The following is a 230,686-nucleotide window of genomic DNA, read 5'->3' on the forward strand; positions in this document are numbered from 1 at the left end:
TTTAAAAGATTTGTTCACATATTTGTCGCATCCAATAAGCATCTTATAACCCTTTAGATGCTTGCTCTTAAATATTAAAGCTAACCATTAAACAAGGAAAAACTTCTATGAGTGTTACTGCTAATTCCGTATGGAACAACTGTTTGGTTTTTATCCAAGATAACATCCAACCGCAGGCATTCAAAACATGGTTTGAACCCATCAAACCTATAAAATTAGCCGACAAGGCTCTTAGCATTCAAGTGCCCAGCAAGTTTTTCTACGAATGGCTCGAAGAACATTATGTAAAGCTTTTAAAAGTTGCCTTGACACGTGAGTTGGGGAGCAACGCAAAGCTTATCTATGTTATAAAAATGGAGAACAAGTACGGTAATAAGGAACCTTTTACGGAACAAATCCCAAGTTCTAACCGTACTGCAGTGGGACCACAGGAATTGGATGTGCCGATTACCTCTAAAAGTCCCGAATTAAAAAATCCGTTTGTGATACCTGGTATTCGAAACATAAAAATTGAATCCCAGTTAAATCCCAATTACAATTTTGATAATTTCCTGGAAGGAGACTCCAATCGTTTGGCAAGATCGGCTGGCATGGCCGTGGCCAACAAACCCGGGGGAACATCCTTTAACCCATTATTGGTTTTTGGTGGTGTTGGTTTGGGAAAAACCCACTTGGCCCATGCCATTGGGGTGGAAATAAAAGACAAGTATCCCGAAAAAACCGTTCTCTATATCTCCGCGGAGAAATTTACCCAACAATATATAGAGTCAGTCAAAAAGAATACCCGAAACGATTTTATCCACTTTTACCAGTTGATAGATGTACTTATTATTGATGATGTACAATTTCTATCCGGTAAATCAGGGACTCAGGATGTTTTCTTTCACATATTCAATCACTTACACCAAAATGGCAAGCAAGTAATTTTAACGTCGGACAAAGCACCTGTGGACATGCAGGACATTGAACAGCGTTTATTGTCACGTTTCAAGTGGGGGCTATCGGCCGAATTGCAAAACCCAGATTACGAAACCCGTGTATCCATCCTGAAGAACAAGTTATACCGCGACGGGGTTGAGATGCCAGAAGATATTATCGATCACGTTGCCAAGAATATCAAAACCAATATTCGTGAGCTGGAAGGTGCCATTATTTCATTGATTGCACAATCTTCCTTCAACAAACGTGAGGTTACCTTGGAATTGGCGCAACAAGTGGTAGAGAAGTTTGTAAAGAACACCAAACGCGAAGTGTCCATCGACTACATTCAAAAAGTAGTGTCGGATTACTTTGAAATGGATGTGGCCACGCTTCAATCCAAAACTAGAAAACGCCACATTGTCCAAGCGAGACAATTGGCCATGTTCTTTGCGAAGAAATTTACCAAGGCTTCTTTAGCAAGTATTGGTTCGCAAATTGGCAAGCGCGATCACGCGACTGTGCTCCACGCATGTAAAACGGTGGATAATCTTGCCGAGACCGATAAGCAATTCAGAAAGTATATTGAGGATCTGAGCAAGAAATTCTCCTAAGAGCGTGTTTAAAAACAATTCAATTGGCTAAAAAAACGCCCATTTTGCCCCCATATTTGTCTTTTTCTCACCCTATAGCTAAGGCTATGCGGCTCAAAAAAGTCTTCATAGGGAACAAAAATCATCATTTTTCGCTTCAATCAATCCTTTTTAAACAAGCTCTAAAAACTCCACAACAACATTTATGAAAACCAAAGTTTTGATGGTCTGCTTGGGAAACATATGCAGATCGCCATTGGCCGAAGGCATTTTGCAATCCAAAGTTGATTCGGATTCCGTTTTTGTGGATTCCGCCGGTACGGCAGGCTACCATGTGGGCAACCCACCAGATGAGCGTTCCATTGCTGTAGCCCGAAAATATGGTCTGCGCATTGAAGGTCAAAAGTGCAGAAAGTTTTCACAACAAGATTTTTTGGAGTTTGATCATATCTACGTTATGGATCGAAGCAATTTTTCCGATGTGGCCAGCTTGGCAAAAAACAAAGAGGAGGCCAGCAAGGTAAAATTATTATTGAGCGAGATAGAATTGGGCATCAAAGAAGTGCCCGACCCTTATTATGGTGGTGATGATGGCTTTGAAAATGTATATCAAATAATCGATAGCGCTTGTGAGGTAATTGCGAAAAAACTAAATTAATCCCATGGAAGAGGAAAAACCTGGTTTAGTCGTGGGCAAAGTTTACTTGATTCCCACAACCTTGGGGGACAATGCACCTTTGGAAGTGTTGCCTATTTCGGTAAAGGGCACCATTGAACGAATTGACCACTACATTGTGGAAAATGAGAAGACGGCCAGGCGATTCATAAAACGGGTAAGCCCCAGCAAATCGCAACCTGACCTCCATCTGCAATTGTTGAACAAATACACCGATCCAGAAGAAATCCCCTCATTTTTGGATCCATGCATTCATGGTTTTGATATAGGTGTATTATCCGAAGCTGGATGCCCAGGTATTGCCGATCCTGGAGCAGATGTGGTTCGTGTAGCGCACGAAAAAAGAATCCAAGTGGTTCCGTTGGTGGGCCCCTCCTCTATTTTAATGGCCATGATGAGCAGTGGTATGAATGGACAGAACTTTGCTTTTAACGGTTACTTGCCCATTGACAAAGCCGAGCGCAAAAAAATGGTGAAAGGCTTGGAGCGATTATCCCGAGAAAAAGGGCAATCCCAAATTTTTATGGAAACCCCTTATCGGAACAACAAACTGGTAAAGGAACTTTTAAAAACGCTGCAAAAGTCGACCCGTTTGTGCATTGCTTGCGATATTACCTTGCCCACAGAATTTATCTCCTCCAAAAGTGTACACGAATGGAGCGAAATTGAGTTAGACCTCGACAAAAGACCTACGATATATATTATTCAAGCATAAAAAAAGCCCCGGATTTCGGAGCTTTTTTGTGTTACATCTTCACAAATTATACTTTGGCATTTTTCTGCTGCTTGATATTGGAAATATCGTAACCCGCAAATTTATTCATGTAGTGCGAAATACTACTTCCGTAAGCATCGGTTACATCGTTTTGTCCATAAGATCGTAGGTACTTCTTCACGTTTCCTGCCCCGGCCAAATGTGCCGCAGCCAAAATACCTGATTCCGTTACTTTGATACCACCTATAGTTTTTCCATTGAAGCGCTTAATATCCCTTCGTAAAATCCATTTGTTTCGGGCAATATTGGCCTCAAAGGCCTTTTCTTGAAGTTTTGGATTACCCAAAAAATCTTCCATATCGTAAACACCCATAAGATTCAAGGTACTACTACCAAATTGGTATTTACCCAAATAACCCAATGTGTTTACGCTATGATATTTACCCTGGGATTCTTTAAAAGCGAGTGCTTCCTTAAAGCCATTAAAGGCTTTGCCCAGAAAAGGAGGTGTTACCTCGTCCTCGTCAAGAAGTTCAACGGAATCTTGCGGTGCAAAGAATTCCAAATTGGCCGTAACCTTCAATGATTCAGGGATTTCTACATCCCCTTTCTTCATTACGGTATAAGAACCAAAACTTGTCAAAACTACAATCATGGCAAGATGTAGTATAAAACCTATCCATCTTTTCATAATGTTCATATTTGTGATCTCAATACTATATACGTATCAAAAATCAATTTGGCCGGCAAATATAGGGGGAGTTAAGTTAACGGGTACCCTAAAGCTCATAAAGATTTCTTAAATCAGCCTTAAAATCCGTTAAAGTGATGAAAATCAACGGTAAAGAGTATTATCTCATCACTCTTTGTTGGTTCAACCAACGGGTATATTGCACTTTATTTCGGTTATGTTGCGCCAATGTCTTGGCAAACATGTGGTATCCAAAGTTGGAAACATCGGCCACAAAATAGAGATAATCGTGCTTTTCAGGGTTCAAAACAGCATCTATTGAAGTGATGTCCGGCATAGTAATCGGACCTGGCGGAACCCCTGCATATTTATAGGTATTGTACGGTGAATCCATTTCCAAATCACGGAAAAGCACTCTTTTTATAATGGTATCGTAATCGCCCGTCTCTTTTTTGATGGCATAAATAACCGTTGGGTCGGCCTGCAACAACATGCCACGCTTTATTCGGTTTAAATACACTCCTGCTACCCGTGGGCGTTCATCAACTTTCGCGGTCTCTTTTTGAACTATGGCTGCCAAGGAAATAACTTCGTTTGGGGTAAACCCTAGGTTTTTGGCTTTCTGCAAACGTTCATCGTTCCAAAAACGCTCGTATTCTTTTCGCATCCTATCCCTAAAACTTTCCGCATCGGTGTTCCAGAAGAACTCATAGGTGTTTGGAATGTACATGGCCAGTTTGGTGTGTTCGTCAAACTTGGTCTCTTCCAAAAAAACAGGATCATTAAACGTTTGAAGCAAGGATAGACTATCCGCTTCGATTTGTTCTGAAATCCTTCCTGCCAACAGGGTCAGGGATTCTTGATTGTTAAAAGATACTTTAACAGGAATATTGGCGCTGCGCAGGGTATTGATGATCTCGTTGTTGTTCATCCCCTTTTTTAAAGCGTATTTTCCCGCTTTAATATTGGTAATATATCCTTTGCGTTTGGAGACGGCTTCAAAAGTGGATAAATCTTCCAACAAAGGTTCCAGAGATTTCTTTACATCAGCAAACGAGGCATCCGATTCAATGTAAACAAATGCTTCATCATTATTAAACTGTGTATTGGGGCTAAAAATGGCACTATAAATTTGGTAAGCTACAAAACCGCAAATCAACAACCCCAAAATGGCTGTTGCCCAAAGTACTTTTTTAAGATTCATCGGAATTTATCTTTTGGTACATTATTTCGTTCTTGAACCCTTCGCTTGTTCTGATCCATTGCTTTTTGATGCCAATCTTCTCAAATCCTATCTTCTTAAATAAATGGATGCTGGCTTCATTATCCTCTAAAATGTTGGCATACAATTGATGTAGGTCCAAAGTGGAAAAAGCATATTCACACAAAAGGGACAAAGCTTCCGCCCCCACTCCTTTATTTCTATCCTCGGGTTCTATAATCACAATTCCGATGCCCGCCCTACGGTGTTTGGGATCAAAATCGAACAAATCAATCAAACCTATGCAATCATCTTGATGATTACTGATACAGAGACGCAGTTGTTTTACCTCATAAATATCCCTGTGGGCATTATCCAAATATAACTGAAGTACTTTTTTGGAATATGGTTTTAGCGTTCCGCTCACCTCCCAAACCGATGTATCGTTTTCCAATTTGTACAGAAAATCCAAATCGGATGGCTCCAACGCACGCAGATAGACTTGTTCTCCTTTTAGATTGAGCATGCTATAGTTCCTTTAAATACTTGTGTGGCGGGACCTTTTAAAAAGATGTTGCTGTATTTTCCACCCTTTTTCTCGAAAGATATGGTCAAATCCCCTCCAATGGTGTGGATATGTACTTCGTTGGCAGCGGTTTTACCGGATTGGTGCATGGCCAAGGCCACAGCTGTAACTCCTGTACCACAAGAAAAAGTTTCACCCTCCACTCCTCTTTCGTAGGTTCTTACATCAAAAGCGTTGTCCTGCTTTTGTTCCACGAAATTGATATTGCTTCCGGACTCACCATATATTCCATAGCGGAGTTTTTTGCCTTCTTTTTGCACATCAAATTTCTTCAGCTCCTTCACTAGCTGTACATGGTGGGGAGAACCTGTATCCAAAAAACTATGGTTTTGTTTTTCGTGGATTTTATCTACATCGATCATCTTTAAGTTGACAATATCTCCTTCAACCGTGGCATGGTGCAAACCATCAACCGCATTAAAAGTGGTCTCTTTTTCTATAACACCCAAATAATGGGCAAAAGCCACCAAGCAACGTCCTCCGTTTCCGCACATACTACTTTCCGCTCCATCGGCATTGAAGTAGACCATCTTAAAATCCGACAAATTGTCATTTTCAAGAAGTATCAACCCATCCGCTCCTATGCCAAATCTTCGGTCGCAAAGCTCCGCAACGAGCTTGGTATTGTTTTTGGGAAATACATCCTGACGATTGTCAATAATTACAAAATCGTTTCCCGTTCCTTGATATTTAAAAAACTGAAGTTCCATACGTATCTACAAAGGAACAAATATATGGGATTCTTTAAGGTTTTTTTTGTAGTTAAAACAGCGTTAAACCGACCTAATCAAAAATTGAATTATTTTAATTTTGTTTGGAGCTTAATGTTAAATAATTATTGAATTATGAAGAAAATAGCGAGTTTATTCCTAGTATCCGTATTTGCAGGTGCAATTACACTGGGGGCTTACAAATTATTTTTTGAGAAAGAAAGCTATAAATGGGTCACTTCGGAACAAGAAACACCATTTGTGACCACCAGCAATTTGAACACTTCGGCCAAAGGTGCTGGAATTAATGAAGCTGATTTTACGTTGGCGGCCGAGAAAACGGTCAATTCGGTGGTACACGTAAAAAATCTCACCATTAGTAAAGGACCATCCAGTATAGCAGATTTCTTTTACGGTTTTGAACGCCAACAAACCCCGCAAGTGGGAACTGGTTCAGGAGTTATTATTTCTCCTGATGGATATATCGTTACCAACAATCACGTTATTGCCAATTCCAGCCAATTGGAGGTAACCTTGAACAATAATAAATCGTACGAAGCTGAGGTTATTGGTACCGACGCCGATTCCGATATTGCTCTTTTAAAGATTGATGCCGAAGATGCACTACCTTATTTGGCCTTTGGTGATTCCGACAATACAAAAATTGGTGAATGGGTACTTGCCGTTGGCAATCCTTTTAACCTTACTTCCACAGTAACCGCTGGTATTGTGAGTGCCAAAGCAAGGTCTCTTTCGCCTACCAGAACACAATCTTTTATACAAACCGATGCTGCCGTAAACCCAGGGAACAGTGGTGGTGCCTTGGTGAATACGAATGGCGACCTTATCGGCATCAATACGGCCATCACGTCACAGACCGGTTCTTATGTGGGCTATGCCTTTGCCGTACCTAGCAATATTGCCAAAAAAGTGGTGGAGGACATTATGGAATTTGGCAACGTGCAAAAAGGGCTTTTGGGCATTTCTGCTGCCAATACCAAATCAAAAGCAGCTATTGAGATGGGTCTGGACCAACTGGAGGGTGTTTACATTGCTGGTATTGAAGAAGAATCCGGAGCCGATGATGCCGGTTTAATGGAAGGTGATGTCATCAAAAAAATAGACAACATCGATATTCAGCGATTCTCCGAGCTTACTGGTTATCTTTCTGCGAAAAGACCTGGTGATATTGTGGAATTGACCTTGGACCGGGATGGAAAAAGCCTTGTTAAAAATGTTACCCTTAAAAAGCAGAACAGTGTTATTCTTCCCACAACTTCTTTTAGAGTGAAAAACCTGTCCAAAGAAGACATTAAAAAGTTTGGAGTGTCCAAAGGCGTAAAAATTACCGATGTTCCCCAAGGCTACGGAAGATACGACCTAAAAAACAAAGTAATTATTGAAGTTGATGGAAATAAAATAAACGATATCAACGATGCCAAAAAGTATTTCGGGGAAATTTCCAGATACGGCAGAACCAGCTTCACCATGATCAATGAAAATGGTGAAAAGGAACACATGATACTTCAGTAAAAGTGCTGAAAAAACACTTGAAAGCGTCTTTAAACAAGGCGCTTTTTTTATACCCAATATGTTTTACGAAAACGTTTGAAATATATAATTTAGCCGAAAATAATAAACTTCACAACCGCAACCATTTTCCATGAGTAACATTTCATCTTACGAAAAAGAACTTGCTTTTCAGGCAGATAGACGAAAAGCAACCACCGAATTCATAAAAATAATCAGCGACCTTTGGTACGACAAGGCCATTGAGGTGGTTTTGTTCAAAAATCAGATTATAGACAAAAATGTAAGCGACATTATAAACTTGCATGAGTATGCGGGCGAATTTGTTCAAAAACCCATGTCCATTTTTGACTCTGTCGAAATACTGAGGGCAATAAACGACATCAACCTCCCTCCTGCCAAACTGGACATAGGAAAATTGACCTATGAGTACCATTCCAACCAAAGTGCCCACCTTAACGTAAAGGCTTTTGTTATTGACAAGCTAAAGGATGCACAATCTTCCAAGGCCATTAAACCCAAAGATGTCGTGCTTTATGGTTTTGGACGCATTGGCCGTTTGGTGGCGCGAGAGCTTATGGCAAAAACCGGTCGTGGTAGCCAGCTAAGGTTACGCGCCGTTGTTATTCGGGGTGAGTTGAACAAAGAAGTCCTTGAAAAAAGAGCAGCGCTTCTTAAAACAGATTCGGTACACGGCCCTTTTACTGGTACTGTGGATGTTGACGAAGAAAAACAGGCACTTGTTATTAATGGAACCACGGTGAATTTCATAAGCGCAAATCAACCTGAGGATATTGATTACACCAAATATGGAATCTACAATGCCCTGATTATCGACAATACCGGAGCTTTTAGGGACAACAAGGAACTATCCAGACACCTAAAATCCAAAGGGGCCAGCAAAGTATTGCTTACCGCGCCCGGTAAAGAAGTGCCCAACATTGTACACGGGGTTAACCACACCGACTTTGACCCCGATAAAACCAAGATTTATTCAGCCGCATCGTGCACCACAAATGCCATCACCCCAATTTTAAAAGTGATTGAAGATTCCTTGGGGATTAAAAAAGGGCATTTGGAAACTATCCATGCCTATACAAACGACCAAAATTTGGTGGACAACATGCACAAAAAGTATCGCCGCGGTCGTGCTGCTGCCCTCAACATGGTGATTACCGAAACAGGGGCCGGTTCTGCCGTTGCCAAGGCACTCCCGTCATTAAAGGGAAAACTGACCTCAAACGCAATCAGGGTTCCAGTTCCCAATGGTTCATTGGCCATTCTTAATCTGGAAGTAAAGAACAAGACATCCAAAGAAAGTATTGATACCATCATAAAAAAATACGCGCTGGAAGGTGACTTGGTGGAACAAATCAAATATGCATTGAGCAATGAATTGGTTTCTACGGATATTGTAGGCACCACAGCACCATCTATTTACGATAGCAAGGCCACTATTGTGTCTCCTGGAGGCAAAAATGTGGTACTATATATTTGGTACGATAATGAGTACGGGTATTCGCACCAAGTGATACGATTGGCAAAATATATCGCAAAAGTTCGGCGTTATACGTATTATTAGTGGTGCAATTTGTTCAAAGAACCTGTTTTCTTTTTTTGAAATTGGGTATATTGATGTAATTTCGCCCCACCCTTAATCTAAATTTAATACGAGAACCTTATTGAACATGAAGCATTTACGCATTTTATTTGCCTTAGCCTTACTTATCCCTACCTTCTTAATCCATGCCCAAGAAGATGAGTCCGCCAATGAAGAGGATAATACCCTTAGGGGACAATTTGAAGAATTGGAAAGAAAATCCGGGAACTATCGAGCCAATGGCATTCGATATGAGGTCATTAAGCTGTCAGACCTCTATGAGACAAAAAACAACATCTTTGATTCCATTGAAACCGCGAATAAAACCATCAAGGATCTATCCGCTACCATTACGGCCAATGACGCAGAAATAGAAGACTTGAACAATAAACTGCAAGAGACCACCAATAAGCTAAATGCCGTTACCGAAGAAAAAGACAGTATTTCGTTCTTTGGTGCCATGGTCAGTAAAGGAACCTACAACTTTATATTATGGTCCATCATATTTGGGTTATTACTACTCTTGTTGTTTTTTATTTACAGGTTTAGAAACAGTAATTTCTTGACGCAACAAGCCAAATCAGCGCTTGCCGATTTGGAAGAGGAATACCAGAACCACAGGCGACGTGCTCTGGAGCGCGAGCAGAAAATCAGTCGCCAACTACAGGACGAACTGAACAAGCAGAAAAAATAAGAATCAGAGATTGTTTAAATTGTTAATAGGCGTCAACCTGTCCCGATAGTTAAATTCCAAGTCCTCCCTTAATTCCTCGAAAGGAGGGAAACCTCTCCCCTTTTGGGGAGACCGGAGAGGGGACCATCCATAAAATTTATAGAAACTAAAGTAACTGCAATGAATCCAGAAGAATATCGGGACAGAATGACGTTCTTTACTTTTAAAACAACCTCTTTCTTTTTATATCAGAGTTGTTAGCAGCTTTCATTACTTTTGCTGCGAATTAATTGCAAGCAACAATGTCCATGCGGATTGACATTATAACAGTACTTCCCGAACTTTTAAAAAGTCCTTTTGAAGCCTCTATTTTAAAAAGAGCAATAGAGAAAGGATTGGTCGAGGTACATCTACATAATTTAAGGGACTATTCCATTGGAAACTACAAACAAGTGGACGACTACCAGTTTGGAGGAGGCGCAGGTATGGTAATGATGGTGGAACCCATTGACAAATGCATTTCTAAACTCAAAGCGGAACGGGAGTACGATGAAGTTATTTATATGACCCCAGATGGCAGGACCCTCAACCAAGGAATGGCCAATGAGATTTCCATGAAAAAGAACATTATTGTGCTTTGTGGCCATTATAAAGGTGTGGACCAACGGGTAAGGGATATGTTTGTGACCAGAGAGATTTCCATTGGTGATTATGTATTGTCCGGAGGTGAATTGGCAGCTGCCATATTATGTGATTCGGTGATTCGGTTGTTACCGGGCGTGCTGAATGATGAAACCTCTGCCCTAACGGATACATTTCAGGATAATTTATTGGCTCCGCCCGTGTATACCCGTCCTTCAGAATATAAAGGAATGGAAGTGCCGAAAATTTTGCTAAGCGGTAACTTTCCGGAAATTGAAAAATGGCGGGAACAACAAGCTTTGGAACGTACCCAGCAGAGAAGACCAGATCTTCTAGAAGAATAAAGCGAAACAAAATTCAAAAACGCAAAAAACCACTTGCTATTTCTAAATATTGCATTACTTTTGCAATCTCAAAATCAACCTCTGACGAAATCCGTGAAAGTTGGTCTTGAAAAAACATTTAAAAAAATACAAATGGAATCCTTAATAAAATTTGTTGAAGACGAATTTGTTCCAAAAAAAGAATTTCCAAAATTTTCAGCTGGTGATACCATCACTGTTTATTACGAAATCAAAGAAGGTGAAAAAACACGTACCCAGTTCTTTAAAGGTGTAGTGATACAGCGTAGAGGAAGCGGTGCAACAGAAACTTTTACCATTCGCAAAATGTCAGGTACTGTAGGCGTGGAAAGAATTTTCCCAGTAAACATGCCAGCTTTGCAAAGAGTTGAAGTAAACAAAAAAGGTAAAGTACGTAGATCTAGAATCTTCTACTTTAGAGGTCTTACCGGTAAAAAGGCCCGTATTAAAGAAGTTAAGGGATAACCAACATCCCAAACAACAAGAAAAAGCACCCGTTTATGGGTGCTTTTTTTATGAACAATTGTTAATAACCTCGGTTCATATCATGTTGATTATTAATGCTTTGAAAAGTTGCTAAATTTAATTTTACGCTCTAATTTAGTTGAAGATATGATGGTGATATCATCACGGTTATATCAAATTTTAAAGTTGACGTTCTTTAAAACTGTGGATTCCCTTTTAATTGGTAACACTACTGATCACAAAAGGAATTTCGATTTGGGAAGTGCTTTGGCAAAACCCGATGAGAAATAATAAATTTTATGTGCGAATGGAAGAGCAATTTTTCATTTTGATAAAATTTAGGAATACAACAGCACGCTTTGCAAAATGTAATTTAGTTGAAAAATTAAAAACATAGCAGCGTATAAACGTCGAAAGGGCGAAAGATGTAATCTAATAGATTGCAGTTTTGGTACCACCAAACAAATCTTGAGTCCTATCTGAAAGCCATATCTTTTGTAAAAAAAATGATATGGCTTTTGTTTTTTTCACAAATTCTTATCAAAAGCACACACTTTTAGCCACTTCCATTCGTGCTTCACCGTCCATAAATCGTATATTTGCAACCGCTCAAACAAATACATATAAATGGCTAAACTTTATTATACCAAAACAGACGAGGCTCCTGCCTTAGCAACATTATCCTTCTTACCCATTGTAAAATCTTTTACCGAAACCGCCAATATTACCGTAGAGACCAAGGACATTTCTTTGGCTGGTAGAATTGCTTCCGTGTTTCCAGAATTGTTGAACGAGGAACAACAAGTTCCAGATGATTTGTCCATTTTGGGCGAATTGGCCAAAACTCCAGAGGCCAACATCATAAAACTTCCCAACATCAGTGCTTCCATCCCGCAGCTAAAAGAAGCCATTGAGGAACTACAGAAAAAAGGGTACAACCTTCCCAATTACCCAGATGAGCCAAAAACAGACGAAGAAAAAGTCATTAAGGCCAAATACGACAAAATCAAGGGAAGTGCAGTAAACCCGGTACTTCGCGAGGGCAACTCGGACAGGCGTGCCCCAAAGGCCGTTAAAAACTATGCCAAAGCACATCCGCACACCATGGGAGAATGGTCTTCGGACTCCAAAACCCACGTGGCCACCATGTCACATGGAGATTTTAAGGCCAACGAAAAGTCATTGACCATGGCCAATGCGGACGAAGTTCGTATTGAATTAGTGGACACACACGGAAACTCAACCGTACTTAAAGATAAACTTTCCCTGTTGCAAGGTGAGGTTATCGATGCCACGGTAATGAGCAAAAAAGCCTTGGTCGATTTCTTGACCAAGGAAATAGCCGATGCCAGAGAAAAAAATATTTTGCTTTCATTGCACTTTAAGGCTACCATGATGAAAGTTTCCGACCCCATTATTTTTGGCCATGCTTTGGAAGTATATTTCTCTGAATTGTTCAAAACCTACGGGGATACTTTTGAGAAATTGGGAATAAACCCAAACAATGGGCTAGAAACATTGTTGGATAAAATCGGGGAACTGCCCGAAAATCAGCACAAAGAAATTGAAGATGCCATCAAATCCAGTATAGAAAACGGACCTGATTTGGCCATGGTAAATTCCGACAAAGGCATTACCAACCTTCACGTACCAAGCGATGTAATTATTGATGCCTCCATGCCTGCCATGATCAGAAACTCTGGTAAAATGTGGGACAAAAACGGAAAGCTTCAAGATACCAAGGCCATTATTCCAGACAGTAGTTACTCTGGAGTTTATCAGGCCACTATCGATTTTTGTAAAGAACATGGTGCTTTCGACCCTAAAACTATGGGAACCGTTCCCAATGTAGGTTTAATGGCCCAAAAAGCAGAGGAATACGGTTCCCACGACAAAACTTTCGAAATTGAAAAAGCCGGAACCGTAAAAGTAGTTAACAGTTCTGGTGAAACATTGATCGAGCATGCCGTGGAAGAAGGCGATATTTGGAGAATGTGCCAAGTAAAGGATGCTCCTGTTCAGGATTGGGTAAAATTGGCCGTTTCCCGTGCCAGGGCTACCAATCTGCCTGCAATTTTCTGGTTGGATGAAAACAGGGCACACGATGCCGAATTGATCAAAAAAGTAAACCTTTACCTAAAGGATCACGATACAAATGGATTGGATATTAGAATCCTTTCCCCTATCGAAGCTACCAAGTTCACCTTGAAGCGCATGAAGGAAGGAAAAGATACCATCTCCGTTTCGGGTAATGTGTTGAGGGATTATTTAACGGACCTCTTCCCTATTTTGGAAGTCGGGACAAGTGCAAAAATGTTATCCATTGTTCCATTGATGAACGGCGGTGGATTGTTCGAGACCGGTGCTGGGGGTTCCGCTCCAAAACACGTAGAGCAATTCTTGGAAGAAGGCCACCTTAGATGGGATTCCCTTGGTGAATTCTTGGCACTAGCTGTTTCTTTGGAATTCTTTGGAGAAAAAAACAACAACACAAAAGCCCAAGTTTTAGCTGATGCTTTGGACAAGGCAACTGAAGAATTCTTGAACCAGGATAGATCACCATCCAGAAAAGTAAACGAACTGGATACTCGAGGAAGCCACTTCTACTTAGCACTATACTGGGCCGGGGAATTGGCCAAGCAAGATAAAGATGAGGAACTAAAGGCTGTATTTAGCAAGGTTTATGACGCAATGTCATCCAACGAGGAGAAAATCACCCAAGAATTGATAGATGCGCAAGGTTCCCCGGTGGATATTGGGGGTTACTACCTTCCTAACCCAGAGATGGCTTCAAAAGCTATGCGACCCAGTGAAACCTTGAACGAGATTCTTACTGCCATAGGATAAATAATAGCAAAATCGCTTCAAAATGCAAATCTGGATTCTTCTGGGTTTGCATTTTTTTGTTTTTGATATGAAGGGTAAATCCCATCAAACAACATAGTACAGCAACAAAATTACCAAAATACCCACCGTACCCTGAAGCAATGTGCCCATAGTATGACCCCGCAAAGCAGTTTTTACATTCATGTTGGAAAACTGGGAGACCACCCAAAAATAACTGTCATTGATATGGGAAACCGTCATAGCTCCTGCTCCTATCGCCAAAACAGCCAACGCTTTATCAGTGATGGAAATCAGTCCAAAAGTTTCCAGCAAAGGTGCTATAATAGCCGAAGTGGTAATAATGGCAACGGTTGATGAACCTTGGGCAGTTTTAAGCACTGCGGCAATCACAAAAGCGATCAGAAGGCCACCGATACCCGTACTGGATTCCAAGTTAATGATCGAAGCAATATCCATGGTACGAAGAATTGCCCCAAAAGCTCCTCCTGCACCAGTGATCAATACAATGGCGCCAGCTTGTTTAAATGCCTCGGGAACCCAACCTTCTTTTTCCTTTGACGGAACGTTTCTGCCCAACGAAAAAGCAAAGAAAACACCAATTAAAAGTGCAATTACGGGACTCCCCAAAAAGTCCAAAACACGGAACAACCATCCTTCACCCAAAGGGTGCGTTGGATAATCTACAATGGATTTCATGGCAATCAGAATTATGGGAACGAGCAACGGGAGAAAAGCTTGAAATGGTTTTACAGTAGATTGAATCGCTTCTTTTTCTTCATGTAAATGGGCAGTTTCATCTTCCTTTAAAGATTTACCTATGAACCGTGCCCAAAAATAGCCTGAAACGGAAACGGGTATCGCAACCAACAGCCCAAAGATGAGCACCATGCCCAAATCGGCATCCAGAATCGTTGCGGCGGCTAAAGGGCCGGGTGTTGGTGGTACAAAAACATGGGCAGAATACAAACCTGTGGCCAATGCAATGGCAAAAACCAAGGCAGGGATGCCCGTTTTTTTGCTGATGGCTTTATTTAATGAAGAAAGAATAATGTAGCCCGAATCGCAATACACCGGAATGGAAATTACAAATCCAGCCAAATTCATCGCCAATGGGGAACGTTTTAAGCCGATCACTTTTAAGATGCTGTTGGCAAGAACTTGTGTGCTTCCCGTTTTTTCAAGATAAATCCCGATTACCGTCCCAAAAGCAATTACCAATCCAATACCCGAAAGTGTGTTTCCAAAACCTTCGGCCATAGTGGACATAATATTTTTCGGTGTTATCCCCAACAAAAAACCAGAGGCCACGGCAGCAATGGTCAGTGAGAAAATGGGGTGCATCTTAAATTTTACGGTAGCAATAATAATGAAGAGGACGACAACTCCAAGAACTAGTATTTCCATGGTCAATTTTTGGCGCTATTTGCTCTAAATATAAGCTAATATTCCTACTTTGGTCCTATGAGGCGAACTAACAAGGAACTTCTGGTAAAAGGAATAAAATCGTTTGGCTACACCGTGCTTGCCATGTTTATGGGACCATTTTTAATCTACGAAGCCTTTAAAAATGAAGGGCACCCCTTTTATTGGCCTGTGTTGATTTTAGGATTTATTTGTGCCGCTTTGGCAATTTATTTAGGTTTCCGTTCGGTAAGCATTGTAATGGAGGCCATTTTTGGAAAAAAAAACAAAAACTAGTTGCCCGTGCTGGGCGGTCTGCTTTTCCATTTATTGGTGAGTTGGGCATAATCATAATCCAAGACAGATTCTTGCCGTTCCAACCTGCTCGCAGCAAAAGCACGTTGTAGAATGTCCTCTATTAAATAATCCTCATGGGTTTTTTCGGGTTGAAACTCTTCCTTTAAACTGATTTTGAACAAACTCGCCGTGGTGTTGTACCAAAATGCACGCCACCCACTACGGAGTTCCTTGACAAGGTCGAATGCTGTTGTACCGGTTTGACGGTGAATCAGTTTTACCAAAATCTGTCCTTCAGTACGGGTCAATTTTTTCAGTTCTTCGGAGAATTCCCCTTCAATATACTTTTGTACTTTTCGGGTATATCTACGCTGGTGCCTTCGTTTCTTGATGAGTTGCAGGCTATCATTCAGTTCCACCAATCGTTCTGCGGCCAACTTGGCATAAGGATACACCTTCAAGGTTTTTCGTCGGAGTATATAATAGCGTAATTTGTCCCTACGGTTGGTAAACTCCAGCTCACCAAAAAGGTAGACTTCATCCAGCTCAATGGAACTCATCAAAATGGAATCTCCTTCAAACCGCACATAATAATCCTCAATGGAATCATTGGCAATGGAATCCTTAGGATTCATCAACGAATCCTTTTGCGGTTCCTGTGCAACCCCAAGGGCATTAATTGCCAGAAAAACAACAAGAAAACAGTTACGCAGCATAACATTTCTTTCTCAATAGTCTTGCCAAAAGTAAGTATAAAGGTATGATTTGGCTATTAAATAAAAGTGAATATTCTTATGTTTGTGTACTAAATCAGATACATGGCAAAAGAGAAAATCATCAACGAAAAATCCCTTGAATTTTTAGAAAAATATTTGAACAACCCATCCCCGACAGGTTACGAATGGGAAGGGCAGAAAATTTGGATGGACTACGTAAAACCTTATGTGGACGAATTTATTACGGACACCTATGGCACTGCCGTTGCGGTCATAAATCCAGATGCAAAATACAGGGTTGTTATCGAGGGTCATTCCGATGAAATTTCTTGGTACGTTAACTATATCAACGATGAAGGTCTCCTTTACGTTATCCGAAATGGAGGTAGCGACCATCAAATTGCTCCATCTAAATGGGTAAACATCCATACCAAAAATGGTATTGTAAAAGGTGTTTTCGGATGGCCGGCCATCCACACAAGGGACAAGGCCAAGGAAGAACCACCAAAATTGGACAACATATTTATTGATATAGGCGCCAAGGACAAGAAAGAAGTGGAAAAAATGGGCGTACACGTAGGTTGTGTGATTACCTACCCTGACCAATTCCAAATCTTGAACAAGGACAAGTTTGTTTGTAGAGCTTTGGACAACCGCATGGGTGGTTTTATGATTGCCGAAGTAGCCCGTTTGCTCAAAGCGAACAAAAAAGAGCTTCCTTTTGGACTTTACATCACCAATTCGGTGCAGGAAGAGATTGGACTTCGCGGTGCTGAAATGATTACACAGACCATTAAGCCAAATGTGGCCATTGTAACGGATGTTTGCCATGATACCACTACTCCTATGATCAATAAAAAGACGGAGGGAGAGACCAAGATTGGCGACGGCCCCGTTATCTCGTACGCACCTGCGGTACAGAACAAATTACGGGAGCGTATTATTGAAACTGCGGAATCCAATAAAATTCCATTCCAGCGCAACGCATCGTCCCGATACACAGGTACCGATACCGATGCTTTTGCTTATAGCAATGGTGGTGTTGCCTCTGCTCTGATATCGTTACCGCTACGTTATATGCACACTACGGTAGAAACGGTTCACAAAGACGACGTGGAGAACGTAATCCGTTTGATTTACGAAACCTTGCTGAACATTAAAGAGGGAGAAACTTTTAGTTATTTTGATTAACTGATTATTTTCCATCATCCCGATATTAAAATTTGTCGCCTCGAAAGTTCTTCGGGGCGACTTTTTTTTATCTTTATGTAATATGGATGAGCAAGTTGACATATTGGACGAGCACGGTAAACCAACAGGGGAATCCTGTTTAAAATCTGAAGCGCACCGCAAAGGTTTGCTACATCCCACTGTTCATATTTGGCTGTATACACCCGAAGGTCGTGTGCTGATTCAACAACGAGGCAAAAACAAAGCTACCCATCCCCTAAATTGGGATGTTTCGGTTGCTGGGCACGTTGCTTCGGGAGAAAAAATCATTTCAGCAGCTATCAGGGAAGTTGAAGAGGAAATAGGTATTCAGGTTTCAGAAACCGAATTGGAATCCCTTGGCACTTTTAAGGCCGTGCACAAAATTTCCGAAGATTTTATTGATGCCGAGCTGCATCACATTTTTTTGTGCAAGCTAAACGTCCCGTTGAGTCAACTTACCAAACAGGAAAGCGAGGTTGAAGATTTGGCCCTGGTCCCACTTTTTAAGTTTGCCGAAGAAACTTGGGGCTTGGCCACTACTGGAAAATATGTTCCCCACGGCCCCACCTATTACAAAACCATCATTAAGGCGATTAAAAGTCGGACTTGACTTTTTCCACAAATTCTTCGAGCGAATCTAAAGCGTAGTCGTTTTGGTCGCCAGTCTTCATGTTCTTGACCACAAATTTACCATTGGTCAATTCCTGGTCCCCCAAAAGTATCACGTACGGAACTCCCCTTTTATCAGCATATTTAAACTGCTTCTGTACTTTGGTATCCGTTGGGTACAAATCGGCTCTAAGTCCTTGTTTACGGAGTCCTGACACCAATTTTAAGGCAGCCATTCCCTCTTTTTTTCCAAAATTGAGACATAGTACGTCCAAAGAAATATCCAAGCTATCGGGGAAAAGGTCCAATTCTTCCAAAACCAAATAAATACGGTCCAATCCGAAGGAAATACCCACACCGCTCACATCTTTTAGTCCAAAAATGCCTGTAAGGTCATCATAACGACCTCCACCACCAATGGAACCCATTTTCACGCCTTCGGGTGCCGCCACCTCAAAAATAGCGCCTGTATAATAGTTAAGGCCACGGGCAAGGGTTACATCCAACTGCAGGCTAGCGGATTGCAACCCAACCATATCTACGGTTGAAATAATCTCTTCCAATTCTGAGACACCCAGCATTCCAACTTCGGAATCTGCTAAGATGGTTTTTAGTTTTTCCAATTGTTCGGAAGCGGTTCCCTTCATATCAAACAAAGGCTGTGCTTTGGCAATAGCAGCTTCGGAAATGCCTTTTTCCATCATCTCCGCTTTTACCTTCTCCTCTCCTATCTTGTCCAATTTGTCCAGAGCGACGGTAAAATCGACCAATAATTGTTTGGCTCCGATGACTTCGGCAATTCCAGAAAGTATTTTTCGGTTGTTGATTTTGATGGTGGCCCCCTTTAGTCCCAAATCGGTGAAAACGGCATCGTACAGCTGTACAAATTCCACTTCTTGAAGCAAGGAATTGGCACCGACCACATCGGCATCACATTGGTAAAACTCACGGAAACGACCCTTTTGCGGACGGTCGGCACGCCACACAGGCTGAATTTGATAGCGTTTGAACGGAAAATCAATTTCATTCTGGTGCATTACCACATAACGCGCAAAAGGCACGGTTAGGTCGTAGCGTAAGGCTTTTTCGGAAATCTTGGGCGTCAACGAGGCTGAATTCTTGGAACTATAGGTTACATCATCCACTTTGGAAATAAAGTCTCCCGAATTCAATATTTTAAATATCAAACGGTCCCCTTCATCGCCATATTTACCCATCAAAGTCTCCGAATTTTCGAAAGAAGGAGTCTCAATCGGCTGGAAACCATAGGTTTCGAAATGTTTTTTTATGGCTTGGATGATATAGTTACGCTTGGACACCTCTGCAGGTGAAAAATCTCGGGTTCCTTTGGGTATGGATGGTTTCTTTGCCATGTGGTGTTAAATTCTCGTGCAAATATACGTTTTTGGTCGATGGGTCAAGTACGCAGTGAACAGTTAACAGTAGGCAATTGGCAATTGGCAGCAGATTATCAGTAAACATCCAACTTCTATATTCTATGCGCTATTTTTATGTATCTCGTATTTGACACGAATGGCACGAATGAACACAAAACCTTTGGGCTTGATTCTTGAACTTGGTCTTGAAAAAAGAGATTCTCCAGTCGCTACGCTCACACAGTATTACAAAGTCTTAATTCTTGGTTTCTGATTCTTGGCCCCCAAATCAGTGCTCCACAATCTGCTCAAACCATTGGTAGAGTTCGCCTTTGGTGATTACAGCTCCTTGTTTGATAATTTCAAACTTATCCACATTCTTATCCTCTCCGTAAGCCTTGGAAGCTGTAAGGTATTCCACAAAATCGGATTGATAGTTGCGCTTGAACCAACCAAAGCCGACCTCCGTTCTTAAATCAATCTCTGGATTCATGATCTTAACGGAAAGGAGTTTCATCTCTTTTTCTGTTAAATGGAACAAATGCATGTGCCGTTCGGAAATATTCTCTAAATATTCCACTTTGCTCAATACCCCTTCCCAAATCAAATCACTAAAAACGTCTATTTCCTCCTCGGCAACTTCAGGCTTCTCCTTTTTTAAGTTATCCCACTCATCTGCGGTGATGGATTGGGTCGCCAGAAAGTTAATAAATTCGGGATGTAGCTCTTCAAGTTGCTCCTTGGTCAATCGTCTATACTTCATGCTGCAAAAATATAAAAGGCTAGGGAAAACCACCGTGTTTTTGACTGAAGAAAACCATCAAAACCTAGAATTTACAACGGTTTATTTTAAGTTTAGATTAACACCCATAATCCCAGTGATTTTTGGCAGGCCCTTTTATTTATCGTAGTTTCGGAAACTAACATTATTAATAAAACACGTACAGAATGAGATTTTTGAAATCATTTAAAACTTTAGTGGTCTGTATAATGGCCATAGGTGCATGTGCTTTTTCGCATGTGAACGCGCAAGAACAAGTGGAGGTTAGCGATACAGAACTGAATAAAATAGCTTCGGCATTCCAAGATATTCAGAAAGTGAATATGGAAGCTCAGCAACAAGTTATGAAAACCGTTGAGGAAAGTGGTTTTGAGGCTAATAGGTTCAACGAAATGTACCAAGCCTCTGCATCCCCAGAAAAAACGGTTGATGCCAGTGATGAGGAAAAAGAACGCTTTGGCAAGTTGATGAACGAGATACAGCAAATGCAGGTCGGTTTTACCGAACAAATCGAAGAGATTATCAGTAATGAAGGCTTGAGCATAGAACGTTACCAAAAAATTGCCATGGCATTACAGAGTGATGCTGAACTACAAGGTAGGCTTAGAACTATGTTAGAAAAACAACAGCCGCAATAAAATTTTATTTTTAAACGAACAAGAAAATCCCGAGCAAATTGCTTGGGATTTTTTGTTCCATTAAGCCATTTATCAGTTAAGTATCAGCTTTTGAATAAAGCTTCCAAACTGAGTTTCCAAAACAATTACATATAAACCAGCAGGTAAACCAGATATATTGATTGGGATGGTTAATTCATCATGTGTTTGTTAATAAGCTTTCCCATTTCAGAAGCACTATCGTCATGGATCCTTGAATATTTCATTTCTTCACCTTCATAGCCAAAGACACACTTCGGCTTTCCAAGATTCAGTATAGAAAACATATCAGGTTCCGAAATAGTAAAACCCGCGTTATTAAAACGATCAACGAGGCCCAACATTATCACCTTTTGCTCATAATCGTTCATTTGGTTCCATTCAAATGTCTTTTCAATAGTCTTCTTCATTTAAAAAAACTTCACTTTGTTTTTTGCAATATGTTTAACAAGTCGAAAATGCCCTACTGGTTAACATCTCGCTCGCATCCATATTTCTAAATAACTTTTATTAAACAATTTGTATCCCACATAATCTTGTTAAGTAGCAGCTAAAAAGCTGCACCTGTGTGTGGAAACGATAAGGTAATTTAGACAATACTTCTAAAAATTGAAGATGTGAATTTACGGATACCCTATTTGAGTTGACGAATGCGCCAATTCAATTAACGGTTGCCCTCTTTGGGTTGATGGATAAATTTAAAAAGGTCGAAAGTGGACAACGAATTTACTGAAACCTACTATCCCCAGAGCAAGACAGGGTTATTACACTGGTCTCATTTTGACACTAGAGTCTCTATCATTAGACTCCTGTTTTCACGGGAATGATAGTTGCAATGGAAACCCCGATGTATAGCAAACTGGAATTCTTTTCGATTAATCCATCATGTGTTTGCTAATAAGCTTTTCCATTTCAGAAGCACTATCGTCATGGATCCTTGTATATTTCATTTCTTCACCTTCATAGCCAAAGACACACTTCGGCTTTCCAAGATTCAGTATAAAAAACATATGAGGTTCCGAAAAAATAACACCCTTATTTTTAAAACGATCAACGAGGGACAACGTTATCACCTTTTGCTTATAACCGTTCATTTGGTTCCATTCAAATGTCTTTTCAATAGTCTTCTTCATTTTAAAAAACTTTACTTTGTTTTTTGCAATATGTTTAACAAGTCGAAAATGCCCTACTGGTTAACATCTCGCTCGCATCCATATTTCTAAATAACTTTTATTAAACAATTTGTATCCCACATACTCTTGTTAAGTAGCAGCTAAAAAGCTGAACCTGTGTATGGAAACGATAAGGCAATTTAGACTATACTTCTAAAAATTGAAGATGTGAATTTACGGATGCCCTATTTGAGTTGACGAATGCGCCAATTCAATTAACGGTTGCCCTTTTTGGGTTGGTGGATAAATTTAAAAAAGACGAAAGTGGGCAACGAATTGTATGATGGGGGACAATAATTTATTCAAAACAAAAAAGCCCTCCGAATCTCGGAGGGCTTTTTTAATATAGTATGATCTGAAGTATTATTTAGCTTCCGCAACCACTTCAAATGGGAATTCTACAATAACTTCCCTGTGCAATCTGATAATCGCTTCGTAAGGACCAACTCTTTTGATAGCTCCACCTTTAATATTGATGAATTTTCTATCGATTTGGTGTCCTTCTTTATCCAAAGCAGCAGCAAGGTCGATGTTTGTTACAGATCCAAACAACTTGTCGCCTGCACCAACTTTAGCAGCAATTTTGATTTCCAATTGCTTCAACGCATCGGCGATCTTGGTGGCCTCATCAACAACCTTTTTCTCCTTGTGAGCTCTTTGCTTAAGGTTCTCCGCCAAAACTTTTTTGGCAGAAGGCGTAGCCAAATCGGCCAAACCTTGTGGGATAAGGAAGTTTCTGCCGTAACCGTTCTTTACGGTAACGATATCATCCTTAAATCCCAAATCCTGTACATCTTCTTTTAGAATAAGTTCCATTCTCTGGTGTTTTTTATTTCAACATATCGCCAACATACGGCATTAACGCTAGGTGACGGGCACGTTTTACGGCCTGTGCCACTTTTCTTTGGTATTTTAAGGAAGTACCTGTTAGTCTTCTTGGAAGCAATTTACCTTGCTCGTTCACCAACTTCATCAAGAAATCCGGGTCTTTATAATCAATGTACTTGATACCGGATTTTTTGAACCTACAATACTTCTTTTGCTTGCTGGTCTCAATGTTAAGCGGGGTCAAATATCTGATTTCCCCGTCTTTTTTTGATTTTGCTTGTTGCTCAATAGATGCCATACCCTTATGCCTTTGCTTTTAGTTTGTTTCTTCTCTTTTCCGCCCAAGCAATTGCATGCTTGTCCAATTTAACGGTCAAAAAACGCATAATGCGCTCATCTCTTCTAAATTCCAGCTCGTAAGGGCCTATGGCCTCACCTGGAGCTTGGAATTCGAACAAGTGGTAAAATCCACTTTTCTTGTGCTGAATGGGATAGGCCAATTTTTTAAGTCCCCAATCTTCTTTGGAGACCATTTTGGCACCATTCTTAATCAAGAAATCTTCAAATTTCTTGACTGTTTCCTCTATCTGTGTTTCAGACAGAACGGGATTCAAAATGAAAACAGTTTCGTAATGGTTCATTATAATATATTTTTAAAGGAGCGCAAAATTAACAATATTTCTTTCCCCCTGCAAGAAAAGTAGAAAAACTTCGTTTAAGTACAAGAGTTATCAACATTAAAAAACCTAATAAACCTAAATAACATATATGGCAATTTACACAACAAAATAGACCATGTTTACATCTTTTGTTGTAGGTAAGCAGCTTTTTTATGTAATTTGCCGATGATTTAAAACCCTACAAATCACCCCATTCTATGAAATTAAAAAGTATAATTGTAGACGATTCCTCGATGCAGCGCATGGCCGTTGCAAAGTTGGTCAACAATCATCCACATCTTGCTTTGGTTGCTGAGTACAGCAACGCCATTGAAGCCAAAAATGGCCTTAAAAACCACGAGATCGACCTTATCTTTTTAGATGTTGAAATGCCGATCATCAATGGTTTTGACCTTTTAGAGGCCCTAGAGAACCCACCACAGGTTATTCTGATTACGGGAAAACCTGATTATGCACTTAAAGCTTTTGACTACGACGTAACCGATTACCTTCACAAACCCATTACCTTGGCACGTTTTGAAGCCTCAGTAAAAAGAGCTGTTGCCAAATACGAGCAAATGAACAGGGTTGATGAGGATGAAGAGCACATCTTTGTAAAGAGCAACCTTAAAAAACGTAAGGTAATCCTAAATGATATTAAATGGATAGAAGCACTGGGAGATTACATTAAATTGGTAACAGATGAAGCCAATATCGTAATCCTTTCCACCATGAAATCTTTTGAAAAGCAATTGCCCGCTGAAAAATTTCTACGTATCCATAAATCTTATATTGTAAATCTGGAGAAGATTGAGAAATTCAACAGTAAAAATGTTGAAGTGGGGGGCAGACAGATTCCATTGAGCAGAAACAAAAAGACAGAACTAGCCGAAGCGCTGGCCAATGTATAATTATATGTGGTCCACGTTGTAGACCAACCGTACACTTTTATACTTGGAAATAGCATTAAAGGATTTTTCAATTCTTTTAATGCTATTTTTTGTTTGTGCCAAGGACTGTTCTCTTGGAATCTTAATCATTACGTTTTTTAAATAATCCCTGCGGATTCTCGCCACAGGTGGATATTCGGGGCCAAGAATTTGCACCCCAAGTACATTTCGCAGCGAACCCGAGATCCATTCCGATGCTTCGTTCAGTTTATTGAAATCCTTATCCTTTAAAGTGATTTTAATGAGGCGCACCAAAGGTGGATACTTAAATTGTTCCCTTTCGTAAAACTGCTCCTTGAACATTCCATCATAATTGTTCGTGGTTACTTGCTGTAAAATTTGATGGTATGGATTGTAAGTCTGAATAAGCACCTTCCCTCTTTTTTGGGTACGCCCTGCCCTACCCGCTACCTGCGTCAGCATTTGAAAACTCCGTTCATGGGCACGGAAATCGGGAAAATTGAGCATGGAATCCGCATTCATAATGCCAACTAGGCTCACATTCCTAAAATCAAGCCCCTTGGTCACCATTTGGGTTCCCACCAAAATATCCATCTCTTGGTTTTCAAAAGATGAAATAATTTTTTCATAAGCATATTTTCCGCGCGTGGTATCCAAATCCATTCGACCTACAGAAACATTTGGAAACAACTGCCCCAACTCTTGCTGAATCTGTTCCGTGCCAAAACCCTTATTATCCAAAGTTGGACTACCGCAAGCCAAACAAGCTTGCTGTAAAGCCATGTGATAACCACAATAATGGCAGCGAAGCTGATTTCTGTGCTGATGGTATGTTAAACTCACATCGCAATTGGGGCATTGGGCCACGTGCCCACAAGTGGTGCATTCCACCACAGGGGCAAATCCTCTCCTATTTTGAAAAAGAATGATTTGTTCCCCTTCCTCAAGTGCCTCCGTAATGGCTTTGATGAGAATTTCGGAAAAATGCCCTTTCATTCTACGTTTTCGGGTAGCTTCCTTTATGTCCACCAGATTAATATCGGGCATCAACACATCACCAAATCTGTGTACAATGGAAGCATAACCGTATTTTTTGGTTCTGGCATTATACATACTTTCAATGCTTGGGGTGGCTGACCCTAAAACAATCTTTGCTTTGTGCAAAGCAGCCAAAACCACGGCTGCATCGCGTGCATGGTAACGTGGAGCAGGGTCGAACTGCTTAAAGGAACTTTCGTGCTCCTCGTCCACTACCACCAAACCCAAATTGGTAAAAGGCAAAAATAGCGATGACCTTGCACCAAGTACAATCTGAGCTTTTTCTGTATTTTTTAAAACGTTGTTCCACACCTCCACCCTTTCGTGAATGCTATATTTGGAGTGGTATACGGATACTTGATGTCCAAAATAATGCCTCAACCTATTGATCAATTGGGACGTTAAGGCAATCTCTGGCAATAGATAAAGGGCCTGTTGACCGTTTTCCAGACATTTTTGAATCAGTTTTACGTAGACCTCCGTTTTTCCCGAAGAAGTTACCCCGTGCAACAGCATCGGTTTTTCTTCATCAAAACCATTGTTGATGTCCTCCAGAGCTTTTTCTTGGTATTCATTTAAGGCAATATGCTTGGATTCTTCGGACCTTTCCTCAAACTGCACCCTATCTTTTCTAATATGGTATTCTTCCAGAATATTTTTGTCGATGAGTGCCTTAATTACGGCTCGGGAGCCACCACTTTCCTTTTCCAGTTCGGAAATGGGGATGGGTTTGGTGCTTTTGGCTTTCAACTGAAATAAAGACAGCACTACTTGACTCTGTTTGGGTGCTCGTGTAAGCTCGTTCAAAAGTTCGGCCAGTTGTTTTTCATCCTCGTACTGTTCCGAAAGTTTAACGTAGCGTACCAATTTTGGCTTGTACTGCTCGTACAATTCTTCTTTCTGGAGTATAACGCCTTTGTGAACCAAGGTGTTTATCAGCTTCATCACATTTTTTTTGTCCACAATATCGCTGACCTCGGAAATTTTTAAAGCGGTTTGATGCTGAAGTGCTTCGAATACCAAAAATTCATCATCCGTTAATTCCCTTTCATCTACATCAGACTTTTTGTTGGGCAAAATGAGTGTTTCACTTTCTAACATAAATGCACTGGGCAGTGCACTTCTGATGACTTCTCCCAAGGTACACATGTAATATTTGGCCACCCATTCCCAATGCTTTAATTGTATTTGGGTGACTACAGGGTATTCGTCAAGAATTTGATAAATTTCTTTGGGTTCGTAGGCTTCAGGTGCATTTTGATGCACGCGATAGGCCAATGCAGTATAAATCTTTGATTTGCCAAAAGGAACGGCTACTCGCATCCCCTCCTGTATAAAATCCGCTTCGGCCTGCGAAATTTTATAGGTAAAGAGTTTTTCCAAAGGAATGGGAAGAACAACTTCCAGAAAATATTCCATATTCTAATTCTCTACTACCCGATGCCACGTTTGGGTTCTGTACAAAAATGCTAAATAACCTCTTACTTTGAGTCGATCTTCATTATCCTCATCCAACCAGACTCTTCCTCTAAAGGTCATTGCTTGTTCGGGGTCGAACAACTTGTCTCCTTTATAAATACCTTTATTGTTTTTCTCGAAATTTTCCATGATTTTCATTCCAAGAATCGGCTTGTTTTTTCGTTCCCCATCACATTTGGTACATAAGGCCCCTTTTTTACCTTTTTCCAAAATCTTAACAACCTTGGCGTGCATTAGTCCATCTTCTTTGTAAATCTCAATGATAGCCTTGGTGATTCCATTGCGGTCATCAATAGTTTTCCACTTTCCAAAAACGGTTTGGGACCAAGTTATCTGACAAAACAGAAAACATATCAGATAAATCCATTTATTGCTCGTTTTGCTGCTTTTCATGTCTTTTTTTTAAAGAATTAATTGTGGCGTTCAATTCAAAACCTAATAATAATATATTGGAATTTAACCATATAAACACCATTAAAATCAATAATCCTCCCAGTGCTCCATAAAGTTCGTTGTAACGAGCGAACTTCTCAACATAAATTCCGAAAAGATATGAGGTCAATAAAAACAAAAGGGTCGTAAGCAATGCCCCCCCTGAAAAAAAACGGGCCTGTCGTCCTTCTGCAGTACCAAAATAGTAAAGTATTGCCGTAGCCAGATACGAGATGCATAAAAAGAACAGCAGTTTTGCTATTTGGATGCCCAATGCATCTCCTTTTTCAATATCGGTTCCCAGTGTCCTACCAAAAAATTCACTTGCATTCTCCACAATGTAAAACTCAAAATACACAAAAGCTACCGCTCCCAATATCAATAAGATGGAGAGGATGACGCCCACCATCAGCGCATAGGCATATTGACGAAAGAAATTACGGGTGAGCTCTACGTGGTACGAGTATTCAAACCCACCAAAAATGGCGTTGACACCATTGGCCACCAAAAATATGGACAACAAAAAGGCCGAAGAGAGCAATCCTCCTTGTTTTTGGTCTTTTATCTGCTGATAAATCTCGCTAAAATATTCACTGGTGGCAGAAGGCAAAAAGGATTCCAAAAAGCTTAAAAACTGGGTATCAAAATTCTCATTGCCCACACTTACGTAGGGGATGATAAATGGAATCAAGGTCACCAAAAAGATAAGCAGAGGGAACAGTGCCAAAAAAATACTGAAAGCAATGGAACTTGCCCTTGTGGAAAGTGCGCCTTTCACGATTCCCACCAAATACATTTCTATCAAATCATAAAGAGAGAGCCCTTCAAAAGCTTTTAGCTTTATTTTTTTCAATAAGCGAACCAGCCAATTGATCACGGGTATTTTCTCCAATTTCTCCTCTATGGCTTTGGACATTTAAACGGCTTTTAAACTTAAATCCATATTGTAAACAGAATGGGTAAGCGCTCCTGACGATATGTAATCCACGCCACATTCGGCATATTTACGTATGGTGTCCTCGGTGATGCCGCCCGAAGATTCGGTGAGGCACTTCCCTCCTATTCTTTTTACTGCTTCTCGGGTTTGTTCGTAATCAAAATTATCCAAAAGGATACGGTACGCGCCATCGGACTTCAATATCTCGTCCACCTCATCCAAATTTCTGGCTTCAACAATAATCTTCAATTTTTTTTCCTTTTCCTTTAAATAATCCTGCGTTTTTTGAATGGCTTTGGTAATTCCGCCTGCAAAATCGATATGGTTGTCCTTGAGCATGATCATATCGTAGAGAGCAAACCTATGGTTTTCTCCCCCACCTATTTTTACGGCCCATTTTTCAAGAGCACGAATTCCAGGAGTGGTCTTTCGGGTATCCAATATTTTGGTCTCTGTTCCATCTAAAATCGATACAAAATCCTGGGTTTTGGTGGCAATGGCACTCATCCGCTGCATGGCATTGAGCACCAATCGTTCTGCTTTTAGAATATTTTGGGAACTTCCCGCCACATAGAAGGCGATATCACCATACTTGACAGCGGCTCCGTCTTCCAGCAATATTTCCATTGTTAAATCGGGGTCAACATAGTTGAACACCTTTTTTGCAAATTCAACTCCTGCAAGGGTACCTTCGTCCTTTACCAGTAGCTTTGCTTTTCCTTGTGCTGATGCAGGAATACACGCCAGAGAGCTGTGGTCTCCATCACCAACATCCTCCCTAACGGCATTGGCAATGATCAAATCCAGTTCATTTTGAAATTGTTCTTCGGAAATCATCCAATTGGGCTTTTAACGAAAATAGTAAAAACATTGTTCGGTGTCCACGACTTGAGTATGCATAATTTACGCTGAAACGTTTATTTTTGGGCATGCAGATTACTTTGATTGCCATTGGGAAAACCGACAAGTCTGAACTTGAAGAACTTATAGCCGTTTATGAGAAGCGGCTGAAGCATTATATCAAGTTTCAAATAGATATAATTCCCGATATAAAAAACAGAAAAAATCTTTCCGAAGCCCAACAAAAGGAAAAAGAGGGCGAACTCATTTTGGCACAACTGCAACCAACGGACACTTTAATCTTGCTTGACGAGAAGGGAAAGCAATACTCCTCCTTGGATTTTGCCCAGTTCTTGCAAAAAAAGATGAACAGCGGCATTAAAAACCTTGTTCTGGCCATTGGTGGCCCCTATGGTTTTAGCAATACTGTTTACGCCAAAAGTTCGGGAAAAATAAGTTTGTCCAAAATGACATTTTCCCACCAAATGGTACGGTTGTTTATTGTGGAGCAAATTTATAGGGGATTCACCATTCTTCGGAATGAACCTTACCACCATCAATGAGATAATTGGAGGCAAGAGCCAGGAGCCAAGACCAAAACTGTCCTTGTTCCTGTTTCTTGAAGCGCAGTGGTCTTCCTTTTGTTAATAAAGCACCCTAAACTTAATGGTGTTCTCAATTTTCTTGAGCGCTTTGATCACATCTTTATCATATTCCTTGTCCAAATCGGTGATGACATACCCTACGTCGCTATCCGTGGAGAGGTATTGACCAGAAATATTAAGCCCATATTGAGCTAATATTTCGTTGATCTTAGCCATAATGCCTGGAACATTTCGGTGGATGTGCAAAAATCGGTGCGCCTTGTTTTGTTTGGGCAATCTAATATTGGGGAAATTAACGGCGTCCACTGTATTTCCGGAGTTGATGTAGTCCATGATCTTATTCGGCACAAAATCAGCAATGTCTCTTTGCGCTTCCTCAGTGCTACCGCCAATATGCGGAGTCAAAATCACATTGGACAAACCTTGCAAGGGTGTTTCAAACGCTCCGTTGCTCCGTGGTTCGGATGGGTACACATCTATAGCTGCACCACCTAGTTTTCCGCTATTCAAAGCGCTTGCCAGTGCATCAATATCCACCACAAAACCTCTGGAAAGATTGATGAGCTTGGCACCATCTTTCATTTGGTTGATTTCACGTTCCCCGATAAAGTTCCTATTGGCCTTGTTATCATCTACATGAAGTGTAACTACATCAGAAACGGACAACAAATCCTCCAAAGTGTCACATTTTACGGCGTTACCAAGCGCTAATTGGTCGTTAACATCGTAATAATACACTTTCATGCCCATGGCTTCGGCCAAAACGGACATTTGTTTACCTATGTTACCGTAACCTACAATACCAAGATTCTTACCTCGCACTTCTTGTGACCCAATGGCTGTTTTGTTCCATTCCCCGTTGTGAATTTCCGTACTACGTGGAAAAATGCTACGCATTAGCATAATGGTCTGCCCAATGGCAAGTTCCACTACAGAACGGGTATTACTGTAGGGAGCATTGAACACAACCACACCCTTCCTTTTACTATAATCCAAATCTATCTGCGTGGTACCGATGCAAAATGCACCGACCACCAATAATTTATCGGCGGCATCCAGTACTTTTTGGGTGACTTGGGTCTTAGACCTAATACCCAAAACATGCACACCTTTAATACGTTCGATAAGGTCTTCCTCGGAAAGGCTGGTTTTGATCAGCTCTACAGAAAAACCTTCTTCGGAAAGATTTTCGAAAGCTGCAGGGTGTACATTTTCCAGTAATAGGATCTTAATTCTGTTCTTGGGGTATGATAAGTTTCTTGGCAAATCGTTCACAAATAAAAATTCATCTAGGTTAGGTGCTACGTGATCGGCATTGTTCGTTGCTTTTTCACGATGTACATTTTCGGTATAGGCGAAAAATTTATGGGCAATACCGGCCTCGCGCATTACATAATCGCTATAACCGTCGCCAATTACCTGGACCTCGCCTTCCAAGTCCAAGTTTTTTAAACACTCTATTTTACCGTTATGGGCGGCCAAAACATTGGTTTCATCAAAGCCGATGATATTTCCGGCATCATCAAAAGTAAAGGTGTTGGCATACACCCGGTCGGATGGAATGTTGTACTCTTCAACAATAGGATCTATAAATTCCTTGAAGCCACAGGAAATTACGTAGATGTGGTCGGAAAACTCGTGAAAGAATTCCTTGTTCGATGCGATTGATTTCGAAATTTTTTGACGCAGCTCCACCACCAAGTCATCCAAATCACTTTTGTTGGCATTCAGCAAACGGATTCTTTGTTCCAAGGATTCTGTAAAGGAAATGTCCCCATCGATTCCTAAATTGGTTATTCTCTGTATCTCCGCCACAATCTCATCCCTTTTGGGATTGTTTTGCAACGTCATTTCCGCCAAAACATCCAAAGCCTCAACCCGTGTGAGCGTGCTATCAAAATCGAACACATATTTACGTGCAGTTTCCACCATGAGTCCTTCCAAAAAATTAAGCCACAAAATTAAACATAAATTTCATCCTTAGAATCGGAACTCATCAAAAACCTTACAGATTTGCGGATAAATCAAAAATCCATTACGATTTGTTTCAAATGGCACCTAAATTTTTGCAATCACGTATGGATTGAGTTCAATTGTCAAGTTCAAACTCAAGTATTAAGTTCAAGTTTCAAATCTAAATTCCAAAAAGCAGTTCGCGGTTGCAGTTTGCAGTCAATGAACGTATAGATTGCCCAGTCTTTAGTCTTGTCTCTTATTTCTTGTCTCCTGTGTCTTGTCTCTTATATCTATCCCCAACCAAGTTACATCCCAACTATCAAAACCAACGTCTGGTCAACTTACAATAGATACTGTACTCCTTACCAAACTTTTCCTGTAGGGCTTCCTCTTCGGGTTTGATTTGAAAACGGTTCATATAGGACACAAAACCCGCTGCAATAAGTGTGTTGAAGGCATTGCCCAGCTTTAGACCAAAGGCTAACAGAAAAAGGAGCATTCCCAAATACATGGGGTTACGGGTGAAATTGTAGATGCCATTGGTTACCAATTTGGATGCTTTATTTGGGTTCAATGGGTCCGTCGTAGTCTTTTTTGCCAAAAATTGGATTACGGAAATCAAGATTACCAAAATCCCTACTCCAAACAGAAACATCCCCAGCTCCTGCTTACCAAAAAATTCAAACTCACCTACTGGCAAAAATTTGTCCAAAACATACATTAATCCTCCAAAAACCAACATCACCAATGCTGGTGGCACTTTCACTTTCATACAAATCGGTTAAACTTCGAAATTACTACTTTTGAACCTCAAATAGAACCCTTTTTGACTTGAAACTAGTTTTTGCCACCCATAACGACCATAAGCTGAAAGAAGTTCAGCAATTACTTCCTAAAAACATAGAGCTTCTATCCTTAAAAGATATTGAGTGCTTTGATGAAATTCCCGAAACAGGCGATACCTTGGAAGAAAACGCAAAAATTAAAGCGGATTTTGTGACCAAAACCTATGGTTTAAACTGTTTTTCGGACGATACCGGTTTGCTGGTCGATGCTTTGGATGGAACACCAGGAGTTTATTCCGCCAGATATGCGGGGGAACAAAAAAGCGCCAAGGACAATATGGCGAAATTGTTATCTGAACTAAAAGGAGCAAACGACCGTGCAGCACATTTTAAAACTGTGATCCATTTGAACCTGCAAGGCAACAGTTACACGTTTGAAGGTATCGTCGATGGTCTCATCACAGAAGCGGAATGGGGTTTCGGCGGGTTTGGTTACGACCCTATTTTTAGGCCCAATGGATTCGACAAAACCTTTGGCGAACTGCCACCAGAGACAAAAAACGCTATAAGCCACCGAGGTAGGGCCATTCAAAAATTGGTTGATTTTTTAAAAAAAAGTGCCTCATAGCTTCCACGGAATAAAATTAACGTACCTTTGCCGCTTTATTAACGCCGCCGGTATGGGCAAGGTGTTGTGATGGGCTTAAATGGGTTATACAAAATCGCTCTATACAACACAAACATATTTGCGATTTAAGGTATATACACCGCTATGACAAAATTTGAAGCCTTGGGGTTGGACAAACCCCTATTGGATGCTATTTCCGACCTCGGATTTGAATCCCCATCAGAAGTACAAGAAAAATCAATCCCAGTTTTATTGGAAAAGGAAACCGATTTGGTGGCCTTGGCACAAACAGGAACAGGTAAAACTGCTGCGTTTGGATTTCCGATGATTCAAAAAATCCAAGAAGAAAGCCGAACCACCCAAGGATTGATTCTCTCCCCAACAAGAGAGCTATGTTTACAGATTACAAACGAGTTAAAACTCTATTCCAAATACATAAAAGGACTTAATGTTGTTGCCATTTATGGTGGCGCCAGCATTACGGAACAAGCACGACAAATAAAAAAAGGAGCGCAGATTGTTGTTGCTACTCCAGGTCGTATGAAGGATATGATCGGCCGAAGAATGGTAGATATTTCCAAAATTGATTATTGTGTCTTGGATGAAGCCGATGAAATGTTGAACATGGGCTTCTTTGAAGACATTAAAGACATTCTATCCAACACTCCCAAAGAAAAGTTGACGTGGCTTTTTTCTGCAACCATGCCCAAAGAAGTGGCTACGATTGCCAAAAAGTTCATGAACAATCCTGTTGAGATCACTGTTGGATCTAAAAATGCAGGTGCATCCACCGTACAGCATGAATATTATGTGGTAGGCGGACGTGACCGTTATGCAGCGCTTAAGCGTTTGGCAGATGCCAATCCGGGAATTTTCTCCGTGGTGTTCTGCAGAACCAAAAGGGATACGCAACGTGTGGCTGAAAAATTGATTGAGGATGGGTACAATGCCGGAGCTTTGCATGGCGACTTGAGTCAAAACCAAAGAGATTTGGTAATGAACTCGTTCCGAAAGAAACAGGTACAAATGTTGGTAGCTACCGATGTTGCTGCCCGTGGTATTGATGTGGACGATATTACACACGTAATCAACTACCAATTGCCCGATGAAATTGAAACCTACACCCACCGTAGTGGACGTACAGGACGTGCTGGCAAATCCGGTATCTCCATGGTTATCATCACCCGCTCCGAACTTCGCAAGATCAAAGCCATCGAGAAAAAGATTCAGCAGGAATTCATAGCCAAACAGATTCCGGATGGCATTGAAATCTGTGAGATTCAGTTGTATCATTTGGCCAATAAAATCAAGGAAACCAAGATCAATAAAGAGATTGAGAGTTACCTACCCGCCATTAACGATGTTTTGGAAGGTATTGACCGTGACGAACTCATCAAAAAAATTGTTTCCGTAGAATTTACCCAGTTTTATAACTACTACAGTAAATCCAAAGACCTTAACAGTCAGGATTCCAGTAAGGACAGAGGAACTTCCAAAGGAGATATTCCATCAGAAGGTTCAGTTCGCTATTTTATCAATGTTGGGGAACGCGATGGTTACGACTGGATGTCTTTGAAAGATTTCCTTCGTGACACGTTAAAATTGGAAAAAGAGGATATCTACAATGTAGACACAAAAGACACCTTCTCGTTCTTTAATTCTGATGCACAACTGACCGAATTTATTCTTCAAACCTTTACCGAATTCAAGGTAGATGGCCGTTTTATTAATGTTGAAGTATCCAAAAACCCTGGCGGTAGCGGCGGTGGCGGAAAAGGAGGCAAAAAACGTCGTGGTAAAAAAGGTGGAGGATACCGCGGTGGGAATAAATCCTACAAAGGCGGAGGCGGAAAAAAAGGAAGTTACGGAAAAAAAGGAGGCAAGAAAAAGCAGGGCTTTTATTAGTTAATTCTATATTAAATGGTAAGCCTCTCCTATTTATTTTTCTTTGTTTAGTACTTTTATAGCTACAAAGGTTGCATGAGAAGATTACTACTTATACTATTGTCCCTAATCCCACTGCTCGGTTTTTCTCAAGTTGAAGACGATCAAAACCAAGAGGTAAAAGAGTTTACCGCCACAGTGATCAATGCCCAAACGGAATTTCCTTTGGAAAGTGTGCACGTGGTGAACCTGAACCAAGTAAAAGGTACCATTACAAACCAGAATGGTAAGTTTACCATACCTGCGGCGGTTAACGATACGCTTTACTTTTCGTATTTAGGATTTAAAACCCAAAAAGTAAGGGTTACCAACGATATGTTCCGGTATGGGAACACTGAAATAGCTTTGACAGAGCTCGCCTATGCACTTGAAGAAGTGGTTGTAAGGCCATATCAACTTACAGGCTATCTGGAAATTGATGTTAAGAACCTTCCAGTAAACAATGCGTATCAGTACAGTATTTCTGGTCTCAATACCAGTTATGAGGCCGGGAATAAAAGTCCGAGTGCGGTAACCAAGGTTTTGGGAGCCATTCTTAATCCAGCAGACCTCTTGCGAAATCTTTTTGGAAAAAAACCAAGGCAAATGCGCAAATTGCGGCAAATCAAAGAGGATGATAATATTAGAGACCTCTTGGCATCAAAATTTGATAGGGAAACCTTAACAGAACTGCTGCAACTTGAGAAAGTGGATATTGAGGACATTCTCAATAACTGCAACTACTCCAAGTCCTTTATTAAAACAGCTAACGATCTTCAGATTTTAGATGCAATTTCCAGCTGCTACGAAGAGTATAAAGTGCTGAACAGAAATAAATAATCATCGACTGAATCCAACTCTTGGGATAGTCCTGCCCCGCTATAAATAAATTTCATATTTACATATTCATTTTATAGCTTTAGACAAAATCCCAATTCATGAAAAAACTACTTGTTGTATTGTCAGTGTTACTCTTATTTGTTGGCTGCAAAGAAGTTGAAAATAAGCAGGAAATCACGCAGGTAGTTCAAGAAGAGACTCCGAAAAAAGAGGCACCTTTTGTTTGGGAAGGGGCCAATATCTACTTTTTGCTCACCGACCGTTTTAACAACGGAAATCCCGAAAACGATTTGAATTTTGATAGAACCCAGGAGACCGCTATTTTAAGAGGTTTTGAAGGTGGTGATGTTGAGGGAATTACCAAGAAAATTGAAGAAGGATATTTTACAGACTTAGGAATCAATGCTATCTGGTTTACCCCCGTGGTGGAACAAATCCACGGTGCAACAGACGAAGGCACAGGAAAAACTTATGGTTACCACGGTTACTGGACCAAGGATTGGACTTCCATAGACCCTAACTTCGGAACAAGAAAAGACCTTGAAAAATTAGTAGAAGCTGCGCACAGTAAAGGAATTCGTATTCTTTTGGATGTAGTTTTGAACCATACCGGGCCTGTTACGGAACAAGACCCGGTTTGGCCGGATGATTGGGTAAGAACCGGACCAAAATGTGAGTTCTCCACCTACGAAAATACTACCGCTTGTACCTTGGTGGAGAATTTGCCGGATATCCTTACCGAAACCGATGAAGCAGTGGAACTGCCCGATGCCCTTTTGGCCAAATGGAAAGATGAGGGGCGTTTGAGCAAGGAACTGGACGAACTCCAACTCTTTTTTGAACGCACAGGATACCCAAGGGCCCCACGCTACTACATCATCAAGTGGCTTACGGATTATATTAATGATTTAGGGGTTGATGGTTTCCGTGTGGACACTGTGAAACACGTGAATGAAAACGCTTGGGCCGACCTTCATAAAGAAGCTAATTACGCCTTTGAAACATGGAAAAAGAAGCATCAGGATAAAATTTTGGACGACAACCCTTTTTACATGGTTGGCGAGGTCTACAACTATGGCATTTCCGGCGGTCGTGAATTTGATTTTGGCGACAAAAAAGTCGATTTCTTTGATTACGGGTTTAAAAGCCTTATCAATTTTGAACTCAAAAACGATGCGGACAAGAGTTACGAGATCATTTTTAAAAAATATAGTAAACTGCTCCACACCAAACTTAAGGACAAGAGTGTACTCAACTATTTAACCTCACATGATGATGGCGCACCTTACGATAAGGACCGAAAAAAAACCTATCGCGCAGCCAATGTACTTTTGCTTACGCCAGGCGCATCGCAGGTGTATTATGGAGATGAAACATCTAGAGATTTAACCATTGAAGGAACACAAGGCGATGCCACACTGCGCTCGTTTATGAACTGGGAAGATTTGGACAGTATTCCCGAAACACAAAAAATACATAAGCATTGGCAAAAATTGGGGCAGTTCCGTAAAAACCACCCTGCCATTGGAGCCGGTAAACACAAACGCTTGGCCAAATCACCATACGTATTCTCAAGAACCTATGTCAATGGAGACTTTAGGGACAAAGTTGCTGTAGGATTGGATTTACCTAAAGGTAAAAAATCACTCTGGGTAAAAGGATTCTTTGGTGACGGCACCACATTGTACGATACCTATTCCGAGACCGAAGTTACCGTGGTCAACGGAAAAGTGCTGCTGGATAATGATTTTGATATTGCTTTATTGGAGCTTGTGGAATAGGCCTATTGCCTTGAATGGAGTGCAATACGGTTGCCCTCTGGATCCAAAAACACTGCCATGTAACCTACATCTGGGCTAATCTGGGTCTTTGATTGAACAATTTTTCCTCCATTCGGTTCAATACGGTCGAGTTCGTTTTGAACGTCCGTACTATTAAAATAAATCAATACTCCATCACTTTTACTGGGTTTGTACCAATCCTTATTTTGAATAAGACAACCCGTGGCTCCAGGTTTTTCAAGATCCCAAGGAAACCACCCCATTTTTGTACCTCCAAAATCCTGTAACTTTATTTCAACTTGAAAAACAGCTTCATAAAACGTTTTGGCTCGGTCCATGTCCATAACAGGAATCTCAAACCAGCCCACCATATTAAATTCCATAATTTATTGATTTTCCAATATTTCCTTTAAACTTGCCAGACCTTCCTCAAAATCTTTTCCCACCGCTTTATCCATGTTCATAAACAGCATCATAATGCTCATCGGGAATTTGTTCTTTCCTGAAAAGCCCCAAACCACTTTGGTGGAATTCTTATCAAGCTCTTTGGTAACTATATAAGCATCCGAGGTGGATTTAAATGGTTTTAAGAACCGAAGTTCGGACTCAATTCGCTCACCCTCCACAATTTTGGTGATTTCCTGCTCCCCTTCCCCTACTTCTTTGTTGCCTTTCCAATAGTTAATGGCTCCAACCTCACCATCTGTTCCAGTAAATTCCTTTTTCATATTCGGGTCACGTTTATCCCAAGGAGACCATTCCCCTTGCCTTTTTAAGGATTTGAGATAATCGAAAACAACGCTTTTAGGTTTGGAAATTTCTATAGAGCGGGAGACATTGTAGTTTTTTGGGGCAATGGCTGCCAAAATAATGATCAGCAACACTATACCTAGGATAATATATAGCACTATCATAGCTGTAATTTATTGGTTATCAACTAAAAATACGAAATTTATCTACTTGGACAGATATCTTTTTATGATACCCTCGACATCTTTTATGGATTTCTTGGTCCAATCCAATCGTTTCTCGAACACTTCTATATCCGTTAATTGCCAATTTAGGTCGCAATCGCGCACTTTTTGTGCCAATTGTTGGATAATAATGGCCGCAGAAACCGAAACATTCAAACTTTCGGAAAAACCCACCATGGGAATTTTAAGAAATCCATCGGCCTGCTGCATTACTTCATCTGACAATCCTTCTTTTTCTGTACCAAAAAATAGGGCTGATTTTTGCAAAGGAAAGAAATTGGGCAACAAGGTCGAATCGGTGTGCGGTGTAGTCGCTATAATTTGATAACCATCCTTCTTTAATTTGGAGATACAATCGGCCGTGGTTTGGTAGCGGTACACATCTACCCACTGTTCGGCTCCCATGGCAATATTTTTGTCCAACCGTTTACCAAAACGATTCTCTATCACATGTACGTCTTGCACTCCAAACACATCACAACTGCGGATAATGGCACTGGTATTGTGCAATTGATACACATCTTCCACCGCTACGGTAATATGTTTGGTCCGTTGTTGGAGGACATCCAAAAAACGCTGTTTTCTTTCATCAGTGAGATATGTCTCCAGATATTTCAACAAATCATGGTCAAACATAAAACCAAGATAGGAAAAATTGGAATTTTGGTTTCTTGAAAAATGGATTTGTTATCTTAGTGGCAAATTGATTTCCCATACTAAAAATACCAACACACATAGATGAACATTAAAACCCTAGCCCTGTTAATTTGCTCTTTATATGGAGTTGTGCTAGTTGCCCAAAAACCAATAAAAAAACAAAACAACCCAATTTTTGAAGGCTGGTACGCCGACCCAGAAGGTATTGTTTTTGGGGACTCGTATTGGGTTTACCCCACATTTTCCGATGATTACGACAAGCAATTGCATTTTGATGCCTTTTCATCCAAAGATCTAGTGCATTGGAAAAAGCATGAACGCATTTTGGATACAACCAAGATAAAATGGTTGAGGCAGGCCTTGTGGGCGCCATCCATTATTGAAAAGGACAGTAAATATTATCTTTTTTTTGGCGCCAACGATATTCAGCGGCCCGGCAGAAGCTCCTATGACCCCAATAACGACATCAACCATTATGGCGGCATTGGCGTAGCTGTTGCGGATAATCCAGGAGGTCCTTTTGAAGATTATTTGGGAGAACCCCTCATTTCTGATTTCTACAACGACGCCCAACCCATTGATCAATTTGTTTTTGAGGATACGGACGGTACCTATTATTTTTTCTATGGAGGTTGGAGTCATTGCAACTTGGGGAAGCTCAACGAGGATTTTACGGGCTTTGAGCCATGGGAAGATGGCAGTGTGTTCAAAGAAGTTACCCCCGAAGGTTATGTGGAAGGCCCGTTTATGTTTTTGCGAAACGGTATTTACTATTTTATGTGGTCCGAAGGAAATTGGACCGATGGCAGTTATAAAGTGGCCTACGCCATGGCAGACAAACCAACAGGCCCCTATAAGCGCATCGGAACCATTTTGGAATCCAAAGAAGGAGATATTGCAACCGGGGCGGGGCATCACTCCGTAATCAACAAACCGGGAACGGATGAATGGATCATTGTGTACCACCGAAGACCTATTCCCAACAAAGACCGTGATCATCGGGTTACTTGTATGGACAAGATGGAATTCAACCCCGATGGTACCATAAAACCAGTGATTATGACTTTTGAGGGTGTTGGTGGCAACTAAGTTTCTTAAACCAGTTTAACTTTTGTCAGAATTATGCTGGATACATTTGTTCTGATTAATAATTTTAATTGATTATCAAAAGGTTATGAGAAATTTACTTCCCATTTTACTAAGCGTTCTGCTTTTTAACTGTAACACAAATACACCTAAAAGTTCTGATAAAAATGAAGACAACGGGCTTCAAACAGGAATTTCACATTCTGATACATTGACAAAACATTTAAAACCGTTCAAAGAAGGCCTGCCAACAATTGGACTTTTAATGTATAATGGTGTCCTTCAAAGTGAGGTTGTAGCAACATCGGACGTATTCGCAAAGCCATCAGTTGATGGAGAACAACTCTTCAACGTTATCACCATAGCCGAAACGGACAATCCAATAACCACCGAGGAGGGCATGCATTTTGTGCCGGATTACACTTTTGATAACTGTCCAAAATTAACTGCATTGTTTGTTCCCAGCGCTTATGACATGTATGCTCAGGTACATAACAATAAAATCATAGATTTTATACGAGAGAAAAATGAAGAAACCAAATACACAGTAAGCAATTGTGCGGGAGCGCAGTTAATTGGCGCATCTGGAATTGCAGATGGAAAGAAAATTGTAACTTGGATTGGTGGCGGCACACAATTACAAAAAGATTATCCTAACTTAAAAGTTCAAAACGACAGTTTGGTGACTTTTGTCCGAGACGGAAAATTTTTATCTTCAAACGGAAATCTGGCAAGTTACATATCCGCATTGAACCTTTTGCAAACCATGACAAATGAGGAACACCGAAAATTTGTGGAGAGCTACCTTTATTTGGACCGTCTTCAAAATTGGAAAAAATGATTGCCTAACATAAAATCAAAAACATGCCCAAACCAAAAATCGTAGTGCTAACCGGGGCAGGGATGAGTGCTGAAAGCGGACTGAAAACCTTTCGGGACGAAAACGGTCTTTGGGAAGGCCATGATGTGATGGAAGTGGCATCACCACAAGGGTTTGCCCGTAATCCTGAGTTGGTGCTCGAATTCTACAACCAGCGAAGGCGGCAATTGTTGGAGGTTATTCCCAATGCAGGCCATAAGGCCCTGGCCGAATTAGAACAAGATTTTGATGTGAGCATTGTAACCCAAAACGTGGACAATCTGCACGAAAAAGCAGGGAGTTCCTATGTAGTGCATTTACACGGTGAACTGTTCAAAGTGCGAAGTACCGTAAACGAAAACCATGTGTTGGATTGGAAAAAAGACTTGGTTTTAGGGGATACGGACGACAAAGGGCACCAGCTACGCCCCCATATTGTTTGGTTTGGCGAAATGGTTCCGATGTTGGAAACTGCCGCACAAATCACACAACAGGCCGAAATACTGATTATTGTGGGAACCTCTATGCAAGTGTATCCAGCGGCAAGCTTAATCCATTACGCGCCAAATAAAACCCCGATTTACTTTATAGACCCAAAGCCCAATATTCGTTCATCGGATTTTGAAAACCTTACGGTAATCCCCAAAACAGCAGCAGAGGGAATTCCTGAATTGGTGGAAAAGTTTTTTAATAGTTGGCCCTAGTTTCTTTTGCCCAGGCCACCAATACATTTATTTGCTCCTCGGTCAATTTCGCATCTTCATGGGTCCATGTGTATTCCTTTAAGGGCATTTTTCCCTCTTCCACCTCTTCGATGAGCTCTTCCAGTTTATGGTCCTTTTTTTCAGCATCGTAGTTGGCCCAATCGGAAAAATTAAGATGTTCCTTGCCCTCTTCAATATGGTCTGCCAACCAATAGGAAACCGGAGCAATGTTATTGTACCAAGGATATTTGGTATTGGCGCTATGGCAATCGTAACAGGCCGTTTTCAAAATTTGTTTTACCTCTGTTGGAGGTTGGGTCTCCGTTTCAAACGCAACCACATAATCGCCTTCAGCTACATTTTTTTCAGGTCGGTAAAATTGCATTCCTATCAATACAACCAAAAGAACAATTGCTATTTTTTTTACTATTTTCATCACCTACAGGATTTTAGTAAATATATTGATTTTTTGTGACCGAAGAGGAACTCCATATCAGACTTAGTTCAGGTAGAATATCAAAACTTGAAATAGATGTTTTGGTTCAGCAATTGAGGAAAGAGCCCCAATTGGCCCCGATACTTTATCAAGAAGTTTTATGGGAAGATAAAGAAGGTACTTTTAATGCCAGTTGGAGCTTTGACCATTTGATGCGAAAAGACCCCTCCTTGATCCTCCCCTTTTTTGAAGATTTTGTGAACGATTTGTCAGAATTAAAAACCGAATCTTGTATTAGACCCATTGCACACGTTTGTGAAATGGTCTGCAAAGCCTACTTTAAGAAAAAAGACCCCGTTTTTGTCCAAAATATTACCGACGACCAATTGGAAAAAATAATGACATCCTGTTTTGATTGGCTCATTGGCCCCATGAACATGGCTCCCAAGGTATTTTCCATGACCAGTCTGTATTACTTAGGTTTAAAATTTGATTGGGTACACCCAGAACTCAAACAAGTGTTGGAGGACACTTACGCCACAGGAACCGCGGGCTACAAAAACCGAGCAAAAAAAACTCTGGATAAGTTGGCCAAATTGGGCATCTAAACCACAGCGTTTAAGTATCTTTGATGCTTTCAAAATTTTCTTGACCATGTCGCTGACACAACTAAATGCCATTTCGCCGATTGACGGTAGATATAGAAACAAAACCAAGGCCCTAAAAGACTATTTTTCGGAAGAGGCCCTGATCAAATACCGTGTTCAAGTCGAAATTGAATACTTTATCGCCCTCTGCGAGGTTCCATTGCCGCAATTGGCCGATTTCAACAAAACGCTGTTCCCCGAATTACAAAAAATTTATCAAGAGTTTTCTGCAGAAGATGCACAGGCAATCAAAGATATTGAAAAGACCACCAACCACGATGTTAAAGCCGTGGAGTACTTTATCAAGCAAAAGTTTGATGCATTAAACCTTCAAAAATACAAGGAGTTTATCCACTTTGGGTTGACTTCACAAGATATCAACAATACTGCGATACCTCTATCCATCAAAGAAGCCATGAACAATGTGTACGTGCCTTCTTATTTAGAGGTTTTGGAAAAATTGAAGGAGCTTGCCAAAGCATGGGAAAACATCCCCATGTTGGCAAGAACACACGGACAACCAGCCTCCCCTACCCGTTTGGGCAAGGAAATCGATGTTTTCGTCGTACGTTTTAAGGAGCAGTTCAATTTATTGAACGATATCCCCAGCGCCGCTAAATTCGGTGGAGCTACCGGGAACTACAATGCCCACAAAGTAGCTTATCCAAAAATTGATTGGAGAGCCTTCGGAAAACAATTTGTGCAAGAAAAATTAGGTTTGCACCACTCTTTCCCAACCACTCAAATTGAGCATTACGACCACATGGCCGCTTTGTTTGATTGTTTGAAGCGCATCAACACTATTTTGATTGATTTGGACCGAGATATGTGGACCTATATTTCCATGGATTACTTTAAACAAAAAATCAAAAAAGGGGAAGTGGGTTCATCGGCCATGCCGCACAAGGTAAACCCTATCGATTTTGAGAATTCTGAAGGGAACCTGGGATTGGCCAACGCCATTTTTGAACATTTATCCGCCAAATTGCCAATTTCCAGATTACAGCGCGACCTTACGGACAGTACGGTTCTACGTAATGTTGGAGTGCCATTTGCACACACCTTGGTCGGTTTTCAGTCCACTTTAAAAGGATTGAACAAATTGGTACTGAACCAAGCCAAGTTCGAAAAAGATCTGGAAGACAACTGGGCCGTTGTGGCAGAGGCCATTCAGACCATTTTACGAAGAGAAGGCTATCCAAATCCATACGAAGCATTGAAAGGTTTAACGCGCACCAACGAGAAAATCAATCAAAAATCCATTGCCGATTTTATTGAGACGTTGAATGTCTCCGATACCATAAAAGCCGAGTTAAAGCAAATAACCCCAGCGAATTATACAGGAGTTTAAGTACTTGTCATTCCTGCGAAAGAAGGAATCCAATCATCAATCCATACAACTGTTCCTTCGACTATTGCTCAAGGTAAACTAAACGCGAGAACTTAAGACATCTCGACTGCGCTCGATGTGACACGCGTCTCCTTTCTTTACGCTCACCACCCAGCTTAGAAAAACGAGGAAAAAGTGTCTTCTGAAGGAGAGGAACGACTGAAGAATCTCCTTTCGCAAGAACAAGTACAATTCACAAGTTCAAGAGCAAAAAACATCTGTGTCCATTCGTGAAATCCGTGTCAAACCTTTAACCCTATACAATTGACCTGAAAACCCAACAATTCATCAAGCTAAAAATCGAACCATGCAAGAATCTAACTATCCGTTTATCCTTCTCTATGAATTTCGACTTGATGTGGGTATGGGATTTCGATTCCAGCCTTGTCTAGGGCTAGCTTGCAATTCTCATGGGTTGCAAAATACACATCCCAATAATCATCTGGCTCACAAAAAGGCCTTACCGCAAAATTCACGGAGCTATCTCCCAGTTCCAATACATTTACCGAAGGAGCAGGGTCTTTTAGCACCTTTGGATTGGATGTCAACACCTCCAACAATACTTCTTTGGTCTTTTTGATATCCTCACCGTAGCCCACTCCTATTACGGTATCGACACGCATTTTACCCTCTGCGGTATAGTTGATAATGTTCCCGTTCGCCATGGCACCATTGGGAACAATGGCCAGCCTGTTTTGCGGGGTTACCAACTTTGTGGTAAAGATTTCAATCCCCTTTACTTTTCCCAAAACACCTTGGGCCTCAATCAAATCGCCAATTTTATAAGGCTTAAATATCATAATCAACACACCTCCTGCAAAATTGGAAAGTGAACCCTGCAAAGCCAGCCCAACAGCAAGACCTGCAGCGGCAATCAAGGCTGCAAATGTGGTGACATCGACCCCCAAACGGGAAATAACTATAATGATCAGGAATATTTTTAATGCCCATGAAAAGAGATTCAAGAGAAATGTCTGAAGAGATTGATCATACTTGCTTTTGGACATCACCTTACGCGTACCCTTTATTACCTTTTTCACTACCCACATACCGATAATGTAGATAACAAGTGCCGTAATCAGTTTTGGGCCGAATTCTTTGGCCAGTTCAATACCATAGTCAAACCATTCTTGTGCTTTTTCCATTATGCTAGAGTTTTGTTAGTGTTCTTATTATGAGACACTAAGATACTAAACCAGGTCACGCTTTTGATTTTCCTAAAAAGAAAAAGGGCGACAAATGCCACCCTCCTTCGAAATTTATGATGATTGGTCTTAGCCTTTTAGAAAATCTCCAATCTCACCAAGCCCTTCTCCTTTGTAATCGGATTTTTGTATGGCTTGCATTAATTGAATGATATGTGCGGGATTCATATCCTTACCAAGTACTCGTACTAAGGCAAAGCCTTTATCTTCACTGTCCCCATAAATAATTACTTCATCAATGGCATCCTCATCTCCCAAATATTTGATGACTCCCTTGCCATATTTTGAATTGATCTTCATGAGCTCCACAAATTGATCGCCCTTTAAAATCTCGCGTACTTTTTTCTTCTCAACCTCATACTCCGCTTCATTATCGGCATTCTTTTTAAAGGCCAACAAATTGAATTTACGAAGTGATTCAATTGCTTCTTTCTGGGTTGGGTTCAAATCTTCCTCGTTTAGCTTTAAGATACTTGCAGGAACATCTATGGACAAAAAGTTTGGGTTCTCCGAATTGTCCACATAATACTCTTGCAGGCTTTGCTGCGAAGCACACGAAGCCAGAAGCACTGCTCCGGCCACCAATATGGTTTTAATAATATGTTTCATCTGTTCTTTTTTTTGATTGATTTTATATGCTGATAATCAGTTGACAATAATTGGTTGGAGCTTGTTGCGTTTTGTTACAGTATCCAACCGATTATTGCCAACCGATGTCTTAATTAATTCTTTTTACTTGCCTCGTTGAGTTCTTCCGGTAAGTTCATTTTTTTGGTCAATGAACCGATTTTGTTCAAGTCAATATCACCGGTAAGTGATAAAATTACAGTCTCGAACTTTCTGCCATCGGCCTCAACGTTCTTCATACCTGTCACGAACATGAGCAGTTCGCTCACATGATCCGCATCCTTGCCCTCTTTAATATAGAACTTGACATTGGCGTCTTTGTCCTTTACCCTCATCAACTCTTCCATTTTGGAAGATTTTAGGTAACTATCCACGGAAGATTTCATATCATCTCCAATTTTCTTGTTTTCAGTTGTGAAAACCTTTAGGCTTTTTAAGCTACTGGCAATATCCATAAAGTCTTGTGCTTCTGGATCATCTACCTCTACATCAATCTTTGCCAATAGATTGAACATGCTTTTGTTCACCACTACGGATGTTACATCGTCCAGATCCTCAAATTTGTCAAAAAGGGATTGTGAAAATCCGGCCAAAGGCACTAATGCCATTACTACGATTAAAATATACTTTTTCATCTTTTCGTTTTTTAATTGTTGTTGTAAATTTTCTCTTTTGCTTCTTCGAACTCTTTTAGATAGGCCACCTTTTCTGTTCCTCGGCCAAAATTTTCCGCTAAGAGTTCAAACGCTTTTTTGGTTTCTTCGTAGGCATACTCTGCCTTTTCTTGTTCCAAACGCTTAGTTTCTTGGTACTGATTACCAAAATAAATGCCAAAGGTGAGAACTACTGCCGCTGCAACGGATAGCCACTTGTAATAGTTTACTCTAGGTTTTAATGGTACCTGCTTGGTATACTTTTCTTCCTTGGCCATGGAAAAGTAGTTGAACATAGGTTTGTACTGTTCCAAATGAGGCGCTACCTCTTCTTGTGAAAAATACTCCCTGAGTGCTCTTTCTTCATCCACTGTGGCAGTGGCCTCGAAATACTTCTCCAATATTTTTTCTATGTTACCCAATTCCATAGTTATGTTTTTTTATTAATTCTTCCCTTACTGTTTTTCTCGCCCTCGACAGTGTTACGCGCACTGCTGTTGGTTTCATGTCCATGAGTTCGCATATCTCATCGAACTCGTATTGCTCTACATCCCGTAGCTGCAATATCATTTTTTGTTGTTCTGGCAGGTCTTCCATAATCCGTTCCATCCAACTTACGCTGTCCTCGGCCTCCATTTGCTTTTGTAAGGAGGTATTTTCGTCACTGTAGTTGCTATGAACCAATTTTAGGTTTCCTGCTTGCTTGGACTTTAACCGGTCCAAACAAAAGTTTTTGGTCATGGTCATGGCAAAGGCCTCAACATTTTTGTACTTTGACATGGACTCGTTCTTTGACCATAGCTTCAACAAAATTTCTTGAGTGGCGTCTTCCGCTTCTTCGCGAGAGACCAACAGGCGTTTTGCGAGCCTGTATAGTTTGTCTTGAAAGGGCAAAACCACATTTAAGAATTCTGTTTGTTTCATTTGGTTGTCTTAGTTGCTTTTGTGTCTTTCTTATCGACCTACACTATCACGACGATACATATCGAAAATTGTTACAAAAAATTTGCAATCTCCTTATATAAAGGTATTTTGCAAGGCAAATTTGCATGATTGTTCATGTAATTTTACTCAATTCAACCTACACCTCAGATAAATTTGGAATAAAATTTGAGTAAATTCATTAAAAATAAAGCTATGAAAAAGTATTTCTTCCTGTTTTTAGGATTGTCTTTCGTGTTTTTATCCTGTAGTGATGACGATGGAATCAAAAACGGACCTACCCCCGACCCCGACCCGAGTGCAGATGTTGCAGCCCAAGATTTTATGTGGAAAGCCATGAACCTCTGGTATTTTTGGCAAGCTGATGTTCCAGACCTTGCTAATGACAGGTTTGCGACCAACGCAGAATACACTGCTTTTTTGAAGAATAATTCTGATCCTGAAAATTTTTATTATAGCATTTGTAACAGACACGAAGAAATTTATGGCGAGGAAACTGCCATAGACCGATTTAGTTTTGCCAATGAAGATTATACCGAGTTAGTAAACAGTCTCTCGGGCATATCCCAAAGCAACGGCTTGGAATTTAGATTATCTTATATTGGAAATACCAATGATGTTTTTGGGTACGTTTTATATGTTTGGCCCGATTCCGATGCATCTACGAAGGATATTCAACGAGGTGATTTTTTTACCAGAGTTGATGGTATCCAACTGACAGGCAGCAACTATATCGACTTACTTTTTGGTGACAACAGTACTTATACACTCGGAATGGCAACCGTAACCGATAACACAATTTCTGACAGTGACAAAGAAGTTTCGCTTTCCAAAATAGAAAATCAAGTTGAAAATCCTATTCTGGTTGCAAAAACATTAGATGTAAACGGTACAAAGGTCGCCTACTTAATGTACAATAGATTTTTGAGCAGTTTTAATGAAGATTTGAACAATACCTTTGCTAAATTTAAGACCGATGGCGCCACCGAACTGGTTTTGGACATGCGTTATAATCCAGGTGGCTCAGTAAACACCTCGCGCCTTTTGGCCAGTATGATATATGGCACAAATACAAGTGATGTTTATATTAGACAACGATGGAACGCTAAGATACAAGCCGAGTTTTCCGATGAATCCCTGACTGACTACTTCGCAAATTCTACGGGAGCGAGTGCCATTAACTCTTTAAACTTGAGCAGAATATTTGTGATTGCCACAGGTGATTCCGCTTCGGCAAGTGAATTGGTGATGAACGGACTGGATCCATATATCGATGTAATCCATATTGGTGAGACTACGCGAGGAAAAAACGAATTTTCCATTACGCTGGTTGACGATATTGATAACTCTTTCATTTATAATAGCGACCGTGAAGGCAACATCAACTCACAAAACTCTTGGGGGTTACAACCTTTGGTTGGTAGAAATGAGAATGCAGATGGATTTTATGACTACACCAGCGGCTTAAGCCCCGACATTGAACTAGCTGAAGACTTGACCAACTTTGGTGTGCTAGGAGATGTAAACGAGCCGCTTTTGGCCCGAGCCATAGAAGAAATCTCTGGAGTATCTGCCAAAATCAACTTTACTGTAGAAATGCCTGCGGAATCTTTTACATCTTCAAGATTACATACTCCATTAAAGGATAATATGTTTTTGGACAAACCTCTTCCTACAAATTTTGAGTTGGAATAAAAAAACCTGTTTAAAAAAACACCTAAACCTTTATTGGATGCATAACACAGAACCCATAGCCCTGCGACCCTGAAACAAGTTCAGGGCAAGCAGTTTTTGGCATGACGAGTAATTAATTGCAAACAGTTTATCGTTGATTGCATATTGATTTATGGGATCCACTTATCCTTGCCAAAATCGGGCTTGCGCTTTTCCAAAAACGCATTGCGGCCCTCCTTGGCCTCATCGGTCATGTAAGCCAAACGAGTGGCCTCTCCTGCAAACACTTGCTGTCCCACCATACCGTCATCGGTGAGGTTCATGGCAAATTTTAGCATTTTTATGGAGGTTGGTGACTTGGCCAAGACTTCCTGTGCCCATTGGTAGGCAGTGTCCTCCAATTCCTTGTGCGGAATTACGGCATTCACCATACCCATTTCGTAGGCTTCTTGAGCAGAATAGTTTCTTCCCAAAAAGAAGATTTCCCGCGCTTTTTTTTGCCCCACCATTTTAGCAAGATAGGCCGAGCCGTAGCCACCATCAAAACTGGTAACATCGGCATCGGTTTGTTTAAAAATGGCATGCTCTTTACTGGCCAGCGTCATATCGCACACCACATGTAGGCTATGCCCCCCTCCAACAGCCCATCCGGGCACTACGGCAATCACCACTTTGGGCATAAAACGAATCAAACGTTGTACCTCTAAAATATTTAAACGGTGATATCCATCGTCGCCAACGTAGCCTTTATGTCCACGTGCTTTTTGGTCTCCGCCACTACAGAAGGCCCATTTACCATCCTTGGACGAAGGCCCTTCACCAGAAAGTAGCACAACCCCAATAGAGGTATCCTCTTGGGCATCGTAAAATGCTTTGTAAAGTTCGCTTGTGGTTTTTGGACGGAACGCATTGCGTATATCCGGACGGTTAAAGGCGATGCGTGCCACGCCATTACATTTTTTATAGGTAATATCCTCGAATTCCATGGCGGTCTGCCAGTTGGGTGATTCCATAATAAACTTTTTATACCACAAATAACGGAAATTCTACGTTATTGTCATTGAGAAGTGCCTCCAGAGCTTGTTGTGGGGCAAAACCTGGCATGATCAAAAATTTGTTGCCTTTTGGACATCCTTTTTACTTAAGGGCAAACCACAACATAACAGTAATTTTACTTATGTAACTTTACTTTTTCACAAAGGCTTTGTTCATGAAAAAAATACCTTACAATTCATTTTTTGACCACCTGAACCAATATGTACCCGTTTCGAAAAAAGAGTTTGGCGATATTTTATCGTATTTTGACGAACGTTTTTTGGACAAAAAAGAAATAGTGATGCATGCTGGGGGGCCGTGTACCCATATCCACCTTGTGCTTAACGGCTGTATGCACATGTACTTTATCAATGAAAAAGGTGTGGAACGTACCGTTCAGTTTGCTTTGGAAAATTGGTGGCTCTCAGACTTCTTGGCCTTTCAGAACAAATCCAACACCGATTTTAACATACAAGCGGTAGAGAATACCCGGATTCTATCCATCAGTTATGAGAAACAAGAACAATTGCTCCATGAATTCCCCATACTTGAACGTTATTTTAGAACAATCTATCAAATTGCATACGGGGCCTCTCTAAATAAGGTGAAGCACATGTTTGGTTTATCAAAGGAAGAAATATACCTCCATTTTACAGAACATTTCCCAGAATTTGCCCAACGCGTGCCCCAATATTTAATTGCTTCTTTTTTGGGATTGACTCCAGAATATGTAAGCGAAATACGGGCAAAAAAGCGTTCTTAAACCCGTTTAAGTTTTCTGTTTATTTCTCGGGATACCTTAGCATCAACATTATAAAAAAGACAATCATGGAAACAAGAATTCAAATTGATGCAGCGGAACCATTGGCCTTCAAAGCTATGCTTGGGCTTGAAAATTACATGCAACAAAGCCAGTTGGACAAAATTCACTATGAGTTGATAAAAATTAGGGCCTCACAGCTCAACGGGTGTGCGTTCTGCATAAATATGCATGCCAAAGATGCCCTAGCACTGGGCGAAAATCCAAAAAGACTGCTTTTATTGGATGCCTGGTGGGACACGGACCTTTTCTCCGAGGAAGAAAGAGTGATTTTAAAAACTACGGAAGAAGTTACCATAGTACATAAAAATGGGCTAAGCCGAGAAACTTATGAAAAAGCCGTAAAGCTATTCGATGAGCATTATTTTTCGCAGATTATTATGGCCATTGTTACCATAAATGCTTGGAACCGTATTGCAATAAGTACCCACAAACCTTTACAAGATTAAAAAAAGTTATTAATAAGTTGATTTCAAGAGGCCCGGTATGGGCCTCTTGAAATCAACTGCCTTCGAGGCAAGCCCGCGAGGTATTCAAACGAACAAACCTTAACCCATTTCGATACAGAGCATCGGAAAATTAAATCCATTTAATGGGATTAAATCCTATATTAGTGTTCCACAATACATCAAAAACTTTGATATGAGGACCAGGCTTACTTTTTTATTTGTTTTGCTGATACTTTCATGCACATCATGTAAAAACTTTAAAGCAGAAAAAAATGATTCCGAACCCAAAATCCAAGATTTTAATACCGTTGCCATAAATAATGAGTATCAAATAAAGATTCCCCGTTTCATGAAGGGCACCACTGGATTGAATGAAGAAGCTTCCCTACAGTATCAAAGTCTGCTCAAAGAGGCATATCTTCTGGTAATTGATGAACCAAAATCAAGATTTGAAGAAGTATATAGGGATTTAGAGCAGTACGATGAGCAACTTTCCGTAATACAGAATTACAGGGATGCCAGGTTAAAAATATTATCGAGAACAACTGAAATCAATAGTAAATCCAAACCCCAATCTTTCAAAATAAACGGTTTGAGTGCAGAATTTATGGAAATTGATGCCAACATTAGTGGTGTCTCCAGTGAAATCTCTTATTTTTTGACCTTTGTTGAGGGGAGCAATAGGGTTTATATGATTATGGCCTGGACCCTGAAAGACAAAAAAACGGAACATAAAAAAACCTTTAAAACGATTGCCGAATCTTTTGAATTGATTGATTAGGAAACCATCTTAAAGGTTTATTGAATATTGGTTCTACTTTTACTTGCTCAAATACATTTTTCGTCTGGAGTACAAGTTATAGAACTCATCATCTTTTAAGCTATCAATAAATAAAATGCTCTCCCCTGTACTCTTCATTTCAGGTCCCAAGTTTTTGTTCACATTGGGGAACTTATTAAAAGAGAACACCGGTTGTTTTATAGCATATCCATCCAAATGTGGCCTAAAGTCGAAATCCTTTATTTTCTTTTCGCCCAACATTACTTTGGTGGCATAGTTTACATAAGGTTCGCCATAAGCCTTGGCAATAAAGGGAACCGTACGCGATGCCCGTGGGTTTGCCTCAATAATGTAAACAATGTCATCTTTTATGGCAAATTGGATATTGATCAGCCCTACCGTATTCAACGCCAATGCAATCTTTTTTGTATGATCCTTGATCTGTTGCATTACAAATTCGCCAAGGTTGAACGGTGGCAGTGTGGCATTGGAATCACCTGAGTGAATTCCGCAGGGCTCTATATGCTCCATAATACCGATAATATACACATCCTCACCATCGCAAATCGCGTCCGCTTCAGCTTCAATGGCGCCATCCAAGTAATGATCCAGCAACAATTTGTTGTTTGGTATCTTTCTTAACAAATCAACCACGTGGGCCTCCAATTCCTCTTTGTTGATAACAATTTTCATTCCTTGTCCACCTAACACGTAGGATGGCCTCACAAGCAATGGGAATTTTAGTTCCTCGGCCAAATCCAAGGCTTCATCTGCGGTTTCTGCCACACCGAATCTTGGGTAAGGAATGTTATTGTCTTTCAATAATGTGGAGAAACTTCCCCTGTCCTCTGCCAAATCCAAGGACTGGAAGCTGGTCCCAATAATATTTATTCCGTATTTATCCAGTTTTTCGGCCAATTTCAGTGCGGTTTGCCCTCCTAACTGTACAATAACCCCTTCGGGTTTTTCGTGAAGGATGATATCGTAAATATGTTCCCAGAATACAGGTTCAAAGTATAATTTGTCCGCCGTATCAAAATCGGTGGATACGGTTTCCGGGTTACAGTTGATCATGATGGTTTCGTAACCGCATTCGGCCGCGGCCAAAACTCCATGAACGCAGCAGTAATCGAATTCGATTCCTTGACCAATTCGGTTTGGGCCGGAACCGAGAACCACTACTTTCTTCTTATCGGTAACCACACTGTCGTTGGCTACGTAACGTTCACCATTGGCGGTTTCTATCTCTTCTTCAAAGGTGGAATAGTAGTAAGGAGTCACCGCCTTAAACTCAGCAGCACAAGTATCCACCAACTTATACACGCGGTTAATGCTCAAATCCATACGCTTGGTATGCACCTCGCTTTCCCAACAATCCAACATGTGGGCAATTTGTCGGTCGGCAAAACCTTTTTGCTTCGCTTCCAACAAAAGTGCTTTTGGCAAGCTTTCCACCGTATATTTTGATATTTCCATTTCCAAGAAGTGCAATTCCTCATATTGTTTTAGGAACCACATATCTATCTTGGTAATCTCGTGGATACGTTTTAATGGTATACCCAATTGGATGGCATCGTAGATAACAAACACCCTATCCCAGCTTGGCACTCTTAATTTTTCAATGATGGTTTCGTAATCCTTGTATCCCTTACCATCGGCACCCAAACCGTTTCGTTTAATCTCGAGGGATTGCGTGGCTTTGTGCAAGGCCTCTTGAAACGATCGTCCAATACCCATCACCTCTCCCACGGACTTCATCTGAAGGCCAAGGGTTCTGTCGGAGCCTTCGAACTTATCAAAGTTCCAACGAGGTATTTTAACGATTACGTAGTCCAATGTTGGCTCGAACAATGCTGATGTAGATTGAGTAATCTGGTTATCCAACTCATCCAAACTATAGCCAATAGCCAATTTAGCAGCGATTTTTGCAATGGGATAACCCGTTGCCTTAGAGGCCAAAGCAGATGATCTAGATACCCTTGGGTTGATCTCAATCGCTATAATATCTTCTTTCTCATCTGGGCTCACAGCAAACTGTACGTTACACCCTCCAGCGAAGTCGCCTATACTGCGCATCATGTGGATGGCCATATCCCGCATCCGTTGGAACGTTCTGTCGGACAATGTCATTGCGGGAGCAACGGTAATGGAATCCCCTGTATGGATACCCATTGGGTCCATATTCTCAATGGTACAGATAATGACTACATTGTCGTTTTTGTCGCGTAGCAGCTCCAACTCATATTCTTTCCAGCCCATCAAGGCTTTATCGATCATTACTTCGTGAATCGGAGAAACTTCCAAGCCATAGCTCAACATATCGTCGAACTCTGCTGGATCGTGTACGATGGCCGCTCCTGCCCCACCAAGCGTAAAGGAGGCTCGAATCACCAACGGAAACCCGAATTCTTGGGCAATTTCCTTTCCTTTTAGGAAGGATGTTGCGGAAGCCTGTGGAGGCATGCCTATGCCAATTTTGAGCATCAGCTCCCTAAACTTTTCACGGTCCTCGGTAATGTTGATGGCGTCGATGTCTACCCCTATGATTTTCACTCCAAAATCTTCCCAGATACCTTTGTCATCGGCCTCTATACAAAGGTTCAATGCTGTTTGTCCGCCCATAGTTGGCAATACAGCATCGATATTCGGGTGTTTTTTAAGAATTTCTATAATTGACTTGGTCGTCAAGGGTTTTAGATAAACGTGGTCCGCCATGGTCGGGTCCGTCATAATGGTGGCGGGGTTGCTGTTAATCAAAATGGTTTCAATCCCGTCTTCCCGTAAAGAGCGAAGTGCTTGGGAACCTGAATAATCGAACTCGCATGCCTGACCGATAATGATTGGGCCAGAACCAATAATCAAAATGGAATTTAAATCTTTTCTCTTGGGCATCGTATAGGAGGTTACTCGTTATTTGTTTATACGTCAAAAAAAAGGTGTTACCCAAAAAAGTAACACCTTTAATTTAAATAATATATACTATCATTATTTTTTATGTCTTGGCTCAGAGGATACAGATAATCTTTTTCTTCCTTTGGCTCTTCTTCTCGCAAGAACTTTTCTACCATTGGCAGTCGCCATGCGCTCCCTAAAACCATGCTTGTTTCTTCTCTTCCTTTTGGATGGTTGATACGTTCTTTTCATTTCCGAACTGTTTTATGGATTTTGATGTTGGGAAATTTGTTTTCCCTAAAAAATTCTGGGCGCAAATATACGAAGACTTTTTACTTTGGCAAGTCCAAACTTAAAATATTTAATTAACTTTTTAGTACTTTTGCCAGCGCTTAACATTAGGTAAAAATCACTAGACAATATGTTCAATAAAAATATCAAGCTCGTTATTGCCGTTCTTATCATTGCTTATGCCGTTTTCCAGTTCGTGGAAGGCAACATTGGCAACGGAATTGCATTGATCTTGCTATCCTTCGTTTTCATTTTTCTATACTTTAGAAATGAGTTTATCCTATTGGCCTTTCTTAAAATGAGAAAGCAGGATTTGGACGGTGTACAAAGATGGCTTGATAAAATAAAGAACCCTGAGTCCGCTTTAATCAAAAAACAAGTGGGGTATTACAACTATCTGCACGGTATTATCTACTCACAAAAAAACCTGACACAGGCCGAAAAGTACTTTAAAAAGGCCTTGAAGTTTGGTCTCACCATGGATTACGATGTGGCCATGGCCAAATTGAGCCTTGCGGGCATTGCCATGCAAAAACGCAGAAAGCGCGAAGCTACCCAATTGTTGAAAGAGGCCAAGAAATTGGACAAAAACAACATGCTTACCGACCAGATCAAGATGATGCAGCAGCAGATGAAGAAGATTTAGGGTTCTTCCTAAGCTTCCTCATTATCTCTTTTCTTAATTTGGGTTGAAAATTTGTCAAACCAGATTTTGCCTTCGTCAATTTTATCGGCTTTTAATGACTTGAATACTTGTGCTGAATTACCGTCAACTATCACGGTGTTTCTTTTATTAATTGATAAATTCATTAAAAAATGAATTACATACTATTACATTGGGTGTAAAAATTCAGGTCAAATTTAAATTATACGGATATTTTAATTAAATTTGTACGTATAATAAGTTTGGGTTATGGACACAAAACTAACTTTAAAGCTTAATCAAGAAATAATTGAACGAGCAAAAGAATATGCTGCAGATAAAAAAATGAGCTTGTCCAGAATTGTGGAAGCTTATTTGCAATCTTTGACATCTGACAAGAAAGGTTCAGATGTAGAAATTTCTCCATTCGTTAAAAGTTTATCTACTGGAGTCAAAATCCCTGCTGACTTAGATTCCAAAACAGCATATTCCGATTATTTATTGGAGAAATACAAATAGATGAGAAAAAGATTGTTTCTCGATACGAATGTAATTCTTGATTTACTTGGAGAAAGAGACCCTTACTATGATTCCATAGCTAAAATTGCCACACTGGCCGATAAAGACGTGCTAACTTTAGTTGTCTCACCCATATCGTTTGCAACTTTAAACTACTTTCTATCAAAATTTGAATCTGCACAAATTGCTAGGGGAAAATTAAGGAAATTTAAAATCTTATGTACAATCTGCGAACTAGATGAACACATCATTGAAAAAGGGCTGAATTCCGATTTTAAAGATTTCGAAGATGCGCTACAATATTTTAGTGCTGTGGATTCTGATTGCGATATTATTATTACTAGGAACGGAAAAGACTTTAAAAAGTCTTTGTTGCCAGTTATGACTGCGGATGAATATTTGCAGAGCATAAAATCAACATAACATCACCTATTCTAAATGGCAACTGTGCTGCTAAAAACAACCGAAGACCTATACCAACAAATCCGTAATCTATAAGCGTTCGTTCCAAACCCTACTTCCCCTCACTCCACACTCGGCAATACCCATTATGCGAAAACCGGACCGTATCCTTATTACTTAAATTCATACAACAAATCCACATCCGTCAATTGATATGGGGCATTCGTCAATTCATTGTGCTGTTTTATATTGAAATGCATTAGCTTCACTATTAACCGAATTTGTTTAAACCATGCTGGACAAAAATTTAATAAACGTTCTATCCAAAATCTACAAGTATGAGAATTCTAAATACGATTTTGACAAAAAAGTTAAAGTATATCAAACCCCCAACAACTTAACAGAAAAACAAAAAGAACTACTTGAAGCTAGTAATTTTGAGCTCAACAGAATAAGGGAACATAATCATGACCAAGTTATAAAAGAACTAAAGGGTATTACAGAAAACCCCGATCTTGAACATATTGTCTCCAACCTGTTCATCAAAGCCGTAGGAGCAGGTCTCAAAAGAGGCATACAACCTATTTTTAGCTATTATTTTGCCAAAAACATGCCACTTCATGATTTTAATCCATTCATCAAAAAAGGATACCAAATGGAAAATACTTGCAAAATTTGTGGGATGAAGAATAGGATGTGGGGCAATGACAGCAAAAATCTATATGATTTATATATTGGATATTGTAGGCTCGGCGGTTATGCCGAGATGCTTTTAGATCTAAAAGAGGTAGTGGCTTTTGAAAATGTTACAGCTACAAATGATGAAAAAAATATTTTTTTAAAAGTAATCGACCTTATTGGAAAAGCACCGAAAGATGAAGTACCTTCTCAACTGATAAAACGGTTGAGCAAAGAAAAATGTCTGCCAGGCAGCAATAATACTTCCCGTATTTGGGTTGTAAAATGTTTGGCCGAATTGGGCATACTCAGGAACTCATACAGCAACAACTATAGCATTATGAATCCATTTATTCCTTATGAACAAAAGTGGGAATGGGAGAATGATATTCATAAAAAATCCCCGCCAAGAGCGGATGTGGAGTTTCCTATTTCCGCATGGAGGGGGAAATTGGGTGTTAATAGGGAGTTTGCAAAAAGAATAATGACCAGTGCCAAAATTGCGTAAAATAAATTTAAACATATTTTTCACAAATCACACAAAAGCTGATAATGGAAATATTGAGCAAATAATTGAATTTGCGCCCAACGCCAAATGCTAACTCAAAACCATTTTTAGAATGGCAAATAACTATTTCCCTGTACTGCCCACACGATAATATCCCTTGTTCGGAATCTCGATGGTATATTTTTTACGGGAAGCATTGTTCAAGTGTGGTTCGCGCAACCAAGGGTTGTATCTCTTCAATACTTTGTAGTTGATTTCGTAAAGCGCTGCAAAATCGGCCCAGTTGGTTACGGCAGTATCCACTTCCACCGTAAAGGTCGGAGCCTTTTCATACATATCCTCTTCATCCAACTGAAAACCATACTTATCACGGTTAGAGATAATTTCTTTAATGGCCAAAATACGGAACACATAACGCCCTGTCTCCTGTCCCAAGAGCAAATCGTAATAATCGTCCACTTGTTGAATGCCCATATACTTTTGGATACCTGCAGGTCCGGCATTGTATGCAGCGGCGGTCAAGGTCCAGGTTCCAAATCGGTCTTTCCACTTATTTAGATAATCACAGGCCACTTGCGTCGCTTTTTCCACATGGTAGCGTTCATCTACATTATCGTTTACTTCAAGACCGTATTCTCTTCCAGTGCCTTTCATAATTTGCCAAAAACCTGTGGCACCCGCTGGAGAAACCACGTTTTCCAATCCACTTTCGGCCACGGCCAAGTATTTAAAATCATCTGGAATACCATTCTTTTTAAGAATAGGCTCAATGATCGGGAAATATTTATTGGCCCGCTTCATCAACAAAAGGGCATTGGATTGCCAATAGGTATTCACCAAAAATTCACGATCCACACGTTCCATAATTTCCGGGTCTTCTTGCGGAACCGGTTCACCCGCAAAATTAAGGTCTTCAGGAATTTCTATGGCACTGATCTGATAGGTATCAGCCACATTCTTGTCCGTGCTGGTCGTTTCTGGCGCCTTTATCACGGGTTTTTCCGTTTCACTTGACTGCACAGCAAAAATCAAAGTGCTTCCAACTGCAATCAATCCTATAATAGCGAGTATGTTTTTGATGTATTTCATAGCAATTAATTTTAAGAGTACCGTAAAGATACTATTATATAGACGAAATTATTTCAAAATAATTGTGGGAAGGTGCTCATTGAACCACTTGGCACGGTGAATGATCATGGTGTGAGTGCCATTTTTAACCGGAATACAGTCCTTGATGTTCGTTATGGGAAAAACGGAATCCCGTACTCCTTGGATGTGGACCACATTTTTTTGGGGTTCTTCTTGGTCCCAATTCACAATCTGGTCTATGGACCAATCAATATAACACTTGTCACGAATGGATAAATACTTTTCATATAAATGCAAACGCTTGGTCACCGTTTCACCAAAAGCGTATTTGGCCAATAGTTCCACATTGTTTACCAAGCCCGTAGGCAGTAATTTGTGTACTTTGGTGTACTTGGCGAAAATCATTCTTTTGGGGAGTTCGTGCATACTTTTTACGGAAGATACCACAATTACTTTTCGGGTTGGGATAATTTTGGCCATCTCCTGCACTAACATACCACCAAAGGAAACACCCAGCAAAACAGGGTTGGGCTCCTCAATCTTTTCGCACATCTTCTTGGCATAATCGGTAAGGCTCATCCCCTTTTCGGGTATAAACCATTCCAAAATATGGGTCGTAAACTGGTCTTCCGGAAGTTTTATTCCTTCAAAAATGGATGCATTGGCAGCCATTCCAGGGATTAGGTAAACAGGGATTTTATTATCGGACATATGGTACCAAATATCGGCAAGGACTAGGAAATTAGCAATATTTTGACTAATTTTGTATCCCTTTTGCAGCTAACCCCATCAAATGAATACATTTTTTTAATCAGGGGAACACAGAACTACCCATTTGGGTGCTTCTACAGAGTCATTAAAAAAACAAATACTATATGACAACATTGGAAATCACTGACAATAGTTTCTTACGTCAATTTGAAACTAAGGTCAATGGGCATTTAGCCAAAATTGAGTACTCTTCACAAGAGCGCAAAGTATTTTTGACCAAACTGGTTATTCCAGAAGAAATTACAGAAGAGGGGTTTAAAGAGGATTTTATCAAAGCCGTTTTAAACGAAATTCAGGAAAACAACCTTAGAGTTGTACCTACCAGCCCTCAAATTGCAGGTTTTTTAAGAAAAAATAGGCAATACAAGGATATGTTACCAGTTGGTATTCGCATCTGATCAAGCCTACCATCAGTAAAAGCATTAAAGCCTCCTCAACCGGGAGGTTTTTTTATGCCATGATTTCGCTGGTCACAAATTCGAATCGTACCAGACCATCAGCATCAATATCGGTAAGCTCTATTTGGTGCAGGGTATTCACCAAAGCAGGGTCCCAAGGTGCTTTTACCTTTACATAATTTTCGGTAAACCCATGGATATAGCCTTTTTTATTCTCTCCCTCGAACAAAACGGTGCGCACACTCCCCAATTGACTCTCATAAAAAGCCCTACGCTTTTTGGCGGAAAGTCCCCGGAGCATCTTGCTTCGTTTGCTACGTACCTTTTTGGGGACCACTTCGTCCATTTCGGCTGCCACGGTATTGTCTCTTTCTGAATAGGTGAATACATGTAAATAGGAAACATCCAGTTCATTCAAAAAATGATAGGTCTCCAAGAAGTGTTCGTCGGTCTCTCCGGGAAAACCCACGATCACATCCACCCCGATACAGGCGTGAGGCATCGCTTTTTTGATGCGCTCTACCCTATCCACATACAAATTGGACAAATAACGACGACGCATCTTCTTTAAAATAGCATCACTACCGCTCTGCAACGGCACATGAAAATGAGGCACAAAAGAGTTGCTCTGTGCCACAAAATCTATTGTCTCGTTCTTGAGTAAATTAGGCTCAATTGAAGATATACGAAGACGATGAATGCCATCAATGGTATCCAAGGCCTTAACCAAGTCCAAAAAGGTATGCTCGTGCCTTTTATTGCCAAACTCCCCTTTTCCGTAGTCGCCAATGTTAACTCCCGTTAAAACAATCTCCTTAATATCTTGAGAGGCAATTTCCCTGGCATTGTGCAACACATTGCCCAAGGTATCGCTACGCGAAATTCCGCGTGCCAAGGGAATGGTACAGTAGGTACATTTGTAGTCGCAGCCATCTTGCACCTTTAAAAAGGCACGGGTACGGTCGCCAATGGCATAACTGCCCACATAAAAATCGGCATCTTCTATCTCGCAGGAATGCACTTCCCCCCTATCGTTTTTGGTAAGGTCGTTCAGGTAGTCGGTAATCTTGAACTTTTCCGTAGCGCCCAGCACCAAATCAACGCCATCTACCTCGGCCAATTCTTCGGGTTTGAGCTGTGCATAGCAGCCCACCGCTGCCACAAAAGCTTCAGGATTGGCTTTTTGGGCCTGCTTTACGATGGTTTTAAAACGCTTATCCGCATTCTCGGTCACCGAACAGGTATTGATCACATACACATCTGCTTTTTCGGAAAAGTCCACACGCTCAAACTCCTCCTTTTCAAAACCTCTGGCAATCGTTGAGGTTTCGGAGAAATTGAGCTTGCAGCCCAGCGTGTAAAATGCAACCTTTTTGTTCATATACCTGCTATGCGTTTTAGGGGCGCAAAGATAGTGATTTGTTGGGAGTTATCGCAAATGGTCGGATGCTTCAAAGTTCAGGGTTTAATGTATAGGATTCACGGTTTAGGGTTGATGGTTAATCGTCCACTGCCTACTGCCTACTGCCTACTGCCTACTGCCTACTGCCTACTAAAACAATCTATCACTTTCCCATCCATCAAATTTCCGACATCTTTTAAGTAACTTGTGTGCCCATACCAACCATAAAAATCAACTAAATGAAAAAGTTTATCATCCTAGCCTTAATTACCTTTGTCTTTTCCAACCTATCCCTTGCGCAGGAATATCAACCTACTGCTGAAAACCTCGAGAACAGGGAATGGTTTCAAGATGCAAAATTCGGGATGTTCATCCATTGGGGCGTGTATTCTGTATTGGGCGTGCACGAATGGGTCATGGAAACACAGTCCATTGATAAAAAGACCTACGAAAAAATACCTGCGTTTTTCAACCCTACCGAGTTTAATGCGGAAGAATGGGTGCTCTTGGCCAAATCAGCAGGCATGAAATACATCACCATAACCACCAAACACCACGATGGCTTTGCCATGTTCGATAGTGAAATATCCGGCTGGGATATTATGGACAGAACGGTTTACAAGAAAGATGTCATCAAACAAATGGCCGAAGCCTGTAAAAAACATGGTTTAAAACTGTTCCTCTATTATTCGCAACTGGATTGGCACCATAACGACTATTACCCAAGAGGGGGTACGGGAAATAAAGCAGGAAGACCCGATAATGGCAATTGGGAAAACTATCTTGATTACATGAACGGTCAACTCACCGAATTGCTCACCAATTATGGAGATATTGGAGGTATTTGGTTTGATGGCTGGTGGGACAAAAAAGAGGCCGACTGGCAACTTCAGAAAACTTACAATTTAATCCACAAACTGCAGCCACAGGCCATGATTGGGAGCAATCACCACCAAGTTCCCAACAATGGTGAAGACTTTCAGATGTTTGAAAAAGACCTGCCCGGGGAAAATAAAGGAGGTTTCAGTGGAGATTCCGAAGTGGGCAACCTACCCCTTGAAACTGCCGAGACCATGGCGCAACGATGGGGTTTTTCCTTGCAAGACAAAGCCTATAAATCCTCCAAGGAACTGATTCAATATTTGGTGAAAGCAGCGGGCTACAATTCTAACTTCCTTTTAAACGTCGGCCCCATGCCCAATGGAAAAATTCAACCCGAATTTATCGACACCCTAAAAGTTGTGGGAAATTGGACCTCAACCTATGGCGAAACCATCTACGGAACTCGAGGCGGACCTATTCCACCGCAAAGTTGGGGCGTATCAACCCATAAAGAAGATAAAATCTATATCCACATCATGGATTGGAAAACCGATAATTTCTTTTTCCCGACCATAGCTGGCAATGTTAAAAGCGTGATTGATTTTGAATCCAAGAAAAAGCTGAAGCATAGCACCAACTCTTACGGTACCTTGGTAGCGCTTCCAGAAAACCGAGATTATGACCAGGTGGACTTTGTGCTTGAAGTGAATCTTAAATAAAATTACCCCTAAACAATGAAAAAAATATATTTCATTTCTGCACTTATTATTCTTTCTTTTTCCTGTAAACAAAAAACTTCAAAGGTTGATCTCAACAAAATGATGATTAGGATGGCTGAACTCGAAATCGAGGTTAAACATCTTCCAGAATATTTATCGGAACTAAAAAAAGAAGCTACAGCTTCAATGGAATTGGAAAGTGGTGTAATCTCCATTTTTCCAATGTACAAGGAGCAAAATCCTACAGAAATTACGATTGTGGAAATATATGCCGACAAAAAAGCCTACGAAGCGCATTTAGAAACACCTCATTTTAAAGAATACAAGGCCAATACATTGAAAATGGTGCAATCGCTAAAATTAATTGATATGACTCCAATCGATTCAACAACAATGCACTTAATCTTTAAAAAATTGAACTAACGAATTCATATTCTCATTAAGAATCTTGATTTATCAATGGAAAACAATCCATAACAACTCTTCTTCCCTAAACTCTATATTAGTGATGATGCTGTATTTTATTGAGTACAGCCCTTAAATTCACTACCTTGAACCTTTAACTTAAACCAATTGTATGAAACTCCGATTACTTTTATTGAGCCTAGTCCTCGTGGCCGGCTATTCCTGTAAAACAGAACCCAAATCGTCCTTGGCGGACTACCAAGGTGAGGAGAACTACTCCGTAATCATCAGCGAGACCAAAGTGGGCTATTTAAAAGCCAACACCTCTGGTGACACCATTAATATTGACTACGATTACAAAAACAACGGTCGGGGTCCGACCATGAAAGAGACTATCGTTTTGAACGCCAAAGGCTATCCTGTAAATTGGCAAGTAAGCGGAAATACCACCTTTGGTAATGCCGTTAACGAGCAGTTCTCCCTCGAAGGCGGAGAAGCATCTTGGACAGATGCAACGGGCTCTGGAAGTGCCTCTGTGGATGCCCCACAGATTTACGTAAACCAATTTGGAAGTCCGTACACCGCAGTTTTGGCGGCACGCTTGCTCATGGATGCACCCGAAAACACCTTGTCCGTGCTTCCGGCTGGGAACTTGACCTTGACCAAAATGGAAGATTTGACCGTCCCAAATGCATCAGGCGAAGGAGAATTGGCCTTGACCACCTACGCCCTTTCTGGTGCCGAGATGAACCCTTCCTATTTTATCATGGATGAAAACAAAGCGTTCTTCGCAGCAATCTCTCCAAGATATATTGTAATTCGGGATGGTTACGAAGCCGAAGAAAAAGGCTTGCGCGAATTGGCCGAAAACTATTCCGCCGAGCGTTATGAAAAACTTCAAAAGGAATACGCCAACAACTACAACAAAAAAGTGCGTATCAAAAACGTAAAGGTTTTTGACCCCAAGACCTTATCCTTGACCGACCCGGTTTCTGTGGTGGTGGAAGGTGAAAAAATTGCTGCCATTGAAGCAGCCGATGCCACTGGCGAGGACGAAGTAGTCATCGAGGGCAACGGGGGGACTTTAGTTCCCGGATTGTACGAAATGCATGCCCACACGGGCGACAACGGTGCCCTGTTGAACATTTTGGCGGGAGTTACCTCTTTCCGCGATATGGGAAACAATACCGAAGTGCTCAGCAACCTCATTGAAAAAATAAACTCCGGCGTATTGGCCGGACCCCGCGTTACCCGACTTGGTTTTATTGAAGGGAAAAGCCCCTACAGCAGTAACAACGGTATTTTGGTGGAAAGCGAAGAAGAGGCTTTGGCCGCTGTGGACACCTACGACAGCCTTGGCTTTTACGGTGTAAAACTATATAATAGTATGAATGGCGATTGGGCCCCTGCCATTGTAAAAAAAGCCCATGACCAAGGCCTTTTCGTAACGGGTCACGTACCCGCATTCTCCAACGCCAACGATATGCTACGCGCTGGTTATGATGAAATGACGCACATTAACCAGACCATGTTGGGCTGGGTATTGGAACCGGACGAAGATACCCGTACGCTATTGCGTTTGACCGCCATGAAACGTTTCCCAGAACTGGATTTGAATAGCGACAAAGTGCAAGAGACCATGGATTTGTTTGTGGCCAACAAAACGGCGATGGACCCAACCTTGGCCATCCACGAGCGTTTGATGCTCTCCCGCAATGGAGAGGTAACCCCCGGTGCCTTGGATTATGTGGACCACATGCCCCCCAACGAGCAACGCAGCCTAAAAGTGGCCTTGGCGCAGATTGCGGACGAAGAAGAGGACAAAGCCTACCGCGATGCCTACGATAAAATTGTAGAGACTCTTCAACTGATGAAGGACAAAGGCATTTTAATTGTGGCCGGAACCGATTTGGGCGGCGCCTTTAACCTGCACCGCGAGTTGGAGCTTTACAACCAACAATTGGGCTATACCCCTGCCGAAGTCTTAAAATTGGCCAGCTACGACATGGCGCAATACTTGGGGCATGAAAGTTTAGGCAGCATTGAACCCGGTAAATTGGCGGATTTCTTTTTGGTGCCCGGCAACCCGGTAGAGGACATTAAAGCCATTAAAACCATTGCCATGGTATCGCGCGGCGGAACGTTTTACTACCCCTCCGATGTGTACCCTGCTTTTGGGATAACTCCTTTTACCGAAAAACCCGAAGTAACCGAATAACATCTTTTTCTTAGATAACTTTTAAAAGCCAGTGGTCGTTTGCTGCTGGCTTTTTTTATGAATGGAACCGTTCTCAATTTCTATTTGATGAATATTCGGTATTTTTCGGTACAGTATCTTCTAACACTAAAAGAATGAAACACTTACTTTTTCAACTTACCGCCATTTGTTTGGTAGTCTGCCTTTTCTCCTGCAATACAAAACAAACCACCGAAACAACGGTCGAAAGTCCGGTCCAAACCTATTCCGAATCGTACAAAGCTCCGATTTTTGACCCCGATGATCGGATAGAAAAAATCAAACAGATTGCACCCGAGCTAAAGCAATCCATCGAGGAGCACGCCAAGGCCGAACATTTACCGGGGGTTGCCTTCGGTATTGTAGTGGACAATGAATTGGTGTTTACGGCTGCCACTGGATACCTGAACCTTGAGAAGGAGATTCCCGCTTCGCCCTCATCCGCTTTCCGAATAGCCTCCATGACCAAAAGTTTTACTGCAATGGCCATTATAAAACTCAGGGATGAAGGAAAACTATCGCTGAACGACCCTGTAAGCAAGTACGTTCCCGAAATGTCAAAACTCACCTACCTGACCAAGGACGCACCGACCATTGACATTGAAAACCTGTTGACCATGACGGCCGGGTTTCCCGAGGACAATCCTTGGGGCGACCGCCAGTTGGACGAACCGGATGAAATGTTGATTGATCTTGTGGATGAAGGCATCTCCTTTTCCAATGTTCCTTCCTACGGGTACGAATACAGCAATACCGGGTATGCCCTTTTAGGGCATATTGTTTCCAAGGTTTCTGGGATGCCTTATCAGGACTATATCACCCAAAATATTTTTAAGCCCTTGGGTATGGATCACACCTATTGGGAATACGAAGGCATTCCCGAAGAACAACTGGCCATCGGGTATCGCTGGGAAGATGAGCAGTGGAAACTGGAACCCATGCTCCACGACGGCTCTTTTGGTGCCATGGGAGGACTCATTACCTCCATAGAAGATTTTAGTAAATATGTAAGTTTTCATCTTTCGGCATGGCCTCCACGGAACGAGGATGACAACGGCCCCATAAAACGAAGTTCGTTGCGCGAAATGCAGACGCCACAGTTCCCAAGGCTGTACGCCAATGCAAAAGATTATAAGGGTGATGATTGTGCTGTTTTGGCCGGATACGGCTTTGGATTGGGCATTACGGAATACTGCAATGGCCTTAAAAGGGTCTCGCATGGTGGCGCGTTGCCCGGCTTTGGCAGCAACTATACTTTTTACCCCGAGTATGGCGTGGGCATTATGGCCTTTTGCAACCTCACCTATACCTCGCCTTGGTCGTTAAATGAGCTTAGTACATTATTGTTCGAGACGGCCGATCTACAACCACGAAAACTGCCCGCCTCCGATGTGCTGCTGGAACGGCAAGAACAGATTACCCAACTGATCCAGCAATGGGAACCCACTTTGGAAGAGCAGATCTTGGCCGAGAATTTTTATTTGGACCAATCGCGAGAAAAAAGAAGGGCAGCGATACAGGAAGTTTTGGAAAAAGCCGGGACCATTGAAGCGGTGGGTGACCTACACCCCATAAACCAGCTACGGGGACGCTATACCCTACAGGCCGAAAACGGGGAAGTGAACATCTTTTTTACGCTAACACCGGAAAAATATCCAAAAGTACAGCGGTTGGATGTAGCCTTTGAGGCAAACGAGCCAGATGTATAAAAAAGTCTGATTTATACCTACTGCCCCTTATACCAATGTATTACTGTTGATAAAAGTGTTGAGTACTTACGGAAAAACGTAAATACTTATAAGTTTTTTCTGTTAACTTGATTGCCCATATTGAACTCGATTCAGTAATGGTGGATATAGATCACTTTGTGCTGAGCGAAGTCGAAGTATTGAAACGAATGATATCTTTTAACGTTGGGCACAATTTAAACGAACATCCAAAAAATAAATGAACACAGTTAAAGTTGGAGATAAATTCGAAGATAAATCCTATCGATTAATTGAAAGAGCAATCGAAAATGATGAATTGGGAATTTCAAAATCTTCAGCAAAAGTGTTCAAGAAAAAAGGTTATTATTCTTCAAAAAGAGAGAAAAAAATAATTTTTGATTTATCAATCGAAATATGGCCAAAAGACGCTAAGCGATATTCATTTTTGTTTTTGATTGAATGTAAAAGTTCAAATTCAAAAAAAGTTCCTGTTGACGATGTAGAAGAGTTTTGGGCTAAAGTTGACCAAGTAGCTGGTAAAAATGTAAAAGGTGTTATGATTTCTGATAACTCTTTTCAAAAAGGCGGATTGACTTTTGCTAAAAACACAGGAATGATGCTCATCGAAGTGGATAGTGAGAACAATCATAAAATTATCCTACACCGAACTGATAAAGAGAAAGACAAGAAAGACAAGAAAAATTCCATTGAAGAAATTTTCTCAAAATTTATCCAAAAAACGCTCGGTCTAAAAAAAGTCAAAGGATTAAAAAAGTTATCAGCAAATCAAATTGAGAATCTTGCGACACCAATTTTAGATAAATATAACAAACTGCATTCTGCTATTGAAATTGACAGTTTTATTGAACATCTGAAAAATGAATATAAACTGACCTTTGATTTCAGCAAAAATTTAGAAACAGTAAATGGTAAGCAGATTGCAGGATTTTATGATGTTGAAAAAAAGCAAATTCTGATTGACAGGTCAATTGTAGGAACTGAAAAATTTCCATTCGTGTTAGGACACGAATTGGGACATTTCTTCTTGCATAGCAAACTCAAAATAAATCAAGAAAGATATAATGATTTCGAAGATTCTCATTATGATTTTTTTGCCGACAGGCATTTGTTAAATAATGATAAGAATTGGATTGAATGGCAAGCGAACAAGTTTGCTATAGCTTTATTCCTTCCTAAATTACTTTTTCTTCCACATTTAATTGCCTACAGAACAAGTATTGGAATAAATAGACCCTATCATATTTACTTGGACGAACAAAAAATAAACCAGCAAGACTACTACAAAACGGTAGATTATTTGTCAGACTATTTCGGAATTAGCAAGACATCGGTAAAATTTAGAATTGAAGAGCTTCAATTAATTACTTACGCTAAACCAAAAGACGATTTGCGAAACGTAATAAGAAGAGCATTTTATGAATAAAACTCTCAAATCATTACTTGCCAAAGGGATTAATAGTAAAGTTGCCGAAAAGATTATTAATTCTGGTTATAATCTATCTACTTTATCTGCCTGTTCCAAGGAGGAACTTGAAGAATTAGGCATAGATGAATTTACAAGGAAACAAATACTTGACAAGAGACCGCCAATCCCAGAAGATATTATAGATAATTTGCTGTACAAGTCAATGAGAACATGTTGTATTTGTAGAAAAAGTAAAAGACAAATAATAATTCATCATATAATAGAATGGAAAGTTTCACGAAGCAATCAAGAAGAAAACCTAGTAGTACTATGCCTTAAACACCATGGAGAAGCTCATACTTATAAAGAACTCGCTCAAAACTTAACCGCTGATAGAATAATTGCAGCCAAATCCAAATGGGAAAATGAAGTTGCGGAAATGAGTAAAAAATCTGCTTTCAAGGAATTAGAAGTAATTACCAGGCAAGATTATATCCTGCGAGAAAAGTGGTTCAATTTCTTGAGTAAAATCAATATGCGAATTGAAAATATTGAGAGTTCAATTGAGAAATTCAAATTTGATTTTAAAATTTATGGCAAATCGTTCTTGTTTTTAAAAGTATATGACATTGAACATATTGACGATTTAATTAATAAAGAAAATTTAATTCAAAATTTTAAAGGTGCATTTTTTTTAGATAGCCTAATTGTACTTGGGTCAAAACCATTTTTGAGTAATGAGGGTTTTTACAGCAACGAAACTAACATTCAAATTGGATGGATTTATAATCATGGAGGGAAAAATTGGGATTCAGTGATGCTCAAAGAGAATTATGATATATCCAATGGAAAACTATTCGTTGAAAATCTGCTTTATGAAAATACGAATTATAAGAACTTTCTAACTGATGACCATTTTGAAGAAATAATGAAGATTTGGAACGAATAAAAACTGTGCCCAACAACGTATATAAAAAATAGCGGTTTAATCGCTTAATCGAAAGAAAATGAATAAATTAAAGGTCTGTTATAAACCGAAAAGTTAGTGTGTAAAATCCGCTACTTTTCATATACAAGACCGATAACGAAACTCTCTCAATCCCAATGTAACTTTAGTTACATCTTTTTTGCCTAATTAATGTTTTCTTTGGAATATGCCGGGAATCCACAAATCCACATTCGACATCCGCATCCTGTTAACCGCTTTGTTGGTAGGTTTGCTTTTGGTGGCGCCCTGCAAAGTCCGTAACTCCTTGGAACATGCCCTTGGGCTGGAAAAATCCGAGGTCTCCAATAAAATAAAAACTACCGTATCCACTTCCTGCGCTTCCTACGAGGCCGTGCAGCATAGCGAGAATACATCATCACACCAGCTGGATAGGACCACTGCCCTATTACCAGCCGTGGCAACACCCAGCTATTTTACCGTTTCCAATAGCGGAAAGAACCTTTACACTGCCGAAAAGCAACGCTTAGCTTCGGTAGTTCCCCTCTACATTTTATATCGGCAGTTCAAAATCTATTCGTAAGTAGTCCTTTCTACATCAGGCATTGCCTACCCCCTTATCTTTTGACTAATTATAAAATATAAACATGCAGACTATAAAATATTTGGGCCTTGTCGCCCTGCTCTTCGGAACCCTATCCGCTTGCAAGGACAGCAAAACCCCTGCGCAAGACACCGAACAGACCATCACCATATTACAGACCGCCGATATTCACGGGCAGTTGTTCCCCCACGACGAACTTTTTTGGGAAAACGAACACATCACCTTTAGAAAATTGGGAGGGCTCGCCCATGTAAAAACTCTTTTTGAGGACGAACGCAGCAAAAACCCCAAAGGCACCTTGATCTTGGATGGTGGCGACATGATCCAAGGAAGTGCTTTTGCCGCACTTTCGGAAGGGAAGGCCTTTGCCCCCATCATCCAAGAAATGGGCTACGATTTTCTAATTCCGGGTAACTGGGAAGTGGTATATGGAAAGAAAACCATGATGGACGTGCTCACCCAGTATGACACTCCGGTAATTTCGGCCAATATGTACCACGAAGCCACGGGAGAATCTTTGTTTCCGCAGTATTTTGTAAAAGAATTGAAAGGCGTAAAACTGGGGTTTATCTCCTATAACGATCCTGAAATTCCAGTGCGACAGAATCCATCCTTCAGCAAAGGTATCCGTTTTGACCCCATCGAGGAAAACTTGGAAGCCCTGATCACCGAACTTAAGGACAACCAAAAGGTGGATGTGCTGTTTTTGGTAACGCACATCGGCATCAGCAAACAATACGATTTGGCCAACAACCCCGCCTTGGAGCGGGTGGACTACGTGCTGGGCAACGATACCCACGAACGAATCCGTAAACCCTTGCAGGCCAAATACACCAAAGTAACCGAGCCAGGGGCATTTGCGTCCTTTGTCGGCAAGCTTACCTTAACGGTTAAAGACGGCAAAGTGGTGAACGAAGATTACGATCTTTTGGAAGTGGACCCATCAACATACGCAGCAGATGAAAAAGTGGCCCAAATTATTGAAACAGCAACCGCTCCATATCAAGAAGAAGCGAATCAAGTGTTGGGATATACCGGTGTTCCGCTCTACCGTTATTTTGTAGTGGAAAATCCCATGGACAATTTTATTACCGATGCGGCCCGATGGAAAACAGGGGTGGATATTTCCATTTCCAATGGATTCCGATTCAGCACCCCAATCTCGGTGGAAGAAGGTAGTAAATCGCCTATCACCAAAGCGGATTTGTGGAGCATGCTCCCTGTAAATGAAAAGGTGAAAATTGGAAAGGCCAGCGGTAAACAAATCAAGGATTGGTTGGAAAAAGAATTGCACAATGTATTCGCACAAAACCCTACGGAACGTTTTGGCGGCTGGTTGGTGCGCTTTTCGGGCATGGAACTGACTTTCTATGCGAACAAACCAATGGGAGAGCGCGTAGCGTCCATAATAATTGGCGGCAAACCCATTCAAGATGACAAACTGTACACCATGTCCGCTTGTCGTAGGGAGGGTGAGCCCCTTCCTACCCTCTGCCGTATGCCCAACACCGTAGAAACCGAAGTGATGGACTACACCATCCACGATGTGATTGAGGAATACCTCAAAGAAAAGGGCACCATTGCCCCAACTTTGGACGGTCGTGCCAAGGCCTTGGATTTGGGGCCCAATGTATTATCGCAATTACCGGGCACGGATTATCAATTCCATTAAAGCAGGGCTATGCAAAACAATAAAGTTGAAGTTGGCCGGAGCTCGATAGCCGTGTTACGGGTCATGGTGAGTTTGATATTCATCGTGGCCAGTTTAAACCATTTGATCAATACCGATAAGGCCGTTGCTCGCATCGAAAATGCCAAGTTTGGAGCTTTGGGTCATTTATTGGGGCCACCGGAGTTTTCGGTGATTGCCTCTGGAGTGGTGATGCTGCTTGCCGGTATTGCTTTAGCTGTGGGCTTCAAGACCAAATGGTCGGCCTTACTGTTGATCTTGATGCTTATTCCCATCACTTTGACCATTCAATTGGGTCAAATGGCGACCGTAGGGCCGTTGTTCAAGAATATTGCTATTCTGGGAGGGCTCCTCTTTTTTGTACTGAATCCAAAACTTAAAAAACAATAAAATGAAACAATTATTCACTATAGCTATTATGACTATCACCCTGTTGGGAGGGCTGACCGAAGTCAGTGCGCAAAGCACCTACAACAAAGATCAGAACAACTACATTGTGCTTACCCGCAAAATTCCACAATTAAAGGCCATCTTGTTGGCCGCTGATGAACTGGCTACCGATGATGGTGCCCAGTTCGGGGAGTTCCATGTGGTTATCTGCGGAGAGACGGTGAAAGGACTAACAGACATGGAACAAATGCAACCGTTTCTGGATTTGGCCAAAAGTGAAAAAATAAAACTGCTGGCCTGTGGTTTTTCCCTTAAAAAATTCGGGGTGGATGCCACAAAATTGCCCAAGGAGATGGGGGTGGTAGCCAATGGGATTCTGTATGATTTTAAGCTACAAAAAGATGGGTTTTTAAGCATTACTTTGTAAAAAAACCTGGTTTTGTTGTTAAAGGGGCGTTGGAAACATCGCCCCTTTTTCTTTTTTGGTACATTAAGGGAAATCCGAGGTCCCATTATTTTTTCATCACTGGAATTTCTAAATAACTGTCCCCATACCATTTAATGGTCAAAGGTTCTTTGGCATCCTTGATGGTTTCTTCACTGACATTTTTACCTGTACCATAATTGATTTCAGAAAAGGGGTCTTTAATTCCATTGACCACCACGACCAACCGACTGCCCTTACTTATTTTCCTACTTGTCATCCGTACGATTCCAAATGGGAGTTTTACCTTTTCATGGGGTGTCAATAATTGTCGGTGCTCCCAATCTCGCACATAACTGGCCCTGCCCACATAGGGCAAGGTCAGTGCAAAGAATTTTCCATCAGGGGTCTGCTCGAACAACACAACTTTATAATCAAAATCCTTTTTATTGATGGATACCGAAATCTCCCCTCCAAAAGAACCGTTCAGTTCAAAATCGGCATCAAAAGGTTGGGTTGCAAAGGAAAAACCATGTCCCACTAGTAAACTGTCCTCAACAATGTTCCTCCAGCCACTTGAGTTCCAGGTTAGATTGCTTCGGTCGGTAAAGTCAATGGTCTGTTCTAAATATTCATTAGCATCTACAGGCTGCTCAGAAAGCTTGTAATGGATATCTTGTCCATTATTTCCGGTATCAAACAGCGATGCAAAGCCAACTCCCGAACGCTCGTTGCTCAAATAATATTTGAGTGTGTCATTCGCCATTTCTTGCAGCGAGGGGGCGTGCCCCCATGCATTGGCCCCCATAACCTGATAGTTGATCTTGTCTTCTAATAAATCTGGCTTGGCTTCACCTTTTAATACATAATCGAACCAATCAAAAATCAATTCCGTGATATCGATTTGGGCCACGGGGTCTATATCGTACCCAAAAATATGGGCATTGGGTTTTTCTTGGGCTCCAAAATGGGTGTATGGTCCTATAACCAAATAATGCTCCGCATTTTTGTTGTATTTGGTATGCTCATTTAAATAATACTGCGTTCCTATTTGCCCACCATCATAGTAGCCTGTTGTTGCCAAAACGGGAATGTTTATATGCGCAAACTCCTCTTGGTAGGGCATCATGTTTTGCCAATAGGCATCGTAGGTAGGGTGTAATAACCGCTCCCGAAACTGTGGGTTAGGCAATCCGTCCAAGCTATCCATGACATTGTAGGCCACCCCTTTTTCAAACCATTTTATGTTAAGGTCTCGCCACCTTTGACCATTATAATACAAAGTGGTGTCCAAATACTTGTTGTTGGAAACGTAATGGTGCCAAGGAAAGTGGAAATTAAAATAAACTCCATTTTCCATGGGTTCAGCAATACCCGGCGCTGCCGAAACAGACGGGACAATGGTTTTTAATGCCGAGTGCACCTTATGTTTTACAGAAGCCCATTGAGTAAACCCGACATAGCTACCACCATACATCCCCACTTTTTGGTTGCTCCAATCTTGTTTACTGATCCAATCGATTAGCTCGTAGGTGTCCGTTGCCTCATATTTATAGGGGACAATCGAATCAGGGCTCAAGCCCTTGCCACGAGTGTACGAAACCACCCCCACATACCCATGGTCCGCAGCCATTTTGGCTCTTTTTAGGTCGCTTTTACGTGCGTAGATGGTATGAAACAACACGGCTGGACTTGGTTCCGAAGCCTCGGCATTTCGAACTACGATTGCATGGATTCTTGCTCCATCACCGGTTGAAATCAATATACTGTCCTGAACCAAATACGTTTTGCCGTCTTCCGTGATCGTTCTTGGGGTTTGAACGGGGGCTTGTTCCTTGCATGAGGTTACAAAACAGAGGGCTACCACTGCAAGAATAAATATTTTGTTGATTGAATTTTTCATTTTGATTGATTTTAAGTTCAGGACATAACCGTCCTAAAGCAATATGTTTTTGCTGTTCGTTATCTTGATTTGATTGAATGTGAAATCGCTACAAACTGTTCCGTTTTTTGAACTTTACCGATTGCCTGCTCGAGAGCGCTATCTTTTCCCCTGTGGTCAATACCAACTGCAGTTTGTTGTTGAAATACGGGTGGATTTCCTTGATGTATTCCGTATTGATGATTTGACTTCGGTTGGCCCGAAAAAACGTATTTGGGTCCAATTTTTCTTCCAGTTGGTTGAGGGAGCGTTTGATCATGGCTTTTTTATCTCCAAAATACAGGCGTGCATAATTTTCCAAGGATTCGATTAAACTTATCTCGGCCAACGCAATAAAGTATACCTTTTCGCCATCCTTGATAAATATTTTTTGATGGCTTGCCAAGGGTGCTTTTTGCGCTTCTTCCTTCTTTTGCAGTTCCAGCTTTACCTTTTCGATGGTTTGGGCAAAGCGCTCCTCCCTTAGCGGTTTTACCAAATAATCCAAGGCATTTACTTCAAAAGCTTGGACAGCGTATTGATCATAGGCCGTTGTAAACACCACTTCGGGAACGGTTCCCAACTCCTCCAACAGATCAAAGCCCGATTTCTCCGGCATATGAATATCCAAAAAGATGATATCCGGTTGTTCTTTTTCTATCAGACCAATAGCAACCTCTACATTGTTCGCTTCACCTACAATTTCAAATTCGGGATAGCTTTCAAGGGCTCTTCGGACCTCTTCTCGGGCCAAGCGCTCATCATCTATGATCAAAGTTGTATACGTACTCATCATTTTTCAATTGGAATCATTAATGTGGCAACCACCCTGTTTTCCGAAGGGGTATCAACCTTAAATTCAGCCCTGCCCTCATATTGCAACAAAAGCCGTTCATTAAGATTTTTAAGCCCTACCCCCTTATGCTTTCCTTTGGAAAGATTTCCGGGGTTTTTAACACTTATCACCACATGGTCGTTCTTCTTTTGAACCGAAATTTCCACGGTGCCTCCTTCCAACTGTTTATCTATCCCGTGTTTGATAGCGTTTTCTACCAAAAGTTGAATACTTAATGGCGGGATTTTAAAGTTTTCAAGCGTGTGGTCAATATCAAAAGTAATATTCAGGCGTTCCTCAAATCGAAGTTTTTCCAACTCCACATAATCCTTTACCAATGCCATTTCTTCTGCAATGGATATGGTAGTATGCTCTTTTTCATACAATGATGAACGCAATAAGTCAGATAACAAGTCGATGGCCCTTCGTGCACTTTTCGGGTTTTCAAACACCAAGGCTTTGATGGAATTCAAGGAATTGAACAAAAAATGCGGATTCAACTGTGCAGCTAGATTGTCCAACTGACTTTGCTTTGCAATTACCGAAAGCTGGGCGTTTGTTTTGGCCGTATGTACCTCTTTAATATAGAAGTGATAGGCATGATAGGCCAATACCCAAATGGACATATGCCGTAGTCCCGTGATTAAAACAGGGTTCCAAACCAAAAGGTTTATTGAAAAGGTATTAGAATCATTAATTAAATAGATGTATACTGACGTTTTTAGGTTCATGATAAGCATAAACAAAACCGCCAATATTAAAATTGACGGCACAACTTTTCGTATCAACTTTTTGATTCCCAACTGGTTCCAATTTGACCTTAGGGCTACCAAACGGTAGGTATGCGTAAGGCCAATACAAATGGCAACATCCAATATATAATTGATTAAAGCTTGAGTAATGGTAAACTGATCCCGTACCAAAGCAATGTAAAGCCACAAAAGGGAAACAAGGCCCCAGCCAATAAATTGGCATTTCCAATAGAGGGATAGTCTTGTATTTGTCGTTTTGTTCGGCATGGAACCATTCATTTTTAGGGCTCTTGTTTTGCTTGGTTATTGCAACTCGGGTTTTGAATAACTGGTAAGTTCATTTACATACACCCCATACCCATCCTCATTAATATGCTTGATATATGTTTTTAACGCTGGGGAATACCACCAAATATCCGTCATTTCCCCTTTAAAACCTCTAGAATTTGTTACAATTCCTTTGTATACTATTTTATACGCCTTGAATGTTCCGGCGACCACATTTAACTCTTCAAATGAAACAATTTCAGCATCTTGACTGGTTTTCCCCCGTAGTACCTTCATTATTTTCCCATTCTGACTCGTATTTCCATTTTTTTCCAACCTGCAAAGGCCAATTACGAAACGGGGTACTACTCTGCTTTTGATTTGTGGTTTTCGAAATTTGAACGGTATCAGCCCCATTCCAGAGCCCCATAGTTCCATTATAGTTCACGACTTCCTGGATGTCTTCCCCTTGTGCACGAATCTCTCCTTCCACTGCGCGTTCCCATTTCCAAGTCCATTTTTCTCCAATGGTATAATCCTTTAAAGTTGGTTGGTTGGTTTTTGTGGATGCACAATTACTGAAGACCAGTAGCAGTGCGAAGTGGAATATTACTTTTCTTGTCATTGCTGTTGTTTTTTGATTGATGAATAATTCTTGTTTTGATCATATCTATTATGAACAACTGGTACAAAGCAATGAAAAACATCCAACCCCAAGAAGAGAAAGTACATGAGCGCATGAAACTTGAGTTGAGCGTAAAAAATAGAGGCGACTTACCATGGAAATAATATGTTCCCATCCAAAAAAAACAATTTCAAGGTCATTTAGGCCTAACCACCAACAAAATACTGCTAAAACTTAAAAATTGGTATAACACCTTGCATTGTGTGATTATTGTTAAGGCCTATGGTTGGGGACTTATCGGGAAAATTGAATAGACTTAGTAGTTCCGCCACTTTTTGGTAAACTCAAAAACGTGTTCCAGTATCTTGGCTTCGGTTTCGTTGAATTCCATATTACGGCGTTTCATCATAGCCTCGGCCACTTCAAAAGCCTTATTGGTCCTAAACGCGGTGTAGCCTGCCGTTGCGCCGCCCCAGCTAAAACTGGGAATAAAGTTTCTGGGGAATCCGCTGCCAAATATGTTGGCGCTTACCCCAATCACCGTTCCTGTGTTGAACATTACATTGATACCACATTTGCTGTGGTCACCCATCATCAACCCACAAAATTGCAGTCCTGTTTTGGCAAAACCTTCGGTTTTGTAGTTCCACAGGCGTACGGGCGCATAATTATTTTTCAAATTAGAGGTATTGGTGTCGGCCCCAATATTGCACCACTCCCCTAGCACGGAGTTTCCAAGGAAACCATCGTGCCCTTTGTTGGAATTGGCAAACAGTACCGCATTATTCACTTCCCCGCCCAATTTGCAGCCCGGTCCAGCGGTAACGGCACCGTAGATCTTGGCGCCCATCTTTAAAATGGCGCTTTCGCAAAGGGCCAATCCACCTCGTACCATACAACCTTCCATCATCAAGGCGTTTTTACCAATATAAATAGGGCCTGTGGAGGCATTCAAAATACAGAACTCCACCGTGGCTCCTTCTTCGATAAAAATATTCTCTGGGTTCTTAACTTGGTTGGTATCGGGAATGGGTTGACTGGTTCTTCCCTCGGTCAATACATCAAAATCAGCTTGAAGCGCCCTTGCGTTGTTGGAAAAAATGTCCCAAGTATGTTTAATGGTCAGCACGTCACCATCAAAAGCAACGGTTGTATATGTTGATGTGTCAAAATTCCCTTCGGGCTTTTCTGCCACGTAAGCAATGTAATCCGTACCTGCCATCAAAGCTTCTCCCATTTTTAAGTTGTTGATGGCATCGATCAAAGATTGATTGGGCAAATAACTGCCATTGATTACGGTGTTTTCTGCCGCGACCGTCAAGGGATACTTTTCGGACATGTAATCTTCGGTTTGAAAACTCACGGATGCGTTCAGCCATTTTTCCCATTTTTCATGGATGGTCAAAATACCCACCCGAATCTCGGATACGGGGCGTGTGAACGTAAAGGGAAAAAGGTCTTCGCGGTGATTACCGTCTGAAAGGATATAGTTCATAGCGCAGCTTTGAATACCGTAAAAATAAAAAACGCCCTCGAAAACCATCGAGAGCGTCTATATATTTCGTTAAAAAGTGCGACCTACTCGGTCTCCTTCTCTTCTTTCTTGAATTTTTTGTACTTGTTCTTGAACTTGTCAATTCTACCAGCGGTATCGACCAATTTGGTTTTACCGGTGTAGTATGGGTGGGAAGTTCTTGAAATTTCCAATTTTACCAAAGGGTATTCAACACCATCAACACTGATGGTCTCTTTCGCTTCAGCAGTGGACTTTGTAATAAACACATCGTCGTTGGACATGTCTTTAAAAGCAACCAATCTATAGTTTTCTGGGTGTATACCTTTTCTCATCGTCTTAAATGCTTAATCTCAGAATTTTCAGGGTGCAAATTTAATGATTTCTTTTGTTTCTCCAAGTTAAAACCACTAAAAAAATAAAAGTAAATTTATATGTAACAAAAATAAGTAATCAACCACTAATTAACCACAATCAACACAAATTTTAATAAAATGGAACAACAACAACCAAAAACAGGGAAATTTGCACTTAACTACGGACTATTGTTGGGTGTAATATCCGTGGTGTTCGGCGTTATGCTCTACACCCAAAAAATGCACTACGAGACAAATACTACTGTCATCGTAATCTCCATTGTAATAATGGCTGCCATCGTGTTTATGGCGGTCAACGCCTTTAAAAAGGCCAACGGTGGCTATTTAACCATTTCAGAAGCCTTAAAAGTTGCGGTTGGTTTGGCCTTAATTGGAACCATTATCACTTTGGCCTATCAATTTGTACTCACCAATTTTATTGAACCTGATTTTATGGATAAGGCCATGGAGATTGCTAAGCCAAAAGCCATGGAACAAAACCCCAGCATGACCGAGGAGCAATGGGAACAAGGTATGGAAATGCAGAAAAGATTCGCATGGATCCAATATCCCGTTATTTTGATCATGAACTGCGTAATCGGTTTAGTCTTGGGCCTTATTACGGGACTGATCTTGAAAAAGTCCAAAGCCGATTACTAAACAAAAAATGCTACTTTTGAAGGGAATTCCAGAATCGAACAATGCAGATTTCCATTGTAATTCCTTTACTTAACGAACAAGAATCGTTAAAAGAACTACATGATTGGATTGTACAAGTGATGCAATCCAATCATTTTTCTTATGAAATTATCTTTATTGATGATGGCAGTACCGACGGCTCTTGGAAAACCATTTTGGAGCTTTCCAAAACCGACCCAAATATAAAAGGCATTCGGTTCCTAAAGAATTTTGGGAAATCCCAAGCCTTGCACGCAGGCTTTAAAACTGCCGAAGGAGAGGTTGTGGTCACCATGGATGCCGACCTTCAGGACAATCCAGAAGAAATCCCCGAAATGTACCGGATGGTTACCCAAGAAGGGCATCATGTGGTCTCGGGCTGGAAAAAGAAGCGGTATGATTCCGTTATTACCAAAAACATTCCCTCTAAACTGTTCAATTGGGCGGCACGGAAAACTTCTGGCGTAAAATTGCACGATTTTAATTGCGGGCTCAAAGCCTTCAACCAAAAAGTGGTAAAAACCATCGAGGTATCTGGCGAAATGCATCGATATATCCCTGTTTTGGCCAAAAACGCAGGTTTTTCCGATATTACGGAAAAAGTGGTGCAGCACCAAGCCAGAAAATATGGCTCCACTAAATTTGGAGCGGAACGATTTATAAATGGCTTCTTGGATTTGATCACCATTTGGTTTGTTTCCAAATTTGGCCGAAGACCCATGCACCTTTTCGGCGCTTGGGGCGTACTTATGTTTATTGTAGGCCTGGGGTTCGCACTTTACTTGGGGATTGATAAGCTCTTCTTAAACCCAACAGGTCGTCTTATTACCCAAAAGCCGCAATTTTATATTGCGTTGACTGCCATGATCATTGGTACACAACTATTTCTGGCGGGCTTCATTGGAGAGATTATGGTTCGGTCCCGAAAAAATGATACCAGATACAACATCTCCGATAAAATTAACCTCTAGGCCATCCCCAAACCCAGTAAACTTTGTATTTTTAAACATCTAAACAACTATAAACACTATGGATTCCATTACAGCTACAGCGCAAACTTGGTTGACCGATTTTTTTGACGAAGACACAAAGAAGGAAATCAAACATCTTATAGAAAACGACCCTGAAGAGCTCAAGGAACGTTTTTATAAGGATTTAGAGTTTGGTACCGGGGGCATGCGCGGTGTAATGGGTGTTGGCACCAATAGAATAAATAAGTACACCTTGGGCAAAAATACCCAAGGCCTTAGCAATTATCTTAAAAAATCCTACACGGACAATGATCTTAGGGTTGTAATTGCCTACGATTGCAGACACAATTCTAAATCTTTGGCAAAAACGGTGGCAGAGGTTTTTTCCGCGAACGGAATTCGAGTTCATCTGTTTTCCGATTTAAGAACAACCCCCGAGCTTTCTTATGCCGTAAAGCATATAGGCTGTCATGCAGGGATTGTTTTAACAGCTTCCCACAACCCACCGGAATACAACGGATACAAAGTATATTGGGCCGATGGTGGACAGATTGTGCCTCCGCAGGATGGAGAAATTATAGCGGAAATCAATGCGCTATCTTTTGAGGATATCAAATTTGATAAAGATGAAAATCTGATACATTTAATTGATGAAGATGTGGACGAAGCCTTTTTTGATGCATCTGTAAAAAATGGAAGTTTTGATGCCAAGGGGAAGGACAATTTTAAAATCGTCTTCACTTCCTTGCACGGAACCTCCATTACCGCCATTCCAGAAGTATTGAAACGAGCAGGTTACAAAAACGTCACCATTATTGAGGAGCAAGCTAAACCGGATGGGGATTTCCCGACTGTAGAATCTCCAAACCCTGAAGAACCAGAAGCATTGTCCATGGCCATAAAAAAAGCCGAGGAGATTGGTGCGGACATGGTGGTGGGCACCGACCCCGATAGTGACCGTTTGGGAATCGCAGTGCGCAACTTGGATGGTAAAATAGAACTACTGAACGGGAACCAGACCATGGTCCTCATGACAAAATTTCTTTTGGACCAATACAAGGAAGAAGGATTCAAGGGCAACGAATTTATTGCTACGACCATTGTTTCCACCCCAATGATGCAACAAATGGCAAAATCGTACGGTGTGGAGTTTAAAACAGCGTTGACGGGCTTTAAATGGATCGGCAAAATGATCAAGGATTTTCCCAACTCCCGATTTATTGGCGGTGGCGAGGAAAGTTTTGGATATATGGTCGGAGACTTTGTACGAGATAAAGATGCAGTCACCGCTACCCTATTGGCCTGCGAAATCGCTGCCAGCGCCAAAGCCAATGGAAGCTCTTTTTACAAAGATTTGATTGATGCCTACGTAGAATTTGGTTTTTATAAGGAAAAACTCATCTCCATCACCAAAAAAGGAATGAGCGGAGCAGAAGAAATCAAACAAATGCTGAAAGATTTTAAAGAAAATCCAGTAAACAGCGTTCAAGGTTCAAAACTGCTCTACATTGAAGATTACAATACCTCCATTGTAAAAAATGTACAGACAGGTGAAGAGTTTACGCTTCATTTGCCAAAATCCAATGTATTGATTTACGAAACGGAGGATGGCACCCGAATTGCCGCTCGACCTAGTGGAACAGAACCCAAAGTAAAGTTTTACATCAGTACAAATGCAAAATTGGACAAGGCAGCGGATTATAAATCCGTAAATTCGCAGTTGGATACCAAAATAGAAGGTATCATTTCTGAGCTGAATTTATAAGTGAATGAACTACTTTAAAAAGATTCTCCAATTTGCGAGACCATACCGCAGATATGGATTTTTGAACATTTTCTTTAATATTTTATATGCGCTTTTCAGTGCATTGTCCTTTGCTGCTTTGATTCCCATGCTGGATGTGCTCTTTAAACCACAAGAGAAGGTGCTTGTGGAACCAGTTTACGAAGGCTTCGCCAAATCAAAGGATTACCTACAAGACTACATCAACTATCGAATTACGGCGTATGCTGGGGACGAGGAAATGAAAGCCTTGGTCTTGGTCATAGGTCTGGTACTAGTACTTTTCTTGTTGAAAAATGCCTTTAACTACTTGGCCATGTACTTTATTACCTTTTTGCGTAATGGAGTACTCAAGGATATCCGAAACAAGATGTACCGGAAGATTATGGACCTACCCATCTCCTATTTCTCGGAAAAAAGAAAGGGAGATGTCATTGCCAGAATTACTTCCGATGTTTTAGAAATACAACATTCCTTTCTGTCCATTTTAGAATTGATCGTTCGAGAACCTTTGACCATCTTTTTCACCATATTGGTCATGTTCGGGATAAGCACAAAGCTTACCATCTTCGTTTTTGTTTTTATCCCAGTAGCGGGAATGATTATTTCCCGAATTGGTAAATCGCTGAAAAAGAAATCGGATAGAGTACAAAGAGAACAGGGTGAATTCCTTTCCATCGTGGAAGAAACTTTGGGTGGACTTCGTGTAATCAAAGCTTTTAATTCAGAATCCAGGTTTTATCAAACTTTCAAAAATTCAACAACACGTTTTTTCCATTTCTCCAATTCCTTATTGAACAGACAAAACTTAGCCTCGCCTACGGGAGAGTTTTTGGGAATTCTGGTTATAGGCATTTTATTGTGGTTTGGCGGTAAAATGGTTTTGGTGGACAAAACTTTGGATGCCTCTTCCTTTATTGCTTATATGGGGTTGGCCTATAACATCCTAACCCCCGCAAAAGCCATCAGTAAGGCATCCTATGGTGTTAAAAAAGGAAACGCTGCTGCCGAGCGTGTTTTGGAAATACTCGAATCCGAAAACCCCATCACCGATATTGATGGAGCTGAAGATAAAACGGATTTTAATTCAGGTATTGAATTGAAAGAAGTCGGTTTCAAATATGAAGACGATTATATTCTGAAAAATTTCAACCTAAAGGTTGATAAAGGGAAGACTGTTGCCTTGGTGGGACAATCCGGTAGCGGCAAAAGCACCGTGGCCAATTTGGTTACCCGTTTTTACGATGTCAATAAAGGAGAAATACTGATTGACGGCACCAACATCAAACACATTACCAAAAAGTCGTTGCGCGGACTCATGGGGTTGGTAACTCAGGACTCCATTCTTTTCAACGATTCCGTAAAGAACAACATTGCTTTGGGCAAGGAAAATGCTACTATGGATGAAATTGTGGAAGCTGCCAAAGTGGCCAACGCTCATGATTTTATCACAGAGCTGCCCAATGGCTACGATACCAATATTGGAGATAGTGGAAATAAATTAAGTGGTGGACAAAAACAACGTTTGTCCATTGCACGTGCCGTGCTCAAAAACCCACCCATTATGATTTTGGACGAAGCCACCTCGGCTTTGGACACCGAAAGCGAACGATTGGTGCAAGATGCTTTGGAGAAAATGATGCAAAACCGCACTTCCATTGTAATTGCCCATCGACTATCCACCATTCAAAATGCAAATTCCATAGTGGTGATGAGCAAAGGCGAAATTGTGGAACAAGGCACCCATGAAGAACTGATGAAGTCTGCAAAAAGCTACAAAAAACTGGTGGAGATGCAGTCGTTTGCTTCGTAAGAAGTTGGATTGTTGAAATTATTTGGTGTGACATACTCTCAAAATGAGAGTGAGATGCTGAAACTAGTTCAGTATGACGAGCTTCTTTTAAACAGTTGCATCGAGCGCCCGCCTGCCGGACGGGTGTGATGCTCAGAAGGGCACCAAAACCTGTCATTCCGTACTTGATACGGAATCCCTCACTTATTAAATGCATTATCGATTATAATCGAAATATTTAAGTGTTCGATAAAATTGGTGCAACTCGTGTCAATAAAAGGCTCCCGGCTTCCGGCCCCTAAAGAACCCTTTTATTTGAATACCAATTGTGCAATCCTGTTTTTTCCCGCAGCGTATGCAGTCGAGTCGTTTAAAAAGCGAAGGGTATAAAAAGACGCTTCACTTAATTGTTGCCAGCTTTCACCACCATCAAAAGAATAGGAAACTCCTGTAAATCCAACAGCCACCAAATCCTTGCCACCAGAATTCGGAACAAACTGCACACAACTTTTATATCCCGGTTCCAACCCATTAGCAACCAATTGCCAGGTTTTACCGCCATCAACCGTTTTTATTTTATTCGCCCTGTTAGATCCTGGTTGGGTGTAATCCCCTCCAATAGCAAAACCTGTGTTTTCATCAAAAAAGTCCAACGAGTAAATACCTTGGGTTGGTTCTTTGGAAACAATTGGGGTTTCCTGTATTTCCCAAGTCATTCCCTTATCGCTTGAATAGTAAATTCTTCCTTCCGTGGTGCCAATCCAAACTTTATTTCCCTGCACGGCAATATTGCTGTTACTGGCAGCAAAAGCACCTTCGTCCTCAATACCCTCAGGCAAATCAGAACAGGCCAATTTTGTCCAAGAAGTGCCACCATCCCTTGTAACAATGATGGAAAGGCAACCATCTACCGTATCGCCCACAGCAATGCCCTCAGTATCGTTCCAAAAAGCAAGGCTATCGTAAAAAACACCTTCCCCGTCTTCCGTATATACCAATTCCATCTTTCCTTGGTCGCCTGTTTTGTACAATAAAGCAGGGCTTTCCACCGAAAGCATGAAAAAATCGCTTGAAGTATGGCCTACGGCCCTAAAATGTGGTTGAATGGAATCAAATATCTGAACATTTGCCCTAACCTTGTGCGAATTAACATCAACAGTGCCATAAACTCCATTGCTCCCTGCAAATGCCAACGTTCTGCTATCCAAAAAGGTAATCGCCCGTATACTTACGGAGTCTTCAAAAACAGGTGTTACTGTAACAGATTGAAAGGGCTTTTGTTTTGGCTCCCCGGCGCAGGAAAGCAATACAAGAGCCATTGAAAAGGAAATGATTGACCTCATCGTATTTATTTTCCTCAAAAGTAAGCAGAAATCATACCTTTGCAACCTTATTTGATATGATGCGTTTACACAGAAACTTGGTATTTGCCGTAATTGATGCCCTTCACATGATTTTTAATGAGGGGGAATATGCTGATAAAGTGATTGAAAAAGTACTGCGTTACGATAAACGCTGGGGGGCTAGAGACCGTGGATTTATCGCAGAGACCACATACGATATAGTTCGATGGAAACGCCTATATTCTGAAATTGCAGAAGTGCACGAGCCTTACAGTCGTGAACATTTGTTCCGTTTGTTCGGGGTTTGGTGCGTGCTACGTGGTGTCCGAATCCCCGATTGGAAACAACTGGAAGGCACACCAGAACGCCGTATAAAAGGTAAGTTTGATGAATTGTCCAAAATCCGAAAGCTTAGGGAATCCATTCCTGATTGGATGGACGAACTTGGGGAAAAATCGCTGGGCAATGAGCTTTGGACCAAAGAAATTGCCGCCCAAAATCAACAAGCCGATGTTATTTTGCGAACCAATACACTAAAGGTTCCAAAGCCCCAGCTAAAGAATTTTTTGGCCAAGGAGGATATAGCTACGGAATTTATAGAAGGTTACCCCGATGCATTAAAGCTAGTGGAACGCAAGAATGTTTTTGTAACCCAAGCCTTTAAAGATGGGCTGTTCGAAGTGCAAGATGCCTCTTCCCAATTGGTGGCTCCATTTTTAGAAGTTGAACCGGGACAACGGGTTGTGGATGCATGCGCCGGTGCAGGTGGTAAAACGCTACACTTAGCCTCACAAATGCAAAACAAAGGCCAATTGATTGCTTTGGACATTTATGAAAGTAAATTGAAGAAGCTCAAAAAAAGGGCCAGACGGAATGGTGTGCACAATGTGGAAACTAGAGCGATTGATTCCACCAAAGTGATCAAAAAACTATATAATAGCGCAGACCGTTTATTGTTGGATGCACCCTGTTCAGGATTAGGGGTCATCAAAAGAAACCCTGACTCCAAATGGAAATTGGAACCTGAATTTGTGGACCGTATTATGGGGGTACAGCAAGATATTCTCCAGAATTACAGCAAAATGGTAAAAAAAGATGGACAGATGGTCTATGCTACCTGTTCCATACTTCCACAGGAAAACTCAGAACAAGTCAAAAAGTTTTTGGAGTCCGAAAACGGGAAAGACTTTGAGTTTGTAAGAGAACGTAATGTTTTTGCTTCAGAAACTGGCTTTGATGGGTTTTATATGGCGTTGCTGGCCAAACGTTAAAGCAATTATTTTACTTACTACCCTAAAATCAGGCTACAACAACCTTAGATTTGGCTACATTATCCCTCTTATTTGAGGGCAACTTTGCAGTGTCAATTTATAACAAAAAAATCAAGGAAAATGGACACTAAAAAAGTATGGTTGATCACAGGAGCCTCAAAAGGGTTGGGGCTAACAATGGTAAAAAAGCTACTGGACAATGGATACAAGGTAGCAGCAACTTCAAGAAATTTAAGTGCTTTGGAAAGTGCGGTAGGCCAACATATCGATTTCTTGCCCCTTCAAGTGGATTTGATTAGTGAAGAAAGTGTTGAATCTGGTATTTCCAAGGTGTTGGACACATTTGGCCGCATTGATGTGGTAGTGAACAATGCAGGTTACGGCCAAAATGGAACATTGGAGGAGTTGACCGATGAAGAATCGCGACAAAACTTTGATGTCAATGTTTTTGGTATGCTGAACGTAATTAGAAAAGCAATGCCGCATTTGAGAAAACAACAATCGGGGCATATTTTCAACATTGCCTCCATTGCAGGTATGGTAGCGAACTTTCCTGGGTTTGGCATTTACTGCGCCACAAAATTTGCCGTAGTTGGGCTCACGGAAGCACTTTCAGCGGAAGCAAAATTATTTGGAATAAATGCCACGGTAGTATATCCCGGATATTTCCGTACCGAGTTTTTGTCCGATGAATCCCTGCGCTTAGCTAAAAACAAAATGGATATTTATGCCCCAGCCCGTGAGTCGGAACGCTTGCACAAGGAAGAAATTGCCGGAAACCAACCAGGTGATCCTAAAAAAGCCGCAGAGGTAATAATTGAGGTTGCCGAAAGCAAAACCCCTACCCTACATTTGTTCTTGGGCAGCGACTCGTATGCTATGGCACAAGATAAATTGAAATCCTTGGAAACCATATTGGAAAGTAACAAGGTGTTGAGTCATTCCACAGATTTTAAAAATTAATCTTTAATTTTAAATGGGGTGAGAGGCTTCCCCTCACCCCATTAACCAATAGTATATGCACACATTCAATACGCTTAGCGAGTTCCATAAGTTTTGTGACCTACCCAAACCGGAGCACCCCCTGGTGAGTCTTATAGATTATAGCCAAGTGGAATACAAAACCACCGAAAGTGAAATCCATTGGATGCAAAACTTCTACTCAATTGGTTTGAAACGGGACATTCAAGCCAAAGTCCGATACGGCCAGCAGGAATATGATTTTGATGAAGGGTTACTTACTTTTATTGGCCCAAAACAAGTTCTTCAGTTTGAATTATTACCTTCCAAAATGAAAGCTTCAGGATGGTTATTGCTCATACATCCTGATTTTTTATGGCACACTCCATTGGCAAGAACCATCAAGAATTATGATTTTTTTGGTTATGCTATCAATGAGGCTCTTTTTCTATCCGAGAAGGAAGAAAAGACCATCACCGAAATATTGTTGAACGTTCAACAAGAGTATCAATCCAACATTGACAAATTCAGTCAGAACATCATTATTGCCCAAATCGAATTATTGCTTAACTATGCAGAGCGGTATTACCAAAGACAGTTCATCACAAGAAAAATCAATAATCACGAGATATTGGTTCGATTGGAGGAGCTCCTTAACACGTATTTCAATGGCGAGGAGGTCATCAACAAGGGAATTCCTACGGTCCAATATGTAGCAAACACATTGAATGTATCCTCCAACTATTTAAGCGGTCTTCTTAAGGTGTTGACCGGACAAACCACCCAACAGCACATTCATGAAAAATTGATAGAGAAGGCCAAAGAGAAACTGTCTACCACAAAACTTTCAGTAAGTGAAATTGCTTTTGCCCTTGGGTTTGAGCATTCCCAATCCTTTAGTAAACTCTTTAAGAGTAAAACAATGCAATCACCAATGGCCTTCCGCACCTCTTTCAATTGAACACCGTTACATCGAGCGCCCGTCTCTACCATAATGTCGGGACAATCGAGATGTTGTATTCGAGAAAATTCGTGTCATTCGTGTCAAATAAGCCATGGATTCCTGCTTTCGCAGGAATGACATCACTCCTTATCACTAAGTTGTCATTCCGCACTTGATGAGGAATCTCTCCATATCTAAAATAAGATGCTGAAACCAGTTCAACATGACGACTTGCTTCCATATTTATGTCACATCGAGCGCAGTCGAGATGTGTTTAAGTTCTCGACTCCGCTCGAACTGATATATCTAATTATTCCTTCACCGTTGGATATTCCACCCCTAACTGCTCCAAATAGCTGTCGTATTTGGTTTCGTCGTAATAGTACTCTTCCAATGCAGGTCTAAACATATCCTGCTTGTCCTTGTTCAAGAACGTTGGTGGCATGTCATCTGCAGAAATCATGGGCTCGTATTTGGTTTCCTTGGTCTGTTCGTTATTGAAGTAGTCCCAAGCTTGGGTCAACAATTCAGGTTTTAGCAAGAAATCCATAATGGTCATAGCTTCTGCTTTTGCGCCCGCTGTAGCTCCTTTGTGTGCAATCGGGGTCGCCATAGCAATGGCATTGGCCCAGTGATGTCCTGGCAACCCCGGTATGTTGGATGGAAAACGCATGGTTACCGTAGGGACTTTCCACGAAATATCTCCAATATCATCAGAACCCCCACTCACAGGTTCCAAAACAGGAAGTCCCAATTTGGACAATTCCGTGGGCAATCCTTCTATTTTTTTGGATTTCATTTCCGTTTGCACGGCCTTGGCCAGCTTTTGGTCTGCATCCGACCATGTAGGCAGACCAACTTCTTTGATATTTTCATACATGGTCTCCGCGATCACCTTGTTAAAGTGTCTAGGCCATGCGGTACCCAACACGCGGGAAGTCATTTTGGTTCCAGTCATCATTGCAGCACCTTTGGCAATATCGTTGGCTTCTGCATACATTTCCATAATACCTTCGTAGGTAACGTCCCTAAAATAGAACCAAATAGCTGCTTTGGATGGCACCACATTGGGCTGGTCGCCCGCATCGGTAAAAATGGAATGGGAACGCTTCAACGGGTGAAGGTGTTCTCTCTTGTAATTCCATCCCACATTCATAAGCTCAGCGGCATCCAAGGCACTACGTCCCCTCCAAGGCGCTCCAGCAGAATGTGCCGCTTCACCTTCAAACAAATACTCCACAGAAATAAGGCCAGTTCCTCGAGTAGGCCCCCAAGAAACACTCAGGTTACTACTAACATGGGTAAAAATGCACATGTCAATATCATCAAAAAGGCCGTCGCGTACATACCACGCTTTGGCAGCGACCAATTCCTCGGCAATTCCTGGCCATAGAATTAAAGTTCCTCCAATACCCTCTTTTTCCATCACTTCTTTGACAGCTAATGCAGAGGTAATATTCAACGGTATTCCCGAATTGTGCCCTTCACCATGACCAGGAGCTCCTTCAACGATAGGTTTATGATATGCTACGCCTGGGTATTGCGATGCTTTGGGAATACAATCCACATCACTACCTAAAGCAATTACAGGACCTTCCCCGTTGTTCCACGTAGCGAACCATGCGGTAGGAATATTGGAAATGGAATGTTCAATGGTAAAACCGTTATCTTCCAAGATGCCAGTAAGGTATTTGGAACTTTCCTCTTCTTGGAACCCCAGTTCGGCAAAACTGAAAATTTTGTCCACCATTACCTGTGTCTGCTTTTTATTGGCTTCCACTAAGGCTTCTACTTCGGCCTTGAATTTTTTGATTTGACTTTTTGAGTATTTTTTTTGTGCAATCGAAGAAGTTACTCCTGCAAAAAGCATAATCCCGCACAATAGGATGTTGGTAGTTTTCATAAGGTTGGTTTTGAGTTAGCTATATTTCTTCCAAGATAGGAAAAGTTGCTTAACTTACTCGATAATCGAGATTTAAATGCTCCGAGGCTTGCCTCGAAACAAAATGTGTTTTCCCACCAATGCCTCGTGGGCTTGCCCCCAGGGTAGTTTTATGCCCAAAGGTATTTGACCTACCGTTTTTAGTGAATTGACAAAATCATTGAACAAAATTTTGAGCAAAACCACAATGAACCCGCAAAAAAATATCAAGCTGTTTGCCCAACACTGTTTTCCCGATATAAAAAATTGAATGTCCGCAATGTGTCATAATATTACCAACGTCACCCTGAACTTGATTCAGGGTCACATAAAGATGCTCATGTTCAGCAGGATGAGATGTTGAAACAAGTTCAACATGACGCCAAAAACATCATTATGACATTAAACGGACAATCAGTTATAAAAATCCAATCATTAGATGTTCCTAATAATGTTTCTTATAAGATGCCTGAAAAAATTATTCCAATTCCAATCATCCTCAAACAAGCCAATCAAAATAATGAGAACAATCAGAAATACAATTACAAGTGCTTGATTCCTATAATTTGTTCTTTTTTTCCCTTCCATCCAAGTGATTGTTTAAAACCCCATCAAATATATACGAATGCGCTTCGCGCAAGGTGGTGAATTGACGGATGCCCCTTTCCAATTGACAAATCCACTATCAACACCACTTAGTTAACAAAACGCTTGTGTAGTTGGATGAATTACGGAGCAAAATCGTATTTTTGCACTTTCTTAAACCGTTCAACGCAAAGATTGTATGATCCATTTTTTTGGGGACAAGGCGACCAAGGTTTTTGCCGTCCAAACCGCTCAGGAAATCACTCAGGAAGATAGTAATAAACTGACATGGTTGTTTGGCAACCAGCCTAAGATTGAAGCGGCGTCTCTCGACGCCTTTTTTGTTGGCCCACGTGCCGCCATGATTACGCCTTGGAGCACAAACGCTACCGAAATCAGCCAAAATATGGGCATCACTGGAATTATCCGTATTGAGGAATTCCAAGCGGTAACGGAAGACTTTACCGATTTTGATCCGATGCTTTCCCAAAAGTATAGCGGGTTGGGACAAGATATTTTCACGATCAACATCGTCCCAGAGGCTATCCAAGAGATTGATGACATTGCTGCGTACAATGATAAGGAAGGATTGGCCCTAAGTGAAGAAGAAGTTGAATATTTGGAAGGACTCGCCAAGAAATTGGGACGCAAGTTGACGGATTCCGAAGTATTTGGCTTTAGTCAGGTGAATTCCGAGCATTGCAGGCACAAAATTTTCAATGGCACCTTTGTGATTGATGGAAAGGAAAAACCCTCTTCCTTATTCAAATTGATCAAAAAGACATCAGAAGCGAACCCAAACGATATTGTTTCAGCCTACAAAGACAACGTCGCCTTTATAAAAGGGCCAAAAGCTGTTCAGTTTGCACCGAAAAGTGCGGACAAACCCGACTTTTATGAAGAAAAAGAGTTTGATTCCGTACTGTCGCTAAAAGCGGAGACCCATAACTTCCCTACTACTGTGGAGCCTTTTAATGGTGCTGCCACGGGTTCTGGTGGAGAAATCAGGGACCGTTTGGCAGGAGGGAAAGGTTCACTCCCTTTGGCGGGAACCGCTGTTTATATGACCTCCTATTCCCGATTGGAGGAAAACCGTCCATGGGAAAAAGGAATGAAAGAACGGGATTGGTTGTACCAGACTCCAATGGATATCTTGATCAAGGCGTCGAATGGAGCGTCCGATTTTGGGAACAAATTTGGACAACCGTTAATTGCCGGTTCCGTGCTTACATTTGAGTATGATGAATCTAAAGATATCTCGACTGCGCTCGACATGACACCTCGAAAACTGGGTTTTGACAAGGTGATTATGATGGCTGGAGGTATTGGTTATGGTAAAACCGACCAAGCCTTGAAAGATACGCCCAAGAAAGGGGACAGAATAGTTGTTCTAGGTGGAGACAACTACCGTATCGGGATGGGCGGAGCTGCCGTTTCCAGTGCAGATACTGGAGAATTTAGTTCCGCCATTGAACTGAATGCCGTGCAGCGTTCCAACCCAGAAATGCAAAAAAGAGCCTCGAACGCCGTTCGCGGTTTGTTTGAAAGTCGTGACAACCCCATTGTTTCCATTCACGATCACGGAGCAGGCGGACATTTAAACTGTCTGTCCGAATTGGTTGAAGTAACGGGTGGAACCATTGATACGGATAAGTTGCCCGTTGGAGATCCTACGCTTTCCAAAAAAGAATTGATAGGCAATGAGTCCCAAGAACGCATGGGATTGGTTATCGGTGAAAAGGATTTGGATTTGTTGAACCGCGTTTCGGCACGAGAACGTTCTCCAATGTACAATGTTGGCGAGGTCACGGGCGACCATACGTTTAAATTCACTTCGGGTGAAACTGGTGAAACCCCAATGAATCTGGAGCTTTCCGATATGTTCGGAAGTTCTCCCAAAACCATTATGGCGGATAAAACTGCTCAGCAAAAATACCCAGCGCTAGCCTATTCTTTAGAACATTTCCATGATTATTTGGAGCAAGTGCTGCAATTGGAAGCCGTAGGCTGTAAAGATTGGCTGACCAATAAGGTGGATCGTTGTGTAGGCGGACGCGTTGCAAAGCAACAATGCGTAGGACCATTGCAATTGCCTTTGAACAATTGCGGCGTAATGGCCCTCGATTTTAAAGGAAAAGAAGGGATTGCAACCAGTATTGGCCACTCTCCTATCTCTGCCTTGATCGATCCTGTTGCCGGTAGTAGAAACAGCGTAGCGGAAGCCTTGACCAACATTGTTTGGGCTCCATTGAAAGATGGTTTAAAATCAGTATCCCTATCAGCGAACTGGATGTGGCCCTGCAGAAATCAAGGAGAGGATGCTCGATTGTATTCCGCCGTGGAATCCGTATCGGAGTTTGCCATAGATTTAGGTATCAACATACCCACTGGAAAGGATTCGCTTTCCATGAAGCAAAAGTACAAAGATGGGGAGGTATTATCTCCCGGGACAGTAATCGTTTCTGCTGGTGCAAACTGCAACAACATAACCCAAGTGGTAGAACCCGTTTTGCAAAAAGATGGTGGGGATATCTACTACATCAACCTATCCAAGGACAGTCACAAATTGGGTGGTTCTTCCTTTGCACAGATTTTGAACGGTATTGGTGATGAAGCTCCATCTGTTTTGGATGCCGATTATTTTAAAACCGTATTCAACACCTTACAGAAACTCATCAAAGACGGTCAAATTTTGGCGGGTCACGATGTGGCTTCAGGCGGATTGATCACTACGTTTTTGGAACTTTGCTTTGCAGATAATGATTTGGGTGCCCAATTGGATTTATCAGCCTTGGGCGAACAGGATATCATCAAACTATTGTTTTCTGAAAACATTGGGGTGGTGTTTCAAGCCAAAGATGCTTCGGTGGAAAAAGTATTGTCAGCATCAGGTGTGGAATTTACCAAAATCGGTGTTCCAATAACAGAAAGCACCTTGAAAATCAAAAATAATGGTATTGAAATAGGATTGAACATTAGCTCTTTGCGCGATACTTGGTTCAAAACATCCTATTTATTGGACAACAAACAGACCGCCAATGGTTTGGCCAAAGACCGATATGATAACTACAAGAATCAACCATTGCAATATATTTTCCCTAAAAAATTTGACGGGAAACTCCCGGTGGCTTCGACTCCGCTCAGCCCACGACCCAAAGCGGCCATTCTACGCGAAAAGGGAAGCAATTCCGAACGAGAAATGGCAAACGCCATGTATTTGGCCGGTTTTGATGTAAAAGATGTACACATGACCGACCTTATCACGGGTAGGGAAACTTTGGAAGATATACAGTTTATCGGTGCCGTTGGTGGTTTCTCCAACTCGGATGTATTGGGAAGTGCAAAAGGTTGGGCAGGTGCCTTCAAGTACAATGAAAAAGCCAATAAGGCTCTAAAAGATTTCTTTGCCAGACCCGATACCCTATCCGTTGGGATTTGTAATGGTTGTCAATTGTTTATGGAATTGGACCTCATCAACCCAGAGCATGGCACTCATGGCAGAATGACCTACAATGACTCACATAAACACGAGAGCAATTTTACCTCGGTAAAAATTCAAAAGAACAACTCTGTAATGCTTTCCAACATGGCAGGAACCACGCTCGGGGTTTGGATAAGTCATGGAGAAGGCAAATTCAGTCTACCGCATAGCGAAGACCAATACCATATTGTGGCCAAATATGGTTATGAGGCGTATCCCGCCAACCCCAACGGAAGCGATTACAACACCGCCATGCTTTGTGATAAAACGGGGCGACATTTAGTGACTATGCCACATATTGAGCGATCTACATTCCCTTGGAACTGGGCTCACTATCCAAAGGATAGAATCGATGAAGTATCGCCTTGGTTAGAGGCTTTTGTGAATGCACGGGAATGGTTGGAAAACTTGGAAGATTAGCATTATTCGTCTCGTTTAAAGGTGATTAATTGGGGATTTTTCAAAATTTACCTGAGGTAATTGTTAAATCTGTTTCATAGTTATGGTCTGATTTGCTATTTTGCAATCGCTTAACATATAACTTACTATGCAGACTGTTACCCGATTATTTGATTTCCCATACTATCAACTTGAAAAATACCCCTTAGAAAAATCATTGGTCACCAAAAGTGACGGTACATGGATAGCTACATCCACACAACAGTACATTGACAAAGCCAATGCCGTGAGCAGGGCCTTACTTCGGATGGGCGTTAAGCCCAACGACAAAATTGCTGTGATTTCCATGACCAACCGAACGGAATGGAACATTGTGGATATTGGAATTCTTCAAATTGGGGCGCAGAACGTACCCATTTACCCTACCATTTCCGAAGAAGATTATGAGTATGTCCTTAACCATTCCGAAGCAAAATATTGTTTTGTTTCCTGTGGCGAAGTGTTGGAAAAGGTCTTGTCCATAAGCTCAAAAATTGACAAGCTGGAAGAGATTTATTCCTTTGATGAGCTGGATAATTGCAAAAACTGGAAAGAGGTCTTGGAATTGGGAACCGATACATCTAACCAAAATGATGTCGGAAAATTAAAAGATGCCGTTAAGCCTGATGACCTTGCTACCCTCATATATACTTCCGGCACCACAGGAAGACCAAAAGGGGTTATGCTATCTCACAACAATATAGTTTCCAACGTGGTCGATAGCCAAGTTAGGGTTCCTTTCGAAACGGGTGGAACTGCCCTCAGTTTTTTGCCTGTTTGCCACATCTTTGAGCGTATGATCCTTTACCTCTATCAATATTGCGGTGTAGAAATTTATTTTGCTGAAGGGCTGGACAAAATCAGTGATAATGTGAAAGAGGTGAAACCCCACGTGATGAGTGTTGTTCCCCGATTGCTGGAGAAAGTCTATGACGCCATTATTGCCAAGGGAACCAATTTAACTGGCATAAAAAAGAAATTATTTTTCTGGGCTGTGGAAGTAGGGCTCAAATTTGAGCCTTACGGTGCAAACGGCTGGTGGTACGAGAAAAAACTTGGGCTTGCCCGTAAATTGATATTTAGCAAATGGAAAGAAGGTCTCGGCGGCAATCTATCCGTTATGGTTTCCGGCAGTGCCGCACTTCAACCAAGGCTCGCCAGAATTTTTGCCGCAGCGGAGATGCCCGTAATGGAAGGCTACGGACTTACGGAGACCTCGCCCGTAATTGCTGTAAACGACCAACGCAACAAAGGTTGGAAAATTGGCACCGTTGGGAAAATGATCGATAACGTAGAAGTGAAAATTGCCGAGGACGGGGAAATTCTTTGCAAAGGCCCAAATGTAATGATGGGCTATTACAAAGACCCCGAAAAAACGGCCGAGGTAATGACAGGTGCCTATTTCCACACGGGTGACATTGGTGAGATTGATGCAGAAGGTTTTTTGCGCATTACCGACCGTAAAAAAGAGATGTTCAAAACCTCTGGCGGAAAATATGTAGCTCCGCAGTTATTGGAGAATCGTTTTAAGCAATCCAGATTCATCGAGCAGATCATGGTGGTCGGCGAAGGTGAAAAAATGCCAGCAGCCTTGATTCAGCCTAATTTTGAATTTGTAAAGGAATGGGCCAAGCGACATCATATTGACTTGGGATCAAATGATGAATTGGTCAAAAACGAAAAGGTGATTGCCCGTATGCAGGAAGAAGTGGATTGGGCCAACCAAGAATTCGCCAAGTGGGAAAAAGTAAAACAGTTTAGACTTACCCCAGATGTGTGGAGCGTGGAAGAAGGCCACCTTACCCCCACCATGAAACTAAAACGCAAGCCCGTTAAGGAAATGTATCTGGATTTATACAATGATATCTACGAACATTGATCAATTAGCAATGGGCAATAATTACTGATTAACTGTCATTTCGAACGGATGTGAGAAATCTCATTTACAGTTAATATATTCAATTAACAATGTTCCAAAAATGGCTGTCATTCTGAACGAAAAGAAGAATCTATTGACTTTTGAGTTACCAGCAATAAAAAAACCAACGGATTGCCGTTGGTTTTTTCTATAGAACCATTCCAATTTAAAGTTTACAATCTACTCCACCATTATCCCAAAGATACCAACCATAAACACTTTCCAATGCACCTCTAGCAAATTCCACTTCATCATTTATACAATATGACAACCCTGAAGCTCCTAAGGTAATATCATGTTGAACCCCAGTATTTAACCAACCTACAAGTGTATTTCCGTAGTTTTCAGGGGACATGCCTGAACCTTCTAGCATATGATGCATATTAATCACATTATTTATGTTCCAATCGGCGAGATCTCTATTAAAACTCTCTGAAAATTGAAACATTCCGCCCATATACATGACATTACCCACATTCCATTCACTAATATCCTTATCAAAAGCTTCGGCATCGGAAAACATCAGGGTCATATCCTTGACTGAGCTTACGTTCCAGTTATTCAAATTTTGATTGAATAAGTCCGCACCATTAAACATACTATTCATGCTCTCAACTTTGCCCACATCCCATTCACTTATATCCCCATTAAAAGATGAATAACTGAAAAGACCTTTCATGTTCACAACATTTTTCACATCCCATTTATCAACCGTCAGTTTATCAGATCTAGTCCCGTGAAAAACTGATTCCATATCTGTGATATTACTCACATTCCAATCATTGAGATTCGCTCCAGAAAACTTACCTGCTCTCTTGAACATATTTCTGATTGTTGTGATTTTCGTCAAACCCGGGGCATCCATTGCGTTATATTCCAAGTTTTTACAATTTTCAAAGGCTGACTCCAGGCTTTCCCATTGATTTGCCCCCCATTGCTCTAGCGATATCAAATATGATGCATAATAGATATTGGTTAAAAACCTGTCAATTTTAATAGATGGAAATTTTCCTTTTATAGCCACTGTATAAACACCAACATCCTTGTATGTATGCGCAGGGTTGCCATTCTTCAAGTTTTCAATAGTACCATCACCCCAGTCAATAGTATAATCAAAAATTTGTTCAACCTCATCGTTGGTTCCGATTGAAATCATATCATTTTTATTAACTGTTTTCCATATAGTGACAAAAGAATCCAGGTCATCAGCCAAAGAATTAGTTTTTACTTCCACCGGACTTTCTTCCTTACCACAGGACCATAGGAAAACAAGCGAAATAATCGCCAAAAATAAATTTTTGGTATTCATAGTTAATGTTTAAGTGAATCGTATTTTCACAATATCCAATTTTCACGCTATTATTGAACCCACGATCTGACCGTTGACCCTTTTGAATTGACGTGTGGGACAATCATTTCAATTTTTATTCAAAAACACATATACTTAACCTAAATTTATTATGCATGCATAATAAATTTTCATATATTTGAGAACACCAAACTGGTTCCATGAAAGATTTGACCATTGATTACGCCCTTAGGGCCACTTGGCAGGCTGTTAGCAAAATGTACAATGAGGAAGCGAAAAACTATGGGCTTACAATGGCCATTGGATTTACCTTACTGAGTATTGACCCAAAAGGAGGTACACCAAGTACCACATTGGGGCCCAAAATGGGGATGGAAGCAACGAGTTTATCAAGGATTTTAAAGAATATTGAGCAAAAAGGATACATACAACGTAAACGTAACCCAAAAGATGGCCGTGGTGTTCTGATTTATTTGACTCCGCTGGGTTTGGAAAAACGGGGAGAATCCAAAGAAGTAGTATTGCGTTTCAACGAAGTGGTAAAAGAACATACCTCTCAAGAGGATTTGGTGGGCTTTTTTAGAGTCATTGAAACCATTAACAAGCTTATTACAGACAAAAAGGTTTACATAAAAACAACTAATAATTAAATTACAAATTCGCACATGAAAAGGCATATAAACAAAGTTGCCGTAATCGGTTCCGGAATTATGGGAAGTGGCATTGCATGCCATTTTGCGAACATTGGGGTCGAGGTGTTATTGTTGGATATTGTTCCCCGTGAACTTACCGACAAGGAAAAGGCCCAAGGACTTACCTTGGAAGATAAAGCAGTCCGTAATCGTTTAGTGAACGATTCATTTACATCCGCACTAAAATCCAAACCATCCCCTATTTACCACAAAAAATTCGCTGATCGCATTACCACCGGAAACATGGAAGACGATATTTCCAAAGTGGCCGAGGTCGATTGGATCATTGAAGTGGTAGTAGAACGATTGGACATCAAGAAACAGGTGTTGGAAAATCTGGACAAGCACCGCACACTGGGAACACTTATCACTTCCAACACATCGGGAATCCCTATTCGGTTTATGAGCGAAGGGAGAAGTGAGGATTTCCAAAAGCATTTCTGCGGAACCCACTTTTTCAACCCTGCAAGATATTTGAAACTCTTCGAAATCATTCCTGGGCCCAAAACCTCCAAAGACGTTCTGGAATTCCTAAACGGATATGGCGAGCAGTTCCTGGGTAAAACCTCGGTGGTTGCCAAGGACACCCCCGCCTTTATCGGAAATAGAATCGGAATCTTTAGCATTCAAAGTCTTTTCCATGCCGTAAAAGAAATGGGTATGACGGTGGAAGAAGTCGATAAATTGACGGGGCCGGTAATTGGCAGGCCTAAATCCGCCACCTTCCGTACCGTAGATGTTGTGGGACTGGACACCCTTGTGCACGTAGCCAATGGAATCAGTGAAAACTGTAAGGACGATGAACGTCACGAATTGTTCCAGTTGCCGGATTTTATCCAAACCATGATGGACAACAAATGGTTGGGAAGTAAATCAGGACAAGGTTTCTATAAAAAAATTAAAGGAGACGATGGCAAGAGCGAAATCCTAACCCTGGATTTGGACACGATGGACTATCGTTCCAAAAAAAGTGCAAAATTCGCCACTTTGGAACTCACCAAAACCATTGATAAAGTGATTGACCGTTTCCCTGTTTTGGTTGACGGAAAAGATAAAGCCGGAGAGTTCTACAGAAAAAGTTTTGGAGCACTTTTCGCCTACGTTACCCACCGTATTCCAGAAATCACGGATGAATTATACAAAATTGACGATGCCATGAAGGCTGGATTTGGCTGGGAACACGGACCATTCCAAATTTGGGATGCCGTTGGGCTCGAAAAAGGTCTTGAATTCATCAAGGCCGAAGGTTTGGAAGCCGCTTCTTGGGTTACTGAAATGAAAGATGCAGGAATTGATTCTTTCTATACCATAAAAGAAGGTAATACCTACTTCTACGATATTCCTAAAAACCTGCCTGCCAGCAAGGCAGGGACCATGGAAAAAGTACCAGGTCAGGATGCGTTTATCATTTTGGACAATATCAGAAAAACCAAAGAAGTCTTCAAAAACAGTGGTGTTGTTATCGAAGATTTGGGTGATGGAATCCTGAACTGTGAGTTCCAATCCAAAATGAACACCATTGGGGGCGATGTATTGGCTGGCTTGAACAAGGCCGTAGATCTAGCTGAAAAAGATTTTGCAGGATTGGTTATTGGTAATCAAGCTGCGAATTTCTCCGTTGGTGCCAATATCGGCATGATTTTTATGATGGCCGTGGAGCAAGAATATGATGAGCTGAACATGGCCATCAAAATGTTCCAAGATACCATGATGCGGATGCGATACTCCTCCATTCCAACCGTTTCCGCTCCCCACGGTATGACTTTGGGCGGTGGATGCGAACTTTCACTACACGCTGATAAAGTGGTGGCCGCTGCCGAAACCTATATTGGTTTGGTGGAGTTTGGTGTTGGGGTAATCCCTGGCGGAGGCGGTTCCAAGGAAATGGCGCTTCGTGCCTCGGACACTTTCAGAAAGAATGATGTAGAATTGAATGTATTGCAAGAGTATTTCCTGACCATCGGAATGGCCAAAGTATCAACCTCAGCATACGAAGCCTTTGATTTAGGCATCTTACAAAAAGGAAAAGACGTTGTAGTGGTCAACAAAGACCGTCAGATTGCAACAGCAAAAGCACACGCCAAGCTTATGGCCGATGCAGGCTACACCAAACCTATTAAGCGCAAGGATGTTAAGGTGCTTGGAAAACAGGCTTTGGGTATGTTCTTGGTAGGAACGGACTCTATGGAAGCTGGACATTACATTTCGGAACACGACAAAAAGATTGCCGATAAACTGGCCTATGTAATGGCGGGCGGCGACCTTTCTGAAGCGACAATGGTAACCGAACAATACCTTTTGGATTTGGAACGAGAAGCATTTTTATCGCTTTGTACCGAAAGAAAGACTTTGGAACGTATCCAACACATGTTGAAGACAGGGAAACCACTAAGAAATTAGATTTTGGACAACTAGAACCTAGAAATTAGACAAATGGCAAGACATAATTTTAAAAAATTAAAGGTTTGGCAAGATGGTATTGAATTTGTGAAAGATAGTTATAACCTAACAAGAACTTTCCCTGATTTTGAACGATTCAATCTTGCAAGTCAAATGAACAGATGCGCTGTATCCATACCTTCAAATATTTCGGAAGGTTCCAGCAAAAGTACTGACAGACACTTTAAAAAGTTTTTAGAAAATAGTCTTGGTTCTGCCTTCGAATGGGAAACACAATTAATAGTTTCATTTAACGAAGGATATTTAGATAAAAACGATTTCAAAGCATTAGAATATAAAATACTACAAATTCAAAAAATGTTAGGCAAGTTTATTGATAATCTAAGCGATTAGTCTAAACTCCAATCATCTAGATTCTAGATTCCAAAATAATATATAAAACTATGAACAAACAAGCATATATAGTAAAAGCATACAGAACAGCCGTAGGAAAAGCGCCAAAAGGTCTGTTCCGGTTTAAGCGCCCAGACGAACTGGCTGCCGAAACCATCGAATACATGATGAAAGAGCTTCCCCAATTGGACAAAAAGCGTATTGACGACCTTATCGTGGGAAATGCCATGCCCGAAGCCGAACAAGGCTTGAACATGGCTAGGCTTATCTCTCTAATGGGACTGGACATTGACGATGTGCCCGGGGTGACCGTGAACCGGTATTGTGCATCCGGATTGGAAACCATTGGTATCGCTACGGCCAAAATCCAATCAGGAATGGCAGATTGCATCATAGCAGGGGGAGCGGAAAGCATGAGCTACATTCCTATGGGAGGTTACAAGCCTACCCCCGATTACGCAACGGCCAAGGAAGGCCACGAAGACTATTATTGGGGAATGGGCCTGACTGCCGAAGCGGTTGCCCAACAATTCAAGGTTTCCCGAGAAGACCAAGATGTTTTTGCCTACAATTCGCACATGAAAGCACTAAAAGCACAAGAAGAAGACCGTTTTCAGGACCAAATTGTTCCTATTGAAGTAGAACACACCTTTGTGAACGAAGCAGGTAAAAAGGAAACAAAGAATTACACCGTCAACAAGGATGAAGGACCCAGAAAAGGCACCAACATCCCCACCCTGAACAAATTAAGGCCTGTTTTTGCCGAAGGAGGTAGCGTAACCGCAGGAAATTCATCTCAAATGAGTGATGGAGCTGCCTTTGTTATGGTAATGAGCGAGGAAATGGTCAAAGAACTCAATTTGGAACCCATCGCAAGATTGGTCAATTATGCCGCAGCAGGTGTAGAACCGAGGATTATGGGAATAGGCCCCGTAAAAGCCATTCCAAAAGCCTTAAAACAAGCGGGGATGAAGCAGGACCAAATAGACCTTATTGAATTGAACGAAGCTTTTGCATCACAATCGTTGGCCGTTATCAGGGAACTTGGCCTAAACCAAGACATTGTAAACGTAAACGGAGGAGCTATTGCACTGGGGCACCCATTGGGATGTACAGGCGCCAAACTATCAGTTCAGCTTTTTGATGAGATGAGAAAGCGCGACATGAAAGGCAAATACGGTATGGTCACCATGTGCGTGGGAACTGGCCAGGGTGCCGCGGGGATATTTGAATTTTTGAACTAGACCAAGAGTCAAGAGCCAAGAATCAAGACTATGGGAAGACATAATTTCAAAAAACTCAAGATTTGGCAAGAAGGGATGGTTTTGGTTAATGAAACATATAAAATGAAGGGGGAGTTTCCAGATATAGAAAAATTCAATCTAGTCTCCCAATTGATTCGTTGTGCTGTTTCAATCCCTTCAAATATTGCGGAAGGAACGAGCAAATCGACCAATAAGCATTTCAACAAATATATAGAGGATAGTCTAGGCTCTAGTTTTGAGTGGGAAACACAGCTGATTGTTGCCTTGAACCAAAAATACATTTCCAAAGAAAAATTTGAGCTTCTAGAACATAAAATTCAACAACTACAAAAAATGATTTCAAGGTTTCAAGACGGGTTGAAATAAGTCCTGATTCTTGTCTCCTGAATCTTAAATCTTATAAAAAATGAGCACAGAAACAACAAACAAAGACATTTTAAGGGGAGGTCAATTCTTGGTCAAGGAGACCAAATGTGAGGACGTGTTCACCCTTGAGGACCTAAATGAAGAACAAAAAATGATGCGCGAAAGCACCAAGGAATTTGTAGACCGAGAGCTTTGGGCGCATTGGGAACGCTTTGAGAAAAAAGACTACGCATACACCGAGGAATGCATGAAAAAAGCAGGCGATCTTGGCCTGTTAAGTGTTGCCGTACCCGAAGCTTACGGAGGTATGGGAATGGGATTTGTTTCCACCATGCTGGTCTGTGATTACATTTCAGGTGCTACGGGATCTTTTAGTACCGCATTTGGAGCGCATACCGGAATTGGAACCTTGCCCATTACATTATATGGAACCGAAGAGCAAAAACAGAAATACGTGCCCAGATTGGCCACTGGTGAGTGGTTTGGAGCCTATTGCCTAACAGAACCTGGAGCTGGTTCCGATGCAAACTCCGGTAAAACCAAAGCTGTTCTATCGGACGACGGTAAATATTATAGCATCACAGGTCAAAAAATGTGGATTTCCAACGCTGGATTCTGCAACCTGTTCATTGTTTTTGCCAGAATCGAAGATGATAAAAATATTACCGGGTTCATTGTGGAGAACGATCCGGAAAATGGAATCAGTCTTGGTGATGAAGAAAAGAAATTGGGGATTCACTCCTCCTCTACCCGTCAAGTATTCTTCAGCGAAACCAAAGTTCCCGTTGAAAATATGTTATCCGAAAGGGGCAATGGATTTAAAATAGCCATGAATGCCTTAAATGTGGGCAGAATCAAATTGGCTGCTGCCTGTTTGGAAGCACAACGCCGCGTAATCAACGAAGCTACTAAATATGCCAACGAGCGTATTCAGTTTAAAACTCCGATTATAAACTTTGGTGCTATTAAGGCCAAAATTGCAGACATGGCCACCAACGCTTACGTGGATGAAGCTGCATGTTACCGTGCCGCCAAAAATATCGAGGATAGAATCGCTATTCGCGAAGCCAGTGGAAATTCACATCAAGAAGCAGAACTCAAAGGTGTGGAAGAATATGCAATTGAATGTTCCATTTTGAAAGTGGCCGTATCAGAGCATGTTCAGCACACAACGGATGAAGGGATACAGATTTTTGGGGGAATGGGCTTCAGCGCCGATACTCCAATGGAATCCGCATGGAGAGATGCCCGTATTTCCAGAATTTATGAAGGAACCAACGAGATTAACCGGATGCTTTCCGTAGGCATGTTGGTTAAAAAAGCCATGAAAGGCCATGTAGACCTTTTAGGTCCTGCTACTGCCGTAGGTGAAGAACTGATGGGCATACCATCTTTTGAAACACCTGATTATTCTGAGTTACTATCAGAAGAAAAAGACTTATTGGGCCGATTGAAAAAAGTATTCTTGATGGTCGCTGGTAGCGCCGTTCAAAAATTTGGACCCGACTTGGAAAAGCATCAAATGTTATTGATGGCAGCATCCGATATCCTGATTCAAGTATATATGGCGGAATCAGCTATCCTAAGAACAGAGAAAAACGCAAAACGCTTTGGTGAAGAAGCCCAGGCAACACAAATAGCCATGACCAAATTATATTTGTACAGGGCAGTTGACATCATCCAACAAAAAGCTAAGGAAGGTATTGTTTCCTTTGCCGAAGGTGATGAGCAGCGTATGATGTTGATGGGAATTAAACGCTTTACCAAGTATACAAACCAACCCAATGTAGTGAAGCTTAGAACGCAAATTGCCGACAAAGTTGCTGCAGATAATGGGTATACCTTTGACTAATTCAAATATCTGTTGGGATAAAAACCCACTTGGATTTGAAAACGCCCCGGTCGGGGCGTTTTTTATTAGACGCTTTTCTTGATGTACTTATGTCAGGTCGAGCGCTGTCGAGACCAATCGCAAACTCAGGTTTTCGCAAGACCTCTCAACTGCGCTTAAGGTGACAATTATTTTATGCAAAACTTTACTTGATGGATTCCAATATTTGCTCGTCCTTCTGCTTTTTGGAGAAGTTGATGGCGCATTCAATTAGTGCCAAATGCGAGTAAGCTTGCGGGAAGTTACCCAACAACCTTTTTGTTTTAAAGTCGATATCCTCGCTAAACAGTCCCAAATGGTTACTGTAGCCCAATAAACGCTCAAACTGTTCCAAGGCCTTTTCTTCCTCTCCTATCTTAAACAATGCATTGATAAACCAAAACGTACAAATGGTGAATGATGAGGAAGGAAGTCCAAAATCATCTTCGTTTTTATATCGGTACAAAAGACCATCATTACTAAGCCCATCTTCTATAGCTTTGACAGTATTTACATATTTAGGGTCGCGCGCATGAATAAAACCATAAGGTTCCATTAAAAGTACCGAGGCATCCAAATGGCGGGACCCATAACATTGTACAAAGGCATTGATATCACTGTTCCAGGCATTTTCATGGATATCTTCCTTAATTTCCTGCTCAAGGGCCGTCCAGCGTTCCAGTTTTCGGGTTTTACCGAACATTTGGGCCACTTTTATTGCACGGTCCAAAGCTACCCAACACAACACTTTGGAAAAAGTAAAGTGTTTATCATCTCCGCGGAATTCCCAAATACCTTTGTCCGGCTCTTTCCAGTGTTTGCCAACAATCCAAACAATTCCTTTGGTAATGCTCCATAATTCCTCCACATTCTCAATATCGTTGCTAAAGTTCCTTAACTGCTCATAAATCACATCCATCAAAATGCCATAAATATCATTTTGACGTTGTTTGTAAGCCGCATTACCAACACGAACAGGTTTGGAGCCTTTGTATCCATCAAAATGATCCAAGGTCTTCTCTGTTAATGTTTTTTCCTTGTTGATACCGTACATGATTTGGAGTTTTTCATCCTTGTCGGGCATCAAATCAATAATAAACTGGAGATAACGCTTGGCCGAGTTTTTATGTCCAAGTTCCGAAACCACCTTGATTACCATGGATGCATCACGAATCCAGCAAAAACGGTAATCCCAATTCCTAACCTCACCAATGGTTTCGGGCAAGGATGTGGTCGCTGCCGCCAAAACCGCGCCCGTCTTGTCGTAGGTCAACATTTTTAGGGTTATGGCGCTCCTAACAATTTCTTCTTTAAACTTTTTGTAGTCTGGTGTCTTTGCAACCCAATCCAACCAATATACCTTGGTGCGTTCCAGTTCCAGCCCCATTTTATCGGTGGTCGGCATCAATATTTTTTCGTTGTAACGAATCAAAAAATATCCGTCTTCCTCCAAACTTATCTCCTCGCCACCCAAAACGCGTTCCTTATCAAAAGATGTGTACAGGAACAAGGTATCATATTTTAACTTATGGGTAAGGCTGGCAATAAAATCCTCTTTTACAAAATGCTTGGTTGCACCTAACCCATATTCCAATTTAGGGTCATATTTTACCGTGAATTTTGGTGCACCAGAAACATATTTTACATAGCGGATAATCTCTGGCTGCGCCATGTACTTCCCATGCATTTTATGATGACGGGGCATAAAGTCGTGCAACTCAAAAATATTATCCCCATCGGTAAAGCGTGTGATCAAAATCGCCGTGTTGCGATAATATTCCTGTTCAATGGTATAATCCCCCTTGGGATGAATTTCAAAACTGCCGCCTTTTTGTTCATCCAACAGCTTTGCAAATATCGATGTTGAATCGAATTGTGGCAGACAGCACCAGTCTATGGAGCCTTCTTTGGAAATCAATGCCGCACTCCTGCAATTTCCTATAATTCCGTAATTCAAATTGTCCATAGGTCAAAAATTCTCAAAAGGGTTAGAATGAATTGGTTTTGCGCTCGAATTTCCCGAATTTTAAAGAAACAAAAAATTAAAATACGTCAAAAATCATCCTTTTATGGGCAAAACTATCATAATCTCAAATCGATTACCCGTTCAATTACAAATTAGCAACGGAACCCTTAATGCGATTCCAAGTGTTGGAGGTTTGGCTACGGGGATGAAATCCGTACATAGCGGAGGCGAAAGCCTTTGGATAGGTTGGTCCGGATTAACGGACGAGGACACACCCAAAGAACTGGAGAGTGATATTGACAGCGCCTTAAAGGAACATGGTTGCGCCAAGGTAAAGCTCAATTCCGATGAAATTGATGGTTTTTACTACGGTTTCAGCAATAGGACCATTTGGCCCCTGTTCCATTATTTTTTGAAATATTCCGAATTTGAACTGAATTATTGGGACACCTATAAAAAGGTAAACCAGAAATTTGCCGATGCCATTATAAAAAATTCGGACGAGGACGACACTATTTGGATCCATGATTACCAATTGATGCTAGTTCCACAAATGGTGCGCGAAAAGCGTCCCGATACCACAATCGGATTCTTTTTACATATTCCCTTCCCCTCTTTTGAAATATTCCGAACATTGCCTTGGCGTGATGAAATTTTGGAAGGACTGTTGGGCTCTGACCTTATAGGATTCCATACCTACGATTACGAAAGACACTTTTTAAGCTCAGTTCGAAGGCTTATAGGATTGGATGTAAGTTTCAACGAGATTTATTTGGACAATCGGGTCATTAAAGTGGATTCCTTCCCTATGGGAATAGATTACAAAAAATTCAGGGATGCTGCAATCTCGCATGAATCCAAAAGCCAAGATGAACGAAGTGATCTTCAGGTCAGGCTGGATAACCACAAAGCCTCGGCCCCAGATACCAAGCTCATCCTTTCCATAGACCGATTGGATTATAGCAAGGGCATTGCAAAACGTATCAATGCTTTTGAGTACTTCCTTCAAAAATACCCCGAATACAAAGAAAAGGTGAGGTTGATCATCTTAGCTGTGCCATCTCGCTCCAACGTACCTCAATATCAACTGCTAAAAAAAGAGGTTGACGAACTGGTCGGAAGGATCAATGGGGAATTGTCCACCATAAATTGGACCCCGATCTGGTACTTCTACCGTTCCTTGCCATTCGAAAGCTTGATCGACCTTTATACTTCCAGCGACATTGCATGGCTTACACCGCTCAGGGACGGAATGAACTTGGTCGCCAAAGAATATATCGCCACACGAACGGACAAATCCGGAGTACTTATTTTAAGTGAAATGGCCGGTTCCGCATACGAAATGAACGAAGCCCTGTTGATCAATCCCAATAACTTTGAGCAACAAGCGGATACCTTAAAAAGAGCCTTTAACATGCCTATGGAGGAGCAAGTTTCCAGAAACACTTTTTTACAAAAAAGATTGGAACGCTACAATGTGGAGGTCTGGGCGAATGAATTTATGAACGCCCTAAAAGAAAATAGGGATTTGGGCCAAGCCTTTATTTCCGAAAAAATGTCGCCACAAATCCTTATGTCCATTGAAGAAGCTTATACAGCATCGAAAAAACGCTTGTTGTTCTTGGATTATGATGGAACCTTGGCCGGCTTTCACAAAGACCCCCAACAAGCTTCCCCGGATGAAGAATTATATGAGCTATTGGACGAATTGCACCAGCAAAAGAACACCACTGTATTTTTAATAAGCGGAAGGGACAAAGAAACCTTTGGCCGTTGGTTTTTGCCCAAAAAATATAATATGATCGTAGAACATGGGGTGTGGATTTCCAGAAACGGCGATGACTTTAAGTTGCTGGAACAAGTTAAAAGTGGATGGATGAGCAAAATAAGACCAGTTTTGGAATCTTTCGTAGATAGAACCCCTGGCTCCTTTATCGAGGAAAAAAATTATTCCCTAGCTTGGCATTACAGAAACACCGATCCCGATTTTGGTACAAAAAGAGCAACAGAACTCAATACTGTTTTACGTAGTTTAATCGGGAATGACGATATTAGCGTTTTGAACGGCAACAAGGTCATGGAGGTAAAAAGCAGCAATGTAAACAAAGGTAGGGCCGCCACGAGAATGTTGAGTGAGGATGATTATGACTTTGTATTTGCTATAGGTGATGACTGGACGGATGAATTTATGTTCCAAGAACTACCCGATTCAGCGGTTACCGTGAAAGTAGGACTCAAGAAAACACAAGCCAAATACCATGTGGAAAACACCAAAAGAGTACGGCAACTTTTAAAACGTTTTACAAAACAATGACACGAGGTTTTTTTTTGATTTGCTTATTATTGGTAAGCGCTCTAGGCTGGGCGCAGACTGATACGGAGGTCTATCTTTTTGACCTTAAAGTGAAAAATGGAAAACCAACCCTGTCCAATCCAAAAAATATTTCCAACAATCCCGGTTACGACAACCAACCCTCTTTTTGGGATGATGATTCTGTTTTGTTTGCCTCAACAAGACAAGACCAAACAGATGTTCTTCAATTTAATGTGAATGAGGGCAGTACCTCTTCTTGGTTGACCTATACCACGGCAGGAAGCGAATATTCTCCCCTTCGCATCCCTGGTAAAAATGCCATTTCCGCAATTCGGTTGGATTTAGATGGCCTGCAACGCTTGTACGAATATGATTTTGAAACAAGCGAATCGACCCCGATCACAGATGTAAAGATTGGATACCATGTTTGGTTTAACGACCACATTTTGGTAGCTACTGTTTTGATGGAAAATCGAATGGACTTAAAAGTCATAGACCTTGAAAAAGGGACACAACAAACCGTTCAGCAAAACGTAGGACGTTCGTTGCATAAAATACCGGGTACGGATCTTATTAGTTTTATAAGCAAGAAGAAGATTTGGGAAATAATGTCTTTGGACCCCAAGACGGGTGAATCAAAGAAAATAGCCAACACCTATGCCCAAGAAGAAGATATTTGTTGGTTGGATAAAAACACCATCATCACCGGAGCGGGTAAAATGCTTTTGACAAAGAAACTAAGTTCAGATGCTGATTGGGAAACCATCATTGAGTTTCCACAAGAGGAAATCAATAACATTAGCCGTATTGCTATCAGCCCAAACAGTAAACGATTAGCATTTGTTGCCGAGGAATCGCCTGCGAAAATCATTCAAAAACAAGTAAAAGCCTTTAATAGCCGAGATTTAGATGGATTCGCAGCCTGCTTTGTAGATGATGTACTGGTCAGCCGTTTTCCCAATGAGAAAATGTATCAGGGCAATATCACAATGAGGGACAACTACGAACGCTTCTTCGAAAACGTAAAATCTTCGAGCGTAGAAGTGGTGAACCGCATCATCCTCGGAAACACCATAATAGATGAGGAAAAAACCAAAGTAGATGGCAGGGACGGACACCAAGTCGCCATCTATAAAGTGGAAAATGGATTGATTACCTCCATGACCTTTATTTTCCCCGATGGGCCCTTGACCGATGCCGAAAGTATTGTACAGGAACAATTGGAAGCATACAACAATAGGGATATCGAGGCTTTTGCCGATACTTATGCCAATGCGATTGAGCTATATAATTTTCCACAATCGCTTAATCTAAAGGGTAGATCCAAACTTACACAACGGTACGGTTCCTTTTTTGAGAATACCCCGGATTTGCATTGTGAAATACAAAACAGAATCGTGATCGGAAATAAGGTGATTGACCATGAATCCGTAACCGTTAACGGAATGGTTGTAAAGGCCATTGCCATTTATGAAGTGGAAAATGGCGAAATTGCCAAGGTTACATTCATCAAATAATTTTTATAGCATTTTAAACTAACTAAATCTCACAAAAATGAAAAAAGTACTTACGCTCTTATTGTTAACCATCACATCCATTGGTTTTTCCCAAACCGATACCCGGATGTACGACATCATCAATTCCGTATCGGTGGATCGTATTGAGAGTGATGTGACCACCCTCGTTAATTTTGGCACAAGGCACACCTTGAGCGATACCGTTTCACAAACCCGAGGAATTGGTGCCGCAAGGAGATGGATTAAGTCAGAATTTGACAAAATTTCTTCCAATTGTGGAGACTGTTTGGAAGTGTTTTATCAAAAAAACCTGATTGAAGAAGGGGATAACGCCCGGATAGTCAAAGATGTTGAAGTTGTAAACGTAGTAGCGATTCAGCGTGGAACCAAGTTTCCGAACCGCTTTATTATTATGAGCGGTGATATTGATTCACGCGTAAGCGATCCAACCAATTACACTTCCGATTCTCCTGGAGCCAACGACAATGCAAGTGGTATGGCGGGCACCATTGAAGCCTCGCGAGTGCTCTCCAAGTATAAATTTAAAAGCAGCATCATTTACGTTGGTCTTTCGGGTGAAGAGCAAGGACTTTATGGAGGAAAAGGCTTGGCTGCTTACGCTAAGGAAAAAGGCTGGGACATTGTGGGTATCCTCAACAACGATATGATTGGAAACATCACCGGTGTGGACGGTGTGGTGAGCAATAGGGATTTTCGCATATTCTCGGAACCCGTTCCACCTACCGAAACCGAACAAGAGCGAAGAGCAAGACGTTTTTATGGTGGCGAAGTAGATGGTATCTCCCGCCAATTGGCCAGATATGTGTACAAAACCACAAAGACCTATATGCCCGAAATGAACCCCATGATGATTTACCGATTGGACAGATTTGGACGTGGTGGTCATCACAGACCTTTTAATGATGCAGGATACGCAGGCATTCGTATTATGGAGGCCCATGAAAATTACACACAGCAGCATCAAGATATTCGTGTAGAAGATGGCATCGCCTATGGTGATGTGTTGGAACACGTAAATTTTGAATATGCCAAAAAACTCACAGCGGTCAATGCCATTAACCTAGCTTCTATTGCATGGGCTCCGCCAGCTCCCGAAACCGTTGAAATTGGTGGTATTGTGGAACCTAGCGCCAAACTAAGATGGAGCAAGGTGGATGGGGCCGTTGGCTATAAAATCTATTGGAGGGATACCACCTCACCCACTTGGGACAATTTTAAATATGTTGGCGATGTTAACGAACATACCTTGGAAGGCGTAGTTATTGATAATTACTTCTTTGGAGTGGCCGCTGTTGGTAAGGATGGGCACGAAAGCCCAGTGGTTTTCCCAAATAAAGTTTTTAGATAAGATTTTAACACATGTAACAATTTAAATGTCATTCCTGCTGACCCCTGAGCGAAGTCGAAGGGAAGCAGGAATCCATCAAGTGCGGAATGGCAAGTTTTATCAAAAAAGGTGTAGAAACTGAACATACCACAATGCAAGCATATATCTGCAATTTAAACAGGATTTTATTTTTAACTAAACATAAATATGAAGCAAACTTTTTTTCTAATTTTCCTATTGGGGTTGAGCATTGTATCTGCACAAAATTTTACTAAACAAGACACTTTAAGGGGCAGCATAACTCCAGAAAGGGAATGGTGGGATTTGAACTACTACCACCTCAACGTGAAGGTGGAACCCTCCAATAAGTTTATCTCGGGGCACAATGTTGTTCGGTACAAGGTTTTGGAAGAGGCCAAAATACTTCAAATTGACCTACAGGAACCCATGAAAATTGAATCCATCACACAAGACGGTAAAAAATTAAAATACACTTCTGCAGGAAACGCTCATTTCATCAAACTAAAGAAAAAACAGATCCCCGGTGAGTTCAATGAACTAAAAATAGAATACTCAGGGCATCCTAGAGAAGCAGTAAGAGCTCCTTGGGATGGAGGTTTTTCTTGGAAAGAGGATGGCAGTGCCAACCCTTTTGTCGCTACATCGTGCCAAGGTTTGGGTGCCAGTGTTTGGTGGCCAAACAAGGATCACATGTACGATGAGGTGGACAGTATGCGGATAAGTGCAACCGTTCCCAAAGATTTAATGGATGTGTCCAATGGACAATTGGAAAGTGTTGAGGACAAGGGTGATTTTAAAACCTATAATTGGGTGGTGAAGAACCCCATCAATAACTACGGGGTCAATGTAAATATCGGGAATTACACGCATTTTGGAGAAATGTATGAGGGCGAGAAGGGCCCGTTGCAACTGGATTACTACGTGTTGCCCAATAACTTGGAAAAAGCCAAAAAACAATTTGTCCAAACCCCAATGATGCTCAGAGCTTTTGAACATTGGTTTGGCCCCTACCCTTTTTACGAAGATGGTTTTAAATTGGTGGAAGTGCCTTATTTGGGTATGGAACACCAAAGCTCGGTTACCTATGGTAACAAATATGAAAATGGTTATTTGGGTCGGGATTTATCGGGCACCGGTTGGGGTCTACAATTCGATTTTATTATTATCCATGAGGCAGGACACGAATGGTTTGCCAACAACATTACCTACAAAGATGTTGCCGATATGTGGGTACACGAAGGGTTTACGGCCTATTCCGAAAATCTGTACCTCGATTATCATTTTGGTAAAAAAGTATCTGCCGAATATGTTATCGGAACACGTGCCAATATCCAAAACGACCGTCCTATCATTGGACCTTATGGAGTAAACAAAGAGGGCTCGGGAGATATGTATTACAAGGGTGCCAACATATTGCACACCCTACGCCAATTGGTGGATGATGATGAAAAATGGCGTCAAATATTAAGAGGGCTCAACAAGGATTTTTATCACCAAACAGTGACTACCAAACAGATTGAGGAATATTTAAGTGAAAAATCGGGAAAGGATTTATCCGCTTTCTTTGATCAATATTTGCGTACTACCCTAATTCCAAAACTGGAATATAAAATTGAAGATGGCTCTATTACCTATCGATATGTTGATGTGGTAAAAGATTTTGATATGCCCATCAAAATAACTGTAGATGGTTCGGAGAAGCGGTTATTTCCCAATACCGAATGGAAAACTGAACAATTGGAGGGAACCAAAATTGTTTTTGATAAGAACTTCTACATCGAGACCAAAAAGATGTAGTCCGAAAAACTTTTACTAAAACAAAGAGGCTGTCTAAAATGTCGATTTTCGTCAACCTGAACTTGATTCAGGTTCTCATAGTGATTTGTTAATCAGTATGATGAGATTCTGAAATAAATTCAGAATGACGTGTTTCAATACTTTTTAGACAACCTCTTTTATAGTTGCTATATAGCGGTGTTCATTAGTTAAACTGTACCTGTGTCAGTGCAAAAGGGCTTCCCCCCTCACCTTCAGCTTTGTAGGTAAGGTATAGCTCAGGTTGTACTCCATCGGTTTTTTCAATGGGTATTACAATAGCTCCTCCTTGGCCACTGAGACCATCAGGATTAAGTTGTCCTGTTCCGAGGACTTCGCCATCAGGTGCTCCAGCCCTTAACTCCATGGTATAGCCTATACTTGGAGGTTCTTGCCATCCAACAATGGCCATCAATCTACTTACACCTGTCAAATCTGTGTTTTCTATTTTCAACCATCCTTCGGCAGCGTTTAAAAGTTGCAATTGCATTCCCCCAAAGGTCATTGCTTGCATACCTTCCGTAGGCGTACCCTCTGGAAAAATCATGGTATTACTGGCCAAAACAACCGTTTTTGAGCCTGTCAATGGCAACGCTTCCGCTGTTCCTTGGTCGGTATAACTAGCTGTCAGCAAAAATACTTCTCCATTCTCCTTTGTCTCTGGCCTTACTGTACCGGTTAAGGGGAGTGATGGTTTCTTATTACCGCCACCTGTTAAGGATTGAATGTACTGGGTAATTTGTCTTGCCTCCATTTGAGTGACATTAGGGTGGGCAGGCATTACTACTTCGCCCCAGACACCGGAACCGCCTCCAATAATTTTAGCCATTAAATAGTTGGTAGCACCTCGGTCGCCCTTGTACTTCTCCGAAACTTCAAGATAGTTTGGTCCAATCGACGCCTCTTTTTCCTTGTGGCATGATTTGCAGTCCAAACTTTGCGTCAACGCTTTGCCCATTACAGCACCAGATACTTGCTGGTGGCCCAAATTCATGTTGACCTCGTCCATACCGGAACGATATTCTACCGAAACATAAACATTATCCTCATCAACTTCACTGTCCGCATCAGAGACCGAAACCTTGTAGCCGATTGGTTGTCCTGGTATATAAAATGATGAATTTGCCTGATCCAATTCAATATCCACTACAGGTCGCTCATTACCCGCAACTATGGTTTGATCAAGGCTCGAAACTTCTTCGCCTGCTGTATCTTTAGCTGTTACATTAAGTTTATAGGAACCTGCATCTTTGTACGTATACGTTAAAGTGGGTTCCGTGGTCTCCTGGGTAGTTCCATCTCCCAGATCCCAAACATAGCTCATGCTATCACCTTCTCGATCGTGGGCTTCAACAGTAGCTGTAACTGTAAGTGGCAGTGAACCGGAATCATTATTCACAATAAAATTGTCTATTACAGGGGCTCGGTTGCCTCCATTATATTCAATATAGCTCAAACCACTGTCTGGGTTTGCAGAGAACCAACCACTTCCGTATTCCAATAGGTAAACGCGTCCATCGGGACTCATTTCCATATCAATCAAATTGCTCAATTCGATGTCTGGGGCAAAAGGTTCCATTTTATTCACCGAACCGTCTTCAAAAAGATGAATGGCCATCATCCAACCCCTCATCCAATCATAGATGATTACTTTTCCATCGTAGTAAGAAGGTAAACCACCGCCATTGGGGTATAAATCTGACCAATAGGTTGGTCCTGCCATGGCGTTTCTTCCTCCCGAACCTGTTTGAGGGAAATCTTGGCTTTCTCCATAATGATAGTATGCATAAGCTGGTTGGGCAGGAGGCAATTCTTTTAAACCTGTATTGTTTTTGGAGTCGTTGATTGGTTTCTCTGGGTCGAAAAACCTTCCGGATTCCCCAGTTTCATAATTATACTTGCTATAGGCAAAATTATCTCCGATAAACATGGGCCAACCGTAATTTCCGGGCTCACGGGCCTGGTTCATTTCATCATATCCTCTTGGGCCACGGGTCGCCAAACTATCCACACGGGCATCAGGTCCAACATCGCCCCAATACAGGTATCCACGTTTTAAATCTACCGAGATACGGTACGGGTTACGATGTCCCATGGTATAAATTTCTGGTCGTGCTTTTTCTGTGCCTACAGGGAAAAGGTTGCCTTCGGGTATGTCATAACTTCCATCTTCGTTCACCTTGATTCGAAGAATTTTACCTCTTAGATCATTGGTGTTTGCAGAGGAACGTCTAGCATCATATTGCTCCTTTCCCGGTATATCGTTCAAAGGTGCATATCCACTGTTCACATAAGTAGCCTCTTTATCATCAAAAGGTGTTGAGTTATCTCCGGTTGATAAATATAGATTTCCATCAGGCCCAAAAGCAATGGAACCTCCTGTATGGCAGCATATTTCACGTTGACTATCCACTTCAAGAATAACTTGCTCTGAATCCATATCAAAATTGCCGTCCTTGAACTTAAAACGGGATAGACGGTTGATCCAATTATCACCAGTAGGTGCATAATACAGGTAAATCCAATGATTTTCTGCAAAATTTGGGTCTTTTTGAAGCCCCATTAAACCTTGTTCTGCATTTACTCCTGGTGTTTCCAGTGTTTTATGGTATACATCCAAAAAGGCAACTTGGCTGATTTCTTTGGTCTCATCGGAATACAACATTACTTCTCCCCTACGCTGTGCAATCAACACATCATTGTTTGGTAGTACTGTCATCTCCGTAGGCTCAAAAAATTGTCCCGTAGACAATGTTACTTTACTGAAACGATCGGCTTCGGGTGGTATTTGAGATGTTGCCTTGGCATAATCCAATTCAAGATTTTTACCAATGGCATAGTTAATACCGCCAAGTACATGTTTTAGGAAGAGTTCCTCGGTATAACTTTCGTCCGTATGTCCTGCTGCGGTGTAAAACGCACGGCCACCATCAAACTCATGGTACCAGGCCATTGGATGATAATCCCCGTTTTCCCCACCTTCGTAGGTGGACTCGTCCACGGTCATCAAAACATTGATGCCATCGTAAATATTTTTGTAGTTGTACAATTCATCGCTACGGTGCCAAACGGAATCTGTAAAAAATTCTGTAGATGGGTGGTTTTTATCTTTTATGATAAAATCCGCCTCTGGTGTTCCTGCTGGATGACTCAAGAATTGAGCACCTACCAATTTGTTGTACCAGCCCCAATCGTACTCGGTATCGGCCGCTGCGTGAATGCCCACATAGCCTCCTCCAGCTTGAATGTAACGCTCAAAAGCTGCTTCTTCACGTGCATTGAGCACATTTCCTGTTGTACTTAAAAACACGATTGCGGAATACTGAGCCAAGTTTTCGTCGATAAATAATTGGCCGTTTGTTGTAGTGTCAACAACAAAATTGTTCTCTTGGCCCAATTTTTCAAGAGCCGCGATTCCTGATGGGATAGAAGCATGTTTAAATGCCATTGTTTTTGAAAAAACCAAAAGCTTTGGTGGTCCTTGGCGTTTTTTCTCACACCCAACAAGAACAAAAAGTAGGCATAACGCCCCTAAAATGTAATTCTTCATGTGCATTAATAATTGTTGTAAAATCTTAAAGTTTAGTTTTGGCAATTAGCTAATAGCTAACTATGTGGCAATATAATTACTATTTTGCTGAAAACTGGCCTCTATTGTCTCAAATTGTAAAAATAAACGGATTCGTTGTAATTCAACGATATTATAACTCTATTTCAAACGGTTTATCATGCTTTCTTACAAATTGAGGCACCACTTTCATAAACAGTCTTCGTTATTTGTCCTTACCGTACTTTTTGTGATAGACCCATGCTGCTACTCCCCCAACTAATGCAAAAGCGCTCAACATCCAGAATACATTTTGGTGTCCTAGTTCCTCACCAGGGTGTGCATCCAACAACATTCCGTATGCCGGACCCGCAAAGACATCGGGGGTATAGCCGATCAAAGAAATGAGTCCGACAGCGGTTCCCGTTAATGCCAACGGTATTTTACCAACATGCATTACTCCGAAATACAGGGCTCGTATGCCATAAACCCCTGCTGCAATCACAACTACCGATATAAAAAACAAGAGTGTGGTTGTTGGGGCTATCATGCCACTGGCAAAGAGCAATCCTCCTATCAATGCCAAAACAAAGCTTACCACTAACAGCCATGTAATTTTCAATCTATCCGCGATCAAACCAAAAAGAATGCCTGTGGCAGGACGAAGAAATTGCAGTAGGGTTCCGACTTTGGCGGAATCCACTTGATTGTACAACATGACTTCTTCGGCATATTGCGAGATGATATCCGTAATCTTGTAACCTACGTAACCACACAGTATAATTACCATGAGCAGCCAAACCGAAGGTAATTTAAGCACTTGTTTTATATCTTTCCAAGAAATGCGTTCAAGAATGATGTTCTCATCACTTTCTGTGGTTTTCATGAAAAACCACACTAAAACTCCTACCAAAATGATGATAATGGAGGCTGTATAGAGAACATAAGTGAACGCTTTTTTGCGATCATCAAGATCGGCAAGATGGGGAGACTCCGATAAAAAAAACGAAAAGACCACTACGCCCATCAAACTGAACAGGGCACCTGTTAGTCCCCGTCCGCCATCGAGAAAGCCAAAGGCTTTTCCTTGGGAATCGGTTCCTCCCCAAATTCTTGTGGCCTTGATCATGGGTGCCCAAAAAAGGAAAATAGTGGTAAAGCCCCACCAACCGTATAATATTTGGAGCACCCAAAATGCTGGATAGTGAGCAAACACAAACCCACCCAAAGCGGTCATCCACAAGGCAATGGCTATCAATTTTTGGGGTTGATATTTATCTGCCAAAGGCCCACCCAGCACATAAGAAACCATCGCTACCAAACCGTACACCGAAAAGCAAAGCCCCAACTGAACATTGTCCAACTCCAAAACATCCAAGACAGTGGGTCTAAAAACGCGTGGCAATACAAAAGGAAGGATAAAGATGGCCTCACCCGAAAGAATCAACAATAATAGATAGAACCAACTTGGTTTTGTTTCGTTCAAAACTAGGATTTGGATAAAAATCACCAAAAAACTGGAAAAACCCAAAAGCATGAAGAATAAAAAATCGGGTATCTTTAAGGTTTCAAAAATCAACCCTAAATGACCCGACTACTTTTTTTATCTCTCCTACCAATTTTTGTAAGCTGTAAAAAGGAAACCACCAACCATTACGATTTGGCAATCACCAATGCACAGGTCATCCATCTGGAAACTGGAAAAGTTGAACACCAGAACATTTTTATTTCCAACGGTAGAATTGAAGCGATCGAAGCAGTTGGCTCAAGTAATTTTAAAGCTGATTCCACCATCGACGCCTCTGGAAAGTATCTACTGCCCGGGTTTTGGGACAACCATATCCATTTACGGGGCGGGGACACTTTGATGGCAAACAACAAGAATTTTTTAAAATTATTTATTGCCAACGGCATTACCACGGTTCGTGATGCAGGTGGGGACCTTACCCATTCTGTTATGGAATGGAAAAACAAAATCGCTTCGGAAGAATTGATCGGCCCTACGATTTTTACTGCAGGCCCTAAAATTGATGGTCCAAAAGCCACTTGGGCGGGCTCTTTGGAAGTTGAATCGGAAGAAGATGTTGTACAGGCTTTGGATTCACTTGAAGCCTTGAAAGTAGACTTTGTAAAAATTTATGACAGCAGGATTTCTCCTAAAAACTACTTAAAAGCCATCGAAGAAGCCAAAAAAAGGGGATTCACCGTATCGGGCCACATGCCGTTTACTGTTACTCTGGATGAAACCATTAATGCCGGAATGGATGGCATTGAACACCTCTACTACATAATGAAGGGGAGTGCCAGCAATGAACTTGAAGTTACCAAAAAAATGAACAATGGCGAAATGGGCTTTTGGAATGCCATGCCCGCTCTTTTGGATGCTTATTCAGGTAGTACCGCGCAAGCGACTTTTAATAAATTAAAAGAAAACGATGTTTTTGTGGTGCCAACGCTTCATATTGGAAAAACATTAAGTTATTTGGATGAGGTTGACCATACCAAGGACAAATACCTTAAATACATGGGCAAGGGAATAATTAAGACCTATCAAGGCAGAATTCGATCAGCATTAAATTCATCTGAAGAAGCTAGGGAAAATCGTAAAAAACTTGATACATTCTTTGGTAAATTGGCTAAATCACTTAACGATGCTGGGGTTCTGCTATTGGCCGGGTCGGATAGTGGAGCGTTTAACTCCTACACTTATCCCGGCATATCTTTGCATAAAGAGTTACAGGTAATGGTGGAAAACGGAGTATCGCCATTGGATGCACTTCGCACCTCAACCATGAATGGCGCTAAATTTTTAAACCAAACCAATGATTATGGAGCTATTTCCAAAGGAAAAGTTTCAGACTTGGTTATTTTGGAAGCCAACCCGTTGGAAGATATTGAAAACAGTCAAAAGATTTTTGCAGTAATCAAAGGAACCCAAGTATTTTCTAAAAGTGAGTTACAAGAATTATTGAACAATGCTGTAATTGAATAGTATCTTTTTGAATTAACGCAATTCCTTTACACTATTTAAAGATCAACGTATCGTATTTGGTATCTTTAGCATTTCATTTTTTTAAACCTATTATATGATCAAAAAATTAGCAACCCTTTTTATCTTATTTGGATTATTAACCGCAAATGCCCAACAACCCGGGGAGGATGAAATGGGTGCCTGGTACATGTATTTTGGCACCAACAAAGTTTCGGAACGCTTCAGTATTCACACCGAAGCCCAGTTCCGATTTTACGAAAGCACCAGCAACTTTAACCAGATGCTTCTGCGAACCGGGCTCAATTATCATATAAATCCAAATGCCATAGCTACGGCCGGTTATGGTTATATTGATACCGACAATACCTACTTTGAGCTCGAAGGTGAGATCAACTCCAAAGAACATCGAATTTTTGAGCAGTTTATTCTAAAGAATAAAGTTTGGGAATTTCTCTTTGAACACCGTTATCGGTTAGAACAACGTTTCCTGGATTTTGGCGAGACTACCGAAACCCAGCATCGGGCACGTTACCGTATTCAGATGACCTTGCCCCTTACGAATACTTTTTTCTTGAATTTCTATGATGAGCTTTTTATTAACCTCCAGGATGATTTATTCGGTCAAAACCGACTATACGGAGCTGTTGGCATACACATTTCGGAGAACAGTAGTGTGCAGCTGGGATACCTGAGAAACCAGTTTGCCAATGCCGTTTATAACCGATTACAGTTCGGGGTTTTCTACAATCCGGATTTGAGGGGACTCTTCAAAAAGAAGAAACCTTAAAAATGTTTGACAGCAGTACATATAATCCCTAACTTATAGGCTAATCTTTAAAACAATCATTTTAATGAAAAAAGTTCAAATAACAGTCCTGGCGCTACTATTTATAACGGCCTTTAGCTGTAAACAAGCAAAAAAAGAAGCCCAAGAAACAACGGAGGAAGTTGAGGAAACCGTTGAACAAGTGGCTGAAAAAATCGACCCACAGGTCATTACTTTCTCCATGGAACCCAAAAGCGATAGCAATGTAAGTGGTGAAGTCGTTTTTACCCAAGATCAAGGCGAAGTAATCATGAGAGCTACTTTTTTAGGACTTGACGAAGGTGAGCATGCCATTCACCTACACGAAAAGGCCGATTGTTCTTCTGCCGATGGAAAATCAACCGGAGGACACTGGAATCCAACTTTTGAAGAACACGGAAAATGGGGTTCGGAAGATGGTTACCACAAAGGTGATATTGGTAATTTTACCGCTGATGCCGATGGGAACGCTACCGTAGAATTTTCTACGGACGAATGGTGCATTGGTTGCGGCGATGAGAAAAAAGATATTTTAGGAAAAGCGGTAATCGTTCACCAAGGTGTTGATGATTACACATCGCAACCTTCAGGTGCCGCAGGTGCAAGAATTGCCTGTACCGGCATCATTCAATAATATTGAAATAACAACAATGCAAAAAGCTGTCCAACCGGACAGCTTTTTTTGTTGACCACCCTTTAAATATTGTCTAACTTGGACCTAAATTTAAAATAACCAGGATGAAAAAATTTCAAATTGCTGCATTAAGCCTATTACTGGTAGCCGCTTTTAGCTGTAAGCAAACAAAAAAAGAAGAAGAAAAAACGGAAGAAACGGTTGCCAAGACCTATAGCATCGTAGAAGATTCTACCAATGTTAGGTTTACTGCCTATAAAACTACAGATAAAGTTCCCGTGGGTGGAACCTTTCAAGAAGTCGAATTGACATACAATTCTGGCAAAACTCCGATAGAAACATTGGACGGGCTCGAGTTCTCTATTCCTGTAAGCAGCCTTTTTACCAATGACCCAACAAAGACAAGAGATCCAAAAATCATTGAATTCTTTTTTGAGAAAATGGCAGAGACCCAATCCATTACAGGTAGGTTTGCTTTTAAGGATGATAAAAGTTGTACGGTTAAACTAAGTATGAACGGTGTATCCACAGAACTTCCCATGGAATATGAAATCACGGATGACAATCATGTAAATTTCTCGGGGGTTATGGACTTGAAGCAATGGAATGCTTTGGATGCCCTGGCTTCTTTGAACGAAGCTTGCAAAATATTACATACTGGTTCCGATGGCGTGAGCAAAACTTGGGAAGATGTTGCTATCGAAGGTTCTGTTTTATTGGAGCAGAAATAAGCAATAGCTTTTCAACAAAGATTTATGAAGAGGGCTGCCTAGAGCAGCTCTTTTTTTATATATTTAACCAACTTCAATGGATCTGGACAACCTCATACAACAATTTCAGCAAAAAGACACGGTCGCTTTTGAGACCTTGTACAATATGTATGCTGAAAATATATGTGGGGCAATCAATGTAATTGTCAAAGATCCCGAGCGGTCCCAAGAAATTTGTCAAGATGTATTTGTGAAGATTTGGGAGAAATCGAACCAGTATGATGCGTCCAAGGGACGCTTTTTTACTTGGTTACTGAACATTGCACGGAATGCCGCAATCGATGAAGTGCGCTCAAAGGCCCACAAGAACAAAAAAAAGAACCTTCCCGTTGATTCTCTCGTAGGTATTTTTGAAAACGGCGAAGATTTAAACAGTAAAATGGACACCATTGGTCTTCAATCTTTATTAAAAGGATTGAAAGAAAAGTGCATTTTATTGATAGATATGCTTTATTTTAAGGGATATACCCAGAAAGAAGCGGCCAAAGAGCTCAACACGCCAATTGGCACCATAAAAACAAGGATAAGAAGCTGTATTTCGAACATTAGAAAAAATATGGCATAAGCATGGATGTAGAAGAATACATAGCGTCTGGAATATTGGAACTCTACGTTGCTGGAGCACTGTCCCCCGAAGAAAATTTGGAGGTGCAGCATTATGCCATTCAGTACCCCGAGATCAGAAAGGAAATTGAAGCGATTGAAAGAGCCATCCTTGAACTTACCGAAGCCGCTTCGCCAAAAATGCCACAGGATGGGTTTGCAAAGGTAAAAGCTGAAATAAACGATGTTATTCCATTTACTCCACAAGCCACTTCAAGCAAAGGGACCTCATGGGGCAGTTATTTGGGATGGGCAGCATCCATACTATTGGCCATTGGATTGTTCTGGATGTACATGGAAAATTCCAAACTCAAGTCCGAGATAGAGCTTACCAATCAAGAAAAGCAAAGCTTGGAAGATATCCTATCCAATACCCAAGAAGAAATAACTTCCAAGGAAACCTTATTGCAAGAGATTCGAGATAGAAATGTGGCCGTAGTAGCTCTTGGCGGACAAACGGTATCCCCTGAATCTTATGCAAAAGTGTATTGGAACAAGGAAGAAAACAAAGTAATCATCGATGCGCAGGGTCTTCCCGAACCTCCGGACGGGTTCACCTATCAGGTTTGGTCCTTAAAATTGGACCCCCTCACCCCTACCAGTCTTGGATTGTTGGATGGTTTTGCTTCGCAGGATACCAAACTCTTTACCATGGAAAACGTCAACGAATCGGAAGCATTCGGTATTACTTTGGAACCTGAAGGCGGTAGTGAAACCCCAACGCTGGAACAATTGTACACCTTAGGAGCAGTTGGTTCCTAAAACCATTTTTTCCGTTTAAAAATGATAATGGAGATTATGGTAACAACAAGCATCACGCCCAACAATATAAAATAACCGTAGGGCCATTTTAATTCGGGCATATTTTCGAAGTTCATACCATAAATACCGGCCAAAAATGTAAGTGGAATAAACACTACCGAAAAAATGGTCAAAGTTTTCATCACTTCGTTCAATCGGTGTCCTTGCACACTAAAAAACAAGTTTATTTGACTTTCCAACTCCATAATATCGGAATCGATGTCAGTAATCAATCCATTGATCTGTTCCCTGAGCTCACTAAAATACTTGGTCTGAAATCCCTTTACCTCTACCCTTTCCAACTTAACTACAATGTCTCTTAGTCCGTGTGAGGCTTTTTTAAATTCTTGTATCAATGCTTTTTTCTGTTCCACTTCGAACATAAATTCCGGTGTAGGCTCACGTTTTACAATGGCGTCCAATGCATTTTCCATTATCACACTTTCCTCATATTTATCCTTATAGTTGTTTATCAAGGTTTCCAGAATAAAGAAAAGGAGGTAATCCGCCCGTTTTTTTCTGATGATTCCCTTGTTTTCGAATATGCGTTGGCGAATCCAATCAAAATGGTCGCCCCGTTTTTCTTGTATGCACCAATTAAAATCCTTGGACACCACAAAATACATTTGTTCGGATTCCATACCATGCCCTTCGGTTTTTAGGATTTGGGCAGCAATAAACAATTGGTCTTCCAATACTATGACCTTATTGCCCATTTTTGGGTTCAACAACAATCGTAATAAAAAATCATCCAGGCCATTGCCACCAACCATTTGTCTAAACTCCTCCATGTACTCCAACCCATAAGTGTTTACCCAGGTGATGGATTTATCTCCTTTGGAAAGTTGCATATCTTCCTGTAAAGAGAATTTACGGTTGTAGTAATTATCCGGTGAGTAATTTATTACCCATGAATTTTCTTCAAATTCTGTTATCATGGCTTAAAAAGTGAAAGGGTTTATTCGTAGTTTAGGACTATAAGTTAAACCAAATTTACTAAGAACCATTATGATCGATCCTATGTCCTTTAAATCAGAGATTTTATTCACTATTGTTCTTTTGGCCATCATCATAGCCCTCAATTCGTTGAGCAAAAGAGCTATTAGGCGTTTTGGCAAGACCAGTTCCATTGATATGAACAGTAGGAAAATTATTTTTTACTTGAGCAACTTGCTGTATTATTTAGTGGCATTCGTAGGGATTTCGTTGATCTGGGGGGTGAACTGGGAAGATTTTTCTGTGTTTATATCGTCCATCCTGGCCATTCTGGGAGTTGGGTTTGTGGCACAATGGTCCATTTTGTCCAACTTAACGGCCAGTGTTATATTGTTTTTTAACCATCCATTGCGTTTGGGTGACAGAATCCGCGTAATGGACAAAGATTTTGATTGGACTGGAAAAGTAGAGGATATCAGTGGTTTTTACCTTTTTATGCGCACTGATGATGGCAAACAAATAACAATACCTACCAACTTGGTCATTCAAAAAGGAATAGAAATATTAAAAGAAGAAAAATCGGAACCCGACTTAAGTGCCGATAAATAAAACGCCATGGCTTTGCAACCATGGCGCACCTAAAAACAACAAACAAGCCGAGACCATGGCGATCTCCAACCTAGGTTCTTAAGGGAAAGCTTAAAGACTAGCGATTTGAGCCTCTTTAACAGGCCCTAGTTCGTACGCTGCCTCCATTAGCTCTTGCTTTAATTCACTTACTCTTTCTTTTTTGCCATTGGCCTTGTAGATTTCTGCCGCTTGGTGAAGAATGGCCGGCTCATACGTGGCACCGATTACGTGCTTTTCTATAACCCCCATGGCCTTTTGTTCCTCTCCCAAATAAAGTAAGCTATATGCCAACCACCCGTAAGACTCTGGCGTGGGCCTGTTGTTCACTTCTTCCTGTGCCAGTTTAAATGCACTCTGTTCCACATTCATGCTCAATAAAAAATCTACGTTATGGGCATTGTACATATCGCCATAATCTTTGTTGTTATCCACAACCCTATAATAGTTTTCCAATGCTTGGACTTTGAGCATATCATCATTTAAAAAGGAGGCCACTTCGGCTTTCAACAGATAATATTTGGGAGATTTGTTCTTTTTCATGATGGAGTCCAATATCCTGAGAGCCTCGGCACCATTTCTTTCGTGTGAATATACTATCCAAGCTATACCTTTTTTGGCGTATGCATTTTGAGGATCTATTCGGAGTGCTCTTAGGTATAGGTTATAAGAATCTTCAATTCGCCCTGCATGTCCATAAAAATCGGCAAGATTGGTATAGGACCACAATAGCAAATCTTTGTTTTTGGATGATTCGGCCTTAGCCGTGGCCTTTTCCATAAATTGAATGGCCGTATCCAAATCTCCTTTGTGATCGTTCCATTTTGCAACACGGATCAAATAACCAAAGTCGGACATATTCTGGATGCTATCCAAATATTGGTTGGCCAAATCATAATTGCCCAATTCCATGTGCAGGTCAAACAGCAAACGCTGTGTTTCGTTTACGCCACTTCCCAAAACCCTTGCTTCTTTGGCCAACTCCAATGCTTCTTTAAATCTGTGTTGGGAGATATAATTCCTGGCAAGAGCTCGTAAATATCCCGATTTGCCCACAGCAGCGATTTCCACGGCTTTTTTAAGGGGTCGCTCGGCATCTTTTAAATATTTGATGTCTCCGGTTCCTTTAAAAAAACGGCTGTACTCACTGGCTACATTGCCCAAACTGAGCAATTGCATACTATCGGATTTGATCTTGTTATCCCATAGCTGAAAATATTTGGATGTGGTCTTTACAGGTTCCGATGCCAAAAAGTGATCGTAATCCTGTCTGCTCGTTTTGAATTCAGTTTCTTCCTGCTGACACGATACCAAAAACAATAGGGCAAGTGGCAGAAAGATATATTGTATTGTAGTTTTCATCTTGTTGTTGTTTTTAAAATTAAATAAGGGGCTGTCTAAAATGTCGATTTTCGTCAACCTGAACTTGGTTCAGGTTCTCATAACAATTTGTTTATTATGATGATGAGATTCTGAAATAAATTCAGAATGACGCATTTCAATACTTTTCAAACAGCCCCAATCCTTTTCATAGCAATTACTCGGGTGCTCCCAAATAGGGAAATGTAGTTGAAATATTGGCCGTAAGCCCAACACCATCAGATGTCAATCTTGGCAAATCGGCCATACCGTCGTCATCAAGGTCTTGACCGCTAAATCGGTCACCTTCCATACCTCCAAAGAATAAAATCAGCGATACATCTATGATGTCATCGTTTGGGTGTCTTCCAGTTAGAGCCACCTCATCCCCGTCGGGTACCAACACGTTGCCATCATTATCAAGGTCGGTGCCTGGATTAAAGTATGTTGTAGGAAGGTCAGGAGCTACTTCCAAAACATCTGCCGCCAAAACAGTAGTTAGAGTTGCGGCATCCAATCCTAGAATATTGTTCTCATAATTCACATCGGCAGGGTCCAATCCCAGTTTAAGGGCGTACACATCGTGGTATTGCTCCAATCTTGCTTGGAATCCCGCTTGGAACGCTGCACTCATTTCCGAAGGAATTGTGGTATTGTGGGCATCTTTAACGCTTGCCTCACCCTCCATATCAAAACTCAAGGTGGTGTTTATTCCAGGACGACCTAGGTGGTCTACCTGTGCAAATGTTCCTGTAAAATCGGCTCCCATCATATCATCGTCGTCGTCCATCATATCATCATCCATCATCATATCATCGTCCATCATCATGTCGGTTCCGTTGTCATCATTGCTACAGCCAACCACTAGGCCAAAGCTCAGCACAAGGGCTGTTATGTATATTGATTGTCTTAGTTTCATAATATCTGTTTAAAAGTTTCTTATTGTTTTCTGTTTGTAGTCACCCAAGTTTTATATACTGAAAGTCCAAGGGCATTTGTAGCTGTTGGAACCCCCAACATACTATTTGGAATTTCCACTACTATTGATAGCGTGTTGGCACCATCAAAAGTGTCGGCAGCTTCTTCCGGGGGCAAAAATCCGCCTGGAGCAGACTCCGTTTCGGGAGAAATCACCCCATTGAATTGGAAAAAGTCAAAAAAGAATGGATCTTGTCTTGGTCCAGCAAATAAGGACACTCCGTCCGAAGTGGTTTCCACAATGGCGGTAGCACCAGAAATTTCTACATCTCCCAAAGCTGCATCAGTATTTACCTCGCTGCTCAGCCCTGTTTGCGAAGGAGCAATTGGTCCAAAAAAGTACATTCTACCGTCTCTTGCGATGGCTTGGATTACTTGGTCTTCTACCAAATCTCCATCCAAATCAATATTGATTTCGGTAAGTACATCCTCGTCAAAAGTTCCGTAAGCCAACTCGGGCAATACATTGGATTGCAGGTCTACTACAAATACAGTATTGTCCGACCCCTCGCTGGGTTCAAAAGCATAAAAATCGGCAATGTCCGCAGTGGTTCCTGCCGAAGAGGGCGCATCTATATGGTCCGCAGCAACCAATACTGTAGCTGCTATTACCAAGGCGCCTAAGCCTAATAGGTATTTCGTTGTTTTTTTCATGTTACTTGTTTTTAAAGTTTCGTTCCCCCCTACCTACGGAACCTTTTAGGGGGTGGTTTGGTTTTGAAATGTTAAATTTATCTTAACACAACTTTGATTAAGTACTAGTCCCCAGATCAAGAAAAGTCAGATAATTTGTTTTACTTTGGCTAGTTAATTCATTAAAATGAACCCTTCTGCCTCTGGATGGATCAACAAGTTTGGTCACCTTGTAGACCAAGAGTCTAGTAAATTTGAAGACTTTAATAGCCTGTACAGGGAACTCAAAGCAAATGGCTTTATTTACGGAGTGCATTTAAATATATCTTCCTTTATCGCGGTGGAACACCCCTTGAGCGAAGATGAAATTGCCAAGATCAACTTGCTCACCGCTTTATATTTTACCTATACTTTTGAAGTGGGGAAAACGGATTTCGAAGCATTTGTGAACAAAGTGTTCGAGTACTACCAGTCTTTGAATGTTAGCAAGGTTTCTTTCCTTAATAGAATATTGAGCGGTTCCAAAACGGAGTCCCAACTTGAAAAATTGATTGATTCCAGAATCTATTTAAGTGACAATACTTTTAGCAGGGCATTGGGAAATAGCCTAACCAATTCCTTACTTTATGTTGATATTCTCATCTTTATGGTTTACCTCCGAGGCAATAGAGACATGATGGAACATGCCCAACTTTTGGAGTACGTGACCATCAACATTGTTTACCATGCGCTCAACTCCAAAGAAACCCACGAATCTGATGAGAAATTGATTCAATTATTGGGTTCGTCCCTAACTTATGTTGACCTCGACAAAACAAAATTTGATGGAAATTTTTCCGATTTATTGACCCAAAATTTCACCGAAAATGAAAAGGATTATTTTTTGGATATGGCCTGCTTGACCATCTGGGAAGACAAGGCTTTGGACTACACCGAAACGGACTATATTTTTGGTTTGGGAAAGGACCTTGGAAAGTCTAAAAAAGAGGTAGAATTTGAGTTGGGGTTTGTTGCGAATTTCTTTGAAAAAAACAAGGACAAAATTGCCTATCTGAACAACAAAAATTTGGCCGTTCAGTTTTACGATGGTATGTCCAAAAATGTAAGCAAACTTATTCTTAGAAATAGCAAAAGATTAAAAAAAGAGCTCGCCCAAAGTAGGGAGTTGGTTGCTCTTTTATCCAAGTCCACGGTCAAGGATTTAAATGCCGAAGAGAAGAAAAAAGTACAAAATCAATTGCTCGATATTTTTAAGAGTATTCCCTCTTTGGCTATTTTTATGTTGCCGGGCGGAGCGATTCTTCTGCCTATTTTTATTAAATTGATTCCAAAGTTACTCCCCTCTGCTTTTGACGATAACCGAGTGGAAGAAAAATAGCGTTTTTCACCTAAAAAAGTCACTATAAGAAAAATTTATAGTTGATTTTTTTGATATTCTAAAATTTGATAATCAGTATTTTAAATATTATTATTCCAACCATAACTTGAAGTCTCTAACGCGCTCCCTACTTACAACTATATCATGCTCATTAAAGCGGTTCAGCTTGATTTGAAGCCTTGAATTTGAGTATGAAATGATGTCTCCTATGTGGTTGATGTTCACGTAAAACTTTCGGCTCACCCTAAAAAATGTCTGAGGCTCCAACTCCTCCTCCAACTGTTCCAAAGTTGTATCCAACAAATAATTTCTTCCGTCAGAAGTTGCTGCATAGGTTCCTTTGTTTTCGCTGTAAAAACATTCCACATCATCGGCGTTTATAATTTTTAAATGTTGCCCGACCTTGGCCGTAAATCGTTTTTTGTATTCCCTCTCCAAAGGATTTATCAAAAGGTTTTTTATGTCGTTAAAATCAATCGGTATTCTTTGATTTTCCGGCTTAAAATTTTGATACTTTTTTACCGCACTTTCCAGTTCCTCTTCGTCTATTGGTTTCAGCAAATAATCAATGCTATTTAACTTAAAGGCTTGAAGTGCATATTCGTCATAAGCGGTGGTGAAAATGATGGCACTTTTCACTTCGATCGCATCAAAAATTTCGAACGAAAGTCCATCGGATAATTGAATGTCCAAAAAGATTAAATCGGGGTGGGGATTATCTTGAAACCAAGCAATGGAATCTTCAACGGAATGCAACATGGTGGAGACCTCAATTTGCAATTCCGAAAGCAATCTGGACAATCGTCTTGCTGCTGGTTTTTCGTCTTCAATGATCAGGACATTCATGTAATTATAGTTTTATGCTTTGATTGATGATTTTTTTGGTTTAGTCATTGGTTCCATTTTTTTTCAAAGGTGTGCCAAAAATATAAAGTCCATGAACCAGAAGTACAACTCCCCAAATTATGGGAATGGCTATAATATTCCAATCCAGCCATCTTAAAAAACCCTCATCGGTATTTTCGCTCTTCTGTATAACCCATTGAACAATATTTCTTTTTGTGGTAATCAGCACAACACTTATAATAATGAACAGGGCCAAATGGAAATAAAATCCCTTTATGGAGCTTACTTTTCTTTTAGCTTGTTCAAAAGTGATATTCTGGGTCATAGCTTTTATTTGTATTTATCAACCTTTTCTCCATCCTCATCCATATATTTTTGGATTTGGCGTTCTTCCCACTTTTTAAAGAAAGTGAATTTATGTCGAAGCACAATCAAAGTATGTACGAGCAAAATAACAGCCCAAATTAGGATATTAGCATTGATCCAATCGTAGTAATAGGATTCCTTTGGAAATGTCTCTGGCAACAACGAGTTCAAAACTCCTGTCTTAAGCAGCACCAGAGTACCGTTTACGATAACAAATATGATGATATGCCTATAATAGCCTTTGAGTTCCTGAACTCGTTTTTTAGCGGCCTCCCTGGCCATGTCTCTGTCTGTCATCGTTTTATTTGTACTTGTTCATTTCCTCTTTGTCCTCATCCATATATTTTTGGATTTGACGCTCTTCCCAATCTTTACCCAACAAGGGGTTAAACCCAAAGGTTTTGGATGCATGGAACAACACTCCCAATCCCCAAGCTACCAATGTGATAAAATGTTCCCATTGCCAAAAACTATCTGATCTTAGGGAGATATTAATTAAAATAAAGGTGTTTATTACCACATAAATGGCCAAGTGTATATAAAAGCCCTTAAGCTCCTCTACCCTTTTCTTGGCTTTATTGTATTTGTCCTTATTGATATTTTCCATGATTATTTCCATTTATTATTCTGTTCTTCATCGCGCATAAGCTCCTCTATCTTGCGCTTTTCCCACTGTTTGCCAAAAAAAGGGTTCAGGTCAAAAGTTTTAATGGCATGAAAAACAATACCGATACCCCAACCAAAAGCGGCCCACAAAAACCACATATAGCCAAAACCGGTGGTAAAATAATTGATTAGCGCCAATCCTGATATCACTAAAACGTAGGAAGTCAGGTTTCCGTAAAACTTTTTAAGTTCATCCACGCGCTCCCTTGCCCGCATGTACTTGCTTTCTTTATCGGTATTTTCCATTGTATTCGTATTTGATGTGATGTTGCAGTTAAAAATACTCATTATTAAAATTCTTTATCGTTCATAAGTTCCTGAATCTTACGCTCTTCCCATTCCTTTCCAAAGAGGAGGTTGTGACCATAAGCGGTTGTCCATTGACTCACAAGTCCCAATCCCCAACCAATAGCTGGAAAAATGGCCCAGGGTATATCGGTGGTTCTAAAGTTGATGTACACTAAAAATGGAATCACAATACAATAGGCAATTAGGCTATAGTAAAAAGATTTAATGTTCTCCACTCTTTCTTTTGCTCTGTTGTAGCGATGTTCGTCTGGTTTTTTCATGGTTGCTCGGTTTTTGTAATTGATTACACATCAAAATTCGGTATAAGCAGGGCAGAAAAGAAAAGTGAATTCCCGAACTGTACATTTATTAGGATGAATTGTGGGTTTAGGGTTTTAAGGTTTGGGGTTTGGGGTTTGGGGTTTGGTGAGCAAGTAAAAAGCTTTGATGAAAACAACACGTAATCATTTCAATTGAACTTGATACTTGAACTTGAGCTTGGGCTTAGCTAACCAAAGGGTTCTCGACTGCTCCTTCGACTCCGCTCTGGATGACAGCTCGAACTAACACCCGACACCCGACACCCGACATCTAAATTCTAAAAATCATCCTTATCCATAAACTCTCTGATCTTGCGCTCTTCCCAACGTCTTCCCCAAAGTGGGTTATAGCCGAAGGCTTCCATCCCATGGGCAAGTACACCGAACCCCCAGCCGAATGTTGGAAAAAATGCCCAAAGAAAATCCGTTGTTCTAAAATTGAGCCACCACAAAAAGGGAATCACAATACAATAGGCCATAAGGTTCCCGTAAAAGTCTTTAATTGCCTTTACCCGCTCTTTGGCTTTTACGTACCGTTTTTCTTCAATATAGCTCTCTTGGGTCTCCAATACGGTATATTTTTGGGTAAGCATGGGCAAAAACACACTAAAATCCGTCTGTGTTTTTTTAACGACCATTTCGCGGTCGGTTAAAATACGGTAGCGTTGCTTTATATTCTGCAATCCGACCCCGCTACTTTTTTTCACTACTTGTTTCTCCTGAAGGTTATTGCTGACAACCAACATGCCTTGTTGTTCAAATACTTTGATGTGCAACGGCCTTGATGAAGTGACCACATTATGTTTTACGGCATTTTCCAGCAATAGTTGTAGGGACAATGGCACAATTTTAGCTTCAGGTTGGGAACAGCTGTCCGGAATATCGAAGATGATACTATCCTCAAAACGCATTTTTAGAAGTCTTACATAGGTTCTGGCAAATTTCAGTTCTTCATCCACGGTAACCAAGTCCTTATTTTTCTGCTCCAGCACATACCTATAAACTTTGGACAGTGATGTTGTAAAGTTTTGGGCTTGATGTGGGTCTTCATCTATCAAACTTGTTAAAACATTGAGACTGTTGAACAAAAAATGGGGGTCTAACTGGTTTTTTAAAGCGTCGAAACGGGCAGATGCCGATCCTGCTATGATCTTCTGCTCTTTTACCTGCTTCTCTTTGTAATATTTGTAGTAATAAGCGGCATAGAACAAAACTGCCACTGCCATGGAAATCAAAAAAGAACTCACGTAGTATTCTGTACGTTCCTCAGCTAAAAACTGCTCTATCGGTGTTTTGTACACCAATACCATTAAAACAAATCTGGAGATAATTATCCCTATAATGGAAGCTATTATATTCGCAAATAGACCATAGGCAATATACTTTTTAGTGAACAGTTCCTTATCGTACTTGCGCATTAAAGCAATAAGACAAGCAGCATTGAGCAGATAAATAATCACAGAGAAAATCATGTTCTCCCAAAACTCTGTCCAGAGTTGTTGATAGGTAAGTTCCCATCCCTTAACAAAGAAAATAATGAGGAAAACCATAAAAATAGCTATCCCCACTAAAAATGCCCTTACAAGTTCCCTTATTAAGAGTTTCATCCTTTTCTATTTACCACAGTTCGCCAAAACCTCTTTTGCTCTTTCTTCTCCCCAAGTAGGGTAAAATGGTGTTTCGGATTTAAAGGTAGCAAAAAGTTCCAAGGCTCTTTCCACATCTTTACAATAGGGTGTGGTGTCCTTGCCAAAGTATTTTGCCGATCCCATATCCCACTCTGCCTTGGAGAGGATAACCCGGGGGTTGTTTGGGGCCAGTTCCATTGCTTTTTGATAGAGTTGTGCATTTTTTTGTGACAGGGTCATCCCATAAGTGGCACCATCAAAGGCAATCCAAGCTGTATTGATAAGTGCTTCTTGAATCAATATCTCAGGATTATTTGGTGAAATAGCTTTGGCCACATCGATGAATTCTTTGGCCTTTTCGAGCTGTTTACTCAGTTTTTCTTCATTCTTTTCCCCAAATGAGATTATCGTGTTTATTTGAGAAACATAATAATACGGCAACCACTTGTCCGGTTCCGCAGTTGCTATTCGTTCAAAAAGGTTTGATGCTTCCACCATTTTTTGGTTTTGCCATAATTCAAATGCCTTTTCCATTCCTTTGGAATAGCGGTCTTGTGCGTTGACAAAGGTGGCTCCCATTAATAACATTGATAAAATCAGATTTTTCATGACTGTCGTTTTTTTATGCTCAGCTTGACTGAGTATCTCTCAGCTTGACTGTGCATCGGTTATTGATGCCACAAAAATGAATCAGGAACCACAACTTTAAAAAGAAGGATTACCGAACTGTACATATTTGGGGATGGACTGTAATGCGCTTATGCTTTAAAAAACCCGTTGAATCCCTCATTGAGGGTTTTATTCGCCGACGCTCTACATCGAAATGAGTTGATCTTTTTTCGTTTGAATACCTCGTGGGCTTGCTCTTAGGTAGTTGATTATTTGTACTTTAGCAAACGGTTTAAAATTGATGCAATCCATGTACATTCCTCCCCATTACAACAATCAAAACATTGAAGAAATCAAAGATTTTCTGGTAAACAACAGCTTTGCCATCTTAATCAATATTGTTGACAATAAACCATGGGGCACCCATATTCCTTTGGAACTGGAAACCGACGAAAACGGGAACGATATTTTGGTGGGCCACATTGCCAAAGCCAATCCTCAATGGAAAAATTTTACAGACGAAACAGAAGTTCTGTGCATTTTTAATGGTCCGCATGCCTATGTTTCATCTTCTTGGTATAAAGAGGAAGAAGTACCTACTTGGAACTATATAGCGGTACATGTGTATGGGAACTTAAAGGTTTTGACCGAAGAAGAGACCATGCAATCCATGCACAGATTGGTGGACAAGTATGAGAAAGCTTCAAAAAATCCGATTTCCCTTAAAAACTTATCCTCAAAAACCTTGCGCCAAGTAAAAGGAGTGGTGGGTTTTAAAGTGCAGGTATCGGATATCCAGGCTACTTACAAACTATCCCAGACCCAAGCCAATGACCACCATAAAATAATATCTGAACTTGAGGGACGTCCAGACCCAGGAAGTCAAGGTATTGCTCAGCACATGAAAGGTAAAGCCACTTAGCGGCTATTCTATATCTTGAAAATTGGTATCTGCCCAATTGGAATACTTTGGATTCTCAACATGCATGATCCAAATTTCGTCTTGGTACTTACCCCTCATCATTGATTGATAGGCAGCATGGGCCATTTCGCTATCTTCATATTTTGCCAGGTAAACATAATTGAGACCGTTATCCGGATTCTTGAAGTATTGTGCCTGCAATCCCTTGCTTTTCAATTCTTTCATAAAGTTTTTTAGGTAGGTCTCATTTTTAAAAACGTTGGCCACAATATAGTGTCCTTTCCCTACCCCATCAAGGTCAATATATTTTTCAATGGGCTTAAACGCTCCTCCATGAAAAGAACCCTCACTTTTCTTATTGGATTGTTTAGTGACGGATTTGGAGTTATCTGCAAGAGCCTGCGCAGTCGAAGTTTCAATTTCATTGTAAACGGAGTTCAAATCCTTGTTGTCCGCCAAGTACAGTTTTTGGGCTTTGGTCTCAATATCGGGAATCTCATCTCCGTTGTGCCTTTTCACAATTCGCATAACCATCTCGAAACGTTTTTCCATTTCCTGTTCCCTACTCTGTTTCATGGAATCTATTTTGTAAAGGAGGTCGTCAATTACAGCGTAACTATCTTCTTGCTGCTCCTGCAATTGCGCAATACGCTCCTCCCAATAGGCCCTGTCCTCTTTATTGGAAGGGTGCAAAGTGGTTTCTTCATCCAATTTACCATTTTGCTTTGCCTTTGCGGCTTCATCACTTGTTTCAGCGACAGCCGTGTTTTCAATCGCTTTTTTTATTTCATCATCATTGGAAACAAATGTGTTTTTGGAAAGATTGGGGACAAAAGAGTAAGCAATTGAAATTTCGTGGGTTACACCAAGATTGGCAATGCTACTGTTCAAGCTTTTTTCAAAATTATAACCAAAGGACAATCGTTGGTTTAAATTGAATCCAGTACCGGCTGACGCACCATAAAACTGGTCGTAACCACCCTGAATCCAACCTAGTTTGGGAAGGTCCAAAATGATCCCTCCTCCAAAAATAGGGTCTTCGCCCCCTTCAAATCGTGCTCGTGCCAAGGGCATTAATCTCCCATCTTCAAAAATACCTCTTCCATTTTCCAACTCGTTAACAAACTGTACGTGACCAGAAAAAGTTTTTTGGTTTAGGTTGGTCAGGGATTTTCCTGACTTTAAATTATAATCCACCAAATTTTGAGCGAACACGCCAAAGTCGAATTTGCCCAAACTAAGGTTAAGTCCCGGTTGAAATGAAATGATGGAGCTTTCATCTGCCTCGCTCAATAGCGGATCTTCCTGTAGGGCTACGGCTCTATTGGGATCATAACTGCTTACATAATAAGGGATGTTTACCCCAAAGGTTAAACTACTCTCTTCTCCCAACTGGATACCGTGGGAGTAATTGGCCATTACCCCTAGGTTGGATATTACCCCTTCACTTTGGTTGTAGAGACTGAAACCTAGCCCTACCATGTCGTTTAACTGACCGCTATAACTCAAAAAGTAATTTTGGCGGTTGTTGTCGAAATCAGCACTTTGGCTCCGATGAAAGAAGTTTACGTACGATTTGTCCTCACGTATCGATGAAAAGGTAGGGTTGATCAAAAAGCGGTTGAACTTCAACAAATTTTGAAATGGTACATCGTAACTTACATAGGGATTGTTTCCTTCTTGGGCCTGTAACGGGAAACCCAGAAAAACAAAAATCAATAACGCATAAACATAGCGTTCAAATTGGGGCGGAAATGTGATTTGGGGGAACGGGGGTAGTTTTATCTCCATAGCCGATTGGAATTTGTAGGTTAATTTCCTGATTGGGTCAGGCTAATATGTTTTTAATGTTGTCATTCAGCAAGATTTGGGAGCTTGTAAGAATTTTATGACTAATTCAACGTAAATCTACATATTTTATCGCCCAACAGGTAATTTTTTCGTTGAACGGTCTATTGAATTGATAGATAAGCAGTTTGAATTCATAAAAATTGAATTTCAGTTTATAAAATGTTCTGGGATTAAATTTATTTTTGACAATAGAATTCAAAATATCCCTCAACATGGATGCGTCTTTTACCATTGTCCCTTATTCTGATACTTATAAAGATGCTTTTAGGAGCCTGAACGAGGAATGGATTACCAAATATTTTCAGATTGAGGAAATGGACCGTGTTGCGCTCCACCATCCCAAAGAATATATTTTGGACAAAGGCGGGTATATTGCGGTTGCTTTAATAAATAGGGAACCAGTGGGGGTTTGTGCTTTAATTCCCTGCCAATATGATGGTTATGATTTTGAACTTTCTAAAATGGGCGTCTCCCCAAAAGCGCAAGGCAAAGGTATAGGCAAATTGTTGGGGCAGCACATTATTGATAAAGCCAAACAGTTGGGAGCCCAAAGAATATTTTTGGAGAGCAATCGAAAATTGGCCCCGGCCCTATCGCTTTACAAAAAGTTAGGTTTTAAGGAAATGACCAAAATTTCGTCACCCTATGCCCGTAGCGATATTCAAATGGAACTAACAATATACACTGCATAATACTGCCCATGCTAGGTTTGTACCATTCTTACAATTTTATAAAGTTTTAAACGATCGCCTATTTACTATATCGTTAAAAATGAGTATCTTATAGTTTCAAACCTTAAACCTCATTGTCATGGGTCTAATAAAATCGCTCAATAAATGGGCAAATGCCCGTACGTATCTCCTCTTGGACTTGATCAGAATTATGCTTGGTATCATCTTTTTTGTCAAGGGAATCGAATTTATGACCAATTTCACAGAAATGGAGCGAATGGCGCGTCCTTTTGAAGGGGTGCCAGGAGGCATGTTTATTCTGCATTATATAGCTCCTGCTCATTTTGTTGGTGGTATTCTTATAGTTGTAGGGTTGCTAACTAGATGGGCCTGCATTGCACAGCTCCCCATACTTTTTGGTGCCGTTCTTACTAATTTTTTGGGCGAAATGGACACCAACAACCTTATGTTGGCTACCGTTGTTTTATTATCTACCCTCTTCTTTATTGTTTATGGTTCTGGGAAACATTCTGTGGATTATTACCTTAAAATGCAGCAATAACCTATAAATTGTCCAGTTGGTTGCTCTTGCCATCCGAGCTTATCGTCCAGAAAAATCCAACAAAGAAGAAACTGTCGGCAGGTGGAGTGATCGCTCTTCTATTGAATACTCCGTTAGCATCCGGAACTTCTGCATATTGATAATTGCTCACATTATTGAAACTCAATAGATTGCTCACCGAGAAGTACAAAATCTTTTGTTGGTCAATGAGATAGGCCCAATTGAAGCTAAGATTGTTGTAAGACTTTGTCTTTTCCGTCATAAAACCAGATGTATTGGGGTTGTGGTACGGCCTACCGGAACCATACGAATAAGAAAGTCCAACTTGGGACCTTAGCTTATCCACCCAATATTTGGTGACCAGCGATACATTATGCTTTGGCGCAAAGTTAGGAGTGGCTTTCTCGGGAAAGTTTCTGTAGTCCCGCTTGGTGTCCAAATAAGAGTAGGAAGCCCAGTAATCTAAATGCTCAATACTCTTGCTATCTCTCCAAAAAACATCGACACCCTTGGCATACCCGCCTCCAGAATTGGTATAGTCGGAATTGAACTGTGGCGCATCCGTATCGTATTTGACCAACTGGTCATAATCCTTATAATAGGCCTCGGTCCTAAAAGTTTTCCCATTATTGATGTATTGATAATTGAGGATATAGTGCGATGCTTTCTCCATGTCCAAATTTTGCGTGAACTTAACCACTTCGGTAAGCGGTCTCTGATAAAAATCGCCATAGGCCAAAGAAAACTGTCCGTCCTCTCCCGGTTTATAGGCCAAAGACACCCTTGGCGATATTTTAAACCCATCCAGCAAGCTGCTGTGCGTTCCCCTGATACCCAGCTTCATGGCGAACTTGTTGCTCAGGAAAATATCTGATTCTGCAAAAGCGGCCCATAAACCATCATTATAACCACTATTGAACTCATCCACATCAACATCGGTATAAGTTTCGTCATAATTGGTATTGAAATATTCTGTCCCAAAACTCAAATCATACCGATTACTAAAATTTTTACGTGCCTTTATCTTGATATGTGATGAAGTTTCTTTGGCATCGACTTTGTCTTGCTGTATTCCAATATCATTGGTGTCCCATGCAATAGAAGCCCCAGAGGTGAGACTCCAATCGTTAGCGAAAAAGTATTTGTAAGATGAATTAAAATATAGGTTGTTGTTCTTTAAACGGAACTGTACATAATCATCAAAATTGATATCCTCCTGTTCAATGTCCAAATTGGTATGGTTAAATCCTGTGTAGAGTTTAAACATACTCTTTTCACCTTTGCTTCTAAAAACAGCTTCACCAGAAATGGATTCGTACGGACTGTTCCAACGAACACCTTGGTTTGATGGAATCAAAGCCTCGTAAGGGGCAAGATTCATATAAGAGGTGTTCAAGCTCAATGATTGGTCGCCCCAAATCTTTGTGTGCCCCACTCCACCTCCAACACTCATTATGGAAATATCCGTTTTCTCTTGCAGGGGCACATCCGTAGTATTCAACAAAAGTACACTGGACAATGCCTGGCCATACTCTGCTGAATATCCTCCCGTACTAAAGGAAATTCCCTTGAAAAGAAATGGTGAAAATCTGCCGCGGGTAGGTGTATTATTGGGTGTGGCGTTGAACGGCTGAAAAACACGAAGACCATCTATAAAAACCTGTGTTTCTCCTGCAGTACCTCCCCGTACAAACAAACGACCGTCCTCGTTTACCGTTGTAGTTCCGGGCAGTGTTTGCAAAGCAGCCACAAAATCGCCCGCTGCCCCTGCCGTGGTAACAATATCCAATGGCTTAAGTACCGAAACCTTGGAATTGTCGCCAGCCTCAAAGGTTCCAGCCGTTAAGGTGACCCCCGACAAAGAGTTGACGGACGCTACCAACTTAATATGCAGATCCTTAAAATAAGAAACATCGCCAGCCTCGTAATGGGGCTCGTAGGACAACATGGAAACAACCAAGGTCTGCATTCCCTCTTCAGTTGTTTCAAAACTAAAATCACCGTTGGCATCCGAAGAAGCACCATCGTAGGTGCCCTCCAAATAAATATTGGCACCTTCAACGGGATTGTTTTTGGCATCGGTTACTTTTCCATTGATGGTCTGCTGCGCAAAAACAACTCCCATACTTAATAATAATGTAATTAGATTGATAATGATTTTCATGACATTCCTTTTTGGTTGATGCCACAAAATTGCTCTTGAACACCTTGCCAAACGAAAAGGAAATACTCAATTGTAGTTTTTTATTGCTGAATTGAAATGGCCTATCTGCTTTTGCAATTCACTCCATAAAATCAACATTTCGGTAGGTTGGAATTTTTTACAAGAGGCTTCTTCCTGAATTTTGGGGCAAACAAAACATCAAATACAAATAGTATGAAAACTGTTACACTAGCTTTAAGTTTCCTCTTCGTAAGCATCATTGCCGTAGCGCAAGAAAAAAACAACGTAGATATTACCGTTACCATCGACAACGTAACCAGTGATGAAGGAAAAGTACTTGCCAGCCTGCACACCGCTGAAACTTTTATGAAAGGCCCAGGCATACAAAACCTGGAAAGTACCATTGAAAATGGAAAAATAATCTTGAAATTCAACAACGTAGCGCCAGGTACCTATGCCATTATGGCCCTGCACGATGCCAACGAAAACAACCGAATGGATTATCAATCCAATGGAATGCCAAAGGAAAGCTACGGGATGTCCGGAAACGAAATGACCATGGGCCCACCGGATTTTAAAAGTGCCCAGTTTACCGTTGGCGATGAGGATTTGGAAATGAACATCCGGTTTTAATCAAAAAACAAAATAAACCATACGAAGAGCCCGTCTAAAAAAGCTTGTAACCTGTCAGTTCGAGCGCAGTCGAGAACCTAAATTATGATGATAACCAATGGGTTTCGCCTTTAGTTTATCCTGAGCGTAGTCGAAGGGCTCAACCTAACAAAGTCAAAATTTTGTTGCTTTTTAGATGGGTTCTTCACTTTAATACAACCTGCGCCTTTACGATTCTTTCTTTTCTATAGACTAACCTAATGGTTTTTTATACTTTTATGCCCTAAACTTATAATTGAATGACCATTACCCAGCTTCAATATGTGTTAGCTGTTGCCGAGCACAAGAACTTTACCCTTGCCGCGGAAAAGAGTTTTGTTACCCAACCCACCTTGAGTATGCAAGTGCAAAAGTTGGAGGATGAATTGGATGTCCTCATTTTTGACAGGGGCAAAAAACCCATCACCATTACCGAGGTTGGAGAAAAAATTGTGGCCCAGGCAAAAAATATTGTGGCAGAAGCAGAACGAATCAAGGATATTGTTGATCAAGATAAAGGGTATGTTGGGGGAGATTACACCTTGGGGATAATACCCACGGTAATGCCCACATTGCTCCCCATGTTCCTAAATGCTTTTATAAAAAAGTACCCTAAGGTAAACCTGATTATAAAGGAGCAATCCACACAAACCATGATCAAGAATATTTTGGACGGTCATTTGGATGCTGGAATTGCCGCAACACCGCTAGAAATTGAGTTTATCAAAGAACGTCCGTTATATTATGAGCCATTTGTGGGCTACGTCCCAAAAAACCACCGTTTAACAGCGGAAAACGAATTAACCACGGATGATTTGGATGTTAACGATATTCTCTTGCTACAGGATGGGCATTGTTTTCGGGAAGGAGTCATCAACCTTTGTAAGGCTTCCAAAAACCGACATGGGGAACATTTTAAAATTGAGAGTGGAAGTTTTGAGACCTTGGTCAGTTTAGCGGATGAAGGCATGGGAATGACCCTATTGCCCTACTTGAATACCCTACACTTGGAAAAGGACAAGAGAACAAACCTAAAATCCTTCCGAAAACCTACCCCAGCACGAGAGATAAGTTTAATTTACCATAAAAGCGAATTAAAAATACAGATAACCGATGCCTTAAGAGAGGTTATTTCCAGCATAGTCCGTGGTGCGATTGCTTTTCAGGATGTGAAAATCATCAGCCCCTTGGCCAAAAATTAATAGAGCCGCTTTTCAGCGGCCCTAGTTGGTGTTTATACTTTTAATAATACTAATGTTGATTGTAACTCTGGTTTGTCCACAAGATAAAATTGCAACCAGATTCTAAGCTCATCCACTTCACTTGGCAATAATCTAGAAATAGCTTTCTGAAGTTCCCTAGTAAAGAGTTTAACATCAAAACTCACCTTTTGAAGGATTGTTTTGGTGTAATCTAACATAGCTCTAGGCATAATAATTTGATTAAATTGGAAATAATAGGTTGTCTCCTAAATTAGTAAAAAACACGTTTAAAAAACCTAAGTTTCAGTTAAAAATTGAATATCTTGTTGTTAAAATTGACCAACAGCGTATATGAACCCACTACAAATAAGACCTGTTAAATCACTGTTTTTCAGTAGTTTTGTTGTTATTTTTTTATTGATTGGATGTAGTTCCATCAAAAAAACATTGAACTCAAAAATTGGGAGCGACAACCTGAAAAATTCTTTCCATGGCCTTGTAATTATTGATGCCAATACTAAAAAAGAGATCTATAATCACAATGGTGACAAATATTTTACCCCTGCCAGCAACACAAAGATTGTAACTTTATATACGGCCCTAAAGTTACTTCCCAAATACATTCCCACCCTAAAATATAAAGTGACCCAAGACACGATATTTATCGAAGGTACTGGTGACCCCTCATGGTTGCACCCCTATTTTCAGGACAGCACAGCAATAGATTGGTTAAAAAATCAGGAAACCATTGCCCTTTACACCAAAAATCACAGCGAACCACGCTATGGACCCGGTTGGGCCTGGGAGGATTACGACACCTATTTTTCGCCCGAAAAATCCGCTTTGCCCCTTTACGGCAACGTAGCAACCATTTCCAACAACAATGGATTGGAAGTTTCCCCAAAAACATTCGTCGATAAAACCTTAATCAAGGATACCACTTTAAAAAGAGAAGAGTTCCACAACAAGTTTTATGTCTCCTCGACGGAACAAGACACTTTGGAAATTCCTTTTGTGACCAGTGATAATTTGACCAAAGAATTAATTGAAACAGCCCTTGGGAGAGATATTGTTTTAACCCAACATTTTCCATCTGGAGAAAAACAAACATTGTACGGAACAGAAACCGACTCTATTTTTAAGCGTATGCTTTTTAAGAGCGATAACTTTTTGGCAGAGCAATTATTAATGGCGGCCTCGGCCACACTATCCGATACCTTGAGTACCAAAAAAGTCATCGATTTTATGCTGGACAACCATTTAAAGGACTTGGAACATCAGCCTCGTTGGGTAGATGGTTCGGGACTTTCCCGTTATAATTTGTTTACGCCCCTTTCCTTTGTTCAAATTCTTCAAAAACTATATGAGGAAGTACCGGAAGAACGCCTTTTTGGGTTATTTCCAATGTGGGGACCCGACAATACGGTTGAAGAATGGGAAGACCCCACTACGGAGCCGTTCCTCTTTGCCAAATCGGGCTCCGTGGGCAACAACTATAATTTGAGCGGCTACGTAAAGACCAAATCGGGCAAATTGCTCATCTTTAGTTTTATGAACAACCATTTTAGGGTACCCTCCTCAGAAATAAGGAAAACCATGTATACTACCTTAAAAAATCTCTACGAAAACTACTGATTGAAAATTCCCTGGACTTGGGCGTATTGCAATAGCATTATGGTTTTGGCATCTTTTATTTCACCTTTTTGCATCATGGCAATGGCTTTTTTAAAATCGAGTTCCAGCACCTCAATATTCTCGGTTTCATCCGCTGCGCCACCGCCCTCACTTACTTTCATGGCATCTTCATACTCTCCGACAAAAAAATGAAGGATTTCCGTTACCGAACCGGGTGACATGTAGGCTTCAAAAACCTTTTCCACCTTATCAATTTTATAACCCGTCTCCTCCTCTACTTCCATTTTAATGGTCTCTTCGGCATTGCCTTTTTCCAAAAGTCCCGCACAGGCCTCGATCATCATCCCATCATCATTGCCGTTCACATACGTGGGCATACGAAACTGTTTGGTAAGCACAACCTTTCTTTTTTCAACATTATAAAGAAGTATGGCAGCACCATTGCCACGGTCGTATGCTTCGCGAATTTGCTTTTCCCAAACACCATCGTCCCTTAAATATTCAAAAGTTATCTTTTCAAGAGAATACCAATTATCCGAAAGCAGCTCTCGCTGCATGTTTCTGATTCTGTTGTTAGCCAAAATGAATAAGTTTTGGTTAAATATAAAGCTTATCCCCTTATCATCCTGAATTGCTTCAATTCCTTTGACCTCAACATTATTATATCGATATTTATGTTTTTGATGAAAACTGACCAAACCCAATATTATGCGTACCCCCTTACTCCTTCTATTACTTTTTGCTATTCTGATAAGTTGTGATAAAAACACCGAAAAAAAACTGCCCCGAATCGCTATTGCCGGCCTTGGAATTGAGTCCAGTACTTTTTCGCCCGCACTCACCCACAAAGAAGCATTTCACCCCAAAATCGGAGATTCTATATTTAATCGCTATCCGTTTATGGAAGCGGATTCATCTTTGAGAAAACGAGCCGAATGGGTTCCCACTTTAGTGGGAAAATCATTGCCGGGAGGCACGGTTACCCGTGAAGCCTACGAATCCTTGGTGGGCAAAACACTTACAATGTTGGAAGAAAACATGCCGTACGACGGCCTTTTCTTTGACATTCATGGAGCAATGAGCGTGGTGGGCTTGGACGACCCGGAAGGTGACCTCATCAAACGTATTCGAGAAGTTGTGGGGACCGATGTATTGATTTCAACCTCCATGGACCTCCACGGAAATGTATCCAAACGGTTGGCACAGCATTCCGACTTGATTACCTGTTATCGTATGGCGCCGCACGAAGATGCCATCGAATCCAAAAAGCGTGCTGTAGAGAATCTGGTGTCACGATTGGAAAACGGAAAAGGCAAACCAACCTACAAAGCTTGGGTTCCAGTACCTATCCTGCTGCCTGGGGAAAAAACGAGCACTCGAGTAGAACCAGGAAAAAGTCTGTATGCCCAAGTGCCCCAAGTAGAACAAAAAGAAGGTGTGATAGATGCTGCTATTTGGATTGGCTACGCATGGGCCGATGAACCCCGAAACCATGCCGTGGTTATGGCTACAGGGGATGATAAAAAGCAAGTAACCGAAGGTGCCGAAAAGTTGGCCAATAGCTTTTGGGATGTCCGTAACCAATTTGAATTCGTGGCCCCGACCAAATCTTACGAAGAAGCATTGAAACTTGCTCTTGCCAGTGACAAAAAACCATTCATGATCAGTGATATGGGCGACAACCCTACCGCTGGTGGTGCAGGTGACGTTACTTGGACCTTGACGGAACTTTTAAAAAGGGAGGAGTTCCATAAAGCAGGTGGAAAATCTTTGATTTATGCCTCAATCCCAGGCCCTAAATTGGTGGAACAAGCTATGCAAGTTGGTGTTGGCGGAGAAGTTAGCACTCCTGTTGGTGCCGAGATTGACGATAGATATGCCCCACCCCTTATGCTAACGGGAAAAGTTACTGCCATAAAACATGGCGATGTACATGCTGAAACCGAAGTTGTGGTACAAGTGGACAATGCACATGTGATTGTGACCAAAAAGAGAAAACCATATCACAGAAAATCTGACTTCACCAATTTGGGGCTTACTCCCAGTGAAACGGATATTATAGTAGTTAAAATTGGGTATTTGGTTCCAGAACTTTACAATATGCGAGGGGATTGGATTATGGCCCTGACCCCTGGCGGTGTGGACCAAGACTTGGAGCGCTTGGGCCACAAAAGAATCATTAGACCTATGTTCCCGTACGATAAGGATATGGAACGTCCAGACCTATCCGCCCGTTTGATAAAGGCTTCGGATGAATTGAACTAAACGGTAACGGCTTGGTTTAAATATTGACGAAAGGGAAGCATCTCTTTATAAACTTCGACAATTTTTTCTTTGAAATCATCGTGGAGGACTTCTTCTTTGGATAATTCAAGTTCCACAGCAAAGGTTTTGTTCCGTAAGAATTCTATATATGGGTGATTGTTGGAAAATCCTTTGGGGGCTTTCACCAATTTCTCATCCTCATATAAGCCGCCAAACATTTTTTTGAATGATGGCTTATCCAATATCTTTTGGAGTTCTTCACCATTATAATCAATGGCATCACGGATACTGCGAAGCGTTTTGGAGTCAGGTCGCCAGCGGCCTCCCGCCAACAAACAATGCTTTAGACCAATTTCAATATAAAAATCGGCGGAATTGGGCGCTTTGTCCAAGCCTGCACCAAAGTGATCTTTATAAATGGGCTTGTTCGGATGGAACATTAAATTATTGTTGATTCTGTTGATGCCCTTTTTGCCTGGAGTTGGGTAATAATCGTCATGGAGCTGGGCCATGGTCATGTCCAAATCATCCAGCCAAGCAATAAGATCATTACGAAGGGATTTGTACCATTTACGGTTTGCATCCATCCATTCCTTGTTATTGTTTTGTTGAAGCTCTTCTAGAAAATGAAACAGGTCGTTGAAATTCATGGATTGCTTGATGTTTGGTGTTTGATGTTCGATGCTCGGTGTTTGATGTTAAAAGTCTTTAATGGTGTGAAGCTATATCTTGTTTCGAAAAGCTATGATCATGTTCATTAACTTGAAACAACAATCATATAATTTTTCAAATTCCTTATCGGAAATATACGCCCTATTACTAGCCTTATACAAACAAGTCACCACTTCTGCCAGTGAACGCACAGAATAACCCAGAAACTTTCTAAACTCAGGCTTTGACTGAACAATGGATCCTTCAGAAATATTAAGGGCCACCGAATCTGCTGCTCGACAAATTTGAGATGATAAGTTATACGCTTCTTTCTTGGGGAAATCATCGGCAATCAAGTTTATTTGTTCTCCCAAATTCATGGCGTCCTGCCATATACGTAGTTTTTCAAATTTAAACTTTGTTTTTTCAACCATATTAAATCTTTTGAACAATGGACATTTTGCATCAAGCACCTAACATCGAGCATCAAATCTCCAGCAACTTAAAACCTATTATCCCCATCCAACAAATCGCCGATACCACCCAAAATGCTACCTTCTCCTTTGTCTTTTCCGCCTCCTCTTGGTGCAGCGGCCCAAACTCGGCTGGCCAACCTACTAAATGGCAAGGATTGAATGTAAACGGTTCCAGGGCCACGTAGCGTGGCAAAGAAAAGTCCTTCCCCGCCAAAAACAGTATTTTTAATGCCGCCCACAAACTCAATATCATAATCCACAGTTTGAGAAAACCCGACAATACACCCTGTGTCCACTTTTAAGGTTTCGCCTGGTCCTAAAACCTTTTTCGCCATGGTTCCACCAGCGTGCACAAAGGCCATTCCGTCACCTTCCAGCTTTTGCATAATAAAACCTTCGCCTCCAAAAAATCCACGTCCCAAGCGTTTGGAGAACTCAATGCCCACCGAAACACCTTTAGCGGCACAAAGGAATGCATCCTTTTGGCAAATAAACTTGCCCCCTTTTTCGGAGAGATCTATGGGAACAATTTTACCTGGATAAGGCGAAGCAAAGCTTACGAGCTTTTTACCTTGACCAATGTTCAAGAAAGCGGTCATAAAAAGGCTCTCTCCCGTGAGCAGGCGTTTACCTGCGGAGAACAATTTCCCTAAAACTCCAGTATCTTGGTTGGAACCATCCCCAAAGATGGTATCCATTTTAATATCGGTATCCATCATCATAAAACTGCCGGCTTCGGCAACAACGGCTTCTTGTGGGTCCAGTTCTATTTCCACATATTGCATTTCTTCGCCATAAATGTGGTAATCTATTTCGTGTGCATTCATTTTTTGTAAATGTTTTTTGATTTCTGTTTAATATGTTGGAATGATTGAAATTTTGTTACAAAAAAGTTGAACAAACCTTTTGTCCTAACCTTTCACCTTCACCGTCCACTCAAAATGAAAGGTGGACACCTCTACCCCATCTTGATTGATCCCAACTGATTTCATCCAGCAGGTTTGTCCCTCTCCTGTTTCTACGGTTTTTTGGATGGCATCGGCAATCAATTCACCATCCTCACAGGTAAAGTTGATTCTGCCCGTAGCTTTTTTGGTAAAGGTGGCTTTGTTATTGGCCACGAGCATGGACACTTTTTTACCGCTTTTCTGGATTTCGTTCATGACCAACGCGCCCGTACTTAGCTCGGCTGCCATTCCCTGAACGGCCCAAAACATGGATTTAAACGGATTCTGATTCATCCATTTAAGTTTTACCGTGGTGATTGCTTTTTCCTCATTAATATATTTAAGCCTTACCCCACACCACCATGCTGAGGGGAGCTTCATAAACGTAAACATGTTGATTTTACTGGGTGTCAATGCCATAACTTGAGTTTGTTTGGCCTAAAAATAGGTAAAAAGAAGTTAAGCATTATTGTTAATTTTATGTTAAATTATAGTACTTTGTTTTGCATAGTACTGTCTTTTGGATATATATTTGCATGGTAAGCTAATAGGTTAACCCCTTTACGATCAAAAAACATCAATCAAAAATGGCAACTACAATCACCAAACACGAACGAAATTTATCCGCAATTATCCATGCGTCCATGTTCTCGAAGTATTTTATTCCTTTTGGGAATTTTATCCTTCCCTTAATTTTATGGACCGCCAATAAAAAGCAACATGAGTTTGTGGATTATAATGGTAAACAGTCACTCAATTTTCAAATTAGCATGTTGCTCTATTCCATTGTAGCAGGTTTGATCACTATTCCTTTTTTTATTGGATTTTGGCCAGACCTGTTCGATTGGAACTTTTTCGGATTTCACGGATTAAGTGACCTGAACAATCTGAACTTTCATATAGATAGTGACGATTTTAGGTTTGGACGACTGATTTGGCCGTTAGGGATATCAGGATTTTTGCAGGTTGTTCTGGGCATTGTGAACATTGTTTTCACCATTTTGGCCACCATCAGGACCAACGAGGGAGAATATTTTAAATATCCATTCACCATTAAATTCATCAAATAATGAGCAATTTTAGATACATATTTGGAATTTTCACCTTAATCCTTGCCGCTTCGGTACATGGGCAAGTAGCAAAGGACTCAGAATTATACAAAGTATTAAAGTCCAAGGATAGTCTGTTGTTCGATGCGGCATTTAACCAGTGCGACGTGGATACCATGGAATCATTGTTCACGGAGGATTTCGAGTTTTATCATGATAAAGGAGGTTTCACCGATGGAAGGGAAGCTTTTTTGAAGCCGACACGAGAAAACTGTGAAAAAAGAGACCCCGAAGCACCTCAATATTCCAAAAGAATTTTGATAGAAGGAAGTTTGGAGGTATATCCTTTATATAAAGGCGAAGAACTGTACGGAGCCATTCAACATGGAGTGCACAGGTTTGAGTTTCTAAATAATCGAAATGAATATCAGAAAGGAGATATTGCCAAGTTCACACATGTTTGGATGCTAAATAACGGCGAATGGAAAATTAAACGGGAGTTGAGCTACGACCATCATTTAATGGAAAACAAAGAACCTATAATGGAGGTTTCCGTATCACAACAAATACTGGAAAAATATGAAGGTAGTTATATATCGCCACAAGTAGGTTCCGTTCAAATCAAAAAAGACGCAGGCAACCTATTGTTAGTATCAGAAAAGATGCAAGCCAAACTTTATCCAAAATCAGAGGACACCTTTTTTATGAAAGAAAGAGACGTACGCTTTAAATTTATACAATCGGATGCGGGTGAGGTGACCAAAATGCAGATTATTGAAAACGATACTGTTGTGGACGAAGCCCAAAGAGAAAAATCATAATCATCAATTATAATAGGAGCTTAATCACCTCTGCAACAAATCATCATCAATCAAAGTAAAACGGAGTTTAATCACTTGCCCTGAGCGTAGTAGAAGGGTCAATCAAAAAACGAAAAATCATCAAATCATCAATCAAAGAACCGTTTCCACTCCCCTGCCCAATTCAGGGGAATGGAGTGGAAACGTCACCAAACAAAGTTTGGTAGAACAAAAACGAACAGTTAATTTAATAGAACCATGAAATTATGAACATAGAAAACACAAAAGCACAGATGCGCAAGGGGGTTCTAGAGTATTGCATCCTGTCCATCCTTAAGGATGATGACAAGTATGCCTCAGAAATTCTGGGAGCCTTAAAGGACGCAAAGATGTTAGTAGTGGAAGGTACCATATATCCTTTGCTCACAAGGCTAAAGAATGCTGGATTGCTCAACTACCGTTGGGAAGAATCCACATCGGGACCACCCCGTAAATATTATGCTCTTACAGAAACAGGTCAGTTGTTCCTTAACGAACTCAACGGCACCTGGGATGAACTAAGAAATGCAGTTAATCTGGTAACCAACACAAAATAAAATCGAAAAATGAACAAGACAATAAATATAAATTTAGCAAATACGCTCTTTCACATAGACGACGATGCGTATAATAAGCTGAGACGGTACTTGGAGTCCATAAGACGGTCGTTTTCGGGTACCAAGGGAAGCGACGAGATCATTGCCGATATCGAGGCAAGGATTGCCGAACTCTTTTTGGAAAAAATGGAGAACGAGCGACAGGTAATTACCCATAAAGAGGTAGACCAAGTAATCGAAGTAATGGGGCAACCCGAAGATTACATGGTAGATGAGGATATTTTTGAGGACGAACCTAAAAGAACCCATGCAGAACCTGCCAGTAGAGCCAAAAAATTGTACAGGGACATAGACCACAAATATATTGGTGGTGTTTGTGCCGGTCTGGAGCATTACTTGGGCATAGACGCGCTATGGGTTAGACTCATATTCATTCTATTGGCCGTATTCACCAGTGGTTTTGGACTTATCGCCTATATCCTACTTTGGATTTTGGTGCCCGAAGCCGCCACAACCTCACAAAAATTGGATATGCGGGGGGAGCCCGTCAACATCAGCAATATAGAACGCAAAGTTAAAGAGGGGTTTGATGATGTTGCAGAAAAAGTAAAAAGTGTTGACTACGATAAAGTGGGCAACAAGGTCAAAAGCAGCTCCAAGACCTTTTTTGATACCATCGGGGACATTATTCTGTTCCTCTTCAAGGTATTCGGCAAGTTCATAGGCATCCTATTGATCATCATCGGCGCTTCTACCTTGGTAGGGCTGTTCTTTGGACTGTTCACCGTGGGCATGTTCGATGCAGTTCAACTACCTGGCGTGGACTTTTATGAAATCGTAAACACATCTGGGGCTCCCGTTTGGTTGGTATCCATATTATTGTTCTTTGCCGTTGGCATTCCGTTCTTCTTCCTGCTTTATTTAGGATTAAAGATTTTGGTGAACAACCTAAAATCCATCGGTAACATTGCCAAATTTGCTCTTTTGGGGCTTTGGTTGATATCTGTGGGTACCCTAATCGTGCTGGGCATACGGCAAGCTGCTGAGTTCTCTTACACTGGAAGTGTAAACGACAGAACCGAAATGGCTTTGGAAATTCCTTCCGATACCTTAATTATTAAGATGAAGGATATTGATATGGATTACAGCCGTGACGACATCCATTTTGGTAGAATGACCTTTGGTTATGATGAAAATGATACCCGTGTGTTGATGTCCGACGAAATTGACATCAAAATCAGAAAGTCTGATGATGATACCATGAGCATCAATATTCGAAAAGATGCTGATGGAAGCTCAACACTTGCTGCTCGGGACCGTGCCAAAAACATTGAGTACGCATACGAAATTGATGGCAATGAAATTTTGTTGGACGAATATTTGATTACGGCAACATCCAATAAGGCCAGAAACCAAGAGGTAACCGTAACCATTTACATTCCCGAATCCATGACCGTTTATTTCGACGATTCCACAAGCAGGTACATTGGCCGTGGTATTGACAATGATCGAGGCTACTACAGAAGTGGTATTGCCGGGCAACACTGGTTGATGGATGAAGACGGTGAGCTACAATGTTTGGATTGCACCGATTTGTATGACGATGACGAAGATTCCAATGGAAAGGGTAAAATTATAATCAATGAAGATGGTATCGACATCGACATTAAAGACAATCAAGATTCCTTTGAGATGAAAATCAACGAAGATGGAGTAAAAGTTAAGGCAAAAAACTAGACAGGTTTGTACTCTTATAATTCAATCAAAAAATCAACATGATAAAGTTTATTTCATTACCCGTAATTCTGTTCAGTCTCTTAGCAGTACCGTCCTGCAAAGCACAAGACAATTCTTCTTTCGGAAACAAAGATGTTGTAAAAGAAGAAAAATCCATACCACCTTTTAACAGTCTGATTGTTACGACGGGAGGAAACATCTATCTGCACCCTTCTTCGACAACCAAATTGCAGTTGAAAGGAAAAAAAAGCTGTGTGGAAAAAATTGATGTGGCCGTTTCATCAAAAGCCTTGCACATTTCAAGCGAGGACAACCATTCAGATGAATGCCATGTTGAAATCCATATTGGAACTCCAAATTTTGATGAAATTCAGTTAAGTGGAGGTGGGTCGCTCAAAATAGAAGACGGCTTTGCCCCAATAGAAGTTCTCAAATGCAGTATAAAAAGCGGAGGAGACCTTGAGATGGCATCAACACCTGTCGATTCTCTGTTCGCCATCGTCTACGGAGGTGGAAAAATAACTGCGCATGTCGGTACACTCCTTAATGGCACAGTGAAAGACGGAGGAACTATTTTTTATACAGGTAAACCTATAATCAAGTCGGATATATCAAATGGTGGTGTAATAAAACGTAGATAAAAGAAAAGACATAAACCCAAAAATTACAATTGGGGAACGATTTTCAACAATTGAGCATTTTTAAATTCTAATAACACACATAAAACAGGACATTTAGGCTGATTAATTTCAGTATCGATCACAACTAAATCATAAATCAATCAATAATAGATGCCCAGTCAAGCTGAGAGATACTCAGTCGAGCTGAGCATAAAAAAACAACAATCATGACAACACTAGCAAGATTAGCCATCACCGCACTTCTATCCCTGTTCGCATCCTCTTGCATAATGGATATGAATTTTGGCAATGGAAAAACAGGTAACGGAGAAGTAGTGGAAGAAACCAGAGACGTTACAGAGAATTTTGACATCGTATCCGCCTCCGAAGGTATCGATGTATTCGTAACTCAAGGCTCAGACTTTAAAATTTCCGTTGAGGCCGACGAGAACATTATTGACCTTATCGGAACCGATATTAAGGATGGAAGACTAAAAATCCATGCCATTGAAAACATTGGAAGAGCCACCAAGAACGTTTATGTGACCCTACCAGAAATTACAGCATTGGAAAGTTCGAGTGGTGCCGACCTTATCGCCCAAAATGTGATAAAAGCAGAAAATATTGAACTTGACTCCAGTAGCGGTGCCGACCTACATGTAGAGGTTGTGGCAGGCGAAGTTTCTGCAGATGCCAGCAGCGGTGCCGACATTAAGGTTTCCGGTCAGGCAGATGCACTGTTTGCCGACGCCAGTAGCGGTTCGGATATTAAAGCACAAGACTTGATGGTAAAAAGATGCAACGCAGACGCGAGTAGTGGCGCAGATATCTCCGTAAATGTTTCGGAATCCTTGGTGGCAGATGCCAGCAGCGGGGCGGATATTAAATATACAGGCGAGGCAAGTGTCCAGACCAAAAAATCCGTTTCGGGAAGCGTTCGTAAGTATTAATCCTGATTATCCGTAATGTGTCATAATGGGTGTTTTTGGAGTCATGTTGAACTTGCCTGCCTGCCGGCAAAGGCAGGTTTCAACATCTCATCCTGCTGAATATGAGCATCTTTATGTGACCCTGAATCAAGTTCAGGGTGACGTGAGTGATATTATGACACATTACGGACATTCAACATTGATCCAATTCCCTTTAAATATGCAAAGGCCTGCTGATTTTTCAGTGGGCTTTTGTTTTTATTATGTTTAGCCGAAGCCCTATCTTAGCATTACACAATACCTAACTAACTATGCAGATAGCGCTTAAAAAGTATACGCTTCAACTAGCCCATACCTTTACCATTTCAAGGGAATCCCGAGACGAACAGGACACCTTGATTGTTTGTTTGTCGCTTAATGGGCAAACAGGTTATGGCGAAGCCACTTCCAACCCATACTATAAAATTACCATCGAGGGGATGATGGCCGAAATAGAAGCTGTCAGAAATCAAATTGAAGGGTACACCTTTGACACCCCTGAAAACTTTTACGAACATTTAGAGTCCCTGAACCTCCATAAATTTACCCTTTGCGCCTTGGATTTGGCCGCAAACGACCTGTATGGGAAACTTAAAGGCAAACCCCTGTACGAACTTTGGGGCACATCTGCTGAAAAGTATCCGATTACAAACTATACCATAGGTATAGATACCATAGAAAAAATGGTGGCCAAACTGCAAGAAAAACCATGGCCCCTTTACAAAATCAAATTGGGAACCCCTGACGATGTGGCCATTGTTCGGGAACTCAGAAAACATACGGATAGTATTTTCCGAATTGATGCCAACACGGCTTGGACTGCAGAGGAAACCATCAAAAATGCACCTTTGTTAAAAGAGCTTGGGGTGGAGTTTTTGGAGCAACCGCTTAAAGCTGATGATTGGGAAGGAATGGCCTTGGTCAAAGAAAAATCCGTTCTTCCCGTTATCGCAGACGAAAGTTGCATCGTAGAAAGCGATGTGGAACAATGCGGAGGCTATTTTCACGGTATCAATATTAAATTGACCAAGTGCGGTGGCCTCACACCTGCACGACGGATGATCAAAAAAGGTAGAGAGCTTGGATTGCAACTTATGGTGGGCTGTATGACGGAATCTACCGTTGGAATTTCTGCCATTGCCCAACTTTTGCCCCAGCTTGATTATGTGGACATGGATGGTGCCATGCTCCTAAAAGGTGATATTGCAAAAGGTGTGGAGATTTTGGAAAACGGTAAAGTAATTTTTCCAAAATTGCCCGGTAGCGGCATAGAATTGCTGTAATGGGCCACTCAATAAATCACATACCGGACAGACAAGTTTTAGTTGATGGCAAACCCCATTTATATTTTGGGGGAACCGCTTATTTAGGGCTGCAAAACCACCCTCCTTTTAAGGATTTGTTTGTTCAAAATGTATCGAAGTATGGTATGCATTATGGCGCCTCCAGAAAATCCAATGTGGTTCTGGACATATACAACAAAACCGAAAACTATTTGGCCAACTGGGCGGGTAGTGAAAGTTGCCTGACCATGTCTTCTGGTTACTTGGTGGCCCAATTGGTGGTTCAGACCCTAATAGAGAAAGGACATACCGTAATTGCCGCACCACATGCCCATGCTGCACTTTGCACCAAAGAGGTAATTGAAACCAAAGGTTGGGAGGAATTGGAACAACTAGTATCAAAAGAAATTGCCAAAAACCAACTGATGCCCGTTGTACTTTTTGACACTATTGATTTTTCCGGTGAACAATTTCCAAGCTTCAATAGTTTAAGAAAGCTCTCTTTGGATAAGGTGATTTTAATCGGAGACGATTCCCATGGTATCGGCATTGTTGGAGAAAACGGGAATGGCTGTTTTAATATGCTCAAAGCACTTAATCCAGCCAAACTTATGGTTTGTTGTTCGTTGGGCAAGGCATTGGGCATACAGGCAGGCGCTGTTTTTGGTGCTAAAGAGGACATCCAAATGTTGGAATCCACTCCTTTTTATGGAGGAGCAAGCCCTGCATCTCCTGCTTTTATGGCAACACTGTTGGAGGCCAGAGAAATATATTCCGAGCGTTTGGAAAAACTCAGGGACAACTACCGTTATTTTAAATCCATGCTAAAAAGACCTTCCTTTTTCTCCCACATGGAAGGGCATCCTACTTTTGAATTCCAAAATGCCAAAGTGGCATCATCTTTAAACAAAGGTGGTTTTGTTTTTACCAATTTTAATTACCCTGATGCCAATGGTCCTATTGTGAGCCGTTTGGTCTTGAGTGCTTATCATAAAAAAGAGGATGTTGTAAATTTGACTCACAGTATTAACACGCAGCAGATTAACCAAGATTTCTCATGAATTGGTTATTTTGCAGGCATTGAATAACGTAACATTATTATTTTATGAAGTTTCCATCTTTCCATAATAATAGGGTTTGCCTCTTTTTGTTGGTTGTCCTTATTTTTTCAGCCTGTAAAACAGAGCAAAGCACAGAGCCAAATAAGGTAGATGAAATTATTTCTTCCGTTCGGGAAACCTATGCCCCGGATAAGCGAGTGGCTCTTTTTGATATTCAATCGGAAGAGAATTCTTCTGGCTACATCCTAAAGGGAAAAACAAACCTTCCAGAAGCGTTGGATACTTTTAAAAAAGAGTTGGATTCCCAAAATATAAAGTATACGGACAGTATTGAGGTATTGCCTTCAAAAAAGTTAGAGGGAAAGATTTATGGGGTAATCAATAATTCTGTTGCCAACCTAAGGTCAAACACTGCCCATTCTGCCGAATTGGTTACACAGGGTACTTTGGGAATGCCTCTTAACGTATATCAAAAAGAGAGAAGCTGGTACCTTATACAAACTCCGGACAACTATCTCGGATGGGTAGATGCTGGGGGCATTGAATTAATGACCAAGAAGGAATTTGATGAATGGAAGGCTACAGATAAGTTAATTTACACGGATACATATGGAAAGTCATACACCGAAGCAGATGTAAGCTCCGATGCAGTATCCGATGTGGTGGCCGGTAATATTTTTAGCCTCGTTACCGAAGGTAGTGACTTTTATGAGGTAAAATACCCGGACGGACGAAAAGCGTACCTGCTGAAGGACGAAGCGGATAGTTTTGATGAATGGAAATCCAAGTTGGCCTTTACCAAAGAAAGTTTGGTGGAGACCTCCAAGACCATGCTCGGTGTCCCCTATTTATGGGGAGGTACTTCCACCAAAGGTGTGGATTGTAGTGGTTTTACCAAAACTGTTTATTTAATGAATGGAATGATTATTCCACGTGATGCTTCACAACAAATACATGAAGGCACTTTGATCGATGATTCCAAGGAGTTTGACAAACTTATTGCCGGAGACCTTTTGTTCTTTGGACGCAAAGCCACTGATTCCACTTCGGAACGCGTGATTCATGTGGGGATGTGGATTGGGGACAATAGGTTTATCCACTCCGCAGGCAATGTCCATATTAGTAGTATGGATAAAAACGCCGAAAATTTTGATACGTACAATTACAACCGCTACCTACGTACCAAACGTATTCTAAATGAAACGGGGGAAGGGTTGTTGTACCTAACCAAGGAGAATGTTTTTTAATATTGTATGAACTTATAAATATAAAGGCCATCCAAAATTGGGTGGCCTTTGATTGTTAAAAGATATTAATCGGATTATTCATCCCACCATAGTGGCTTATGAATGCTGTCGTCTCCTCCAAATTGACGCTGTACCGCATCATTATAATTGGTTTCGTTATTAAAGGCTTCGTTATCCGGATAACTTAATCTTAAAGGTACCTCAACACCATTCGGTGAGACCATGATATCAGGATAGCCCGTTCTTCTCCATTCGGCCCAAGCTTCATAACCGAACATAAACAAATGAACCCAACGTTGAGTGGCTATTTGTTCTATAGCTATAGAATCATCATAGGTGACCCCTGGTTGCGCCAAAAATTCTGCTGCACCGTCCGTGCTTCCTGTCCATTGCAATATGGATTGCTCGACTGCCATTTCATAATAAGAAGCTGCATCTCCAGCTATCCAACTTCTTTCAGGAGTGGCAGCTTCGGCCATTGCAAAAAGGATTTGGGCATAAGTAAGCAATTGAACAGGGGCATCTTGTGCATAAATGGCATCTCCAAGCAATGAGTATTCCTCTGTTCCAATATTCTCCTCTTCACCGAAAAGCAATCCAATATATTCCCCCGAGTTTCTCGTCAAGTTTCCATAAACTGGAAGTCTGGGGTCATCAACGGGTTGCATTTCTGCAACTAGATTTTCTGTAAGGGCCCACCATTCCCTATTTTGGTTTACAATTTGTCCGTACCAATAGTTTTGGTTGTTGGCTTCTGCCAAATGCTGGAACACAAGATTATCGTCATTTGATTCCAACACGCCATCTTCCATAGCATCATTGAACTCCGCTTCAGCAACGGCAGGTGCAACTTCCGAAAGACGGAGGGCCATGAGCATTCTAATGGAGTTGGCCAGTTTACGCCATTTTCCCATGTCTCCATTGTAAATAATGTCATTTGCTATGCTACCGCTTTCAATTAAATCTACAGCTTCCTTTAGTTCTGCAAACAAATATTCATAAATGAATTCCTGTGAGTCATACACTGGGGTGAAATTATCAACTCCCTGTAATGCTTCTTTGTAGGGAACATCTCCCCATCGGTCGGTTATATTCCAAAAATAATAGGCTTTTAGAATCTTGGCCACCGCAATTTGATTGTTTACGGGCCCATCGTTCCCATTGAGCTCCTTAGAATTCAAAACCGCTTCCAAATCGGCCAATGGACCATAGTACCAACCATAAAAACTAGTGCTCTGTTCAGGGTAAAGAGAAGCACCCACATACTGGGTCTCGGCCAAGTATTGTGCCATAAATTCCCCTTGTGGGGATGAACTTAAACCTGGCAATGAAAGTTGTGCCTGAGCTATAAGCTGTGTTCCGGATGCTTGATTCGGAAGGTTTGGGTTCTGGTTGATATCTTCATCAAAATCGCTACAACCTATCGCTAAAAAAGCCGAAAAAATTATTATATATATCTTCTTCATCTTATATCCTTTTAAAATGTTACGTTTAGGTTAAGACCATATGACCTTACCGAAGGTAATTGGCCCGACTCGTACCAGCTTATGGACTGAGCTCCTGTTGAAATCTCTGATGGGTTTATGCCCCTTGGAGCTTTTTGCCATATCATGTAAGGGTTTCGTGCTATAAAAGAAAGGCTCATTGTTTTAAAAGGCAATTTATTGATGATTTTTTCACCTAAATTATATTGAATTCTTACTTCCCTTAATTTTATAAAGGATGCATCATACAACCATTCCTCATAAATTCTTCTACCTATCACATTTCTATAATAGGAACGGGCATCCACGTATGCAGTAACTTCTTCACCAGTTGTTTCAGAAATCCCAGTGACCTTGACCCCGCCCCCATCTTCAACGGCGTCCCTTACGTTCATCCCTTTATCATTTGTGGCTACTGTCAATGCATCTTGCCCAGTTCTTACAGACAACATTTTTGATCTACTGAAGAACTGTCCTCCACCTTGGAAATCAATCATTGCGGCAATATTGAATTGGCCTATCCTAAAATTATTTTGAATTCCTCCGTTAAAATCTGGCAATACCGAACCAAAATCATGTGTAGCATCGGTATATAATGGCATGTTATCATCACCCAGTAATACCATTCCCGTAGCCTCATCCCTTTCATACGCCTGCCCTACCAAACTACCGAACGGCTTTCCTTCGTAGGAGTTCAAATAACTTGTAACGCTTGAGTAGGTAGTGGAATCATAGGTATAAACATCTATGCCCGGTGCGAGTTCCACAACTTCACTTTCATTTTTATTGATGTTAAAGGTAAAATCCCATGAAAAGAAGTTGGACCTGATGGGATTGGCATTCACTGATAGCTCAAAACCATTGTTCTCGATCAAACCTGCATTGATGATACTGGAATTATACCCACTGGTTCCTGAAACATCCAAACTGATAATCTGATCCTTGTTCTTTTGCTCATAGTAAGTAAAGTCAAAGCCTAATCGATTTTTAAAAAAGTTCAATTCAATTCCTGTTTCGAAAGAATTTGAAAAAGAAGGTTTTATATTAGGATTGTTCAAATTGTCTGGTACATACAACGTATTTATTCCATCATAAACCGTTCCTACGCCATAAACAGTACTTGTTTGATACGGATTCAAATCTGATCCTGCTTGCGCATAACTGGCCCTAATCTTACCAAAGGACAATGGTTTCCAGTTCAATAATTCACTAAAAACAATGCTTCCTGACAAAGAAGGGTACCAATAGGAATTGTTATCATCAGGTAATGCGGACGAATTATCATTTCGTATGGATGCATCTATAAAATAAGTTCCATCGTATCCGAACGATACCAAACTATATAAACTTCGTATTTGCTTTTCCAATAGGTACGAGGTGGTATTGGGTCTATCTATTGATGCATCAATATTGTAGAAACCTGGTGTTGAAAGTCCGCCGACCGTGCTCATTGAGAGATACGAATAACGTCGGTCATATATATTGCCACCTATACTGCCATCAAAAGAAAAATCTCCCCATGACTTTTTGTATTGTGCCAAAAATTCGTAATTGAACTCCCTGTTCTGATATTTTCCAACGGAATAGGAAGGAACTCTCCTACCCCCAAAAGCCGATCTATTTTCTATGTTTTGGGTATACATATCCGAACGGATGAATCCACTGACTTCCAATTCCGGTAAAATCTTGTACGAAATGCCTATATCTCCAAAGAATCTATCTCGTCTATCGTTACTGTTGTTTTCATAAACTTCAAAATAAGGGTTGTTCCAATAGAGCGGATCAAAATCAGAAATCTGGCCGGATTCTGAATCCGGGCGGCTCAAATTCCAATGTAAAAATGTCCCGTCATCGTATTGATAATCCCTCAATCTATTCATATCCAAATTACGTTGGAACCATTGTACCATGTAACTTGCTCCATATTCGGAACCTTGGCCGGGACGCTGACCTTCATTTCTGGCATAGTTCATATTGCTGGAAACAGTTACCTTTTCATTCAAGTTTAAACTTGCACTCAAACCAATGTTATTTCTATTGAGATATGTATTTGGGACAACGCCTTCTATACGTGTGTCATTTGCGCTTAGGCGGAAAGATGTATTCTCATTTCCTCCGGTAACGGACACACTATTGTTGTAGGTTGCACCTGTCCTGTAATAATCTTTAACATTGTTGGGCTGTGGCACAAATGGCCTAAGTTGTCCATATTCGGGATCCTGAGGATAGAAACTGAAAACATGGCGAACAGGGGTGCCGTCCATTAAAGGCCCCCAACTTTCATCAACACTCATATCTACAAATGGTTGGCCATTATCCAGTACTCTAAAGGTCTGACTGGAACCGCCCCCGTACATATTTTGTAAGGGGATAAAATTATATGTGGATTCCAATGAAACAGAAGATGAAATCTGCACATTAACGTCTTTGACTCCTTTTTTGCCCTTTTTGGTAGTAATCATTATAACCCCGAACTGCCCCCTGATTCCATACAATGCAGAAGCAGCTGGCCCTTTCAATACATTCACAGATTCAATATCTGCCGGGTTGATGTCCTGCGCAAGGTTTCCATAATCCGCTTGGTCACTCCCAGAGAAATTAGCGTTGGAAATTGGGGTTCCATCAATAACAATTAACGGTTGGTCTCCTCCACTAATGGAGTTCACACCTCTAATTTTGATTTTCTGGGTACCTCCCATACTAGCCCCGGAAGCACCAGTTACCTGTACCCCGGCAACTCGTCCAGAAAGGGATCCCAAAACATTTTGCTCATTGGTTAAATTAAAATTATCTCCATCGACCTCTTGTGTAGCATAACCCAGCGACTTTTTATCCCTTGAAATGCCCAAAGCAGTAACCACAACCTCCCCCAATTGTTCTGCATCTTCTTCCAAAGACACATTGATAGTCGTTTGCGTACCTACGGTAACTTCTTTTGGTTTCATTCCCAAATAAGAAAATCTCAAGATTTGCCCGCTAGAGGCGGTAATGGAATAGTTTCCATCAAAATCTGTTGTTGTTCCGATGTTCGTGCCACTTACCACAATGGTCACGCCGGGCAAAGGTGTACCCGAAATATCGGACACTGTACCCGTAACGGTCTGACCAAATGCAGCAACACAAGAAAACACTGCAATAATTGTCAAATAAATGTTTTTCATTATTAAAGTTTGTATTAATAGACCCGAAATTTGTTTATTTTTTTTTACAAATCAAACATTTAATCAAAAAAATGTTTAATTCATAAAAATTAATCCGATTCAGTAAATAATTCTTAAACCCCTTGCAAGTCTTTTAAAAAAGACATTTTCCACCCAAGCTTTTAAGAGTTTACAAATTCCCATCCATAACACGACAGCCTGACAAAATGTTAAAATTTTAAGGCTATAATCTTAATTTTTACAAAAATTATTGCTATCTTTTAAATATTCTAACACATTTAAAAGTAGGGCATTATGAAAAAATTAGTTTTACTTTTCACTATTATTCTTGTTTTCTTGCTTACAGGAAGCTTTAATGGACAAAAGCCTAGCAGTCCATCTATTGAAGGCACTTGGGAACTACAAAGTTTTTACAACTATGACGGAGAAAATGTTATAGATACCATAATAAAATCTGACGGTTACAGACAGGTTAAGATGTATTCCAAAGAAAAGATTATGTGGACCCGCTATGTCCCGGACGATCCCAATGGAAGGTTTGGATACGGTTCGTATAGGGTAACGGATAGTTCGCTGATAGAGGTTATAGAATATGGTGATGACAATATGATGAAGGCTCTGGATACCATGCGCAACTTTACGTTTGAACTTATCCTTGACGAGAATTCTTTTAGTCAAATTACGGTTGACTCGGATGGCAACAGAACTTTTTCAGAAAATTACAAGCGGATTGATTGAGCTGCAATCAACAAAAGAGGCTGTCTAAAAAGTCGGTTTTCGTCAACCTGAACTTGTTTCAGGTTCTCATAATGATTTGTTTATCAATATGATGGGATTTTGAAATAAATTCAGAATGACGTATTTCAATACTTTTTAGACAGCCTCTTATATTTTTAGTACCAAACTGTTTATGATGCCAACACTTCTTTGCTCTCTACCGAGGCCAAGTAACGCTCTGCATCCAAAGCGGCCATACACCCAGTTCCTGCTGCAGTAACCGCCTGTCGGTATATTTTATCCTGTGCATCGCCACTGGCAAAAACACCGGGTTTGTTTGTTTTGGTGGATTTTGGCTGAGTAATAATGTAGCCTGTTTCGTCCATATCCAACTGTCCTTTAAATATATCGGTATTAGGTTTATGCCCAATCGCGATAAACAATCCAGTAACTGGTATTTCCTCTTTCTCACCGGTTTGGTTGTTCACCACACGAATACCTTCCACAACCTGTTCGCCCAAAACTTCATCCACTTCGGTATTGTATCGGATTTCGATATTGTCCAAACTATTTACGCGATGCTGCATGGCTTTGGAAGCCCGCATGTAGTCTTTACGAACCAACATGGTCACTTTTGTGCATATATTGGCCAAATAGGATGCTTCCTCGGCTGCGGTATCTCCTGCTCCAACAATGGCTACATCCTGACCTTTATAGAAAAAACCGTCGCAAACCGCACAGGCCGATACTCCACCGCCCCTTAATCGCTGCTCGCTTGGTATATTCAAGTACTTGGCGGAAGCGCCTGTTGAGATTATCACGGTTTCAGCTTCCAATTGGGTGGAATCGTCCACTGTAACTTTATGTATTCCGCCAACTTCATCACTAAGTTCCACAGCGGTTACCATACCAATTCTCACTTCGGTACCGAACCTTTCTGCCTGTTGTTGCAACTGTATCATCATGGTTGGCCCATCGATACCTTCTGGATACCCTGGAAAATTATCCACTTCGGTGGTAGTGGTCAATTGCCCACCGGGCTCCATTCCAGTATACATTACTGGTTTTAAATCTGCCCTAGCGGCATAAATGGCCGCGGTATAACCTGCTGGTCCCGATCCAATAATCAATGTTTTGATTCTTTCCACTTGTTCTGACATAAATCTTCTTCCTGAAATGTTACTTTACAAAAGTAGGTTTTTTGTCCAAAACCTTACACCATGCCTTTTTTATGTTTTTATAAAAGATGTGAACAATTGTGAATGATTTTTCCTCTTTAAAGCTCTTTGAATATTTCTAAAATAAAAAGGAGCCGTAAAAAACGGCTCCTTTCCGAAAAAGTAGGTCAAATTTATGGGAACATAATTTGATCTTAGAAAACCGTTACAACCAAGGGGCTCAACCTCAAAAACCCCTTGGAGCAACGTAAACCTTGTTATAAATAAGATATTAGGTAAAGAACACAAAGTACCCTATAATCACCCCATCCTATTTTAAGGTTTTAACTTAAGCTGTAAAGCTTTGCGTTAACTGGGACAAACATACTATTGTCCTTTGATATGGAAGGGGTACAATTAACCAATGGGGCTTCTCCGTTTACGGATGCCCGTTTTCAATTTATATTTGGATTTTTGGAGCCTTGTGTAGGAAAATATATCTAAAAATAGATAATTATTTGAATTTCAAATAATTGAGTAAAATCAGTGGGGTTATTGCTTATATTTCAATTTTTTCTCGATAGTCTCTATCATCACATTGGCAATATCCTTTCCCGTAGTATTTTCAATTCCTTGAAGCCCCGGTGAAGAATTCACCTCCAAAAGCAAGGGGCCTTTGTTAGACCGGATAAGGTCTACTCCTGCAACGTCCAAGTTAAAGACCTTTGCAGATTTAATGGCCAACTTTCGCTCCTCTGGGGTTATCTTAACTTTTGATGCCGCTCCACCCTGATGAATATTAGCCCTAAACTCTCCTTTTTCTGCAGTACGTTGCATGGAGGCCACCACTTTTCCGTTCACCACAAAACAACGAATATCGTGTCCATTGGCTTCTTTGATGAACTCTTGTACCAAAATATTGGTCTGAACACTTTTAAAAGCGTTGATTACACTCTCCGCCGCTTTATTGGTTTCGGCCAGCACTACTCCTTTTCCCTGGGTGCTCTCCAACAATTTAATAATGAGTGGGGCTCCGCTTACCATACGGATAAGGTCTTTGGTATCCATTGGGGATTTGGCAAAGCCCGTTGTGGGTATATGAATATCGTTTTTGGAGAACAATTGTGATGCAAAAAGTTTGTCCCTGGATCTACCAATGGAGTCGGCAGAGTTTAAACAATACACCCCCAATGTATCAAACTGCCTTAAAAGAGCGCAACCGTAAAAAGTAACGGCAGGTTTTATTCTTGGAATCACGGCATCGAACTTATCCAAAATGTTTCCGCCACGGTACCTAATCTCCGGAGTCGCGGCATCCAATTTCATATACACGTGCTCCACATTCAAAAAAACCACTTTATGGCCCCGCATTTCGCCTGCCTCAATAATTCTTTTATTACTGTACAGGTTTGGGTTACTGGCCAACAGCCCCAACCGGAGTCCTTTTTTCTCCGTAGTGAAGGGTTGGTACTTCTGTTCCAAATCCTCATCGGAAATATCTCCCTGCACAAAACTTTGGGATGGATCTACCAAGTACCGTCCATTGATTGCCTCACGACCAAGCAACATTCGATACTCCATGGTATCTCTATTGGCCAGGGTAAGTTCAATTTCATAGACATTGCCCGCAATATTTATATTGGTCTTTATTACGGGACGTTCCTCTGCAATACCTTGCGAACTTTTAACGCTCCGTACATCGACCAACTTGGCCTGACACAGGATGGATATACTTCTATTGTCTTGAACTGGGTTTACCTCAAAACGCACCCATTCTTCCAGGCCTTTGTTAAAAATTTTAATCTTACTGGCTTGAATGGATGATGTTTTTGCTCCGGAATCTACTCTGGCCTTTATGGCCGGAATTCTCAAATCATCAAACTGGCACCATTCTTCGCTGCCCAAAATTTTAAAATCGTTCAAAACAAATATGTATTTAACTGATTAATCGCATAATGAACAAGTCGATGACCTCGACCAAAATCAAAATAATAATAATCCACTCTAGCCTACTACTTTCCCTATGGTCCATAATATTCATGAACAGACTGAGGTTGTCCTTGATCACATTGCCCTGTTCCTTTATATTTCGGTACCTTTCCTTTAGATCAAAGATTTGTTTTAAACCTTTGTCCAATCGGTCGAGTTCCAAATCTTCCCAAACTACTTCGTGGGAATCAAAAATATAGAGGTTTTCAGAAATTTGATTGTTAATGTTCAATACTTTGGCGATATGCTTTTTTAACTTTTTTCCTCCTATGTCCAACTTTCCTTTTTGTTCTAAATATGTGGTGTGCTGTCGAGTTTCTTTCATAGCCTGTTCCGATAGCCCCTCAAAATAATCCAAGGCCACAGATTGCGACAAATGCAACAATGCCAAACGAATGCCTTCTACATTGGATTCCGGCAATATCACCTTATCGTGATCTATCATTGCTTCTTCCCGGTCGGACACCAATTCCATATCCATGGTTTCGGTGATGTAGGATTCCCGCCATTCCTTGCAAAAGGGCTTGATCTCGCTCAAAAGTTGGCTTATGTCCGCTTCGCTATATCCAAAAAAGGAAATAACACCGTATCTGAAGACGTAAAGGTAACGTGATGCATCCGAATAAAAAAGTTCATCCCTATCACCATAAACAAGTTCCTTGACCAAAGCTTTCCTGCAAGCTGGGATATTGATACTCGCTGCCAAGTGCAGAGCCATTGCCTTTGATTCCATTTTGGTAAACTATTAATATGATTAAAACCAGTCAGTTCGAATTTTTTCCTTTAGGAAAAAGTACCTGCCTGCCGGTGGCAGGTCGAGAACAAGGTCTATTTCTCGATACATTTTTTTGAACTTAGGTTCAAAAAACCACTCGAAATGACCACTTTTTTTGGCAAAATGTGTTTTGAGTTAACATTATTCTTCTTCCGAAGCCTCAAGCTCATCGGTATCCAAATCTGAGTCTTCGCTATCATCGTTGTCCGAATCATCAAAATCCTCCATGGCCATTACTAAACGTTTGCTAACCTTTACCAAATAGGCGGTGTCTTCGGTACGAACCTCAACACACTCCACTACTTCATTATTGGCGTTCCGGTAGGTGACAATGTCATCATCATCGTATCCATCGGGAAATTTTTCCACAAGAAGGTTGAGCATATTCTTATCCAACTTTTTATAGTCGACGATCACTCTTTTTAAAACTGATGTTTGTCCTTTTCTCATGGCTACATGTTTAGTAAATAAGCAAAAATCAGCGGAGCCACAATGGTCGCATCTGATTCTACAATAAATTTGGGTGTGTCAATATCCAATTTGCCCCAAGTAATCTTCTCATTAGGCACGGCTCCGGAATAAGACCCGTAACTTGTGGTCGAATCGCTGATTTGGCAGAAATAGCTCCAAAATGGAGTTTCTGTCTGTTCCAAATCTTGATAGAGCATCGGCACTACGCAAATAGGAAAATCTCCCGCGATACCTCCACCAATTTGGAAAAATCCAATACCGTTTTCCGAGTTTTTCTGATACCAATCAGCCAAAAACGTCATGTACTCAATACCGGATTTTACGGTACTGGCCTTTAGTTCTCCTTTGATCACGTAGCTGGCAAAAATGTTCCCCATGGTGCTGTCTTCCCAACCAGGGACCACAATGGGCAAGTTTTTTTCTGCTGCCGCATACATCCAAGAGTCTTTAATATCTATTTCGTAGTATTGCTCCAAAACACCCGAAAGCAGGAGTTTGTACATAAACTCATGCGGAAAATAACGTTCCCCATTGGCTTCGGCCTCTTTCCAAATGTCGTAGATGTGTTTTTGCAGTCTTCTAAAGGCTTCTTCTTCAGGAATGCAGGTGTCAGTGACTCGGTTTAGGCCGTTCTCCAAAAGGTCCCACTCTTCTTGTGGGGTCAAATCCCTATAGTTGGGTACTCTTTTATAGTGGGAGTGTGCCACTAGGTTCATTAAATCCTCTTCGAGATTAGCTCCTGTGCAGGATATAATATGAACTTTATCGGTACGGATAATTTCCGCAAATATTTTGCCCAGTTCAGCCGTACTCATCGCCCCGGCCAAGGAAACCAACATTTTGGACCCCTTGTTCAATTGCTCTTCGTAGCCTTTGGCCGCATCCACCAAAGCGGCAGAGTTAAAGTGCAAAAAGTATTTTTGTATAAATTGTGATATTTCTCCTTTGTTGCTCATTGTAATTACTATGTTTTTGGAATTTTTGAAGGTTGTGTATTTGCTTCAAATCTTTATTCCGTGAAATCGTTGTTTTCTGAAAATTTATAGCTCAACATTTTGTAGTAGAGCTTTGCTGCCAAGAAATCTGATGATTTATCGACATCATTTGGACACAATTCCACAATATCGAAACCAACAACATTCTTTTCTTTAAAAACCCTTCGTAAAAAGTCAAGGGTTTCGTACCACAACAGTCCGCCAGGTTCCGGTGTTCCGGTTGATGGCATAATAGATGGGTCAAAGGCATCCAGATCAAAAGTGATGTACACATTGTCCGTCATTAAATCCAAGACTGCATCTATCCAAAAATCATCGGAAACCATTTCGTGGGCAAAGAATACCTTGTCCCTGTCCATTACCAATGTTTCGGCATGATCCATACTGCGAATACCTACTTGCACCAAATTTGTGGTCTCGTTGGCTTCGTACAATGCACAGGCATGGTTGTACTTTGTGCCCCCGTACTCTTTGCGCAAATCGGCGTGGGCATCAATCTGAAGCACGGTGAGACCCTCAAAACATTCGTTGAAAGCTCTGATGGCTCCAATAGAAATGGAATGCTCCCCTCCTATCATGGTCACCAATTTGTTTCGGTTGATGTACTCTTTCACGGTTTTATGTACCGCTCCGACCATGGTTTCGGGCGATGCAAAATCTTCTATGGCATCTGCCAAGTAAACTCCTTGTTTATAAACTTCACTATCCGTTTCAATATCGTAAACCTCCATATTTTCCGAGGCTTCCAAAAAGGCTTCGGGGCCTTTGTCCGCACCTTTTCCCCAAGTACTGGTACCATCATAAGGTACTGGCAACAATACCACTTTGGCCTTTTCGGCCAACCCATATTCCTTTGGAATACCGGCGTATGTTCTTTCTGTTTTCATTTTTTTAATGCTGATTGTCCGTTTAATGTCATAATGGTGTTTTTGGCGTCATGTTGAACTTGTTTCAACATCTCATCCTGCTGACTATGAGCATCTTTATGTGACCCTGAATCAAGTTCAGGGTGACGTTGGTAATATTATGACACATTGTGGACATTCATTTTTTTAATAATTCCTTTTTCAGTTTTTGCTTGATACCGATAAATCATTGGCTTTTACCATAACATCAGCAGACTTTTTGTTTCCGTATCCCAGTATGGACAAAAACTCACCTGCTGTTTGTTGCTCTGCAAATACCGATGTTTTTATATTCCCTTCCTCATCTTTGTTAATGAGAATATGTTTGGGACTGGGAATCAAGCAATGTTGTAATCCGCCAAATCCTCCTATGGTTTCTTGGTAAGCACCTGTATTGAAAAATCCAATGTAAAGGGGCTTGTCCTTTCTGTATTTGGGAAGATAAATGGCATTCATGTGCTGCTCCGAGTTATAATAATCATCACTATCACAGGTAAGCCCTCCCAATAGAATACGCTCATATTCATCGTTCCAACGGTTTATGGCCAGCATAATAAACCTTTTGCTAATGGCCCAAGAATCTGGCATAGTGGTTATAAAAGATGAGTTGATCATGTTCCACTTTTCACGGTCGTTCTGTTGTTTTTGATAGAGTACTTCGTAAATGTTTCCACCACTTTCCCCAACGGTAAAGCTTCCAAACTCGGTGAAAATATTTGGGGGCTCTACGTCTGCTTCTTCACATGCCTGTGCAATTTGATGGATAATCTCGTCCACCATATATTCATAATCGTATTCAAAGGCCAAGGAGTTCTTGATTGGAAACCCGCCGCCAATGTTTAAGCCATCCAATGTTGGACACACTTTTTTTAGGTTGATGTAAACTTTTAAACACTTTAAAAGTTCGTTCCAGTAGTATGCCGTGTCCCGTATTCCTGTATTGATGAAGAAATGAAGCATCTTCAACTCAACTTGTTTATTGGGTTTTATGGATTGATTGAAAAAAGGCACTATGTTTTTATAACCGATACCCAATCTAGAGGTATAAAACTCAAACTTGGGCTCTTCTTCGGAGGCAATTCGGATTCCAATCTGAAATTTTCCATCAATTACTTCGCCCAACAAATTAATTTCCTCGTAATTATCAATTATCGGGATGCAATTTCGATGGCCTTCATTGATCAACTTCGCAATGTTTTGGATGTATTGATCCCTTTTAAAACCATTACAGATCACATAGGTATCTTTTGTGATTTTGCCCGCATTCTTCAAATGCTCAACAATATTGATATCAAAAGCCGATGAAGTCTCAATATGAATGTCATTTTTAAGGGCTTCATTCAAAACATGCTCAAAATGTGAGCTTTTGGTACAATAACAATAGTGATATTTACCTGGATAGTTATGATTCTTAATGGCTTTATTGAACCAACCCTTCGCCCTTTGGATATTCTCGGATATTTTGGGCAAATAGGTAAACTTTAAAGGTGTTCCGTAGCGTTGCACCAAACCATAAAGGTCTATTCCGTGGAACTGTAGTTTATTGTCTTCCAACTGAAATTCCTCTTGAGGAAAATCATAGGTCTGCTCGATTAAATCGATGTATTTCGTTTTCATTTAAATTTCGTAATTGTATTATAAGATATTAATAAAGTAGGAGGTCTGAAAATCAATGTTTTCAGATACGAAATTCAAAAATGGTATATGGTACAAAGTAAGGAGTCCGTGAAAAATCACGGTCAATATGATATAGCTCTTCGAAAGTCAGCCCGTATATCCGGTGTCTTGATCTTAAGACGGCTTTTTGGGTAGACTTTCTTATCCCCAAAAGCCCGAACATGAAAAAAGTCTTCAAAGCTTATAGGCAATGCGTCCATATTCGGTGGACTCATTTATGGGGCAAACATAACTAAAAATCCAATACTGCAACTTTTTTTACAAAAATTTTTATAGAATACAATTTTATGAATATCAATAACTTACATCCAAAAAAGTGAAATAGGAGCAATTGTAAACAAAAGCTGGTCAGTAAAAAACATCTACTGACCAGCTTCTCTCTATATTATTTAAATCGATATGATTAACCTACTAACGGTGGCTTGTCGTTAATGAAAGGTTGTTTGTAGAAACGTCTTCCTTTTGTTTTGTACAATGCATTGGATAATGCGGCTATTGCAGGAGGTAAGGAAGGCTCTCCCAAACCGGTTGGGTCTATTCCATTGTCCACAAAGAATACCTCAATGTTTTTTGGTGCTTCGGAATTGCGCATGAGACGATAGGTATCAAAATTTGATTGCTCTGGTTTACCGGCCTCAAAAGTCAACGCACTGTACATTGAGTGGCCAATACCATCTATTATCCCACCTTCAATCTGGTTTTTAGCGGCCAACGGATTAATTACGATACCGCAATCCACGGCACAGGTCACTTTATTAACTCTCGGCATATCGCCGCCGCCATTTTCCAATTCCAATACTTGAGCTACATAGGAATTGTGACAGTAATATGCCGCTACACCACGGGATTCACCTGTTTCGGTGTCCCAATTGGATTTTTCCTTGACGAGTTTTAGTACTCCCGCATAACGTTCTGGGTCGTAATCATTTTTCTCTGGGTCGCCCACAGGATTGTTGATGGCTCTATCAAAAAGCTCTAAACGGAATTCCAATGGGTCTTTGCCTGCAGCTTCTGCCACCTCATCCATAAAGGCTTGTTCGGCCCCTGCAATAAAGTTGGAGCGGGGAGCTCTCCATGCTCCGGTGGTCACATTGGTTTCCAAGCTATGCTTTTCTGCTAAGTAGTTGTCCACGGCTCCTGCTGGAAAACGGTTTTCAAAGATAAGGTCATCGTTGGTACCTGCTCCGCGCACATGCCAAGCAATCAGGTTTCCGTTTTCATCCAAACCTGCTTTGTATTTTACTTTGTAAGAGGGTCGGTAGGTACCTTGGGTCATATCATCTTCCCTGGAATACACCAATTTCACCGGAGCATTCATTTTCTGGGAAATCGCGGCTGCCTCCACTGCAAAAGTTCCATATAAGCGACGGCCAAAACCTCCACCCATACGGGTCATCATTACATCTATCTTTTCTGCCGGCATACCCAATCTGGATACCAATGTCTGTTCTAAAAATTCTGGAGTCTGAATTGGACCCAACAATTCTGCCTTTTCTGGTGTAACGTGTGCAAAAAAGTTCATGGGCTCCATGGTATTATGGGCCAAATAGGGTGCTGAATAGGTACTTTCCACAATTTTTGCCGCCTTTTTGAAAGCTGCATCCACGTCTCCATCCTTTCTTGCTGGTTCTTCTTGGGGCTTTTCCAAAAGTGATGCAAGCGCTTCATCATGGTAAGAGGTACTTTCCAATTTGGATACCTCTTCCCATTCCACGTTCAATGCTTTCTTGGCCTGCATACATTCCCATGTACTATTGCCTACAATGGCAACCAGTTCTGGAATAGCACCTCCATCTGACCATTGTTTTTCTACATCTTCGGGGTAGGCCTCAAAATGGAAGACATCTTTTATTCCGGGCATGGATTTTACCGATTCTGCATTCATGCTCTTGAATTTCACTCCAAAAGCTGGTGGATGCACAATCATAGCGGTAAGCATCCCTTCTTTATATACATCCAATCCAAAAAGTGGTTTACCAGTAACAATTTTTTTGCCATCCACGTTCTTCTTGTCCGTACCTATGATGGAAAAGCTACCGTTATCTTTTAACTGGACTTCTTCGGGAACTTCAATACTTGTGGCAGCTGAGGCCATTTCTCCGTAGCCAGCCGAATTTCCACTTGCTTCATGGGTCAAGACACCATCTTTTGTGGTAATTTCATCTACAGAAACGTCCCACGCTTGTGCTGCAGCTTCTTTCAACATATGTCTTGCAGTGGCTCCGGCCATTCGCAAACTTTCCCACCCTTGTCGGATGGACTGGCTGCCACCGGCCAATTGCCGTGTGAAAATATCGGTGTTCAATGGAGCTTGTTCCACCAATACATCCTTCCATGCAATATCGAGCTCTTCTGCCACGATCATGGGCATGGATGTTTTTACGTTCTGACCTATTTCGGGGTTGGGCGACATGATGGTCACCATACCGTTATCCCCTACTTTTAGGAAACCGTTGAGTTCGAACCACTCATCTGGCAGGCTATTTACCTGCTCCGGAGTCATTTTACAAGAAGCCAACCAGCTAAACCCGATAACAAGTCCACCACTAGCCAACCCTGTATTCCTAATAAAGGCCCTTCGTCCTATTTTTGTCTTAACAAGTGTCATTATACTAGTTTTATGGGTTATGATTTAGCCGCTAGTTTCACGGCTTTTTTGATTCTCGTGTAGGTACCACAACGGCAGATGTTTCCGTTCATGGCCATTTCAATTTCTTCGTCTGTTGGATTTGGATTTTTCTCCAAAAGTGCGGAAGCTGTCATAATTTGACCTGCTTGGCAATACCCACATTGGGGCACATCCACTTCCAACCAAGCCTTTTGTACTGGATGGTCGCCCTCCTCGGATAAGCCTTCGATGGTTTTGATTTCGGAATTTCCTACGGAGGATACGGTTAGCATACAAGCTCTGGTCGCAGTGCCGTCCAAATGAATGGTGCAGGCCCCGCATTGTGCTATACCACATCCGTATTTTGTTCCCACTAAATTCAGGTGATCTCTTAAAACCCAGAGGACTGGTGTGGATGGATCCACATCGACCTCCTGTTTTGTTCCGTTGATGTTAAGTGTAAATGTTGCCATAATGTTGATTAATTCCCTTTGAAGTTAAAGCTTTATTGGAACAAAATGGAATATTAAGTCAAACAACCATGAAAAATTAACATTGTTTTTAGTTTTTCTTAAGTTACTTAAAATCAATACAAATAAGAAGCGGGTAATTCATCCCGAAACCAACTAAAAAAGTCATTAAAATTGTTGATAATTTTAATTCGGCTCAATACTTTAACCGCGCAAAAACGGGCAAGTGGTCCGAGGGATATCGGGTATCCTTGGAATCACTCAAAATCGCACTTTTTAGTACCTCAAAATCATCGGAAACAAAAATATAGTCGATTCTTCGTTCCACAGGCTTATTGAATTCAAAGCCATTGAAAGTTCCATCAGGACCAAAGGCATTTTCCCCAGCGGCGATGTGGGTATCTGCCATTTCACCAACAATTACCTGTACTCCTGGGCTATCACTTTCCAAATTGAAATCTCCTGTTAAAACCACTGGGTAGTTTTCCATGTTCAACTCCTTAATTTTCTCAAGGATAAGTTTGGAGCTTTCTTCCCGTGCCTTGACGCCTACATGATCAAAGTGGGTGTTGAAGACCATGAACCTGGCCCCATCATTATTATTTTCAAAAATACCATAGGTGCAAGTTCGGGGCAAAGCTGCATCCCATCCTTTGGATGGTTTATCAGGGGTAAGGGATAGCCAAAAAGTAGACTGTTCAATAAGTTTCACCCTCTTTTTGTCGTAGAAGATAGCGGTGTGTTCCCCTCTCTCATCACCATAATCGCGGCCTACTCCGAAATAGGCATAGTCCTCCAAACCTTCATCAATTTCTTTGACCTGATGAATCAACCCTTCTTGTATACCGAATACATCCGGATTGTAGAAATTAAGCTGTGAGATGAGAAACTCCTTTCGGTTGTCCCAATTGTTGGGTGCATCATCAGGGTTATCATATCGAATGTTGTACGAAATAACGTCAATGGTTTGCCCTTGGGCACTTAACAATGCCCCAATAGCCAAAAGAATTAAAAAGGTGTTTTTCATTGTTCAGGTTTCTATATTTTTTTAAATCTCTTCTTCGTGAGTAATCGAAAGGGAGTTGATTGCTTTATAATTTAAGTATGCAAACTATTCAATTTTTTGTGCATTAAGGTTACTTTATCTTTATATTCTTCATTATTGACATATTCCTCTTTCAACTATGGTCAATTGTCATAAAACTTACCTGCTTATTTGACTTTCATTAAGTAATTCTCCCTGCTTTGGTCATCAATTTTACTTTTCTGTAATCAAATTTAATCTTTAATCAACCCTTTTACCTTTTCCCTAATAATTATTGGGAATTCCTTAATCCCTTGCCTTGCCGCTACCATTTATTTTAGCCCCCGAAATGTTAAAGACTATTAACATCCCATCAAAATTTAACTGTTAACCAAAATTAATAAACCATCCAATTCTAATTTATGAAAGTAAATAAGCTCTTTAGCTTCCACACCTCTAAAAAAGGTAGGGCCTTGCCATTTTTTGAGGTCTTGGCGCTTTTTTTTCTAACCATACCTCTAAAAGCGCAAACCCCTTCTGATGCACTTATGATGCCCTCCAAGAACATTTGCGTTCTTTTTTCTTATGATATGGGCACTTTTGACCGATATTGGGAAGGATCATATTTAAGATCCAATGAAACCATAGCCACTGTGGACCGAAACACCGTTCTTCCCATGGCTGCCATAGGTATTTTGGACGACCTTAATTTTTATGTAAGCCTACCTTATGTAAAAACCGAATCTTCAGAACCCAATGGAGGAAAATTTGCAGGTGCCCGAGGGTTTCAGGATATTGGCTTTGCCCTGAAATACCGTGCCATACATAGTGATTTAGGAACCGGAAAACTCACTGCTCTTGCAACAGCGGGATTTTCAACTCCTTTTACCAATTACCTTTCCGATTACAGACCTTATAGTATTGGCGCTGGAGCTCCCGAGTTTTCTTTGCGTGCCATAGGCCAGTATGAGTTGAGCAACCAATTCTACCTCCGTGCCTCCCTTGCACATCTATGGAGAGGCTATACAGAGGCCGAACGGGATTATTACTACAACAATGGCAGTTACTATACCGCGTGGATGGACGTACCCAATGCATGGACCTACGAAGCTATTCTTGGCAAATGGCTCTTCGATACCTCATTAAAACTCGAACTGAGTTACACAAGCCTTGCCTCAACCAGCGGAGACGATATAAGGGCTTACAATGCTGCGCAACCCACCAATAAAGTGGAGTTTGACCGAGTGGGGTTATCGGCCCAATATTTCTTTAAATCAATAAAGGGTTTAGGGATTGTAGCCTACCATAACAGGGTGGTCAACGGAAGAAACGTACCCAAATTCAATAATACGGGCTTTGGACTTACCTACCAATTCAATGTCATAAAAAAACAAACCGAAACTACCAATGAGCAATAAAATATACACACTGTTTATGGCCTTGTGCCTTATCCTTTTGACTTCTTGCGAAAAAGATACTCCACAATACATACCTTATGAAGGTTATGCATATTCTGAACTCGATGAAAATGGGGGCGATTGGGTTCCTGTGCTTGAAGAGTCCGGTGCATCCATTGAAATACCGGTTCCTGAAGCTACTGATTCACAAGCCTATCAAAATGAATTGGCAGAAGTGAAAGAAGCTATGGCCAATATAACTTCTGAACAAAAGAAAACTATAAAATATTGGACCAATAATCCTGCGGTACGCTGGAACGAGGTTGCCTTGGAACTTATTGCCAAATACAATATTATCCCTGGACCAAATGCAGACGGCACTTACACTTTGCCCAATCCCGCCAACCCTGAAGGGCCGCCAGCGTTCCCATTTGCACACCCACCCTATGCATGCCGGGCGTTGGCCTATATGTCCGTAGCTCAGTTTGATGGACTTATCTCCGCTTGGCACCATAAATACGAGTACAATAGGGCCGCACCTTATACAGTGGATAAAAGTATCGAGTATGCTTACGAAGCAAACGACATACCCTCTTATCCTTCGGATGGTGCAGTAATTGCCAGAACATCAAAAAATATCCTTACGGCCATGTTTCCCCTTGAAGCTGAATATCTCCAAAACCTTGAAGAGGAACATCTGGAAAGTCTGATGCTTTCTGGAGGTAATGTAATGAGCGATATTACTGCAGGGGTAACTATTGGAGATGCAGTTTCCGAAACAGCATTAACACGAGCCTCCAACGATGGTATGAAAAATGCACAGACGCCAAAGGCAGTGTCAGATTCCATCAAACAGGCCGCTTACGATAGATTTGGATGGGCTTGGGACAATTTGGAAATCCCGGAACGCCCAGTTGGTTTAACCCCTCTTTTCAGTAAAGTAACCATGTGGAGCATTGATGATGTAGAGAGTGTACGCCCAATTGCCCCTCCAGAATTGGACTCCCAAGAATTTTTGGACGATGTGGAACTATTGAAAGATTATACCAAAAATATGACAGAAGAACATCGTAGAATTGCCAATTTTTGGCAAGACGGGCTGGGCACTTATACCCCTCCAGGGCATTGGAACCGTATCGCTAACGAACTCATTGTGGAATACCGTCTGAATCCTTTACAGACTACACGGACTTTGGCCTATATGAACATGGCCATCATGGATTCGGGTATCAGTTGCTGGGATGCCAAGTATTATTACCATTACCCTAGGCCCATACAATTAATTGAAGGCTTTAAAACCATAGCTGGTACACCAAATTTTCCAAGTTATACCTCTGGGCACAGTGTTTTCTCGGCAGCAGCGTCCGAAGTTTTGTCCTATATTTTTCCAGAAGAAGCAGAACAGATGAGAGCTTGGGCAGAAGAAGCGGCAATTTCCAGGGTTTATGGGGGTATTCACTGGAGTTTTGATGCCACGGTGGGCACAGACCAAGGACGAGAAGTTGCTCAATACACAATTGACAGGGCAAAGGCAGATGGAGCAGACCAATAACTAAACACTAACTATTGTTCTAAACGTAAGGTTGATTCTCGGTGTCCTCACCAACTTTGTTGGTGGTAAGCGGTGCAGCCAATGGCTTTGGGTAGTGCCTTTCATTACCAAAAGGCTCCCATGGTCGAGGGTCAACCCTACCTTTTCTTTGGATTCCTTGTGCTTAAAAGCAAATTTTCGTTCAGCTCCAAAACTAAGGGAGGCAATCGCTCCATTTTTCTTTAAATCTTTTTCGGCATCACTGTGCCATGCCATACCTTCTTCCCCCGAGTGATATAAATTCAACAAACAAGAATTGTAGGTCTCTTTGGTTCGTTTTTCGGTGAGTTGCTTCAGCTTCAAAAGTTCTGGAGTCCATGGCAATGCTTTTTTGGTGTGATTGGAATAGGTGTATTCAAAAGGCTCATCGCCATACCACGCAACTTTTCGTTTGGTCTCAATCCGTTTTCCATACATTAGGGCCACATCGTTCTTCCATGCAATGGTATCGAAAAGTTGTTGAAAATAGTGATTGGCTTCTTCATGCTTCATGATTGGGCCATAATAATTGACCACCCCATCTTTGGGCAGCCAATTCTTCTCAGGGTTTATTTGATTGGTGAACAAATCCATCTTTCCATTCTTTATATGCTACTCTCATACAATGTCCGCAGGGCCTGAATCCCAATTTTTGGGCCTCGTTTTCAGAATTGAAGAAAACTCTGTTCTCCTTTTTCATTCGTTTGCCCGAAGTACACTTCAAGGTACCATAAATTTTCAATCTTTTATGCCCTGCCAATATGATCTCGCCCTTTCGAATCAAGGTTCTAACTTCTTTTTCATTGAGGTTGGAGTGGTGGTAAATCATCTTAACTTATGGCATCATGAAAAATAATCCCCAAAGTATATCTTTCGCCATAGTGCAGTTCACTCACTCCATGTTTCATATTGACCCGATAATATCCCTTCTTTCCTTTTACAGGCCTAAAATTGGTGGTAAACAATAACATATCACCCCTTTTGGGTCTCAGTACTATCGCCTTCGATTGGGCCCTGGGTGTCTGCTGGGTCATCACAAACTCCCCTCCTTCATAATCTACATCGGGGTCACTCAAAAAAAGTACGGCTTGAATAGGAAAATAGACCTCTCCGTACAGGTCTTGGTGCAGGGTATTGAAACCTCCCTTACCGTATTTTAAAATAAGGGGAGTGGATTTTAACTGGTTTTGTTCCTTACATTGTGCAACCAATTCCTGATGGGTTTTTGGGAATGCTTTTTCAATTTTCAGAGCTTTCATCCAAAGGTTCGCAATGGGCACAAGATGTGGGTATAATTCACTTCTAAGGTTTTGGATTATCTTGGGCAAGGGGTAATCAAAATATTTATACTCTCCCAAACCAAAACGATAACGTTCCATAATCACAGTCTTTCTATATCCTTCTTTTTGATCATACAGTTCCTTTAGGGCATTGCACATATTTGGTTCCAAAAAACCAGGAACCACGGCATATCCTTTACTATGGAGATTTTCTTCGACTTCGTCCCATTTCACTTTGAAACCATGGGATGTTATATTATTCATGTTGATTGTTCGATTATTGATTGATGTTTGCGTTTTTTATTCGGCTGAGGCCATTTGGGCAGCTTCCCATCCTATAATGGCACTTTTTCTTGTGTTGCCCCACATATACCCCCCTATTTTGCCGGATGATTGAATGACCCTGTGACATGGGATCAAAAAGGCGACGGGGTTTTTACCTATTGCCGACCCTACCGCTCTGGTAGCTTTGGGTCTTTCGATTTTTTGGGCAATGGATCCATATACAGACAAACTACCACTTGGAATCTTGAGCAGGGTTTCCCAGACTTTTAATTGAAATGGCGTACCGTTCAAGTGCAACTTAATCTGTTCTTGTTTGCTCCAATCGTTTTGGAAAATGGACAACCCATCCTGCTGGTACTTATCCAAAAACTGGCGATATATGGCATTGGGGAAACGCGACTTTAGGTCATCAAATGCAGTTTGATCATCATCGATAAAGGACATGTGGCAGATACCTTTTGAGGTAGAGGCAACAATCAGTTTGCCAAAAGGACTTTCTGCAAAACTATAATTGATTTCCAAGCTTTCACCCCCATTTTTGTATTCTCCCGGTGTCATCCCTTCAATGCTCACAAAAAGGTCATGAAGCCTTCCAGTGCCCGAAAAACCAGTCTCCATAGCGGCTTCTAGTAATGTAAGCTGTCTTTCTTTTAATAGTTTTTTTGCATACTCAACACTAATGTACTGCATAAACTTTTTGGGGCTCACCCCTGCCCATTCCGTGAACAAACGTTGAAAATGATAAGGGCTTAAATGAATGGATTCTGCAATCTCGTTCAAAGAAGGCTGCTCCTGAAAATTGCTTCGTATAAACTCAATGGCCTTTGCCACTCTATTGTAATTGAATTCTGCTTGCGTACTCATGGTTTAGCTTATTTGAAACAAAAGTACACGGTACATGAGGGCGATAAAACCCGAATCTTGCTAACTATTAGGCAAACAGTTACCCCGTTAACATACTCTGGCTCTTCTTTAGGATATCGGCCACTCTTTCTTTTAATGCTTTGGGTTCAACGATTTTTGCATAATCTCCAAACATCAGGTACCATCTGGCAAATCCATTTTCCAAATCGGTTGTCATAAAGGTCATTTCCACTTCTTTTCCTTTGACTTCCTCTGAAATGAGGCCATAGTATTTGCTTTGATTGCGAATATACTTGGCAATAGATTTATCGACCAATATTTTCACTTTTGTTTTGCTGACTTCCTCTCTTTTCTTTCGATGCTCATCAATAGTGCCGTGTTCCAGCATAAAATCCAATGATGTTCGAGCTATTCGGTGAATTCTATCCGTTCGAAAATGCCTGTAATCTGCCCGCAAATGACAATAGCCCAATATGTACCAAAATCCATTTTCATGAAAAAGCCCAACGGGTTCTATCCTACGTTCGGATGGGGTTTCTTCCCGTAATGATTCGTATCTTAAAAAAACCTGCTTCCGTTCGGCAATGCTCTCGAACAAAATTTCAAGGGCATTGGGCACCTTTTCGTTAAACAGAACCTGTCCCGGCACTATGGATACTTGGGACTCCAATGTTTCCACCCAATCTTTTTCCTTTCCCCTTAGCACTGATTTCAACTTGTACATGGCAGATTCATAATACGCTCCAAGGGATTTATCGGTAAATTTTTGCATGAGTTTTTCTGCGGCCACAAAGCTTCCAGCTTCTTCGCGGGTAAACATTACCGGGGGCAAACGGTACCCTTCCATAATGGTATAGCCCACACCTGCCTCGCTTACAATGGGTACGCCCGAGGCTTCCAAAGTCCTAATGTCCCTGTAAATGGTACGTAGGCTCACATCAAATCGGTCTGCCAGTTCTTGGGCTTTTACAATCCGTTTGGATTGCAACTGTATTAAAATGGCAACTATCCTATCAAAACGTTTTGCGGTATCCATTCCCATAATTGTGTGAGCTATCTCCCAAAGATAGGATTTCAATCCAAGGACGGGAGATCTTTTCTTGCTCATCTTAATTCATTTTTACCATTAAATCTATGTCAAAACTAGGCACGTAGAGTGACAACTGCTTGTCATGAACTTTTTTTTCCACCCATTTCTTTTCTACTGACAAAGGGCTGTCACACCCCCCTCCTACTTTTGGTTTCAGAAACAATAAACCTTTAAAAAACAAAGCATCATGGAAAACACCATTAAAAAGCAAACTGAAGCACAAGTTATTACCCCAACCCAATTTTTGGAACATTACCAAGGTCATAGGGGACTTACCCGAAGGGTAATCGAAGCCTTTCCGGAAAAAGAGTTCTTTAATTATAGTATTGGCGGAATGCGTCCTTTTTCCGAGATGGTAAAGGAGCTTTTTGCCATTGCCGTTCCCGGACTTACCGAAATTGTTTCGAACAAAATCGGTGACTTTGATGAAAACAGGAACTACGGTAGCACAAAGGCCCAGTTTTTAGAAAAATGGGATCAGGATACGGAAGAAATCAATAAGCTCTGGAGCCAGATTGACTTGGAGCGTTTTCAAGAGCATGTAAAACTCTTTGGGCAGTATGAAGGTACCGTACAGTCTTCCATTTTTTATTTTATTGATAATGAGATACACCACCGCGGACAGGGGTATGTTTATTTGAGGGCCTTGGGAGTTGAACCCCCATTTTTCTACGAACGATAGATTTTACCTGGGATGAAAACTATTTTAGTATTCAAGACGTCCGTTTGGGGCGAATCGCAAGTAAGACAGTTACGTCCCCTGTTGAACCAATTGGTGAACAAGGATGGATGTTGGAACTTTGATTTGGAGGATTGTGACAACATTCTCCGGGTCGAGACCCAAGCGGTACAGGCTCCATCCATTGCCTCCCTACTGCACAGCAATGGTTTTCATTGTGAGGAACTCCATTGATTGTAGATACATTATGTCAGGTTGAGCGCAGTTGAAACCTATTGATTAACAGCAATTAAATTCTCAACTGCGCTCGAATTGACATTGTACTGATTTTTTTGACAGTTCTTTAAATTAAAGGTCAACTTTTTGTTTGAGCTCGTTAAACTGGGCCAACAGCTCTTGATAGCTGTTTTTTTCTTCTTGCCCGGGCGCTTTATCGGCACTGCTTAAAATATAGTACAGATACGACATTTGGGCTACCATTACCACTTCTGGATAGGCTCCCTCATCATTTTTGAGCTGTTTTAATGCATCCTTGTATGGCTTCAATGTTGCTTCGCTCGCTTTGTTTTTTTCAAGTTCCTTGATTTTTTCCTCAACCTTATCCTGAAGTTGTCTAGCTTCCGATAATAGGTCGATTACCTTAAACTGAAGCCCTTGCTGTTCTCTCATGTCTGACAAGGAAACTCCTTCTTCTTCCAGTCTAGGGTCCATAAGGACTTCAAAAGGTTTCTCGAAAGACTGATCACCAACTGTTAATTTAGCAGTATACTTTCCTGGCAATGCCATTGGCCCATTCTTGTAGCGTCTTTTCTTGTTTTTTGCCCAAGCTCCTTTTTGCTGGAGGTTCCACTCAAAACGGTTGATGCCCTTTTTGGTCTCCAGTTTTTCATCCATGTAAACAAACGTCATGCTAAGGCTCATATCCTCCACTTTTTCTGGGGTGGATTTCAATTTAGTGGAATCACTAACAATGGTTGCCACCTCTTTACCTTGTGCATCCATAATCTGAAGACTCACACCATCCTTTACATCAGAGGGTAGGTAATAATCAATAATCACGCTGGTTGATGGGTAATCGGGGAAATCTCCCCCGCCCCAAGGCGTTTGGTATCTAATCGTATTGTCGGGTTTAAACAATACAGGAGTGTCATCAAGTTGGGTAATATTCCCATCTTGAAGGATAGTAACCTTGTCCAAAATCCAGAAACCACGCCCCATGGTACTCAAAATTAAATCTCCTCGGAACAAGGTAATATCCGTAATCGGGGTCACTGGAAGGTTTTGCTGAAACCTTTTCCAAGTCCCACCATCATCAAACGATACAAACATTCCAAACTCGGTACCTGCATACAACAATCTTTCGCGAACAGGGTCTTCCCGTAAAACCCTTGTGGTATAATCGGGTGGAATTCCGTTGGATTCGGAACTTATCAGCTCCCAACTTTCACCATAATCGTCCGTTTTGTACAAGTAAGGTGTTGTATCGCCCAATAAATGACGATCAACCGCAATATACGCTTTGGCCGGGTTGAACTGCGATGGTTCCACAGATTCTACCCTGCCACCTTTTGGTAATTTTTTAGGCGTAACATTTTTCCACGTTTTACCCCCATCCTTGGTAATGGAAATAATCCCATCGTTGGAACCTGTCCAGATTACACCTTTGCTTATTTTTGACTCCCTGATGGAGTAAAGGGTACTATAATATTCTTCTCCGGTAATATCGCGAGTGATAGGTTTTCCGGAGATTACCTGTTTGTCCGGTTCGTTGGCAGTAAGGTCTGGGGAGATAATTTCCCAGTTTTTGCCCCCATTGCTGGTTTTGTGCAAGAATTGAGAACCCATGTATACCACTTCTGGATCATAAGGGGATACATGAATAGGTGCTACACGCTGGAATCTATATTTTAAGTCTTTAGGATTATGTCCGTAAATATTGGATGCACCAATGGAATATTCGCGGCTTTGTCCCGTTTTTTTGCTATAGACGCTAAAGCGACCTTTACAGTTGTTATAAACAATATAATGGTTGCCCGGCATGGGAATCACGGGGCCAGTTTCGCAACCACCGACATTCATCATAATGCTTTCATTGGGCGTGGTCGTGGCTTTGGGCGCCCTGCTTGGGATGGCCAAGGTGGTATTGTCTTGCTGGGCTCCGTACACCCAATACGGATATTGGTCGTCCACAGCAACTTGGTAGATTTCTGCCGTAGGCTGATTATACTGCGTAGACCATGTTTTACCGCCATTGTGCGATACGTTGGCCCCGCCATCGTTACACTGGATCAATAAATCGGGCTTATCTGGGTTGAGCCAAATATCATGATTATCACCGTGGGGCACACTCATGCGTTTCCATGTTTTTCCTCCATCCATGGATTTTATCAATGGGTTGGCATTGGAGTACACAATATCGGGGTTGGTCGGGTCCAGTTCAATATTAGTGTAGTAAAATGGTCTGTTCACCAATCTAACATCATCGGAAATGTGTGTAAAGGATTTTCCTTGATCTACGGATTTATACAATCCCCTATCAGCATCTGGAGCCTCAATAACGGCATAAAGTATTTTTGAATCTACTGGGGAAACGGCCAAATCAATTTTACCAATCAATCCTTTTGGCAGCCCTTTTTCCAGTTTTTCCCAATCTTTTCCCCCATTAATGGATTTGTAGATGCCTCCTTCGCTGTTCTCACCACCCGAATCAATGGTCCAAGGTGTGCGGCGTGCCTTCCAAGCTGCAGCATACACTACATTTGGATTGCCAGGGAGCAGTTCCAAGTCGGCGAACCCTGTTTCATCGGAAACGTACAGGACCTTTTCCCATGTTTTTCCTCCATTGGTCGTCTTAAAAATTCCGCGTTCCTTGTTAGGTTTAAATGCATTTCCAATAGCGGCAACCCAAACAATATTGCTATTCGTGGGGTCGATTTCCACAGCGCCGATTTGGCCTACATTTTCCAATCCGATGTGTTCCCACGTTTTTCCGGCATCAATGGATTTGTACACCCCTTTCCCTGAAATGATATTGCTACGGATTCCATCGGAACCGGTTCCCACATATACGATATTGGGATCATTGGCTGCGATTTCTATAGCACCAATGGAGGGTGTTTTAAAGAAACCATCGGAAACATTGTTCCAAGTAGTTCCGTAGTCATCTGTTTTCCAGACACCCGCACCGGATGCCCCAAAATAAAAAGTCCCCGGGAGCATAGCTGTTCCGGTAACGGTGGTTACCCTTCCTCCCCTAGCGGGTCCTATGGTTCGGTATTGTAATGCTTCAAAATCCTGAGCCAAGGTTGCACAGGTCACTAAAAATGTAAAAAGAAAATAAAAAGAGCTTTGCTTTAAGGTCATGAGTTAGTAGAATAGTTGGTTTCTTCCCAAATCTACTAAATACCTAGCCAATCTGAAATGCTTCAAGAACGAAATCATTCCTTTTTGATAGAAAGGATCGTAATTTATGAAATTGGCAATAGGAGAACATTAAATAATATGTGTTGTTCTTTTTTAATCGACAAAGAGGGATATTTGGCAACTCCCATTAGCTTAAAAAGCAACGGTTTAACCCATCTTGTATCTACAGTATAAAATCAAAACCTTCTTTTCTATGCTGAAAATTCAAAGTATACTATTTTCTTTCATTGTTGTTGGATTTGTAAGTTCTTGCAGCCGAACTGGTGAAGTAAACAGTGATCGGAGCACAAAACTTTTTGAACTTCAGTTCATCAATACAGGGTTATCGGGGGATATTATCAAAAAAGAAGATTTGGAGTTTAATGAGTTTATTGAATTTTTATCCAATGGCACATTTATTAAAAAAAGGGTTCATCCTGACAGCACAAGTATCGCCAAGGGCAGTTATACCTTAATGCTGTCAGAAGACACCCATTATTACGATTTGGAATATGAAGAAGTTGGCCCTCTGATTCAAAATTGCGGAAGTTCAGTTAAAGAACATATAACCATTTTGAATGATAACGAAATATTTAATGGCAGCTACCTTCCATGTGACGGTCCTGGTTTTGGTTATGAATTAGTCTATTAGAAGTGCTTTTAATTACGATCGCCACATCCAAATTATCGTAAAAATACTTCGCCCAGATCAGTAATCAATCCCAAAATAATCCATTACTGCATAATAATCGGAATAGTCTGGAGCCTTGGATTTTCCTGAAACCGATACATTAGGTGGGATAATTACGTAACGAAACTTATTTCCCCGGGCTGGATCTATCTGAAATTCGGTCAAATCCCCAGAAAGGGCTTCAGCTCTGATCAAAATATCCTCCACGTTTATGCTTCCACTTCCAAAACCATAGGTAAACTGAGCTCCTCTGAAATTTAATACTGGCAATAAATAAACATTACCATCTCCAAAACCCGTGAAATACACCAATAAAACATGGGTGTCCTTAATGCTTATTGCACTGGGAAGTTCTGGAGGAAAGTCTATATCCATATACTTCACAGATGTTGAAGCTCCTTCGAAGTTTGCTGGTATCCACGAACTGTAGATGACCTCGGCATTACCATCTTCACCCGCCGGACCCTGCTCACCTTGAGGTCCTTGTTCGCCCTGAGCTCCTTGTTCACCCTGTGGGCCTTGTATTCCTTGTTCCCCTTGAGGACCTTCCGGTCCAATTGCACCATCTTCACCGTCCTCTGCACTACAAGAAAGAAGGAAAACGGTACAAAATAATAAATAACTAAATTTTAAAAATTGTGGTTTCATGATAAAAAAATTAATGGTTTACGTGATTTTGCAACAATAAGGCGTTCGCAAATAGAGTAATCATACTCCATTTGAAACCTAGGTCAATCCACAGTTTTTTTCACTGAAACTGACTTGGAAAATATGCCTATTCTTAGGGGAAAGTTTGTGTTAATGATTGTAAACCAAAATTATAAAATAAGTTGGTCAATCATGGTAAAACTAGTTGCTACTTACACAATAAAGACTACCATCGATACAATAAAAGCAGAAATGATGGTAAAATCTGGTCCCTTTCACAAAACCGTTTGGTTAATAACTTCCAAAATACCGTGTATCAATTTTGGTTTTTACTGTTGTATTTGTTCAGGTAAGCCAATGGTGTCATGTTTGCTATTTTCTTAAAAGTATCCCTAAACGCTTTGGGGTCGTTGTACCCTACTTCATACATTACTTCGTTGACCGTTTTTCTTCCTTTTTCCAGTTCTTTCTTGGCAGCTTCCACTTTAACGCGCTTCAAGTACTCGATAACTGTGTTTGAGGTAGCCTTTTTAAAACGCCTCTCGAAGGTTCTTCGGCTTACCGTAATTTTTTCGGATAGATCATCAACGGTTATTTTATCTTGATAATTTTGCTCGATAAATTCCTGAGCCTTTAAAACCTCTTTATCGTTATGGGATTTTTGCCCTTTGAAGATGATAAAAGGCGATTGGCTGACACGGCTGATGTCTATTTCAAAAACTTTTGAGGATAGCACCGCCATTTCGCGACCCGCAAACTTTTCCACTAAATAAAGGTTTAGATTTAAAGATGAATAGGCACCCCCGCTAGTGTACAAACCGTTCTCGTCGGTGATGATTTTATCATCGACCAGGTTTACTTTGGGGTACATCTCCCTAAACTCACTTGCTGCCAGCCAATGCGTGGCACACTCTTTTCCATCGAGCAACCCCGTACCTGCCAATATAAACGCACCAATACACAGACTCGCCACTTCGGCACCATTGCTGTATTGCTCTCTGATCCAAGGAATAAGTGCACTGTTTTTGGAAACTACCTCCTTGTAATCACCATGAATTGCAGGAATAATGATCAAGTCGGTTTTTTTTATGTCTTCAATAGTAGTATTTGGTATAATATTGAACATACCGTTACTTAACCTTGCTGTTTTTTGTGCACCAACTAGGTGAGTGGCAAACATTGGTGCTTTGCCCGCTCTTTGTAGAGCGCTATTGGTCATATTGAACATTTTAAAAGTTGCCTCCAAATTGCTCAGGCTCGAATCGCCTTCGGGAACAAGTATCGATATATGTTTCATTTGCTGAAAATCAATTGATTAACCTTAATCCAAAGGTATATTAAGTTGTTGTCGCAATCAACCCGTTATATTGACGTAAATATACCCCCAAAGTACCAATTAGTACATATATCTTTGGTAACACCTTGAATCTTAAACAGAAAACAAGTGTTATGAGACAAGTTATTTTATCTATGCTAGTGTCCATCGACGGTTATATTGAAGGAATCGATAATGATATCAATTGGCATGTTTGGGATGATGAAATGCAAACTTATATGATGGATTTTCTGCAAACAATCGACACTTTTATCTATGGTAGAAAATCGTATGAGCTGATGCTTGATTATTGGCCCGATCAAAAAGGGGAATTTGCAGATATAATGAACCAAACACCCAAAATTGTATTCTCCACGACCCTACAAAAGGCAAAAATGAATGCTAGAATAGCTCACGGAAACGTCGCCGAAGAAATACAAAAAGAAAAAGAAAAACCAGGGAAGGACATGGTATTGTTCGCCGGGGCCAACATGGCCTCATCATTTATAGAGCACAATTTAATAGATGAATACCGAATTATTGTAAACCCTGTTGTTCTGGGCAAAGGAACACCTTTGTTTCAAACTGGGAAACAGCAACAGCTTAAATTAGTAAGCGCCAAACCTTTTAAATGTGGCAATGTACTACTAACATACAAAGCAAAATAATATGGATAGGAATATTTTAAATGCGTATGATACCGCTACCTCAACACTTATTGAGCTGCTCTCTTCGTTAACCAACGAACAACTCAATATAAAGCCCACCAAAAATAGTTGGACCGCCGGACAAGTCGGTGATCATCTGGACAAATCATACGACGTATCCAAAATTTTGCTGGGAGAAGTTGAAGATACTCAACGCCCCCCAGACCAAAAACTGGCTGAAATACGTGCGTTGTTTTTAAATTTTGACATCAAAATGGATTCGCCCAAAGCGATTGTTCCAACAAATGACCCCATTGACAAAAAACGTCTTCTTACCAGTTTGGAAGAGAAAATTCAATGGGTCAATACAAATTCCAAGAATATGGACCTGTCAAAAACCTGTCTGGATTTTGAAATCCCAGAATATGGGCCATTTACCCGCCTTGAATGGATCGGCTTTAATACCGTACATACACAGCGCCACAACCATCAACTACAACAAATCATTAAAAACATAAAAAATGACACCTAAACAAATCTGGGCAAACCTAGGCGTAGAAAATATTGAAAGAACACAAGAGTTTTATCTGGCATTGGGGTTTAAGCAAAACGGAACTCCCTCAAAAGATTTGGTAAGCTTCTTGTTCGGTGACGATGCGTTTGTTATTCACTTTTTTAAAAAAGAAAAGCTAAAAACAAGTCTCGAAGGAGAGGTGGCCGACCTAAGCCAAGGCAATGAAATTATGTTCACCCTCTCCGCGGAGAGCAAGGAAGAAATCCACGAGTGCATAGAAAAAGTAAAGAAGATAGGGGGAACTATTCGTTTTGACCCTAGGAAGGACAGAAAAAGTTTTTACGACGAAAACGGTTATTACGTCGGTGTTTTCGCCGATTTGGATGGGCACTTATTTAACCTGTTCTGCAATTTGAACAAATAATCCAACATCAAGCAGGCGGAAAACATAACTGTAAATGAAAAATCATGAAAACTGTTTGGTTGAACCTACCTGTAAAGGACATTAAAAAATCGAAGGAATTTTTTAAGGCCATTGGTTTTAAAGAAAATCCGAGGCATAAAAATGCTGAGCATTTAGGAAGTTTCTATATAGGAGAAAACAATTTTGTGCTGATGCTATTTCCGGAAAACACTTTTAAAGGGTTTGCGCAGAATGAAATCAGTGATACCCAAAAAGGAACAGAAGTATTGATCAATATCGATGCCCAGAACAAATCGGAAGTGGATACAATGGCTAAAACAGTACAAAAAGCTGGTGGCAAAATCTTTGCCGAACCTGGTGAATCCGATGGTTGGATGTACGCTTTTGGTTTTGAAGATTTGGACGGACACCGATGGAGCATGTTGTATATGGACATGGAAAAAATGTCTGGGTAATCTGATTTACAGAGTAATAAGATTTATAAATACCCTGACTGCCTGCCGAATGGATAGGAATTCGGAATGACTTACAAAGGAAATATTACAAATAATGAATATTCAAAAACATTAATACTAAAGATCAAAAACAATGAAGGTAAACACGTATTTAAATTTTGACGGAAATGCAGAGGAGGCATTCAATTTTTACAAGACAGTATTTGGCGGGGATTTTATCGCGAATATGAAAATGGGAGATGCCCCAGATGCCGATAAACTATCTGAAGAAGAGAAAAGTCGCACTATGCATATCTCATTGCCGCTATCCAACGATACCATTTTAATGGCATCGGATATTGTTCCCTCCATGGGACATTCCTTAAAAAAAGGCAATAACTCCTACATTTCCATACATCCTGAGAGCAAGGAAGAGGCAGACCGTTTGTTTAATGGTCTATCAAAAGGAGGGGAAATTGAAATGCCCATGGCCGACCAATTTTGGGGCGATTACTTTGGGAGTTTTGTTGACAAGTTCGGTATTCACTGGATGGTCAACTATAATCCACAGAGTTAGTAATCCCATCAATTTTATAAATCGCAATATGCACAATAGTTTCAATGGACAACAAACTACAATTGTAGAGGTATTTCGTACCTCGGTAACCACCATTGAAAAAGCGGAATTCCTTTTGGATAAACTCCAAAAGGAATTTCCTTGTTGTGAAATCAATTTTGATTTGGAGGATTGCGACAATATACTTCGGGTGGCTACAGCAGAAAATACAATGGACACTGCTCCGATTGTTAAGCTGGTAAAAAAATATCAAGAGGATATACAAGTGCTACCCGATGAAATCCCTATAAAGGTAAAGGGTATTGATACTTACCCCCAATGGAATATCTAATCCATGACCATCACAATACAATTGCTTAAAATTGACTACTGGTAACAACAATAATCCATCTAAAGTGAAATTGAATATAAAGCCCGACTGTGGAAATGCCCCAAAAAAAGAGCTGATTAAACACCTTACCTGCTATTTTGCATCCAATGATATCGAAAAGGCCATGGAGTTTTTGGATACCCATATTACTTGGACTTTAGTTGGAGACAAAATCGTTAATGGAAAAAATCAATTCAGAATAGCATTACAGGAAATGCGTCAAAACAAAGTGCTCGAGTTAACAATTCACAGCATAATTACCCACGGAAAGGAAGCCGCCATCAATGGCGAAATGCTATTGGAAGATGAGAGTGTATTCGGTTTTTCCGATTTCTACGAATTTACAAGCGCCAAAGGAACCTGTGTCAAAACCATTGTTTCTTATTTGGTGGAGAAAAACTAATCAAAACCCGTTGTGCTCTTTGAAGCAACAATCTATTGGAAACTGCGTCATGCTGAACTCGTTTCAGCATCCCATCACATATTTTCATCCAATACTTATAAAATGTGACCCTGAAATAAATTCAGGGTGACGAAAACCCATACTATTTTAGCATCTAATGACCATAGTCAATAATAATAAAGGTAAAATAGAAAAATGTACAACGGGTTAATCAAAGTACTGACAGTACCAAGGAATCCAATCCTCATTCTTCCTAATCAAAAATAAAAAAAGGAGGTTTTGTCTTTGATAAAGAGTCGGGACCTCTACAAAATTGCTGAAAAATTATGCAGCCCCATATAGAGAGTTAGGGTGTTCACACCATGTACTCCTTTAAAAGCTCAATATTCGAAGATTTTCTTAAGCGGGACAAAGCCTTTACCTTTATTTGTCGAACTCTTTCCTCGGTCAGTTTTAACTCTAAAGCAATTTGTTGAATTCCCATGGATTCGCTGTTGCCAACGCCAAAATACATTTTGATCACAAAAGCTTCCCGGTAATCCAGCATGTTCAAAATACCATCTATTTCGGTATGTAACGATTGTCCTATCATTTTATGTTCAGGACTTTCCAACTGGTTTGATGGAACGATGTCGTACAGGTTCAGTTTCCCATCCCCGACTTGCAATGATTCGTCCATTGAAATAGGCCATGAAGAGTGCTGCATACAAACTTGAATCTCGGATAATGAGAAATCAATCAGTTCCGATACTTCCTCTGCAGTGGGCGGTCTTTGGTGCAATTGTTCAAAATGGGAAGAAGCTTTCTTTATTTTATTAATTACATTTATTTTATTCAAAGGCAATCTAACCATCCTCGATTTTTCGGAAAGTGCCTGTATAATGCCCTGCCGTATCCACCAAACCGCGTAGGAAATAAACTTGAAGCCACGGGTCTCGTCAAATTTTGTGGCCGCTTTCACCAATCCAAGATTACCCTCGTTGATAAGATCATGAAGGTTAAGCCCTCTTGATTGATATTGTTTGGCGACGGATACTACAAACCTCAAATTGGCGGATACTAATTTTTCCATGGCCCAAGTGTCCCCATGTCTTATTCGTACAGCTAGAGCCACCTCTTCGTCTTCCGTAATCATCGGGATACGGGCTATGTCGTTAAGGTATCGGGTAAGCGATGGGGTATCCCTATTTGTTATCAGTTTTGATATTGAAAGTGGTCTCATAGCTTTTCTTTTTCATTAGGACTTCGTCCTCACATAAATCAAGTTTCCATTGCCCTTTGGATTTTTTCTGGAGCCAATTTCAATTTGGTTCAAGGATTTGACCAAAGGGGTCAATTTTCGGAACCCGTAGTTCCTGGCATCAAAATTGGGTTGTTTTTTTTGCAAGAGTGTGCCAACTTCACCTAAAAAGGCCCACCCTTCCTCATCCTCTACATCTGCAATGGTAGTTAGGATGAGGTCTATCACCTTGGGGGTGATCTTATCTATTTTACTCTTATTATTTTTTTCCGTGTCATTGGCATCGCCTACAGGGGCTTTGTGTAATATTTCAAGGTATATGAACTTATCACAGGACACTATAAAAGGATCCGGGGTCTTTCGTTCTCCAATTCCAAAAACTGTCATACCTGCCTCCCTCAACCGTATTGCCAAACGCGTAAAATCACTGTCACTCGACACCAGAGCAAAACCATTTACCTTCCCGGTATACAAGATGTCCATAGCATCGATGATCATCGCGCTGTCCGTGGCATTCTTACCAGTGGTGTATCCGTACTGCTGAACAGGTGTTATCGCATTTTTAAGAAGGACATCCTTCCATTTTACCAAACTTGGCTTGGTCCAGTCTCCGTAAATTCTTTTTATGCTGGGGTTTCCATATTTCGCAATTTCCTCCAACATTTCTTTGACATATTTGGAGGGAATATTATCGCCATCTATTAGTACGGCAAGGCTTAAATCTTTATCCATAATAAATATTACTCCTCGTTTCTTTTTAAATATTCATTTTTATAGACGGCCTTTGCAAGTTCTTCTCTTTTCTCTTTGGATTTTTTGGTAAACCTTTGGTTTTCCCTAATGTGTTTTAACTGTTGGGTGTTCCGCACTTTGTTCCTGTATCTTTTCAAAGCTCTTTCAATATTCTCTCCGGGAACTATTTTAATTTTTAGCATATATTTTTGCTTTAAGGGTTCATGTAATTACAGGGCAATCTAAAATATTGGCCTGTTGTCCAAGGATGTGTTTGATCCTTGGAAATGCATCTAGGGACTTTAGCCATGCAAGCATCAAAAAGATGAATATTCAAACAAAAAATAACCTAAGAAATAGCCTCTTCTGAACTGGGAATTAATAGGGAGAGAGCTGTCTTGATATTTAAGGATTGGAGTACTGATTGTCCATTATCCGTAATGCACAATAAAGGAAAGGATTTAAATTGGATTTAAGCTGTTTTTGTCCTTTTATTTTATAACCCGTTGGAAGGTTCTTTTGCATTTGGGTTGGTTAAAATCCCAAGAAGAGCTTTACTATACAGCAAAAGATGCTGATGAAGTCCATAACTTGGCTGAAGAACCAAAGAACTAAAACAAGTCCTGTTCCATAAGTTATATTAGCTGATTGAATTGACTTTGAAAACATATCAAAAACCAAAACGAGAGCACACAACGGATTTCAAGCAAAAGGCTGTTGGGCTTGGTTATGCTACGGACAATGACTGAGGTATGCGGCAAACTGAGATACTGGCGCAGAGAGGCCATAAAATACAGGGGGAACAGTTTTCCAAGTGATGAGAAACCCGAAGCTGACCGACGAACCTTTTGACTGCCAATGGGGTGATAACTTTTTATTTTGCCATCAATAACCTATAGTCTTCGCGTAAACCTGTATACATTTGGTAAAGGCATTTATGTCAAAATACAAGCATTCCTTCTAATTGACCTTACGTTTCAAAAACCAAATATCAACTAGGCTTATGTTGACATTAAATGTATTAAATGTTTCCTCAACCAAAACCCCTTGAGAAGCACCGTATTCACTTCGACCATAGGATATATTGATGGAAGACTTACTTGACCTGGATAAGGGGATACCGATACCCCCACTTATAGAATAACCATTTATGACATAATCGTACACCTCCAAATAACCTGAATCATGATTGCCCCCTATCCTAAATTTTATTCGTTTCCAATAGTTAATACTTTGATTATCTACAGCATATTCTATCCCTACACCAAATATCTCTTGGTCGATAAAGGTTCCAATGTTATCATTTTGATCGGTCGCATTCCAAAAATTTCTGGAATAATCAAGATTAATTGTCCAAGAGGAACTAGGCATGTACACTATTCCACCTCCCAATTCCAAGGGAAGATCAAAATTGGGCAAATGCTCACCAGTTGTATTTTCAACAACTTGCGGTTTTGGAATCAAACTCACCATTTTAGAAATACGACGGTCATGCGTGACCTTTAAACTTGTTGGCAATCTAGCTGTAAAACCAAATTTTAGGTGATCGGATATCGTACCCTGCAGTCCCACATCCATTCTTAAGCCTGAATATTTATTTTTGTCCTCGACTTCCAAGGAATTATATTGTGATTGTATCCGTTGGGTTTCTTTAATGGTCCCAAAAATGTAGGACAAACCCACTCCAACCCTTAATCGGTCTTTTAAAATATACCCATAATTCAATTTTAAATCGTTCAGGCCTCCTGAGCCAAAAATATTACTGATAAACGTATCATACGACCCTTCGATGTTACTTTCAACCCCTATCAGCGCATACCCGACATCCGAATACGGTTCCAGTGTTAGACCAAAGCCTGACCTAGCACCAGTGGTTGCGGCAATGGCCAAATTAGAGATGTTCCCTGCCAAACGTTTTTCTTCATTTCCTTTACTGGAAACGGAACTCAACTGTGCCGTAAGCCCAAAATCATATAAAAAATTATTATCCGGAATGGCGGCAAAGGAAGCCGGGTTGTGATTGTTGATTTGATCAATGGTTTGAAAGGCATATCCCCCACCCCCAAGGGCACTATTGCGTCCAATATTTGATTTGGTGTTAACCCCGATACCATAAAGGGAATAGGGCGATGCTGTAATCGTATTGGTCTGTCCTATCATCATCAAGGGCATCAACCATAATAAGAGGAAACACTTATTCATCATAAATTGCATATGTGATAATCAATTTAGGCGCAAAATCTGTATATTCAGCACCGTACAGTACAACCCGATCAATGGAGTTCTGAAAATCGTTCGGTATCAGAATTAAACCATTGTCAATCTCCGGGGCCTCAGCAAGTTCCTGTTCGATATAAGTAGTGACGGGAATCTGATATAATGATTCGCTGAATTCCAGATCTGCCTCCCCGAAACGTCCATATACAATACCATTCCCATTTCTGAGGAAAGATGAAGGGTCATTGTTCTGGTCGACCACTTGAACTTGAAGTGAGTCCCTTAAAGGGAACATATCATCATAAGAATCAATCAAAGGGGTCATTTCCAGTACTGCGCTCAAAATAGTTCCCGTACCCGGCAAGTCACCAATATTTTTAATTGTAGGGAATTCAATCCTTGTCACATACCCTGTTCCCGATTGTACAAAGGTCAGACCACCACCCTTATTTGAAGATAAATCGTCCTCTTGATCGTTTAGTGCCTCCAACGGCAGTGCGGTCACATCACTGGTAATCCGATTAAACCAGCTCAGGCCATAGATTGGCGTAATGGCAAAATCCAAAACCAATTCATTTCCATCATCTTCATCCTCATCATCAAATTCTTCTGGAATGGAATAAAAGAAGCGTAAATAGGTCCTTTTTGGATTTTTGGTAAATCCAATAACGTTTGAATTCCCATCGGATGTAGGACGTAAGACAATTCCTTTAAATTGCTCGGTAAAATCATTGTCATCCGATATAGATTTTTCCTTTATCAAGTTGAAAATAGGTTCCCCAAACGATTTTGGAATCGAGATATGAAGGGAATCCCCTCCCATGGGCTCTGGATAAAAGCGTTTGGTCACCAAGGGGATGGTATCGAAGATCAATGAACTTGTGTTATAAAAATTCTCCTCCGTAGTTTCCAAATCCTCCAATAATCTATGGACATGGATATGGGACAATTGAAGGGTATCATTGTAATAATAACCGTCATACCCCATTATGAGCGCAATGCTATCCAATTCCGCATCTTCAGGAACATGGTAGTCTTCCGCTGTTAACTCCATGTAGCTTTCACTTTTTACGGTTCCATAATAATTATCGAGATATCGACCAATCAAAAGTCGTTCGCCTTGAGAAGTAACAATACTGTCAAACTTGAAAGTACTTGTTCTCACTTTAAATGTATCGATCTCAATCAATCGAACCGTTTTATCCGTAAACTCTTGCCCTACCTCCAATGTTGGTATATCCCATTCCTCCGTGGAGCATGAAACAACAAATAGTATTGTCAATATCAAAGCCCAATTCAAATGCTTCATTATAAAATTACTTTCGTCAAAAGACGCTTAAAGCTATCGTTCTATGAAATATTATAAACTAATACCACAATCATTTATACCAAACCGGGAATTACCTATATGAAAGGATTTATATCGAGTAATTGAGTCAAATGCCCTATTCATTGAGAGTTTTTTCCATTTGGTTTATCTTTTTTCCTCACCTGCCGAACCACCCTTAGTTTTATCAAAAAATCCAGGTGGGTAAGATTTTGATTAGCTTTCTAATACTTATTACAATGAACATACGGATAGAAGCTCAAGCTAGAAAAGTGACAACAAATTTTGATTATATGTACAAAGTGGTTCCATCGGAAAGTAATTTTTCCTGGGCACAACACATGCTTGACTTTTATTATTTACGGAGGAATACCGGAAACCTTGACTATGGGATGAAATTTGAATTTCAAAAACAATACCTCACCCTGTACGATGCCCCGAAAGCTTATACCATAGATGACCCCGATGAACTCTATAGGATCGGTGTCAATGGGAGTGCATCATGGAAAATGGCCCAACAATGGTATTTAAATGCGAATGTTACATCCTTATTTGCCTCAGACTTTAAAGAGGCGATTGATTTCTCCGAAATCCAATATTCGGGAAAAATCTTTTTGGGAATCGGCTTCGGTCCAGACACCCCATATCAAAAATTAAAAGTTGGTCTGGGATATGGTATTTTAAGAGAGCGGCCTCTTTTGTATCCCTTTTTCTCATACGCACAGTCTTTGTCCAAAAAGATAACTCTTGAACTCGGTTATCCACATTCAACACTACATTACAGGATAAATGAGCGACATTACCTCATGTCCACGGGCTCATTTAACGGAGAATACACCAATATCCATTTACCTCCAAACACACCAAACAACCTACCCTATGGAACGGTAAGGCTTTCACAATACGCATTTGATTTAAATATTGGATATCACTATAAAATACAGCCCCAATGGAATACAGTGATCAAAATTGGATATCTCATTGATAACACAGCTACCATCAATGATCGCCATAACAATATATTATATGATTTGGCCACGGATCCATCCGTTTACCTTTCCATGGGAATAACCTACAAAATACATAACTAAGACTATGAAATTTAAAAATTTAGAAATGAAGATAAAAACTATATTATACGCACTTATCGTGACAGGCATTACATTGACCGGTACCATTTCCTGTTCCAATGATGATGATGATGAATGGGGAAACTGGGTAGACCGTTCGGTCCTTGATGGCATCCCACGAGGGAATGCGGCGTCTTTTACAGTGGCCAACAAAGGATATATGGCAACCGGTTATGATGGGGACGATTATTTAAACGATTTTTGGGTATATGACATGGATGGCAACTTTTGGAGGCAACTTGCCGATTTTCCCGGGATTGAACGGAGTGCAGCCGTTGGATTCACCCTTAATGGCGATGGTTATGTAGGCCTGGGTTATGATGGGGACAATGAATTGGGCGACTTTTACAAATATAATGTAGCTACCAACTCATGGGATTCAATTGCGCCATTTGCGGGTACTCCGCGTAGAGGTGCCACTGCATTTAATTCCGACACCTTCGGATATGTGGGTACAGGGTATGACGGGGACAATGACAAAAAGGATTTTTGGAAGTATGACCCTGTATCTGATGAATGGATCGAACTGGTGGGTTTTGGCGGAAACAAAAGACGGGATGCGACTTGTTTTAGAATAGAGGACAAAGTTTATTTTGGTACCGGGGAGACCAATGGCCAGTATTTGACCGACTTTTGGGCTTTTGACCTCACTTCCGAAAAGTGGATTCCGCTTTTAGATTTAGATGAGGAGGACGATTATTCCATTGTCCGAAGTAACTCCGTTGGTTTCAACATGGGTACCTATGGATACCTTGCGACAGGAAAAGGCGGTATAGGAGGTGCAATGAACAGCGTTTGGGAATATGACCCCTCTAGGGATTACTGGGAAGAAAAAACAGCATTTGAAGGTGTGGTTAGAGAAGGTGCCGTAGGTTTTTATAATGGCGGCAAGGCATTCTTGTCCACTGGAAAATCAGGCACCCTTTATTTGGATGATACCCTGGAGTTTTTCCCTTTTCAAGAGGAAGATGAAGATGATTGAACCCGTTCATCCGATTAACTATCAAACCTTTAAACAAATATGAAATCCATTTTTCTATATATATTAGTTTTGTCTGTCCTTGGTTGTGCAAGGGCACCGCATCAAAACGATGGATACATCCACTCGCAAGTCAAACAAAACAAAGATTCCACTTGGACATATCGCATCTACTTGGATTCCACCTTGTTCATTCAACAAGACCATATTCCAGGACTGGTTGGAAGGCAACCTTTCAAAACCAAGAAAGATGCTCAAAAAACGGCCAAGCTCGTTGTTGAAAAATTAATTCAGAACCAAAAGCCATACATTACCAATGAAGAATTGGTTGAACTTGGGATTCGCATGGTAAAAGATCAGACAAGATGAAAATTAGAAATTATGAAGAACCCTTTAGGGTTAAGGAAATCTTGATTCACTTTTTTGCTTGGCTGTGTTTGGCATCATTCCCATTGTTCATTTCCTTTTCCATATTCAGTGAATTTCACCCCGTGGCTTTTGTCAGGGTTTTGCTTCCACTAATGCTCTTTTATGTCAACTATGCGCTATTGGTCCCAAATTTTTTACTGAAAAAGCGAATTTTAGCCTACATCGGTATCTCTATCACATTCCTAATCGGCTTTGAAGTTTTGGCACTTCAAATCCCAACATTGATTCCGATCGATCAATTGGATTTGTCCCCAGATAGTTTCATCTATAAAATCCGTTATGTTGTCATTGGCTTTGCGTTGACCGCATTCTTTCTCTTTGGGGGAATTGTACGCCTAATGAAACATATTTACATAAGGGACAGATCTTTACAACAAAAGGATATCCGAAAAACAAGAACAGAGCTGGAATATTTAAAAGCCCAATTGAACCCCCATTTCCTATTCAACTCCTTAAATTGCATCTATTCCCTGGTTCGGGACAATTCCAATGAAGCCTCAAATGCGGTCATTATTCTTTCTGAATTGATGCGTTACACCCTCTATGAATCCAATCAGGACAGGGTATTATTGTCGAAAGATATCGAAAACATTAAAAACTATGTTTCCCTACAAAAACTACGTCTTTCCAATAGTGAAAAAGTCAACTTAGAGATTAAGGGGGACTATGAAAAGCAAAGGATTGCACCCCTTATTATGATGACCTTCATCGAAAATGCCTTTAAATATGGAACCGATTATGATGGCAGAACAGAGGTCAACATCGTTATCCAGGTCATCGGGAACCATCTCTTTTTCAACATTTCCAATTTAAAAGGCAATCGAAATATTGACGAGAACAATTCTGGAATCGGGCTGAACAATGTAAAGGGCAGATTAAACCTCCTTTATCCTCATTTACATAGCCTGGAAATCGATAAAGGAGGTAGTATCTTTAACGTTAAACTACACTTAACACTGGACTGAAATGAAATGTATCATCATAGACGACGAACCTTTGGCCTTAAACATCATGAATTCCTATTGCGAAGAAATTGGAAACCTGGATGTAATTGGAACATATACCAATCCCATGGATGCCTCCGAATTGTTGATGAGTACCGAAGTGGACCTGATTTTCCTAGATATTGAAATGCCCCAAATCAGTGGATTGGATTTTGTAAAGACACTGGACCGGAAACCCTTGTTTATTGTTACCACGGCGTATCACCAGTATGCACTCGAGGGATTCGAGCTGAATGCAGTGGATTATTTGGTCAAGCCCATTCCATTTGCACGATTTGTAAAGGCTGTGAACCGTGCCAGGGAAATATACCTCTTGAAAAAAGATTCGAAAAAATCCCCCCTATATACGGCATCCAATACGGGACTTGAAAAAGGGGATGATCAATTTGTATTTATTAAATCAGACTATGAGAACATCAAATTAAAATATTCCGACATCTTATATGTACAGGGTCTAAAAGAATACTTGAGGATTCATGTCAAGATCGAGGTAAAGAAACCCATACTCACCTTGATGAGTTTTAAACAACTAAAGGAAAAGTTACCGGCAAACCAATTTCTCCGGGTACATCGATCCTTTGTGGTTAACGTGGCTTCCATTACTTCCATTCAGCGAAACAAGATTATAATCGGTGACATTCGAATACCTATTGGTGAGAGTTATAAAGAAACATGCCTTAAAAGATTGGGGATCGACTAAATAAATATTCGATTCCAAAATATTTCAACAACTTATTTTTCAATGAATTGCAAAATATCTGTTAATTATTTTTTTAATATTAACCATATGGTTAAATTTGATGGTTAACACATTTAAAATGATACACACCGAAACTGAAAAATCAATTTTAAAGGCCGCGAAACTGGTATTTTATAAAAAGGGACTGGCTGCAGCGCGTATGCAAGAAATCGCGGACGAGGCGAACATCAACAAGGCCATGCTCCATTATTATTTCAGGAGCAAACAAAAATTGTTCGAAGCAGTTTTTCTACAAGCGTTCGGAGAACTGGCCCCCCACTTGAATACCATTTTCAATTCGGACAAGCCCGTATTTGAAAAAATCAGGGATTTTGTGGATGGATATATCACATTTGTGGCCGAAAACCCTTATTTACCAACGTTTATCATTCAAGAGATGAACATCAATCCCCAATTTGGAGAAACATTCTTTGCCAATCACATCACTCCAGATCCCTCAGTATTTGAAAAACAAATAGCCGAAGAAATCAAACAAGGCATCATCAGGCCCATTGACCCGAAGCAACTATTATTGAACTTGATATCATTGACCGCATTTCCCTTCATTGGCAAGGGATTGGTAACGGGTATTTTAGGACTTGACGAAGTTGCTTTCAAAACCTATATGGAAGAACGGAAAAAATTGATACCCGAAATGATCATAAATACTATCAAAGCATCATGAACAGATTAAGTGACACCTCATATTTATTACCGTCGATGGATGCGAAATCAATCCATAGAAAGCGGCACTTTTTTTTATTGCTTTTCCTGATAATCCCGCTTTTATTACAAGCTCAACAGACCATTTCATTGGATGAATGTCTACGACTGGTCAAAGTCAATTACCCCCTGGCAAAGCAGTCCGCCATGCTGGCCGACCAAGCAAGACTTGATATTGAAGCCATCAAGAAAGATCGGTTGCCCTCATTGAGTCTCAATGGGCAGGCCACTTATCAATCTGAAGTAACAAGTCTTGATGGTCAATTACCCAATAGTACCATTGCCCCTCCAAATAAGGACCAATACCGTACGACTTTGGATGCCAATCAACTGATTTACCATGGAGGTGTGATCGATGCTTCGGTCAAGGTCAAAGAAACCAAGTCGGCCATTGAGCAACAGGAGCTGGAGGTTTCTTTATATGGTTTAAAAAACCGTGTAAACCACCTGTATTTTTCCTTACTGCTACTACAGGAAAATCAGGATTTGTTGAAGGCAAAGGAATCCCAATTGATCGCCCGGCTTGAAGAGGTCAACGCGGGAGTGAAATATGGCACCCTACTTTCATCATCGGCGGACGCACTTGAAGTTGAACTCATCAAAATCCAGCAGAACAATACTGAACTTGTCCTGTCAAAAACCGAGTTGCTCCAACAACTTTCCCTATTGATAGGTACCGAGCTGCAGCAAAACGTTGTGTTACATCGGCCAGAGATTTATCCAGAGGTTCCGGAACAGCTTTCCAGAAGACCGGAACTCCTACTTTTTGAGCTTCAGAAATCCCAGGTCAATGAATCAACGGACCTGTTGGCAAAGTCCAAACTTCCCAAAATCAGTGCTTTTGCACAAGGCGGGTATGGGAATCCAGGGCTTAATATGCTAGACAATACCTTCAACTCCTTTTTTATGACCGGGGTAAAACTCAACTGGGATGTTTTTGATTGGAACAAAAACCGAAAAGAACGACAGTCTTTACAAATCAACCGGGACCTCGTCGACTCGCAAAAGGAAACCTTTGAACTCAACAATAATTTGGAGTTGGTCAAACTACAATCGGAAATAGACAAAATGGAGGAACTGATCCAATATGATGAACAGATCATTCCCCGATTTGAAAAAATGGTCATGACGGCCGAATCCCAACTGAAGAACGGGGTGATCACTTCCTCGGCCTATATCACCGAGTTTACAAATTTATATGAAGCCAAGAGCAATCTTGCCCTACACAAAACACAAAAACTACTGAACCAGATTCAATATCAAATTACACAAGGTACCTATGAAAAGAGCAGTAACTAGGGTCCAAAAGACCATAAAAGCCATATCCATACTATCAATTTCCATCGTGGTAATTTCTTTGATCTCCTGTAACGGAGGAGGGGACACTGCAGATGGTTATGGAAATTTTGAAGCAACGGAAACTACGGTTTCCGCTGAGGCCAATGGCAAAATTCAATTTTTAAATATTGAAGAAGGAAACCTACTTCAAAACAATGAAGTTGTCGGCGTCATTGATACCATTCAATTATCGTTGAAACGCAATCAATTGAAAGCCACAAAAAACACCATTTTCTCAAAATCAAGAAACGTGCTATCCCAACGAGAGATACTTCAGGAGGAATTAAAAGTGGCCCAAAATGACAAAGAACGTATCGAAAGCTTGATCAAGGAAAATGCGGCCACCCAAAAGCAATTGGACGACATCCAGGGCAAGGTACGCATCCTCCAGCAACAGATCAAGAGCGTCGAGACCCAGAACGCCCCCATCATCAACGAAGTCAAGGGCATTGAGGTCCAGATTGAACAAATTGAGGACCAAATTGCAAAAAGCATTGTAAAAAGTCCATTGGACGGCACGGTACTGGTCAAATATGCCGAGCCTGGTGAAGTCGCCGTCTTTGGAAAGCCCTTGTTCAAAATGGCCAACCTTGATGAAATGGAACTCCGGGTATATATCAGTGAAACACAGTTGTCCAACATAAAGATTGGTCAACCAGTCACGGTAAAAATCGATGATGTGGATTCAATGAAATCGTATGAAGGCAGGGTATCCTGGATATCCGCATCTGCGGAGTTCACACCCAAGATTATACAGACCAAGGAAGAACGGGTGAATTTGGTGTATGCCGTGAAGATAAAAGTAAACAATGATGGAAGTCTTAAAATAGGCATGCCCGCCGAGATGTGGATTGAAGATTGATTTATTAATTAAAAAAACATGTCATGAAACTACGAGATGTTATTGCAGTAACCCTAGTGTTCTTGTTAGGTTCCATTTCACTGTTAATGGGAACTTTGGTACTATTGGGCATCCAAGAAGTCGCCCACACCACCCTTAAAGGCCTATTGGTCTATAATGTTGTGTTAGGTGCCCTATCATTACTGGTGGCAACTCTCCTATGGAAAGGATTAAAGTCAAGTCCGAAATTTGTGCTCTTGATACTTCTGTCACATGGCTCTATCCTGACCTTTCTCATTTTTTTTGTTCCTGATGTTGCTGTAGAAAGTATTCACGCCATGGAAGTTCGGGTTATTATCTGGGTACTGGTGTTCTTGCTCATCCAATGGAGTTCCTTCAAAAAACCAAGTCTATCGGCCAGGGGTTGGAGAAGTATGGTGGTACTGTTGAGCTTAACAACCATTTTCCTTCATTCCTGTAAAAATAACCCGAACAAGCAAAATTCCGATTCCCAAAGCAACCCAGATCAAATCCAGGTTGAGGAAGCCTCCCCAAACGTTCCGGGGTCCCACGATGCATGGACCGATGAGATCCAACTGGACCAAGGATCCAAATGGCAAGCGAACGTAGAGACCACTATAGGGGTTTCCAAGATGCGGTCGATCATTGATCATACAGCTCCTCGTTCCATTTCCGAATATCAGCAATTGGGAAATGAGCTCAACGACCTTAAAAATACCATTGTAAAGGAATGTACCATGACCGGTCCATCCCATGACAACCTACATATATGGCTTTATCCATTGATAAAAAAAATTGAGGCCCTGCAAAACTTGACCCATGAGAAATCAGGTAGACAATTGACCCAAAATATAGAACAGCACCTCAAAATGTATAATGACTTTTTTAAATAAATAGTATGGAACAAGCTTGTTCCAAAAATTATAAGCCACGCCTATGTCCATTGTAATCGAAAATATAAGTAAAACATACGGAAAGGTATCCGCTTTGGATACCATATCCATGGATATCGACCAAGGGGAACTGTACGGGCTCATCGGGCCTGATGGTGCAGGAAAAACAACCCTTTTTCGAATCCTGACTACCTTGCTCCTACCGGACAAGGGTATGGCAACAGTAGCAGGTTATGATATCATTAAAGATTTCAAGGCCATACGGAAACATGTGGGATATATGCCAGGGCGCTTTTCCCTATACCAAGACCTAACGGTTGAAGAAAACCTCAATTTTTTTGCCACCATTTTTGGTACGACCATTACCGAGAATTATGACCTGATCAAGGATATCTATGTACAGATAGAACCTTTCAAAAATCGTAGAGCCGGTAAATTATCGGGGGGGATGAAACAAAAGTTGGCACTTTCCTGTGCTTTGATACACAAGCCCAAGGTGCTTTTTTTGGATGAGCCCACTACAGGTGTGGACCCCGTTTCACGTAAAGAGTTTTGGGAAATGCTCAAAAGACTGCAAGAAAAAGGAATAACCATTCTTGTCTCGACCCCCTATATGGATGAGGCTGCACTCTGTGATCGAATAGCACTCATCCAGGATGGAAAAATTCTGGAAATCGATACACCGGAGGCCATTGTAAAGCACTATCCCAAACCTATTTACAATATTGGAGCGAACAACACATATCTATTGATAGAGAAATTAAACACCTATGCCCATAAACACAGTGTGTTTCCCTTTGGCGAATATATCCACTATACGGATCGCAGGGATGATTTTAATCCCAAGGCCCTTAAGAATTATCTGGAAACGGAAGGTCTTGAAGATATACATATCGAAAAGACAAAGGCTACGATCGAGGACACATTTATGGAATTGGCAAAACAATGATGGAAGATACAGTAATACAGGTTGAAGGGCTTACCAAGGTATTTGGTGATTTCACGGCGGTCAACAATATCAGTTTCCATGTAAAAAAAGGGGAGATCTTTGGTTTTTTGGGAGCCAATGGAGCTGGCAAGACCACTGCCATGAAAATGTTAATAGGCATATCGGCCCCGAGTTCGGGTTTGGCCCATGTGGCGGGGTTCGATGTATACACGCAGACAGAAAGCATCAAGAAGACCATTGGATATATGAGTCAGAAATTTGCGTTATATGATGATTTGACGGTAAAAGAAAACATAAGATTTTTTGGCGGCATCTATGGCCTGTCCAAAGCAAGGATTTCCCAAAAATCAAACCAACTCATTGAAGAACTGGGCTTGGAGAAAGTAGCCAAAAGTCTCGTCGGCTCATTGCCGTTGGGATGGAAACAAAAAATTGCATTCTCCGTAGCCATGTTGCACGATCCCAAAATTGTTTTTTTGGATGAACCCACTGGCGGGGTCGACCCCATTACCCGGAGACAGTTCTGGGAAATGATCTATAAAGCGGCCAATAATGGCACCACCATTTTTGTCACAACACATTATATGGATGAAGCGGAATACTGTGACAGGGTATCCATTATGGTCGATGGCCGTATCGAGGCATTGGACACCCCAAAAAACTTAAAGCACCACTATCGTTCTGAATCCATGAACGATGTGTTCTTAAAATTGGCAAGAAGTTAAACAACGTATCATATGAAACGGTTTATAGGGTTTGTAAAAAAGGAATTTTTCCACATTTTCAGGGATAAACGATCCCTGTTCATCCTATTCGGCATGCCGGTGGCCCAAATCATGTTGTTCGGCTTTGCCATTACCAATGAAATCAATAATGTGGATATCGCCATTTTGGATCGATCTCAGGATACCTCAACAAAAGAGATCATTTCCAAGATTTCTGAATCGAAGTACTTCAGCATCCTTCAAATTGTAAAGGAAGAAGCCGAAATAGAAGATGTGTTTAAAAAGGGCAAGGTAAAGGCCGTGCTTTATTTCGAAAAAGATTTTAGTAAAAAATTGGTCAAAGAACACACCGCCAAAGTTCAAATTGTGACAGATGCCACCGACCCCAATGTGGCCAACACCATAAGCAATTATATCAACTCCATACTATCCAACTATCAACAAGAACAAAATCGGGCCATCACACTTGAATATCAGATTCTTCCCCAATCCAGAATGGCCTATAACCCCGAACTTAAAAGTGTCTATATGTTCGTGCCAGGGGTCATGACCGTAATTCTTATGCTGGTATCGGCCATGATGACCTCTATTTCGATTACCAGGGAGAAGGAATTGGGTACCATGGAAATTTTGTTGGTGTCTCCCTTGAATCCCTTTCAAGTCATCATCGGCAAGGTATTTCCCTATATTTTTCTTTCCATCATCAATGCTGCTGCCATCGTTCTATTGAGCATTTTTGTATTCCATGTTCCCGTAAATGGCAGCTTAGTTTTATTGGGCCTTGAGAGTGTATTGTTCATTGTCACCTCCTTGGCACTGGGCATCTTGATTTCCACCATCTCTGCAACCCAACAAACGGCCATGATGATATCCTTGATGGGATTGATGTTACCGGTCATCCTGTTGTCGGGGTTTATTTTTCCCATTTCCAGCATGCCCCTTCCCCTTCAGTTGATCAGTAACATAGTCCCTGCAAAGTGGTTTATCATTATTGTAAAGGGCATTATGCTCAAGGGCGTGGGTATCCATTTTGTTTGGAAAGAGACCTTGGTGCTCTTTGGGATGACCCTGCTGTTCATTGGTTTAAGTGTAAAAAAATATAAAATACGATTAGAATAACATGCGGGTAATCCTATATATCATAAACAAAGAATTCAGGCAGATCTTTAGAAATAAAGGCATGCTGCCCATTATATTCATATTGCCGTTGCTACAATTGGTCATTCTTTCCAATGCGGCCACCTACGAAATCAACAATATTTCCTTTGGTTATATAGATAATGACCACACCTATACTTCGAGGGCCTTGGTCGATAAGTTCCGTGCTTCCACTTTTTTTGATGTCTCCCACATATTTTCACATGCTAAAGAAGGGGAATCCGCCATGTTGCAAGGAGAGGTCGATGTGGTTTTCACAATCCCTGAGCACTTTGAACGCGATCTGTTGAAGGACAAAAATATCGATCTGGGTGTGACCATAAACGCCATTGACGGGGCCGCTGCCGGTGTCGAAAATGTCTATATCAATCAGATTGTAAAAACATTCAATAAGAACCTGGCCGTTGATTTGGTTCAAAGGTCCACAAACAAGGTACAACCAGTCCAAATTGAAGGCATCCCGCTTTTCTGGTACAACAAGACCCTTAACTATAAGACATTTATGGTTCCAGGAATCCTGGTATTGTTGGTGACCATGATCACCTTGTTCCTATCGGGAATGAACATTGTCCGGGAAAAGGAAATAGGCACTTTGGAACAGATCAATGTCACTCCCATTAAAAAACATCACTTTATCATTGGGAAGCTTTTTCCTTTTTGGGTCATTGGTATGGGCCTATTGACGATCGGTTTGGTATTGGCCAAACTCATCTTTGCTACCCCCATGTTGGGAAGCCTGCCCCTGATGTATCTATACACCTCCATATACCTCCTTGTCATTTTGGGGATGGGTCTCTTCATCTCCAATTTTACGGACACACAACAACAGGCCATGTTCATCGCATGGTTCTTTGTGGTCATTTTCATTTTGATGAGCGGTCTTTTCACACCCATCGAGAGCATGCCCAAATGGGCCCAACTACTGACCGAATTCAATCCTATCAAATACTTTGTGGAGATTATGCGTATGGTCATGCTAAAGGGTTCAGGGTTTTATGATATTCTCCCTCAACTTATCAAAACAACCTTCTATGCCCTGGTCATGAATGCCATGGCCGTATGGAGCTATAAAAAAGTTAGCTGATGCAAGAACCTATTCATCCTTTACAACGGACGGAATCCAAATTTCTCAAGGGGCCCTTGTCCCGGTTCAAGGAGCTCGCCTTCACCTTTCGGGTGCAGCGCAGTTTTATCAAGGCATTTCGGAAGATGCACTTTATGGGGCCCTGTGCGACCGTATTCGGCTCTGCCCGTTTTGAACCCGAAAACCCGTATTATGTACAAGCGGAACAAGTGGGGGCCGCTCTTGCCAATTTAGGGTTTACTGTCATGACCGGTGGTGGTCCGGGCATCATGGAAGCTGCGAACAAAGGTGCATTTGAGGCAGGGGGATATTCCGTTGGCTGCAATATCATCCTACCCTTTGAACAAAAGCCCAATCCCTATCTGCATACATGGATCAATATCCCCTATTTCTTTGTACGGAAATTCCTGTTGATGAAATATTCCTATGCTTTTGTGGTCATGCCCGGGGGGATTGGAACACTGGATGAACTTTTTGAGGCGCTCACCCTGATACAGACCAAAATGATACAGGATTTTCCTGTGGTCATATTTGGGTCGGACTACCACAGTGAGCTCTGCAACCATATCCAATTGATGGCAGCCAACGAGAGCATTGGATCAGCGGATATGGAACTGCTCTTTGTAACGGACTCCATTGAAGAAATGATGGAACATATCAAGACCCATGCGATCAAGAAGTTCAACCTGACCCGTAAACCCAAAAAACCAAAATGGTGGTTTGGGGAACAAAAGATCAAAGGAATCTTCAAAAGTGTATCACCATGAAAACAAAGCGCGTTATCAGATCCATTACGTTAACCGGATTGATCTTGTTCACAACCATTACGCTATTCCTCAGTGCTTCCATCCTATTGGATATTTTTGGAATACGCGAACAACAAGGCTACTATGTTCCTTTGGTCATTTGGAGCAACTTCCTGAGTGGTTGCCTCTATACCCTATCCCTTATCGGATTGTTTTCCCATAAAAGATGGTCCATTATTCCAATGATGTTGGCATTATTTATCCTAGTAGGCGCATTTTTTGGTCTATTCAGCCATATTTTGAATGGGGGGCAGTTTGAGGACAAAACCATTATTGCCCTGTTCCTAAGAATAGTACTTACGCTGTTCTTTGCCTTGGGCACTTATGTTTCAACAAAAACCCAGTTATGAAAAACATACTCACTATCAGCTTTATATTGTTTGTACTGTCCACATTCATCTCTTTTGATCGAACACCTTCCCCTATAAACCCTTCACTGACCGTAAAGGTGGAAGGGTTACGAAATTCCAAGGGTCTGGTTCAATACGCACTGTACGATCATGAAGGTTCACTTCCCGATCAAAAGTTCAAAAAATATCATCAAATAAGGACGTCTGCCATATCCGACGGAAAGTCTTCAACAACCTTTTCCGACCTTCCACTGGGCACCTATGCCATCAGTGTGCTTCATGATGAAAACAAGGACGGCAAAATTGAAATGGGATTGCTATTGCCCAAGGAAGGAATTGGTTTTTCCAATTTTAAAACGATTGGCCTGTCCAATCGTCCCAACTTCGACAGGGCTAGTTTTGTACTGGTCAAGGACAGTGTCATCGTAGTGAACATGATCTATAAATAGATGCGGCTTTCCAATTCAATATCGGTCTTGTTTTGTTGTTGTTTCCTAGCCATATATGGACAGGACAAGGATTGGCCCGATATGGATCTGAGCAAAGTCGCCTTGGTTAACCAAAGGGAAAGTTATATTACATTTCCGATGGACATTGGGAATCTGGAACCCTTGATGTTCGAGGCCAATATCAGCCCCAGTTTTATCATACGGGAACGTATGGACTCAAAATTGATGGGCGTATTGACACCTCAGATTATCATTCGGATGTACAATGACGTTTCCTATCCGGTAAAAACTCCTAGCTATACCCCTCAAATCGCCGCATACTATTTGGTGACCGATGGTAATACCGGCACTCGAATGGCCCTATTTGGAAAGTTGGCCCATCACTCGAATGGTCAAAATGGGGGCTTTTACAACACGGATGGCAATATCAACTTGGAGTCGGGAAACTTTGCCACCAATTATTTTGAACTGGGGCTGATCAATACGTCCTATGATAAGGCTATGAATGCGACAAAATTCTTCAAGACATCCTTGGAAATCCATCCGAAAAGCTGGATGCTTGAGGAGCTTCAAGGACAATATAGCGGTTTGCGCTGGCACAACGCCTTTTATGCGTACAAGCTACCGGTAAGAATGGGACCGCGCGGTTCCATCAAGGCGGACTTCTCCCTAAAATTGCAAGCCACTTGGTTCGCGGACAACTTCAACGACTGGGATCCATTCACTATCAAAAGATTGCATACTCGATTGACCCTATACTACCATCCCAATTTTTTGGAGGACATTGGATTTTTTGTGGAATACTACCACGGTACGGATTATTACAACATCTATTTCCAACACCGTCTCGATGTCGTCCGTTTTGGCATCATGACCGAGGTACTACGATTTTAAAGAAAAAAGTATGGAGCGACAAACATTTAAAGTAAGGAAATATTCCGGGGAACTGGAGCGCTTTTCAATCGCTAAATTGGAACAATCCCTTCAAAAATGTGGGGCCACATCGGAAGAAATTGTTGCTGTTGTCGCTCATCTTGAGCCTTGGATCTATGATGGGATTTCGACCGATGAGATCCACAGAAGGGTATTTTCCTTTTTAAAAAAAACAAATCGTGTCCGAGCGTCCAAATACAGCTTGAAGCGGGCCATTTTTGACCTTGGGCCAACAGGCTATCCGTTTGAACGTATGGTCGGTGCCCTTTTAAGACACAAAGGATATAAGACCACGGTAAGTGTTGTCCTAAAGGGTGCATGCGTAGAACACGAAATAGACGTGTTGGCGGAAAAACAGGGCAATGTCTATGCCATTGAATGTAAGTTCCATTCCGACAGCAAACGCTCCAGTAATGTCAAGGTTCCTCTGTACATCAATTCAAGGTTCTTGGATATACAAAAAAAATGGAACTCCGATCCAGCCAAAAACACCCATTTAAAGCAAGGTTGGCTGGTCACCAATACCCGTTTCACCACAGATGCCATCAATTATGGAAATTGCATCGGGTTGACCCTATTGAGTTGGGATCATCCCAAGAACAATGGGATTCCTAGACATGTGGACCAATTTGGACTCTATCCCATCACCACACTGACCACCTTGTCCAAACAAGAAAAACGTCAACTTCTTGATAGGGGTGTCATCCTAACCATGGAAATCGAACAACAACCAGGAATTTTAAAAGAGCTACACCTTTCTTCCGGAAAAACCATAGAGGTGTTGTCCGAGGTCCATCAATTGTGCCATTTGTGAACCAACAATGAACATTATGAAAAACACCGAATCAACATCCGAGAAAGCCACGGTAAGGGATCAACGGATGGAAAAACTGAAAAAATATGACTCCCGTGGGGTACAGACCCTTTTCCGCACATTGTCCCGCAACCATTACAATCTTTTAAAGATGGTGGACAATAAAGCCAGGATCATGCTTACGGTCAATTCCATCATTTCCTCCCTGTTGTTGGGTGCCTTGTTCATAGTACCGACATACGAAGAATTCACCATATCCGTAGGCACAAGAATTTTGGTCATCTGTAGTTTGCTATCCATGATATTTGCCATCTTGAGCATGCTGCCCCATCGCTATATCGGTAAAGAATTTGAGCAGAGCAACTACAAGGGAACGCTCTATGCGGAAAACTTTGCTCACCAATCCCTTGACGAATTCAAACATGAGTTGAACCGAATAATGGATAGTGGACAAACTATTTACGACGAAATGGTGGTTGACCTCTATTTCTTGGGAAAGACCATAGCAAAAAAACAACGGTTACTCCTCATTTCTTCAGCAATTCTATTGATAGGGATTATAGCAACGATAGCCTATTCTTTGGCAACCGGAACCGTTGTCTTTACTTGATCAAAAGTATCCTCCAGAATTGGTCAACCCGAATGTAATACTCCATTGGATAACTTTCAGTGATATCCTACCCCCTATGCATTTTTCTTAATGTAGGAGGTACATGCTTCAAAATCATCGAATATTTGGTCCTCAGGAATTAAGGAAGGAATCAATTTAACCCGCTCCATCATATACTTGGGCTGTTCCAAAACATGTACAAAAAGTAAAGTAACGCCCGCATTTTTCAGGTCCATCAATACATCTTCAAGGGTATATAGTCCAGATTGATCTAAATACTGCATACGATCCATTCGGATGACCACCGTGGAGGCCGTTTTCGGGATTTGCTTGGCCAATTGTTGAAACTCGCTTGTAAACCCAAAAAACAAAGGGCCTTTCAAATGTTTAATGAATACTTCCTTTTTAAGGTCTTCCGGAAAATTGACCTCATCCGCCCAACCCTTTTCCTCTTTCAAGGTTTTGACATCAGATCGTTTAGCCGTTAAGTCTCCCATTTTTTTCATAAACATCAAGGAAGCGATCACTAACCCGATACCTACGGCATAGACCAGGTTCCAAATAGAGGACAACACCATGACTACAAACATTATCAACACTTCAGAACTTAACTTGAAAGGTCCGAACTTGACATCCCTGGGCAAATAAGGTACGGCTCTCAGTCCTTTGTAATCTATTACCCCGATACCTACGGTCACCAAGATCCCGGCTAGTACCGCTGCTGGTATTTTGGATGCTATCGGTCCCAAGGCCAACAATATGATGAGCAAAAGAATCCCTGCAATCATCCCCGACAACCTCGTTTTCCCGCCTGCATTGATATTGACCACAGTACGAATGGTCGCTCCGGCACCAGGTATTCCCCCAAAAATTGCGGCAATGCTATTTCCAATGCCCTGCCCCATCAATTCTTTGTTCGGTTTGTGTTGGGTCTTGGTCATATTATCGGCAACCACGGATGTCAATAAAGAATCAATGGCACCCAATAATGCCAAGGTCAAGGCCGTAAAAATATAAGGGGTAATGGACGCTAGCTCAAATTCGCTGAAAATATCAAAATGTGGTACGGGAAAACCGCCTGGTATTTGTTGTATCGGTCTATAATCAAGTTCAAACCCATAGGCCACACCTGATACGACCAGTAGTGCCACCAACGCACTGGGAATGGCCGTGGTAATTCTTTTAAAACCATAGATAATCACAATAGTGGCCAGGGCCAGGGCAAGTTCCAACCAATCTATCCGTTGCAATGCCCTTGGTAATACCTTAATAGTACCGATGACCCCGGAAGCATCTTTATTGGCCAAGGTTTGGGCTTCTTTCAGGATATTTTCCTCAGAGACCTCCCCCGCCCTAACCAGGGTTTCTTGAAAATCTTCGAGAACCAGTATTCCTTCGTTCGATTCCTCATTGAGAATATTCTTGAGAATAACCTCTTCCGCCCGAGGTCTAAATTGATCCACAAATGCTGCATCCTCTTTTGGGTAATAGCCTATGGAAGGTAACATTTGGGTGACAAGAATAATTATCCCAATGGCCGTCATAAAGCCTGAAATTACAGGGTACGGAATATAGCGAATGTATTTTCCAAGCCCGGCAAGTCCCAATATGATCTGCAGTAGCCCCGCCAATAGAAACACCAATAAAATGGCCGGCAATGCTTTCTCGAGATCACCATCGTTCATGGCCACAATGCCTGCAACGACGACCATACTAACGGCGGTCATAGGCGCCGTAGGTCCGGATATCTGGGTATTGGTGCCGCCAAACAAGGCTGCGAAAAAACTGATGAATATGGCACCGTACAACCCGGCACTGGGACCCATACCCGAACTGACACCAAAGGCCAGTGCCAAGGGAAGGGCCACAATGCCCGCGGTAATACCACCAAATAAATCTCCTTTAAAGTTGGAAAAAAAATGTTTCATAAATGTTTTGATTGTTTATCTAATGAACCAATAGTGCAGATATTTTCGGAACAGAATCGCTTACACATCTAAAATCTTCCTTTTGGAAAATCAGTCTTTATTTCTTGGAGCCACTCATTATTATTTATGTGACATCTCGAGCGTACCGATTGCCCATTATCAATAATTGACGACCATGGCTCTACAATTAATGCTTGAAGCCTATCATTCTATGTTTTGAAATTTGTTCAATCCGCTGATCAGTTCACTATTGAGGTTTTCTGTTGAAGCGTTCCAAAATCTTGGAGAGCAACAACAATTTAATTTGTGAATAGCTTTTTATATGGGCCATATAACCATCTCGATTTTTCTCATGGGTATTGAGGTAATAGGCATCACATTCCATAGTATCGCATTCGATGGCGTTCACCATGGTCTGTTCGTAGCGGTACAATGTTCCCAATCGAAGTTGATTCTCCCTTTGGATCACCAAAAGCCTTTGGTGCATGGACGGATTCCCCAACAAACGTTTTTCCAATTGGATCAAGTACTGCAGTTCTTCATTGATCCCTTCCATGGTCTCGGTCCAATTGGTTATTTCCAGTTTGTCCTTTTTACTGATAATCTGGCTTATGGATTCATGAAAGTAGGGTCTGTTCACTGATTTCATAATACCATGTTTATGTTGATGGACTCATTTTCTTGTTCAACATTCTCAATGGTCAGTTTCTGCTTACCCGATGGAAATTCCCAAACAATGGAATCCCCTTTGGCGTAGCCCATTACGGCAGCCCCCATAGGGGTCAATATGGATATACAATTGTTCTTGACATCGCTTTTGCTAGGTAATACCAACTTGAATTTTTTATGCCATCCATTTTCAGAAACAATGGTGGCATTTGAATTGAACCGTATGACATCCTTGGGCATATCATCCTCATCCAAAATCATTGCCGTCTCCATTTCTTCCATTAACTTCTTTATCGATTTCTTCCATGTATTGTCCTTATGGTATCCAGAAAGGTTCATCAACTTTTTGAGAAGGACATATTCCTTTTTTTCAATTAACAAACTACCGTATTTCATAGTATCAATTATAAAGTATTATGGATTTCGCTGCTTTACTTCCAGCAATACCCTTACATTTTTTAAGTCCATTATGGAAATATACCCCTTTGGACATAGGTATCTTCAAGTCGCTCTATTGCGATGACAAAGGCCGCTGTGCGCATATCCATTTTTTGTGTTTTTGTTTTCTGCACGACCTTGTTGAACGATTCCCGCATCTTTCTTTCCAGTTTCTCCAATACCTCGTCCAAATGCCATATTTCACCATTGCGGTTTTGCAACCATTCAAAGTAACTGCCTATTACGCCACCTGAATTGCACAGGATATCCGGTATGATATCAATACCTCGTTTCAAAAGGATCTCCTCCGCCTTTACATCGGTCGGTCCATTGGCACCTTCCGCAATCAGGCTAGCCTTTATCATTGTAGCGTTGTTTACCGTGATCTGGTTGCCCAAAGCAGCGGGGATGCAGATGTCACAGTCCAAACCAAAGAACTCGGTATTGTCTATGGGACTTGCCCCCGCAAAGCCCGATATACTTCCCTTATTTGCCTTTGCATAATCCAAGAGATCCTCTGGAGAAATGCCCGCTTCGTTGTAGATACTTCCATAGGCATCCTGAACAGCGGTAAGGATTGCCCCTTCTTTCTTTAGAAAATGGGCCGCCCAATATCCTACATTACCAAATCCTTGTACAATGAACCTTTTATTTTTTAAGGCAATGTTCTTGTGTTCCGCCCAAAACTTAATGGTCAAGAAAACACCATAACCCGTCGCCCGGTCCCTTCCTTCGGAACCACCGGCACCGATAGGTTTGCCCGTGACCACATGCAAATTCTTTGAGCGTTCATTGGGAGATTTGGTGGACATGTACGTATCCAAAATCCAGGCCATGGTCTGAGGATTGGTGTTTACATCGGGCGCAGGGATATCCAACTCCGGTCCAATATTGTCACCAAGGGCGTATGTAAACCTTCTGGTGATCCGTTGTAATTCATCTTGGGAATATTTGGTGGGATCCAATTGTATCCCGCCCTTGGCCCCACCATAGGGCAAACCGGCCAAGGAGGTTTTCCAGGTCATCCACATGGCCAGGGCCCTAGCGGCATCGATATCTACCGTAGGGTGGTAACGCAAGCCCCCCTTGTAGGGGCCCAATGCATTATTGTGCTGTACACGGTAGCCCGTAAAAATCTCTATCGCTCCATTGTCCATTCGCACTGGAAAATGAACTATAAATTCACTATTGGTCACTTCAAGGATCTTTCTAATGTTGGTATTCAGCTCAATAATATCCGCTGCATTGTTGAACTGGCGCATAACGTTGTTCAACATCCCTTGTTTTGGCTGCTTTTTTTTTGATGTTAATGTTGTTGTCATATTAAAATATTTATAGGGTACCGTGTACCTGCTATTTGTTTGTTAATACATTTCATCCGAAATCACTATAATGGGCTCTTTAATATCTTCCAGATAGTGATGGTATTCATTACATAGATTGATATGGGTTCTTTTTTTGCTCAAAGCGCAATACGATCTGTGAATGCAGGTTGAACATATGCTCCGTACAAATTCGTTCATGGAACTGTTTTTTTATGGTTTCTGTTTTTTTAATCAATGAATGGGATACAACCTTGCAATTTCGCTTGACATATTCTTTTCGTCCGCAATAATGGCATCCTGTAAATTTTCCTCCAATAAGGCCGATACATTTCCATGGATATAATCTTTTAAACCCTGGTGCTGTTGCATATACTTTTTGATAATCAAAAAGTCATGTCTTTCCACAACTAGGTTTCCATATCTCAAAGGATGCCCAACCATCATCAATGATTTTATTTTGCAGTAATCTGAGAGAATTATACATCTGCCCAGTCGACTCAAAACTATTTGGTACACTAAATGGCAAATGGCATGCCCTAGAAGACAAAAAGAAATAAATTTGATGTATATCACTGATTAACAGTGATTAACGTAATTCAACAAAAAAGATTAAAAAATGAATATCGGGAGATTTCTACCCAGTTGGTCAGAAGTTGACCGAATCAATCGAGCTTGTCGCGAAGCGTTTTTCGACTGATCTGTAAAATCTCTGCAGCTCTGGTCTTGTTCCCCTTGGTATGTACAAGTACCCGTTTGATATATTTTTTTTCCATGTTCCTTAAGGGCATGAACTCCTCTTCGGGAAAGTCTATATCATATTTTAAAAAGTCCGGTAAGTCTTTGACACCGATCGGGCCATCCGCCATGATGACCGCTCGTTGTACCACATTTTCAAGTTCCCTTATATTTCCCGGCCAAGGATAACGTTCCAATATTTTTAAAGCCTCGGGATCGATCCGCAGCAAACGGTCCCTATACTCCATACCGTATTTTTGGAGGAATTTATCCACCAGTAAAGGGATATCGGATTTGCGGTCCCGAAGGGGAGGAACCTTGATTTCCACAACGGTCAAACGATAATAGAGATCCTCCCGAAAATTTTTTTTCCTGATTTCTTCCAAAAGATCCATATTGGTGGCCGCAACAATACGGAGGTCGACCTTTTCCATAGTTCTGGAACCGATCTTGGTAATTTCTTTTTCTTGCAATGCTCTCAATAATTTGGTCTGCACATCCAAACAGGCGGTCCCTATTTCGTCCAAGAAAAGCGTGCCCCCGGATGCAGCCTGAAAAAAACCATTGCGGTTTTGGTCTGCTCCTGTAAAAGCTCCCTTGGTATATCCAAATAATTCCGCCTCTTGCAGGTTGTCCGGAATGGCCCCGCAGTTCACCGCAATAAAGGGTCCTTTACTGTATTTTCCCGAATAATGGATGGCCCGTGCCACCAATTCCTTTCCGGTGCCACTCTCACCATGTATCAATACCGTTGCCCGGTTATCCTTCACCCTGTCTATAATAGTAAGTACTTGATTGAAGGCGGTGGAATTGCCCACCATCTCATTGAACGGTAGGTTTTGGTTTCGGGATGGAATAGTTGCAAGGGATGCTTGGTGCGCTCTCCCATGTTCCAACCCTCTTTCCACGGCCATTTTCAGTTCTGTTTTTGTAAAGGGCTTTGTCATATAGTCCATGGCACCCGACTTGATTACTTCCAAGGCGCCGTCAACGGATGGGTATCCGGTAACCACCAATTTTGGCATGTTGGGATAATGTTCGTTGGCATACTTCAATAATTGAATGCCATCGACTTCTGGCATTTGAATATCCGTAATCAACAAGTCTATGGGGGTATCCTTAAGTATAAACAAGGCTTCCTTAACCGATATCGCCTTAAAAACATGGTAGTTGAACTCTTTGAGCCTTCTTGCCAACAGTTCTAAAATCTTGATATCATCATCTACGATAAGAATGTTCTCTTTGTTCAATGGCATAGGCGTCAATTTGGAAACTCCATGGTAAAAATAGTACCTTTTGGCACATTGGGCCTATGTGCAATGGTGCCCTTATAACTTTTGATGATGCCATGTACGACGCTCAGGCCAAGACCGGTCCCTTCCCCGATTGGTTTAGTGGTATAAAAAGGTTCAAACACCTTGTTTTCCTGGCCGGGTGCAATGCCTTCCCCTTGATCGATAATATTAATGACAATCTTTTGCTTTTCATTAAGGATCTCTACTTTGATCTCCCCGCGTACGGGGGAGTAGTAGGCCGCGTTCATAATCAGGTTGAACATGACCTGGGTCAATTGGACGGTATTGGCCCGAATCCGTAAATCGTCGCTGTTGTAGGATTTGGTGACCGATAATTGTTTTGCCCTCAGGGAAGGTCCCATCAGACGTATCACACTGTCCATTACCCTGTTCAGCTCGACCAATTCCATCTGTTGTGGCATTTCACAGGTAAAGAACATCAATTTCTTGACGATTTCCCTACTGAAGATGGCATTGTCCAAAATCGTTTGTAAATCCCTTCTGGTTCCCGTATCGGTAGTTTCATCCAGCAATAATTCTGCGAATCCCAAAATATTGGCCAAGGGGGTATTGAGTTCATGGGCTATTCCGGCAGTGATCTCTCCCATGATATGCAAACGATCATTTCGTTCCATTTGTCTTTTCGTTTCCGCTTCGCTATCATGGATCTGCTTGCGTTCCATAAGGTTCCCGACGGCAAGGCATACATTTTTGAGCAGGGTCCTTTCTTCAGGAAGAAAGTCGTCATCGGTGTAGGCTGAAGCTGGATAGCCTACGGATATGGCACCTTCTACCTTATTGAACACAATGACATCGGAAGATAGGCAGGTCATTTGCTCATTGAAACCACTGGTTTGCACTTGATAAGTACCTATGGACACTGCTGCCTCGGCATCTTCAGGAACCTGCCACCCTCTTTTCAAACAATAGGCAATGGCTTCTAGGGAAGTGGACAGTTCGTCATATCCGGAATTCACGATAATTGAAGTGACCTCGTAGAGACAGGTCAACTCTTTGACCCTTTCCTTTAATTTCTGTTCAGTATTTATCATGGCGTTTGAAACTTTTTGACCATAAAGGTACATGGGTCTTTTTATTGATGTCCAATAGTTACGGAAATTTCATTATGTGCTTGACCTCAATTGTCCATACCTAAAATTACAACAATCTGTGTACTGGTGTGCACAACCTTATTGCACACCAAAAATTTGGATTCAAATGATATCAGATGGATTCATAAAAAACAAAAAACACTGATAATCATACAATTAACAGTGCTTTGTTTCTGCCAAAATGGTGGTTCGTCGGAATGACTGAATCACCGACAAAATCTTATCTATTTGAAAATCATTGTTTTACAACTGTAATCTTGAAGGTATTCCCGTTAAGAACACGGAAAGCAAAAAACAACTTTTGAACACAATTTTCATGTGCTTAACTATCTATAAAAATAGTAATAATATTCAAGCTATTTGTTTCCTATTTAAAAAGCTAAATTATTAATCCTTAAATCAACCTATAACTCTATGCCTTGCAAAACTTTTGTTGAAAAGTGAAACTGACAAATAATATATTAAAGACTATTATAAGTTAATAGTCATATGACTGATTGAATCATATGCAAATAAATAACACGAGCTTCAATATCCCATTTGATGACTAATAATGTTTATATTAAATATATTCGAAAATATAAAAGCAAACTATTCTGGATGATGGTATACAAAACTTGGGCATAGCTAACCAATTTAACAGAATAACCAAGAAAGTTCCGTGTATATACAATTACAATAAATGACACCAAGCGAACTCTTAAAGAAAAAGATTGACGAAGAATCCGAGATTCTTAAAAACAGTTTCAGAGGTCCAAGTTATTGGGCAATTCAGAATATAGTTCGAAGGATTGACTTTATATTCCCATTGTTTCATAGAAGAGATGGTTGGACTAAACAACAGGTAGACGAATTCCGAGAGTTTTATAATTATGGATGGGCACCAATTCTCAAACAGTATTATGACAAAATCGACATAAGTGTCTATGAACCATTCCCTTTGATGAATGATGAAATGATTTCTTGGACTGATTCCAATATTTCATTTAGCGGAAGAATCGAATTTTGTAAACAACTCCTGTCTTACGAGAAAGCGGGACTCATATCAATAAGTAACCCTAGAGAAAATGTTTTCACATTTTCATACCTACATGAAGTTACAGGAATTGAGCAGTATGATCAAATGAGTTTTGATTTTTTCAAAGAACAAATTGTCGAGCGAATAATAGAACGAAAGAAACAAGACAAACCATTTGAAGAAGAAAAAATAAAATCCGAATTAAGGAGTATAATTAGGAATCCCGACGGGAAAATGATCAGTTATGAAACGACTCCTGAAATTGATGAATACTACAATCAACTAGGGCATTATCATGTTTTAAGATTACAAGGTTATGATGATTTTGATACTAAGGACAAATTTGGTGGGATAGAATATTGGAAATATGTAGACATGATAGAGTTAATAGCAGGTACCGCTTTAATGCATGTGGAAGCCTGTTTGGAACTTGTTAAATCAAACCCAAAGGTTGACTTAATGAATATTTTGTCTTACACCTATTTTAAGGACAAGACAATTAAACAGTTTTCGAAATACCTTGAAGTAAGTGAAAATGAAATTGAACAAATCTTTTCTTGTCTAACTTTATCGAAGGAAAATTTCGATTATTATTTAGAATATCCTGCTACTCCACCCCCTATGTATTTTCAAGTTTCAGAAAATCTTACAATAAGATCTGTAGCAGGTTGTCTCAGCAATCCATTTTCGTTGTTAAATAGAGAACTAAAAAGAAAATACAGAAGTGATTACGACAAGGCGGTTAACCAAAGGGAAGATAGGTTTAGGAAAGAACTATTTATGTTCTTTCCTGATAAGCGAATTATAAAAATACCCCGAGGAGTAAATATATCTTCGAATGGCATAAGAACCGATATTGACGCTGTAATATTTGATAGTAAAACAGGTACACTGGGGATATTCCAATTAAAGTGGCAAGATCCATTTGCCAAGGATATGACCGAAAGATATAGTAGAATGAGCAACTTATTTCCTAAAGCTAATGAGTGGGTTGAAAAAATGAAAAAATGGGTTACAAGTAACACAAGTAAGACTATTATCAATTCACTTCAAATTAACAAGTACTTAAAAGAAAAGATTGACATAAAAGATATTTGTTGCTTTGTCATTTCAAGAAATCAAATGAATTTTACTGGAATGGAGATTATAGATAAGACTGTAGCTTGGAGTTCTTGGTATCAATTGATAGAGTCTCAAGCAAGGTTTAAGACCGAGTTTGACGACCCAATTAGAGAGATGTTCGTCAAAATAAAGTCATTTAGTCCTGAGAGAAGATTAAACATGGAGGAACTACCTCAAGCCGAAGACTTAGAGGTGCAAATTGGAAAAATAAAAGTAATTTATAATAGAAAAAAAGCAGATAACAAAGTGTCCTAAAGTGAGTGGCTCCTTGCAGGTGCTTACGACACCGTACACGAAAAGTTAGGGTAAATTCAGGTGAAGTTGGAATTACATGGCATCAGAAAAACTATTTAACATACTTGAGGGGTTTAATTTTGACAACCTTGAAAATCCTGAATTTCAAGAAGATTCTGTCAGAGAGGAACTCATAATCCCAATAATCCGTGGACTCGGATATTCGGCAGATAAGCCCAATCAAATAATAAGAAGCAGAAAGTTAATCCACCCTTTTGTTTCGATTGGTTCAAAACGTAAAAACATATATATAATTCCAGACTATTTGTTTGAAGTGAATGGAAAAGCTGCGTGGATACTTGACGCAAAATCACCAAATGAAGAGATTATTAAATCAAAACACGTTGAACAAGCATACTCATACGCAATTCATAGTGAAGTGAGAGTTAGTTTTTTTGCGCTTTGTAACGGAAAAGAGTTTGTTCTTTATGATATACAAAAACCTGAACCTTTACTTCATTTCCCGTTAATTAGTATTCCCCGATTTTGGGAACCACTTAAAAGCATACTTGCTCCGGATAATGTATTTACGGTAGATTACAATAAACTCGCAAAAGACTTGGGTTTACATCTTAAAAGGCTGGGTTTTGAAAGCTTTCATAGTTTAATATTTCCTGACATTCCAATAATGGAAATCACACAATTAGACCCAGATCAGTATTCTATTTCAGGAGGTTTGATTGTGAACGAAGAAACCTATATGGTGACTTTTGACTTTGACGAAAACGTATTTAAACAACTTAAGGGAATAATTCCCGACAATGCATTTAAGATGTTAAGTATAAGACGAAATGACAAAAGATTAGTTGCTAGATTTAGCGACAGAAATTTTCTTGTAACAATTGATTGTAAAATTGGCCAAAAGTTAGAAGAAAATGAAAGAGAAATCTTTTTACCAATGAGTGTTAATAAATTTATAAAATAAAAGATAGCAGCGAACACCCCCATGGACGATAAGGGCTTGTAGCTCTATCCAGCTCACGAAAACTCTCGCTAATTTCCTTTTCAGTTTGTATTTCCTAAATTAGACACTTAAACAAGTAATATAACATTTACCAACACGTTGGAGCGCATTCAGATGAAGTTGACCTTTTTACTTCGGCTTAAGAAATCCACACGAGAATACTAACACAAAGTAAATAATATTCCAAATAAGTTAATATATTTGCGTAAAACACAAAGAAATTGGCGAAAGTGGAAATCAACAGGATAAAAGTTGCTCTAGCTGAGACAAGAAGAAAGAATAAGTGGTTGGCTGAACAAATCGGAAAAGATGAATCTACTATTTCACAATGGTGTACTAATGCTAGACAGCCATCACTAGAAAACCTTTTAAAGATTGCCAATGCACTTGACATAGATATCAGAGACTTATTATGCTCTACAAAAAATACTAATGACTAGAATGAGTTCGAAAAAAACATATATAGATTTATTTGCAGGATGTGGCGGACTCTCACTTGGATTATTCAATTCTGGCCATTGGAAAGGTAAATTCGCTGTTGAAAAAAGTCCAGATGCTTTTAAAACTTTGGAACACAATTTAATTGAAAACAATTCTCATTTTGAATGGCCTAATTGGTTACCTCAATCTAACCTAGACATTAATGAAGTCATCAAGGAATATCCTGAAGAACTGAAATCTCTACGTGGAACTGTTGATATGGTTGCTGGTGGACCACCTTGCCAAGGATTTTCAACTGCAGGAAGAAGAATTGAGAATGACACTAGAAACAGACTGATAGAATCTTACATTAAATTCATTCGGTTAGTTCAACCTAAAGTTATATTTTTTGAAAACGTAAAAGGCTTTACTCAAAAATTTGACAAGAATAAAGTTAAAGGCAGAGTCTATTCTGAGTATGTACAAAATGCTTTAAAAAGAGGTTCAAAAAGACTTAATGCAACTGGCTATAATGTTTATGGAAAGCTCATTGATTTTTCTGAATTTGGTGTGCCACAAAAAAGAACTCGATTCATTTTAGTTGGGATTAGGAAAGATGTTTCTGACACCATAAATCCAAAGCTTTTTTTCGAACAGATAAAAAAGAATAAAAAGGAATTTCTTGCTAATAAAGGAATTGGCTTAACAAATAGTTTAGAAGATGCTATTTCTGACCTACTTAGGATTGAAGAGACTATTTCACCAGACACAAAATCTTTTAAAACTGGACTTTACAATATGCCTAATTCTAACTATCAAAAGTTGCTAAAAGGTAATATTAAAAACATAATTCCAGATAGTCATCGTTTTGCAAAACACAATTCTAAGACTGTCGAGAAGTTTCAATTCATTCTAGATTTTGCTAAAAAGAATAAAACACTTTCTAACGAAATAAAGGAAAAATTTAATCTTAAAAAAAGAACAATTATTCCGTTGTCAGGGGAATTGCCTACACCGACAATTACCACATTACCAGATGACTACATTCATTACTGTGAACCAAGAATTTTTACCGTTCGTGAGTATGCTAGAATTCAATCTTTTAATGATTGGTATGAGTTCAAAGGAAAATATACAACTGGTGGAAAAAGAAGAACTCAAGAAGTTCCAAGATATTCACAAATAGGAAATGCAATTCCACCTTTATTTGGTGAACAAGCTGGAATCACACTAAATAACTTGATTTAATTATGCAGAAACCACTACAATTTAAAATAAGTTCTGCATTAAAAAACATAATTGGTCGAGACTTAATTACAGATGATTTTATTGCAGTTTTTGAGCTAGTTAAAAACTCATATGATGCCCACGCAACAAGAGTTGAAGTGATCTTCGAAAATATTTATTCTGATAATGGAAAAATAATTATCAAGGATAATGGCAAAGGCATGAGTTATCAAGATTTGCTTGACAAGTGGCTATTTGTGGCGCGTTCTTCAAAAAAAGAGGGAGATGAGGAAGAGAGTTATAAAAACTATAGAGATAAAATCAAAGTAAAAAGAGCTTATGCTGGTGCAAAAGGCATTGGTAGATTTTCATGTGACAGACTAGGGAGTGAGCTTTATCTAGAAACGTTAAAGGATGAGGAAAATGCAAAAATAGAAGCTTTAGTTACAGATTGGAACAAGTTCGAGGAAGACAGTAATAATGAATTTGTAAACGTAAGTGTACTTCACGAAACATTAAAAAAAAGCTCATATAATCTAACACAAGGAACTGTTCTTGAAATCTCAAATTTGCACAGTGAATGGAATAGAGATAAATTCCAATCACTAAAAGATTCATTAGCACGTTTAATAAATCCGTCTACTATAAAAGATGATGATTCGTTTAAGATTTTCTTGTCCATAGAAGAAGAACAAGGAAATGACAGTAAACAAATTAAAAAAAACAAAGACCTTGTAGAAAAAGGGAAACTTGATGAATCTGAAGTTGATTATTTTAACATCGTAAACGGAGAAATTAGAAATCCGATTTTCGAGACCTTACAATTAAAGACCAGTTATATTGAGTCAGATATTAAAAAGGGTTTTATAACCACTACTCTTTATGAAGGGGGAGAATTGGTCTACAAAATTGAGGAAGAAAACCCATATTCTGACTTCAGTGATATTCATTATTCAATATACTTCTTAAACCAATCAGCAAAATCCACTTTCACAAGAAGAATGGGTGTCCAACCTGTTGAGTATGGTCACATTTTCGTTTACAAAAATGGCCTTAGAGTGTATCCTTATGGAGAACGTGGCGAAGACCCATTTAAAATGGATGTAAGGAAAAGCCAAGGTTACGCCAGAAACCTTGGAACTCGTGAAGTAATTGGCTATATCTCTATACAAGGAACTAACGATAATTTGAAAGAAACTTCTAGTAGAGGTGATGGCTTTATTAAAACCTCTGCCTACTTCAACTTAGAGAAACAATTTTACGAAACTTTAAAAAAACTAGAAAAGTATACGATTGACATTACCGATTGGGGAAATTTTTTGTCAGATGACGATTATATCAATATCAACGAATCATTTATAAAAAATGAAGGGACAAAAAATGAAAGAATTTTTGATGTAAATGAAAATCTAAGTCAACTCATCTCGTCCATTTCAAACTCAAAGTCAGTCACGAAATTTGAGGTTTCACCTAACATTCTTCGCATTTTAGATTCGAAAAGTGAAAAATCTGCTCAAGGAACTTTAAAGAAATTATCGGAGAAAATTGATTCTGATGATTTTGATAAAGAAGAGGTAAAAAAAACCATTAAGAATGTTGAAAAGAAACTTTCTGACCTAAAATCGAGAAAGGAAGAAGCAGAAGAGGAAGCTCTTCAAAAGTATATAGAAAATGAAGAGTTAAAAACTGAACTGGACAGAGAAATTGCAGAAAAACTTTTTGACAAATCAGTTGAGGGTAGAGAGAAAAAAGATTTGTTGGCATTACAGCATCAAATTATACATACCGCTGGAAATATCACCTGGAGTTTAGATTCATTAGTTGATTCAATAAACAGCGATAAGCCAAAAGAGGAATTAATTGAGGACATCAAGGATATAAGTTTAGAAGTTCAGAGAATTGTAAGTGCTTCACGTTTTGTGACAATGGCTGGATTCAATACTCAGGCAGAGAAAATAACTAAAGATTTGGTTTCTTTTATTAATGATTATGTAATCAATATTTATCAACCAGCAGATTCTTTTATTCATAGTAAAAGACCAATTAAAATTTCAATTAAAGAGACGAACTTGAAAAAAGTAATGAAGTTTCGTCCCTTTGAAATTACTGTAGTGCTTGATAATTTATTTTCTAATAGTAGGAAAGCGAAATCAACTGAAATATTATTAGGATGGACCAAGAACAAATCAAATTTAGTTCTTTCATTTAAAGACAATGGAAACGGTATTCCGAAAGATATAGTCGATAAAATATTTGAGTTTAGATATAGCAACACTGATGGCTCTGGTATTGGTCTTTATCACGTTGAAAGCATCTTAGAAAAATATAATTCAGAAATAGAATACGTTCCAAGCAAAAAAGGAACGGAATTCCATATAATATTTCCACTATGAAATTAGATTACAAAATTATATGGGTAGAGGATAAAATAGATACCAAACCTTTCCTTGCTCTCAGACAAACAATAAATGAACATTTAGTAAATGAATTTTTCAATGTTCAATTTGAAACAGCTGAAGACTTTGATGAATTCAAAGAAAAATATGAAGCAAGTGAGACATTTGACCTAATAATAACTGACCTGAATTTAAATGAAAGTCACGGTTCACAGGTTATTGATTTTGTGCGTGATGTCAAACATATTATGACCGAAATATTTTTTTATTCTGCGAATAGTGAACTTTCTGCAACAAACTTAGTCAATAGTAGCAGAATTACATTTCATCAGATGGATGAGGCTAGTGCTTACAGAGAACTTGGAGCATCTATTATGGACTTGATTAATCTTACTATTTCTAAGTTTCAAAATATCGTTACTATGCGTGGTATGATAATGCAAGAAACTAGTTCACTAGATTTAAAAATGGACAATATTGTG

Annotated in this window: 223 protein-coding genes (1 of these 223 cut by a window edge); 124 read left to right on the forward strand and 99 right to left on the reverse strand. The window is 40.8% G+C overall.

Annotation, left to right across the window (positions count from 1 at the left end; all coding sequences use genetic code 11):
- Positions 1 to 107: 107 nt before the first annotated feature.
- From dnaA to MURRU_RS00015, 3 genes are all read left to right on the forward strand, one after another.
- Positions 108 to 1,532: a chromosomal replication initiator protein DnaA gene (gene dnaA, locus MURRU_RS00005; protein WP_014031343.1), complete on the forward strand. Its 1,425-nt coding sequence runs from the start codon at positions 108 to 110 to the stop codon at positions 1,530 to 1,532.
- Positions 1,533 to 1,716: 184 nt separating this feature from the next.
- Positions 1,717 to 2,169: a low molecular weight protein-tyrosine-phosphatase gene (locus MURRU_RS00010; RefSeq protein ID WP_014031344.1), complete on the forward strand. Its 453-nt coding sequence runs from the start codon at positions 1,717 to 1,719 to the stop codon at positions 2,167 to 2,169.
- A 4-nt stretch (positions 2,170 to 2,173) separates the two neighbouring features.
- Complete coding sequence (locus MURRU_RS00015) at positions 2,174 to 2,902, forward strand: SAM-dependent methyltransferase (RefSeq protein ID WP_014031345.1); 729 nt, start codon at positions 2,174 to 2,176, stop codon at positions 2,900 to 2,902.
- Between the two features lie 46 nt (positions 2,903 to 2,948).
- On the opposite strand, the gene MURRU_RS00020 is transcribed toward MURRU_RS00015, so the two are convergent.
- The 4 genes from MURRU_RS00020 to dapF all read right to left on the reverse strand — a co-directional run bounded on the left by MURRU_RS00020 (position 2,949) and on the right by dapF (position 6,090).
- Positions 2,949 to 3,593, reverse strand: a complete 645-nt coding sequence (locus tag MURRU_RS00020) for a hypothetical protein (RefSeq protein WP_014031346.1) — start codon at positions 3,591 to 3,593, stop codon at positions 2,949 to 2,951.
- 160 nt (positions 3,594 to 3,753) lie between these two features.
- A complete protein-coding gene (gene mltG / locus MURRU_RS00025) occupies positions 3,754 to 4,797 on the reverse strand; it encodes an endolytic transglycosylase MltG (RefSeq protein ID WP_014031347.1) in 1,044 nt (347 codons plus the stop codon).
- Entirely contained in the window at positions 4,787 to 5,320 is a 534-nt protein-coding gene (locus tag MURRU_RS00030) for a GNAT family N-acetyltransferase (protein ID WP_014031348.1), read from the reverse strand. The genes mltG and MURRU_RS00030 overlap by 11 nt, the downstream gene beginning before the upstream one ends.
- Positions 5,308 to 6,090, reverse strand: coding sequence for a diaminopimelate epimerase (dapF, locus tag MURRU_RS00035; RefSeq protein WP_014031349.1), 783 nt, complete (start codon positions 6,088 to 6,090; stop codon positions 5,308 to 5,310). The genes MURRU_RS00030 and dapF overlap by 13 nt, the downstream gene beginning before the upstream one ends.
- A gap of 135 nt (positions 6,091 to 6,225) precedes the next feature.
- Between dapF and MURRU_RS00040 the strand changes: the two genes are divergently transcribed.
- From MURRU_RS00040 to MURRU_RS00065, 6 genes are all read left to right on the forward strand, one after another.
- Positions 6,226 to 7,623 carry a S1C family serine protease gene (locus MURRU_RS00040; RefSeq protein ID WP_014031350.1) on the forward strand — a complete coding sequence of 466 codons (1,398 nt, stop codon included), beginning with the start codon at positions 6,226 to 6,228 and terminating at the stop codon, positions 7,621 to 7,623.
- Positions 7,624 to 7,753: 130 nt separating this feature from the next.
- Positions 7,754 to 9,202, forward strand: coding sequence for a glyceraldehyde-3-phosphate dehydrogenase (locus tag MURRU_RS00045; RefSeq protein ID WP_014031351.1), 1,449 nt, complete (start codon positions 7,754 to 7,756; stop codon positions 9,200 to 9,202).
- Positions 9,203 to 9,308: 106 nt separating this feature from the next.
- A complete protein-coding gene (locus MURRU_RS00050; protein ID WP_014031352.1) occupies positions 9,309 to 9,914 on the forward strand; it encodes a hypothetical protein in 606 nt (201 codons plus the stop codon).
- 287 nt (positions 9,915 to 10,201) lie between these two features.
- Positions 10,202 to 10,879 carry a tRNA (guanosine(37)-N1)-methyltransferase TrmD gene (gene trmD, locus MURRU_RS00055; protein WP_041801680.1) on the forward strand — a complete coding sequence of 226 codons (678 nt, stop codon included), beginning with the start codon at positions 10,202 to 10,204 and terminating at the stop codon, positions 10,877 to 10,879.
- A 132-nt stretch (positions 10,880 to 11,011) separates the two neighbouring features.
- Positions 11,012 to 11,362: a 50S ribosomal protein L19 gene (rplS, locus tag MURRU_RS00060; RefSeq protein WP_014031354.1), complete on the forward strand. Its 351-nt coding sequence runs from the start codon at positions 11,012 to 11,014 to the stop codon at positions 11,360 to 11,362.
- Positions 11,363 to 11,989: 627 nt separating this feature from the next.
- Positions 11,990 to 14,209, forward strand: coding sequence for an NADP-dependent isocitrate dehydrogenase (locus MURRU_RS00065; protein WP_014031356.1), 2,220 nt, complete (start codon positions 11,990 to 11,992; stop codon positions 14,207 to 14,209).
- 84 nt (positions 14,210 to 14,293) lie between these two features.
- Here MURRU_RS00065 and MURRU_RS00070 read toward each other — a convergent pair whose 3' ends face one another.
- Entirely contained in the window at positions 14,294 to 15,613 is a 1,320-nt protein-coding gene (locus tag MURRU_RS00070; protein WP_014031357.1) for a GntP family permease, read from the reverse strand.
- 57 nt (positions 15,614 to 15,670) lie between these two features.
- On the opposite strand from MURRU_RS00070, the gene MURRU_RS00075 reads away from it, so the two are divergent.
- Complete coding sequence (locus MURRU_RS00075; RefSeq protein WP_014031358.1) at positions 15,671 to 15,907, forward strand: DUF6095 family protein; 237 nt, start codon at positions 15,671 to 15,673, stop codon at positions 15,905 to 15,907.
- Here MURRU_RS00075 and MURRU_RS00080 read toward each other — a convergent pair.
- Positions 15,904 to 16,623 (reverse strand): DUF4294 domain-containing protein, encoded by a 720-nt coding sequence (locus tag MURRU_RS00080; RefSeq protein ID WP_014031359.1) that lies wholly within the window; start codon positions 16,621 to 16,623, stop codon positions 15,904 to 15,906. The two genes, MURRU_RS00075 and MURRU_RS00080, sit on opposite strands and share 4 nt — an antisense overlap.
- A gap of 102 nt (positions 16,624 to 16,725) precedes the next feature.
- On the opposite strand from MURRU_RS00080, the gene MURRU_RS00085 reads away from it, so the two are divergent.
- Positions 16,726 to 17,814, forward strand: a complete 1,089-nt coding sequence (locus MURRU_RS00085; RefSeq protein ID WP_014031360.1) for a M42 family metallopeptidase — start codon at positions 16,726 to 16,728, stop codon at positions 17,812 to 17,814.
- An 82-nt stretch (positions 17,815 to 17,896) separates the two neighbouring features.
- Positions 17,897 to 18,445, forward strand: a complete 549-nt coding sequence (locus MURRU_RS00090; RefSeq protein ID WP_014031361.1) for an NUDIX hydrolase — start codon at positions 17,897 to 17,899, stop codon at positions 18,443 to 18,445.
- Here the strand turns inward: MURRU_RS00090 and hisS are convergent.
- Positions 18,429 to 19,817, reverse strand: a complete 1,389-nt coding sequence (gene hisS, locus MURRU_RS00095) for a histidine--tRNA ligase (RefSeq protein ID WP_014031362.1) — start codon at positions 19,815 to 19,817, stop codon at positions 18,429 to 18,431. The two genes, MURRU_RS00090 and hisS, sit on opposite strands and share 17 nt — an antisense overlap.
- A gap of 292 nt (positions 19,818 to 20,109) precedes the next feature.
- Positions 20,110 to 20,583, reverse strand: coding sequence for a DUF6495 family protein (locus MURRU_RS00100; protein WP_014031363.1), 474 nt, complete (start codon positions 20,581 to 20,583; stop codon positions 20,110 to 20,112).
- 185 nt (positions 20,584 to 20,768) lie between these two features.
- Between MURRU_RS00100 and MURRU_RS00105 the strand changes: the two genes are divergently transcribed.
- Positions 20,769 to 21,239 (forward strand): DUF4168 domain-containing protein, encoded by a 471-nt coding sequence (locus MURRU_RS00105; protein WP_014031364.1) that lies wholly within the window; start codon positions 20,769 to 20,771, stop codon positions 21,237 to 21,239.
- Positions 21,240 to 21,409: 170 nt separating this feature from the next.
- On the opposite strand, the gene MURRU_RS00110 is transcribed toward MURRU_RS00105, so the two are convergent.
- The 5 genes from MURRU_RS00110 to rpsF all read right to left on the reverse strand — a co-directional run bounded on the left by MURRU_RS00110 (position 21,410) and on the right by rpsF (position 23,898).
- Complete coding sequence (locus MURRU_RS00110; protein ID WP_014031365.1) at positions 21,410 to 21,667, reverse strand: hypothetical protein; 258 nt, start codon at positions 21,665 to 21,667, stop codon at positions 21,410 to 21,412.
- A gap of 465 nt (positions 21,668 to 22,132) precedes the next feature.
- Positions 22,133 to 22,390, reverse strand: coding sequence for a hypothetical protein (locus MURRU_RS00115; RefSeq protein ID WP_014031366.1), 258 nt, complete (start codon positions 22,388 to 22,390; stop codon positions 22,133 to 22,135).
- 402 nt (positions 22,391 to 22,792) lie between these two features.
- The gene (rplI, locus tag MURRU_RS00120; RefSeq protein ID WP_014031367.1) at positions 22,793 to 23,245 is read right to left on the reverse strand and encodes a 50S ribosomal protein L9; all 453 of its coding nucleotides are present in this window, start codon (positions 23,243 to 23,245) and stop codon (positions 22,793 to 22,795) included.
- 13 nt (positions 23,246 to 23,258) lie between these two features.
- Positions 23,259 to 23,555 carry a 30S ribosomal protein S18 gene (rpsR, locus tag MURRU_RS00125; RefSeq protein ID WP_014031368.1) on the reverse strand — a complete coding sequence of 99 codons (297 nt, stop codon included), beginning with the start codon at positions 23,553 to 23,555 and terminating at the stop codon, positions 23,259 to 23,261.
- A 4-nt stretch (positions 23,556 to 23,559) separates the two neighbouring features.
- Entirely contained in the window at positions 23,560 to 23,898 is a 339-nt protein-coding gene (gene rpsF / locus MURRU_RS00130; RefSeq protein ID WP_014031369.1) for a 30S ribosomal protein S6, read from the reverse strand.
- 236 nt (positions 23,899 to 24,134) lie between these two features.
- On the opposite strand from rpsF, the gene MURRU_RS00135 reads away from it, so the two are divergent.
- Positions 24,135 to 24,827, forward strand: a complete 693-nt coding sequence (locus MURRU_RS00135; RefSeq protein ID WP_014031370.1) for a LytR/AlgR family response regulator transcription factor — start codon at positions 24,135 to 24,137, stop codon at positions 24,825 to 24,827.
- On the opposite strand, the gene priA is transcribed toward MURRU_RS00135, so the two are convergent.
- The 4 genes from priA to nadC are packed head-to-tail and all read right to left on the reverse strand — an operon-like array spanning position 24,828 to position 29,550.
- Entirely contained in the window at positions 24,828 to 27,284 is a 2,457-nt protein-coding gene (gene priA / locus MURRU_RS00140) for a replication restart helicase PriA (RefSeq protein ID WP_014031371.1), read from the reverse strand.
- Between the two features lie 3 nt (positions 27,285 to 27,287).
- Entirely contained in the window at positions 27,288 to 27,737 is a 450-nt protein-coding gene (locus tag MURRU_RS00145; RefSeq protein ID WP_014031372.1) for a DUF2147 domain-containing protein, read from the reverse strand.
- Positions 27,712 to 28,692: a YihY/virulence factor BrkB family protein gene (locus tag MURRU_RS00150; protein WP_014031373.1), complete on the reverse strand. Its 981-nt coding sequence runs from the start codon at positions 28,690 to 28,692 to the stop codon at positions 27,712 to 27,714. Before MURRU_RS00150 ends, MURRU_RS00145 begins: the two co-directional genes overlap by 26 nt.
- On the reverse strand, positions 28,693 to 29,550 hold the full coding sequence (gene nadC, locus MURRU_RS00155; RefSeq protein WP_014031374.1) for a carboxylating nicotinate-nucleotide diphosphorylase: 858 nt from the start codon (positions 29,548 to 29,550) through the stop codon (positions 28,693 to 28,695).
- A gap of 92 nt (positions 29,551 to 29,642) precedes the next feature.
- On the opposite strand from nadC, the gene rlmH reads away from it, so the two are divergent.
- Positions 29,643 to 30,116 (forward strand): 23S rRNA (pseudouridine(1915)-N(3))-methyltransferase RlmH, encoded by a 474-nt coding sequence (gene rlmH / locus MURRU_RS00160; protein WP_014031375.1) that lies wholly within the window; start codon positions 29,643 to 29,645, stop codon positions 30,114 to 30,116.
- An 81-nt stretch (positions 30,117 to 30,197) separates the two neighbouring features.
- Here the strand turns inward: rlmH and serA are convergent, their stop codons facing one another.
- Both serA and MURRU_RS00170 read right to left on the reverse strand, forming a co-directional pair.
- Positions 30,198 to 32,090 (reverse strand): phosphoglycerate dehydrogenase, encoded by a 1,893-nt coding sequence (serA, locus tag MURRU_RS00165; protein ID WP_014031376.1) that lies wholly within the window; start codon positions 32,088 to 32,090, stop codon positions 30,198 to 30,200.
- A 343-nt stretch (positions 32,091 to 32,433) separates the two neighbouring features.
- Positions 32,434 to 32,886, reverse strand: a complete 453-nt coding sequence (locus tag MURRU_RS00170) for a methyltransferase family protein (protein WP_014031377.1) — start codon at positions 32,884 to 32,886, stop codon at positions 32,434 to 32,436.
- Between the two features lie 59 nt (positions 32,887 to 32,945).
- Here MURRU_RS00170 and MURRU_RS00175 point away from each other — a divergent pair, with 59 nt between their 5' ends.
- The 4 genes from MURRU_RS00175 (at position 32,946) to MURRU_RS00190 (ending at position 38,071) form a co-directional block, all read left to right on the forward strand.
- Positions 32,946 to 33,527, forward strand: coding sequence for a non-canonical purine NTP diphosphatase (locus MURRU_RS00175; RefSeq protein ID WP_014031378.1), 582 nt, complete (start codon positions 32,946 to 32,948; stop codon positions 33,525 to 33,527).
- A gap of 144 nt (positions 33,528 to 33,671) precedes the next feature.
- Positions 33,672 to 35,432, forward strand: coding sequence for a DEAD/DEAH box helicase (locus tag MURRU_RS00180; protein WP_014031379.1), 1,761 nt, complete (start codon positions 33,672 to 33,674; stop codon positions 35,430 to 35,432).
- A gap of 75 nt (positions 35,433 to 35,507) precedes the next feature.
- Complete coding sequence (locus MURRU_RS00185) at positions 35,508 to 36,290, forward strand: carboxypeptidase-like regulatory domain-containing protein (protein WP_014031380.1); 783 nt, start codon at positions 35,508 to 35,510, stop codon at positions 36,288 to 36,290.
- A 98-nt stretch (positions 36,291 to 36,388) separates the two neighbouring features.
- Positions 36,389 to 38,071, forward strand: coding sequence for an alpha-amylase family glycosyl hydrolase (locus MURRU_RS00190; protein ID WP_014031381.1), 1,683 nt, complete (start codon positions 36,389 to 36,391; stop codon positions 38,069 to 38,071).
- A gap of 2 nt (positions 38,072 to 38,073) precedes the next feature.
- Here the strand turns inward: MURRU_RS00190 and MURRU_RS00195 are convergent, their stop codons facing one another.
- The 3 genes from MURRU_RS00195 to MURRU_RS00205 are packed head-to-tail and all read right to left on the reverse strand — an operon-like array spanning position 38,074 to position 39,681.
- Entirely contained in the window at positions 38,074 to 38,454 is a 381-nt protein-coding gene (locus MURRU_RS00195; RefSeq protein ID WP_041801193.1) for a VOC family protein, read from the reverse strand.
- Between the two features lie 3 nt (positions 38,455 to 38,457).
- Positions 38,458 to 38,985 carry an SRPBCC family protein gene (locus tag MURRU_RS00200; RefSeq protein WP_014031383.1) on the reverse strand — a complete coding sequence of 176 codons (528 nt, stop codon included), beginning with the start codon at positions 38,983 to 38,985 and terminating at the stop codon, positions 38,458 to 38,460.
- Between the two features lie 42 nt (positions 38,986 to 39,027).
- Complete coding sequence (locus MURRU_RS00205) at positions 39,028 to 39,681, reverse strand: TrmH family RNA methyltransferase (RefSeq protein WP_014031384.1); 654 nt, start codon at positions 39,679 to 39,681, stop codon at positions 39,028 to 39,030.
- 102 nt (positions 39,682 to 39,783) lie between these two features.
- Here MURRU_RS00205 and MURRU_RS00210 point away from each other — a divergent pair, with 102 nt between their 5' ends.
- From MURRU_RS00210 to MURRU_RS00220, 3 genes are all read left to right on the forward strand, one after another.
- The gene (locus tag MURRU_RS00210) at positions 39,784 to 40,791 is read left to right on the forward strand and encodes a glycoside hydrolase family 43 protein (RefSeq protein WP_014031385.1); all 1,008 of its coding nucleotides are present in this window, start codon (positions 39,784 to 39,786) and stop codon (positions 40,789 to 40,791) included.
- A gap of 85 nt (positions 40,792 to 40,876) precedes the next feature.
- Positions 40,877 to 41,629: a DJ-1/PfpI family protein gene (locus MURRU_RS00215; RefSeq protein WP_014031386.1), complete on the forward strand. Its 753-nt coding sequence runs from the start codon at positions 40,877 to 40,879 to the stop codon at positions 41,627 to 41,629.
- Between the two features lie 23 nt (positions 41,630 to 41,652).
- Entirely contained in the window at positions 41,653 to 42,351 is a 699-nt protein-coding gene (locus MURRU_RS00220; protein WP_014031387.1) for an SIR2 family NAD-dependent protein deacylase, read from the forward strand.
- Here MURRU_RS00220 and MURRU_RS00225 read toward each other — a convergent pair.
- The gene (locus MURRU_RS00225) at positions 42,335 to 42,787 is read right to left on the reverse strand and encodes a heme-binding domain-containing protein (protein ID WP_014031388.1); all 453 of its coding nucleotides are present in this window, start codon (positions 42,785 to 42,787) and stop codon (positions 42,335 to 42,337) included. The two genes, MURRU_RS00220 and MURRU_RS00225, sit on opposite strands and share 17 nt — an antisense overlap.
- A 35-nt stretch (positions 42,788 to 42,822) precedes the next feature.
- Between MURRU_RS00225 and MURRU_RS00230 the strand changes: the two genes are divergently transcribed.
- A complete protein-coding gene (locus MURRU_RS00230) occupies positions 42,823 to 43,395 on the forward strand; it encodes a hypothetical protein (protein WP_014031389.1) in 573 nt (190 codons plus the stop codon).
- A gap of 46 nt (positions 43,396 to 43,441) precedes the next feature.
- On the forward strand, positions 43,442 to 44,785 hold the full coding sequence (gene purB, locus MURRU_RS00235; protein ID WP_014031390.1) for an adenylosuccinate lyase: 1,344 nt from the start codon (positions 43,442 to 43,444) through the stop codon (positions 44,783 to 44,785).
- Positions 44,786 to 45,153: 368 nt separating this feature from the next.
- On the opposite strand, the gene MURRU_RS00240 is transcribed toward purB, so the two are convergent.
- From MURRU_RS00240 to MURRU_RS00260, 5 genes are all read right to left on the reverse strand, one after another.
- Positions 45,154 to 45,969, reverse strand: coding sequence for a mechanosensitive ion channel family protein (locus MURRU_RS00240; RefSeq protein WP_014031391.1), 816 nt, complete (start codon positions 45,967 to 45,969; stop codon positions 45,154 to 45,156).
- A gap of 129 nt (positions 45,970 to 46,098) precedes the next feature.
- Positions 46,099 to 46,638 (reverse strand): DUF4252 domain-containing protein, encoded by a 540-nt coding sequence (locus tag MURRU_RS00245; RefSeq protein WP_014031392.1) that lies wholly within the window; start codon positions 46,636 to 46,638, stop codon positions 46,099 to 46,101.
- Positions 46,639 to 46,751: 113 nt separating this feature from the next.
- A complete protein-coding gene (locus MURRU_RS00250) occupies positions 46,752 to 47,291 on the reverse strand; it encodes a DUF4252 domain-containing protein (protein WP_014031393.1) in 540 nt (179 codons plus the stop codon).
- An 11-nt stretch (positions 47,292 to 47,302) separates the two neighbouring features.
- Complete coding sequence (locus tag MURRU_RS00255; RefSeq protein WP_014031394.1) at positions 47,303 to 47,737, reverse strand: hypothetical protein; 435 nt, start codon at positions 47,735 to 47,737, stop codon at positions 47,303 to 47,305.
- On the reverse strand, positions 47,724 to 48,233 hold the full coding sequence (locus MURRU_RS00260) for an RNA polymerase sigma factor (protein WP_014031395.1): 510 nt from the start codon (positions 48,231 to 48,233) through the stop codon (positions 47,724 to 47,726). Before MURRU_RS00260 ends, MURRU_RS00255 begins: the two co-directional genes overlap by 14 nt.
- A gap of 213 nt (positions 48,234 to 48,446) precedes the next feature.
- On the opposite strand from MURRU_RS00260, the gene MURRU_RS00265 reads away from it, so the two are divergent.
- On the forward strand, positions 48,447 to 49,946 hold the full coding sequence (locus MURRU_RS00265; protein WP_014031396.1) for a S41 family peptidase: 1,500 nt from the start codon (positions 48,447 to 48,449) through the stop codon (positions 49,944 to 49,946).
- A 149-nt stretch (positions 49,947 to 50,095) separates the two neighbouring features.
- Here the strand turns inward: MURRU_RS00265 and MURRU_RS00270 are convergent, their stop codons facing one another.
- A complete protein-coding gene (locus tag MURRU_RS00270; protein WP_014031397.1) occupies positions 50,096 to 50,938 on the reverse strand; it encodes a 1,4-dihydroxy-2-naphthoyl-CoA synthase in 843 nt (280 codons plus the stop codon).
- A 197-nt stretch (positions 50,939 to 51,135) separates the two neighbouring features.
- Here MURRU_RS00270 and MURRU_RS00275 point away from each other — a divergent pair, with 197 nt between their 5' ends.
- The 3 genes from MURRU_RS00275 (at position 51,136) to MURRU_RS00285 (ending at position 53,010) form a co-directional block, all read left to right on the forward strand.
- Complete coding sequence (locus tag MURRU_RS00275; protein WP_014031398.1) at positions 51,136 to 51,723, forward strand: Crp/Fnr family transcriptional regulator; 588 nt, start codon at positions 51,136 to 51,138, stop codon at positions 51,721 to 51,723.
- Positions 51,724 to 51,788: 65 nt separating this feature from the next.
- On the forward strand, positions 51,789 to 52,229 hold the full coding sequence (locus MURRU_RS00280) for a carboxymuconolactone decarboxylase family protein (RefSeq protein ID WP_014031399.1): 441 nt from the start codon (positions 51,789 to 51,791) through the stop codon (positions 52,227 to 52,229).
- Between the two features lie 193 nt (positions 52,230 to 52,422).
- Complete coding sequence (locus MURRU_RS00285; protein WP_014031400.1) at positions 52,423 to 53,010, forward strand: hypothetical protein; 588 nt, start codon at positions 52,423 to 52,425, stop codon at positions 53,008 to 53,010.
- A gap of 39 nt (positions 53,011 to 53,049) precedes the next feature.
- On the opposite strand, the gene carB is transcribed toward MURRU_RS00285, so the two are convergent.
- The gene (gene carB, locus MURRU_RS00290) at positions 53,050 to 55,902 is read right to left on the reverse strand and encodes a carbamoyl-phosphate synthase large subunit (protein WP_014031401.1); all 2,853 of its coding nucleotides are present in this window, start codon (positions 55,900 to 55,902) and stop codon (positions 53,050 to 53,052) included.
- 93 nt (positions 55,903 to 55,995) lie between these two features.
- Entirely contained in the window at positions 55,996 to 56,154 is a 159-nt protein-coding gene (rpmH, locus tag MURRU_RS17535) for a 50S ribosomal protein L34 (protein ID WP_014031402.1), read from the reverse strand.
- A 169-nt stretch (positions 56,155 to 56,323) separates the two neighbouring features.
- On the opposite strand from rpmH, the gene MURRU_RS00295 reads away from it, so the two are divergent.
- The 4 genes from MURRU_RS00295 (at position 56,324) to MURRU_RS00310 (ending at position 58,943) form a co-directional block, all read left to right on the forward strand.
- Positions 56,324 to 56,839, forward strand: coding sequence for a membrane protein (locus MURRU_RS00295; RefSeq protein ID WP_014031403.1), 516 nt, complete (start codon positions 56,324 to 56,326; stop codon positions 56,837 to 56,839).
- Between the two features lie 267 nt (positions 56,840 to 57,106).
- The gene (locus MURRU_RS00300) at positions 57,107 to 57,355 is read left to right on the forward strand and encodes a DUF6364 family protein (RefSeq protein ID WP_014031405.1); all 249 of its coding nucleotides are present in this window, start codon (positions 57,107 to 57,109) and stop codon (positions 57,353 to 57,355) included.
- Positions 57,356 to 57,778, forward strand: a complete 423-nt coding sequence (locus tag MURRU_RS00305) for a type II toxin-antitoxin system VapC family toxin (RefSeq protein WP_014031406.1) — start codon at positions 57,356 to 57,358, stop codon at positions 57,776 to 57,778.
- Positions 57,779 to 58,049: 271 nt separating this feature from the next.
- The gene (locus tag MURRU_RS00310; RefSeq protein WP_014031407.1) at positions 58,050 to 58,943 is read left to right on the forward strand and encodes a hypothetical protein; all 894 of its coding nucleotides are present in this window, start codon (positions 58,050 to 58,052) and stop codon (positions 58,941 to 58,943) included.
- A gap of 123 nt (positions 58,944 to 59,066) precedes the next feature.
- Here the strand turns inward: MURRU_RS00310 and MURRU_RS00315 are convergent, their stop codons facing one another.
- Complete coding sequence (locus MURRU_RS00315) at positions 59,067 to 60,032, reverse strand: lytic transglycosylase domain-containing protein (protein WP_014031408.1); 966 nt, start codon at positions 60,030 to 60,032, stop codon at positions 59,067 to 59,069.
- A gap of 48 nt (positions 60,033 to 60,080) precedes the next feature.
- Entirely contained in the window at positions 60,081 to 60,743 is a 663-nt protein-coding gene (locus tag MURRU_RS00320) for an alpha/beta hydrolase family protein (RefSeq protein WP_014031409.1), read from the reverse strand.
- A gap of 164 nt (positions 60,744 to 60,907) precedes the next feature.
- Between MURRU_RS00320 and MURRU_RS00325 the strand changes: the two genes are divergently transcribed.
- On the forward strand, positions 60,908 to 61,201 hold the full coding sequence (locus tag MURRU_RS00325) for a GNAT family N-acetyltransferase (RefSeq protein WP_014031410.1): 294 nt from the start codon (positions 60,908 to 60,910) through the stop codon (positions 61,199 to 61,201).
- A gap of 52 nt (positions 61,202 to 61,253) precedes the next feature.
- Here the strand turns inward: MURRU_RS00325 and mtaB are convergent, their stop codons facing one another.
- Positions 61,254 to 62,582, reverse strand: coding sequence for a tRNA (N(6)-L-threonylcarbamoyladenosine(37)-C(2))-methylthiotransferase MtaB (gene mtaB, locus MURRU_RS00330; protein WP_014031411.1), 1,329 nt, complete (start codon positions 62,580 to 62,582; stop codon positions 61,254 to 61,256).
- Between the two features lie 260 nt (positions 62,583 to 62,842).
- Between mtaB and MURRU_RS00335 the strand changes: the two genes are divergently transcribed.
- The 10 genes from MURRU_RS00335 to MURRU_RS00380 all read left to right on the forward strand — a co-directional run bounded on the left by MURRU_RS00335 (position 62,843) and on the right by MURRU_RS00380 (position 73,977).
- Positions 62,843 to 64,144 (forward strand): alpha-L-fucosidase, encoded by a 1,302-nt coding sequence (locus MURRU_RS00335; protein WP_014031412.1) that lies wholly within the window; start codon positions 62,843 to 62,845, stop codon positions 64,142 to 64,144.
- 111 nt (positions 64,145 to 64,255) lie between these two features.
- Entirely contained in the window at positions 64,256 to 64,567 is a 312-nt protein-coding gene (locus MURRU_RS00340) for a putative quinol monooxygenase (RefSeq protein WP_245545048.1), read from the forward strand.
- Positions 64,568 to 64,721: 154 nt separating this feature from the next.
- Positions 64,722 to 66,767, forward strand: coding sequence for an amidohydrolase family protein (locus MURRU_RS00345; protein ID WP_014031414.1), 2,046 nt, complete (start codon positions 64,722 to 64,724; stop codon positions 66,765 to 66,767).
- Positions 66,768 to 66,901: 134 nt separating this feature from the next.
- Entirely contained in the window at positions 66,902 to 68,494 is a 1,593-nt protein-coding gene (locus MURRU_RS00350; protein ID WP_014031415.1) for a serine hydrolase domain-containing protein, read from the forward strand.
- 238 nt (positions 68,495 to 68,732) lie between these two features.
- Positions 68,733 to 69,938: an ImmA/IrrE family metallo-endopeptidase gene (locus MURRU_RS00355; RefSeq protein WP_014031416.1), complete on the forward strand. Its 1,206-nt coding sequence runs from the start codon at positions 68,733 to 68,735 to the stop codon at positions 69,936 to 69,938.
- A complete protein-coding gene (locus MURRU_RS00360; RefSeq protein ID WP_014031417.1) occupies positions 69,931 to 70,869 on the forward strand; it encodes an HNH endonuclease in 939 nt (312 codons plus the stop codon). The genes MURRU_RS00355 and MURRU_RS00360 overlap by 8 nt, the downstream gene beginning before the upstream one ends.
- Before the next feature lie 205 nt (positions 70,870 to 71,074).
- Positions 71,075 to 71,449 carry a hypothetical protein gene (locus MURRU_RS00365; protein ID WP_014031418.1) on the forward strand — a complete coding sequence of 125 codons (375 nt, stop codon included), beginning with the start codon at positions 71,075 to 71,077 and terminating at the stop codon, positions 71,447 to 71,449.
- Positions 71,450 to 71,513: 64 nt separating this feature from the next.
- Complete coding sequence (locus MURRU_RS00370) at positions 71,514 to 73,142, forward strand: bifunctional metallophosphatase/5'-nucleotidase (protein ID WP_014031419.1); 1,629 nt, start codon at positions 71,514 to 71,516, stop codon at positions 73,140 to 73,142.
- A 9-nt stretch (positions 73,143 to 73,151) separates the two neighbouring features.
- A complete protein-coding gene (locus tag MURRU_RS00375) occupies positions 73,152 to 73,550 on the forward strand; it encodes a DoxX family protein (protein WP_014031420.1) in 399 nt (132 codons plus the stop codon).
- Between the two features lies 1 nt (position 73,551).
- Entirely contained in the window at positions 73,552 to 73,977 is a 426-nt protein-coding gene (locus MURRU_RS00380; protein ID WP_014031421.1) for a sulfur reduction protein DsrE, read from the forward strand.
- Between the two features lie 85 nt (positions 73,978 to 74,062).
- Here the strand turns inward: MURRU_RS00380 and MURRU_RS00385 are convergent, their stop codons facing one another.
- The 7 genes from MURRU_RS00385 to MURRU_RS00410 form a co-directional block, all read right to left on the reverse strand.
- Entirely contained in the window at positions 74,063 to 75,877 is a 1,815-nt protein-coding gene (locus MURRU_RS00385) for a CocE/NonD family hydrolase (protein WP_014031422.1), read from the reverse strand.
- A gap of 88 nt (positions 75,878 to 75,965) precedes the next feature.
- Entirely contained in the window at positions 75,966 to 76,691 is a 726-nt protein-coding gene (locus MURRU_RS00390) for a LytR/AlgR family response regulator transcription factor (protein ID WP_014031423.1), read from the reverse strand.
- Positions 76,688 to 77,749: a sensor histidine kinase gene (locus MURRU_RS00395; protein ID WP_014031424.1), complete on the reverse strand. Its 1,062-nt coding sequence runs from the start codon at positions 77,747 to 77,749 to the stop codon at positions 76,688 to 76,690. The genes MURRU_RS00390 and MURRU_RS00395 overlap by 4 nt, the downstream gene beginning before the upstream one ends.
- A 36-nt stretch (positions 77,750 to 77,785) precedes the next feature.
- Positions 77,786 to 78,046 carry a hypothetical protein gene (locus tag MURRU_RS17230; protein WP_148261458.1) on the reverse strand — a complete coding sequence of 87 codons (261 nt, stop codon included), beginning with the start codon at positions 78,044 to 78,046 and terminating at the stop codon, positions 77,786 to 77,788.
- Positions 78,009 to 78,374 carry a hypothetical protein gene (locus MURRU_RS17235; RefSeq protein WP_049789077.1) on the reverse strand — a complete coding sequence of 122 codons (366 nt, stop codon included), beginning with the start codon at positions 78,372 to 78,374 and terminating at the stop codon, positions 78,009 to 78,011. Before MURRU_RS17235 ends, MURRU_RS17230 begins: the two co-directional genes overlap by 38 nt.
- Before the next feature lie 316 nt (positions 78,375 to 78,690).
- Positions 78,691 to 79,869 (reverse strand): GlmU family protein, encoded by a 1,179-nt coding sequence (locus MURRU_RS00405; RefSeq protein ID WP_014031425.1) that lies wholly within the window; start codon positions 79,867 to 79,869, stop codon positions 78,691 to 78,693.
- Positions 79,870 to 79,952: 83 nt separating this feature from the next.
- A complete protein-coding gene (locus MURRU_RS00410) occupies positions 79,953 to 80,222 on the reverse strand; it encodes a type B 50S ribosomal protein L31 (protein ID WP_014031426.1) in 270 nt (89 codons plus the stop codon).
- 159 nt (positions 80,223 to 80,381) lie between these two features.
- Here MURRU_RS00410 and MURRU_RS00415 point away from each other — a divergent pair, with 159 nt between their 5' ends.
- From MURRU_RS00415 to MURRU_RS00430, 4 genes are read left to right on the forward strand one after another with little or no spacing between them, the layout of a single operon-like run.
- Positions 80,382 to 80,903, forward strand: a complete 522-nt coding sequence (locus MURRU_RS00415) for a DUF4199 domain-containing protein (RefSeq protein ID WP_014031427.1) — start codon at positions 80,382 to 80,384, stop codon at positions 80,901 to 80,903.
- Positions 80,904 to 80,944: 41 nt separating this feature from the next.
- Positions 80,945 to 81,892 (forward strand): glycosyltransferase family 2 protein, encoded by a 948-nt coding sequence (locus tag MURRU_RS00420; RefSeq protein ID WP_014031428.1) that lies wholly within the window; start codon positions 80,945 to 80,947, stop codon positions 81,890 to 81,892.
- 58 nt (positions 81,893 to 81,950) lie between these two features.
- Entirely contained in the window at positions 81,951 to 83,657 is a 1,707-nt protein-coding gene (locus MURRU_RS00425) for a phospho-sugar mutase (protein WP_014031429.1), read from the forward strand.
- Positions 83,658 to 83,661: 4 nt separating this feature from the next.
- Positions 83,662 to 85,488: an ABC transporter ATP-binding protein gene (locus MURRU_RS00430; RefSeq protein WP_014031430.1), complete on the forward strand. Its 1,827-nt coding sequence runs from the start codon at positions 83,662 to 83,664 to the stop codon at positions 85,486 to 85,488.
- 290 nt (positions 85,489 to 85,778) lie between these two features.
- Here the strand turns inward: MURRU_RS00430 and MURRU_RS00435 are convergent, their stop codons facing one another.
- Complete coding sequence (locus MURRU_RS00435) at positions 85,779 to 86,810, reverse strand: WD40/YVTN/BNR-like repeat-containing protein (protein ID WP_014031431.1); 1,032 nt, start codon at positions 86,808 to 86,810, stop codon at positions 85,779 to 85,781.
- Positions 86,811 to 86,869: 59 nt separating this feature from the next.
- Here MURRU_RS00435 and MURRU_RS00440 point away from each other — a divergent pair, with 59 nt between their 5' ends.
- From MURRU_RS00440 to MURRU_RS00450, 3 genes are all read left to right on the forward strand, one after another.
- Positions 86,870 to 88,081 (forward strand): RsmB/NOP family class I SAM-dependent RNA methyltransferase, encoded by a 1,212-nt coding sequence (locus MURRU_RS00440; RefSeq protein WP_014031432.1) that lies wholly within the window; start codon positions 86,870 to 86,872, stop codon positions 88,079 to 88,081.
- A gap of 120 nt (positions 88,082 to 88,201) precedes the next feature.
- Entirely contained in the window at positions 88,202 to 89,044 is an 843-nt protein-coding gene (locus MURRU_RS00445; RefSeq protein WP_014031433.1) for an SDR family oxidoreductase, read from the forward strand.
- 55 nt (positions 89,045 to 89,099) lie between these two features.
- Positions 89,100 to 90,002 carry a helix-turn-helix domain-containing protein gene (locus MURRU_RS00450; protein ID WP_014031434.1) on the forward strand — a complete coding sequence of 301 codons (903 nt, stop codon included), beginning with the start codon at positions 89,100 to 89,102 and terminating at the stop codon, positions 90,000 to 90,002.
- A 292-nt stretch (positions 90,003 to 90,294) separates the two neighbouring features.
- On the opposite strand, the gene MURRU_RS00455 is transcribed toward MURRU_RS00450, so the two are convergent.
- Complete coding sequence (locus MURRU_RS00455; RefSeq protein ID WP_014031435.1) at positions 90,295 to 91,887, reverse strand: zinc-binding metallopeptidase family protein; 1,593 nt, start codon at positions 91,885 to 91,887, stop codon at positions 90,295 to 90,297.
- Between the two features lie 802 nt (positions 91,888 to 92,689).
- Between MURRU_RS00455 and purL the strand changes: the two genes are divergently transcribed.
- Both purL and MURRU_RS00465 read left to right on the forward strand, forming a co-directional pair.
- A complete protein-coding gene (purL, locus tag MURRU_RS00460; RefSeq protein WP_014031436.1) occupies positions 92,690 to 96,391 on the forward strand; it encodes a phosphoribosylformylglycinamidine synthase in 3,702 nt (1,233 codons plus the stop codon).
- A 127-nt stretch (positions 96,392 to 96,518) separates the two neighbouring features.
- Entirely contained in the window at positions 96,519 to 98,288 is a 1,770-nt protein-coding gene (locus MURRU_RS00465; protein ID WP_014031437.1) for an AMP-dependent synthetase/ligase, read from the forward strand.
- A 205-nt stretch (positions 98,289 to 98,493) separates the two neighbouring features.
- Here the strand turns inward: MURRU_RS00465 and MURRU_RS00470 are convergent, their stop codons facing one another.
- Positions 98,494 to 99,636: a BspA family leucine-rich repeat surface protein gene (locus tag MURRU_RS00470; protein WP_014031438.1), complete on the reverse strand. Its 1,143-nt coding sequence runs from the start codon at positions 99,634 to 99,636 to the stop codon at positions 98,494 to 98,496.
- Between the two features lie 200 nt (positions 99,637 to 99,836).
- Here MURRU_RS00470 and MURRU_RS00475 point away from each other — a divergent pair, with 200 nt between their 5' ends.
- The 6 genes from MURRU_RS00475 to MURRU_RS00500 are packed head-to-tail and all read left to right on the forward strand — an operon-like array spanning position 99,837 to position 106,604.
- On the forward strand, positions 99,837 to 100,286 hold the full coding sequence (locus tag MURRU_RS00475) for a MarR family winged helix-turn-helix transcriptional regulator (protein WP_014031439.1): 450 nt from the start codon (positions 99,837 to 99,839) through the stop codon (positions 100,284 to 100,286).
- A 15-nt stretch (positions 100,287 to 100,301) separates the two neighbouring features.
- Entirely contained in the window at positions 100,302 to 102,728 is a 2,427-nt protein-coding gene (locus tag MURRU_RS00480) for a 3-hydroxyacyl-CoA dehydrogenase/enoyl-CoA hydratase family protein (protein WP_014031440.1), read from the forward strand.
- Positions 102,729 to 102,761: 33 nt separating this feature from the next.
- Complete coding sequence (locus tag MURRU_RS00485; protein WP_014031441.1) at positions 102,762 to 103,121, forward strand: four helix bundle protein; 360 nt, start codon at positions 102,762 to 102,764, stop codon at positions 103,119 to 103,121.
- A 50-nt stretch (positions 103,122 to 103,171) separates the two neighbouring features.
- Positions 103,172 to 104,365: an acetyl-CoA C-acyltransferase gene (locus MURRU_RS00490; protein WP_014031442.1), complete on the forward strand. Its 1,194-nt coding sequence runs from the start codon at positions 103,172 to 103,174 to the stop codon at positions 104,363 to 104,365.
- A gap of 30 nt (positions 104,366 to 104,395) precedes the next feature.
- Positions 104,396 to 104,752 carry a four helix bundle protein gene (locus tag MURRU_RS00495; protein ID WP_014031443.1) on the forward strand — a complete coding sequence of 119 codons (357 nt, stop codon included), beginning with the start codon at positions 104,396 to 104,398 and terminating at the stop codon, positions 104,750 to 104,752.
- A 40-nt stretch (positions 104,753 to 104,792) separates the two neighbouring features.
- Positions 104,793 to 106,604, forward strand: a complete 1,812-nt coding sequence (locus tag MURRU_RS00500; RefSeq protein WP_014031444.1) for an acyl-CoA dehydrogenase family protein — start codon at positions 104,793 to 104,795, stop codon at positions 106,602 to 106,604.
- Positions 106,605 to 106,788: 184 nt separating this feature from the next.
- Here the strand turns inward: MURRU_RS00500 and MURRU_RS00505 are convergent, their stop codons facing one another.
- Complete coding sequence (locus tag MURRU_RS00505; protein WP_014031445.1) at positions 106,789 to 108,588, reverse strand: glycoside hydrolase family 15 protein; 1,800 nt, start codon at positions 108,586 to 108,588, stop codon at positions 106,789 to 106,791.
- A gap of 103 nt (positions 108,589 to 108,691) precedes the next feature.
- On the opposite strand from MURRU_RS00505, the gene MURRU_RS00510 reads away from it, so the two are divergent.
- The 4 genes from MURRU_RS00510 to MURRU_RS00525 all read left to right on the forward strand — a co-directional run bounded on the left by MURRU_RS00510 (position 108,692) and on the right by MURRU_RS00525 (position 115,585).
- Positions 108,692 to 110,902 (forward strand): bifunctional alpha,alpha-trehalose-phosphate synthase (UDP-forming)/trehalose-phosphatase, encoded by a 2,211-nt coding sequence (locus MURRU_RS00510; RefSeq protein ID WP_014031446.1) that lies wholly within the window; start codon positions 108,692 to 108,694, stop codon positions 110,900 to 110,902.
- Positions 110,899 to 112,419 carry a nuclear transport factor 2 family protein gene (locus tag MURRU_RS17240; RefSeq protein WP_014031447.1) on the forward strand — a complete coding sequence of 507 codons (1,521 nt, stop codon included), beginning with the start codon at positions 110,899 to 110,901 and terminating at the stop codon, positions 112,417 to 112,419. Before MURRU_RS00510 ends, MURRU_RS17240 begins: the two co-directional genes overlap by 4 nt.
- Positions 112,420 to 112,456: 37 nt before the next feature.
- On the forward strand, positions 112,457 to 113,788 hold the full coding sequence (locus MURRU_RS00520) for a M28 family metallopeptidase (RefSeq protein ID WP_014031448.1): 1,332 nt from the start codon (positions 112,457 to 112,459) through the stop codon (positions 113,786 to 113,788).
- Positions 113,789 to 113,974: 186 nt separating this feature from the next.
- The gene (locus MURRU_RS00525) at positions 113,975 to 115,585 is read left to right on the forward strand and encodes a M1 family metallopeptidase (RefSeq protein ID WP_014031449.1); all 1,611 of its coding nucleotides are present in this window, start codon (positions 113,975 to 113,977) and stop codon (positions 115,583 to 115,585) included.
- A 184-nt stretch (positions 115,586 to 115,769) separates the two neighbouring features.
- Here MURRU_RS00525 and MURRU_RS00530 read toward each other — a convergent pair whose 3' ends face one another.
- Positions 115,770 to 119,159, reverse strand: coding sequence for a ThuA domain-containing protein (locus MURRU_RS00530; RefSeq protein WP_313777677.1), 3,390 nt, complete (start codon positions 119,157 to 119,159; stop codon positions 115,770 to 115,772).
- Positions 119,160 to 119,376: 217 nt separating this feature from the next.
- On the reverse strand, positions 119,377 to 120,636 hold the full coding sequence (locus MURRU_RS00535) for an MFS transporter (protein WP_041801687.1): 1,260 nt from the start codon (positions 120,634 to 120,636) through the stop codon (positions 119,377 to 119,379).
- A gap of 99 nt (positions 120,637 to 120,735) precedes the next feature.
- On the opposite strand from MURRU_RS00535, the gene MURRU_RS00540 reads away from it, so the two are divergent.
- From MURRU_RS00540 to MURRU_RS00565, 6 genes are all read left to right on the forward strand, one after another.
- Positions 120,736 to 122,142: an amidohydrolase family protein gene (locus MURRU_RS00540; protein WP_014031452.1), complete on the forward strand. Its 1,407-nt coding sequence runs from the start codon at positions 120,736 to 120,738 to the stop codon at positions 122,140 to 122,142.
- Between the two features lie 94 nt (positions 122,143 to 122,236).
- Positions 122,237 to 122,929 (forward strand): DUF2490 domain-containing protein, encoded by a 693-nt coding sequence (locus MURRU_RS00545; RefSeq protein ID WP_014031453.1) that lies wholly within the window; start codon positions 122,237 to 122,239, stop codon positions 122,927 to 122,929.
- A 64-nt stretch (positions 122,930 to 122,993) separates the two neighbouring features.
- Positions 122,994 to 123,581 carry a superoxide dismutase family protein gene (locus MURRU_RS00550; RefSeq protein WP_014031454.1) on the forward strand — a complete coding sequence of 196 codons (588 nt, stop codon included), beginning with the start codon at positions 122,994 to 122,996 and terminating at the stop codon, positions 123,579 to 123,581.
- A gap of 104 nt (positions 123,582 to 123,685) precedes the next feature.
- Complete coding sequence (locus MURRU_RS00555; protein ID WP_014031455.1) at positions 123,686 to 124,312, forward strand: hypothetical protein; 627 nt, start codon at positions 123,686 to 123,688, stop codon at positions 124,310 to 124,312.
- 76 nt (positions 124,313 to 124,388) lie between these two features.
- A complete protein-coding gene (locus MURRU_RS00560; RefSeq protein ID WP_014031456.1) occupies positions 124,389 to 124,916 on the forward strand; it encodes an RNA polymerase sigma factor in 528 nt (175 codons plus the stop codon).
- 2 nt (positions 124,917 to 124,918) lie between these two features.
- Complete coding sequence (locus MURRU_RS00565) at positions 124,919 to 125,716, forward strand: anti-sigma factor (RefSeq protein WP_014031457.1); 798 nt, start codon at positions 124,919 to 124,921, stop codon at positions 125,714 to 125,716.
- Here MURRU_RS00565 and MURRU_RS00570 read toward each other — a convergent pair.
- Positions 125,713 to 126,693, reverse strand: a complete 981-nt coding sequence (locus MURRU_RS00570) for a CorA family divalent cation transporter (protein WP_014031458.1) — start codon at positions 126,691 to 126,693, stop codon at positions 125,713 to 125,715. The genes MURRU_RS00565 and MURRU_RS00570 overlap by 4 nt on opposite strands.
- Before the next feature lie 70 nt (positions 126,694 to 126,763).
- Between MURRU_RS00570 and MURRU_RS00575 the strand changes: the two genes are divergently transcribed.
- Positions 126,764 to 127,300: a mechanosensitive ion channel family protein gene (locus MURRU_RS00575; RefSeq protein WP_014031459.1), complete on the forward strand. Its 537-nt coding sequence runs from the start codon at positions 126,764 to 126,766 to the stop codon at positions 127,298 to 127,300.
- Positions 127,301 to 127,390: 90 nt separating this feature from the next.
- On the opposite strand, the gene MURRU_RS00580 is transcribed toward MURRU_RS00575, so the two are convergent.
- The 3 genes from MURRU_RS00580 to MURRU_RS00590 form a co-directional block, all read right to left on the reverse strand.
- On the reverse strand, positions 127,391 to 128,680 hold the full coding sequence (locus MURRU_RS00580) for a tetratricopeptide repeat protein (RefSeq protein ID WP_014031460.1): 1,290 nt from the start codon (positions 128,678 to 128,680) through the stop codon (positions 127,391 to 127,393).
- A 175-nt stretch (positions 128,681 to 128,855) separates the two neighbouring features.
- A complete protein-coding gene (locus tag MURRU_RS00585) occupies positions 128,856 to 129,596 on the reverse strand; it encodes a DUF4331 family protein (protein WP_014031461.1) in 741 nt (246 codons plus the stop codon).
- A gap of 20 nt (positions 129,597 to 129,616) precedes the next feature.
- Entirely contained in the window at positions 129,617 to 130,309 is a 693-nt protein-coding gene (locus MURRU_RS00590; protein WP_014031462.1) for a DUF4331 family protein, read from the reverse strand.
- Positions 130,310 to 130,475: 166 nt separating this feature from the next.
- Here MURRU_RS00590 and MURRU_RS00595 point away from each other — a divergent pair, with 166 nt between their 5' ends.
- The gene (locus MURRU_RS00595; RefSeq protein WP_014031463.1) at positions 130,476 to 131,666 is read left to right on the forward strand and encodes an LETM1-related biofilm-associated protein; all 1,191 of its coding nucleotides are present in this window, start codon (positions 130,476 to 130,478) and stop codon (positions 131,664 to 131,666) included.
- 90 nt (positions 131,667 to 131,756) lie between these two features.
- Here the strand turns inward: MURRU_RS00595 and MURRU_RS00600 are convergent, their stop codons facing one another.
- From MURRU_RS00600 to MURRU_RS00640, 8 genes are all read right to left on the reverse strand, one after another.
- Positions 131,757 to 132,512, reverse strand: a complete 756-nt coding sequence (locus MURRU_RS00600; RefSeq protein WP_014031464.1) for a LytR/AlgR family response regulator transcription factor — start codon at positions 132,510 to 132,512, stop codon at positions 131,757 to 131,759.
- 40 nt (positions 132,513 to 132,552) lie between these two features.
- Complete coding sequence (locus MURRU_RS00605; RefSeq protein WP_014031465.1) at positions 132,553 to 132,837, reverse strand: 2TM domain-containing protein; 285 nt, start codon at positions 132,835 to 132,837, stop codon at positions 132,553 to 132,555.
- A 5-nt stretch (positions 132,838 to 132,842) separates the two neighbouring features.
- Positions 132,843 to 133,175 carry a 2TM domain-containing protein gene (locus tag MURRU_RS00610; RefSeq protein WP_014031466.1) on the reverse strand — a complete coding sequence of 111 codons (333 nt, stop codon included), beginning with the start codon at positions 133,173 to 133,175 and terminating at the stop codon, positions 132,843 to 132,845.
- Between the two features lie 4 nt (positions 133,176 to 133,179).
- Positions 133,180 to 133,485 (reverse strand): 2TM domain-containing protein, encoded by a 306-nt coding sequence (locus MURRU_RS00615; RefSeq protein ID WP_014031467.1) that lies wholly within the window; start codon positions 133,483 to 133,485, stop codon positions 133,180 to 133,182.
- A gap of 2 nt (positions 133,486 to 133,487) precedes the next feature.
- The gene (locus tag MURRU_RS00620; protein ID WP_041801195.1) at positions 133,488 to 133,790 is read right to left on the reverse strand and encodes a 2TM domain-containing protein; all 303 of its coding nucleotides are present in this window, start codon (positions 133,788 to 133,790) and stop codon (positions 133,488 to 133,490) included.
- Positions 133,791 to 133,834: 44 nt separating this feature from the next.
- Positions 133,835 to 134,113, reverse strand: coding sequence for a 2TM domain-containing protein (locus MURRU_RS00625; RefSeq protein WP_041801196.1), 279 nt, complete (start codon positions 134,111 to 134,113; stop codon positions 133,835 to 133,837).
- A 317-nt stretch (positions 134,114 to 134,430) separates the two neighbouring features.
- Positions 134,431 to 135,759 (reverse strand): 2TM domain-containing protein, encoded by a 1,329-nt coding sequence (locus tag MURRU_RS00635; RefSeq protein ID WP_014031469.1) that lies wholly within the window; start codon positions 135,757 to 135,759, stop codon positions 134,431 to 134,433.
- 6 nt (positions 135,760 to 135,765) lie between these two features.
- On the reverse strand, positions 135,766 to 136,389 hold the full coding sequence (locus tag MURRU_RS00640; RefSeq protein WP_014031470.1) for a tetratricopeptide repeat protein: 624 nt from the start codon (positions 136,387 to 136,389) through the stop codon (positions 135,766 to 135,768).
- 310 nt (positions 136,390 to 136,699) lie between these two features.
- Between MURRU_RS00640 and MURRU_RS00645 the strand changes: the two genes are divergently transcribed.
- Entirely contained in the window at positions 136,700 to 137,311 is a 612-nt protein-coding gene (locus MURRU_RS00645; protein WP_014031471.1) for an FMN-binding negative transcriptional regulator, read from the forward strand.
- Positions 137,312 to 137,314: 3 nt separating this feature from the next.
- Here MURRU_RS00645 and MURRU_RS00650 read toward each other — a convergent pair whose 3' ends face one another.
- Positions 137,315 to 139,102, reverse strand: coding sequence for a PorP/SprF family type IX secretion system membrane protein (locus MURRU_RS00650; RefSeq protein WP_014031472.1), 1,788 nt, complete (start codon positions 139,100 to 139,102; stop codon positions 137,315 to 137,317).
- A 272-nt stretch (positions 139,103 to 139,374) separates the two neighbouring features.
- On the opposite strand from MURRU_RS00650, the gene MURRU_RS00655 reads away from it, so the two are divergent.
- Together MURRU_RS00655 and MURRU_RS00660 are read left to right on the forward strand one after the other, a co-directional pair.
- Positions 139,375 to 139,854 carry a GNAT family N-acetyltransferase gene (locus MURRU_RS00655; protein WP_014031473.1) on the forward strand — a complete coding sequence of 160 codons (480 nt, stop codon included), beginning with the start codon at positions 139,375 to 139,377 and terminating at the stop codon, positions 139,852 to 139,854.
- A gap of 118 nt (positions 139,855 to 139,972) precedes the next feature.
- Positions 139,973 to 140,395 carry a DoxX family protein gene (locus MURRU_RS00660; RefSeq protein WP_014031474.1) on the forward strand — a complete coding sequence of 141 codons (423 nt, stop codon included), beginning with the start codon at positions 139,973 to 139,975 and terminating at the stop codon, positions 140,393 to 140,395.
- Between the two features lies 1 nt (position 140,396).
- Here the strand turns inward: MURRU_RS00660 and MURRU_RS00665 are convergent, their stop codons facing one another.
- Entirely contained in the window at positions 140,397 to 142,559 is a 2,163-nt protein-coding gene (locus tag MURRU_RS00665; protein WP_014031475.1) for a TonB-dependent receptor, read from the reverse strand.
- Positions 142,560 to 142,772: 213 nt separating this feature from the next.
- Between MURRU_RS00665 and MURRU_RS00670 the strand changes: the two genes are divergently transcribed.
- Together MURRU_RS00670 and MURRU_RS00675 are read left to right on the forward strand one after the other, a co-directional pair.
- Positions 142,773 to 143,192 (forward strand): DUF2141 domain-containing protein, encoded by a 420-nt coding sequence (locus tag MURRU_RS00670; protein WP_014031476.1) that lies wholly within the window; start codon positions 142,773 to 142,775, stop codon positions 143,190 to 143,192.
- Positions 143,193 to 143,470: 278 nt separating this feature from the next.
- A complete protein-coding gene (locus tag MURRU_RS00675; RefSeq protein WP_014031477.1) occupies positions 143,471 to 144,412 on the forward strand; it encodes a LysR substrate-binding domain-containing protein in 942 nt (313 codons plus the stop codon).
- Between the two features lie 32 nt (positions 144,413 to 144,444).
- Here the strand turns inward: MURRU_RS00675 and MURRU_RS18185 are convergent, their stop codons facing one another.
- Positions 144,445 to 144,642, reverse strand: coding sequence for a hypothetical protein (locus tag MURRU_RS18185; RefSeq protein WP_014031478.1), 198 nt, complete (start codon positions 144,640 to 144,642; stop codon positions 144,445 to 144,447).
- A gap of 121 nt (positions 144,643 to 144,763) precedes the next feature.
- Here MURRU_RS18185 and MURRU_RS00685 point away from each other — a divergent pair, with 121 nt between their 5' ends.
- Entirely contained in the window at positions 144,764 to 146,047 is a 1,284-nt protein-coding gene (locus MURRU_RS00685) for a D-alanyl-D-alanine carboxypeptidase (protein WP_014031479.1), read from the forward strand.
- Here MURRU_RS00685 and MURRU_RS00690 read toward each other — a convergent pair.
- Positions 146,041 to 146,604, reverse strand: a complete 564-nt coding sequence (locus MURRU_RS00690; RefSeq protein ID WP_222835047.1) for an NUDIX domain-containing protein — start codon at positions 146,602 to 146,604, stop codon at positions 146,041 to 146,043. The two genes, MURRU_RS00685 and MURRU_RS00690, sit on opposite strands and share 7 nt — an antisense overlap.
- 151 nt (positions 146,605 to 146,755) lie before the next feature.
- Here MURRU_RS00690 and MURRU_RS00695 point away from each other — a divergent pair, with 151 nt between their 5' ends.
- A complete protein-coding gene (locus MURRU_RS00695; protein WP_014031481.1) occupies positions 146,756 to 148,312 on the forward strand; it encodes a M81 family metallopeptidase in 1,557 nt (518 codons plus the stop codon).
- Here the strand turns inward: MURRU_RS00695 and MURRU_RS00700 are convergent.
- From MURRU_RS00700 to MURRU_RS00715, 4 genes are all read right to left on the reverse strand, one after another.
- Positions 148,309 to 148,962, reverse strand: a complete 654-nt coding sequence (locus tag MURRU_RS00700) for a DUF2461 domain-containing protein (protein WP_014031482.1) — start codon at positions 148,960 to 148,962, stop codon at positions 148,309 to 148,311. The two genes, MURRU_RS00695 and MURRU_RS00700, sit on opposite strands and share 4 nt — an antisense overlap.
- Positions 148,963 to 149,034: 72 nt before the next feature.
- Positions 149,035 to 149,397, reverse strand: coding sequence for a four helix bundle protein (locus MURRU_RS00705; RefSeq protein WP_014031483.1), 363 nt, complete (start codon positions 149,395 to 149,397; stop codon positions 149,035 to 149,037).
- A 68-nt stretch (positions 149,398 to 149,465) separates the two neighbouring features.
- Positions 149,466 to 150,266, reverse strand: a complete 801-nt coding sequence (locus MURRU_RS00710; RefSeq protein WP_014031484.1) for a TIGR00266 family protein — start codon at positions 150,264 to 150,266, stop codon at positions 149,466 to 149,468.
- 84 nt (positions 150,267 to 150,350) lie between these two features.
- Positions 150,351 to 150,806: a DUF4442 domain-containing protein gene (locus tag MURRU_RS00715; protein WP_014031485.1), complete on the reverse strand. Its 456-nt coding sequence runs from the start codon at positions 150,804 to 150,806 to the stop codon at positions 150,351 to 150,353.
- 167 nt (positions 150,807 to 150,973) lie between these two features.
- Between MURRU_RS00715 and MURRU_RS00720 the strand changes: the two genes are divergently transcribed.
- From MURRU_RS00720 to MURRU_RS00760, 9 genes are all read left to right on the forward strand, one after another.
- Positions 150,974 to 151,456 (forward strand): DUF4870 domain-containing protein, encoded by a 483-nt coding sequence (locus MURRU_RS00720; RefSeq protein ID WP_014031486.1) that lies wholly within the window; start codon positions 150,974 to 150,976, stop codon positions 151,454 to 151,456.
- Positions 151,456 to 152,256: a nuclear transport factor 2 family protein gene (locus tag MURRU_RS17855; RefSeq protein ID WP_014031487.1), complete on the forward strand. Its 801-nt coding sequence runs from the start codon at positions 151,456 to 151,458 to the stop codon at positions 152,254 to 152,256. Before MURRU_RS00720 ends, MURRU_RS17855 begins: the two co-directional genes overlap by 1 nt.
- 245 nt (positions 152,257 to 152,501) lie before the next feature.
- Positions 152,502 to 152,831, forward strand: coding sequence for a PadR family transcriptional regulator (locus MURRU_RS00730; protein WP_014031488.1), 330 nt, complete (start codon positions 152,502 to 152,504; stop codon positions 152,829 to 152,831).
- Positions 152,832 to 152,840: 9 nt separating this feature from the next.
- Positions 152,841 to 154,568 carry a PspC domain-containing protein gene (locus tag MURRU_RS00735; RefSeq protein ID WP_014031489.1) on the forward strand — a complete coding sequence of 576 codons (1,728 nt, stop codon included), beginning with the start codon at positions 152,841 to 152,843 and terminating at the stop codon, positions 154,566 to 154,568.
- Between the two features lie 38 nt (positions 154,569 to 154,606).
- A complete protein-coding gene (locus MURRU_RS00740) occupies positions 154,607 to 155,209 on the forward strand; it encodes a GIN domain-containing protein (RefSeq protein ID WP_014031490.1) in 603 nt (200 codons plus the stop codon).
- A 206-nt stretch (positions 155,210 to 155,415) separates the two neighbouring features.
- Entirely contained in the window at positions 155,416 to 156,138 is a 723-nt protein-coding gene (locus MURRU_RS00745) for a head GIN domain-containing protein (RefSeq protein ID WP_014031491.1), read from the forward strand.
- A gap of 290 nt (positions 156,139 to 156,428) precedes the next feature.
- The gene (locus MURRU_RS00750) at positions 156,429 to 157,439 is read left to right on the forward strand and encodes a dipeptide epimerase (protein WP_014031493.1); all 1,011 of its coding nucleotides are present in this window, start codon (positions 156,429 to 156,431) and stop codon (positions 157,437 to 157,439) included.
- Positions 157,439 to 158,500: a pyridoxal phosphate-dependent aminotransferase family protein gene (locus MURRU_RS00755; protein WP_014031494.1), complete on the forward strand. Its 1,062-nt coding sequence runs from the start codon at positions 157,439 to 157,441 to the stop codon at positions 158,498 to 158,500. The genes MURRU_RS00750 and MURRU_RS00755 overlap by 1 nt, the downstream gene beginning before the upstream one ends.
- A 44-nt stretch (positions 158,501 to 158,544) precedes the next feature.
- Entirely contained in the window at positions 158,545 to 159,747 is a 1,203-nt protein-coding gene (locus MURRU_RS00760) for a C40 family peptidase (protein ID WP_014031495.1), read from the forward strand.
- 74 nt (positions 159,748 to 159,821) lie between these two features.
- On the opposite strand, the gene MURRU_RS00765 is transcribed toward MURRU_RS00760, so the two are convergent.
- Complete coding sequence (locus MURRU_RS00765; RefSeq protein WP_014031496.1) at positions 159,822 to 161,213, reverse strand: SusD/RagB family nutrient-binding outer membrane lipoprotein; 1,392 nt, start codon at positions 161,211 to 161,213, stop codon at positions 159,822 to 159,824.
- A gap of 11 nt (positions 161,214 to 161,224) precedes the next feature.
- Positions 161,225 to 164,392, reverse strand: coding sequence for a SusC/RagA family TonB-linked outer membrane protein (locus MURRU_RS00770; protein WP_014031497.1), 3,168 nt, complete (start codon positions 164,390 to 164,392; stop codon positions 161,225 to 161,227).
- Between the two features lie 294 nt (positions 164,393 to 164,686).
- On the opposite strand from MURRU_RS00770, the gene MURRU_RS00775 reads away from it, so the two are divergent.
- Positions 164,687 to 165,130 (forward strand): hypothetical protein, encoded by a 444-nt coding sequence (locus tag MURRU_RS00775; RefSeq protein WP_014031498.1) that lies wholly within the window; start codon positions 164,687 to 164,689, stop codon positions 165,128 to 165,130.
- A 170-nt stretch (positions 165,131 to 165,300) separates the two neighbouring features.
- Here MURRU_RS00775 and trxB read toward each other — a convergent pair whose 3' ends face one another.
- From trxB to MURRU_RS00825, 10 genes are all read right to left on the reverse strand, one after another.
- Entirely contained in the window at positions 165,301 to 166,269 is a 969-nt protein-coding gene (gene trxB, locus MURRU_RS00780; protein WP_014031499.1) for a thioredoxin-disulfide reductase, read from the reverse strand.
- A gap of 549 nt (positions 166,270 to 166,818) precedes the next feature.
- Positions 166,819 to 168,189 carry a 30S ribosomal protein S6--L-glutamate ligase gene (rimK, locus tag MURRU_RS00785; protein WP_014031500.1) on the reverse strand — a complete coding sequence of 457 codons (1,371 nt, stop codon included), beginning with the start codon at positions 168,187 to 168,189 and terminating at the stop codon, positions 166,819 to 166,821.
- A gap of 13 nt (positions 168,190 to 168,202) precedes the next feature.
- Complete coding sequence (locus MURRU_RS00790; protein ID WP_014031501.1) at positions 168,203 to 168,988, reverse strand: RMD1 family protein; 786 nt, start codon at positions 168,986 to 168,988, stop codon at positions 168,203 to 168,205.
- Positions 168,989 to 169,171: 183 nt separating this feature from the next.
- Positions 169,172 to 169,480 carry a hypothetical protein gene (locus MURRU_RS00795; RefSeq protein WP_014031502.1) on the reverse strand — a complete coding sequence of 103 codons (309 nt, stop codon included), beginning with the start codon at positions 169,478 to 169,480 and terminating at the stop codon, positions 169,172 to 169,174.
- Positions 169,481 to 169,482: 2 nt separating this feature from the next.
- Complete coding sequence (locus MURRU_RS00800) at positions 169,483 to 170,457, reverse strand: deoxyhypusine synthase family protein (protein WP_014031503.1); 975 nt, start codon at positions 170,455 to 170,457, stop codon at positions 169,483 to 169,485.
- Between the two features lie 53 nt (positions 170,458 to 170,510).
- Positions 170,511 to 171,383: an agmatinase gene (gene speB, locus MURRU_RS00805; RefSeq protein ID WP_014031504.1), complete on the reverse strand. Its 873-nt coding sequence runs from the start codon at positions 171,381 to 171,383 to the stop codon at positions 170,511 to 170,513.
- 180 nt (positions 171,384 to 171,563) lie between these two features.
- Positions 171,564 to 173,018, reverse strand: a complete 1,455-nt coding sequence (locus tag MURRU_RS00810; protein WP_014031505.1) for an arginine decarboxylase — start codon at positions 173,016 to 173,018, stop codon at positions 171,564 to 171,566.
- A 463-nt stretch (positions 173,019 to 173,481) separates the two neighbouring features.
- Entirely contained in the window at positions 173,482 to 175,686 is a 2,205-nt protein-coding gene (locus MURRU_RS00815) for a xanthine dehydrogenase family protein molybdopterin-binding subunit (RefSeq protein ID WP_014031506.1), read from the reverse strand.
- 17 nt (positions 175,687 to 175,703) lie between these two features.
- Positions 175,704 to 176,159 (reverse strand): (2Fe-2S)-binding protein, encoded by a 456-nt coding sequence (locus MURRU_RS00820; protein ID WP_014031507.1) that lies wholly within the window; start codon positions 176,157 to 176,159, stop codon positions 175,704 to 175,706.
- A gap of 193 nt (positions 176,160 to 176,352) precedes the next feature.
- The gene (locus MURRU_RS00825; protein WP_014031508.1) at positions 176,353 to 177,183 is read right to left on the reverse strand and encodes an endonuclease/exonuclease/phosphatase family protein; all 831 of its coding nucleotides are present in this window, start codon (positions 177,181 to 177,183) and stop codon (positions 176,353 to 176,355) included.
- Between the two features lie 419 nt (positions 177,184 to 177,602).
- On the opposite strand from MURRU_RS00825, the gene MURRU_RS00830 reads away from it, so the two are divergent.
- Together MURRU_RS00830 and MURRU_RS00835 are read left to right on the forward strand one after the other, a co-directional pair.
- Positions 177,603 to 178,598, forward strand: coding sequence for a transporter family protein (locus MURRU_RS00830; protein WP_014031509.1), 996 nt, complete (start codon positions 177,603 to 177,605; stop codon positions 178,596 to 178,598).
- Positions 178,588 to 180,129: a vanadium-dependent haloperoxidase gene (locus tag MURRU_RS00835; protein ID WP_014031510.1), complete on the forward strand. Its 1,542-nt coding sequence runs from the start codon at positions 178,588 to 178,590 to the stop codon at positions 180,127 to 180,129. Before MURRU_RS00830 ends, MURRU_RS00835 begins: the two co-directional genes overlap by 11 nt.
- Here MURRU_RS00835 and MURRU_RS00840 read toward each other — a convergent pair whose 3' ends face one another.
- From MURRU_RS00840 to MURRU_RS00860, 5 genes are all read right to left on the reverse strand, one after another.
- Positions 180,130 to 180,741: an alpha-ketoglutarate-dependent dioxygenase AlkB family protein gene (locus MURRU_RS00840; protein WP_014031511.1), complete on the reverse strand. Its 612-nt coding sequence runs from the start codon at positions 180,739 to 180,741 to the stop codon at positions 180,130 to 180,132.
- Entirely contained in the window at positions 180,710 to 180,976 is a 267-nt protein-coding gene (locus MURRU_RS00845; RefSeq protein WP_014031512.1) for an Ada metal-binding domain-containing protein, read from the reverse strand. The genes MURRU_RS00840 and MURRU_RS00845 overlap by 32 nt, the downstream gene beginning before the upstream one ends.
- A 1-nt stretch (position 180,977) precedes the next feature.
- Positions 180,978 to 181,691, reverse strand: coding sequence for a 2OG-Fe(II) oxygenase (locus tag MURRU_RS00850; RefSeq protein WP_014031513.1), 714 nt, complete (start codon positions 181,689 to 181,691; stop codon positions 180,978 to 180,980).
- A 36-nt stretch (positions 181,692 to 181,727) separates the two neighbouring features.
- Complete coding sequence (locus MURRU_RS00855; RefSeq protein ID WP_014031514.1) at positions 181,728 to 182,576, reverse strand: bifunctional helix-turn-helix domain-containing protein/methylated-DNA--[protein]-cysteine S-methyltransferase; 849 nt, start codon at positions 182,574 to 182,576, stop codon at positions 181,728 to 181,730.
- Between the two features lie 79 nt (positions 182,577 to 182,655).
- Complete coding sequence (locus MURRU_RS00860; RefSeq protein ID WP_041801696.1) at positions 182,656 to 183,618, reverse strand: helix-turn-helix transcriptional regulator; 963 nt, start codon at positions 183,616 to 183,618, stop codon at positions 182,656 to 182,658.
- Between the two features lie 235 nt (positions 183,619 to 183,853).
- On the opposite strand from MURRU_RS00860, the gene MURRU_RS00870 reads away from it, so the two are divergent.
- Together MURRU_RS00870 and MURRU_RS00875 are read left to right on the forward strand one after the other, a co-directional pair.
- The gene (locus MURRU_RS00870; RefSeq protein ID WP_014031516.1) at positions 183,854 to 184,348 is read left to right on the forward strand and encodes a DinB family protein; all 495 of its coding nucleotides are present in this window, start codon (positions 183,854 to 183,856) and stop codon (positions 184,346 to 184,348) included.
- 12 nt (positions 184,349 to 184,360) lie between these two features.
- Positions 184,361 to 184,579, forward strand: a complete 219-nt coding sequence (locus MURRU_RS00875) for a hypothetical protein (protein WP_014031517.1) — start codon at positions 184,361 to 184,363, stop codon at positions 184,577 to 184,579.
- A 114-nt stretch (positions 184,580 to 184,693) separates the two neighbouring features.
- Here MURRU_RS00875 and MURRU_RS00880 read toward each other — a convergent pair whose 3' ends face one another.
- On the reverse strand, positions 184,694 to 187,708 hold the full coding sequence (locus MURRU_RS00880) for a VPS10 domain-containing protein (RefSeq protein ID WP_014031518.1): 3,015 nt from the start codon (positions 187,706 to 187,708) through the stop codon (positions 184,694 to 184,696).
- Between the two features lie 253 nt (positions 187,709 to 187,961).
- On the opposite strand from MURRU_RS00880, the gene MURRU_RS00885 reads away from it, so the two are divergent.
- Complete coding sequence (locus MURRU_RS00885; protein ID WP_014031519.1) at positions 187,962 to 188,399, forward strand: hypothetical protein; 438 nt, start codon at positions 187,962 to 187,964, stop codon at positions 188,397 to 188,399.
- 57 nt (positions 188,400 to 188,456) lie between these two features.
- Here MURRU_RS00885 and MURRU_RS17860 read toward each other — a convergent pair whose 3' ends face one another.
- Positions 188,457 to 189,086, reverse strand: a complete 630-nt coding sequence (locus MURRU_RS17860; protein ID WP_049789078.1) for a collagen-like protein — start codon at positions 189,084 to 189,086, stop codon at positions 188,457 to 188,459.
- Positions 189,087 to 189,402: 316 nt separating this feature from the next.
- Complete coding sequence (locus tag MURRU_RS00895; RefSeq protein WP_014031520.1) at positions 189,403 to 190,383, reverse strand: GlxA family transcriptional regulator; 981 nt, start codon at positions 190,381 to 190,383, stop codon at positions 189,403 to 189,405.
- Positions 190,384 to 190,535: 152 nt separating this feature from the next.
- On the opposite strand from MURRU_RS00895, the gene MURRU_RS00900 reads away from it, so the two are divergent.
- The 7 genes from MURRU_RS00900 (at position 190,536) to MURRU_RS00930 (ending at position 193,770) form a co-directional block, all read left to right on the forward strand.
- A complete protein-coding gene (locus MURRU_RS00900) occupies positions 190,536 to 191,069 on the forward strand; it encodes a dihydrofolate reductase family protein (RefSeq protein WP_014031521.1) in 534 nt (177 codons plus the stop codon).
- A 1-nt stretch (position 191,070) separates the two neighbouring features.
- Positions 191,071 to 191,580, forward strand: a complete 510-nt coding sequence (locus tag MURRU_RS00905; protein ID WP_014031522.1) for a DinB family protein — start codon at positions 191,071 to 191,073, stop codon at positions 191,578 to 191,580.
- A complete protein-coding gene (locus MURRU_RS00910) occupies positions 191,570 to 191,986 on the forward strand; it encodes a VOC family protein (protein WP_014031523.1) in 417 nt (138 codons plus the stop codon). The genes MURRU_RS00905 and MURRU_RS00910 overlap by 11 nt, the downstream gene beginning before the upstream one ends.
- A gap of 44 nt (positions 191,987 to 192,030) precedes the next feature.
- The gene (locus MURRU_RS00915; protein WP_014031524.1) at positions 192,031 to 192,441 is read left to right on the forward strand and encodes a VOC family protein; all 411 of its coding nucleotides are present in this window, start codon (positions 192,031 to 192,033) and stop codon (positions 192,439 to 192,441) included.
- Positions 192,442 to 192,574: 133 nt separating this feature from the next.
- Positions 192,575 to 192,997: a VOC family protein gene (locus MURRU_RS00920; protein ID WP_014031525.1), complete on the forward strand. Its 423-nt coding sequence runs from the start codon at positions 192,575 to 192,577 to the stop codon at positions 192,995 to 192,997.
- Positions 192,998 to 193,025: 28 nt separating this feature from the next.
- Complete coding sequence (locus tag MURRU_RS17255) at positions 193,026 to 193,328, forward strand: hypothetical protein (RefSeq protein ID WP_014031526.1); 303 nt, start codon at positions 193,026 to 193,028, stop codon at positions 193,326 to 193,328.
- Positions 193,329 to 193,392: 64 nt separating this feature from the next.
- Positions 193,393 to 193,770, forward strand: a complete 378-nt coding sequence (locus MURRU_RS00930; RefSeq protein WP_041801200.1) for a nuclear transport factor 2-like protein — start codon at positions 193,393 to 193,395, stop codon at positions 193,768 to 193,770.
- Between the two features lie 355 nt (positions 193,771 to 194,125).
- On the opposite strand, the gene MURRU_RS00935 is transcribed toward MURRU_RS00930, so the two are convergent.
- The 5 genes from MURRU_RS00935 to MURRU_RS00955 form a co-directional block, all read right to left on the reverse strand.
- On the reverse strand, positions 194,126 to 194,992 hold the full coding sequence (locus tag MURRU_RS00935) for a sigma-70 family RNA polymerase sigma factor (RefSeq protein ID WP_014031528.1): 867 nt from the start codon (positions 194,990 to 194,992) through the stop codon (positions 194,126 to 194,128).
- 15 nt (positions 194,993 to 195,007) lie between these two features.
- Positions 195,008 to 195,742 (reverse strand): NYN domain-containing protein, encoded by a 735-nt coding sequence (locus tag MURRU_RS00940; RefSeq protein ID WP_014031529.1) that lies wholly within the window; start codon positions 195,740 to 195,742, stop codon positions 195,008 to 195,010.
- Between the two features lie 8 nt (positions 195,743 to 195,750).
- Positions 195,751 to 195,945 (reverse strand): small ribosomal subunit protein bS21, encoded by a 195-nt coding sequence (locus MURRU_RS00945; RefSeq protein WP_014031530.1) that lies wholly within the window; start codon positions 195,943 to 195,945, stop codon positions 195,751 to 195,753.
- 757 nt (positions 195,946 to 196,702) lie between these two features.
- A complete protein-coding gene (locus MURRU_RS00950) occupies positions 196,703 to 197,947 on the reverse strand; it encodes a BamG family beta-barrel-assembly machinery protein (protein ID WP_041801700.1) in 1,245 nt (414 codons plus the stop codon).
- Complete coding sequence (locus MURRU_RS00955) at positions 197,937 to 199,268, reverse strand: DUF4270 family protein (RefSeq protein ID WP_014031532.1); 1,332 nt, start codon at positions 199,266 to 199,268, stop codon at positions 197,937 to 197,939. Before MURRU_RS00955 ends, MURRU_RS00950 begins: the two co-directional genes overlap by 11 nt.
- Positions 199,269 to 199,525: 257 nt before the next feature.
- Between MURRU_RS00955 and MURRU_RS00960 the strand changes: the two genes are divergently transcribed.
- The 19 genes from MURRU_RS00960 to MURRU_RS01050 all read left to right on the forward strand — a co-directional run bounded on the left by MURRU_RS00960 (position 199,526) and on the right by MURRU_RS01050 (position 215,261).
- Positions 199,526 to 200,377: a DUF6268 family outer membrane beta-barrel protein gene (locus tag MURRU_RS00960; protein ID WP_014031533.1), complete on the forward strand. Its 852-nt coding sequence runs from the start codon at positions 199,526 to 199,528 to the stop codon at positions 200,375 to 200,377.
- A 25-nt stretch (positions 200,378 to 200,402) separates the two neighbouring features.
- Positions 200,403 to 201,398, forward strand: a complete 996-nt coding sequence (locus MURRU_RS00965; RefSeq protein WP_014031534.1) for a Kelch repeat-containing protein — start codon at positions 200,403 to 200,405, stop codon at positions 201,396 to 201,398.
- A 39-nt stretch (positions 201,399 to 201,437) separates the two neighbouring features.
- A complete protein-coding gene (locus MURRU_RS00970) occupies positions 201,438 to 201,764 on the forward strand; it encodes a DUF4907 domain-containing protein (RefSeq protein WP_014031535.1) in 327 nt (108 codons plus the stop codon).
- Positions 201,761 to 202,789, forward strand: a complete 1,029-nt coding sequence (locus MURRU_RS00975) for a sensor histidine kinase (protein ID WP_014031536.1) — start codon at positions 201,761 to 201,763, stop codon at positions 202,787 to 202,789. The genes MURRU_RS00970 and MURRU_RS00975 overlap by 4 nt, the downstream gene beginning before the upstream one ends.
- A 1-nt stretch (position 202,790) precedes the next feature.
- Positions 202,791 to 203,528, forward strand: a complete 738-nt coding sequence (locus tag MURRU_RS00980; protein ID WP_014031537.1) for a LytR/AlgR family response regulator transcription factor — start codon at positions 202,791 to 202,793, stop codon at positions 203,526 to 203,528.
- 118 nt (positions 203,529 to 203,646) lie between these two features.
- Complete coding sequence (locus MURRU_RS00985; protein WP_148261460.1) at positions 203,647 to 204,252, forward strand: TetR/AcrR family transcriptional regulator; 606 nt, start codon at positions 203,647 to 203,649, stop codon at positions 204,250 to 204,252.
- The gene (locus MURRU_RS00990) at positions 204,249 to 205,589 is read left to right on the forward strand and encodes a TolC family protein (protein ID WP_014031539.1); all 1,341 of its coding nucleotides are present in this window, start codon (positions 204,249 to 204,251) and stop codon (positions 205,587 to 205,589) included. The genes MURRU_RS00985 and MURRU_RS00990 overlap by 4 nt, the downstream gene beginning before the upstream one ends.
- On the forward strand, positions 205,570 to 206,490 hold the full coding sequence (locus MURRU_RS00995; RefSeq protein WP_014031540.1) for an HlyD family secretion protein: 921 nt from the start codon (positions 205,570 to 205,572) through the stop codon (positions 206,488 to 206,490). The genes MURRU_RS00990 and MURRU_RS00995 overlap by 20 nt, the downstream gene beginning before the upstream one ends.
- 23 nt (positions 206,491 to 206,513) lie before the next feature.
- On the forward strand, positions 206,514 to 207,383 hold the full coding sequence (locus MURRU_RS17260) for a hypothetical protein (RefSeq protein WP_014031541.1): 870 nt from the start codon (positions 206,514 to 206,516) through the stop codon (positions 207,381 to 207,383).
- Positions 207,384 to 207,426: 43 nt separating this feature from the next.
- On the forward strand, positions 207,427 to 208,332 hold the full coding sequence (locus tag MURRU_RS01005) for an ABC transporter ATP-binding protein (RefSeq protein WP_014031542.1): 906 nt from the start codon (positions 207,427 to 207,429) through the stop codon (positions 208,330 to 208,332).
- Complete coding sequence (locus MURRU_RS01010; protein ID WP_014031543.1) at positions 208,329 to 209,057, forward strand: ABC transporter ATP-binding protein; 729 nt, start codon at positions 208,329 to 208,331, stop codon at positions 209,055 to 209,057. Before MURRU_RS01005 ends, MURRU_RS01010 begins: the two co-directional genes overlap by 4 nt.
- Before the next feature lie 12 nt (positions 209,058 to 209,069).
- Positions 209,070 to 210,176 (forward strand): ABC transporter permease, encoded by a 1,107-nt coding sequence (locus tag MURRU_RS01015; RefSeq protein ID WP_014031544.1) that lies wholly within the window; start codon positions 209,070 to 209,072, stop codon positions 210,174 to 210,176.
- Position 210,177: 1 nt separating this feature from the next.
- On the forward strand, positions 210,178 to 211,299 hold the full coding sequence (locus tag MURRU_RS01020; protein ID WP_014031545.1) for an ABC transporter permease: 1,122 nt from the start codon (positions 210,178 to 210,180) through the stop codon (positions 211,297 to 211,299).
- Positions 211,299 to 212,066, forward strand: coding sequence for an LOG family protein (locus MURRU_RS01025; RefSeq protein ID WP_014031546.1), 768 nt, complete (start codon positions 211,299 to 211,301; stop codon positions 212,064 to 212,066). The genes MURRU_RS01020 and MURRU_RS01025 overlap by 1 nt, the downstream gene beginning before the upstream one ends.
- A complete protein-coding gene (locus MURRU_RS01030) occupies positions 212,063 to 212,455 on the forward strand; it encodes a hypothetical protein (protein ID WP_041801201.1) in 393 nt (130 codons plus the stop codon). Before MURRU_RS01025 ends, MURRU_RS01030 begins: the two co-directional genes overlap by 4 nt.
- Positions 212,452 to 212,904, forward strand: a complete 453-nt coding sequence (locus MURRU_RS01035) for a DUF2141 domain-containing protein (RefSeq protein WP_014031548.1) — start codon at positions 212,452 to 212,454, stop codon at positions 212,902 to 212,904. The genes MURRU_RS01030 and MURRU_RS01035 overlap by 4 nt, the downstream gene beginning before the upstream one ends.
- 81 nt (positions 212,905 to 212,985) lie before the next feature.
- Positions 212,986 to 213,798: a hypothetical protein gene (locus tag MURRU_RS01040; RefSeq protein ID WP_041801713.1), complete on the forward strand. Its 813-nt coding sequence runs from the start codon at positions 212,986 to 212,988 to the stop codon at positions 213,796 to 213,798.
- 10 nt (positions 213,799 to 213,808) lie between these two features.
- Positions 213,809 to 214,651 carry a restriction endonuclease gene (locus MURRU_RS01045; RefSeq protein WP_014031550.1) on the forward strand — a complete coding sequence of 281 codons (843 nt, stop codon included), beginning with the start codon at positions 213,809 to 213,811 and terminating at the stop codon, positions 214,649 to 214,651.
- Between the two features lie 16 nt (positions 214,652 to 214,667).
- Positions 214,668 to 215,261, forward strand: a complete 594-nt coding sequence (locus tag MURRU_RS01050; RefSeq protein WP_041801202.1) for a Pycsar system effector family protein — start codon at positions 214,668 to 214,670, stop codon at positions 215,259 to 215,261.
- A 74-nt stretch (positions 215,262 to 215,335) separates the two neighbouring features.
- Here MURRU_RS01050 and MURRU_RS01055 read toward each other — a convergent pair whose 3' ends face one another.
- The 7 genes from MURRU_RS01055 to MURRU_RS01085 all read right to left on the reverse strand — a co-directional run bounded on the left by MURRU_RS01055 (position 215,336) and on the right by MURRU_RS01085 (position 222,703).
- Complete coding sequence (locus MURRU_RS01055) at positions 215,336 to 217,189, reverse strand: SulP family inorganic anion transporter (RefSeq protein WP_014031552.1); 1,854 nt, start codon at positions 217,187 to 217,189, stop codon at positions 215,336 to 215,338.
- Between the two features lie 247 nt (positions 217,190 to 217,436).
- The gene (locus MURRU_RS01060) at positions 217,437 to 217,838 is read right to left on the reverse strand and encodes a hypothetical protein (RefSeq protein ID WP_014031553.1); all 402 of its coding nucleotides are present in this window, start codon (positions 217,836 to 217,838) and stop codon (positions 217,437 to 217,439) included.
- Positions 217,835 to 218,254 (reverse strand): GreA/GreB family elongation factor, encoded by a 420-nt coding sequence (locus MURRU_RS01065; RefSeq protein ID WP_014031554.1) that lies wholly within the window; start codon positions 218,252 to 218,254, stop codon positions 217,835 to 217,837. The genes MURRU_RS01060 and MURRU_RS01065 overlap by 4 nt, the downstream gene beginning before the upstream one ends.
- Before the next feature lie 71 nt (positions 218,255 to 218,325).
- Complete coding sequence (locus MURRU_RS01070; protein WP_014031555.1) at positions 218,326 to 219,618, reverse strand: Glu/Leu/Phe/Val family dehydrogenase; 1,293 nt, start codon at positions 219,616 to 219,618, stop codon at positions 218,326 to 218,328.
- A gap of 234 nt (positions 219,619 to 219,852) precedes the next feature.
- Positions 219,853 to 220,065 carry a hypothetical protein gene (locus MURRU_RS01075; RefSeq protein ID WP_014031557.1) on the reverse strand — a complete coding sequence of 71 codons (213 nt, stop codon included), beginning with the start codon at positions 220,063 to 220,065 and terminating at the stop codon, positions 219,853 to 219,855.
- A 218-nt stretch (positions 220,066 to 220,283) separates the two neighbouring features.
- A complete protein-coding gene (locus tag MURRU_RS01080) occupies positions 220,284 to 221,612 on the reverse strand; it encodes a sigma-54-dependent transcriptional regulator (RefSeq protein ID WP_014031558.1) in 1,329 nt (442 codons plus the stop codon).
- 5 nt (positions 221,613 to 221,617) lie between these two features.
- Positions 221,618 to 222,703, reverse strand: a complete 1,086-nt coding sequence (locus MURRU_RS01085; protein WP_041801715.1) for a sensor histidine kinase — start codon at positions 222,701 to 222,703, stop codon at positions 221,618 to 221,620.
- Between the two features lie 742 nt (positions 222,704 to 223,445).
- Between MURRU_RS01085 and MURRU_RS01090 the strand changes: the two genes are divergently transcribed.
- The 6 genes from MURRU_RS01090 to MURRU_RS01115 form a co-directional block, all read left to right on the forward strand.
- Positions 223,446 to 225,158 (forward strand): hypothetical protein, encoded by a 1,713-nt coding sequence (locus tag MURRU_RS01090; protein ID WP_014031560.1) that lies wholly within the window; start codon positions 223,446 to 223,448, stop codon positions 225,156 to 225,158.
- A 76-nt stretch (positions 225,159 to 225,234) separates the two neighbouring features.
- Entirely contained in the window at positions 225,235 to 226,122 is an 888-nt protein-coding gene (locus tag MURRU_RS01095; RefSeq protein ID WP_014031561.1) for a type I restriction enzyme HsdR N-terminal domain-containing protein, read from the forward strand.
- A 269-nt stretch (positions 226,123 to 226,391) separates the two neighbouring features.
- A complete protein-coding gene (locus tag MURRU_RS01100; protein ID WP_313777689.1) occupies positions 226,392 to 226,601 on the forward strand; it encodes a helix-turn-helix transcriptional regulator in 210 nt (69 codons plus the stop codon).
- Positions 226,594 to 227,829, forward strand: coding sequence for a DNA cytosine methyltransferase (locus MURRU_RS01105; RefSeq protein ID WP_014031563.1), 1,236 nt, complete (start codon positions 226,594 to 226,596; stop codon positions 227,827 to 227,829). Before MURRU_RS01100 ends, MURRU_RS01105 begins: the two co-directional genes overlap by 8 nt.
- 2 nt (positions 227,830 to 227,831) lie before the next feature.
- Positions 227,832 to 230,201, forward strand: a complete 2,370-nt coding sequence (locus tag MURRU_RS01110) for an ATP-binding protein (RefSeq protein WP_014031564.1) — start codon at positions 227,832 to 227,834, stop codon at positions 230,199 to 230,201.
- A protein-coding gene (locus MURRU_RS01115) for a response regulator (RefSeq protein WP_014031565.1) crosses the window boundary here: on the forward strand, positions 230,198 to 230,686 show its 5' portion. 423 nt of this gene lie beyond the right edge of the window; 489 of the gene's 912 nt are visible here — the first part of the coding sequence; its start codon is at positions 230,198 to 230,200; its stop codon lies beyond the right edge, outside the window. Before MURRU_RS01110 ends, MURRU_RS01115 begins: the two co-directional genes overlap by 4 nt.

It is taken from the genome of Allomuricauda ruestringensis DSM 13258 (genome assembly GCF_000224085.1).
Classification (GTDB): domain Bacteria; phylum Bacteroidota; class Bacteroidia; order Flavobacteriales; family Flavobacteriaceae; genus Flagellimonas; species Flagellimonas ruestringensis.

What these genes read in the sequence shown, in the direction of transcription:
- MURRU_RS01010 (WP_014031543.1), top strand. Translation starts at nt 208,329, where the DNA reads ATGATGGAAGATACAGTAATACAGGTTGAAGGGCTTACCAAGGTATTT.
- MURRU_RS00385 (WP_014031422.1), bottom strand. Translation starts at nt 75,877, where the DNA reads ATGAAAAATTCAATCAACAAAATATTTATTCTTGCAGTGGTAGCCCTC.
- MURRU_RS00650 (WP_014031472.1), bottom strand. Translation starts at nt 139,102, where the DNA reads ATGGAGATAAAACTACCCCCGTTCCCCCAAATCACATTTCCGCCCCAA.
- MURRU_RS00985 (WP_148261460.1), top strand. Translation starts at nt 203,647, where the DNA reads ATGATACACACCGAAACTGAAAAATCAATTTTAAAGGCCGCGAAACTG.
- MURRU_RS01080 (WP_014031558.1), bottom strand. Translation starts at nt 221,612, where the DNA reads ATGCCATTGAACAAAGAGAACATTCTTATCGTAGATGATGATATCAAG.
- speB (WP_014031504.1), bottom strand. Translation starts at nt 171,383, where the DNA reads ATGAAAACAGAAAGAACATACGCCGGTATTCCAAAGGAATATGGGTTG.
- MURRU_RS00030 (WP_014031348.1), bottom strand. Translation starts at nt 5,320, where the DNA reads ATGCTCAATCTAAAAGGAGAACAAGTCTATCTGCGTGCGTTGGAGCCA.
- trxB (WP_014031499.1), bottom strand. Translation starts at nt 166,269, where the DNA reads ATGTCAGAACAAGTGGAAAGAATCAAAACATTGATTATTGGATCGGGA.
- MURRU_RS00905 (WP_014031522.1), top strand. Translation starts at nt 191,071, where the DNA reads ATGGATAGGAATATTTTAAATGCGTATGATACCGCTACCTCAACACTT.
- mltG (WP_014031347.1), bottom strand. Translation starts at nt 4,797, where the DNA reads ATGAATCTTAAAAAAGTACTTTGGGCAACAGCCATTTTGGGGTTGTTG.
- MURRU_RS00285 (WP_014031400.1), top strand. Translation starts at nt 52,423, where the DNA reads ATGAGGACCAGGCTTACTTTTTTATTTGTTTTGCTGATACTTTCATGC.
- MURRU_RS00740 (WP_014031490.1), top strand. Translation starts at nt 154,607, where the DNA reads ATGATAAAGTTTATTTCATTACCCGTAATTCTGTTCAGTCTCTTAGCA.
- MURRU_RS00370 (WP_014031419.1), top strand. Translation starts at nt 71,514, where the DNA reads ATGCAGACTATAAAATATTTGGGCCTTGTCGCCCTGCTCTTCGGAACC.
- MURRU_RS00375 (WP_014031420.1), top strand. Translation starts at nt 73,152, where the DNA reads ATGCAAAACAATAAAGTTGAAGTTGGCCGGAGCTCGATAGCCGTGTTA.
- rpsF (WP_014031369.1), bottom strand. Translation starts at nt 23,898, where the DNA reads ATGAACCATTACGAAACTGTTTTCATTTTGAATCCCGTTCTGTCTGAA.
- MURRU_RS00810 (WP_014031505.1), bottom strand. Translation starts at nt 173,018, where the DNA reads ATGAAAACGAAATACATCGATTTAATCGAGCAGACCTATGATTTTCCT.
- MURRU_RS00065 (WP_014031356.1), top strand. Translation starts at nt 11,990, where the DNA reads ATGGCTAAACTTTATTATACCAAAACAGACGAGGCTCCTGCCTTAGCA.
- MURRU_RS00590 (WP_014031462.1), bottom strand. Translation starts at nt 130,309, where the DNA reads ATGAAAAAAACAACGAAATACCTATTAGGCTTAGGCGCCTTGGTAATA.
- MURRU_RS00445 (WP_014031433.1), top strand. Translation starts at nt 88,202, where the DNA reads ATGGACACTAAAAAAGTATGGTTGATCACAGGAGCCTCAAAAGGGTTG.
- MURRU_RS01110 (WP_014031564.1), top strand. Translation starts at nt 227,832, where the DNA reads ATGCAGAAACCACTACAATTTAAAATAAGTTCTGCATTAAAAAACATA.
- MURRU_RS00180 (WP_014031379.1), top strand. Translation starts at nt 33,672, where the DNA reads ATGACAAAATTTGAAGCCTTGGGGTTGGACAAACCCCTATTGGATGCT.
- MURRU_RS00500 (WP_014031444.1), top strand. Translation starts at nt 104,793, where the DNA reads ATGAGCACAGAAACAACAAACAAAGACATTTTAAGGGGAGGTCAATTC.
- MURRU_RS00080 (WP_014031359.1), bottom strand. Translation starts at nt 16,623, where the DNA reads ATGCTGCGTAACTGTTTTCTTGTTGTTTTTCTGGCAATTAATGCCCTT.
- MURRU_RS00495 (WP_014031443.1), top strand. Translation starts at nt 104,396, where the DNA reads ATGGGAAGACATAATTTCAAAAAACTCAAGATTTGGCAAGAAGGGATG.
- MURRU_RS01030 (WP_041801201.1), top strand. Translation starts at nt 212,063, where the DNA reads ATGAAAACAAAGCGCGTTATCAGATCCATTACGTTAACCGGATTGATC.
- MURRU_RS00560 (WP_014031456.1), top strand. Translation starts at nt 124,389, where the DNA reads ATGGATCTGGACAACCTCATACAACAATTTCAGCAAAAAGACACGGTC.
- MURRU_RS00690 (WP_222835047.1), bottom strand. Translation starts at nt 146,604, where the DNA reads ATGCAGCGAGAGCTGCTTTCGGATAATTGGTATTCTCTTGAAAAGATA.
- purB (WP_014031390.1), top strand. Translation starts at nt 43,442, where the DNA reads ATGTCGCTGACACAACTAAATGCCATTTCGCCGATTGACGGTAGATAT.
- MURRU_RS00960 (WP_014031533.1), top strand. Translation starts at nt 199,526, where the DNA reads ATGAACATACGGATAGAAGCTCAAGCTAGAAAAGTGACAACAAATTTT.
- MURRU_RS00355 (WP_014031416.1), top strand. Translation starts at nt 68,733, where the DNA reads ATGAACACAGTTAAAGTTGGAGATAAATTCGAAGATAAATCCTATCGA.
- MURRU_RS00620 (WP_041801195.1), bottom strand. Translation starts at nt 133,790, where the DNA reads ATGGAAAATACCGATAAAGAAAGCAAGTACATGCGGGCAAGGGAGCGC.
- MURRU_RS00260 (WP_014031395.1), bottom strand. Translation starts at nt 48,233, where the DNA reads ATGAAACAAACAGAATTCTTAAATGTGGTTTTGCCCTTTCAAGACAAA.
- MURRU_RS00430 (WP_014031430.1), top strand. Translation starts at nt 83,662, where the DNA reads ATGAACTACTTTAAAAAGATTCTCCAATTTGCGAGACCATACCGCAGA.
- MURRU_RS00940 (WP_014031529.1), bottom strand. Translation starts at nt 195,742, where the DNA reads ATGGATAAAGATTTAAGCCTTGCCGTACTAATAGATGGCGATAATATT.
- MURRU_RS00585 (WP_014031461.1), bottom strand. Translation starts at nt 129,596, where the DNA reads ATGAAACTAAGACAATCAATATACATAACAGCCCTTGTGCTGAGCTTT.
- MURRU_RS00735 (WP_014031489.1), top strand. Translation starts at nt 152,841, where the DNA reads ATGAACAAGACAATAAATATAAATTTAGCAAATACGCTCTTTCACATA.
- MURRU_RS00470 (WP_014031438.1), bottom strand. Translation starts at nt 99,636, where the DNA reads ATGAATACCAAAAATTTATTTTTGGCGATTATTTCGCTTGTTTTCCTA.
- MURRU_RS00415 (WP_014031427.1), top strand. Translation starts at nt 80,382, where the DNA reads ATGGAACAACAACAACCAAAAACAGGGAAATTTGCACTTAACTACGGA.
- MURRU_RS00340 (WP_245545048.1), top strand. Translation starts at nt 64,256, where the DNA reads ATGGCTGAACTCGAAATCGAGGTTAAACATCTTCCAGAATATTTATCG.
- MURRU_RS00150 (WP_014031373.1), bottom strand. Translation starts at nt 28,692, where the DNA reads ATGTCCAAAGCCATAGAGGAGAAATTGGAGAAAATACCCGTGATCAAT.
- MURRU_RS00685 (WP_014031479.1), top strand. Translation starts at nt 144,764, where the DNA reads ATGAACCCACTACAAATAAGACCTGTTAAATCACTGTTTTTCAGTAGT.
- MURRU_RS00830 (WP_014031509.1), top strand. Translation starts at nt 177,603, where the DNA reads ATGAAAGTAAATAAGCTCTTTAGCTTCCACACCTCTAAAAAAGGTAGG.
- MURRU_RS00895 (WP_014031520.1), bottom strand. Translation starts at nt 190,383, where the DNA reads ATGAAACATATATCGATACTTGTTCCCGAAGGCGATTCGAGCCTGAGC.
- MURRU_RS00425 (WP_014031429.1), top strand. Translation starts at nt 81,951, where the DNA reads ATGGATTCCATTACAGCTACAGCGCAAACTTGGTTGACCGATTTTTTT.
- rpsR (WP_014031368.1), bottom strand. Translation starts at nt 23,555, where the DNA reads ATGGCATCTATTGAGCAACAAGCAAAATCAAAAAAAGACGGGGAAATC.
- MURRU_RS00980 (WP_014031537.1), top strand. Translation starts at nt 202,791, where the DNA reads ATGAAATGTATCATCATAGACGACGAACCTTTGGCCTTAAACATCATG.
- MURRU_RS00020 (WP_014031346.1), bottom strand. Translation starts at nt 3,593, where the DNA reads ATGAAAAGATGGATAGGTTTTATACTACATCTTGCCATGATTGTAGTT.
- MURRU_RS00825 (WP_014031508.1), bottom strand. Translation starts at nt 177,183, where the DNA reads ATGAAAAACACCTTTTTAATTCTTTTGGCTATTGGGGCATTGTTAAGT.
- MURRU_RS00965 (WP_014031534.1), top strand. Translation starts at nt 200,403, where the DNA reads ATGAAGATAAAAACTATATTATACGCACTTATCGTGACAGGCATTACA.
- MURRU_RS00875 (WP_014031517.1), top strand. Translation starts at nt 184,361, where the DNA reads ATGAAAACTATTTTAGTATTCAAGACGTCCGTTTGGGGCGAATCGCAA.
- MURRU_RS01050 (WP_041801202.1), top strand. Translation starts at nt 214,668, where the DNA reads ATGAAAAACACCGAATCAACATCCGAGAAAGCCACGGTAAGGGATCAA.
- MURRU_RS00480 (WP_014031440.1), top strand. Translation starts at nt 100,302, where the DNA reads ATGAAAAGGCATATAAACAAAGTTGCCGTAATCGGTTCCGGAATTATG.
- rpmH (WP_014031402.1), bottom strand. Translation starts at nt 56,154, where the DNA reads ATGAAAAGAACGTATCAACCATCCAAAAGGAAGAGAAGAAACAAGCAT.
- MURRU_RS00770 (WP_014031497.1), bottom strand. Translation starts at nt 164,392, where the DNA reads ATGAAAAACATTTATTTGACAATTATTGCAGTGTTTTCTTGTGTTGCT.
- MURRU_RS00540 (WP_014031452.1), top strand. Translation starts at nt 120,736, where the DNA reads ATGACCCGACTACTTTTTTTATCTCTCCTACCAATTTTTGTAAGCTGT.
- MURRU_RS00090 (WP_014031361.1), top strand. Translation starts at nt 17,897, where the DNA reads ATGGATGAGCAAGTTGACATATTGGACGAGCACGGTAAACCAACAGGG.
- MURRU_RS00935 (WP_014031528.1), bottom strand. Translation starts at nt 194,992, where the DNA reads ATGAGACCACTTTCAATATCAAAACTGATAACAAATAGGGATACCCCA.
- MURRU_RS00600 (WP_014031464.1), bottom strand. Translation starts at nt 132,512, where the DNA reads ATGAATGTCCTGATCATTGAAGACGAAAAACCAGCAGCAAGACGATTG.
- MURRU_RS01085 (WP_041801715.1), bottom strand. Translation starts at nt 222,703, where the DNA reads ATGATAAATACTGAACAGAAATTAAAGGAAAGGGTCAAAGAGTTGACC.
- MURRU_RS00730 (WP_014031488.1), top strand. Translation starts at nt 152,502, where the DNA reads ATGAACATAGAAAACACAAAAGCACAGATGCGCAAGGGGGTTCTAGAG.
- purL (WP_014031436.1), top strand. Translation starts at nt 92,690, where the DNA reads ATGATCCATTTTTTTGGGGACAAGGCGACCAAGGTTTTTGCCGTCCAA.
- MURRU_RS00315 (WP_014031408.1), bottom strand. Translation starts at nt 60,032, where the DNA reads ATGAAATACATCAAAAACATACTCGCTATTATAGGATTGATTGCAGTT.
- MURRU_RS00655 (WP_014031473.1), top strand. Translation starts at nt 139,375, where the DNA reads ATGGATGCGTCTTTTACCATTGTCCCTTATTCTGATACTTATAAAGAT.
- MURRU_RS00485 (WP_014031441.1), top strand. Translation starts at nt 102,762, where the DNA reads ATGGCAAGACATAATTTTAAAAAATTAAAGGTTTGGCAAGATGGTATT.
- MURRU_RS00555 (WP_014031455.1), top strand. Translation starts at nt 123,686, where the DNA reads ATGAAAAAATTTCAAATTGCTGCATTAAGCCTATTACTGGTAGCCGCT.
- MURRU_RS00695 (WP_014031481.1), top strand. Translation starts at nt 146,756, where the DNA reads ATGCGTACCCCCTTACTCCTTCTATTACTTTTTGCTATTCTGATAAGT.
- MURRU_RS00190 (WP_014031381.1), top strand. Translation starts at nt 36,389, where the DNA reads ATGAAAAAACTACTTGTTGTATTGTCAGTGTTACTCTTATTTGTTGGC.
- MURRU_RS17240 (WP_014031447.1), top strand. Translation starts at nt 110,899, where the DNA reads ATGACACGAGGTTTTTTTTTGATTTGCTTATTATTGGTAAGCGCTCTA.
- MURRU_RS00420 (WP_014031428.1), top strand. Translation starts at nt 80,945, where the DNA reads ATGCAGATTTCCATTGTAATTCCTTTACTTAACGAACAAGAATCGTTA.
- MURRU_RS00280 (WP_014031399.1), top strand. Translation starts at nt 51,789, where the DNA reads ATGGAAACAAGAATTCAAATTGATGCAGCGGAACCATTGGCCTTCAAA.
- MURRU_RS00605 (WP_014031465.1), bottom strand. Translation starts at nt 132,837, where the DNA reads ATGACCCAGAATATCACTTTTGAACAAGCTAAAAGAAAAGTAAGCTCC.
- carB (WP_014031401.1), bottom strand. Translation starts at nt 55,902, where the DNA reads ATGCCCAAGAGAAAAGATTTAAATTCCATTTTGATTATTGGTTCTGGC.
- MURRU_RS01090 (WP_014031560.1), top strand. Translation starts at nt 223,446, where the DNA reads ATGACACCAAGCGAACTCTTAAAGAAAAAGATTGACGAAGAATCCGAG.
- MURRU_RS00010 (WP_014031344.1), top strand. Translation starts at nt 1,717, where the DNA reads ATGAAAACCAAAGTTTTGATGGTCTGCTTGGGAAACATATGCAGATCG.
- MURRU_RS00215 (WP_014031386.1), top strand. Translation starts at nt 40,877, where the DNA reads ATGAGAAATTTACTTCCCATTTTACTAAGCGTTCTGCTTTTTAACTGT.
- MURRU_RS00885 (WP_014031519.1), top strand. Translation starts at nt 187,962, where the DNA reads ATGCTGAAAATTCAAAGTATACTATTTTCTTTCATTGTTGTTGGATTT.
- MURRU_RS01055 (WP_014031552.1), bottom strand. Translation starts at nt 217,189, where the DNA reads ATGAAACATTTTTTTTCCAACTTTAAAGGAGATTTATTTGGTGGTATT.
- MURRU_RS00170 (WP_014031377.1), bottom strand. Translation starts at nt 32,886, where the DNA reads ATGAAAGTGAAAGTGCCACCAGCATTGGTGATGTTGGTTTTTGGAGGA.
- MURRU_RS00595 (WP_014031463.1), top strand. Translation starts at nt 130,476, where the DNA reads ATGAACCCTTCTGCCTCTGGATGGATCAACAAGTTTGGTCACCTTGTA.
- MURRU_RS01015 (WP_014031544.1), top strand. Translation starts at nt 209,070, where the DNA reads ATGAAACGGTTTATAGGGTTTGTAAAAAAGGAATTTTTCCACATTTTC.
- MURRU_RS00045 (WP_014031351.1), top strand. Translation starts at nt 7,754, where the DNA reads ATGAGTAACATTTCATCTTACGAAAAAGAACTTGCTTTTCAGGCAGAT.
- MURRU_RS00145 (WP_014031372.1), bottom strand. Translation starts at nt 27,737, where the DNA reads ATGAAAAGCAGCAAAACGAGCAATAAATGGATTTATCTGATATGTTTT.
- MURRU_RS00705 (WP_014031483.1), bottom strand. Translation starts at nt 149,397, where the DNA reads ATGGTTGAAAAAACAAAGTTTAAATTTGAAAAACTACGTATATGGCAG.
- MURRU_RS00790 (WP_014031501.1), bottom strand. Translation starts at nt 168,988, where the DNA reads ATGGAATCAAAGGCAATGGCTCTGCACTTGGCAGCGAGTATCAATATC.
- MURRU_RS01005 (WP_014031542.1), top strand. Translation starts at nt 207,427, where the DNA reads ATGTCCATTGTAATCGAAAATATAAGTAAAACATACGGAAAGGTATCC.
- MURRU_RS00475 (WP_014031439.1), top strand. Translation starts at nt 99,837, where the DNA reads ATGAAAGATTTGACCATTGATTACGCCCTTAGGGCCACTTGGCAGGCT.
- MURRU_RS00040 (WP_014031350.1), top strand. Translation starts at nt 6,226, where the DNA reads ATGAAGAAAATAGCGAGTTTATTCCTAGTATCCGTATTTGCAGGTGCA.
- MURRU_RS00015 (WP_014031345.1), top strand. Translation starts at nt 2,174, where the DNA reads ATGGAAGAGGAAAAACCTGGTTTAGTCGTGGGCAAAGTTTACTTGATT.
- MURRU_RS00845 (WP_014031512.1), bottom strand. Translation starts at nt 180,976, where the DNA reads ATGATTTACCACCACTCCAACCTCAATGAAAAAGAAGTTAGAACCTTG.
- MURRU_RS00635 (WP_014031469.1), bottom strand. Translation starts at nt 135,759, where the DNA reads ATGAAACTCTTAATAAGGGAACTTGTAAGGGCATTTTTAGTGGGGATA.
- MURRU_RS00410 (WP_014031426.1), bottom strand. Translation starts at nt 80,222, where the DNA reads ATGAGAAAAGGTATACACCCAGAAAACTATAGATTGGTTGCTTTTAAA.
- MURRU_RS00085 (WP_014031360.1), top strand. Translation starts at nt 16,726, where the DNA reads ATGGCAAAAGAGAAAATCATCAACGAAAAATCCCTTGAATTTTTAGAA.
- MURRU_RS00945 (WP_014031530.1), bottom strand. Translation starts at nt 195,945, where the DNA reads ATGCTAAAAATTAAAATAGTTCCCGGAGAGAATATTGAAAGAGCTTTG.
- MURRU_RS01035 (WP_014031548.1), top strand. Translation starts at nt 212,452, where the DNA reads ATGAAAAACATACTCACTATCAGCTTTATATTGTTTGTACTGTCCACA.
- MURRU_RS00300 (WP_014031405.1), top strand. Translation starts at nt 57,107, where the DNA reads ATGGACACAAAACTAACTTTAAAGCTTAATCAAGAAATAATTGAACGA.
- MURRU_RS00710 (WP_014031484.1), bottom strand. Translation starts at nt 150,266, where the DNA reads ATGAATGCACACGAAATAGATTACCACATTTATGGCGAAGAAATGCAA.
- MURRU_RS00950 (WP_041801700.1), bottom strand. Translation starts at nt 197,947, where the DNA reads ATGATGAATAAGTGTTTCCTCTTATTATGGTTGATGCCCTTGATGATG.
- MURRU_RS00335 (WP_014031412.1), top strand. Translation starts at nt 62,843, where the DNA reads ATGAAAAAGTTTATCATCCTAGCCTTAATTACCTTTGTCTTTTCCAAC.
- dapF (WP_014031349.1), bottom strand. Translation starts at nt 6,090, where the DNA reads ATGGAACTTCAGTTTTTTAAATATCAAGGAACGGGAAACGATTTTGTA.
- MURRU_RS01070 (WP_014031555.1), bottom strand. Translation starts at nt 219,618, where the DNA reads ATGACAACAACATTAACATCAAAAAAAAAGCAGCCAAAACAAGGGATG.
- MURRU_RS00670 (WP_014031476.1), top strand. Translation starts at nt 142,773, where the DNA reads ATGAAAACTGTTACACTAGCTTTAAGTTTCCTCTTCGTAAGCATCATT.
- MURRU_RS00610 (WP_014031466.1), bottom strand. Translation starts at nt 133,175, where the DNA reads ATGACAGACAGAGACATGGCCAGGGAGGCCGCTAAAAAACGAGTTCAG.
- MURRU_RS00360 (WP_014031417.1), top strand. Translation starts at nt 69,931, where the DNA reads ATGAATAAAACTCTCAAATCATTACTTGCCAAAGGGATTAATAGTAAA.
- MURRU_RS00550 (WP_014031454.1), top strand. Translation starts at nt 122,994, where the DNA reads ATGAAAAAAGTTCAAATAACAGTCCTGGCGCTACTATTTATAACGGCC.
- MURRU_RS01075 (WP_014031557.1), bottom strand. Translation starts at nt 220,065, where the DNA reads ATGATGGTTGGGCATCCTTTGAGATATGGAAACCTAGTTGTGGAAAGA.
- MURRU_RS00615 (WP_014031467.1), bottom strand. Translation starts at nt 133,485, where the DNA reads ATGGAAAATATCAATAAGGACAAATACAATAAAGCCAAGAAAAGGGTA.
- MURRU_RS00505 (WP_014031445.1), bottom strand. Translation starts at nt 108,588, where the DNA reads ATGGACAATTTGAATTACGGAATTATAGGAAATTGCAGGAGTGCGGCA.
- MURRU_RS00135 (WP_014031370.1), top strand. Translation starts at nt 24,135, where the DNA reads ATGAAATTAAAAAGTATAATTGTAGACGATTCCTCGATGCAGCGCATG.
- MURRU_RS00525 (WP_014031449.1), top strand. Translation starts at nt 113,975, where the DNA reads ATGAAGCAAACTTTTTTTCTAATTTTCCTATTGGGGTTGAGCATTGTA.
- MURRU_RS00820 (WP_014031507.1), bottom strand. Translation starts at nt 176,159, where the DNA reads ATGGCAACATTTACACTTAACATCAACGGAACAAAACAGGAGGTCGAT.
- MURRU_RS00760 (WP_014031495.1), top strand. Translation starts at nt 158,545, where the DNA reads ATGAAGTTTCCATCTTTCCATAATAATAGGGTTTGCCTCTTTTTGTTG.
- MURRU_RS00990 (WP_014031539.1), top strand. Translation starts at nt 204,249, where the DNA reads ATGAACAGATTAAGTGACACCTCATATTTATTACCGTCGATGGATGCG.
- MURRU_RS01060 (WP_014031553.1), bottom strand. Translation starts at nt 217,838, where the DNA reads ATGAAATCAGTGAACAGACCCTACTTTCATGAATCCATAAGCCAGATT.
- MURRU_RS00490 (WP_014031442.1), top strand. Translation starts at nt 103,172, where the DNA reads ATGAACAAACAAGCATATATAGTAAAAGCATACAGAACAGCCGTAGGA.
- MURRU_RS00660 (WP_014031474.1), top strand. Translation starts at nt 139,973, where the DNA reads ATGGGTCTAATAAAATCGCTCAATAAATGGGCAAATGCCCGTACGTAT.
- MURRU_RS00700 (WP_014031482.1), bottom strand. Translation starts at nt 148,962, where the DNA reads ATGAATTTCAACGACCTGTTTCATTTTCTAGAAGAGCTTCAACAAAAC.
- MURRU_RS00380 (WP_014031421.1), top strand. Translation starts at nt 73,552, where the DNA reads ATGAAACAATTATTCACTATAGCTATTATGACTATCACCCTGTTGGGA.
- MURRU_RS00100 (WP_014031363.1), bottom strand. Translation starts at nt 20,583, where the DNA reads ATGAAGTATAGACGATTGACCAAGGAGCAACTTGAAGAGCTACATCCC.
- MURRU_RS00115 (WP_014031366.1), bottom strand. Translation starts at nt 22,390, where the DNA reads ATGAAGAAGACTATTGAAAAGACATTTGAATGGAACCAAATGAACGGT.
- nadC (WP_014031374.1), bottom strand. Translation starts at nt 29,550, where the DNA reads ATGATTTCCGAAGAACAATTTCAAAATGAACTGGATTTGATCATTGCC.
- MURRU_RS17260 (WP_014031541.1), top strand. Translation starts at nt 206,514, where the DNA reads ATGAAACTACGAGATGTTATTGCAGTAACCCTAGTGTTCTTGTTAGGT.
- MURRU_RS00975 (WP_014031536.1), top strand. Translation starts at nt 201,761, where the DNA reads ATGAAAATTAGAAATTATGAAGAACCCTTTAGGGTTAAGGAAATCTTG.
- mtaB (WP_014031411.1), bottom strand. Translation starts at nt 62,582, where the DNA reads ATGAACAAAAAGGTTGCATTTTACACGCTGGGCTGCAAGCTCAATTTC.
- MURRU_RS00320 (WP_014031409.1), bottom strand. Translation starts at nt 60,743, where the DNA reads ATGTCCGATAATAAAATCCCTGTTTACCTAATCCCTGGAATGGCTGCC.
- MURRU_RS00880 (WP_014031518.1), bottom strand. Translation starts at nt 187,708, where the DNA reads ATGACCTTAAAGCAAAGCTCTTTTTATTTTCTTTTTACATTTTTAGTG.
- hisS (WP_014031362.1), bottom strand. Translation starts at nt 19,817, where the DNA reads ATGGCAAAGAAACCATCCATACCCAAAGGAACCCGAGATTTTTCACCT.
- MURRU_RS00970 (WP_014031535.1), top strand. Translation starts at nt 201,438, where the DNA reads ATGAAATCCATTTTTCTATATATATTAGTTTTGTCTGTCCTTGGTTGT.
- MURRU_RS00510 (WP_014031446.1), top strand. Translation starts at nt 108,692, where the DNA reads ATGGGCAAAACTATCATAATCTCAAATCGATTACCCGTTCAATTACAA.
- MURRU_RS17235 (WP_049789077.1), bottom strand. Translation starts at nt 78,374, where the DNA reads ATGACAAGAAAAGTAATATTCCACTTCGCACTGCTACTGGTCTTCAGT.
- MURRU_RS00545 (WP_014031453.1), top strand. Translation starts at nt 122,237, where the DNA reads ATGATCAAAAAATTAGCAACCCTTTTTATCTTATTTGGATTATTAACC.
- MURRU_RS00110 (WP_014031365.1), bottom strand. Translation starts at nt 21,667, where the DNA reads ATGAAGAAGACTATTGAAAAGACATTTGAATGGAACCAAATGAACGAT.
- MURRU_RS18185 (WP_014031478.1), bottom strand. Translation starts at nt 144,642, where the DNA reads ATGCCTAGAGCTATGTTAGATTACACCAAAACAATCCTTCAAAAGGTG.
- MURRU_RS00070 (WP_014031357.1), bottom strand. Translation starts at nt 15,613, where the DNA reads ATGGAAATACTAGTTCTTGGAGTTGTCGTCCTCTTCATTATTATTGCT.
- MURRU_RS00405 (WP_014031425.1), bottom strand. Translation starts at nt 79,869, where the DNA reads ATGAACTATATCCTTTCAGACGGTAATCACCGCGAAGACCTTTTTCCC.
- MURRU_RS00815 (WP_014031506.1), bottom strand. Translation starts at nt 175,686, where the DNA reads ATGACACTTGTTAAGACAAAAATAGGACGAAGGGCCTTTATTAGGAAT.
- MURRU_RS00345 (WP_014031414.1), top strand. Translation starts at nt 64,722, where the DNA reads ATGAAACTCCGATTACTTTTATTGAGCCTAGTCCTCGTGGCCGGCTAT.
- MURRU_RS00900 (WP_014031521.1), top strand. Translation starts at nt 190,536, where the DNA reads ATGAGACAAGTTATTTTATCTATGCTAGTGTCCATCGACGGTTATATT.
- MURRU_RS00325 (WP_014031410.1), top strand. Translation starts at nt 60,908, where the DNA reads ATGACAACATTGGAAATCACTGACAATAGTTTCTTACGTCAATTTGAA.
- MURRU_RS00645 (WP_014031471.1), top strand. Translation starts at nt 136,700, where the DNA reads ATGTACATTCCTCCCCATTACAACAATCAAAACATTGAAGAAATCAAA.
- MURRU_RS17855 (WP_014031487.1), top strand. Translation starts at nt 151,456, where the DNA reads ATGAGCAATTTTAGATACATATTTGGAATTTTCACCTTAATCCTTGCC.
- MURRU_RS00745 (WP_014031491.1), top strand. Translation starts at nt 155,416, where the DNA reads ATGACAACACTAGCAAGATTAGCCATCACCGCACTTCTATCCCTGTTC.
- priA (WP_014031371.1), bottom strand. Translation starts at nt 27,284, where the DNA reads ATGGAATATTTTCTGGAAGTTGTTCTTCCCATTCCTTTGGAAAAACTC.
- MURRU_RS00265 (WP_014031396.1), top strand. Translation starts at nt 48,447, where the DNA reads ATGAAAAAGTATTTCTTCCTGTTTTTAGGATTGTCTTTCGTGTTTTTA.
- MURRU_RS00210 (WP_014031385.1), top strand. Translation starts at nt 39,784, where the DNA reads ATGAACATTAAAACCCTAGCCCTGTTAATTTGCTCTTTATATGGAGTT.
- dnaA (WP_014031343.1), top strand. Translation starts at nt 108, where the DNA reads ATGAGTGTTACTGCTAATTCCGTATGGAACAACTGTTTGGTTTTTATC.
- MURRU_RS00625 (WP_041801196.1), bottom strand. Translation starts at nt 134,113, where the DNA reads ATGAAAAAACCAGACGAACATCGCTACAACAGAGCAAAAGAAAGAGTG.
- MURRU_RS00270 (WP_014031397.1), bottom strand. Translation starts at nt 50,938, where the DNA reads ATGGAATCACCCAACTGGCAGACCGCCATGGAATTCGAGGATATTACC.
- MURRU_RS01045 (WP_014031550.1), top strand. Translation starts at nt 213,809, where the DNA reads ATGGAGCGACAAACATTTAAAGTAAGGAAATATTCCGGGGAACTGGAG.
- MURRU_RS00800 (WP_014031503.1), bottom strand. Translation starts at nt 170,457, where the DNA reads ATGAGCAACAAAGGAGAAATATCACAATTTATACAAAAATACTTTTTG.
- MURRU_RS00795 (WP_014031502.1), bottom strand. Translation starts at nt 169,480, where the DNA reads ATGAGAAAAGGACAAACATCAGTTTTAAAAAGAGTGATCGTCGACTAT.
- MURRU_RS00765 (WP_014031496.1), bottom strand. Translation starts at nt 161,213, where the DNA reads ATGAAGAAGATATATATAATAATTTTTTCGGCTTTTTTAGCGATAGGT.
- MURRU_RS00220 (WP_014031387.1), top strand. Translation starts at nt 41,653, where the DNA reads ATGCCCAAACCAAAAATCGTAGTGCTAACCGGGGCAGGGATGAGTGCT.
- MURRU_RS00195 (WP_041801193.1), bottom strand. Translation starts at nt 38,454, where the DNA reads ATGGAATTTAATATGGTGGGCTGGTTTGAGATTCCTGTTATGGACATG.
- MURRU_RS00225 (WP_014031388.1), bottom strand. Translation starts at nt 42,787, where the DNA reads ATGAAAATAGTAAAAAAAATAGCAATTGTTCTTTTGGTTGTATTGATA.
- MURRU_RS17255 (WP_014031526.1), top strand. Translation starts at nt 193,026, where the DNA reads ATGCACAATAGTTTCAATGGACAACAAACTACAATTGTAGAGGTATTT.
- MURRU_RS00255 (WP_014031394.1), bottom strand. Translation starts at nt 47,737, where the DNA reads ATGGAATTGGGTAACATAGAAAAAATATTGGAGAAGTATTTCGAGGCC.
- MURRU_RS00855 (WP_014031514.1), bottom strand. Translation starts at nt 182,576, where the DNA reads ATGAGTACGCAAGCAGAATTCAATTACAATAGAGTGGCAAAGGCCATT.
- MURRU_RS00775 (WP_014031498.1), top strand. Translation starts at nt 164,687, where the DNA reads ATGAAAAAATTAGTTTTACTTTTCACTATTATTCTTGTTTTCTTGCTT.
- MURRU_RS00995 (WP_014031540.1), top strand. Translation starts at nt 205,570, where the DNA reads ATGAAAAGAGCAGTAACTAGGGTCCAAAAGACCATAAAAGCCATATCC.
- rplI (WP_014031367.1), bottom strand. Translation starts at nt 23,245, where the DNA reads ATGGAACTTATTCTAAAAGAAGATGTACAGGATTTGGGATTTAAGGAT.
- MURRU_RS00665 (WP_014031475.1), bottom strand. Translation starts at nt 142,559, where the DNA reads ATGAAAATCATTATCAATCTAATTACATTATTATTAAGTATGGGAGTT.
- MURRU_RS00750 (WP_014031493.1), top strand. Translation starts at nt 156,429, where the DNA reads ATGCAGATAGCGCTTAAAAAGTATACGCTTCAACTAGCCCATACCTTT.
- MURRU_RS00395 (WP_014031424.1), bottom strand. Translation starts at nt 77,749, where the DNA reads ATGCCGAACAAAACGACAAATACAAGACTATCCCTCTATTGGAAATGC.
- MURRU_RS00850 (WP_014031513.1), bottom strand. Translation starts at nt 181,691, where the DNA reads ATGAATAATATAACATCCCATGGTTTCAAAGTGAAATGGGACGAAGTC.
- MURRU_RS00570 (WP_014031458.1), bottom strand. Translation starts at nt 126,693, where the DNA reads ATGATAACAGAATTTGAAGAAAATTCATGGGTAATAAATTACTCACCG.
- MURRU_RS00105 (WP_014031364.1), top strand. Translation starts at nt 20,769, where the DNA reads ATGAGATTTTTGAAATCATTTAAAACTTTAGTGGTCTGTATAATGGCC.
- MURRU_RS00520 (WP_014031448.1), top strand. Translation starts at nt 112,457, where the DNA reads ATGAAAAAAGTACTTACGCTCTTATTGTTAACCATCACATCCATTGGT.
- MURRU_RS00365 (WP_014031418.1), top strand. Translation starts at nt 71,075, where the DNA reads ATGCCGGGAATCCACAAATCCACATTCGACATCCGCATCCTGTTAACC.
- MURRU_RS00435 (WP_014031431.1), bottom strand. Translation starts at nt 86,810, where the DNA reads ATGAGGTCAATCATTTCCTTTTCAATGGCTCTTGTATTGCTTTCCTGC.
- MURRU_RS01095 (WP_014031561.1), top strand. Translation starts at nt 225,235, where the DNA reads ATGGCATCAGAAAAACTATTTAACATACTTGAGGGGTTTAATTTTGAC.
- rlmH (WP_014031375.1), top strand. Translation starts at nt 29,643, where the DNA reads ATGCAGATTACTTTGATTGCCATTGGGAAAACCGACAAGTCTGAACTT.
- MURRU_RS00530 (WP_313777677.1), bottom strand. Translation starts at nt 119,159, where the DNA reads ATGCACATGAAGAATTACATTTTAGGGGCGTTATGCCTACTTTTTGTT.
- MURRU_RS00840 (WP_014031511.1), bottom strand. Translation starts at nt 180,741, where the DNA reads ATGGATTTGTTCACCAATCAAATAAACCCTGAGAAGAATTGGCTGCCC.
- MURRU_RS00305 (WP_014031406.1), top strand. Translation starts at nt 57,356, where the DNA reads ATGAGAAAAAGATTGTTTCTCGATACGAATGTAATTCTTGATTTACTT.
- MURRU_RS01040 (WP_041801713.1), top strand. Translation starts at nt 212,986, where the DNA reads ATGGATCTGAGCAAAGTCGCCTTGGTTAACCAAAGGGAAAGTTATATT.
- MURRU_RS00860 (WP_041801696.1), bottom strand. Translation starts at nt 183,618, where the DNA reads ATGGGAATGGATACCGCAAAACGTTTTGATAGGATAGTTGCCATTTTA.
- MURRU_RS01065 (WP_014031554.1), bottom strand. Translation starts at nt 218,254, where the DNA reads ATGAAATACGGTAGTTTGTTAATTGAAAAAAAGGAATATGTCCTTCTC.
- MURRU_RS00575 (WP_014031459.1), top strand. Translation starts at nt 126,764, where the DNA reads ATGATCGATCCTATGTCCTTTAAATCAGAGATTTTATTCACTATTGTT.
- MURRU_RS00920 (WP_014031525.1), top strand. Translation starts at nt 192,575, where the DNA reads ATGAAGGTAAACACGTATTTAAATTTTGACGGAAATGCAGAGGAGGCA.
- MURRU_RS01105 (WP_014031563.1), top strand. Translation starts at nt 226,594, where the DNA reads ATGACTAGAATGAGTTCGAAAAAAACATATATAGATTTATTTGCAGGA.
- MURRU_RS00390 (WP_014031423.1), bottom strand. Translation starts at nt 76,691, where the DNA reads ATGATGAGTACGTATACAACTTTGATCATAGATGATGAGCGCTTGGCC.
- MURRU_RS01020 (WP_014031545.1), top strand. Translation starts at nt 210,178, where the DNA reads ATGCGGGTAATCCTATATATCATAAACAAAGAATTCAGGCAGATCTTT.
- MURRU_RS17860 (WP_049789078.1), bottom strand. Translation starts at nt 189,086, where the DNA reads ATGAAACCACAATTTTTAAAATTTAGTTATTTATTATTTTGTACCGTT.
- MURRU_RS00715 (WP_014031485.1), bottom strand. Translation starts at nt 150,806, where the DNA reads ATGGCATTGACACCCAGTAAAATCAACATGTTTACGTTTATGAAGCTC.
- MURRU_RS17230 (WP_148261458.1), bottom strand. Translation starts at nt 78,046, where the DNA reads ATGAAGGTACTACGGGGGAAAACCAGTCAAGATGCTGAAATTGTTTCA.
- MURRU_RS00310 (WP_014031407.1), top strand. Translation starts at nt 58,050, where the DNA reads ATGCTGGACAAAAATTTAATAAACGTTCTATCCAAAATCTACAAGTAT.
- MURRU_RS00245 (WP_014031392.1), bottom strand. Translation starts at nt 46,638, where the DNA reads ATGAAACATATTATTAAAACCATATTGGTGGCCGGAGCAGTGCTTCTG.
- MURRU_RS00250 (WP_014031393.1), bottom strand. Translation starts at nt 47,291, where the DNA reads ATGAAAAAGTATATTTTAATCGTAGTAATGGCATTAGTGCCTTTGGCC.
- MURRU_RS00755 (WP_014031494.1), top strand. Translation starts at nt 157,439, where the DNA reads ATGGGCCACTCAATAAATCACATACCGGACAGACAAGTTTTAGTTGAT.
- serA (WP_014031376.1), bottom strand. Translation starts at nt 32,090, where the DNA reads ATGGTGGAAACTGCACGTAAATATGTGTTCGATTTTGATAGCACGCTC.
- MURRU_RS00075 (WP_014031358.1), top strand. Translation starts at nt 15,671, where the DNA reads ATGAGGCGAACTAACAAGGAACTTCTGGTAAAAGGAATAAAATCGTTT.
- MURRU_RS00205 (WP_014031384.1), bottom strand. Translation starts at nt 39,681, where the DNA reads ATGTTTGACCATGATTTGTTGAAATATCTGGAGACATATCTCACTGAT.
- MURRU_RS01025 (WP_014031546.1), top strand. Translation starts at nt 211,299, where the DNA reads ATGCAAGAACCTATTCATCCTTTACAACGGACGGAATCCAAATTTCTC.
- MURRU_RS00350 (WP_014031415.1), top strand. Translation starts at nt 66,902, where the DNA reads ATGAAACACTTACTTTTTCAACTTACCGCCATTTGTTTGGTAGTCTGC.
- MURRU_RS00455 (WP_014031435.1), bottom strand. Translation starts at nt 91,887, where the DNA reads ATGAAAACTACCAACATCCTATTGTGCGGGATTATGCTTTTTGCAGGA.
- MURRU_RS00835 (WP_014031510.1), top strand. Translation starts at nt 178,588, where the DNA reads ATGAGCAATAAAATATACACACTGTTTATGGCCTTGTGCCTTATCCTT.
- MURRU_RS00675 (WP_014031477.1), top strand. Translation starts at nt 143,471, where the DNA reads ATGACCATTACCCAGCTTCAATATGTGTTAGCTGTTGCCGAGCACAAG.
- trmD (WP_041801680.1), top strand. Translation starts at nt 10,202, where the DNA reads ATGCGGATTGACATTATAACAGTACTTCCCGAACTTTTAAAAAGTCCT.
- MURRU_RS00955 (WP_014031532.1), bottom strand. Translation starts at nt 199,268, where the DNA reads ATGAAGCATTTGAATTGGGCTTTGATATTGACAATACTATTTGTTGTT.
- MURRU_RS00450 (WP_014031434.1), top strand. Translation starts at nt 89,100, where the DNA reads ATGCACACATTCAATACGCTTAGCGAGTTCCATAAGTTTTGTGACCTA.
- MURRU_RS00275 (WP_014031398.1), top strand. Translation starts at nt 51,136, where the DNA reads ATGAAAAAAATACCTTACAATTCATTTTTTGACCACCTGAACCAATAT.
- MURRU_RS00240 (WP_014031391.1), bottom strand. Translation starts at nt 45,969, where the DNA reads ATGGAAAAAGCACAAGAATGGTTTGACTATGGTATTGAACTGGCCAAA.
- MURRU_RS00580 (WP_014031460.1), bottom strand. Translation starts at nt 128,680, where the DNA reads ATGAAAACTACAATACAATATATCTTTCTGCCACTTGCCCTATTGTTT.
- MURRU_RS00050 (WP_014031352.1), top strand. Translation starts at nt 9,309, where the DNA reads ATGAAGCATTTACGCATTTTATTTGCCTTAGCCTTACTTATCCCTACC.
- MURRU_RS00200 (WP_014031383.1), bottom strand. Translation starts at nt 38,985, where the DNA reads ATGATAGTGCTATATATTATCCTAGGTATAGTGTTGCTGATCATTATT.
- MURRU_RS00720 (WP_014031486.1), top strand. Translation starts at nt 150,974, where the DNA reads ATGGCAACTACAATCACCAAACACGAACGAAATTTATCCGCAATTATC.
- MURRU_RS00440 (WP_014031432.1), top strand. Translation starts at nt 86,870, where the DNA reads ATGCGTTTACACAGAAACTTGGTATTTGCCGTAATTGATGCCCTTCAC.
- MURRU_RS00465 (WP_014031437.1), top strand. Translation starts at nt 96,519, where the DNA reads ATGCAGACTGTTACCCGATTATTTGATTTCCCATACTATCAACTTGAA.
- MURRU_RS00640 (WP_014031470.1), bottom strand. Translation starts at nt 136,389, where the DNA reads ATGAAAAATCTGATTTTATCAATGTTATTAATGGGAGCCACCTTTGTC.
- MURRU_RS00185 (WP_014031380.1), top strand. Translation starts at nt 35,508, where the DNA reads ATGAGAAGATTACTACTTATACTATTGTCCCTAATCCCACTGCTCGGT.
- MURRU_RS00295 (WP_014031403.1), top strand. Translation starts at nt 56,324, where the DNA reads ATGTTCAATAAAAATATCAAGCTCGTTATTGCCGTTCTTATCATTGCT.
- rplS (WP_014031354.1), top strand. Translation starts at nt 11,012, where the DNA reads ATGGAATCCTTAATAAAATTTGTTGAAGACGAATTTGTTCCAAAAAAA.
- MURRU_RS00915 (WP_014031524.1), top strand. Translation starts at nt 192,031, where the DNA reads ATGAAAACTGTTTGGTTGAACCTACCTGTAAAGGACATTAAAAAATCG.
- MURRU_RS00565 (WP_014031457.1), top strand. Translation starts at nt 124,919, where the DNA reads ATGGATGTAGAAGAATACATAGCGTCTGGAATATTGGAACTCTACGTT.
- MURRU_RS00910 (WP_014031523.1), top strand. Translation starts at nt 191,570, where the DNA reads ATGACACCTAAACAAATCTGGGCAAACCTAGGCGTAGAAAATATTGAA.
- MURRU_RS00870 (WP_014031516.1), top strand. Translation starts at nt 183,854, where the DNA reads ATGGAAAACACCATTAAAAAGCAAACTGAAGCACAAGTTATTACCCCA.